This is a genomic window from Micromonospora sp. NPDC000668 (genome assembly GCF_042897975.1).
Lineage (GTDB): Bacteria > Actinomycetota > Actinomycetes > Mycobacteriales > Micromonosporaceae > Micromonospora.
The window spans coordinates 453,583-640,821 of sequence record NZ_JBIAYP010000003.1; the positions used below are offsets into that span (position 1 = coordinate 453,583).

General features: G+C 71.4%; 180 protein-coding genes, 1 pseudogene and 1 riboswitch (1 of these 182 only partly in view). Of the genes and pseudogenes, 56 read left to right on the forward strand and 125 right to left on the reverse strand.

Annotated features, from left to right (window positions below; genetic code table 11):
* The 4 genes from ACFY29_RS18315 to galT all read left to right on the forward strand — a co-directional run.
* Nucleotides 1-123: the 3' portion of a glycosyltransferase gene (locus tag ACFY29_RS18315; RefSeq protein ID WP_328426095.1), read on the forward strand. 1,392 nt of this gene lie to the left of the window's left edge; the window shows 123 of its 1,515 coding nt (coding positions 1,393-1,515); the start codon falls outside the window, past its left edge; the stop codon is at nt 121-123.
* 88 nt (nt 124-211) lie between these two features.
* Nucleotides 212-1,741 carry an adenylyl-sulfate kinase gene (gene cysC, locus ACFY29_RS18320; protein ID WP_355608038.1) on the forward strand — a complete coding sequence of 510 codons (1,530 nt, stop codon included), beginning with the start codon at nt 212-214 and terminating at the stop codon, nt 1,739-1,741.
* Nucleotides 1,742-1,854: 113 nt separating this feature from the next.
* Nucleotides 1,855-2,679 carry a DeoR/GlpR family DNA-binding transcription regulator gene (locus ACFY29_RS18325; protein ID WP_355608041.1) on the forward strand — a complete coding sequence of 275 codons (825 nt, stop codon included), beginning with the start codon at nt 1,855-1,857 and terminating at the stop codon, nt 2,677-2,679.
* The gene (galT, locus tag ACFY29_RS18330) at nt 2,676-3,752 is read left to right on the forward strand and encodes a galactose-1-phosphate uridylyltransferase (RefSeq protein WP_386987580.1); all 1,077 of its coding nucleotides are present in this window, start codon (nt 2,676-2,678) and stop codon (nt 3,750-3,752) included. The genes ACFY29_RS18325 and galT overlap by 4 nt, the downstream gene beginning before the upstream one ends.
* A 270-nt stretch (nt 3,753-4,022) precedes the next feature.
* On the opposite strand, the gene ACFY29_RS18335 is transcribed toward galT, so the two are convergent.
* Nucleotides 4,023-5,237 carry an NADP-dependent isocitrate dehydrogenase gene (locus ACFY29_RS18335; protein ID WP_328420242.1) on the reverse strand — a complete coding sequence of 405 codons (1,215 nt, stop codon included), beginning with the start codon at nt 5,235-5,237 and terminating at the stop codon, nt 4,023-4,025.
* 138 nt (nt 5,238-5,375) lie between these two features.
* Between ACFY29_RS18335 and ACFY29_RS18340 the strand changes: the two genes are divergently transcribed.
* Nucleotides 5,376-6,173 carry an MBL fold metallo-hydrolase gene (locus tag ACFY29_RS18340; protein WP_386987583.1) on the forward strand — a complete coding sequence of 266 codons (798 nt, stop codon included), beginning with the start codon at nt 5,376-5,378 and terminating at the stop codon, nt 6,171-6,173.
* A gap of 160 nt (nt 6,174-6,333) precedes the next feature.
* Here ACFY29_RS18340 and ACFY29_RS18345 read toward each other — a convergent pair whose 3' ends face one another.
* On the reverse strand, nt 6,334-7,284 hold the full coding sequence (locus ACFY29_RS18345) for a malate dehydrogenase (RefSeq protein ID WP_328420245.1): 951 nt from the start codon (nt 7,282-7,284) through the stop codon (nt 6,334-6,336).
* A 172-nt stretch (nt 7,285-7,456) separates the two neighbouring features.
* On the reverse strand, nt 7,457-8,317 hold the full coding sequence (locus tag ACFY29_RS18350) for a bifunctional methylenetetrahydrofolate dehydrogenase/methenyltetrahydrofolate cyclohydrolase (protein WP_386987587.1): 861 nt from the start codon (nt 8,315-8,317) through the stop codon (nt 7,457-7,459).
* 447 nt (nt 8,318-8,764) lie between these two features.
* On the opposite strand from ACFY29_RS18350, the gene ACFY29_RS18355 reads away from it, so the two are divergent.
* The 5 genes from ACFY29_RS18355 to ACFY29_RS18375 all read left to right on the forward strand — a co-directional run bounded on the left by ACFY29_RS18355 (nt 8,765) and on the right by ACFY29_RS18375 (nt 14,524).
* On the forward strand, nt 8,765-10,369 hold the full coding sequence (locus ACFY29_RS18355) for an ABC transporter substrate-binding protein (protein WP_328420249.1): 1,605 nt from the start codon (nt 8,765-8,767) through the stop codon (nt 10,367-10,369).
* A gap of 201 nt (nt 10,370-10,570) precedes the next feature.
* On the forward strand, nt 10,571-11,509 hold the full coding sequence (locus ACFY29_RS18360) for an ABC transporter permease (protein ID WP_328420251.1): 939 nt from the start codon (nt 10,571-10,573) through the stop codon (nt 11,507-11,509).
* Nucleotides 11,502-12,458, forward strand: coding sequence for an ABC transporter permease (locus tag ACFY29_RS18365; protein ID WP_386987591.1), 957 nt, complete (start codon nt 11,502-11,504; stop codon nt 12,456-12,458). Before ACFY29_RS18360 ends, ACFY29_RS18365 begins: the two co-directional genes overlap by 8 nt.
* Before the next feature lie 7 nt (nt 12,459-12,465).
* Complete coding sequence (locus tag ACFY29_RS18370) at nt 12,466-13,503, forward strand: ABC transporter ATP-binding protein (RefSeq protein WP_355608061.1); 1,038 nt, start codon at nt 12,466-12,468, stop codon at nt 13,501-13,503.
* Nucleotides 13,487-14,524: a dipeptide ABC transporter ATP-binding protein gene (locus ACFY29_RS18375; RefSeq protein ID WP_328420257.1), complete on the forward strand. Its 1,038-nt coding sequence runs from the start codon at nt 13,487-13,489 to the stop codon at nt 14,522-14,524. Before ACFY29_RS18370 ends, ACFY29_RS18375 begins: the two co-directional genes overlap by 17 nt.
* A gap of 119 nt (nt 14,525-14,643) precedes the next feature.
* Here the strand turns inward: ACFY29_RS18375 and purH are convergent, their stop codons facing one another.
* The gene (gene purH, locus ACFY29_RS18380; protein ID WP_386987595.1) at nt 14,644-16,215 is read right to left on the reverse strand and encodes a bifunctional phosphoribosylaminoimidazolecarboxamide formyltransferase/IMP cyclohydrolase; all 1,572 of its coding nucleotides are present in this window, start codon (nt 16,213-16,215) and stop codon (nt 14,644-14,646) included.
* A complete protein-coding gene (gene purN, locus ACFY29_RS18385; protein ID WP_328420261.1) occupies nt 16,212-16,832 on the reverse strand; it encodes a phosphoribosylglycinamide formyltransferase in 621 nt (206 codons plus the stop codon). The genes purH and purN overlap by 4 nt, the downstream gene beginning before the upstream one ends.
* 177 nt (nt 16,833-17,009) lie before the next feature.
* Between purN and ACFY29_RS18390 the strand changes: the two genes are divergently transcribed.
* Nucleotides 17,010-17,306 (forward strand): CD225/dispanin family protein, encoded by a 297-nt coding sequence (locus tag ACFY29_RS18390; protein ID WP_386987598.1) that lies wholly within the window; start codon nt 17,010-17,012, stop codon nt 17,304-17,306.
* Between the two features lie 49 nt (nt 17,307-17,355).
* Entirely contained in the window at nt 17,356-17,976 is a 621-nt protein-coding gene (locus ACFY29_RS18395) for a DUF4190 domain-containing protein (RefSeq protein WP_386987601.1), read from the forward strand.
* Between the two features lie 102 nt (nt 17,977-18,078).
* On the opposite strand, the gene ACFY29_RS18400 is transcribed toward ACFY29_RS18395, so the two are convergent.
* The gene (locus ACFY29_RS18400; RefSeq protein WP_386987604.1) at nt 18,079-19,410 is read right to left on the reverse strand and encodes a DUF6350 family protein; all 1,332 of its coding nucleotides are present in this window, start codon (nt 19,408-19,410) and stop codon (nt 18,079-18,081) included.
* Between the two features lie 201 nt (nt 19,411-19,611).
* On the opposite strand from ACFY29_RS18400, the gene ACFY29_RS18405 reads away from it, so the two are divergent.
* Nucleotides 19,612-19,878: a DUF4190 domain-containing protein gene (locus ACFY29_RS18405; RefSeq protein WP_328420269.1), complete on the forward strand. Its 267-nt coding sequence runs from the start codon at nt 19,612-19,614 to the stop codon at nt 19,876-19,878.
* A gap of 168 nt (nt 19,879-20,046) precedes the next feature.
* Here the strand turns inward: ACFY29_RS18405 and sucD are convergent, their stop codons facing one another.
* The 4 genes from sucD to ACFY29_RS18425 all read right to left on the reverse strand — a co-directional run bounded on the left by sucD (nt 20,047) and on the right by ACFY29_RS18425 (nt 23,299).
* A complete protein-coding gene (gene sucD, locus ACFY29_RS18410; protein ID WP_328420273.1) occupies nt 20,047-20,934 on the reverse strand; it encodes a succinate--CoA ligase subunit alpha in 888 nt (295 codons plus the stop codon).
* Nucleotides 20,935-20,936: 2 nt separating this feature from the next.
* Nucleotides 20,937-22,115, reverse strand: coding sequence for an ADP-forming succinate--CoA ligase subunit beta (gene sucC, locus ACFY29_RS18415; protein WP_355608080.1), 1,179 nt, complete (start codon nt 22,113-22,115; stop codon nt 20,937-20,939).
* A 432-nt stretch (nt 22,116-22,547) separates the two neighbouring features.
* Nucleotides 22,548-22,952 (reverse strand): cobalamin B12-binding domain-containing protein, encoded by a 405-nt coding sequence (locus ACFY29_RS18420; RefSeq protein WP_252420090.1) that lies wholly within the window; start codon nt 22,950-22,952, stop codon nt 22,548-22,550.
* Nucleotides 22,952-23,299, reverse strand: a complete 348-nt coding sequence (locus ACFY29_RS18425) for a hypothetical protein (RefSeq protein WP_386987610.1) — start codon at nt 23,297-23,299, stop codon at nt 22,952-22,954. The genes ACFY29_RS18420 and ACFY29_RS18425 overlap by 1 nt, the downstream gene beginning before the upstream one ends.
* A gap of 98 nt (nt 23,300-23,397) precedes the next feature.
* On the opposite strand from ACFY29_RS18425, the gene ACFY29_RS18430 reads away from it, so the two are divergent.
* Both ACFY29_RS18430 and ACFY29_RS18435 read left to right on the forward strand, forming a co-directional pair.
* On the forward strand, nt 23,398-24,105 hold the full coding sequence (locus tag ACFY29_RS18430) for a M23 family metallopeptidase (protein ID WP_386987613.1): 708 nt from the start codon (nt 23,398-23,400) through the stop codon (nt 24,103-24,105).
* A gap of 272 nt (nt 24,106-24,377) precedes the next feature.
* The gene (locus ACFY29_RS18435; protein WP_328420282.1) at nt 24,378-25,145 is read left to right on the forward strand and encodes a M23 family metallopeptidase; all 768 of its coding nucleotides are present in this window, start codon (nt 24,378-24,380) and stop codon (nt 25,143-25,145) included.
* Between the two features lies 1 nt (nt 25,146).
* On the opposite strand, the gene ACFY29_RS18440 is transcribed toward ACFY29_RS18435, so the two are convergent.
* Entirely contained in the window at nt 25,147-25,614 is a 468-nt protein-coding gene (locus ACFY29_RS18440; RefSeq protein ID WP_386987617.1) for an NUDIX hydrolase, read from the reverse strand.
* 159 nt (nt 25,615-25,773) lie between these two features.
* Nucleotides 25,774-28,179, reverse strand: coding sequence for a DNA helicase PcrA (gene pcrA, locus ACFY29_RS18445; protein ID WP_386987620.1), 2,406 nt, complete (start codon nt 28,177-28,179; stop codon nt 25,774-25,776).
* A gap of 381 nt (nt 28,180-28,560) precedes the next feature.
* Between pcrA and ACFY29_RS18450 the strand changes: the two genes are divergently transcribed.
* Complete coding sequence (locus ACFY29_RS18450; protein WP_386988497.1) at nt 28,561-28,893, forward strand: chorismate mutase; 333 nt, start codon at nt 28,561-28,563, stop codon at nt 28,891-28,893.
* Nucleotides 28,894-29,034: 141 nt separating this feature from the next.
* On the opposite strand, the gene ACFY29_RS18455 is transcribed toward ACFY29_RS18450, so the two are convergent.
* The 5 genes from ACFY29_RS18455 to ACFY29_RS18475 all read right to left on the reverse strand — a co-directional run bounded on the left by ACFY29_RS18455 (nt 29,035) and on the right by ACFY29_RS18475 (nt 34,767).
* Nucleotides 29,035-30,048 carry a dipeptide ABC transporter ATP-binding protein gene (locus tag ACFY29_RS18455; RefSeq protein WP_355608097.1) on the reverse strand — a complete coding sequence of 338 codons (1,014 nt, stop codon included), beginning with the start codon at nt 30,046-30,048 and terminating at the stop codon, nt 29,035-29,037.
* The gene (locus ACFY29_RS18460; protein WP_386988500.1) at nt 30,041-31,069 is read right to left on the reverse strand and encodes an ABC transporter ATP-binding protein; all 1,029 of its coding nucleotides are present in this window, start codon (nt 31,067-31,069) and stop codon (nt 30,041-30,043) included. Before ACFY29_RS18460 ends, ACFY29_RS18455 begins: the two co-directional genes overlap by 8 nt.
* A 26-nt stretch (nt 31,070-31,095) precedes the next feature.
* Nucleotides 31,096-32,061, reverse strand: a complete 966-nt coding sequence (locus ACFY29_RS18465) for an ABC transporter permease (RefSeq protein ID WP_386987624.1) — start codon at nt 32,059-32,061, stop codon at nt 31,096-31,098.
* On the reverse strand, nt 32,054-32,980 hold the full coding sequence (locus tag ACFY29_RS18470; RefSeq protein ID WP_328420294.1) for an ABC transporter permease: 927 nt from the start codon (nt 32,978-32,980) through the stop codon (nt 32,054-32,056). The genes ACFY29_RS18465 and ACFY29_RS18470 overlap by 8 nt, the downstream gene beginning before the upstream one ends.
* A 149-nt stretch (nt 32,981-33,129) precedes the next feature.
* Entirely contained in the window at nt 33,130-34,767 is a 1,638-nt protein-coding gene (locus ACFY29_RS18475) for an ABC transporter substrate-binding protein (RefSeq protein ID WP_328420296.1), read from the reverse strand.
* 433 nt (nt 34,768-35,200) lie between these two features.
* On the opposite strand from ACFY29_RS18475, the gene ACFY29_RS18480 reads away from it, so the two are divergent.
* The gene (locus tag ACFY29_RS18480; RefSeq protein ID WP_386987627.1) at nt 35,201-35,458 is read left to right on the forward strand and encodes a PIG-L deacetylase family protein; all 258 of its coding nucleotides are present in this window, start codon (nt 35,201-35,203) and stop codon (nt 35,456-35,458) included.
* An 81-nt stretch (nt 35,459-35,539) separates the two neighbouring features.
* Here ACFY29_RS18480 and ACFY29_RS18485 read toward each other — a convergent pair whose 3' ends face one another.
* The 3 genes from ACFY29_RS18485 to ACFY29_RS18495 form a co-directional block, all read right to left on the reverse strand.
* Nucleotides 35,540-36,706, reverse strand: coding sequence for a Cys-Gln thioester bond-forming surface protein (locus tag ACFY29_RS18485; RefSeq protein ID WP_386987629.1), 1,167 nt, complete (start codon nt 36,704-36,706; stop codon nt 35,540-35,542).
* A gap of 191 nt (nt 36,707-36,897) precedes the next feature.
* Nucleotides 36,898-37,584, reverse strand: coding sequence for a response regulator transcription factor (locus ACFY29_RS18490; RefSeq protein ID WP_172899192.1), 687 nt, complete (start codon nt 37,582-37,584; stop codon nt 36,898-36,900).
* A 2-nt stretch (nt 37,585-37,586) separates the two neighbouring features.
* Nucleotides 37,587-38,822 carry a PspC domain-containing protein gene (locus tag ACFY29_RS18495; protein ID WP_386987631.1) on the reverse strand — a complete coding sequence of 412 codons (1,236 nt, stop codon included), beginning with the start codon at nt 38,820-38,822 and terminating at the stop codon, nt 37,587-37,589.
* Nucleotides 38,823-39,008: 186 nt separating this feature from the next.
* On the opposite strand from ACFY29_RS18495, the gene ACFY29_RS18500 reads away from it, so the two are divergent.
* The 3 genes and pseudogenes from ACFY29_RS18500 (at nt 39,009) to ACFY29_RS18510 (ending at nt 42,970) form a co-directional block, all read left to right on the forward strand.
* A complete protein-coding gene (locus ACFY29_RS18500; protein ID WP_386987634.1) occupies nt 39,009-40,901 on the forward strand; it encodes a PspC domain-containing protein in 1,893 nt (630 codons plus the stop codon).
* Nucleotides 40,898-41,119: pseudogene (locus tag ACFY29_RS18505) on the forward strand (hypothetical protein); the annotation flags it as partial. The gene ACFY29_RS18500 and the pseudogene ACFY29_RS18505, both read left to right, overlap by 4 nt.
* Before the next feature lie 597 nt (nt 41,120-41,716).
* On the forward strand, nt 41,717-42,970 hold the full coding sequence (locus tag ACFY29_RS18510; RefSeq protein WP_328420304.1) for a phosphatidylserine decarboxylase: 1,254 nt from the start codon (nt 41,717-41,719) through the stop codon (nt 42,968-42,970).
* A gap of 59 nt (nt 42,971-43,029) precedes the next feature.
* Here ACFY29_RS18510 and ACFY29_RS18515 read toward each other — a convergent pair whose 3' ends face one another.
* From ACFY29_RS18515 to ACFY29_RS18525, 3 genes are all read right to left on the reverse strand, one after another.
* A complete protein-coding gene (locus tag ACFY29_RS18515; RefSeq protein WP_328420306.1) occupies nt 43,030-43,977 on the reverse strand; it encodes a CDP-alcohol phosphatidyltransferase family protein in 948 nt (315 codons plus the stop codon).
* A 344-nt stretch (nt 43,978-44,321) separates the two neighbouring features.
* Nucleotides 44,322-45,212 (reverse strand): NUDIX domain-containing protein, encoded by an 891-nt coding sequence (locus tag ACFY29_RS18520; RefSeq protein WP_386987638.1) that lies wholly within the window; start codon nt 45,210-45,212, stop codon nt 44,322-44,324.
* Between the two features lie 144 nt (nt 45,213-45,356).
* Nucleotides 45,357-46,307 (reverse strand): NUDIX hydrolase, encoded by a 951-nt coding sequence (locus tag ACFY29_RS18525; protein ID WP_386987641.1) that lies wholly within the window; start codon nt 46,305-46,307, stop codon nt 45,357-45,359.
* A 143-nt stretch (nt 46,308-46,450) separates the two neighbouring features.
* Here ACFY29_RS18525 and ACFY29_RS18530 point away from each other — a divergent pair, with 143 nt between their 5' ends.
* Nucleotides 46,451-46,837 (forward strand): PspC domain-containing protein, encoded by a 387-nt coding sequence (locus ACFY29_RS18530; protein WP_355608120.1) that lies wholly within the window; start codon nt 46,451-46,453, stop codon nt 46,835-46,837.
* 7 nt (nt 46,838-46,844) lie between these two features.
* Here ACFY29_RS18530 and guaA read toward each other — a convergent pair whose 3' ends face one another.
* Together guaA and ACFY29_RS18540 are read right to left on the reverse strand one after the other, a co-directional pair.
* Nucleotides 46,845-48,401: a glutamine-hydrolyzing GMP synthase gene (gene guaA / locus ACFY29_RS18535; RefSeq protein WP_328420314.1), complete on the reverse strand. Its 1,557-nt coding sequence runs from the start codon at nt 48,399-48,401 to the stop codon at nt 46,845-46,847.
* A 150-nt stretch (nt 48,402-48,551) separates the two neighbouring features.
* Nucleotides 48,552-50,249 carry an FAD-dependent oxidoreductase gene (locus ACFY29_RS18540; protein WP_386987645.1) on the reverse strand — a complete coding sequence of 566 codons (1,698 nt, stop codon included), beginning with the start codon at nt 50,247-50,249 and terminating at the stop codon, nt 48,552-48,554.
* Between the two features lie 146 nt (nt 50,250-50,395).
* Here ACFY29_RS18540 and ACFY29_RS18545 point away from each other — a divergent pair, with 146 nt between their 5' ends.
* On the forward strand, nt 50,396-51,517 hold the full coding sequence (locus ACFY29_RS18545; RefSeq protein WP_386987649.1) for an LCP family protein: 1,122 nt from the start codon (nt 50,396-50,398) through the stop codon (nt 51,515-51,517).
* Nucleotides 51,518-51,580: 63 nt separating this feature from the next.
* Here the strand turns inward: ACFY29_RS18545 and ACFY29_RS18550 are convergent, their stop codons facing one another.
* A complete protein-coding gene (locus ACFY29_RS18550) occupies nt 51,581-53,038 on the reverse strand; it encodes a M1 family metallopeptidase (protein ID WP_386987652.1) in 1,458 nt (485 codons plus the stop codon).
* A 108-nt stretch (nt 53,039-53,146) separates the two neighbouring features.
* On the reverse strand, nt 53,147-54,571 hold the full coding sequence (locus tag ACFY29_RS18555; protein ID WP_386987655.1) for a M1 family metallopeptidase: 1,425 nt from the start codon (nt 54,569-54,571) through the stop codon (nt 53,147-53,149).
* Nucleotides 54,572-54,963: 392 nt separating this feature from the next.
* Here ACFY29_RS18555 and ACFY29_RS18560 point away from each other — a divergent pair, with 392 nt between their 5' ends.
* Both ACFY29_RS18560 and ACFY29_RS18565 read left to right on the forward strand, forming a co-directional pair.
* Nucleotides 54,964-56,091, forward strand: a complete 1,128-nt coding sequence (locus ACFY29_RS18560) for a sugar phosphate isomerase/epimerase (protein WP_328420324.1) — start codon at nt 54,964-54,966, stop codon at nt 56,089-56,091.
* A 215-nt stretch (nt 56,092-56,306) separates the two neighbouring features.
* On the forward strand, nt 56,307-59,624 hold the full coding sequence (locus tag ACFY29_RS18565; protein ID WP_386987660.1) for a ThuA domain-containing protein: 3,318 nt from the start codon (nt 56,307-56,309) through the stop codon (nt 59,622-59,624).
* Nucleotides 59,625-59,691: 67 nt separating this feature from the next.
* On the opposite strand, the gene ACFY29_RS18570 is transcribed toward ACFY29_RS18565, so the two are convergent.
* Nucleotides 59,692-60,810, reverse strand: coding sequence for a GuaB3 family IMP dehydrogenase-related protein (locus ACFY29_RS18570; RefSeq protein WP_328420328.1), 1,119 nt, complete (start codon nt 60,808-60,810; stop codon nt 59,692-59,694).
* A gap of 27 nt (nt 60,811-60,837) precedes the next feature.
* Complete coding sequence (gene guaB / locus ACFY29_RS18575; protein WP_328420330.1) at nt 60,838-62,400, reverse strand: IMP dehydrogenase; 1,563 nt, start codon at nt 62,398-62,400, stop codon at nt 60,838-60,840.
* Between the two features lie 186 nt (nt 62,401-62,586).
* Between guaB and ACFY29_RS18580 the strand changes: the two genes are divergently transcribed.
* Entirely contained in the window at nt 62,587-63,006 is a 420-nt protein-coding gene (locus ACFY29_RS18580; RefSeq protein ID WP_386987663.1) for a DUF5319 domain-containing protein, read from the forward strand.
* Nucleotides 63,007-63,137: 131 nt separating this feature from the next.
* Here ACFY29_RS18580 and ACFY29_RS18585 read toward each other — a convergent pair whose 3' ends face one another.
* Nucleotides 63,138-63,959 carry a response regulator transcription factor gene (locus ACFY29_RS18585; RefSeq protein ID WP_386987666.1) on the reverse strand — a complete coding sequence of 274 codons (822 nt, stop codon included), beginning with the start codon at nt 63,957-63,959 and terminating at the stop codon, nt 63,138-63,140.
* 252 nt (nt 63,960-64,211) lie between these two features.
* Here ACFY29_RS18585 and ACFY29_RS18590 point away from each other — a divergent pair, with 252 nt between their 5' ends.
* A complete protein-coding gene (locus ACFY29_RS18590; protein ID WP_328420336.1) occupies nt 64,212-64,595 on the forward strand; it encodes a WhiB family transcriptional regulator in 384 nt (127 codons plus the stop codon).
* A gap of 165 nt (nt 64,596-64,760) precedes the next feature.
* On the opposite strand, the gene ACFY29_RS18595 is transcribed toward ACFY29_RS18590, so the two are convergent.
* The 3 genes from ACFY29_RS18595 to groES form a co-directional block, all read right to left on the reverse strand.
* Nucleotides 64,761-66,440, reverse strand: coding sequence for a molybdopterin-dependent oxidoreductase (locus ACFY29_RS18595; RefSeq protein WP_386987670.1), 1,680 nt, complete (start codon nt 66,438-66,440; stop codon nt 64,761-64,763).
* 124 nt (nt 66,441-66,564) lie between these two features.
* A complete protein-coding gene (gene groL / locus ACFY29_RS18600; RefSeq protein WP_328420342.1) occupies nt 66,565-68,205 on the reverse strand; it encodes a chaperonin GroEL in 1,641 nt (546 codons plus the stop codon).
* Nucleotides 68,206-68,275: 70 nt separating this feature from the next.
* Complete coding sequence (groES, locus tag ACFY29_RS18605; protein WP_130404589.1) at nt 68,276-68,590, reverse strand: co-chaperone GroES; 315 nt, start codon at nt 68,588-68,590, stop codon at nt 68,276-68,278.
* 335 nt (nt 68,591-68,925) lie between these two features.
* Between groES and ACFY29_RS18610 the strand changes: the two genes are divergently transcribed.
* The 9 genes from ACFY29_RS18610 to ACFY29_RS18650 all read left to right on the forward strand — a co-directional run bounded on the left by ACFY29_RS18610 (nt 68,926) and on the right by ACFY29_RS18650 (nt 76,654).
* A complete protein-coding gene (locus tag ACFY29_RS18610; RefSeq protein WP_386987674.1) occupies nt 68,926-69,726 on the forward strand; it encodes a Scr1 family TA system antitoxin-like transcriptional regulator in 801 nt (266 codons plus the stop codon).
* Nucleotides 69,717-69,905 (forward strand): DUF397 domain-containing protein, encoded by a 189-nt coding sequence (locus tag ACFY29_RS18615; protein WP_386987676.1) that lies wholly within the window; start codon nt 69,717-69,719, stop codon nt 69,903-69,905. Before ACFY29_RS18610 ends, ACFY29_RS18615 begins: the two co-directional genes overlap by 10 nt.
* Before the next feature lie 43 nt (nt 69,906-69,948).
* Nucleotides 69,949-71,151 (forward strand): methyltransferase domain-containing protein, encoded by a 1,203-nt coding sequence (locus tag ACFY29_RS18620; RefSeq protein WP_386987679.1) that lies wholly within the window; start codon nt 69,949-69,951, stop codon nt 71,149-71,151.
* Between the two features lie 10 nt (nt 71,152-71,161).
* On the forward strand, nt 71,162-71,641 hold the full coding sequence (gene ybaK, locus ACFY29_RS18625; RefSeq protein ID WP_386987682.1) for a Cys-tRNA(Pro) deacylase: 480 nt from the start codon (nt 71,162-71,164) through the stop codon (nt 71,639-71,641).
* A gap of 192 nt (nt 71,642-71,833) precedes the next feature.
* A complete protein-coding gene (locus ACFY29_RS18630; protein WP_328420356.1) occupies nt 71,834-72,931 on the forward strand; it encodes a substrate-binding domain-containing protein in 1,098 nt (365 codons plus the stop codon).
* Nucleotides 72,932-73,038: 107 nt separating this feature from the next.
* Nucleotides 73,039-73,863 carry an ATP-binding cassette domain-containing protein gene (locus tag ACFY29_RS18635; RefSeq protein ID WP_386987685.1) on the forward strand — a complete coding sequence of 275 codons (825 nt, stop codon included), beginning with the start codon at nt 73,039-73,041 and terminating at the stop codon, nt 73,861-73,863.
* Nucleotides 73,860-75,119: a sugar ABC transporter permease gene (locus tag ACFY29_RS18640; protein ID WP_386987688.1), complete on the forward strand. Its 1,260-nt coding sequence runs from the start codon at nt 73,860-73,862 to the stop codon at nt 75,117-75,119. Before ACFY29_RS18635 ends, ACFY29_RS18640 begins: the two co-directional genes overlap by 4 nt.
* 26 nt (nt 75,120-75,145) lie before the next feature.
* On the forward strand, nt 75,146-76,327 hold the full coding sequence (locus ACFY29_RS18645) for an ROK family transcriptional regulator (protein WP_328420362.1): 1,182 nt from the start codon (nt 75,146-75,148) through the stop codon (nt 76,325-76,327).
* Nucleotides 76,328-76,345: 18 nt separating this feature from the next.
* The gene (locus ACFY29_RS18650; protein ID WP_328420364.1) at nt 76,346-76,654 is read left to right on the forward strand and encodes a DUF1707 domain-containing protein; all 309 of its coding nucleotides are present in this window, start codon (nt 76,346-76,348) and stop codon (nt 76,652-76,654) included.
* A gap of 53 nt (nt 76,655-76,707) precedes the next feature.
* Here the strand turns inward: ACFY29_RS18650 and ACFY29_RS18655 are convergent, their stop codons facing one another.
* From ACFY29_RS18655 to ACFY29_RS18685, 7 genes are all read right to left on the reverse strand, one after another.
* Entirely contained in the window at nt 76,708-76,965 is a 258-nt protein-coding gene (locus ACFY29_RS18655) for a hypothetical protein (RefSeq protein WP_328420366.1), read from the reverse strand.
* 73 nt (nt 76,966-77,038) lie between these two features.
* A complete protein-coding gene (locus tag ACFY29_RS18660) occupies nt 77,039-77,362 on the reverse strand; it encodes a hypothetical protein (protein ID WP_355608172.1) in 324 nt (107 codons plus the stop codon).
* Entirely contained in the window at nt 77,359-77,901 is a 543-nt protein-coding gene (locus tag ACFY29_RS18665; protein ID WP_328420370.1) for a hypothetical protein, read from the reverse strand. Before ACFY29_RS18665 ends, ACFY29_RS18660 begins: the two co-directional genes overlap by 4 nt.
* Nucleotides 77,902-77,914: 13 nt before the next feature.
* A complete protein-coding gene (locus ACFY29_RS18670; protein ID WP_386987694.1) occupies nt 77,915-78,343 on the reverse strand; it encodes a hypothetical protein in 429 nt (142 codons plus the stop codon).
* Complete coding sequence (locus ACFY29_RS18675) at nt 78,340-78,912, reverse strand: hypothetical protein (RefSeq protein ID WP_328420374.1); 573 nt, start codon at nt 78,910-78,912, stop codon at nt 78,340-78,342. The genes ACFY29_RS18670 and ACFY29_RS18675 overlap by 4 nt, the downstream gene beginning before the upstream one ends.
* A 115-nt stretch (nt 78,913-79,027) precedes the next feature.
* A complete protein-coding gene (locus ACFY29_RS18680) occupies nt 79,028-79,552 on the reverse strand; it encodes a hypothetical protein (RefSeq protein ID WP_386987697.1) in 525 nt (174 codons plus the stop codon).
* A gap of 10 nt (nt 79,553-79,562) precedes the next feature.
* Complete coding sequence (locus tag ACFY29_RS18685; RefSeq protein WP_386987700.1) at nt 79,563-80,102, reverse strand: MauE/DoxX family redox-associated membrane protein; 540 nt, start codon at nt 80,100-80,102, stop codon at nt 79,563-79,565.
* A 311-nt stretch (nt 80,103-80,413) separates the two neighbouring features.
* Here ACFY29_RS18685 and ACFY29_RS18690 point away from each other — a divergent pair, with 311 nt between their 5' ends.
* Nucleotides 80,414-81,154, forward strand: coding sequence for a DUF4142 domain-containing protein (locus tag ACFY29_RS18690; RefSeq protein WP_328420380.1), 741 nt, complete (start codon nt 80,414-80,416; stop codon nt 81,152-81,154).
* A 3-nt stretch (nt 81,155-81,157) separates the two neighbouring features.
* On the opposite strand, the gene ACFY29_RS18695 is transcribed toward ACFY29_RS18690, so the two are convergent.
* From ACFY29_RS18695 to tsaB, 6 genes are all read right to left on the reverse strand, one after another.
* Nucleotides 81,158-82,963 (reverse strand): ABC transporter ATP-binding protein, encoded by a 1,806-nt coding sequence (locus tag ACFY29_RS18695; RefSeq protein ID WP_386987702.1) that lies wholly within the window; start codon nt 82,961-82,963, stop codon nt 81,158-81,160.
* Nucleotides 82,963-84,663, reverse strand: a complete 1,701-nt coding sequence (locus ACFY29_RS18700) for an ABC transporter ATP-binding protein (protein WP_386987705.1) — start codon at nt 84,661-84,663, stop codon at nt 82,963-82,965. The genes ACFY29_RS18695 and ACFY29_RS18700 overlap by 1 nt, the downstream gene beginning before the upstream one ends.
* 93 nt (nt 84,664-84,756) lie before the next feature.
* Nucleotides 84,757-85,011 (reverse strand): hypothetical protein, encoded by a 255-nt coding sequence (locus ACFY29_RS18705; protein ID WP_386988503.1) that lies wholly within the window; start codon nt 85,009-85,011, stop codon nt 84,757-84,759.
* A gap of 14 nt (nt 85,012-85,025) precedes the next feature.
* On the reverse strand, nt 85,026-86,072 hold the full coding sequence (tsaD, locus tag ACFY29_RS18710; RefSeq protein WP_328420386.1) for a tRNA (adenosine(37)-N6)-threonylcarbamoyltransferase complex transferase subunit TsaD: 1,047 nt from the start codon (nt 86,070-86,072) through the stop codon (nt 85,026-85,028).
* Nucleotides 86,065-86,547: a ribosomal protein S18-alanine N-acetyltransferase gene (gene rimI / locus ACFY29_RS18715; protein WP_328420388.1), complete on the reverse strand. Its 483-nt coding sequence runs from the start codon at nt 86,545-86,547 to the stop codon at nt 86,065-86,067. Before rimI ends, tsaD begins: the two co-directional genes overlap by 8 nt.
* A gap of 55 nt (nt 86,548-86,602) precedes the next feature.
* Nucleotides 86,603-87,280 (reverse strand): tRNA (adenosine(37)-N6)-threonylcarbamoyltransferase complex dimerization subunit type 1 TsaB, encoded by a 678-nt coding sequence (tsaB, locus tag ACFY29_RS18720; protein ID WP_328420390.1) that lies wholly within the window; start codon nt 87,278-87,280, stop codon nt 86,603-86,605.
* A 344-nt stretch (nt 87,281-87,624) separates the two neighbouring features.
* On the opposite strand from tsaB, the gene ACFY29_RS18725 reads away from it, so the two are divergent.
* A complete protein-coding gene (locus tag ACFY29_RS18725) occupies nt 87,625-88,329 on the forward strand; it encodes a helix-turn-helix domain-containing protein (RefSeq protein WP_386987710.1) in 705 nt (234 codons plus the stop codon).
* Here the strand turns inward: ACFY29_RS18725 and ung are convergent.
* The 6 genes from ung to ACFY29_RS18755 form a co-directional block, all read right to left on the reverse strand.
* Nucleotides 88,312-89,028, reverse strand: coding sequence for a uracil-DNA glycosylase (gene ung / locus ACFY29_RS18730; protein ID WP_386987713.1), 717 nt, complete (start codon nt 89,026-89,028; stop codon nt 88,312-88,314). The genes ACFY29_RS18725 and ung overlap by 18 nt on opposite strands.
* Nucleotides 89,029-89,206: 178 nt before the next feature.
* Complete coding sequence (gene tsaE, locus ACFY29_RS18735; protein ID WP_386987716.1) at nt 89,207-89,737, reverse strand: tRNA (adenosine(37)-N6)-threonylcarbamoyltransferase complex ATPase subunit type 1 TsaE; 531 nt, start codon at nt 89,735-89,737, stop codon at nt 89,207-89,209.
* Entirely contained in the window at nt 89,734-90,840 is a 1,107-nt protein-coding gene (locus ACFY29_RS18740) for an alpha/beta fold hydrolase (protein WP_386987719.1), read from the reverse strand. The genes tsaE and ACFY29_RS18740 overlap by 4 nt, the downstream gene beginning before the upstream one ends.
* Nucleotides 90,837-91,955: an alanine racemase gene (alr, locus tag ACFY29_RS18745; protein ID WP_386987722.1), complete on the reverse strand. Its 1,119-nt coding sequence runs from the start codon at nt 91,953-91,955 to the stop codon at nt 90,837-90,839. The genes ACFY29_RS18740 and alr overlap by 4 nt, the downstream gene beginning before the upstream one ends.
* 89 nt (nt 91,956-92,044) lie before the next feature.
* Complete coding sequence (locus tag ACFY29_RS18750) at nt 92,045-93,514, reverse strand: NAD(P)H-hydrate dehydratase (RefSeq protein WP_386987725.1); 1,470 nt, start codon at nt 93,512-93,514, stop codon at nt 92,045-92,047.
* Nucleotides 93,515-93,569: 55 nt separating this feature from the next.
* Complete coding sequence (locus ACFY29_RS18755) at nt 93,570-93,938, reverse strand: holo-ACP synthase (RefSeq protein WP_355609788.1); 369 nt, start codon at nt 93,936-93,938, stop codon at nt 93,570-93,572.
* Nucleotides 93,939-94,111: 173 nt separating this feature from the next.
* On the opposite strand from ACFY29_RS18755, the gene ACFY29_RS18760 reads away from it, so the two are divergent.
* Together ACFY29_RS18760 and ACFY29_RS18765 are read left to right on the forward strand one after the other, a co-directional pair.
* On the forward strand, nt 94,112-94,408 hold the full coding sequence (locus ACFY29_RS18760; protein ID WP_386987728.1) for a hypothetical protein: 297 nt from the start codon (nt 94,112-94,114) through the stop codon (nt 94,406-94,408).
* On the forward strand, nt 94,405-95,997 hold the full coding sequence (locus ACFY29_RS18765) for an alpha/beta hydrolase (protein ID WP_386987731.1): 1,593 nt from the start codon (nt 94,405-94,407) through the stop codon (nt 95,995-95,997). Before ACFY29_RS18760 ends, ACFY29_RS18765 begins: the two co-directional genes overlap by 4 nt.
* A 182-nt stretch (nt 95,998-96,179) precedes the next feature.
* Here ACFY29_RS18765 and glmS read toward each other — a convergent pair whose 3' ends face one another.
* The gene (gene glmS / locus ACFY29_RS18770; RefSeq protein WP_328420414.1) at nt 96,180-98,093 is read right to left on the reverse strand and encodes a glutamine--fructose-6-phosphate transaminase (isomerizing); all 1,914 of its coding nucleotides are present in this window, start codon (nt 98,091-98,093) and stop codon (nt 96,180-96,182) included.
* 363 nt (nt 98,094-98,456) lie between these two features.
* Here glmS and ACFY29_RS18775 point away from each other — a divergent pair, with 363 nt between their 5' ends.
* Both ACFY29_RS18775 and ACFY29_RS18780 read left to right on the forward strand, forming a co-directional pair.
* On the forward strand, nt 98,457-99,041 hold the full coding sequence (locus ACFY29_RS18775) for an MmpS family transport accessory protein (protein WP_386987735.1): 585 nt from the start codon (nt 98,457-98,459) through the stop codon (nt 99,039-99,041).
* Nucleotides 99,042-99,124: 83 nt separating this feature from the next.
* Complete coding sequence (locus ACFY29_RS18780) at nt 99,125-100,282, forward strand: pyridoxal phosphate-dependent aminotransferase (protein WP_355609877.1); 1,158 nt, start codon at nt 99,125-99,127, stop codon at nt 100,280-100,282.
* Here ACFY29_RS18780 and ACFY29_RS18785 read toward each other — a convergent pair.
* Nucleotides 100,248-100,880 (reverse strand): PadR family transcriptional regulator, encoded by a 633-nt coding sequence (locus ACFY29_RS18785; protein WP_355609798.1) that lies wholly within the window; start codon nt 100,878-100,880, stop codon nt 100,248-100,250. The genes ACFY29_RS18780 and ACFY29_RS18785 overlap by 35 nt on opposite strands.
* A 75-nt stretch (nt 100,881-100,955) precedes the next feature.
* Here ACFY29_RS18785 and ACFY29_RS18790 point away from each other — a divergent pair, with 75 nt between their 5' ends.
* Both ACFY29_RS18790 and ACFY29_RS18795 read left to right on the forward strand, forming a co-directional pair.
* Nucleotides 100,956-103,781 (forward strand): FtsX-like permease family protein, encoded by a 2,826-nt coding sequence (locus ACFY29_RS18790; RefSeq protein WP_386987739.1) that lies wholly within the window; start codon nt 100,956-100,958, stop codon nt 103,779-103,781.
* 6 nt (nt 103,782-103,787) lie between these two features.
* Nucleotides 103,788-104,534 (forward strand): ABC transporter ATP-binding protein, encoded by a 747-nt coding sequence (locus ACFY29_RS18795; RefSeq protein WP_328420422.1) that lies wholly within the window; start codon nt 103,788-103,790, stop codon nt 104,532-104,534.
* 21 nt (nt 104,535-104,555) lie between these two features.
* Here the strand turns inward: ACFY29_RS18795 and glmM are convergent, their stop codons facing one another.
* The 7 genes from glmM to ACFY29_RS18830 all read right to left on the reverse strand — a co-directional run bounded on the left by glmM (nt 104,556) and on the right by ACFY29_RS18830 (nt 110,043).
* Nucleotides 104,556-105,911, reverse strand: a complete 1,356-nt coding sequence (gene glmM / locus ACFY29_RS18800; protein WP_328420424.1) for a phosphoglucosamine mutase — start codon at nt 105,909-105,911, stop codon at nt 104,556-104,558.
* Between the two features lie 116 nt (nt 105,912-106,027).
* On the reverse strand, nt 106,028-106,492 hold the full coding sequence (gene rpsI / locus ACFY29_RS18805) for a 30S ribosomal protein S9 (protein ID WP_328420426.1): 465 nt from the start codon (nt 106,490-106,492) through the stop codon (nt 106,028-106,030).
* 20 nt (nt 106,493-106,512) lie between these two features.
* Nucleotides 106,513-106,956 carry a 50S ribosomal protein L13 gene (gene rplM / locus ACFY29_RS18810; RefSeq protein WP_109815637.1) on the reverse strand — a complete coding sequence of 148 codons (444 nt, stop codon included), beginning with the start codon at nt 106,954-106,956 and terminating at the stop codon, nt 106,513-106,515.
* A 209-nt stretch (nt 106,957-107,165) separates the two neighbouring features.
* Nucleotides 107,166-108,548 carry an MFS transporter gene (locus ACFY29_RS18815; protein WP_386987745.1) on the reverse strand — a complete coding sequence of 461 codons (1,383 nt, stop codon included), beginning with the start codon at nt 108,546-108,548 and terminating at the stop codon, nt 107,166-107,168.
* Between the two features lie 141 nt (nt 108,549-108,689).
* Entirely contained in the window at nt 108,690-108,983 is a 294-nt protein-coding gene (locus ACFY29_RS18820; protein ID WP_328420431.1) for a hypothetical protein, read from the reverse strand.
* Entirely contained in the window at nt 108,973-109,230 is a 258-nt protein-coding gene (locus tag ACFY29_RS18825) for a DUF6364 family protein (RefSeq protein WP_328420433.1), read from the reverse strand. Before ACFY29_RS18825 ends, ACFY29_RS18820 begins: the two co-directional genes overlap by 11 nt.
* Before the next feature lie 87 nt (nt 109,231-109,317).
* Nucleotides 109,318-110,043, reverse strand: a complete 726-nt coding sequence (locus ACFY29_RS18830; RefSeq protein ID WP_328420435.1) for a class I SAM-dependent methyltransferase — start codon at nt 110,041-110,043, stop codon at nt 109,318-109,320.
* Between the two features lie 310 nt (nt 110,044-110,353).
* Here ACFY29_RS18830 and ACFY29_RS18835 point away from each other — a divergent pair, with 310 nt between their 5' ends.
* Genes ACFY29_RS18835 through ACFY29_RS18855 form a run of 5 tightly spaced genes read left to right on the forward strand, consistent with a single transcriptional unit; the run spans nt 110,354 to nt 117,861 of the window.
* Nucleotides 110,354-112,483, forward strand: coding sequence for a molybdopterin oxidoreductase family protein (locus tag ACFY29_RS18835; RefSeq protein ID WP_386988507.1), 2,130 nt, complete (start codon nt 110,354-110,356; stop codon nt 112,481-112,483).
* Nucleotides 112,480-113,919: an FAD-dependent oxidoreductase gene (locus ACFY29_RS18840; protein ID WP_386987750.1), complete on the forward strand. Its 1,440-nt coding sequence runs from the start codon at nt 112,480-112,482 to the stop codon at nt 113,917-113,919. The genes ACFY29_RS18835 and ACFY29_RS18840 overlap by 4 nt, the downstream gene beginning before the upstream one ends.
* Complete coding sequence (gene nirB, locus ACFY29_RS18845; RefSeq protein WP_386987753.1) at nt 113,916-116,429, forward strand: nitrite reductase large subunit NirB; 2,514 nt, start codon at nt 113,916-113,918, stop codon at nt 116,427-116,429. The genes ACFY29_RS18840 and nirB overlap by 4 nt, the downstream gene beginning before the upstream one ends.
* Nucleotides 116,426-116,773, forward strand: a complete 348-nt coding sequence (gene nirD, locus ACFY29_RS18850) for a nitrite reductase small subunit NirD (RefSeq protein ID WP_328420443.1) — start codon at nt 116,426-116,428, stop codon at nt 116,771-116,773. The genes nirB and nirD overlap by 4 nt, the downstream gene beginning before the upstream one ends.
* Nucleotides 116,773-117,861 (forward strand): uroporphyrinogen-III synthase, encoded by a 1,089-nt coding sequence (locus tag ACFY29_RS18855; RefSeq protein ID WP_328420445.1) that lies wholly within the window; start codon nt 116,773-116,775, stop codon nt 117,859-117,861. The genes nirD and ACFY29_RS18855 overlap by 1 nt, the downstream gene beginning before the upstream one ends.
* Nucleotides 117,862-117,903: 42 nt before the next feature.
* On the opposite strand, the gene ACFY29_RS18860 is transcribed toward ACFY29_RS18855, so the two are convergent.
* The 4 genes from ACFY29_RS18860 to ACFY29_RS18875 all read right to left on the reverse strand — a co-directional run bounded on the left by ACFY29_RS18860 (nt 117,904) and on the right by ACFY29_RS18875 (nt 122,480).
* Nucleotides 117,904-118,527, reverse strand: coding sequence for an ATP/GTP-binding protein (locus ACFY29_RS18860; protein WP_328420446.1), 624 nt, complete (start codon nt 118,525-118,527; stop codon nt 117,904-117,906).
* Nucleotides 118,508-118,873 carry a DUF742 domain-containing protein gene (locus ACFY29_RS18865; RefSeq protein WP_328420448.1) on the reverse strand — a complete coding sequence of 122 codons (366 nt, stop codon included), beginning with the start codon at nt 118,871-118,873 and terminating at the stop codon, nt 118,508-118,510. The genes ACFY29_RS18860 and ACFY29_RS18865 overlap by 20 nt, the downstream gene beginning before the upstream one ends.
* An 89-nt stretch (nt 118,874-118,962) precedes the next feature.
* Nucleotides 118,963-119,370 carry a roadblock/LC7 domain-containing protein gene (locus ACFY29_RS18870; RefSeq protein ID WP_007465177.1) on the reverse strand — a complete coding sequence of 136 codons (408 nt, stop codon included), beginning with the start codon at nt 119,368-119,370 and terminating at the stop codon, nt 118,963-118,965.
* Nucleotides 119,367-122,480: a nitrate- and nitrite sensing domain-containing protein gene (locus tag ACFY29_RS18875; RefSeq protein ID WP_386987760.1), complete on the reverse strand. Its 3,114-nt coding sequence runs from the start codon at nt 122,478-122,480 to the stop codon at nt 119,367-119,369. The genes ACFY29_RS18870 and ACFY29_RS18875 overlap by 4 nt, the downstream gene beginning before the upstream one ends.
* 445 nt (nt 122,481-122,925) lie before the next feature.
* On the opposite strand from ACFY29_RS18875, the gene ACFY29_RS18880 reads away from it, so the two are divergent.
* Nucleotides 122,926-124,107 carry an ABC transporter substrate-binding protein gene (locus ACFY29_RS18880; protein ID WP_328420452.1) on the forward strand — a complete coding sequence of 394 codons (1,182 nt, stop codon included), beginning with the start codon at nt 122,926-122,928 and terminating at the stop codon, nt 124,105-124,107.
* 106 nt (nt 124,108-124,213) lie between these two features.
* Here ACFY29_RS18880 and ACFY29_RS18885 read toward each other — a convergent pair whose 3' ends face one another.
* Together ACFY29_RS18885 and ACFY29_RS18890 are read right to left on the reverse strand one after the other, a co-directional pair.
* Nucleotides 124,214-125,074 (reverse strand): ABC transporter permease, encoded by an 861-nt coding sequence (locus ACFY29_RS18885; RefSeq protein WP_328420454.1) that lies wholly within the window; start codon nt 125,072-125,074, stop codon nt 124,214-124,216.
* A gap of 92 nt (nt 125,075-125,166) precedes the next feature.
* Nucleotides 125,167-126,198 carry an ABC transporter substrate-binding protein gene (locus ACFY29_RS18890; RefSeq protein WP_386987765.1) on the reverse strand — a complete coding sequence of 344 codons (1,032 nt, stop codon included), beginning with the start codon at nt 126,196-126,198 and terminating at the stop codon, nt 125,167-125,169.
* 271 nt (nt 126,199-126,469) lie between these two features.
* Between ACFY29_RS18890 and ACFY29_RS18895 the strand changes: the two genes are divergently transcribed.
* The 4 genes from ACFY29_RS18895 to ACFY29_RS18910 all read left to right on the forward strand — a co-directional run bounded on the left by ACFY29_RS18895 (nt 126,470) and on the right by ACFY29_RS18910 (nt 131,107).
* Nucleotides 126,470-127,255 (forward strand): ABC transporter ATP-binding protein, encoded by a 786-nt coding sequence (locus ACFY29_RS18895; RefSeq protein WP_328420458.1) that lies wholly within the window; start codon nt 126,470-126,472, stop codon nt 127,253-127,255.
* 2 nt (nt 127,256-127,257) lie between these two features.
* Nucleotides 127,258-128,208, forward strand: a complete 951-nt coding sequence (locus tag ACFY29_RS18900; RefSeq protein ID WP_386988510.1) for an LLM class F420-dependent oxidoreductase — start codon at nt 127,258-127,260, stop codon at nt 128,206-128,208.
* Nucleotides 128,205-128,513, forward strand: a complete 309-nt coding sequence (locus ACFY29_RS18905; RefSeq protein ID WP_328420462.1) for a cupin — start codon at nt 128,205-128,207, stop codon at nt 128,511-128,513. The genes ACFY29_RS18900 and ACFY29_RS18905 overlap by 4 nt, the downstream gene beginning before the upstream one ends.
* A gap of 77 nt (nt 128,514-128,590) precedes the next feature.
* Nucleotides 128,591-131,107 carry a hypothetical protein gene (locus tag ACFY29_RS18910; RefSeq protein ID WP_386987769.1) on the forward strand — a complete coding sequence of 839 codons (2,517 nt, stop codon included), beginning with the start codon at nt 128,591-128,593 and terminating at the stop codon, nt 131,105-131,107.
* 77 nt (nt 131,108-131,184) lie between these two features.
* On the opposite strand, the gene thiC is transcribed toward ACFY29_RS18910, so the two are convergent.
* The 7 genes from thiC to thiE all read right to left on the reverse strand — a co-directional run bounded on the left by thiC (nt 131,185) and on the right by thiE (nt 137,109).
* Nucleotides 131,185-132,777 (reverse strand): phosphomethylpyrimidine synthase ThiC, encoded by a 1,593-nt coding sequence (gene thiC / locus ACFY29_RS18915; protein WP_386987771.1) that lies wholly within the window; start codon nt 132,775-132,777, stop codon nt 131,185-131,187.
* Between the two features lie 17 nt (nt 132,778-132,794).
* A complete protein-coding gene (thiD, locus tag ACFY29_RS18920; protein WP_386987774.1) occupies nt 132,795-133,580 on the reverse strand; it encodes a bifunctional hydroxymethylpyrimidine kinase/phosphomethylpyrimidine kinase in 786 nt (261 codons plus the stop codon).
* A complete protein-coding gene (locus tag ACFY29_RS18925; RefSeq protein ID WP_386987777.1) occupies nt 133,577-134,197 on the reverse strand; it encodes a thiamine phosphate synthase in 621 nt (206 codons plus the stop codon). Before ACFY29_RS18925 ends, thiD begins: the two co-directional genes overlap by 4 nt.
* A gap of 116 nt (nt 134,198-134,313) precedes the next feature.
* Nucleotides 134,314-135,093: a thiazole synthase gene (locus ACFY29_RS18930; RefSeq protein ID WP_328420471.1), complete on the reverse strand. Its 780-nt coding sequence runs from the start codon at nt 135,091-135,093 to the stop codon at nt 134,314-134,316.
* The gene (gene thiS / locus ACFY29_RS18935; RefSeq protein ID WP_355609833.1) at nt 135,090-135,290 is read right to left on the reverse strand and encodes a sulfur carrier protein ThiS; all 201 of its coding nucleotides are present in this window, start codon (nt 135,288-135,290) and stop codon (nt 135,090-135,092) included. The genes ACFY29_RS18930 and thiS overlap by 4 nt, the downstream gene beginning before the upstream one ends.
* Complete coding sequence (thiO, locus tag ACFY29_RS18940) at nt 135,281-136,489, reverse strand: glycine oxidase ThiO (RefSeq protein ID WP_386987781.1); 1,209 nt, start codon at nt 136,487-136,489, stop codon at nt 135,281-135,283. Before thiO ends, thiS begins: the two co-directional genes overlap by 10 nt.
* Nucleotides 136,483-137,109 (reverse strand): thiamine phosphate synthase, encoded by a 627-nt coding sequence (gene thiE / locus ACFY29_RS18945; RefSeq protein WP_386987784.1) that lies wholly within the window; start codon nt 137,107-137,109, stop codon nt 136,483-136,485. Before thiE ends, thiO begins: the two co-directional genes overlap by 7 nt.
* Nucleotides 137,104-137,213: riboswitch (TPP riboswitch) on the reverse strand. Its footprint overlaps the gene before it by 6 nt.
* A gap of 311 nt (nt 137,214-137,524) precedes the next feature.
* Between thiE and ACFY29_RS18950 the strand changes: the two genes are divergently transcribed.
* Both ACFY29_RS18950 and ACFY29_RS18955 read left to right on the forward strand, forming a co-directional pair.
* Nucleotides 137,525-143,368, forward strand: a complete 5,844-nt coding sequence (locus ACFY29_RS18950; protein WP_386987787.1) for a ThuA domain-containing protein — start codon at nt 137,525-137,527, stop codon at nt 143,366-143,368.
* 71 nt (nt 143,369-143,439) lie between these two features.
* Nucleotides 143,440-143,979: a hypothetical protein gene (locus ACFY29_RS18955; RefSeq protein WP_355609841.1), complete on the forward strand. Its 540-nt coding sequence runs from the start codon at nt 143,440-143,442 to the stop codon at nt 143,977-143,979.
* 62 nt (nt 143,980-144,041) lie between these two features.
* Here ACFY29_RS18955 and ACFY29_RS18960 read toward each other — a convergent pair whose 3' ends face one another.
* From ACFY29_RS18960 to ACFY29_RS18975, 4 genes are read right to left on the reverse strand one after another with little or no spacing between them, the layout of a single operon-like run.
* Nucleotides 144,042-145,004 carry an aldo/keto reductase gene (locus ACFY29_RS18960; protein ID WP_328420482.1) on the reverse strand — a complete coding sequence of 321 codons (963 nt, stop codon included), beginning with the start codon at nt 145,002-145,004 and terminating at the stop codon, nt 144,042-144,044.
* 37 nt (nt 145,005-145,041) lie between these two features.
* The gene (locus ACFY29_RS18965; RefSeq protein WP_386987789.1) at nt 145,042-145,842 is read right to left on the reverse strand and encodes a nucleotidyltransferase domain-containing protein; all 801 of its coding nucleotides are present in this window, start codon (nt 145,840-145,842) and stop codon (nt 145,042-145,044) included.
* On the reverse strand, nt 145,839-147,518 hold the full coding sequence (locus tag ACFY29_RS18970; RefSeq protein WP_386987792.1) for an ABC-F family ATP-binding cassette domain-containing protein: 1,680 nt from the start codon (nt 147,516-147,518) through the stop codon (nt 145,839-145,841). Before ACFY29_RS18970 ends, ACFY29_RS18965 begins: the two co-directional genes overlap by 4 nt.
* Before the next feature lie 40 nt (nt 147,519-147,558).
* Nucleotides 147,559-148,164 carry a methyltransferase gene (locus ACFY29_RS18975; RefSeq protein ID WP_328420488.1) on the reverse strand — a complete coding sequence of 202 codons (606 nt, stop codon included), beginning with the start codon at nt 148,162-148,164 and terminating at the stop codon, nt 147,559-147,561.
* Between the two features lie 102 nt (nt 148,165-148,266).
* Here ACFY29_RS18975 and ACFY29_RS18980 point away from each other — a divergent pair, with 102 nt between their 5' ends.
* Nucleotides 148,267-149,331, forward strand: a complete 1,065-nt coding sequence (locus ACFY29_RS18980) for a hypothetical protein (RefSeq protein ID WP_386987795.1) — start codon at nt 148,267-148,269, stop codon at nt 149,329-149,331.
* Nucleotides 149,332-149,400: 69 nt separating this feature from the next.
* On the opposite strand, the gene truA is transcribed toward ACFY29_RS18980, so the two are convergent.
* The 47 genes from truA to rplK all read right to left on the reverse strand — a co-directional run bounded on the left by truA (nt 149,401) and on the right by rplK (nt 186,960).
* Complete coding sequence (gene truA / locus ACFY29_RS18985) at nt 149,401-150,231, reverse strand: tRNA pseudouridine(38-40) synthase TruA (RefSeq protein WP_355609852.1); 831 nt, start codon at nt 150,229-150,231, stop codon at nt 149,401-149,403.
* 67 nt (nt 150,232-150,298) lie between these two features.
* Nucleotides 150,299-150,856 (reverse strand): 50S ribosomal protein L17, encoded by a 558-nt coding sequence (gene rplQ, locus ACFY29_RS18990; RefSeq protein WP_328420494.1) that lies wholly within the window; start codon nt 150,854-150,856, stop codon nt 150,299-150,301.
* Between the two features lie 34 nt (nt 150,857-150,890).
* Entirely contained in the window at nt 150,891-151,913 is a 1,023-nt protein-coding gene (locus tag ACFY29_RS18995; protein ID WP_089018953.1) for a DNA-directed RNA polymerase subunit alpha, read from the reverse strand.
* A 99-nt stretch (nt 151,914-152,012) separates the two neighbouring features.
* The gene (gene rpsD / locus ACFY29_RS19000; RefSeq protein ID WP_089018952.1) at nt 152,013-152,639 is read right to left on the reverse strand and encodes a 30S ribosomal protein S4; all 627 of its coding nucleotides are present in this window, start codon (nt 152,637-152,639) and stop codon (nt 152,013-152,015) included.
* A 13-nt stretch (nt 152,640-152,652) separates the two neighbouring features.
* On the reverse strand, nt 152,653-153,060 hold the full coding sequence (rpsK, locus tag ACFY29_RS19005; protein WP_007073011.1) for a 30S ribosomal protein S11: 408 nt from the start codon (nt 153,058-153,060) through the stop codon (nt 152,653-152,655).
* A gap of 18 nt (nt 153,061-153,078) precedes the next feature.
* On the reverse strand, nt 153,079-153,459 hold the full coding sequence (gene rpsM / locus ACFY29_RS19010; RefSeq protein ID WP_184178702.1) for a 30S ribosomal protein S13: 381 nt from the start codon (nt 153,457-153,459) through the stop codon (nt 153,079-153,081).
* A gap of 266 nt (nt 153,460-153,725) precedes the next feature.
* Nucleotides 153,726-153,839 (reverse strand): 50S ribosomal protein L36, encoded by a 114-nt coding sequence (rpmJ, locus tag ACFY29_RS19015; RefSeq protein WP_012184307.1) that lies wholly within the window; start codon nt 153,837-153,839, stop codon nt 153,726-153,728.
* 91 nt (nt 153,840-153,930) lie between these two features.
* Entirely contained in the window at nt 153,931-154,152 is a 222-nt protein-coding gene (gene infA, locus ACFY29_RS19020) for a translation initiation factor IF-1 (RefSeq protein WP_007073013.1), read from the reverse strand.
* Between the two features lie 300 nt (nt 154,153-154,452).
* Nucleotides 154,453-155,046 (reverse strand): DUF1707 domain-containing protein, encoded by a 594-nt coding sequence (locus ACFY29_RS19025; protein WP_386987800.1) that lies wholly within the window; start codon nt 155,044-155,046, stop codon nt 154,453-154,455.
* A 158-nt stretch (nt 155,047-155,204) separates the two neighbouring features.
* Complete coding sequence (gene map, locus ACFY29_RS19030; protein WP_328420507.1) at nt 155,205-156,056, reverse strand: type I methionyl aminopeptidase; 852 nt, start codon at nt 156,054-156,056, stop codon at nt 155,205-155,207.
* Between the two features lie 87 nt (nt 156,057-156,143).
* Nucleotides 156,144-156,797, reverse strand: a complete 654-nt coding sequence (locus tag ACFY29_RS19035) for an adenylate kinase (protein ID WP_328420509.1) — start codon at nt 156,795-156,797, stop codon at nt 156,144-156,146.
* Nucleotides 156,798-158,126 carry a preprotein translocase subunit SecY gene (gene secY / locus ACFY29_RS19040; RefSeq protein WP_328420511.1) on the reverse strand — a complete coding sequence of 443 codons (1,329 nt, stop codon included), beginning with the start codon at nt 158,124-158,126 and terminating at the stop codon, nt 156,798-156,800.
* Nucleotides 158,127-158,359: 233 nt separating this feature from the next.
* The gene (gene rplO, locus ACFY29_RS19045; protein ID WP_112584816.1) at nt 158,360-158,803 is read right to left on the reverse strand and encodes a 50S ribosomal protein L15; all 444 of its coding nucleotides are present in this window, start codon (nt 158,801-158,803) and stop codon (nt 158,360-158,362) included.
* Complete coding sequence (gene rpmD / locus ACFY29_RS19050; RefSeq protein WP_151488125.1) at nt 158,803-158,985, reverse strand: 50S ribosomal protein L30; 183 nt, start codon at nt 158,983-158,985, stop codon at nt 158,803-158,805. The genes rplO and rpmD overlap by 1 nt, the downstream gene beginning before the upstream one ends.
* A complete protein-coding gene (rpsE, locus tag ACFY29_RS19055) occupies nt 158,985-159,599 on the reverse strand; it encodes a 30S ribosomal protein S5 (RefSeq protein WP_328420521.1) in 615 nt (204 codons plus the stop codon). The genes rpmD and rpsE overlap by 1 nt, the downstream gene beginning before the upstream one ends.
* Before the next feature lie 33 nt (nt 159,600-159,632).
* Nucleotides 159,633-160,010: a 50S ribosomal protein L18 gene (gene rplR / locus ACFY29_RS19060; RefSeq protein ID WP_354995205.1), complete on the reverse strand. Its 378-nt coding sequence runs from the start codon at nt 160,008-160,010 to the stop codon at nt 159,633-159,635.
* 8 nt (nt 160,011-160,018) lie between these two features.
* Nucleotides 160,019-160,561 (reverse strand): 50S ribosomal protein L6, encoded by a 543-nt coding sequence (rplF, locus tag ACFY29_RS19065; protein WP_328420525.1) that lies wholly within the window; start codon nt 160,559-160,561, stop codon nt 160,019-160,021.
* 16 nt (nt 160,562-160,577) lie between these two features.
* The gene (gene rpsH / locus ACFY29_RS19070; protein ID WP_007465270.1) at nt 160,578-160,985 is read right to left on the reverse strand and encodes a 30S ribosomal protein S8; all 408 of its coding nucleotides are present in this window, start codon (nt 160,983-160,985) and stop codon (nt 160,578-160,580) included.
* Between the two features lie 116 nt (nt 160,986-161,101).
* Nucleotides 161,102-161,287: a type Z 30S ribosomal protein S14 gene (locus ACFY29_RS19075; RefSeq protein WP_007465272.1), complete on the reverse strand. Its 186-nt coding sequence runs from the start codon at nt 161,285-161,287 to the stop codon at nt 161,102-161,104.
* 1 nt (nt 161,288) lies between these two features.
* A complete protein-coding gene (gene rplE / locus ACFY29_RS19080; RefSeq protein WP_196929473.1) occupies nt 161,289-161,855 on the reverse strand; it encodes a 50S ribosomal protein L5 in 567 nt (188 codons plus the stop codon).
* The gene (gene rplX / locus ACFY29_RS19085; RefSeq protein ID WP_328420528.1) at nt 161,855-162,175 is read right to left on the reverse strand and encodes a 50S ribosomal protein L24; all 321 of its coding nucleotides are present in this window, start codon (nt 162,173-162,175) and stop codon (nt 161,855-161,857) included. Before rplX ends, rplE begins: the two co-directional genes overlap by 1 nt.
* Complete coding sequence (gene rplN, locus ACFY29_RS19090; protein WP_015619002.1) at nt 162,172-162,540, reverse strand: 50S ribosomal protein L14; 369 nt, start codon at nt 162,538-162,540, stop codon at nt 162,172-162,174. Before rplN ends, rplX begins: the two co-directional genes overlap by 4 nt.
* 97 nt (nt 162,541-162,637) lie before the next feature.
* Complete coding sequence (rpsQ, locus tag ACFY29_RS19095) at nt 162,638-162,916, reverse strand: 30S ribosomal protein S17 (RefSeq protein WP_328420534.1); 279 nt, start codon at nt 162,914-162,916, stop codon at nt 162,638-162,640.
* Entirely contained in the window at nt 162,913-163,149 is a 237-nt protein-coding gene (gene rpmC, locus ACFY29_RS19100; protein ID WP_007465283.1) for a 50S ribosomal protein L29, read from the reverse strand. Before rpmC ends, rpsQ begins: the two co-directional genes overlap by 4 nt.
* On the reverse strand, nt 163,149-163,574 hold the full coding sequence (gene rplP / locus ACFY29_RS19105; protein ID WP_007465292.1) for a 50S ribosomal protein L16: 426 nt from the start codon (nt 163,572-163,574) through the stop codon (nt 163,149-163,151). Before rplP ends, rpmC begins: the two co-directional genes overlap by 1 nt.
* A 3-nt stretch (nt 163,575-163,577) precedes the next feature.
* A complete protein-coding gene (gene rpsC, locus ACFY29_RS19110) occupies nt 163,578-164,450 on the reverse strand; it encodes a 30S ribosomal protein S3 (protein ID WP_328420536.1) in 873 nt (290 codons plus the stop codon).
* On the reverse strand, nt 164,450-164,908 hold the full coding sequence (gene rplV / locus ACFY29_RS19115; RefSeq protein WP_089018943.1) for a 50S ribosomal protein L22: 459 nt from the start codon (nt 164,906-164,908) through the stop codon (nt 164,450-164,452). The genes rpsC and rplV overlap by 1 nt, the downstream gene beginning before the upstream one ends.
* A 41-nt stretch (nt 164,909-164,949) precedes the next feature.
* Complete coding sequence (rpsS, locus tag ACFY29_RS19120; RefSeq protein ID WP_007465299.1) at nt 164,950-165,231, reverse strand: 30S ribosomal protein S19; 282 nt, start codon at nt 165,229-165,231, stop codon at nt 164,950-164,952.
* 12 nt (nt 165,232-165,243) lie between these two features.
* The gene (gene rplB / locus ACFY29_RS19125; RefSeq protein ID WP_053653944.1) at nt 165,244-166,083 is read right to left on the reverse strand and encodes a 50S ribosomal protein L2; all 840 of its coding nucleotides are present in this window, start codon (nt 166,081-166,083) and stop codon (nt 165,244-165,246) included.
* Nucleotides 166,084-166,095: 12 nt separating this feature from the next.
* A complete protein-coding gene (rplW, locus tag ACFY29_RS19130; protein ID WP_007465304.1) occupies nt 166,096-166,398 on the reverse strand; it encodes a 50S ribosomal protein L23 in 303 nt (100 codons plus the stop codon).
* Nucleotides 166,395-167,045, reverse strand: a complete 651-nt coding sequence (gene rplD, locus ACFY29_RS19135) for a 50S ribosomal protein L4 (RefSeq protein WP_234583436.1) — start codon at nt 167,043-167,045, stop codon at nt 166,395-166,397. The genes rplW and rplD overlap by 4 nt, the downstream gene beginning before the upstream one ends.
* Nucleotides 167,042-167,707, reverse strand: a complete 666-nt coding sequence (rplC, locus tag ACFY29_RS19140) for a 50S ribosomal protein L3 (protein ID WP_328420545.1) — start codon at nt 167,705-167,707, stop codon at nt 167,042-167,044. The genes rplD and rplC overlap by 4 nt, the downstream gene beginning before the upstream one ends.
* Before the next feature lie 11 nt (nt 167,708-167,718).
* The gene (rpsJ, locus tag ACFY29_RS19145; protein WP_007073037.1) at nt 167,719-168,027 is read right to left on the reverse strand and encodes a 30S ribosomal protein S10; all 309 of its coding nucleotides are present in this window, start codon (nt 168,025-168,027) and stop codon (nt 167,719-167,721) included.
* A gap of 571 nt (nt 168,028-168,598) precedes the next feature.
* Complete coding sequence (gene tuf, locus ACFY29_RS19150; RefSeq protein ID WP_328420547.1) at nt 168,599-169,792, reverse strand: elongation factor Tu; 1,194 nt, start codon at nt 169,790-169,792, stop codon at nt 168,599-168,601.
* Between the two features lie 213 nt (nt 169,793-170,005).
* Nucleotides 170,006-172,102: an elongation factor G gene (fusA, locus tag ACFY29_RS19155; RefSeq protein ID WP_328420549.1), complete on the reverse strand. Its 2,097-nt coding sequence runs from the start codon at nt 172,100-172,102 to the stop codon at nt 170,006-170,008.
* Between the two features lie 74 nt (nt 172,103-172,176).
* Nucleotides 172,177-172,647 carry a 30S ribosomal protein S7 gene (gene rpsG, locus ACFY29_RS19160; RefSeq protein WP_007465317.1) on the reverse strand — a complete coding sequence of 157 codons (471 nt, stop codon included), beginning with the start codon at nt 172,645-172,647 and terminating at the stop codon, nt 172,177-172,179.
* Between the two features lies 1 nt (nt 172,648).
* On the reverse strand, nt 172,649-173,023 hold the full coding sequence (gene rpsL / locus ACFY29_RS19165; protein WP_014440718.1) for a 30S ribosomal protein S12: 375 nt from the start codon (nt 173,021-173,023) through the stop codon (nt 172,649-172,651).
* A gap of 521 nt (nt 173,024-173,544) precedes the next feature.
* On the reverse strand, nt 173,545-173,925 hold the full coding sequence (locus ACFY29_RS19170; protein WP_328426107.1) for a hypothetical protein: 381 nt from the start codon (nt 173,923-173,925) through the stop codon (nt 173,545-173,547).
* A gap of 461 nt (nt 173,926-174,386) precedes the next feature.
* Nucleotides 174,387-174,755, reverse strand: coding sequence for a hypothetical protein (locus ACFY29_RS19175; RefSeq protein WP_328420551.1), 369 nt, complete (start codon nt 174,753-174,755; stop codon nt 174,387-174,389).
* A gap of 93 nt (nt 174,756-174,848) precedes the next feature.
* A complete protein-coding gene (locus ACFY29_RS19180; protein WP_328420553.1) occupies nt 174,849-178,739 on the reverse strand; it encodes a DNA-directed RNA polymerase subunit beta' in 3,891 nt (1,296 codons plus the stop codon).
* Nucleotides 178,740-178,819: 80 nt separating this feature from the next.
* Entirely contained in the window at nt 178,820-182,251 is a 3,432-nt protein-coding gene (locus tag ACFY29_RS19185; RefSeq protein ID WP_328420555.1) for a DNA-directed RNA polymerase subunit beta, read from the reverse strand.
* Between the two features lie 573 nt (nt 182,252-182,824).
* A complete protein-coding gene (rplL, locus tag ACFY29_RS19190) occupies nt 182,825-183,208 on the reverse strand; it encodes a 50S ribosomal protein L7/L12 (RefSeq protein ID WP_328420557.1) in 384 nt (127 codons plus the stop codon).
* A gap of 54 nt (nt 183,209-183,262) precedes the next feature.
* Nucleotides 183,263-183,808: a 50S ribosomal protein L10 gene (gene rplJ, locus ACFY29_RS19195; protein ID WP_328420559.1), complete on the reverse strand. Its 546-nt coding sequence runs from the start codon at nt 183,806-183,808 to the stop codon at nt 183,263-183,265.
* A 346-nt stretch (nt 183,809-184,154) separates the two neighbouring features.
* A complete protein-coding gene (locus tag ACFY29_RS19200) occupies nt 184,155-184,844 on the reverse strand; it encodes a hypothetical protein (RefSeq protein WP_386987824.1) in 690 nt (229 codons plus the stop codon).
* Nucleotides 184,841-185,653: an ATP-binding cassette domain-containing protein gene (locus ACFY29_RS19205; protein WP_386987828.1), complete on the reverse strand. Its 813-nt coding sequence runs from the start codon at nt 185,651-185,653 to the stop codon at nt 184,841-184,843. The genes ACFY29_RS19200 and ACFY29_RS19205 overlap by 4 nt, the downstream gene beginning before the upstream one ends.
* 79 nt (nt 185,654-185,732) lie before the next feature.
* A complete protein-coding gene (gene rplA, locus ACFY29_RS19210) occupies nt 185,733-186,449 on the reverse strand; it encodes a 50S ribosomal protein L1 (RefSeq protein ID WP_328420565.1) in 717 nt (238 codons plus the stop codon).
* A 79-nt stretch (nt 186,450-186,528) separates the two neighbouring features.
* Nucleotides 186,529-186,960, reverse strand: coding sequence for a 50S ribosomal protein L11 (gene rplK / locus ACFY29_RS19215; protein WP_354964806.1), 432 nt, complete (start codon nt 186,958-186,960; stop codon nt 186,529-186,531).
* Nucleotides 186,961-187,239 lie beyond the last annotated feature (279 nt).

A 187,239-nucleotide genomic window follows, 5' to 3' on the forward strand; every position in this document is an offset into this window, starting at 1 on the left:
GAGGACGCGCACCTGCCGCTGGTGTTCATCTGCCGGGCCGACGGCTCGCGACCTCGGATCCGCGACCAGCGAAAGCCCTGGAACCGGCTGCGGTCGGCGGTGGGCCGCCGGATCCGCCGCTGATCCGCCCGCCCTGGTCGTGGAGTGGCGCCCTCGACCGATCGGCGGTCGGCTGCGAAACTGTGTGCCGGTCAGCGAGTGGGGGGTGTGGATGAGCAACGGCTGGGTGCTGCCCGACGAGGTGCTCCGGGACGCGCCGGCGTACACGCCGCGTCCCGGTGAGCTCGCGGATCTGGAACTGCTGCTGACCGGCGCGTACGCCCCCTTGACCGGCTTCATGACCCGCGCCGACCTGGTTTCGGTCAGCCGGCGCAGTCGGCTGGCCGACGGCACGCCGTGGCAGGTCGCGGTGACCCTCCAGGTGCCGGCCGCACTGGCCGAGAGCTTCGATCCGCGCGACCCGGCCCGCCGGGCGTTGCTGCTGACCGACGGCGAGGGTGCGCCGGCGGCCGCTCTGGACGTGGCGGACGTCTGGCCGGTACGCGAGGGCGTGGCCGGGGTGGGCGGCCGGGTCCGGCGGCTGGGTGACGGTGGCCACGGCCCGTTCCAGCGGCTACGCCGCAGCCCGGAGGAGGTCCGGGCGCTGCTGCCCCCGGGCCGGGTGCTCGGGGTGATCGCCGACCGGCCACTGCACCGGCCCCAGCTCGCCCAGATCGCCCACGCCGCCCGCACCCTGGCCGCGCACCTGCTGGTGATGATCCCGGTCGGCGAGGGTGGCGCCGGTGGGTTCCCGCCGGAGGCGCTGGTGCGCAGCATCTTCGCCGCCCGGGACCGGATGCCGCCGGCCACCCTGGTGGCGGTGCCGCTGTCGCACCGGCGGGACGAGATCAGTGACGCGCTGCTGCGCGCCCGGGTCTCCGCCGCGTACGGGGTCACCCACCTGCTCTCCACTGGGGAGATGCTCTCCGGAGCCGGGCTGCGGGTGCTGGTGCCGCGCGAGCTGGCGTACGACAACCGGGACGGGCAGTGGCGCTGGCGGGAGGACATCCCACAGCGCAACCGCCGTCTCGCGCTGACCCAGGACGAGATCGACGACCTGCTGGACCGGGGCTTCCCGCTGCCGGAGTGGCACACGCCGCCGGCCGTGGCGAAGGAGCTGGCGCGGGCCCGGCCGCCGCGCCGGCACCGAGGTCTGGTGGTCTTCCTGACCGGTCTCTCCGGCTCCGGCAAGTCGACAATCGCCCGAGGGCTGGCGGACGCGTTGCGGGAGAGCGGCGACCGCACGGTGACCCTGCTCGACGGGGACGTGGTGCGCCGGGAGCTCTCCGCCGGGCTGGGCTTCAGCAAGGCCGACCGGGATCTCAACGTGCGGCGGATCGGCTGGGTGTCGGCGGAGATCGCCCGGCATCGCGGGGTGGGCATCTGCTGCCCGATCGCGCCGTACGCGGCGGCCCGCGCCACGGCTCGGGAGATGGCCCTGGCCGCCGGGGCGGGCTTCGTGCTGGTGCACGTCGCCACCCCGCTGGAGGTGTGCGAGCAGCGGGACCGCAAGGGCCTGTACGCGCGTGCCCGCGCCGGGCTGCTCACCGGCATGACCGGGATCGACGACCCGTACGAGGTGCCGACCGACGCCGACCTGGTGCTGGACACCACCGACCTGAGCGTGCCGGAAGCGGTGCAGGCCGTGCTGCACCACCTGACCGAGACCGGCTGGGTGGAGCTGAAGATCCCGTCCGTCTGAGGCGTCGCCGTACCCCCGTTCCTTCCACCGCTGCCGGCTACGCGCTAGTGTTCATCTTTGTTGGAACACGTTCGACCGCGTGAGAGTACGTGGACCCCGGGGAGGCACGGCGGATGCTCGCTCAGCAGCGGCAGGCGGCCATCCTGGAGCGGGTCCGGTCGACCGGGGGCGTCCGGGTGACCGAGCTGGCCGCCGAGTTCGGCGTCTCCGACATGACCATCCGGCGCGACCTGGAGTCGCTGCACGAGCGCGGCCTGCTGGCCAAGGTGCACGGCGGTGCCACGGCGGCCGGCCCGAGCTCCACCGACGAGCCGGGCTTCCACGCCAAGTCGGTCCGACAACTGCCGGAGAAGGCCGCCATCGCGGATCGGGCGGCGCAGTTGGTCCGGCCGGGCGCGGCGGTCGCGCTCTCGGCGGGCACCACCACCGCGGAGCTGGCCCGGAGGCTGGTGGACGTGCCCGGCCTGACCGTGGTGACCAACTCGCTGCCGGTGGCCGAGATCCTGCACGCCGGCGGTCGACCGGATCAGACGGTGGTGCTCACCGGTGGCGTACGCACACCGTCGGACGCGCTGGTCGGCCCGCTCGCGGTCAGCGCCGTCCGGAGGCTGCACCTGGATCTGCTCTTCCTCGGCGTGCACGGCATCACCGAGCGGGCCGGCTTCACCACCCCCAACCTGATGGAGGCGGAAACCGACCGGGCGCTGGTGGCGGCGGCGGACCGGCTGGTGGTGCTCGCCGACCACACCAAGTGGGGCACGGTCGGCATCTCCTCGATCGTCGAGCTGGCCGCAGCACACGTACTGGTCAGCGACGACCGGTTGCCTCCGCCCGCGCGCCGGGTACTCGGCGAGCAGGTGGGTGAATTGATCATGGTGAAGGCGACAGGGGCGGGCCGCGCGACGGGCACGCCGACAAGTGAGGGGACGGCGCCGTGAAGCGCACCGCGATCGACCTGGCCGACGGCCGGGAGCTGATCTACTTCGACGAGCGCGACGACGCCGTCCGCGACCAGCCGGATCGCCGGGACCTGCCGCCGCCGCCCCCCGCGTCCCAGCTGCGCTACGACCCGCTGACCGACGAGTGGGTGGCGGTCGCCGTGCACCGACAGACCCGCACATTCCTTCCGCCGGCGAACGAGTGCCCACTCGACCCGTCGCTGGGTGACCGGCTGACCGAGATCCCGGCCCCCGACTACGACGTGGTGGTGTTCGAGAACCGGTTTCCGTCGTTGAGCGGCCGGGTGGCTGACGAGCCTGGGGAGATCACGCCGTTCACGCCAGTCCGGCCGGGCCTCGGCCGGTGCGAGGTGGTCTGCTTCACCTCCGACCACAACGCCTCCTTCGCCAGCCTCCCCCCGCGCCGGGTCCGAACCGTGCTGGACGCGCTCGCCGACCGGACCGAGGTGCTCGGTGCCCTGCCCGGCGTGGAGCAGGTGTTCTGCTTCGAGAACCGGGGCGTCGAGATCGGCGTCACGCTGCATCACCCGCACGGGCAGATCTACGCGTACCCCTTCGTGACGCCGCGCACCCGGGCACTGCTGGCCGCGGCACGCCGGCACGCCGAGCGGAACGGCGGGGGCAACCTCTACGCGGACGTGCTGGCCGCCGAGCGCGCCGCCGGCGACCGGGTGGTGGCCGAGAACGAGCACTGGACGGCGTTCGTCCCGGCGGCGGCCCGCTGGCCGTTCGAGGTGCACGTGGCGCCGCACCGCGTGGTGCCGGACATCCCGGCGCTCAGCGACAGCGAGCGGGACGCCTTCGGGCCGCTCTACCTGGACCTGCTGCGCCGCTTCGACGGCCTGTTCGACATGCCGATGCCGTACATCTCGGCGTGGCACCAGGCGCCGGTGCGGATCGACCGCGAGCTGGGCCACCTGCACCTGCAGCTGTTCAGCATCCGGCGGGCCAAGGACAAGCTGAAGTATTTGGCGGGCTCCGAGTCCGGGATGGGTGTCTTCATCAACGACATCTCCCCCGAGCGCGCCGCCGACCTCCTGCGCGCCGCCTGAAACGGGCGGGAGACAGGGCGCGGGGGGCCCGGGACAGGGCCCCCCGCAGGGAAGGGACGGCTGGCTGTGCTCGACACAGCCGGGAAGGCTGCCTGATCGGCACGCATGCCGCGGTCGACCGCGGTCAACCTTCCTGGACGCGACTGGCATCTCGTCCACTCTGGTCAACGAGGCGCGCCGGCCGCAGTGACGCCGACGGCGTGTCGACCCCGGACACGCCGGAGCCCGCCGGCGGGTGCCGACGGGCTCCGATGATGCGGTACGCCTGGATCAGGCGAGCTTGCGCGCCAGGTTCTCGTCGAGCGCGTTCATGAACTCGTCGGTGGTCAGCCACGGGGCGTCCCGCGAGATGAGCAGCGAGAGGTCCTTGGTCATCTGGCCGCCCTCGACGGTGTCGACGATGACCTGCTCCAGGGTGTTGGCGAACTCGGTGACCGCCGGCGTGTTGTCCAGCTTGCCCCGGTGGGCCAGGCCCCGGGTCCAGGCGTAGATCGACGCGATCGGGTTGGTCGACGTCTTCTCGCCCTTCTGCCACTGCCGGTAGTGCCGGGTGACCGTGCCGTGCGCGGCCTCGGCCTCGACGGTGCGGCCGTCCGGGGAGAGCAGGACCGAGGTCATCAGACCCAGCGAGCCGAAGCCCTGCGCGACGGTGTCGGACTGCACGTCACCGTCGTAGTTCTTGCAGGCCCAGACGTAGCCGCCCTCCCACTTGAGCGCGGCGGCGACCATGTCGTCAATGAGCCGGTGCTCGTAGGTGATGCCAGCGGCCGCGAACTCGGCCTTGAACTCGTTCTCGAACACCTCGGCGAAGATGTCCTTGAACCGGCCGTCGTACGCCTTGAGGATGGTGTTCTTGGTGGACAGGTAGACCGGGTAGTTGCGGTCCAGGCCGTACCGGAACGAGGCCCGGGCGAAGTCCCGGATCGACTCGTCGTAGTTGTACATGCCCATGGCGATGCCGCCGCCGGGGAAGTTGGCGACCTCCATCTCCATCGGCGCGCCGCCGTCGGCCGGGGTGTAGGTGATGGTCACCGTGCCCGGGCCGGGGACAACGAAGTCGGTGGCCTTGTACTGGTCACCGTGGGCGTGCCGGCCGATGATGATCGGCTTGGTCCAGCCGGGGACCAGCCGCGGCACGTTGGACATGATGATCGGCTCGCGGAAGACGACACCGCCGAGGATGTTGCGGATGGTGCCGTTGGGCGACCGCCACATCTTCTTCAGGCCGAACTCCTCCACCCGGGCCTCGTCCGGGGTGATGGTCGCGCACTTGACGCCGACGCCGTGCTCCTTGATGGCGTTGGCGGCGTCAACGGTGACCTGGTCGTCGGTCTCGTCGCGGTGCTGGATCGACAGGTCGTAGTAGTGCAGGTCGACGTCGAGGTAGGGCAGGATCAGCTGCTCCCGGATCTGCTTCCAGATGATCCGGGTCATCTCGTCGCCGTCGAGCTCCACGACCGGGTTGTTTACCTTGATCTTCGCCATCGGCCGGCGCTCCTCTCGGGGGACACGTGCTCAAGCAGTACGAGCGTACTGGAAACGAGCCGGCGGCCCCCAGCCGGCCTCGACCGGCCGGCGGAAACCGGGCTGCACGGCGCAGAGATTGCCTGGCATCATCGCCCGATGCCACTGAGCCGCACCCTCGGGTCTATCACGGTCACCGCCCTCACCGACGGGGAGGGTGCCTTCTTCCAGCCTCGGACGGAGGCGTTTCCGCACGCCACGGCGGCACACTGGCAGGAGGCCGACCGGCGCGACCCCGGCTCGGTGACCGCCGACGGGCAGTGGTGGCTGCAGTTCCGCAGCTTCGCGATCCGCGCCGGCGACGGGCCGGTCACCCTGGTGGACGCCGGGATCGGCCCAGCCGACGCGCCCGCCGCGAGCTGGGCGCCGGTGCCCGGCCGACTGCCCGCCGAACTCGCCTCCGCCGGCATCGACCCGGCTGACGTCGAGATTGTCGTGCTCACCCACCTGCACACCGACCACATCGGCTGGGCGGTCACCGGCACGCCGGCTCGGCCGTACTTCCCGAACGCCAGCTACCTGCTGCAGCGCGCCGAACTGGACGCGGCGGCGACGCTGAATCCGGGGCTGCCGGCCGGCCTGATCGCGCCGTTGCGCGCCACCGGTCAGCTCCGGGTGGTCGACGGCGAGACCAAGCTCACCCCTGCGGTACGCCTGCTGCCCACCCCCGGGCACACCCCCGGCCACCAGTCGGTGCTGCTGGAGACGTCCGGGGAACGCCTGCTGGTCACCGGCGACCTGCTGGTGCACGCCGTGCAACTGGTAGACCCCGACCTGGCCTACGCCCACGAGGAGGACCCGGACGCCGCCCGCATCTCCCGCACCACCCTCCTGCGCACCCTCTCCCCCACCCTCCTGGCCACCCCCCACCTAGGCACCCCCTTCACCCCCGCCTAACCCCACCCCCATCCTTCGCCGTGTTGATCAAGAGGTTTGCGTCAGGAATCGCGTTCCCGGTGACGCAAACCTCTTGATCAACAAGGGTGGAGGTCCCGGGGGGAGTACGGGGAAGGGCCCGTCGGCGGGTGCCGGCGGGCCCTTCGGAGTGGTCGGTGGGTCACATGCTGGCGACGTCGCCCTGCTTGGCGCGGACGGCCTCGGCGGCAGCCAGGAGGCTGGCGCGCTCGTCGGCGTCCAGGTCGGTCTCGACGACCCGGCGGACGCCCTCGCGGCCGATCTCGGCCTCGACGCCCAGGTAGACGCCGGCGATGCCGTACTCGCCGTCGACCCACGCGCAGACCGGCATGACGTCGCCGGAGTCCTCGGCGACGGCCTTGGCCATCCGGGCCGCGGCGGCGGACGGGGCGTAGTACGCCGAACCGGTCTTGAGCAGCGCGACCACCTCGGCGCCACCGTTGCGGGTCTTGACGACCAGCTCCTCGATCTGCGCCGCCGGCATCGCGTCACGCAGCGGCTTGCCGTTGACCGTGCTCTTCGAGGGCACCGGCACCATGGTGTCGCCGTGCGAGCCCAGGGTGAGCGTCTTCACCGACGCGACCGGCGCGTTCAGCGCCTCGGCGACGAAGTTGGTGAACCGGGCGCTGTCCAGCATCCCGGCCTGGCCGAGCACCCGGTTCTTCGGGAACTGGGTGGCCAGCTGGGCCAGCGCGGTCATCTCGTCCAGCGGGTTGGAGACCACGATGACGACGGCGTTCGGGGCGTACTTGGCCACGTTCTCGGACACCTGCCGCACGATCTTGGCGTTGGTCTCCAGCAGGTCCATCCGGCTCATGCCCGGCTTGCGCGGCAGGCCAGCGGTGATCACGACGACGTCGGAGCCCTCGATGGCCTCGTAGCCCTCGCCGTTCGGGCCGGTGGTCACGCCCACCACCTTGGTCTCGAAGCCCTCGATGGCCCGCGACTGGTTGAGGTCGAGCGCGAGACCCGCGGGCTTGCCCTCCACGATGTCGGTGATCACGACGGTGTCGAAGACGTCGTACTCGGCCAGGCGCTGTGCGGTGGTGGAGCCGTAGAAGCCAGCCCCGACGACAGTGACCTTCTTACCCATGGTCGTCCCACTCCCTGATACCAGTCGGTTTTCCGGACCGTATCAGTCATCGTGGCACCGATCGGGCCAGGGGCGGCGGCCATCGCCGGGATGGGGTGAACGTCACGGCCGCCCGATTCACCAGGCCGACCTGCCGCGCGACCGCCCGAGGCCCGGGCGGCATACGGGGCGGTCAGCCGCGCTCGGCCCGCTCGACGACGTTGCTGAGCAACATGGCCCGGGTCATCGGGCCGACGCCGCCGGGCATCGGGACCAGCGCGCCGGCCGTCTCGGCCACCTCCGGGTCCACGTCGCCGGTGTAGCGGCCCTTGCCGTCCGTGCCGATCACCCGGGTGATGCCGACGTCGACGACCACCGCGCCAGGGTTGATCATGTCGGCGGTGAGCAGGCCCGGTACGCCGGCCGCGACGATGACGATGTCGGCGGCACGGGTGTGCGAGGCGAGGTCGAGGGTGCCGGTGTGGCACAGGGTCACGGTGGCGTTCTCGCTGCGCCGGGTGAGCAGCAGGCCGAGCGGGCGGCCGACGGTGTTGCCCCGGCCGACCACCGCGACGGTGGCACCGCGCAGCGCCACGTCGTGCCGGCGGAGCAGCTCCACGATGCCGCGCGGGGTGCAGGGCAGCGGGCCGTCGTAGCCGAGGACGAGCCGGCCCAGGTTGACCGGGTGCAGGCCGTCGGCGTCCTTGTCCGGGTCGATCAGTTCCAGCACCCGCTGGGTGTCCAGGTGGGCGGGCAGCGGCAGCTGGACGATGTAGCCGTGGCACGCCGGGTCGGCGTTCAGCTCGGCCAACACGTCGTCGACCTGCTGCTGGGTGGCGTCCGCCGGCAACTCCCGGCGGATCGAGGCGATGCCCACCTCGGCGCAGTCCCGGTGCTTGCCGTTGACGTACGCCTGGCTGCCCGGGTCCGCCCCGACCAGGACGGTGCCCAGCCCGGGGGTGATGCCGCGTTCCGCGAGCGCCTTCACCCGTATCCGCAGCTCGTCCTTGATCTCCGCCGCGGTTGCCTTGCCGTCCAGAAGCGTCGCCGTCACGATCCGATCGTCTCACGGCCGCCGCCCGCCGTTCGGACGACCTCGGTCGGGCGGCTGCCGAGCGCCCAGTTCGACTCTCTTCACGGTAACGATACGTGACGTGTTGATCGTCACTCTCAGTGACTTTTTGTGGATCAGGTCACCGCCGAATCGGGCAGGTCGGCCGAGTGGGGCAGGGACCGCACGTTCGGTCGAGAGCCGGCGAGTCCGGCCGTGGCACCGCGAGGAGTGCCCGAACCGACCGAAGAATTCGCTCGCCAGAGCCCCTGAATCGGATTTTCGCTAGCAGCTCCGACGCCAGCCGGCAAGGGAGGGACCCCCGGACCGTTATCGACCCGCAACCGGGTCGTTGTCGAAGGCCAACGGCCGACCTACCGTTACGGCTTGTTGCGCAGCGTAACCCAGCGTCGGGCCTGACTGCGCAGCGTGAGGAGATGAGGAGGCTCAATGCGAGTTCGTAGACTCGCTGCCTGGACCGCCCTCCCGCTCGCGGTGACGCTGGGCCTCGCGGCCTGCGGCAGCGGCGGAGATGGTGGATCCGGCAGCAGCGACCCCAACGCGGCCGTCAGCATCCAGATCGGCGAGCCGCAGCACCTGGTTCCGACGAACACCACCGAGACCTCGGGCTCGCAGGTGCTCGCCGGCCTGTTCAGCCCGCTCGTGGACTACGACGCGCAGAACAAGCCGTACGAGGTCGCGGCCGAGTCGGTGACGTCGTCGGACAACAAGGTCTGGACGATCAAGCTCAAGGACGGCTTCACCTTCCACAACGGTGAGAAGGTCACGGCCGAGGACTACGTCAACGCCTGGAACTACGGCGCGTACGCGCCCAACGGCCAGGGCGGCAGCTACTTCTTCGAGAAGATCGCCGGCTACGCGGACCTCCAGGGCGAGAAGCCGAAGGCACAGACGATGTCCGGGCTGAAGAAGGTCGACGACCTCACCTTCACCGTGACGCTGTCCGAGCCGTACATCGACTTCAAGACGATGCTCGGCTACAACGCGTTCTACCCGCTGCCGGACGCCGCGTTCTCCGCTCCGGGCGTGCTCAAGGACTCGTACGAGCAGGCGCCGATCGGTCAGGGCCCGTTCAAGATGAAGGGCACCTGGCAGCACGACTCCAAGATCGACGTCGAGCGGTACGACGCGTACCCGGGTGAGAAGCCCAAGGTCAAGGGCGTCGAGTTCCGGGTCTACCAGCAGCTCTCCGCGGCCTACGCGGACGTCCTGGGCGACAACCTGGACGTGCTGCCCACGATCCCGACCGAGAGCCTGAGCAACGCCCCGACCGACCTGGGCGACCGGTACCAGGTCAGCCCGATGTCGTCGTTCCAGTTCCTGGCGTTCCCGACGTTCGACAAGGACTTCAGCAACCCGGACGTGCGTAAGGCCATCTCGATGGCCATCGACCGGGACGAGATCACCAAGTCGGTCTTCAAGGGTTCGCAGGAGCCGGCCCGCTCGTTCGTCTCGCCGGTGCTGCCGGGTTACCGGGAGAACACCGCGGGCTCGGCGGCGGAGTTCAACCCGACCGAGGCCAAGAAGCTCTACCAGGCCGCCGGCGGCCCGTCGAAGATCGTCATCTCCTACAACGGCGACGGCGGTCACAAGGACTGGGTCGACGCCACGGCCAACCAGCTGAAGGCCAACCTGGGCGTCGAGGTCGTCGGCTCGGCCGAGCCGAAGTTCGCCGACCTGCTGACCAAGGTCGAGAAGAAGCAGCCGGTGGGTATGTTCCGCTTGGGTTGGGTCATGGACTACCCGAGCATGGAGGACTACCTCGGCCCGCTGTACAGCACCAACGGCTCGTCGAACTACTACGGCTACAGCAACCCGGAGTTCGACAAGCTGGTCAAGGAGGGTTCCGCCGCCAAGACGCAGGACGAGGCGATCGCCAAGTACCAGCAGGCGGAGGACATCCTGGCCAAGGACATGCCGGTGATCCCGCTCCGCTTCGGCGAGAACGTGTACGGCCACTCGTCCAAGGTCAAGAACGTCGAGATGGACCTGTTCCAGCGGGTCAACCTCGTGAAGATCGAAGCGGCCAGCTGAGCTGACCATGGTGCGGGCCACCCGGGCGAAGACGCCCGGGTGGCCCGGACCGCGTTACCCCCGCCGGGACGCAGTCGCGGACCCCGGCACCGGTGGCGCCGGCCTCCCCCGGGCCGGACGGCAGACGTATCAGATATTTCGGGTACGACCAGAGATGCCGTCCTGCGACCCTTCCGCACATTTCCGGAGAGACTGCTAAGCATGTTCCGCTACATCGTGCGGCGCCTACTGCAGATGGTCCTGGCGTTCTTCGGGACCACCCTGATCGTCTACGCGCTGATGTTCGCCGGCCAGGGCGACCCGATCCAGGCCCTCGCGGGCGAACGACCGGTGACGGAGGCTCAGCGGGCCTACCTCACTGAGAAGTACCACCTGGACGCCACCGGTGTCGGCGGCTTCTTCTACCGCTACTTCGACTACGTCAAGAGCCTGCTCCAGGGGGACCTCGGCCAGTCACTGACCGGCCGCCAGATCGGCGACATCCTGCAGGCGGCCTGGCCGGTCACCCTGAAACTCGCGCTCATCGCGCTCGCCGTGGCGATCATCGTCGGGGTCACCGCCGGCGTCGTCGCCGGCATCCGCCGGGCCAGCATCTTCGACAACTCGACGCTCGTGCTGACCCTGCTGGTGCTGGGCATCCCCACCATCGTGCTGGCGCCGCTGGCGCAGTACTTCCTGGGCGTCAAGTGGCAGCTCTTCCCGCCCACCGCCGGCTCGGAGCCGACCTTCTACGCGCTGCTGCTGCCCGGCATCGTGCTCGGCTCACTGTCGCTGGCCACCGCGCTGCGGCTGACCCGTACCTCGGTGGCGGAGAACCTGCGCGCCGACTACGTACGGACCGCCCGGTCCAAGGGCCTGGTCAAGCGCCGCATCGTCACCGTGCACGTGCTGCGCAACTCGCTCATCCCGGTGATCACCTTCCTCGGTGTGGAACTGGGCAACCTGATGAGCGGCGCGATCATCACCGAGGGCGTCTTCAACATCCCCGGCGTGGGCTTCAACCTCTTCCGCGGCATCCGCACCGAGGACGGCCCCCTGGTGGTGGGCATCGTCAGCGTGCTGGTCGTGGTCTACCTGGTCTCGAACCTGGTGGTGGACGTCCTGTACGCCGTACTCGACCCGAGGATCCGCTATGAGTGACTTCGAAACTGTGGCGGCCACCGAGAACCAGGCCGCTCGCCGTGGGCCCTCGGGCGAGCCCGGCACACCGGGCCAGATCGGCGCGCCGAACAAACCGCGCAGCCTGGCCGGGGACGCCTGGCGCGACCTACGCCGCAACCCGATCTTCTGGATCTCGCTGACGCTGGTCGTCATCCTCACGCTGATGGCCCTGGCCCCCGGCGTGTTCACCGCCAACGACCCGAGGGACTGCCTGCTCTCCCGGCAGCACGCCGGGCCGTCCGGCGGAGCCATCTTCGGGTACGACTTCCAGGGCTGCGACACGTACTCCCGGGCCGTCTACGGCACCCGGGCCTCGCTGCTGGTCGGCGCGCTCGCCGCGCTCGGCACCGGGGTGATCGCGCTTGTGGTCGGCATGCTGGCCGGGTACTTCGGCCGCTGGGTCGACGCGGTGCTCTCCCGGGTGATCGACGTGGTGCTCGGCATCCCGCTGCTGCTGGCCGCGATCGTGCTGCTCAAGCGAGTCGCCAGCGACAGCGAGACCGCCCGGATCGCCGCGGTGATCTTCGTGCTGGCCATCCTCGGCTGGACCACCGCGGCCCGGGTGGTGCGCTCCTCGGTGATCACCGCCAAGGAGCAGGACTACGTGGCGGCGGCCCGGATGCTCGGCGCCGGCAACGGTCGGATCATGTGGCGGCACATCCTGCCGAACTCGCTGGCCCCGGCCATCGTCGTGCTGACCATCGCGCTCGGCTCGTTCATCGCCGCCGAGGCGACGCTCTCCTTCCTGGGCATCGGCCTGAAGGCGCCGACCATCTCGTGGGGCCAGGACATCGACACCGGCCGCATCCACATGCGCGAGGCGGCCACGCCGCTGATCGTCCCCTCGGCCTTCCTCGCGCTGACCGTGCTGGCGTTCATCATGCTCGGCGACGCGATCCGTGACGCCTTCGACCCGAAGCTGCGGTGAGAACCTCATGACCCACTCCACCGTCCAACCAACCCCCGCCTCCGCCACTCCCGAGGGTGGCCACCTGTTGGAGCTGCGGGACCTGCACGTCGAGTTCCGGACCAACGAGGGCGTGGCCCGGGTGATCAACGGCGTGTCGTACCACCTGGACGCCGGGGAGACGTTGGCCGTGCTCGGCGAATCGGGCTCCGGCAAGTCGGTCACCGCCCAGGCGATCATGGGCATCCTGGACACCCCGCCCGCGTTCATCCGCTCCGGCCAGATCCTCTACCGGGGTCAGGATCTGCTCACCCGCTCCGAGGAGCAGCGCCGGCAGGTCCGCGGCAAGGAGATCGCGATGATCTTCCAGGACGCGCTCTCCGCGCTGAACCCGGTCTTCCCGGTCGGTTGGCAGATCGGCGAGACGCTGCGCCAACGCGCCGGCATGTCCCGGGGCGACGCCCGCCGCCGGGCCATCGAGCTAATGGACCTGGTCAAGATCCCGGGCGCCGCGAAGCGGATCGGCGACTACCCGCACCAGTTCTCCGGGGGCATGCGGCAACGCGTCATGATCGCCATGGCGCTGGCGCTGGACCCGAAGGTGCTGATCGCCGACGAGCCCACCACGGCGCTCGACGTCACCGTGCAGGCCCAGATCATGGACCTGCTGGCTGACCTGCGCCGGGACCTCAACATGGCGATGGTCCTGATCACCCACGACCTGGGCGTGGTCGCCGGCGTCGCGGACCGGATCGCGGTCATGTACGCCGGCCGGATCGTCGAGCACGCCGACGTCCGCTCGCTGTACCGGGCGCCGGCCCACCCGTACACCAAGGGTTTGCTGGAGTCGATCCCGCGCATGGACGTCCGCGGCCAGGAACTGTCGACGATCAAGGGGCTGCCGCCGAACCTCATGCGGATCCCCTCCGGATGCCCGTTCCACCCCCGGTGCCCGTACGTCCAGCAGGTCTGCGTGGACGCGGTGCCGCACGATCTGGTCCTCGGCGACGGCCGGACCAGCGCTTGCCACTTCGCGCAGGAGGTCCTTGATGACAGCGCCCGCTAGCTCCACCAAGGTCCGGGGCGAGACCATCCTCTCCGTCGACAACCTGGTGAAGCACTTCCCGATCAGTCAGGGTGTGCTGTTCCAGCGGCAGGTCGGCGCGGTCAAGGCGGTCGACGGCGTGAGCTTCGAGCTGCGCCGGGGTGAGACGCTCGGCATCGTCGGCGAGTCCGGCTGCGGCAAGTCCACCCTCGCCCGGCTGCTGATGCGACTGGAGACGCCCACCTCCGGCCGGGCCACCCTGGAGGGCAAGGACCTCTTCAAGTCCTCCGGGTCAGAGCTGCGCCGGCTGCGCCGAAACATGCAGATGGTCATGCAGGATCCGTACACCTCGCTGAACCCGCGGATGACGGTCGGCGACATCATCGGCGAGCCGTTCGAGATCCACCGCGACGCGGCGCCGAAGGGCAGTCGGGAGCGGCGGGTCCAGGAGCTGCTGGACGTGGTCGGGCTCAACCCGGAGCACATCAACCGGTACCCGCACCAGTTCTCCGGCGGCCAGCGCCAGCGCATCGGCATCGCCCGCGCGCTCGCCCTGCGGCCGGAGATCATCGTCTGCGACGAGCCCGTCTCGGCGCTGGACGTCTCCATCCAGGCCCAGGTGATCAACCTGCTGGAGCAGCTTCAGGACGAGTTCGGGCTCTCGTACATCTTCATCGCCCACGACCTGTCCGTGGTGCGGCACATCTCCGACCGGGTCGCCGTGATGTACCTCGGCAGGATCGTCGAGATCGGCACCGAGGACGAGATCTACGAGCGGGCGACCCACCCGTACACCCAGGCGCTGCTCTCCGCGGTGCCGGTGCCGGACCCGGAGGCTCGCGAGCAGCGCAACATGATCCGACTCGTCGGTGACGTGCCCAGCCCGGCCGACCCGCCGTCGGGCTGCCACTTCCGGACGCGCTGCTGGAAGGCGCAGGACATCTGCGCCACCGAGGATCCGCAGTTGGTGCCCCGCGCCGCCGACGCGCACCCCTCCGCCTGCCACTTCGCCGAACTCCGCCCACCGATCCCCACCACCTGACCCCGTTCCCCGCGCCGTCGATCATGGAGTCGTGGTGGCCGTGTTGTGGCCTATCGCGGCTTTCGCGAGGCACCACAATTCCATGATCGACGCGGGGGTAGGCCGGGGTTAGGCCGGGGTTAGTGGAAGAAGTGGCGGGTGCCGGTCAGGTACATCGTGACGTTGGCTTCCTTGGCGGCGGCGATGACCTCTTCGTCGCGGATCGAACCGCCGGGCTGCACGATGGCGCGGACACCGGCCTCGATGAGGATCTTCGGGCCGTCAGCGAACGGGAAGAACGCGTCCGAGGCGGCGACCGATTCCCGGGCCCGGTCGGCGCCCGCGCGGCTGACCGCCAGGAGCGCCGAGTCGACCCGGTTGACCTGCCCCATGCCGACCCCGACAGTGGCGCCGCCCTTGGCGAGCAGGATCGCGTTGCTCTTCACCGCGCGGACCGCCCGCCAGGCGAACGCGAGGTCGCGCAGCAACTCCGCGTCCGCCGCCTCGCCGGTCGCCAGCCGCCAGCTCGCCGGATCGTCGCCGGGGGCATCCACCCGGTCGGCGACCTGGGACAGCACGCCACCCGTCACCGGCCGCCACTCGACCTTCGCCGGGCTCCAGGCCGGCGCGCGCAGCAGCCGGATGTTCTTCTTGCCCTGCAACACCTCGACCGCACCCTCGTCGAAGCCCGGGGCGACCACCACCTCGGTGAAGATTTCGGCCACCTGCCGGGCCAGCTCGACCGAGACCGGCCGGTTGACCGCGATCACCCCGCCGTACGCCGACACCGGGTCGCAGGCGTGCGCCTTGCGGTGCGCCTCGGCCACGTCCGTGCCCACCGCGATACCGCACGGGTTGGCGTGCTTGATGATCGCCACGGCCGGCTGGTCGGCGAAGTCGTTCGCCGCCCGCCAGGCGGCGTCCGCGTCGACGTAGTTGTTGTAGGACATCTCTTTGCCGTGCAGCTGCTCGGCCTGGGCCAGCCCCGCCGGGGCGTCCGGGTCGGTGTAGAGCGCGGCCGGCTGGTGCGGGTTCTCCCCGTAGCGCAGCACCGCGGACTTGCGCAGCGCCAGCCCGGCGAACGCCGGCCACCAGTCGTCGGCCGGGGCCAGCTCCTGAGCGCACCACTGGGCGACCGCCACGTCGTACTCGGCGATGTCGGCGAACGCCCGGGCGGCCAGTGCGCGGCGCTGGGCCAGGGTGAACCCGCCCTCGCCGAGCGCGGCGCGCAACGCCGGGTACCCGGCCGGGTCGGTGAGCACCGCGACCGAGGCGTGGTTCTTGGCGGCGGCCCGCACCATGGCCGGGCCGCCGATGTCGATCTGCTCGACGCACTCGTCGACGCCGGCGCCGGAGGCCACCGTCGCCTGGAACGGGTAGAGGTTGGAGACCAGCAGGTCGAACGCGGCCACTCCCAGCTCGTCGAGCTGCGCGACGTGCGTGTCCTTGCGCAGGTCAGCGAGGAGACCAGCGTGCACCTTCGGGTGCAGGGTCTTCACCCGGCCGTCGAGCACCTCGGGGAAGCCGGTCACCGTCTCCACCGGCGTCACCGGCACCCCGGCGGCGGCGATGGTGGCCGCCGTGCTACCGGTGGACACGATCTCCACGCCGGCCGCGTGCAGGGCCTGGGCCAGCTCGACCAGCCCGGTCTTGTCGTAGACGCTGACCAGCGCCCGCCTGATCGGGCGGCGCCCGTCCTGAGTGGAACTCACGGAACCGTGACCTTCCTTCCGGTGATGGTCCAGCCTTCGCGGACCAGGCGGCCGACCTGCTCGACGAGCTGGCGCCGCTCGGCTTCCTTGATGCGCTCGGTGAGCGTCTCCACGTCGTCGGAGTCCAGCACCGGCACCGCGACCTGCGCCACGATCGGCCCGGTGTCCATACCGGCGTCGACGAAGAACAGCGTGGCCCCGGTGAGCTTCACGCCGTAGGCGAGGGCATCGCGCGGGCCGTGGATGCCGGGGAACGCCGGCAGCAGGGTGTTGTGGGTGTTCAGGTAGCGGTCGCCGAAGGCGGCGAGGAAGTGCGGGCCGACCAGCTTGAGAAACCCGGCGGAGATGACCAGGTCGGGTTGGTGCTTCGCGACGTGCGCGGTGAGCGCGCGGTCCCAGTCCTCCCGGGTCTCGTGGTCGCGGACCCGCTCGACGAACGTCGGAACCCCGGCGGCTGCGGCCCGGTCCAGGCCCGCGATTCCGTCGCGGTCCGCGCCGACCGCGACCACCTGCGCGCCGTACGCGGGGTCGACGGCGGCGTTCAGCAGCGCCTGCAGGTTGCTCCCGGAGCCGGAAACGAGGACGACGATGCGGGCGACGGACGCGGGCTCGGTCACCCGGCAACCCTATCGGGCAGGTCAGGACGCCCATCGGCTGGGCGGCGCGCTGATCGTTGACAGTCCCGCGGGCATCGATTCGGTACGCTGCCGGTCGCTCGGGCTGAACACCGTGCCGGCCGCACCCCGTCAGTGATCCGGCACGCCAGCCGCGTCGTCTGAATGAGGAGCACCCCCATGCAGCCCGGTTACCACCCCCAGCAGCAGCCGCCAATCAACAACAACATGACAATGTCGATCGTCGCCATCTTCCTCTTCTGGCCGCTGGCCATTCCGGCGATCATCAACGCGTCCAAGGTCAACCCGCTTCTTCAGCAGGGCGACTACGCCGGAGCCCAGGCCGCTGCCGCGGAGTCACGGAAGTGGTCGAAGTGGGCCCTGATCGCCGGCATCACGTGGTATGCCATCTTCCTGGTGTGCTGTGCGTTGGGCGGTCTGGGCGCGATCATGAGTGGCGACAGCGGCAGCTCATGAGTAGGAACAACAGCAGCTACTGACAAACCCAGCCCAAGGAGCTTCTCGAATGCAGCCCGGTAACCCCGGTCAGGACCCGTACGGCCAGCAGCCCAATCAGGACCCGACCGCCCCCCAACCGCCGCACGACCCGTACGCTCCGCCGCCGGCCGCCCCGTACGGTCAGCAGCCCACCTCCGGCCAGCCGTACGGCCAGCAGCCGCAGGACCCGTACGGCGCACCGCAGAACCCGTACGGCCAGCAGCCCTACGGCCAGCAGCCCACCCCCGGGCAGCCCTACGGCCAGCAGCCCACCTCGGGGCAGCCGTACGGCCAGCAGCCGCCGTACCAGGACCCGTACGGCCAACAGCAGCCGCCGCCCTACGGTGCACCGACGTACCCGAACGCCGGCTACCCGCAGCAGGGGCAGAACAACACCCTCGGCCTGGTGTCGATGATCCTCGGCATCGCGTCGATCCCGCTGATCTGCTGCCTCTACCTGGGCATCCCGGTCGGCATCGCGGGCGTGGTGACCGGTTACCTGGCCCAGCAGAAGGTCGCCCAGGGCCAGGCCAACAACGGCGGGCAGGCCAAGGCCGGCCTGATCTGCGGTGCGGTCGGTGCCGGGTTGGGCATCCTGCTGATCATCTTGAGCATCGTGGCGAACGTCAACCTGCCGACCGAGCCCTGAGCGGTCCGGTCCTGACGGGGCGCTCCGGATTCGTCCGGGGCGCCCCGCGCCTTCTCCGCCATGGCCACCGCCCGCGCCGGGCGGCCGGCCGGCCGGCCGGGGTCAGGGCCCGGTCGAGGTCGGGGTCGCGGCGCTGGTGCGGGGTTTCTGCGCGGGGGCCCGGGTGAGGGCCCGGGTCGCGGCGGCACCGAGCAGCGCGCCGACCGCGATGACACCGGCCGCCACCGCGCCGACCTGCCAGCCCACCGGCCCGACCTGCGCCAGCCGGCCGGCACCGAGCGGCCCGCCGGAGACCGCGGCGGCCACGCCGAGCAGCACGCCGGCGACCGGCCCGGCCAGCGCCGCCGGCGCCAGCAGCTCAGCCCAGCGCTGCGGCGCCCGCTCCGGCCCGGCCAGCCGGGCCACCCGGCGGGCGAGCAGCCAGCCGGCAACCATCCCGGCCAGCACCGGCACTGCGAGCAGCAGGGCGCCGAAGCCGTCCACCGGGCCGCGTGGCAGGCCGGCGAGCAACGGTACGGCCGGCAGCGCGCCGACCGACACCTCACTGGTGCGGACCGCGGTGTCGACGCCGACCGCGAAGCCCGGCCCGAGCAGGTAGCTGGTCGACCAGACCGCCGCGTTCGGCGCGTAGGCGAGGCTGACCAGGGTGATCCCGGCCTGCCCGGCCACCCCGGTGCGGTACGCCCCGATCATGTCCGCCGCGTCCCCGCCGCCGGTGGCCACCGCCAGGCCGGCCGCGCCGGCGCCCGCGCCGAGCAGGAGGATCCCGGCCACCAGACCGGTGCGTACGCCGTCGCGCAGCGGACCCGGCATCCGGGTGACGAGCAGCCGGGTCACGGCGGTGATCCGGGTCGCGCCGACCAGCGCGGCGAGCGTGCCGACCACCGCGAACGTGGCTGCCGCCCGCACCAGGGACACGTCCGGCCCGCCGGAGCCGACCAGCACCGCCGCGAGCGCGCCGAACAGCGCGTACGCCATGCCGACCGCGCCCGCGGCGAGCAGCGCCCGGCGCGGTGAGCGGGTGCCGCGGGCGCCGATCGCGCGGCTGACGTGCACGCCCGCCCGGGTCAGCCGCCAGAACGCGAGCACGGTCAGCGCCAGCGGGGCGAGCCCGAACGGGCCGGACTCGGTCTGCAGCGGCACGCCGTGCCCCAGCAGCCAGCCGGCCAGCGTGGTGCGCAGGGTGCCGGTCAGCGTGGCGGAATCCGCGCCGAGTTGGACCAGGCCGAGCACGATGGCGACCGGCAGGTACGAGGTGAGCGCGGCCCAGCCGGCGGCCACCCCGGCGGCGACGAGCAGCGGTGCCCGTCCGCGCGGCGACCCGCCGGCGCGGGGGGCGGGCACCCGCCGGCCCGGCGCGGCACGGTCGGCCGTCCGGTCGTCGGCGCGCACACCGGCGGTCCGGCTGGGATGGTCAGGGGTGACGGGGGACATCGGCTCTACTCTGGCACGTCGTGCGGGCAGTGGCAGTCCGTTAACCCGCCCCGAGCGGCGGCGAGTTGACCGAAGCGGGGTCCGGGCCGTCCGGCCGGGTCTAGCCTCGGCCCAGAGGGGCTGACCGTCGCCGCCACCCGGGCCGGGTCCGCCGGTCGCGTTCCGGGTCGGCCCGCCGCCCACGAGCGCCCGGAGGAAGCCGTGACGACCGCATACCCGCCGCCCCCGCCGCCACCGGCCAGGGGACGGGACCGGACCACGCTCTGGGGCGTGCTGGGCATCGTGCTCGGCCTGATCTGCTGCGGCATCCTCGGCATCATCTTCGGCTACCTGTCCATCCGCGACGCCCGGCGGTACGGCCAGTCGCCCCTGCTCGGCTACCTCGCCATCGCGTTCGGCGTGATCAACATCATCGGCGGCGCGATCCTGCGCCTCAGCGGCAACTACCCGTTCTGGAACAACGACTGAGCCCGTGCCGGGTGGTCAGCCGACCAGCCGACGTTGGTACCGCAGGCCGGCGCGGCCGCCGACGCGGACCTCACCCACCACGGTGAATCCGGTGCGCGCCAGCACCGTGTGGTACGCCGAGGGGGCCGACCGGAACCGGTCGACCCCCTTCGGTGTTGCCTGGTCCGCTCAGCTGCCGGACATGATCTCGCGCATCAGGCGGGCGGTCTCGGTCGGCGTCTTGCCGACCTTGACACCGACCGCCTCCAGTGCCGCCTGCTTCCCCTCGGCGGTGCCGGCCGAGCCGGAGATGATCGCACCGGCGTGGCCCATGGTCTTGCCGGGAGGCGCGGTGAAGCCGGCGATGTAGCCGACCACCGGCTTGGTGACGTTGGCCTTGATGAACTCGGCGGCACGCTCCTCGGCGTCACCGCCGATCTCACCGATCATGACGATGGCGTCGGTGTCCGGGTCGGCCTCGAACGCCTTCAGAGCGTCGATGTGGGTGGTGCCGATGATCGGGTCACCACCGATGCCGACGCAGGTGGAGAAGCCGATGTCGCGCAGCTCGTACATCATCTGGTAGGTCAGCGTGCCGCTCTTGCTGACCAGGCCGATCCGGCCGGAGCCGGTGATGTCGGCCGGGATGATGCCGGCGTTGGAGGCGCCGGGCGAGGCGATGCCCGGGCAGTTCGGCCCGATGATCCGGGTCTGCTCGCCCTGCGCCACGTTGTACGCCCAGAACGCGGCGGTGTCGTGCACCGGCACGCCCTCGGTGATCACCACGGCCAGCGGGATCGCGGCGTCGATCGCCTCGACCACGGCGGCCTTCGTGAACTGCGGAGGCACGAAGATGACCGTGACGTCGGCACCGGTCTCGGCCATGGCGTCCGCCACGGACGCGAAGACCGGCAGCTCGGTGCCGTCGAAGTCGACCTTCTGGCCCGCCTTGCGCGGGTTGACGCCACCGACGACGTTGGTGCCGGCGGCGAGCATCCGCCGGGTGTGCTTGGAACCCTCGGAACCGGTCATCCCCTGGACGATGACCTTCGAGTCCTTGGTCAGCCAGATAGCCATGATCAGACCCCCGCAGCTGCCAGCTCGGCGGCCCGCTCGGCCGCACCGTCCATGGTGTCCACCCGCTGCACGAGCGGGTTGTTCGCGCTGTCCAGGATCGCCCGGCCGGCCTCGGCGTTGTTGCCGTCGAGGCGGACAACGAGCGGCTTGGTGACCTGCTCGCCACGCTGCTCCAGCAGGGCCAGCGCCTGGATGATGCCGTTGGCGACCTCGTCGCAGGCGGTGATGCCGCCGAAGACGTTGACGAAGACGCTCTTCACGGCCGGGTCGGAGAGCACGATCTCCAGCCCGTTGGCCATCACGGCGGCGCTCGCGCCGCCGCCGATGTCGAGGAAGTTGGCCGGCTTGACGTTGCCGTGCCGCTCACCCGCGTACGCGACCACGTCGAGGGTCGACATGACCAGACCCGCGCCGTTGCCGATGATGCCGACCTCGCCGTCGAGCTTGACGTAGTTGAGGTCCTTCTCCTTGGCGGCCTGCTCCAGCGGGTCCACCGAGGCCTGGTCGACCAGTGCCTCGTGGTCCGGGTGCCGGAACGCGGCGTTCTCGTCCAAGGTGATCTTGGCGTCGAGCAGCAGCATCCGCCCGTCGCCGTTCTTGGCCAGCGGGTTCACCTCGACCAGGGTGGCGTCCTCGGCGACGAACGCCTGCCACAGGCCGACAGCCACCTCGACCACCTGGTCGGCGACCTCGGCCGGGAAGCCGGCGGCGGTGACGATCTCGCGGGCCTTCGCCTCGTCCACACCCTTGACGGCGTCGATCGGGGCCTTGACCACCTTGTCCGGGGTATCGGCGGCGACCTGCTCGATGTCCATGCCGCCGGCCACGCTGGCGATGCAGAGGAAGGTGCGGTTCGCCCGGTCGAGCAGGTACGAGAAGTAGTACTCCTCGGCCACGTCCGCGGTCACCGTGATCATGACCTTGTGGACGGTGTGACCCTTGATGTCCATGCCGAGGATGTCGGTGGCCCTGGCCACCGCCTCATCCGGGCCCTCGGCAAGCTTGACGCCGCCGGCCTTACCTCGGCCGCCGACCTTCACCTGCGCCTTGACGACCACCCGACCGCCGAGGCGTTCGGCGATCGCGCGGGCCTCTTCCGGGGTAGTGGCGACGCCGCCGGCCAACACGGGCAAGCCGTGCCGCTCGAACAGGTCCCGCCCCTGGTACTCGTACAGGTCCACGATTGCGCGTCCCGTCCCGTCTCCGCGGCGCGCCGTCGCGCCGCCACCAGCGTTCAGAAAACAGTTTGACGCCTGTCATCACTTGAAACAGGCCATTGGCCGCAGCCTAGCGAGGTGGGCACCGCCGGCAACCGAGCGGGTGCGCGGTGTGCGGTAATGCACAACCGGGCAGCAGACAAGGCAGGTTCCGGCCACGTTACGGGCGGCGTCCACCGTCCGGGCGATGTTGCCGGGGGTGCGTAACCCGCCCGTCGGGGCGTCGTTGAGTCAGGTGTCGGAGCGCTGATCAGCGCGATGACGGGAGACGGCCGATGCCCTGTCGGTCGAGGGGTGGCGGCGGGGCATCGTGCATAGAGGGGCCGGACGTGTGAGGGGTGCGTCCGGCCCCTCCCCCGTGTCCGGACCCGCCCGACCACCCGTTCCGGCGTCGCCTCAGGCGACCGGCTGCGCGACGTTCTGCCGGACCCACTCGACGATCGACGCAGTGGTGGCGCCCGGCGTGAAGATCTTGGCGACGCCCAGCTTCTCCAGCTCGGGGATGTCGCCGTTCGGGATGATGCCGCCGCCGAACACGACGATGTCCCGGGCATCCCGCTCGCCGAGCAGCTCCAGCACCCGACGGAAGAGCGTCATGTGCGCGCCGGAGAGTACGGAGAGGCCGACCGCGTCGGCGTCCTCCTGGATCGCGGTCTCCACGATCTGCTCGGGAGTCTGGTGCAGGCCGGTGTAGACGACCTCCATCCCAGCGTCCCGCAGGGCACGCGCGACCACCTTGGCACCACGGTCGTGGCCGTCCAAGCCTGGCTTGGCGACGACGACCCGAATACGAGAGCTCATCAGCGCACACCTTTCACCGGCTCCACGGCCTTCACCTGAACGAACGGTAACCCGGCCGACCGGCCCCGGGAAATCTGGGCCGGAAACCCGCTCGACGAACCGGCGTCGCGGGGCGGGATCACCGGGAGTGCGGACGGGTACACCGATGGCATTCGACGGTCCCCGCCGTCAAGCCGGACGACTCCGCCGGACCGGTCACGCTCGGCGACGAACGGGCAGTAACGAGGGCGCCGTTCGACGTCACGATGCGTGACAATCTCGGACGCAAACGGACAGATCGACACGCCAATTCGGCGGTTCGGCTTGTGGGTCGCCTGGTGGTTGGCTAACGTGTCCACGGTTGTCATCAGGTCCATGGACGGGTGACGACGCGGCCAGCGGACGTTCACTTGAGCGTCACGAACGTCCACCGGCCGCCTCGGAACCCCGACAACGGAGGGTGTGCGTGCGCCAGCGCCTGTCGTCTGAGCCCGATCGATATCGCGGTCGTCGCCGCGTTCCCACCCCCCCGCGTAGCCGTTACGCCGCGGTCGTCACCACCGCGTTCGTCGGAGCCGGCATCGTCGCGCTCGGCGCGGGCGCCATGCCGGACGCCAAGGACGTCAGCTCGTCGGTCCTCGACGACCTGAAGCAGGCCTCGGCCACCAGCCAGGACGCCGCGGCCCGTGCCGACAACGCCGACCGCGCCTCCCGGGACAGCCGGAGCAAGGACGCCGCCGAGCCCGACGTCTGGCTGCTGCCCCTGCAGGGCTACGACTTCAACTCCCCCTACGGTGTGCGCTGGGGCAAGATGCACACCGGCGTCGACCTGGTCGCCCCCGAGGGCACGCCGTACCTGTCGGTCCACGACGGACTGGTCACCAAGGCCGGCTGGTATGGCGGGTACGGCCAGGCGGTGATCGTCCAGCACGCCGACGGCAGCGAGGCCATCTACGGCCACTCCTCCGCGCTGAGCGTCAAGGAAGGCCAGCAGGTCAAGGCAGGCGACCAGCTCGGACTGGTGGGCTACACCGGCCACTCCTACGGCACTCACCTGCACCTTGAGATCCATGTCAAGGGCCAGCCGGTCGACCCGGTGCCGTTCCTCCAGGAGCGCGGAGTGGACATCAAGCTGCAAGTCGAGGCATACTACAGCGAGGTAGCCGCGTCCTGACGCTGCGTACTGACCGTTGACCGCCCGGATCTGTCGATCCGGGCGGTTTCTCGTTGCCCGGGTCGGCTGGATGTCTGCTGGGTCACAGCACCGACTGTGACCGGTGACACCGGCCCGCATGATCACTTTTACGGACGGAACAACGCAGAGCGGACCATATCCGGGCAGGTGACACTCGGCCCGTCGGCCGGCGCCTCGGTCCCCGTACCGGGTCAACCCGGCCCGACACCAGTATTTCGAGGTCAAGTGCCCCTCGACTGTGAAGGTCCGCCGTGCAGGAAGACAGCCCCGTCCAGAACGAGAACACCCCCGACACCGCCACCGAGCAGCCGCAGCGCGCCGGCCGGCGGAGCCGTCTCATCGTGCTCGGCGCGGCCGCCCTGGTCGTCCTCGGCCTGGGCGGCGTCGCCGTCGCCACCACCGGCTCGGACCGTCCGGCGCCCACCGCCGTCTCCGCCGACGCGCAGTCCCGGGCCGAGGCCGCCAGCCGCGCGGACCGCTCTGCCCGTGAGTCGAGCGCGCCGGTCTCCCCGTCGGCCAGCCCGACACCGAGCCCGTCGACGGCCAGCGCCAGCCCGACACCGACGAAGACGGCCACCGCGAAGCCGAAGCCGAAGCCGAAGAAGACCACCAAGCCCACGCCCGCCTGGGTCGACCCGATGCCGGGCGCTGCGGTCACCTCCTGCTACGGGCAGCGGTGGGGCACCCTGCACGCCGGCATCGACCTGGCGCTGCCCTCCGGCACGCCGATCCACGCCGCTGCCGCCGGCACGGTGGTCCAGGCCGGCGACGCCGCCGACGGGTACGGCAACTCCGTCTTCGTCGACCACGGCAACGGTTACCTGACCCACTACGCCCACCAGAGCCGGATCGCGGTCACCGTCGGTCAGAAGGTCAAGGCCAACCAGGTGATCGGCTACGAGGGCGCCACCGGCGACGCCACCGGCCCGCACCTGCACTTCGAGGTGCACCAGGGCATGTGGAACCAGATCGACCCGGCGCCGTTCATGCGCGCACGCGGCGTCGACCTGGGCTGCTGACTCAGTGCTGAATGAGACCGAGGACCGGGACGGAGGCGACGTGGCCGGTCACCGGAAGGGTCTGCGCCAGTGCGAGGCCGATGTCTACCAGCGATGATCGGCGCAGGCGAGCTACGTCGGGTATCGGAGTCCAGACCGACTCGGCGGTCTCGCCGTTCGGCTCGGGCCGGAGAGCGCCACCGGTGATACGAACTCGGTAGAAGATGCCGACGTTCTGGTGCTCGATCCCCAACCACGCCTCGGCAACGGGGATCACTCTCGAGTCCACACCCAGGAGACGTTCGACCACCGCGTCGCAGCCGGTCTCCTCGGCGACCTCCCGGATCACCGCATCGAACGGATCCTCCGCGTGCTCGACCTTGCCGCCTGGGAGGGTCCAGTGAGTGTCGCCCGCCGGTGGTACGTAACGGGCGAGCAGTACCCGCTCATCCTCGATGCACACGGCGTACGCCGCCAGCCGGAAACTCATCCTCGCACCTCCCGCCGGACCCTATATCAGTGATCTCTCGACGTCGGGCGTGCTCGGTCGCGGCATCCGGGAAAGAGTGGCCTCAGCACCTCCGGAGGCCACTCTTTCCCGGATGTAGCGCGAATCGTGGGAGGGCGACTCCGGCTCGGCGCGACGAGGTCAGAGCTTGTCGATCGGGGCGTGCCGCAGCACCAGCCACATCGTCTGGTCGCCGAAGTCGATCTGCGCGCGGGCGCCGGGGCCGTGCCCCTCGACGGCGACCACTCGCCCCAGCCCGTAGCGTTGGTGGTTGACCCGGTCGCCCGCCGCCACCTTCGGCCCCTGCGGCAGCTCGCTGGCCGTGGTCAGGCGGCTGGCGTCCACGCCGAGCCGCTTCGCCAACTGCGCGGCCTTCGGCGTGCCCCCGCTGAAGGTACCCCGCCCGCCGGGCACGCGGTCCGCGCGACCACCGACGCCGCCGCCCCCGCCAGCCCACGAGGTGTACGAACCCTCGGTGCGCTCCCAGTGCACCAGCTCCGGTGGAAGCTCCTCCAGGAACCGGGACGGCGGGTTGTAGGCCGGCTGCCCCCAGGCCGAGCGGGTCACCGCCCGGGAGAGGTAGAGCCGCTGCCGTGCCCGGGTGATGCCCACGTACGCCAGCCGACGCTCCTCCTCCAGCTCGCGGGTGTCGCCCAACGAGCGCAGGTGCGGGAAGACGCCGTCCTCCAGCCCGGTCAGGAAGACCACCGGGAACTCCAAGCCCTTGGCGGTGTGCAGCGTCATCAGGGTGACCACGCCCTGATGGTCGGGGTCGTCGGAGGGAATCTGGTCGGCGTCGGCGACCAGCGCGACCTGCTCCAGGAAGCCCGCCAGAGTGGCCCGCTCCCCCTCCTCGCCCAGCGCCTCGATCCGCTCGGTGTACTCCCGGGCGACGCTGACCAGCTCCTGGAGGTTGTCCACCCGGCCGGCGTCCTGCGGGTCGAGGCTCTCCTCCAACTCGGTGAGGTAACCCGAGCGGGTCAGCAGAGCCTCCAGCACCTCCTCCGGGGTGCCGGTCTCGGCCAGCGTGCGGGCGTCGTCGAGCAGCGTCACGAAGTCGGCAATGCCGTTGGCCGCCCGGCTGGAGATGCCCGGCGCCTCCCGGGCCCGGCGCAGCGCGGCGCCGAAGGAGATCCGGTCGCGGCTGGAGAGCGCCTCGACGCACGCCTCCGCACGGTCGCCGATCCCCCGGCGCGGGGTGTTCAGCACCCGCCGCAGGCTCACCGTGTCGTCGTCGTTGACCACCGACCGCAGGTACGCGAGCGCGTCGCGGACCTCCTTGCGCTCGTAGAAGCGCACCCCGCCGACCACCTTGTAGGGCAGGCCGACCCGGATGAACACCTCCTCGAAGACCCGGGACTGGGCGTTGGTGCGGTAGAAGACGGCGACGTCACCGGGACGGGTCTCGTCGGCGTCGACCAGCCGGTCGATCTCCCGGGCCGCCCAGTCCGCCTCGGCGTGCTCGGTGTCGGCCACGTAGCCGACGATCCGCTCGCCGGCGCCGGCCTCGCTCCACAGCCGCTTCGGCTTGCGGGAGGTGTTCCGGTCGATCACCGCGTTGGCCGCGTTGAGGATGGTCTGGGTCGAGCGGTAGTTCTGCTCCAGCAGGATCGTCCGCGCGTTGCTGAAGTCCCGCTCGAACTCCAGGATGTTGCGGATCGTCGCGCCCCGGAACGCGTAGATCGACTGGTCGGCGTCGCCGACCACGCACAGCTCGGCCGGGTCCAGCCCCTCGGTGCCGGAGACCAGCTCCTTGATCAGCGTGTACTGCGCGTGGTTGGTGTCCTGGTACTCGTCGACCAGGACGTGCCGGAACCGGCGGCGGTAGCTCTCCGCGACGTGCGGGTGGGACTGGAGCAGGTGCACGGTGGTCATGATCAGGTCGTCGAAGTCCAGTGCGTGCGCCTCGCGCAGCCGCCGCTGGTAGAGCGTGTACGCCTCGGCCAGCGCCCGCTCGTTGGGCCCCTTGGCCCCCGCCGCGAACTGCTCCGGGTCGACCAGCTCGTTCTTCAGGTTGGAGACCTGGGCGGCCAGCCCACGCGCCGGGTAGCGCTTCGGGTCCAGGTCCAGCTCGCGGGCGACCAACTGCATCAGCCGGCGGGAGTCGTCCGCGTCGTAGATCGAGAACGTGGACTTGAGGCCGGCGTGCTCGTGCTCGGCGCGCAGGATCCGGACACACGCGGAGTGGAACGTCGACACCCACATCAGCCGGGCCCGCGGGCCGACCAGCGCGGCCACCCGCTCCTTCATCTCGCCAGCGGCCTTGTTGGTGAAGGTGATCGCGATGATCTCCCCGGGGTGCACGTCCCGCGCGGCGAGCAGGTAGGCGATCCGGTGGGTGAGCACCCGGGTCTTGCCGGAACCGGCGCCCGCCACGATCAACAGCGGCGAGCCGGCATGAGTGACCGCGTCGCGCTGCGGCCCGTTCAGCCCGGCGAGCAGCTGCTGCGGATCGAGGCGTACGGCGGACGGCCGGGGCCGGTCCGGGCGAGCCGGCGCGGACTCCGGCGCAGGCGGGGACGCGGGGATGTCGAAGAGAGGATGCATCGCCCAGCAAGTCTATGCCGCCGGGCAGACACTTCCCGACCGCGCGGTGTCGTGGCTCGCGCCGTCTCCCCCGTCGCCGCACCGTGCCGTCCGATCGAACCGCTTGCGCACGGGCGGGCGGCTGGGCATACTCGACGGCGTGTTCGCTCAGCGCTACTACTTTTACTACGGCACCGGGAGTCCGGCAGCCGTAGGTCGCGCCTGATCGATCAGACCTGCGAAAAGCCCCGGGCTCCTGGAGTCCGGGGCTTTTTCGTCCCGGGATCCGGGCACCGGGCACCACAGTGCGAGGGGTACCCGATGATGACAGACGTGGCGGAGCAGAACGGCGGCCCGGCCCGACCGGGGGCGGAGCAGCCCCCGGTGAACGGGAGCGAGCCGGTGGCGGCGACGACGCCGCCGGCCGAGGACGCCGGGGTCGCCGAGGGCGGCGGGCCGGCCGAGGCACGGACCGGCACCGCGGAGCCGGCCGCCGCCGCGCGGATCGTGCAGATCAGGGAACGGATCGACGAGATCGACCACGCGTTGATCGCGCTGTGGCACGAGCGGGCCACGCTGTCCCAGGAGGTCGGCGCGACCCGGATGGCCTCCGGCGGCACCCGCCTGGTGCTCTCCCGGGAACGGGAGATCCTGGAGCGCTTCCGGATCGCACTCGGCGCCGACGGCACCCAACTGGCGCTGCTGCTGCTCCGCGCGGGCCGCGGGCCGCTGTGAGCCGCTCCGGCGGCCCACCGGGCGCCGGACCGGCCCGACACCCCCGCCGGCCCGCCAGCGCGGGAGCGGCCCGATCAGGGCCACGGACAAACGAAACCGCCTGCCGTCGTCGTGGTGACGTCGGCAGGCGGTTCCGGTGACTCACGCCTCGTGAGTGGCGACGATCTCGCGCCGCTCTGCGAAGTGGCAGGCGCTCGGGTGGTCCGAGGTCTGCCGGATCTCCAGCAGCGGGACCTGCTCGGCGCAGACGTCCTGCGCCTTCCAGCAACGGGTCCGGAACCGGCAGCCCGAGGGCGGGCTGATCGGCGACGGCACGTCACCCGTGAGCCGGATGATCGTCTTGTTGTTCCGCTGAGTCGGGTCCGGCACCGGCACCGCGGAGAGCAGCGCCTGGGTGTACGGGTGGGTCGGCCGCTCGTAGATCTCGTCCTCGGTGCCGATCTCGACGACCTTGCCGAGGTACATCACCGCGACCCGGTCCGAGAGGTGGCGGACCACCGACAGGTCGTGCGCGATGAAGATGTACGAGAGCCCGAACTCGGACTGCAGCTGCTCCAGCAGGTTCATCACCTGGGCCTGGATGGACACGTCCAGCGCCGACACCGGCTCGTCGCAGACGATCACCTCGGGCCGCAGGGCGAGCGCCCGGGCGATGCCGATGCGCTGGCGCTGACCGCCGGAGAACTGGTGCGGGTACCGGTTGATGTGCTCCGGGTTGAGCCCGACCAGGTCGAGCAGCTCCTTGACCTTGCCCCGACGGCTGCCCTTCGGCGCCACCTCCGGGTGGATCTCGAACGGCTCACCGATCAGGTCACCGACCGTCATCCGGGGGTTCAGCGAGGTGTACGGGTCCTGCATCACCAGCTGGATCTGCCGACGAAGCCGCCGCAGCGCACCACCGGAGAGCTTGGAGATGTCCTGGCCCTTGTAGACCACGCTGCCGGCGGTCGGCTTCTCCAGGTTCATCAGTACCCGGGCGAGGGTCGACTTGCCGCAGCCGGACTCACCGACCACACCGAGCGTCTCACCGGCACGCAGACCGAACGAGACCCCGTCGACCGCCTTGACCTGACCGACGGTCTTCTTGAACACCACACCCTGGGTGACGGGGTAGTGCTTGACCAGGTCATGGACCTCGATGATGTTCTCAGACACGGTTCACCAGCTCCTCGGCGAAGTGGCAGGCGCTGGCCCGGGCGTGACCCACCTGCAGCAGCGGCGGGACCTTCTCCCGGCACACCGGCTGAGCCATGGGGCAGCGCGGGTTGAACGGGCAGCCCGGCGGGATGTTCATCAGGTTCGGCGGAAGGCCCTTGATCGTCCGGAGCTGCTGCCCCTTCTCGTCCATCCGCGGGATGGAGTCGATGAGGCCCATCGTGTACGGGTGCGCCGGCTTGGCGTACAGGTCGTACACGTCGGCTTCCTCGACGATCCGGCCCGCGTACATGACCGCGATCCGGTCCGCGACGTCGGCGACCACGCCGAGGTCGTGGGTGATCAGGATCATGCCCATCTGCCGCTCACGCTGGAGCTCGGCGAGCAGGTCCATGATCTGGGCCTGCACGGTCACGTCGAGCGCGGTGGTCGGCTCGTCCGCGATCAGCACCTCCGGGTCGAGCGCCAGCGACATCGCGATCATCGCGCGCTGCCGCATACCGCCGGAGAACTGGTGCGGATAGTTGTTGAACCGGCCCTTGGCGTTCGGGATCTTGACCTGGTCGAGCATCTCGATCGCGCGCTTCTTGGCCTCCGCGCGACCCATGCCCCGCCGGACCCGGAACTGCTCGGCGATCTGGAACCCGACGGTGAAGACCGGGTTCAGCGCGGAGAGCGCGTCCTGGAAGATCATCGCGATGCCCTCACCGCGAATGCGGCGCCGCTCTTCTTCGGACATGCGGAGCATGTCCTTGCCGTGGAAGCGGACCTGCCCGCCGGTGACGAACCCGGGCGGGGTGTCGAGGATGCCCATGATGGTCTGCGCCGTGACGCTCTTACCGGAGCCGGACTCGCCGAGCACGGCGAGGGTCTCCCCCGCGTCGACGTGGTACGTGACCCCGTTGATGACCTTGGCGACGCCGTCCCGGGTACGGAACTCCACCCGCAGGTCGTCGACCTCGAGCAGCCGGCCAGAGGGACGTCCGGACCCGCCGGTTCCCGGCGCGGACTGCTCGGACACGAGAATGTCGGACAACTGGATCTCCCCTAGCGGAGTTTCGGATCGAGGGCCTCGCGGACCGCCTCACCGAGCATCACGAAGCTCAGCACAGCGGTGACGAGGAACGCGGCGGGGAAGAACACCAGCCCCGGCGCGACCCGGATGAACTGCTGCCCGTCGCTGATCATGATGCCCCAGGACACCACCGGTGACTTCAGGCCGACGCCCAGGAACGACAGGGTGGCTTCGGCACCGATGAACGAACCGACCATGATCGTGCCGTAGACCAGCAGCGGGGCCAGGCAGTTCGGCAGCAGGTGCTTGAGGATGATCCGGCCGGTGCCGGCACCCAGCGCGCGGGCCGCGACGATGTAGTCGGCCTCCTTGGTGGCGAGCACCGAGGAGCGCATCAGCCGCATCACGACCGGCCAGCTCAGCACGATCAGGGAGGCGATCACCAGGCCCATGATCTGGGCCTTGCTGTTGCCGGAGCCCGAGCCGTTGAACGTGGTCAGGATGACGATCGCGCCGAGCACGAAGGGCAGGCCGAAGAAGACATCGGCGATCCGGCTGAGCAGACCGTCGACCCAGCCACCGCGGTAGCCGGAGATGATGCCCATGGCGCCGCCGACCAGCAGGGTGCCGATCACGGAGAGCACGGCGACCACGATGGAGGCGCGCGCACCGTAGATGACCCGGGCGTAGACGTCCCGGCCCTGCACGTCGTAACCGAACCAGCCGTCGGCGGACGGCTTGTTGAGGCTCCGGGACAGCGTGCCGTTGACCGCGTCGCCCGGGGCGAACAGCTGCGGGAAGGCCGCCATCAGGAGGAAGATCACGATCAGCGTGGCCGAGATCCAGAACAGCGGCTTGCGCCGCAGATCCCGCCAGGCGTCACCGAGCAGGCCACGCGGCTTCTCGTTGCTCTGCGGCAGGCCCGTCCCGGTGGGGGCGACGACGTCGGCCTGGGCGGGAGGGGTGCTGACGATCGATGCGGTACTCGGGTCACTCATAGCGGATCCTTGGGTCCAGGGCGGCGTAGAGCAGGTCAACCACCAGGTTCATCACGAGATAGACCAGCACCAGGACGACGACGATCCCTACCACGGTAGCGCTTTCCTTGGTGACGATCGCGCGGAAGACCTGGCGGCCGATTCCGTTGATGCCGAAGATGCCCTCGGTGACGATCGCACCGCCCATCAGGGCACCGAGGTCGGTGCCGAGCAGGGTGACCACCGGGATGAGCGAGTTGCGCAGCAGGTGCACGCCCACCACCCGGCGCATCGGCAGGCCCTTGGCGATGGCGGTACGCACGTAGTCGGCGCGGCGGTTCTCCGCGATGCTCGTTCGCGCCACCCGGGCGATATACGCCACTGACGCGCTACCGAGCACGAAGCCCGGCACGATCAGCTCGGAGATCCGCATCTCGGACGAGACGGTCGGCGTGATGATGCCCCACTGCACGCCCAGCAGCCACTGGAGCACGAAGCCGACGACGAAGACCGGCAACGCGATGAGGAAGAGGGTGGAGACCAGGACCAGGTTGTCCAGGAAGCCGTTGCGGCGCAGACCGGTCAGCACGCCGGCGCCGAGGCCGATCACGGCCTCGATGGTGAGCGCCACCAGAGCCAGCTTCAGGGTGTTCGGGTACGAGGTCATGATGATGTCGCTGATCTCGCGCTGCGAGAACGTCTGACCGAAGTCGCCCTGGAGAAGGTTCTTCATGTAGTTGGCGTACTGCACGAAGACGTTCTGGTCCAGGTGGTACTTCTCGGTCATGAACGCGATGTACTGGTCCGGGCAGCGGCGCTCACCGCACTTGCCGGCGAACGGATCGCCCGGGACGGCCCAGACGAGGGCGTAGATCAGGAACGTCGTGCCGATGAAGACCGGCACGAGTTGGAGCAGCCGTCTCAACAGATAACGGCCCATGGGGTGGTCCTCCAGACAGGGGGCGCGTCGGACGGCCGACACGGTGGTGACAACGTGGCGAGTGGAGTGTTGTAACACCCACTCGCGGAACGGCCCCGGGTCGGGCTCACCGGATGTGGCGAGCCCGACCCGGGGTCAGACCGTTCGGATCAGAGCTCGACCGAGGTGATGTCGAGTTCGCCGACGTTGTTCAGCTCGAGCTTCTTGATCTTCTCCGAGTGGCCGGACTGCTGGCCGTAGAAGTAGATCGGGATGCTCGGGACGTCCTGGTCGACAAGCTCAACCGCCTTGGAGAACGCCTCGTGCGAGGCCTCCAGGCTCGGAGCGGCGCTGGCCTGCTTCGCCAGGGCGTCGACCTCCTTGTTGCTGTACAGACCGTCGTTCGAGGAGCCACCAGTCACGTAGAGCGGGTTGACCCAGTTCTCCACGTCCGGGTAGTCCTGCTGCCAGGCGGCACGGTACGGGCCGGTCATCTTGTGGGCGTTGATGTTCTGGCGGAAGACCGCGAAGGTCGGCACGCCCTCGGCGCGAGCCTCGATGCCGAGGTTGGTCTTGACCTGCTGCGCAACGGCGTCCATCCAGTCCTTGTGGCTGGAGTCGGCGTTGTAGTAGAAGACCATCTCACCGGTGAAGCCACCGGCCTCGGCCAGCAGCTGCTTGGCCGCAGCGGCGTCGAACTTGCAGGCGGTGCAGTTGCCCGGCTTGGCGCCCGGGGTCAGCGGGTTCGCCCAGCTGTCGGCCGGCTTGCGGGTACCGAAGAAGATCTTGTCCGAGATCTCCTGCCGGTTGATCGACAGCGACACGGCACGACGCAGCTTCGGGTTCTGGAAGCGCTTGTCGTAGGTCGGGAACGCGATCAGCGCGGTCGACGGCGTCACGGTCGACAGGCCCCGCTCGCCGAGGTCGGTCTTCCACTTGTCACCGGCGAGCGCCGAGGTGGGGACAACCTCCATGAAGTCGAGGTTGTTGCCCAGCAGATCGGCGTAGGCAGCCGACTCGTCCTGGTACAGCTTGACGTCGACGTCCTTGAGCTTCATCTTGTCGCGCAGGCTGTAGTCGTCGAAGCGCGTCAGCTTGATGAGGACGTTGTCCTCCCACGACACGAACTTCACCGGGCCGTTGCCGACCGGCTTCTTGCCGAACTCTTCGGGCTTCTGGGTGAAGAACACGTCCGGCAGCGGCATGAACGCGCTGTAGCCGAGCTTGGTCGGGAAGACCGCGGTCGGCGCGGCGAGGGTGACCTCGAAGGTCTGGTCGTCGACGACCTTCAGACCGGACATCTTCTCGGCCGTCGGCGCCGGGGCCTTCTGCGGGCCCTCGCCGTCCGGGTCCGAGGTGTAGGTCTGGTCGAAGCCAGCGATGTCCGAGAAGAAGGTGCCGTTCTGCGCGCCGTTCGGCGAGTAGGCGGCCCAGTTCCAGGCGTCGACGAAGTTCTTCGCCTTCACCTCGGTACCGTCGTGGAACTTGGTACCCTTCTTGATCTTGATCGTGAAGACCTTGGAGTCCTTGGTGTCGATGGACTCCGCCAGCGCGTTGCGCGGGGCCCCACCGTCGTTCGGGTACTCGACCAGGCCGGTCCACAGCCAGTCGATGACCTTGCCGCCGCCGGTCTCCGTGGTGTTCGACGGGACCAGCGGGTTCTCCGGCTGGACGCCGTGGATGACGATCGAGCCGTCCGTGCTGGTGGCGGCGTCGCCGTCACCATCACCGCTCGAGCAACCGCTCGCGACAAGCACGGCAGCCGCGCTGAGCGCGATTGCGCTCGTCGCCCGCTTCGAGACTCTCATTCCGAGGGGCCTCCTCTTTCTAAGACCTGGTTCCGTCGTGGGTTTCACGCACGTCTGGGGGTGACACCGCCCGACCACCCCGGGGCGCGGGTCGCCGGGACCACAGGGAAGTTGGAGACACCCCTGATGTTCCGATCCGCCGGGCTCCCCACCCGGCGAAGCGCAACCCTACGCAGGCGACACAGCCACGGACCGCCGCGAAATAGCGGAGGGCGTGGTCGTGGGCCGTACGGAGTGCCACACACCGAGGGGTGAGGTGTTGCCACTGTGACACTCACTGGCCGCTTCCGTGAAGGTGCCGTTATCAAGACGTTAGTTGCCCGCCACGTTGCCGATACTTGAAAAATGATCATAAAGCGGTCGGGTGGGGTGGCTCTGAGCAGGGAAGACGTGGCCCAGCCGGACCACGGCGGTCCGCGTTGGGTCGGGTTCTGTGAGCTTTCCCCAGTCCGCTCCCGTGCTTCCCGACGTCCGTCGAGGGCTCGCCGTCTTTGCCCATCCGGACGATGTCGACCTCGGCTGCGCGGCCACCATCACCGGCTGGGTGGATGAGGGCATCGAGGTCGGCTCTCTGATCATCACCCGGGTGACGCGCGCCATTTCGACGACACCGCGCGAGCCGAAATGCCCCGTTTGCGCATGGCGGAACAGCGAGTCGTTGGCTAAAGCCATGGGTGGCCCGACGGTCTGACACGCCGGCCTGGGGGCCAGACGGCATCGACCCCGGCACCGCGTGGGGCGGGGCCGGGGCCGATGGTGAAAACGAAGCGGATCAGGCGGTGAAGCGCACCTTCCGGCGACGGACCATCAGGACCGTCACCGCACCCGCGGCGAGCAGCAGTACGCCAGCGGTCGCCGCCGTCGCGATCGGCGAACCGGTCAGCGGCAGGCCGCCGCCGTTGCTCGCCGGCGAGGTGGACGGGGCCGGGCTGGCCGGCGACGAGTCCGACGGGGTGGCCGACGGAGTCGACGGCGTCGCGCTCGGGGTCGGGGCCGGCATCGAGGGGGTCGCGGACGGCGTCGGGGCGGCGGTGAACCCGGCCTCGGCCTTGGCGGTGACGGTGGCACCGGTGCTGCCGCCGAGGATCAGCTTCTGCGCCTTCTTGGTGCCGGTGAACAGGAACACCCGGCCGAAGGAGACCGAGTCCTGCGCGGTCAGCGTCACGTTGACCGTGCCGGCACCCTCGGCGGTCAGCCAGAACTGCCCACCGTTGGTGGTCTTGGTGACCGGCTTGCCCTCGGCGTCGACGGCCGCGCCGCCGGTGGCCGCGACGGTGATGTCACCGGCCGGACCCTTGACCGTGAACGGGCCGGCCTTGCCGCCGACCGTCGCGGTGGCGCTGGCCGGGTCGACGGACAGCTCGGCCCGCGGCTCCGGCTGGTCGGTGGCGTTCTTGACCAGGTAGTCACGGACCTTCTTGATCACGTCGTACTGCTGCTGCGCGAGCAGGCCCTTCTCCCAGTCGCCCAGCTTGATCCCGTCGCTGAAGTGCCAGACGGCGGTCTGCGTGCCGAAGTAGAGCAGCGTGTCCAGCCGCTTCTTCTCGATCTTGGCCGGAGCGGTGGCGCCGGCAGCCGCGAGCAGCGCGGTGGAGTCGGCGTTCGGGTAGCCGTGGGTGAGCACCCACTGCACCTTGCCGAGGTTCTTCACCTGGGACTTGTCCCAGGTGCCCTCCTCGTACTTCCCGTCCAGCTTCACGCTGGTGTGGTAGTCAATGCAGAACGCCGGCACCAGCTTGCCGTCGATCTGCAGCGCGAGCGCGGACGTTTCGCGGGCCGTGCCATCGAGCTTCAGGATCACCTTGGTGCCGTCGACCGCCTTGGCCACACCGGTGGCCGGGGCCGCGGCGGCCGGGCCGGCGATGCCGAGCGCCAGCGTGCCACCGGCGACGGTCGCCAGCGCGATCCGCGCCCAGCGTCGTCCTCGTTGTCCGAACATCAAGATTCGTGCACCTCTCCCCAGGGGTGACCCGCAAACGCGGGCACGCGTGAGTCACTGCCTCCACGGGATGCGCAGCACCCGCACGCGGAGACGGGACCGAGGCATTATGTGACGACGGTTGATCATTTGTCAGCCCCGAGCGGCGGCATCCGTCGCATGTGACCCAATTGTCGGGGAGGAGGAATAGGTCACACGAGTCGGCGGTCCGCCGCCCATCGGGAGAGCTCGTACCGGTTGGACATCTGAAGCTTGCGCAGCACGTTCGACACGTGCGTCTCCACCGTCTTGATGGAGATGAACAGCTCCTTCGCGATCTCCTTGTACGCGTACCCCCGGGCGAGCAGCCGCAGCACCTCCCGCTCCCGGTTGGTGAGCTGGTCCAGCTCCGGATCGGCCACCGGCGCGTCCGGCCGGGCCGCGAAGGCGTCCAGCACGAACCCGGCCAGCCGAGGACTGAAAACCGCGTCACCGTCGGCGACCCGGCGGATCGCCGCGGCCAACTCGTCCGGGGAGATGGTCTTGGTGACGTACCCCCGGGCACCGGCACGGATCAGCCCGATCACGTCCTCCGCCGCGTCGGAGACGCTCAGTGCCAGGAACTTGACCTGCGGGTGGCTGCGCCGCATCGCCTCCAGCACCGCACGACCGCCGCCGTCGGGCATGTGCACGTCGAGCAGCACCACGTCCGGCCCGGTGGCCGCGATCCGGGTGACCGCCTCGGCCACCGTGCTCGCCTCGCCCACCACCTCGACGTGGGCGCCCAGCTCGGCGCGTACCCCGGCCCGGAACATGGCATGGTCGTCCACCAGGAACACCCGCAGCCGCTCGGGGCGGGCGTCCGCCGGGTCGAGGTGCTCCATCGACTGCTCGGCCATGGTCATCTGTTCCTCTCCGCTGCGGACGAGTCCCGGGAGATCGGCAGGATCAACCGGACCTCGGTCCCGTCCCCCGGTCCGGACCGGATCTCGGCCCGTCCGTCGTGCCGCTTCATCCGCCCGATGATCGAGCCGCGTACGCCGTGCCGGTGGTCCTCCACGGTATCCGGGTCGAAGCCCTTTCCCCGGTCTCGGACGAAGACGCTGATCTGATCCGGCTCCACCTCGGCGTAGAGCGACACGGTCTGCACCCCGGCGTGCCGGGCCGCGTTCACCAGCGCCTCCCGCGCGGCGGCGACCAGCGCGCCGACCCGCTCATCGGTCTCCCGGTCACCGACCACCACCGCCTCCACCGTGATCGCGAAGGTGTCCTCGACCTCGGCCGCGGCCTGCTCGAGGGCCGCGGCGAAGCGCTCGTTGGGCGACGCGGTGGGCTTGTAGAGCCAGTTGCGCAGCGAACGCTCCTGCCCGCGGGCCAGCCGCTGGACCGTCTTGACGTCGCTGGCGTTGCGCTGGATCAGGGCCAACGTGTGCAGCACCTGGTCGTGCACCATCGCGGCCAGTTCGGCCCGCTCCTGCTCGCGGATGCGCCCCTCGCGCTCCGAACGGAGCTGGTTGTACGTCCGCCAGAGCACCGGCGCGGCGACCACGCCGACCCCGGCCAGCCCCACCAGCGCGAAGATCACGCCGTTGATCACCGCGTCGAAGTTCTGCGCCGGCGAGTAGACCGCCGCGACGCCGATGATGCCGACCGCGACCAGCACCCCGCCGCCGATGAACCGGAGCACGAAGGCTCGCCGGTCGCTCTCCTCGACGACGGCGCCGAGCCAGGGCACCGGCGTGTCGCCCCACCGCCGCCGCCGCTCGGGCGCGGACTGGTGCCAGATGACACCGGCACCGACCGCGATGATGGCCACCAGCCAGCCGGCGGTGCCCGCCGCGCCGACCGAGTCGAAGACCATCACCTGGATCAGCAGGACCCCGAGCCCGATCCCCACGAACGGCAGGAGCTGGGCCACGTCCCGGCGGGGCGGCACTGCGGTGTCACCGGGCCGCAGCGGCACCACCGCCCAGAAGGCCGCATAGAGCAGCAGGCCGAGCCCGCTCAGCCCGAGCAGCACCATGAACGCGACCCGCACGCGCAGCACCGAGATGCCGAGGTGGTCGGCGATGCCGGCGGCGACGCCCGCGGCCATCCGGTGCTCGGGGGCGCGGTACAGGCGCGGAGGCGGGGTCACGATGCTGATCGGAGGCTCCCCTGGTCACGGTTTCGGGCTGGTCGGGTTCGGTGGATCCGATCGTCACACGCTGCGGTGTCCCGCGACCACGGGGACGCCCCCGACATTCCGGCTGCCAGGATCTCAGGGTGGGGTCAGGGTCGGGTCCTGAGGTCGTTCGGGCGGACCTGGCAGCAGGATCGAGGCATGACCGAGGAAGCTGCCCCGCCGCCCCGTCCCGGGTCGGCACAGCCGGGTGGTGCATCGCCGCCCGCACCAGCCGCGACACCCGCCGGCTGGACCGAGCCCAGCACGTTCGGCCCGCCCACCGGCGCCGCCACCGGGTTCGGCACCGGCCCGGCCGCCGAGCACGCACCGGGCGACCCGGCCGGCGCGGGCTACGGACCTGGTGCCGGCTTCGCGGCCGGCACCGGCTACGGGGCGAGCGGGGCCGGGGGTACGCCACCCGGGCCGGGTGGTCCCGGTCCGGCCGCGCCGCCACCGCCGCTGGGCGGCGCCGGCTTCACCTCGCGGTACGGGCTGGTCCGGCCGCGCGACGGGCGGTACCTGGCCGGGGTCTGCGCGGCGATCGGACGAGCCACCAACACCGACCCGGTGCTCTGGCGGGTGCTGCTCGCGGTGCTCGGGTTCTTCGGCGGCATCGGCATCCTGGTGTACGTCGCCGCCTGGCTGATCATCCCGAACGAGGGCGACACCGCGTCCCCGGTGGAGTCCATGCTCGGGCGTGGCCGGTCCAGCATGTCGCCGGTGACCGTGATCATCCTGGGCATCCTGGTGGCGGCCAGCTTCGGCTACATCGTCACCGACGCCTTCCGCGCGGTGCTGCTCGGCGCGGCGATCCTGATCGGCGGCGCGCTGCTGCTCAACCGGGACAGCCGAGGGCCACAGCCCGGTACGCCGGGCGGGCCGGTGCCGTCCGGGCCGATCGGTACGCCACCCGGGCCGGTCCCGCCAGTCGCCTGGCCGGCGCCGACGTACGGCACCGTGCCGCCCTCCGGCCCGCTGCCGACCGCGCCGCTGGCTGGCGGCGATCCGGCGTACGCCACCACGGGTGGGTCGCCGACCGCGCCCGCCCCGGTCGTCGGCGCACAGTCGGCCGCCGCTCCGCAGCAGTTCGCCAGCGCGCAGCCGGTGTCCGGAGCGGGTCCGGTCTTCGGGGTCGGTCCGGTGTCCGGGCAACCAGCCGGCATGGCTGGTCCGCAGGCCGGCTGGCCCGCGCCCGCCCCCGCCGCCCCGGGCTGGCCGAGCACTGACCTGCCCAGCACCGGCATGCCCAGCGCCGACTGGCCGTCGGCACCGGTGACCGGTGCTCCTGCTATCGGTGTCCCGGCCGACTACCCGGTCACGCCGCCGCCACCGGCCGGATACCGCCCCCCGTTCGCGCCACACGGCCCGTACGCCTCGCCGGCTCCGGCCGCGTACCCCCCGCCAAAGCCGCCAAAGCCACCGAAGCCGCCGAAGCGACCCCGGGAGCGTTCACCGCTCGGCGCGGTGACCTTCTCGCTGATCTTCCTGGTCCTCGGCGTGGTCGCCCTGCTCGACCTGCTGAACGTCTTCGACGTCGGAGCGTCGGCGTACTTCGCGGCCGCGTTGGCCACGATCGCGCTGGGTCTGCTGGTCGGCACCTGGTTCGGCCGGGCCCGCTGGCTGATCGCGCTCGGCCTGGTGACCGCCGCCGCGCTGGGAACGGCCACGATCGCCGAGTCGTACGACCGGATCCGGGGCGTCGACGGCGCGGTCACCTGGGCGCCCACCGACTACCGCGACCTCGCCAACCGGTACGAGAACAGCTTCGGCGACGCCGTGCTCGACCTCCGCTCGATCGACTTCTCCAACCGGGAGAGCCAGGTGACCGTAGCGATCAACTTCGGCAAGGGGACCGTGGTCGTTCCGCCGAACGTGGACGTCACCACGGTGGCCGACGTCAACGCGGGCGACGCCACCGTCTTCGGCAACCGATCCGGCGGGTTTGACGGCAGCCTGCGGGAGACCACCGACCTCGGCGCGGACGGGCCCGGGGGCGGGAAGCTGCGCCTGTACATCCATGTCAATGCCGGCAACCTGGAGGTGACCCGGTGAAGGCCCACCGTACGGACCTGGTGTCGTTCGCCTTCGGGCTGGTGTTCCTGGCGCTGTCGGCCTGGTGGCTGCTCGCCCAACTTCTCGGGCTCGCGCTGCCGCCGGTCGGCTGGTTCCTGGCCGGCGCGCTCATCCTGATCGGGGTCTTCGGGCTGGTCGGCGCGCTGCGCTCCGGCCGCCCGGCCCGGCCCGAGCCGACCGCCCAGGCCATCTCCACCGAGCCCATCGCGCCGGTCTCCGGGGCGACCGCACCCGTCTCCGGCGCCGCCGCACCGCTTTCCGGGGCGACCGCACCGGTCTCCGGGGCCGCACCGACGTCTGGCGCGGGTCTGGCGGCCTGGGACGCCGAACACTCCACCTGGGACGCTCCCGGGCCGGGACCGGCATCGGAGGCAATCACGGAGGTACGGGTACCGGAGGCTCCGACCGCAGACGTGATCCACCCGGCCTGGCTGGCCCACTCGCCGTCGGAGCCGGAGACCGCGCCGATCTCCGGTCAGCCCGCCGACGGGAATGACGAGCCGACCACCGGGAGCCTCGCCCGACCGGCCGCCGTGGAGGCCGACGAGCCGACCCTGGTCGACCATCCGGTCGAGCGCGTCGACGACCACCCGGCGGACGAGCGGGAGGGGCAGCGGCGGGAGTCCTGACCCTGCGCCTGCCGGCGCGGTCTTCTCGACCGCTGGGGCGGTGCGGCAGGCGCGGGCAGGCGCATATGCTGGCCGGTGGAGATTTCGCCTCCGCCGGCCGGCCCGTCCCGCCATGGCGGTCCCGCCGCGATTCCCGTCTCTACCCCCGTCAGGAGCCCGTCCGACATGACCCAGTCCCCCGCCGTGCGTTCCACCGGTCGGTCCGGTCCGGTCCGCATCGGCGAGCGAGCCGCCCGTACCCTCGTCACCGAGCTGGCCCGGATCAACGATCCCAAGGCCGCCCTGCTGGTCGGCGCGAGCCCGCAGTCCGCGGTGCTGGCCGCGGCGATCGAGGCGCTGCTCCCCGGCGACCGGCTCACCGTGGTGGCCGCCGAGTCGTCCAGCGCCACCGCGCTCCGCGAGCACGTCACCGCCCAGGGTCGGTGGGTCGCCGACCGGGTGCGCGTGGTCGACTCGCTGGCCGAGGCTGAGGCCGCCGGGGTGGTCATCGCTGGCGAGGCGTTCACCGGCACCGCCGAGGAGACCCGCAGCGGCATCGAGGACATGGCCAAGTACCTGGCCGACGGCGCGGTGCTGAGCGTGGCCACCACCGCCACGCCCGGCCGGACCACCGGTGCCGCCGCCGAGTTGGCCCGGCAGGACGCCCTGTACGGCGTCGGCGCCGACCTGGTGCTGCGCAACTCGCCGCCGGTACGGGTCTACCGGCTGCGGTTCACTCCGGCCAGCCCGGCCGCGGCCGACCGGCTGGCGCCCGCGTACCGGCCGTCGAGCGTGCCGCTGACCCGGGGCATGCACATCGACTCCAACGGGGTGGCCGCAGCGGGCATCACGCTGGGCCTGGCCGCGCTGGCCCGGGTGGCGCGTCCCTCGTCGAAGCTCTGGCTGCTGCCGGCGCTGGCCGCCGGACCGGTCGCCGCGTTCTTCCGGGACCCGGAGCGGGACGTGCCGGAGGACCCGAACGCCGTGGTCGCCAGCGCGGACGGGCAGGTCCTGTCGGTGCAGCGCCTGCACGACGAGCGTTTCGGCGACGGCGAGTGGCTGCGGATCGCGGTCTTCCTGTCGGTGCTGGACGTGCACGTCAACCGAGCCCCGGTCGCCGGCAAGGTGGTGGACTACTTCGTCGCAGATGGCGGCTTCGTCAACGCCATGAAGCCGGACGCCGAGCACAACGTGGCCGCGTACACCGTGCTGGACACCTCCCGCGGCCCGGTGGTGGTCGCGCAGCGGACCGGGCTGATCGCCCGGCGGATCGTGCAGCGCGCGCCGATCGGCGCGCTGCTGGCGAAGGGCGAGCGCTTCGGGCTGATCCGGTTCGGCTCACGGACCGACGTCTACCTGCCGGCCGAGGCTGCCGAGCCGCTGGTCGGGCCGGGCGACAAGGTCGTCGGCGGCTCCACGGTCATCGCCCGCTGGCACTGACCCCGCGCAACAGAGAACGGGGCGCCGCTGATCGCGGCGCCCCGTTTCGCTTGCGTGGATCAGGCGGTACGACGCTGGCGCAGCCAGAGCACCGGCCCGCTGACCAGGTAGCCCACCACAATCAGGGCGAACGTGAGCCGGATGTCGACCAACGCGCCGATGATCGGGGCCAGCCAGAGCCACGGCGGCAGCTTCACCAGCCGGGCGAGCTTGGCGTACGGGAAGCTGGAGACCATCGCGAAGGCGAGCAGTGCCACCCCGGCGACCAGCACGGGGCCGGGCACCGGAAGGCCGATCGCGACGGTCACGGCGAGCACCGCGGCCGCCATGGTGGTCGGCACCCCGCAGAAGAAGCGGCCGTCCTTGGGCGAGACGTTGAAGCGGGCCAGCCGGATCGCGGCACACGCCGCTACCAGTGCGCAGGCGACCGCCGCCGCAGCCGTCGAGACCGAGCCGGCGAGCGAGGCGTAGACCACGACCGGTGCGGCGAGGCCGAACGAGCACATGTCGGCCAGCGAGTCCATCTGCGCGCCGAACGGGCTGGCCACGCCGAGCCGGCGGGCCAGCGCGCCGTCCAGGCCGTCGAAGGCGACGCAGGCGATCAGGCAGAGCGCGGCGATGCGCACCTCACCCTGCATGGCCTGGAAGATGGCCAGCATGCCGAGCATGAGGCTGGCCAGGGTGCACGCGTTGACCAGGCCGAACTTCATCCGGCGGGCGACCGTGCGCTCACCGGGGAGCAGCGGGATCGACCCGGGCGAAACCTCGTCGGCGTGTGCCATCGGCGGCAGCGCCGGGCTGACCGGCATGACCGCCTCGATCTCCGCCCGACCCAGGTTGAGCGACTGCCGGCCGAGCCGGTCCAGCCGGTCCAGGCCGTAGCGGCGGCGCTGCCGCTCGGCGTACCGGTGCTCGGGCAGCGCCACGTCGGCGGTGTGCAGGTCGCCGTCGCGGCGACCCACCCGGACCAGCAGCACCTGGCGGGCGAACGTGCTGCTGCGGCGCAACCGGCCCGCCCAGCGACGCCCAGCGGGGCGCGGACTGTCAGTCGTACGACGCCGGCGCCATGGGGCTCTCGGCACGTTTCCTCCATCACCGGATCAGCTGACCGCCGTGGGCGGGTGTCCGGCTGTCTCGTGCCGGACCTTGCTTGGCCCGGCAGCCGTTTTGCGGAGTACACCATCGCATAAGGGAACAGGACTTGGCGATAGCTGCCGGCGGTACTTATATCTGGCCTAAACCGCGCGAACCGCTCTCTTATTCCCATGCCGGGCTTCATCGCCCGTTTCCTCCATCATTCCCGCCTTTGACTGTACCGGAGGGTCACCATCTCGGCTCACCGAGCGGAGGGCTATCGGCCCAGCTGTCCGATTGCCGAGGCAGCGATCCCGGTCAACAGCAGGTCGGCGGCCTGCGACGGGGTGAACCAGCCGGCCCGCGCCGTCGAGCCGCCGGCGGATTCGGTGACCACCGCGTCAGTAGGTACGTCCACCAGCACCCGATAGATCACCCGTACGCCGTGCCAGTCCAGCGGGCGCCCCTCCGGGCCGAGCGCGGCGGGGTTGTGCAGATTGTCCACGCCGAGCAGCTCCACCACCCGGCCCAACTGGCCGCCCTCCTCGACCAGCTCACGGAGCAGCCCGGTGGTCGGCTGCTCGCCGTGATCGGTGCCGCCACCGGGCAGGTGCCACATGCCGGCTCCCGGATAACCGTCGGCGATCTGGGTGAGCAGGATCCGCCCGGCCGGGTCGGTGACCAGCCCGTACGCGCCGAAGCGCAGCCGGCGGTCCGGGTGCACCGGCGGGAACGGCTCACCGGGCCGGTGCGCTCCGGTCGGGAGCGGGATGACCGGCAGGCCGAGCAGCTCGGCGCTGAACGGTGCCAGCGGCAGGCGGGCCACCTCGGCCGGGGCGAGCCAGCGGGCCTGGTCGGTCGGGCCGTCCACGGCGTCGCGCAGGGCACCGCCACGCACACTCAAGTCGAACGCCAACCGGTCGGTGTGCAGCGCGACGTCGTCCTCCGGGTAGGTGGTCACGTCGGCAACCACCGCCCGCAGCCGGTCCACCGCCACGGTCAGCCCGGTCTGCCGGGAGACCTCGCGGACCACGGCGTGCTCCGGATGCTCGGCGTGCGCCACCGCACCCCCCGGCAGCCGCCAAACCCCCAAGCTCCTGTCCCAAACAACCAAAACCCGACCCAATTCCCACAAAACCCCATAAACCCCCACCCGCCGCATTTCCATCCCGCTCCCCGCCGCCGGTTGTCCCCGTCGATCATGAAGTTATCGCCGTCCATCTCGGCGCGTCCTGACAATAACTTCATGATCAACGCGGGGAGGGGGTTGGGGGGAGGGAGGGAGGGAGGGAGGGGTGGGGGGTGGGAGGGGTTAGGTGAGTTGGGCGGCTTGGACTGCTTCGGCGGTTACCTCGGTGAGGTGGTGGGTGGGGAGGGCGCCCAGCTCCTCGCGGGCGAACCAGCGGGCCTCGCAGGTGGAGCCGCCCACGTCGGCCACGGTCAACGGGTCGGGCTTGTCGACCACCACGCGGTAGAAGGCGCGTACGCCGTGCCAGTCGATCGGGTAGCCCTCCGGGCCGAGCGAGGCGGCGTCACGGTGGCTGGCCACCCCGAGCAGCTCGACCAGGCGGCCGGTCTGCCCGGTCTCCTCGACCAGCTCCCGGATCAGCGCCGCGCCGGGCTGCTCGCCGTAGTCCGTGCCGCCGCCGGGCAGGTGCCAGCAGCCGGCGCCCGGGTAGCCGGCGGAGACCCGGGTGAGCAGCACCCGGCCGGCCGGGTCGGTGCACACCGCGTACGCGGCGAAGCGCTGCGCCCGGTGCAGCCCGTCCGGGCCGGGCACCGCGTAGAACGAGGGGAACTCGGGCACCTCGTCGGGCACCACGTCGGCCGAGGAGGCGGGCAGCCCGAGGGCGCGCGCGCTGAACGAGCGCAGCGGCAGGTCGCGCGCCTCGTCGAGGGTGTACCAGCGAGCCAGGTCGGTGGGGCGGTCGCCCACCCGGTCGGCCAGCGTGCCGCCGCGCACCGCCACCCGGTAGATCAGCCGGTCGGTGTGGATGGTGATGCCGCGCTCCGGCAGCGCCCGCATGTCGGCGAGCACGTCGGCCAGACCCGAGACGGCGACCGAGAGACCCGTCTCGGTGGCGGTCTCCCGGACCACCGTGTGGTTCGGGTCCTCGCCATGGTCGACCGCCCCGCCGGGCAGCGACCACACACCGGGTGTGCCGGAGCGCTCCGATGCGCGGACCAGCAAGAACCGGCCGTCTGAGTCAGCACAAACTGCGTATGCCGCGATCCTGCGGAGCGGCTCCAGCAAGGTGGTCACGGGAGCAAATTCTCCCCGGGCAGGGTTACCGGAACGGAAAAGAGTCAGATTCCTGACTGTCTGACCCCGATCAGGGGCTGGTCAGGGTAAGGATCCGGGCGGTCACCGAGGCCGGGAGAGACAGCGGCGCGGACTGTGGAGACATGACACCCACCACCGCTCCCCGCGCTCCGTACAAGCAGCTCCGGCGACCCACCACCGACCGCATGGTGGCCGGGGTCGCCAGCGGTCTCGGCCGCTACTTCGCCGTCGACCCCACCCTGGTCCGGGTGATCTTCGCGGTCACCGGCCTGCTCACCGGCGGGCTCGCGCTGTTCGCGTACCCGATCATGTGGTTCCTGATGCCCGAGGAGCCCAGCGGCGCGCCGGCCTGGCCGCACGCGGCGGGCACCGCGCCGCAGACCGGTCCGCCGCCCACCGCCGGGCCCGCGCCCGGCGGGCCATGGCCGGGGTACGCCCCGACGCCGCCCTACCCGTCGGCGAGCCCGCCCAGCACACGACCGGCGGATGAGGCGCCTCCGGCCGCGTGAGGTGCGCTCACTCCCACTCGATGGTGCCCGGCGGCTTGCTGGTCACGTCCAGCACCACGCGGTTGACCTCGGCCACCTCGTTGGTGATCCGGGTGGAGATCCGGGCCACCACCTCGTAGGGCAGCCGTGACCAGTCGGCGGTCATCGCGTCCTCGCTGGAGACCGGGCGCAGCACCACGGGATGCCCGTAGCTGCGCCCGTCACCCTGCACGCCGACACTGCGCACGTCGGCCAGCAGCACCACCGGGAACTGCCAGACGCCGCGGTCCAGGCCGGCGGCGGTCAGCTCCTCCCGGGCGATCAGGTCGGCCTGGCGGAGCAGGTCGAGCCGCTCCTGGTCGACCGCGCCGATGATCCGGATGGCCAGGCCGGGGCCCGGGAACGGGTGCCGCCAGATCATCGCCTCGGGCAGGCCCAGCTCCAGGCCGAGCGCCCGGACCTCGTCCTTGAACAGCGTGCGCAGCGGCTCGACCAGCGCGAACTTCAGGTCCTCCGGCAGGCCGCCGACGTTGTGGTGGCTCTTGATGTTGGCGGTGCCGGTGCCGCCGCCGGACTCCACCACGTCCGGGTAGAGGGTGCCCTGGACCAGGAACTCCACATCGCCGTGCGAGGCGACCTCGCGGGCGGCGGCCTCGAAGACCCGGATGAACTCCCGACCGATGATCTTGCGCTTCTGCTCCGGGTCGGTCACCCCGGCCAGCGCGCCGAGGAACCGCTCCGCCGCGTCGACCACCTTCAGCTTGATGCCGGTGGCCGCCACGTAGTCCTTCTCCACCTGCTCGGCCTCGCCGGCACGCAGCAGGCCGTGGTCGACGAAGACGCAGGTGAGCTGGTCACCGACCGCCTTGTGCACCAGCGCGGCGGCGACCGCCGAGTCCACCCCGCCGGACAGGCCGCAGATGACCTCTTTGTCGCCGACCTGGGCGCGGATCCGGGCCACCTGCTCGTCGATGATGTTCTCGGGCGTCCAGGTCGGCTCGATGCCGGCGATGTCGTACAGGAAGCGGGTCAGCATCTCCTGGCCGTGCGCGGTGTGCCCGACCTCCGGGTGGAACTGCACCCCGGCCCGGCGACCGGCCAGATCCTCGAACGCGGCCACCGGCGCACCCGCCGACTCGGCGGTCACCGTGAAGCCCTCGGGCGCCTCGGTGACGCAGTCGCCGTGACTCATCCAGACCGGCAGGTCGGCCGGCAGGTCGCGGAGCAGTACACCGGGGTCGAGGAGGCGGGGGCGCAGCGGTGTGCCGCCGTACTCGCGGTTGCCCGTCTTCGCGACCGTGCCGCCGAGCGCCTGGGCCATCGCCTGGAAGCCGTAGCAGATGCCGAAGACCGGCACGTCGGCGGTGAACATACCGGCGTCGATCTGTGGCGCGTCCGGCGCGTAGACGCTGGACGGGCCGCCGGAGAGGATGATCGCGGCCGGGTTCTTCGCCAGCATCTCGGCGACCGGCATCGAGTGCGGCACGATCTCGGAGTAGACCCTCGCCTCGCGGACCCGGCGGGCGATGAGCTGGGCGTACTGGGCTCCGAAGTCCACCACAAGGACGGGGCGAGGCAGGCTCATGTGCACAAAGCCTACCGACAGTCACGGCCGCTCCCGCCCCGCCCCGCCGCCCCCGCACCCTCCCTTCCAAGATCCTGCACTGACCGCCTCACCAAACAGGACATACGCCCCGTAGCGGCGAACCCGCCCGCGAGATCGCCGAGGGGTGAGTCAGGGACGCAGGGCGGCCGGTGCCTCGGGTGGGACAGCCGGGGCTCGGGGTGGGACCGGGTCCAGGCGGCGGTAGGGGGTGCCGAGTGGGGGGCGCGGGTCCGGGTCGTTCTTGTTGGGCCAGAGGGACATGGCGCGTTCGGCCTGGGCCGTGATGGTCAACGATGGGTTGACGCCCAGGTTGGCCGAGACCGCGGCTCCGTCCACCACGTGCAGCCCGGGGTGCCCGTACACCCGGTGGTAGGGGTCGATCACCCCGTCGGCCGGGGTGGCCCCGATCGCCGCCCCGCCCAGGATGTGCGCGGTCATCGGGATGTCGAAGGGCTCGGTGAGCGAGCCGCCGGGCGTACCACCGATCTCCTCGGCGAGCAGCCGCGCCGCCGTGTTGCCGGCCGGGATCCAGGTCGGGCTCGGCGTGCCGTGGCCCGGGCCGGTGACCAGCCGACGGCCGAACACGCCGCGCCGCCACCGGGTGGTCAGCGAGTTGTCCAGCGACTGCATCACCAGGGCGATCACCGTCCGCTCCGACCAGCCGCGCACCGACAGCATCCGGGCGGCCAGCCCGGGCTGCCGCACGATGCTGCCCAGCCAGCGCCGGACCCGGTGCGGACCACCGTCGACCAGCAGCGACTGGAGCAGCCCCATCGCGTTGGAGCCGCGCCCGTAGCGGACCGGCTCGATGTGCGTCTGCGGGTCGGGATGGAACGAGCTGGTGATGGCCACCCCCTCGCTGAAGTCCAACCGCTCGGCCCGGGCCCGCTGGCGCGCCACCGAGGCGCCGAGGATCGCCTCCGAGTTGGTCCGGGTCAGCTCGCCGAGGCGGGACGAGAGCCCGGCCAGCGCACCGTCGGCCTTCATCTCGTGCAGCAGCCGTTGGGTGCCGAGCGCGCCCGCGGCGAAGACCACCTGGTCGGCGTGGATCACCTGGCGGCGGTGACGCAGCCAGGCGCCGGTGCGGACCGTGTGCACCTCGTACCCGCCGTCGGCGGCCGGTTTGACGGCGGTCACCGTGGTCAGCGGATGCACCGTGGCGCCCAGCCGCTCGGCGAGCCAGAGATAGTTCTTGACCAGTGTGTTCTTCGCCCCGTGCCGGCAGCCGGTCATGCACGAGCCGCAGTGCAGGCAGCCGGTGCGCTCCGGGCCGGCGCCGCCGAAGTACGGGTCGGCGACCCGCTCGCCGGGGCGGCCGATGTGCACGCCCACCGGGGTGGCGTGGAAGGTGTGCCCCACCCCCATCCGGTCGGCCACCGCCCGCATGGCCCGGTCCGCGCCGGTGTTCAGCGGGTACGTGGTGACACCGAGCATCCGCTTCGCCTGGTCGTAGTGACGGGCCAACTCGTCACGCCAGTCGGTGATGTCCCGCCACTGCGGGTCGGTGTAGAAGGCCGGCAGCGGCTCGTAGAGGGTGTTCGCATAGACCAGCGAGCCGCCGCCCACCCCGGCTCCGGAGAGCACCAGCACGCCGCCACCCGATCGCCGGTCGGCCGGGCGGAGCAGGGTGAGCCGCTGGATGCCGTAGCAGCCCAGCTTCGGTGCCCACAGGAACCGACGGGCCCGCCAGGACGTCTGCGGGAACTCGTCGTCGGCGAAGCGTCGGCCGGCTTCCAGCACGCCGACCGAATAGCCCTTCTCGGCCAGCCGGAGCGCGGTGACGCTGCCGCCGAAGCCGGACCCGATGACGACCACGTCATACCGCATGGACGCATCATTACTCGCGAGTAGCGCTCGCGCCAGCGCCCGTTTTCGCGCGATCATGCACCGGCCGACCGACCCGGCGCCTCCCGGCCGCAACCTGGAGCACTCGTCGGGGCGTTGTTCGGATACGGGTGGGAAGGACGTCCAACATGAACCTCGCGTCGATGGCGCCGCGTCGACGGTGGCTGCTGCTGGGGCTGGCGGCCCTCGCCGTCGTCGCGCTGGTCGCGGCCGGGGCTGTGGTGATCACCCGGCTGACCGGCAACGACACGCCCGACCGGACGGCACCGGTGGCCGGCTCACCGAGCGCCACGCCGGCCGGCACGCCCACCCCCAGCCCGACCGGGCCGCCGCCGGGCGCCAACATCACCGGTCCGCTGAACCTGCTGCTGGTCGGGGTGGACACCCGGGTCAGCGTGCCCGGCTGGGAGCCGCACGCCGACGCCGTGCTGGTGCTGCACGTACCCAAGGGGCTGGGCCGGGCGTACCTCTTCTCCCTCCCCCGCGACCTGCTGGTGGACATCCCGGCGTTCCCGAAGGCCGGCTACGCCGGTGGCAAGACCAAACTCACCCACGCGATGAGCTACGGCAGCCGGGTGCCGGGCAAGCCCAAACAGCCGAGCACAGCCCAGGGGTACGAACTGCTGCGCAGCACGGTCAGCGGGTACACCGGGCTCCGCATCGACGCCGGCGCGGTGCTCACCTTCACCGGGTTCGACCGGCTGGTGAACGCCCTGGGCGGGGTGGACGTCTACATCGACCAGCGGGTCGCCTCGCTGCACCGCCGGCCGGACGGTAAGCACCGGGAGAGTGTGCCCGGCGGCTACACCGGGCCGCAGATGGTCTACGAGAAGGGCGAGCGGCACCTCAACGGCTGGCAGGCGCTGGACTACGCACGGCAGCGCTACATCACCGGCGGCGACTATGCCCGGCAGCGCCACCAGCAGCAGCTGATCCGGGCGCTGACCCGCAAGATCCTGGACGAGGGCCTGGCCCGGCAGCCGGAGCGGGTCGACCAGGTGGTCGCCGCGCTGGGCGACACCCTGATCTACGTCGGTGGCCGCCGGATCGTCGACCTGGCGTACGCGTTGGGTGGGGTGCCGGAGGACCGGTTCGTGCTGGTCGGCCTGCCCGGCTCGGGCGTCGGCAAGGGCAGCGCCTATCGCGGCGAACAGCTCACCAGTGTCGGCCAGAAGTTCATCACCGAACTCCGTGCCGGCCGCGCCGACGCCTACCTGTCCGCCCACCCCACCCTACGCATCAAAACCTGACCCCCTCCCCGCCGCGGTCTTGAGCTTTCGGTCCCCAATTCGCGGCGGGAAGGGGATGGGTCGTCAGAGGGCTTTGGGGGTTGAGGGCTTCTTGGTGCCGTAGAGCCAGGCGTCGAAGAGAGCGTCGAGTTGCTTGCCGGAGATGCGCTCGGCGAGGGCCACGAACTCGGCGGTGGTGGCGGTGCCGTTGCGCTTCTCCGCCGCCCAGGTCTTGACGATCTCGAAGAACGCCTTGTCGCCGACGGCCACCCGCAGCGCGTGCAGGGTCATCCCGCCGCGCTGGTAGACCGACTCGCTGAACAACTCCTTCGCCCCCGGCTTGCCCGGCGGCGTCTTCCACACCTGGGCCGGCACCTGGGCGTACCGGATGTCGAACGCCTGCTTGGCGGTGTACTCCTTGGAGTGCTCGGCCCAGAGCCACTCCGCGTACGTCGCGAAGCCCTCGTTGAGCCAGATGTCCTCCCACTTGGCCAGCGCCACACTGTCGCCGAACCACTGGTGGGCCAGCTCGTGGGCGACCACCTCGGTGTTCTCGCCGCGCCGGAAGAAGCCGGCGGAGTAGACCGGACGGCTCTGCGTCTCCAGCGCGTACGCGATGCGGCTGTCGGAGACCACCACGCCGCCGTACGCGTCGAACGGGTACGGCCCGAACACGCTCTCCAGGTAGTCGGCCACCTTGACGGTCTGCGCGATCGACGCGTCCGCGGCGCCCTTGGCCACCGTGGTGGTGACCGCGTTGTACACCGGCCGTCCCTTGTGCTCGGCGGTGGTGATCCGGAACTTGCCGATCACCAGCGTGCTCAGGTAACTGGCCATCGGCGACTTCTCCGACCACTTCCAGGTGGTCCAGCCGTCCGTGCTTGCCTTGCCGCCCGGCACACCGTTGCTGACCGCGGTGAGGCCGTCCGGGACGGTGATCTCGAAGTCGTACGCGGCCTTGTCGGACGGGTGGTCGTTGACCGGGAACCAGGTGCTCGCCGACTCGGGCTGGCCCAGCGCGATGGCACCGTCGGAGGTGTGCAGGAAACCGCCCTCGCCAAGCACCTCGTTCTTCAGCGGCTTCGGCACCCCCTCGTAAACGATCTCGGCGACGAAGCCGTTGCCCGTGATCAGCCCGGCCGCCGGCTTGATCACCAGCTCGTTCTTCTCCCGGGTGTGGGTGGCCGGTGCGCCGTCCACGGTGACCGTCTTGACGGTCAGGCCGGCCAGGTCGAGGTTGAACGTCGACAGGTCGGCCGTCGCGGTGGCCTGCACGGTGGCCGTGCCGGTCAGCCGATCCTTCTCCGGGTCGTAGCGCACCTTGACGGTGTACCGCCCGACGTCGTAGCCGCCGTTGCCGTAGCTCGGGAAGTAGGCGTCGCCGACCCCGGCCGCGCCCGCGGTGAAGGTCCGCGACGGCGTCGGGGACGCACTCGGCGACGGCGCCGCCTCCGGGGCGGCCGAGTTGCATCCGGACAGTGCAAGCGCCCCGGTCACCAGCAGACCGACACCAACCCGCAACCTGCGCCTCGTCACCCGCATCACGAGCCTCCCCCGTACGGTGGCGGAGGCGGCCTCCGCCGCTCCGCGCGAGCGGCAACTCCCGGCCGATCGCAGGCGGCAGCCTATCGATCGGTCATCACGGTCCCGTCACGGCAGGGTGGGCGCCGCGCCACCCACCAACCAGGCGTCGAACAGCGGGCGTAGCTGCCGGTCGGCCACCCGCTCGGCCAGCGCGACGAAGTCCGCGGTGGTGCCGCTGCCCGCCGCCCGCTCGGTGGTCCAGGTGTGCAGGATGCGGAAGAACGTGGCGTCGCCGACGGTCCGACGCAGCGCGTGCACGGCGAGCGCGCCACGCTTGTAGACGGCGGCGCCGAACATCCGCTCCCGGCCCGGCTCGACCGATGGTTGCGACCAGTCGGTCGAGGCGTACTGGAGCTCGAAGTTGCGCTGCGCGGTCCGGCCGCCGTCGTGCTCCTCCCACAGCCACTCGGCGTAGCTGGCGAAGCCCTCGTTGAGCCAGATGTCCCCCCACCTGGTGAGCGACACGCTGTCGCCGAACCACTGGTGGGCCAGCTCGTGCGCGACCACGCCCGGGTTGGGCCGGTCGTCGGCGAAGAAGGCGGGCCCGTAGACGGGCCGGGACTGGGTCTCCAGCGCGTAGGCGACCCGGTCGTCGGCGACGACGATCCCGCCGTACGACTCGAACGGGTACGGGCCGAAGCGGCTGGCCAGGAAGTCGACGATCTCTCCGGTGCGGGCCAGCGAGCCGGCCGCGCCACCGGTCGCCGGCAGGCTCGCCGCCACCGCGGTGATCATCGGCTGGCCGGCGTGACTGCCGGTCACCACCCGGTAGTCGCCGATCACCAGGGTGCTCAGGTAGCTGGCCATCGGGGTGCGCTCCGACCAGCGCCAGGTGGTCCAGCCGTCGGCGCTGCTCTTCGGCCCGGGCACGCCGTTGCTCAGCGCGGAGAGACCATCCGGGACGGTCACCGCCAGTTCGTAGCTGGCCTTGTCCGACGGGTGGTCGTTGACCGGGAACCAGGTGGCGGCGGAGTCGGGCTGGCCGAGCGCGACCGCGCCGTCGGCGGTGTGCAGGAAACCGCCGCTGCCCAGCGCCCCGTCGCTGACGGCGGTCGGTACGCCGGCGTAGTCGACCGTCACGGTGAACGGCCGGCCGCGTGACAACCCGTCGGGCGGGGTCACCACCAGCTCGCCGTCGTCGCGGCGGTGTTCGGCCCGGGTGCCGTTGACGGTGACCGCGCCGACCTGCAGACCGACCAGGTCCAGGTTGAACCGGGACAGGTCCTGGGTTGCCGTCGCCGTGATGGTGGCCCGGCCGGTCAGCCGGTCGGTCGCCGGGTCGTAGCGGACGTCCAGGTGGTAGTTCTTGACGTCGTACCCGCCGTTGCCGTGGCCTGGAACGTACGGGTCTCCGGCGTCGGCGGCACCCGGCCGGAACATGTCGCGGTCGGCGCCCGTGCAGCCGGCCGCGCCCAGCGCGATCGCGCTGGTCAGCGCGGTGACGGCGACGGCCACCCGGCGCCGGGGCGGTCTCCGTCCGGTCAGGACCATGCACACTCCTCCTGCGACGTCCCCGGTCACGACGAGCGTAGCCAGCGCAGGCGGACGCGAGGCCGGTATCGACGATCATCAGTGACTTTCGTCGATCCAAACAAAAGTTGGTGCTGATCGATACTTTCTTTTGGCTTCGACCGACGTTAGTGTCTGTCTCCAAGATGTAACGCGTTCGGAACATTCACGCCGACCGCTACCGGAGACGGGGCCTCGTCCCGGCTCGACACGCCGTGGCGGCGGCGTGGACCTGCCCCTTCAACTTCGCGGCACCGCGCGGTCCCGGTCCACCGGGAGCGCGGAACGGGCGCTCGGCGGCGCCCCGCGACCTACCCTCTCGCACCTCTGCTGATCGTTATCGACGGCAAACCGCCGTCGCGAAAGGTGGACCAATGCCAGACCAGATCGCACCCGACGCCTCTTCTGCCGGCCGGCTCAGCCGCCGGTCACTGCTCGCCGCGTCCGCCGGCGCCGCCGCCGCGCTCGGCGCGGCCGGCCTGCCGGTGCTCGCCACCGGCACCCCCGCACTCGCCCACTCCAAGGACAGGGACAAGGGAAAGAGCAAGCTGCGGGTCGAGCCGCTGATCCCGTCGAAGAACCGCGGCATCATCCTCTACAGCGTCCGGGACCGGATCACCGCGGCGCCCGACGACAGCGGCGTGCCGTACGGCTTCGAGCGGGTCCTCGCCCGGCTCGCCGAGATCGGCTACAAGGAGATCGAGTTCGCCGGCTACACCCAGAACACCGCGATCCTCGGCCGGCAGATCACCCCGACCGAGATCCGCAAGATCCTCGACGACAACGGCCTGGTGGCCAACGGCACCCACGCCTCGATCCAGGCGGCCACCTTCCAGCAGCAGCTGGACATCGCCGAGGAACTCGGCATGAAGAACATCGGCACCGGCAGCGACCCGACCAACAGCGCGTACAAGGCCGACTGGGACGCCGCCGCCGACACCTGGAACGAGCTGGGCCGGCAGGCCCGGGCCCGGGGCATGCGGCTCTACACGCACAACCACGACGCCGCGTACAGCTTCCTGCTCGACTCCGGGCCCCTGGACGACCAGGGCCGCCCCACCCGTTCCTCCGGCGTCCGGCGGCTGGAGTACTTCTTCGGCAAGACGGACCCCCGGTACGTCTACTTCGAGCTCGACATCTACTGGGCCTACGTGGCCCGGTACAAGCACCAGAAGTACATCGACCCGACCGGCCGCGAGGTGACCGACCTGTTCGACCCGATCCTCACCGTGGCCGACCGGACCACCCGGTTCCCGCTCTTCCACGCCAAGGACGGCGACCGGGACACCAGCGTGCCCAACGGCCACCAGATGACCCCGCTGGGCGAGGGCGACCTCAACTTCCAGCAGTTCTTCCAGACCATCGGCGAGCGGGACTTCCACCACGCCAACTGGGAGATGGACACCGCCCCCGGTGGCACCGCCAACCGGGCCCAGTCGCTCGACTTCGCGGCGCTCAGCTACCGCAACATGTCCGACCTGACGATCTACCTCAAGAAGTGACCCCCGGCGTGGCCGGCGTCCCTCCGACGCCGGCCACGCCGCACCTCGCCGGCGACGCCGCCGGCGGCCGGTGACCGAACGGTCGACCACCGGCCCGGTCACACCGCGCCTCCCGTACGGCGACGGGACGCGCCCGGTCCCATCCCCCCACGCAGTCGCGCTGCCGGCCCCAACAGGCCGGGGATGCCGCGCGCCTGCCGACCACCGGAGGAACGATGACCCGACCGACCGGACGACGATGGCTAGCCGTCGCCGCTGGACTCATCCTCACCATCCCCCTCACCTCCGCCGTCCCCGCCGCCGCCGCACCGACCGACGACGCGCCCCCGAGCACGCCGGCCGTCGTGGAGAACGGGCCGGCCGCGCTCCGCTCCGCCGCCCGCGCACCGCAGACCTACCGGGTGCTGGTGTTCACCAAGACCGCCGGTGAGCGCCGGGCATCCATCACCGACGGCGTCGACACCATCCGGAAGCTGGCCCAGGCGAACGACTTCAAGGTCACGGTGAGCCGGGACGCCGCCGTGTTCACCGCCGCCGAGCTCGCGAAGTACCGGGCGGTGGTCTTCCTCAACACCACCGGTGACGTGCTCAACGCCAGCCAGGAGGCGGCCTTCGAGTCGTACGTCAAGGCCGGCGGCGGCTACGTCGGCGTGCACGCGGCGGCGGAGACCGAGCCGGACTGGGCCTTCTACCAGGACCTGGTCGGCGCGAAGGTGGCCGGCGCCTCGCCGGTCGTCCGCGGCGTGGTGGACGTGGCCGACCGGGCCCACCCGGCGACCGAGACGCTGCCGCGCACACTCACCCTCACCGAGGAGTGGTACAACTTCAACCGCAACGTCCGGGGCACCGCGCACGTCCTGGGCACGGTCGACGAGAAGACCTACACCGGCGGCGCCATGGGGTACGACCACCCGGTCACCTGGTGCAAGGACTACCAGGGCGGTCGATCCTTCTACACCGGCCTCGGGCACAGCATCGAGACGTACCGCTCGGCGAAGTTCCGCGAGCACCTGCTCGGCGGCATCCAGTGGTCCGCCGGCGTGATCGAGGGCGACTGTGGCGCCACGGTGCTCGGCAACTACGAGAAGGTCACCCTCAACGACGACCCCGGCGAGCCGATGTCGCTGGCCGTGCTCCCGGACGGCCGGGTGCTGCACAACACCCGCGGCGGCGAGGTGCGGCTCTACGACCCGGCCACCGGTGCCAGCCCGGTGATCACCACCGTCGACGTGTACCAGCACGACGAGGACGGCCTCCAGTCGGTGGCGATCGACCCGGACTTCGCGACCAACAAGTGGGTCTACATCTACTACGCGCCGAAGCTGAACACCCCGGTCGACAACCCGGCCACCCCGGGCGTCAACGAGGGCGACGCACCGGCCACCTCCACCGACCCGACGGTCTGGGACAAGTTCAAGGGCTACAACCAGCTCTCCCGGGTCAAGCTGGTGGACTCCCCCACCCCGCACCTGGACATGAGCACCGAGCAGCAGATCCTCCGCGTCGACGTGGACCGCGGCATCTGCTGCCACGTGGCCGGTGAGATCAAGTTCGACGGTAAAGGGCTGCTCTACCTGGTCACCGGGGACGACACCAACGCCGGCGGCTCCGACGGGTACACCCCGATCAACGAGTCGCCGACCCAGGGCCCCGGCTACGACGCGCAGCGCTCCTCCGCCAACACCAACGACCTGCGCGGCAAGCTGCTGCGGATCAAGGTGCGGGCCAACGGCACGTACACCGTCCCCAAGGGCAACCTCTTCCCGGAGGAGCAGGACACCGCCGGGAAGACGCGGCCGGAGATCTTCCTGATGGGGCTGCGCAACCCGTTCCGCTACGACGTGGACGCCCGGGGCATGGTCTACGTGGGCGACTACTCGCCGGACTCCCGTGTCCCCAGCGCCACCCGCGGGCCGGACGGCACCGGCCGCTGGTTCGCCACCAACAAGGCCGGCAACTACGGCTGGCCGTACTGCTACTCGCCGAGCCTGCCGTACATCGACTTCGACTTCGTCACCCGGACCTCGGGCGCCCCGTTCAACTGCGGCGCGCCGGTCAACAACTCGCCGCGTAACACCGGCCTGCGGGTGCTGCCGAAGGTCGAGCAGCCGCAGTTCTGGTACACGTTCGACGGACGCACCCCGTGTGCCGGCTCGTACCTGGAGAACCCGCCGGTCGGCTGCGACTTCAAGTGGCCGGTGATCGGCACTGGCGGCGTCGGCCCGATGGGCGGCCCGATCTACTCGTACGACCCGGCGTCGACCTCGGAGGTGAAGTTCCCCGAGTACTACCAGAACGCGGTGGTGTTCGGTGAGTTCACCCGGGACAAGATCTTCATGATGCGGACCGACGGCAAGGGCGCCCTGACCGGGGTCGAGCAGTTCCTGCCGGGCGTCGTCTTCGACAACCCGATGGACATGGAGTTCGGCCCGGACGGCTCGCTCTACCTGCTGGAGTACGGCGACGGCTTCTTCCGGGCCAACCCGGACGCGCAGCTGTCGGTGATCCGGTACGTCAAGGGCCAGCGGTCGCCGGTGGCGAAGCTCGACGCCACCCCGACCTCGGGGACGGCACCGCTGACCGTGCAGTTCTCCTCGGCCGGCAGCTACGACCCGGACCCGGGTGAGTCCATCTCGTACGCCTGGGACTTCACCAGTGACGGCACGGTCGACTCGGCCGACCCGAGCCCGTCGTTCACCTACACCGCGAACGGGACGTACACCGCCAAGCTGACGGTGACCGACTCCAGCGGACGGACCGCGGTGCTCACCAAGGAGATCGTGGTCGGCAACACCGCGCCCACGGTGACCGTCACCTCCCCGGTGGCCGGCAGCTTCTTCACCTGGGGTGAGAGTGTGCCGTTCACCGTCACGGTGACCGACCCGGAGGACGGGCCGGTGGACTGCTCGCGGGTGACCGTGACCTTCGTCCTCGGCCACGACAGCCACGGCCACCCGGACAGCTCCACCACCGGCTGCACCGGCATCCTCGCCACGCCGGCCGACGGCGGTGACCACGCCGGCGGGTACCTGTACGGCGGGATCAGCGCCTCGTACACCGACCTCGGTGGCGGCGGCCAGGCCGCACTCACCACGGTCGGCCAGGCGATCATCCAGGCGCCCCGGCAGCAGGCCGAGAACGCCCAGGTGAAGCAGGGCGTCGAGGTGGCCAACACCGGCGACACCGGTGGCGGGCAGCACGTCAGCGGGATCGACCCGGGCGACCACGTCGCCTTCGACCCGATCAACCTGGGCGGGGTGACCACCGTGACGCTGCGGCACTCGGGAGGCTCGGCGGCCACCGCCGGCACCGCCCGGGCCGGGGTTGAGCTGCGGCTCGACTCGCCGACCGGCCCGGTGGTCGCCACGGCGACGCTGAACGCGACCACCGGCAACGGGGCCTTCACCAGCACCACGGTGCCGGTGGACCAGCCCGCCGGGGCGCACCGGCTCTACCTGGTCTTCAGCGCCGTACCCGGCGGCCCGACCAGCGGCCTGGTCAACCTGAACTGGGTCGAGTTCACCGAGGGCTGACGCCCCCGGTACGACGGAGGCCGGCCCCGCAGCGTGGCGGGGCCGGCCTTCCGGCGTACGGGGGAGGTCAGCGGTCGAGGACCAGGCCGACCTTCTGGAACTCCTTGAGGTCGCGGTAGCCGCACTTGGCCATCGCGCGGCGCAGCCCGCCGAACAGGTTGAGCTGGCCGTCGGCCTCGTCGGCCGGGCCGAAGAGCAGCTGCTCCATCGACCCGATCGGGTCGCCGGAGACCTCGAACGCGCCCCGGGGCAGCGACGGGTGGCTGGCCGCCGAGTGCCACCAGGCACCACCGGCGGGCGCCTCGTCGCAGAGCGACAGCGGCTCGCCGAGCATCACCGCGTCCGCGCCGCAGCCGAGCGCCTTGGCGATGTCACCCGAGGTCTGGATGTCACCGTCGGCGATCAGGTGCACGTACCGGCCGCCGGTCTCGTCGAGGTAGTCCCGGCGGGCCGCTGCGGCGTCGGCGATCGCGGTGGCCATCGGCACCCGGATGCCCAGCACCGACTCGGTGGTCGACCACTCGTCGCCGCCGATGCCCACGATCACGCCGGCCGCGCCGGTGCGCATCAGGTGCAGCGCGGTCTTGTAGTCCGTGCAGCCGCCGACGATCACCGGCAGGTCGAGGTCGGCGATGAACTCCTTGAGGTTCAGCGGCTCGTCGGTGGTCGAGACGTGCTCGGCCGAGACGATGGTGCCCTGGATGACGAGGATGTCCACCCCGGCGTCCAGGATCACCGGGGCCAGCGCCAGGGTGTGCTGCGGGGAGACCCGCACCGCCACCGTGCTGCCACCGGCGCGCAGCTCGCGGACCCGCTCCGCGATCAGGTCGGGGCGGATCGGCTCGGCGTACACCTCCTGGAGCCGCTTGGTGGCGCGGGCGTCCTCGTCGAGGCCGGCCAGCTCCTCCAGCACCTTGGTCGGGTTCTCGTAGCGGGTCCACAACCCCTCGACGTTGAGCACGCCGAGGCCGCCGAGCTCACCGAGCCGAACCGCCGACGACGGGCTCATCGTGGCGTCGGAGGGGTGCCCGACGCACGGGATGCCGAACGGGTACGCGTCGAGCTGCCAGGCGGTGGAGACGTCGTCGACGTCCCGGGTCCGGCGGCTCGGCACGATGGCGATGTCGTCCAGGTGGTAACCGCGCTGCGCGGTCTTGCCCAGCCCGATCTCGACCACGTCACGCATGGGGGACTCCAGGTTGTTGGGGGATGGTCAGCGGGAGTGGTAGTTGGGCGCCTCGACGGTCATCTGGATGTCGTGCGGGTGGCTCTCCTTGAGCCCGGCCGCGGTGATCCGGATCAGCTGGCCACGCCGGTGCAGCTCGGGGATGCTCTCCGCGCCGACGTACCCCATCGCGGCGCGCAGCCCGCCGGTGAGCTGGTGGGCGACCGCGGACAGCGGGCCCCGGTAGGGCACCTGGCCCTCGACGCCCTCGGGGACCAGCTTGTCCTCGGCGAGCACGTCCTGCTGGAAGTACCGGTCCTTCGAGTACGACTTGGCCTGGCCCCGGGACTGCATCGCTCCGAGCGAGCCCATCCCGCGGTACGCCTTGTACTGCTTGCCGTTGATGAAGATCAGGTCGCCCGGGCTCTCCTCGCAGCCGGCCAGCAGGCTGCCGAGCATCACCGTGTCGGCGCCGGCGACCAGTGCCTTGGCGATGTCGCCGGAGTATTGAATGCCGCCGTCGCCGATCACCGGCACGCCGGCCGGGCGGGCGGCCCGGGCCGCCTCCATGATCGCGGTGATCTGCGGCACGCCGACCCCGGCGACGATGCGGGTGGTGCAGATCGCGCCCGGACCCACGCCGACCTTGATCCCGTCGGCGCCGGCCTCGACCAACGCCCGCGCGCCGGCGTACGTGGCCACGTTGCCGCCCACGATGTCGATGGCGACGTCCTTCTTGAGCTGCCGGACCATGTCCAGCACGGCCCGCTGGTGGCCGTGCGCGGTGTCCACGATCAGCACGTCCACGCCGGCGTCGACCAGGGTGCGGGCCCGCTTGTACGCGTCCTCGCCGACCCCCACGGCGGCGGCCACCCGCAGCCGGCCCGCGTCGTCCTTGGTGGCGTCCGGGTACTGCTCGCTCTTGGTGAAGTCCTTGACGGTGATCAACCCGCGCAGCCGGCCCGAGTCGTCGACGATCGGCAGCTTCTCGATCTTGTGCTGGCGCAGCAGGTCCAGTGCCTCGTCCTTGCTCACCCCGACCCGGGCGGTGACCAGCGGCGTCCGGGTCATGATCTCCCGTACCGGGGTGTTCGGCTCGGAGACGAAGCGCATGTCGCGGTTGGTGACGATGCCGACGAGCTGGCCGTCGCCGTCCACCACCGGCACGCCGGAGATCCGGTACCGCCCGCACAGCTCGTCGACATCGCGCAGGGTGTCGTCGGGGCTGGCGGTCACCGGGTTGGTGATCATGCCGGACTCGGAGCGCTTGACCAGGTCGACCTGGAGGGCCTGGTCCTCCAGCGAGAGGTTGCGGTGCAGCACGCCGATGCCACCCTGGCGGGCCATGGCGATCGCCATCCGCGCCTCGGTGACGGTGTCCATGGCACTGGAGAGCAGCGGGACGGTCAACTCGATGTTGCGGGTGAGGCGGGTGCGGGTGTTGACCCGGCTCGGAACCACGTCCGACTCGCCCGGCTGGAGCAGCACGTCATCGAAGGTGAGGCCGAGCGGAACCACCCGGGCCGAGCCGGCGGGCAGCTCGGGCAGGTGGCCGCCCAGGTCGGCGTGCTCGGCGCCGGCCGGAAGATCGTTGTTGGGCGAATTTTCCACGATTGCTCCCCTGAGCTGCTCGGATGGGCTTCAGCGAGGTGGCGCGGGCGGGCACCGGAACATGCCACGGTGCCGGCACGTCGTCCCATCGTACCCAGTGAGCTGGGCGACCTCTGCCGGTGGCGGGCCGGCCCGGCGCGGTGCCGGGGGCGGACGTCCCCGCCGCGTTGGGTCTACGGTGAGGGGGTGCACGAGGAGCCCATCGACCCGTTCAACGGCGACCCGGCCGACCCGACCGCGGGGCTGGACGATCCGGGCGACGACGCGACGCCGGATCCGCTGACCGACGTCGAGCGGCAGGATGTGCTGGAGGACCTCGCCGACCTGGAGATCTACCAGGCGCTGCTGGCACCGATCGGGGTCCGCGGGCTGGTCATCGAATGCGAAGACTGCCGAGAGCCGCACTACTTCGACTGGGATCTGCTCCGGGGCAACCTGCGCCACCTGCTCAACTCGGGCCGCCCCCGGGTGCACGAGCCGGCGTACGACCCGGACCCGGACCACTACGTGACCTGGGACTATGCCCGCGGGTACGCCGACGGGGTGCACGACACCCTGACCGAGGGCACCGAGGACGAGCCGGGCGCTTCCCCCTCCACCGACTGACCCCCGTCCTGACCCCGCCGGCGTTCGCGCCGGCAGGATCGTGCTGCGACAAGGAAACAGTGGCCTCCCGGTTCGGGGAGGCCACTGCATCCTGGATCGAGCACGATCAGGCACGTGGGTGGGTGGGTGGGTCAGGCGACCAGGCCGGCGCGGAACCCGGCGGCCACCGCGTGGGCGCGATCCCGGGCGCCGAGCTTGCGGAACAGCCGGCGGGCGTGGGTCTTGACGGTGTCCTCCGAGACGAACAACTCCCGGCCGATCTCCGCGTTGCTCTTGCCCTCGGCCATGCCCAGCAGCACCTGAAGCTCCCGCTCGGTGAGCCCGATCGACGCCCGGGCGGGCCGGGCAGCCGGGTTGGGACGGGGCGGGTCGCTCTGCTGGTCGGTCGCCGACTCACCGGTCGCCGGCTCAGGCTCGTCGTCGCCCCGCTGCACCGGCACCGACGGCACACCAGCCGGGCCCTCGGCGGACGCGGCGGCCCAGCCCGGCTCGGCCGAGCCGCGCAGCGACGGCGCGGAGCGGGCGGAACCCCCGACCGCCGCCGTGTCCCGGGCCGGATCGGTGGCCCGTTGCCGGGTGGCCCGGCCGGGCGCGGTGAGCAGCAGCAGGGCCTTGGCCACCGCGCTGGTCAGGTCGTGGTCGGCGTTCTGGATGAGGCCCCGGGCGCCGGCGCTGATGGTGGCCGCCGCCGCCTCGGACTCCTCGGCGCCGAGCAGCAGCACCGCGGCCTGCGGCGCGCGGGCCAGCACCCGGCGCACGAAGCCGGCGCTGTCCGGCCGGGTGAGGGCCGTGTCGGCCAGCACCACGTCGGCCGGCCGCTCGGCCAGCCGCAGCATCACCTCGGGATCGGAGACAGCGGTACGAACGATCGCGGACAACCCCAGCCGCGCGGCCGCGGAAGTCAGGTGCTGGGCCGCGAGTGGTGTCCGAACGCACACAAGAACGCTACGCACTGTGATCTCCTCTCCGACCACGAGCAGACCATGACGGGGTCGGCCGGGGAGGGGGTTCCCGGCAATCCTCCGAACTTTTCCGACAGATGGGTCAAAAGCCGCAAGTTCTGGGGCGTTCTCGATCACAGAAGTGTGAGCCGGGGACAGCCCGGGTACCGAGAAATCCAGGCCGGAAACGGTGCGCCTGCGCGGCCCGCCGCCCGGAAGCCGGCCACAAGGATCTCGCGGTGCCGCGCGGGAGGAGGGGTGCTGATGTCGAACGTACGTAGACTGCCCGGACCCATCGTCGATCTCTGGGACTGGCAGCGTCTCGGTGCCTGCCGTGGGCGGGACAGCGCTCAGTTCTTCCACCCCGATGGCGAGCGGGGCTCCTCCCGGTTGCGTCGGGAGTCCTCCGCCAAGGCGGTCTGCCGTGCCTGCCCGGTCCGTGCCGAGTGCGCCGCGCATGCGCTGTCGGTCCGCGAGCCGTACGGCGTGTGGGGTGGCTTCAGCGAGTCGGAGCGGCTACGCCTGCTCGCCGTCGGCTGGGAGGACCTGGCGGACCGCCGGCAGGCCCGGGTCGACGTGACCCGACTGGAGGCCCGACTGGGCCACCCGCACAAGTCGACCGTCCCGGCCCAGCGCAACGTCGCCTGACCCGGCACTCCCCCGCGACACCGCGAACCGCGCCCCCACCCGCTGGGGGCGCGGTTTCCGCGTCTTCCGGGTCGGAGCGCACGGATCTTGGACAGTTTCCGTTAGCACGGAGCGGAAACTGTCCAAGATCTCCACGGGAAACCCCGCACCGCCGCCGCCCCGCGGTCAGCGGACGTTGACGGTGACCGTGTGCCAGCCGGTGGCGCCGTCCGGGACCACACCCTGCTCACGCTCGGTCTGGGTCTCCCCGGTCGCGTCGGTCGCCCGGACCTGGAGCCGGTGCTCGCCCGGCGTGGCGTCCCAGCGCCACGACCACTGCACCCAGGTGTCCACCGACACCGTCGGGGCCAGCTCCGCCTCCTGCCAGGGGCCGCCGTCGACGCGTACCTCGACCCGGCGGATGCCCCGGTGCTGCGCCCAGGCCACCCCGGCCACCGTCACCGGGCCGGCGGTCAGCCGGTTGCGCGAGCGCGGCGCGTCGATCCGCGACTGGGTCTTGATCGGCCCCTGGACGGACCAGCCCCGCGGCACCCAGTACGCGTCGAAGTCGGCGAACCGGGTCAGCTCCAGCTCGGTCACCCACTTGCACGCCGACACGTAGCCGTACAGGCCGGGCACCACCATGCGGACCGGGAAGCCGTGCTCGACCGGCAGCGGCTCCCCGTTCATGCCGATCGCCAGTAGCGCGTCCCGCCCGTCGCGCAGCGCGGCGGTGGGGGTGCCGCAGGTCCAGCCGTCGACCGACCGGCCGACGACCTGGTCTGCGTCCGCGTCCGGCTGGACCTCGTCCAGCAGTTCACGCAGGGGTACGCCGAGCCACCGGGCGTTGCCGATCAGGTCCCCGCCCACCTCGTTGGAGACGCAGGCCAGCGTGACGTACCGCTCGACCAACGGCCGGGCGAGCAGGTCGGCGTACGTGTAGGTGCGCTCGGTGCCGACCCGCCCATGGATCCGCAGCCGCCACGTCGCCGGGTCCACCTGCGGCACCACCAGCGCGGTGTCGATCCGGTAGAACCCGAAGTTCGGGGTGACGTACGGCGCGAGCTGGGCCAGCGAGAGGTCGGCGCCCGCCGGCAGGGCCGGTGCGGGGGCGACCGGCGCGGGCAGCCGGATCGCGTCCCGGGCCGCGGACACGCCGCGCCGCCCGGCCAGCCAGCGCCCGCCGAGTCCGGCCACCGTGGCCGTGCCCAGCAACACCCCGGCGCCGGTGAGGAATCTCCGCCGCGACTCCGGGTTGACCCCGTCGTCCGACGCCCGCCCAACGGGCACCGGCGGCGCGGCCGGCGTCACCGGGACCGGCAAGCCGTCCGAGCCCACCGAGCCCGGCAAGCCGTCCGAGCCCACCGAGCCCGCCGGCGCGGCCGGAGTGGGTGGAGTGGGTGGAGTGGGTGGGGACCAGGGCCACGGGTCCAGCTCCAGCGGACCGGCGATGAACATCCACAGCACCAGGGCGCCGAGGCCGCCGCCGACCAGCGACGGCAGCGCGTCGGCGGCGTCCGCGCCGGGACGGGTCAGCGCGGCGGCCACGCCGACGGCGGCGAACGCCGCGATGCCGGCCAGGCCGAGGGCCAACCGGCGCACCGCCAGCACTCCCAGCAGCGCGGCGAACGCTCCCAGCAGCAGCGCGGTGCCGACCAGGAGGGCGATCTTGTCGGCGGTGCCGAAGAGGTCGATGGCGAGCTGCTTCAGCGACTCCGGGACGGCGTCGACGACCACCCCGCCGACCGCGACCAACGGTGCCGACCGGGGCCCGGTCAGCACCGCCACCGGTTCCGCGATCCCGATCGCGACGGCGGCGGCGGTGACTCCGGCCAGCGCGGCGTACCGCCGCGACATGGTGCTCATCGGCCCAGTGTGCGCGGTCATCTCGCCCGGCCGCCAACCACGTCAGCGCTCGGTGCTGACCCCGGACGCGGACCGGGGCACACCGTCATACGACGGTGTGCCCCGGGAAGGTACCGCTACCGGGTCAGAAGCCCGGGCCGTGCTGGTGGCCGTGACCGTGGCCGTGCCCGCCGCCGGCGGCCGGCTCGGCCTGCTCCGGCTTCTCCACCACGAGGCTCTCCGTGGTGAGCAGCAGGCCGGCGATCGAGGCGGCGTTGGTGACCGCGTTGCGGGTCACCTTCACCGGGTCGATGATGCCGGCCTTGACCAGGTCGACGTACTCGCCGGTGGCGGCGTCGAGGCCGTGGCCCCACTCCTTGCCGGCAACCTTCTGGACCACGACGTAGCCGTCGTGGCCGGCGTTCTGCGCGATCCAGCGCAGCGGCTCGACCAGCGCCTTGCGCACGATCGAGACGCCGACCTTCTCCTCACCGGTGAAGCCCAGGTCGTCGTCGAGCACCGGAAGGATCTGCACCAGGGCGGCGCCGCCGCCGGGCACGGTGCCCTCCTCGACCGCAGCCTTGGTCGCCGCGATGGCGTCCTCGATGCGGTGCTTGCGCTCCTTCATCTCGACCTCGGTCGCCGCGCCCACCTTGATCACGGCGATGCCGCCGGAGAGCTTCGCCAGCCGCTCGGCCAGCTTCTCCCGGTCCCAGTCGGAGTCGGAGGCCTCGATCTCCTTGCGGATCTGGGCCACCCGGTCGGCAACGTCGGAGGACTGGCCGCCGCCGTCGACGATCGTGGTGTTCTCCTTGTCGACCACGACGCGCCGGGCGGTGCCGAGCACCTCCAGGCCGACCTGGTCGAGCTTGTAGCCCAGCTCCGGGGCGACCAGCTCGGCGCCGGTGGAGATCGCGATGTCCTGGAGCATGGCCTTGCGCCGGTCACCGAAGCCCGGGGCCTTCACGGCGCAGACCTTGAGGGTCTTGCGCAGCGAGTTGACCACCAGGGTGGAGAGCGCCTGGCCGTCCACGTCCTCGGCGATGATTAGCAGCGGCTTGCTGTTCTGCAGGACCTTCTCCAGCAGCGGCAGCAGCTCCTCGATCGCCGAGATCTTCTGGGTGGTGACCAGGATGTACGCGTCCTCAAGGACGGACTCCTGACCCTCCAGGTCGGTGACGAAGTTCGGCGAGATGAAGCCCTTGTCGAACTGGAGACCCTCGGTCACGTCCAGCTCGGTGGTGAGCGCGGAGCCCTCCTCGACGGTGATGACACCATCGCGGCCGACCCGCTCCATCGCCTCGGCGATCAGCTCGCCGATGGTGGAGTCCTGCGCGGAGATCGTCGCCACGTTCGCGATCGACTCCTTGCCGGTGACCTCGGCCGCCCGGCCGAGCAGCGCCTCGGAGATCTTGGTGGCCGCCGCGTCGATGCCCCGCTTGAGGCCGGCCGGGTTGGTCCCGGCGGTGACGTTGCGCAGGCCCTCGCGGACCATCGCCTGGGCCAGCACGGTCGCGGTGGTGGTCCCGTCGCCGGCGACGTCGTTGGTCTTGGTCGCCACCTCCTTGACCAGCTGCGCGCCGAGGTTCTCGTAGGGATTGGTGAGCTCGATCTCCTTGGCGATGGTCACACCATCGTTGGTGATCGTCGGCGCACCGAATTTCTTGTCCAGGACGACGTTGCGCCCGCGCGGGCCGAGGGTGACCTTGACCGCGTCAGCGAGGGCGTTGACACCGTGCTCCAGCAGGTGCCGGGCGTCGTCCGAGAAGCTAAGGATCTTCGCCATGAATGTCCCTTCGAAGCGCCGTTGCCCCGGCCCGGCGAGCCGGACCGGGGCAACGACACTGATCGGTTGCTTACTTCTCGATGACCGCGAGGACGTCGCGGGCGGAGAGCACCAGGTACTCCTCGCCGGCGTACTTGACCTCGGTGCCGCCGTACTTCGAGTAGAGGACGGTGTCGCCGACCTTGACGTCAACCGGAACTCGGTTGCCGTTGTCGTCGACGCGCCCCGGGCCGACAGCGAGGACAGTGCCCTCCTGCGGCTTCTCCTTGGCGGTGTCGGGGATCACGATGCCCGACGCCGTGGTGGTCTCAGCCTCGTTCGCCTGGACCACGATGCGGTCCTCGAGCGGCTTGATCGCAACCTTGGTCGCGGTAGTCACGGGCATACCCTCCTGGGGTACTGGTTTCGTTGCCGGTCGGCGAGGCCAACCAGCGTCAATCTGCCTCATGCCACCGGGCGGGGCCGTCGTCGCGGGTGCCGGTCCGCCTGGCGTTTCGCACCCGGGTCGTGAGACCCGGGAGCTGGCACCCTCAGGGTGAGAGTGCTAATCGCAGGTTATTCCGTGGCTAGCACTCCGTCAAGGAGAGTGCCAACGCACCCTCCGCCGTGTCGCCACAGTTCCGCCAGTCGTTACCGCAACACGCCGGGAGCAGCTCGCCGCACCGTGGCCACCTCCCTACCGTCGGTTGCCACCACCGGATGCCGACGAAGGGGAGCCGAGTGACCCGGATACCGACCCTGACGTTCCTGCACGAACAGCTACGCCGGGCACGCCAGGCGCGCGGGCTCAGCCAGGAGGAGCTGGGCAAGCTGGTCAACTACTCATCGTCGTACGTGAGTGCGGTCGAGACCGGGCAGAGCCCCGTCAAGCCGGACTACCTGGCCCGCATCGACTCAATCCTGGACACCGGCGGCCTCTTCGTCGGCATGCTGGAGCTGGTCCGCTTCCACGCCGCGCCCGACTGGTTCCGCCCGTGGGACGAGATCGAGCGGGAGGCGGCGGCGCTGCGCTGGTACGACCCGACGGTGATCCCCGGCCTGCTCCAGTCCGAGGGGTACGCGCGGGCGATGCTCGGTGTGCTCGGCGAGCTGACCGCCGAGGAGGTGGAGACGCGGGTGGTGGCCCGGCTCGCCCGGCAGTCGCTGCTGACCGCCGACCCGCGTCCGCAGCTCGTCGCGGTGCTGGAGGAGCACACGCTGCGCCGCCAACTCGGCGACCGGGAGACCATGCGCGACCAGCTCCAGCACCTGCTGGCCGTGGGCACCGCACCGAACGTGCAGGTCCGGGTCGTGCCGGCCGACGCCCCCTGGCACATCGGGCTCCATGGCCCGTTCATCCTGGCCCGACTTGAGAGCGGTGCCGAGCTGGCCCACCTGGACAACCAGCTCCGCGGGCAGACCGTGGACAGCCCGAACGACGTTGCCGCCCTGGAGCGGCGCTGGGAGACTGTGACCGGCGAGGCACTGCCATGCCGGCAGTCCGCCCGGCTGATCGAGGAAGTGGTGCAGACATGGACCTGACCCACGCCACCTGGCGCAAGGCCTCCCGCAGCAACGCCAACGGCGGTGCCTGCGTCGAGGTCGCCGACAACCTGCCCGGCGTGGTCGCCGTGCGCGACAGCAAGGACCCGACCGGGCCGGCGCTCACCTTCACCCCGGCGAGCTGGCGGGCCTTCGTCGCCGCCACGCCCACCGACTGACACCACCGTCCAGCCAGCCCGGCCGGCCCGGGACAATGACCGGGTGGATCTCGACCAGCTCGCTGCGCTGCGTACCCCCGAGGGGTCGGCCGCGCTCGCGGCGGCGGCCGGGCTGGCCGGCGGTGACCCGCTGGCCGCGGCGTCGGCCCTGCGCGCGACCGGCGTGCCGCCGGCACTGGCCTCGGCGGCACTGACCCAGGCCGAGCTGCGCCACCGGGCGGTCGGCAAGTTCGGCCCGGCCGCCGCCGGGATGTTCCTCACCCGCGCCGGGCTGGAGCAGGCCACCCGCCGGGTGGTCGCCGACCGCCGCGCCGCCCGGCTGCACGCGGCCGGCGTGCGCACCCTGGCCGACCTCGGGTGCGGGCTCGGTGCCGACGCGCTCGCCGCCGCCCGCGCCGGCATCCGGGTGTACGGGGTGGAGGCCGACCCGGTGACCGCCGCGATGGCCGCCGCCAACGCCGCCGCTGCGGGGCTGGCCGAGCTGTTCACGGTCGAGTGCGGCGACGCCACCACGTTCGACGTCTCCGGCGTCGATGGCGTCTTCTGCGACCCGGCCCGACGCCGCGCCGGCACCGGGCGACGGATCTTCGACCCGCGCGCCTACTCGCCGCCGTGGGACTTCGTCACCGGGCTGGCCGAGCGGGTGCCGCGCACCGTGGTGAAGGTCGCGCCGGGGTTGGACCACGCGCTCATCCCGACCGGCGCGGAGGCGGAGTGGGTCAGCGTGGACGGCGACCTGGTCGAGGCGGCGCTCTGGTGCGGTGAGCTGGCCGAGGTGCCCCGCCGCGCCACCCTGTACCGGCAGGAGGCGGGCGGTGACGGGGTCCGCTGCCACCAGCTCACCGGCTCGGGTGCCGCCGAGGCGTCGGTCGGGCCGCCACGCCGCTACCTGTACGACCCGGATCCGGCGGTGGTCCGCGCGCACCTCGTCGCCGAGCTGGCCGGCGAACTGGACGCCACCCTCGGCGACCCGAGCATCGCCTACCTCTACGCCGACCGCCCGACCCGCACCCCGTACGCGCGCTGCCTGGAGATCACCGATGTGCTGCCGTTCTCGTTGAAGCGGCTGCGGACGCTGCTGCGCGACCGCCGGGTGGGTCGGGTGGAGATCCTCAAGCGGGGTTCCGCGCTCACTCCGGAGCAGCTCCGGCGAGACCTGCGGCTGGCCGGTGACACGGCGGCGAGTCTGGTGCTCACCCGGGTCGCCGGGGCACCGACCGTGCTGATCTGCCGCCCGGTCGACTAGGTTCCAGAGTGTGGCGGGACAGGGCACTCCGGCGACAGCACTGCTGACCAAGCGCGGCATCGCGCACCGCACGCACCCGTACCGGGTGGCGCCGGACGCGCCGAACTACGGCGCGCTGGTGGCGGCGGCTCTCGGCGTACCGCCGGAGCGCGTGTTCAAGTCCCTTGTGACCGACGTCGACGGCGCGCTCACCGTGGCGGTCGTCCCGGTCACCGGCGAGCTGGACCTCAAGGCGCTCGCCGCGGCGGTCGGCGGCAAGCGGGCCGCGCTGGCCGACCGGACGGTCGCCGAGCGGGCCACCGGCTACGTACGGGGCGGAATCAGCCCGCTCGGGCAGCGCCGACGGCTGCCCACCGTGCTGGACGACTCTGCGCTGGACCTGCCGACGATCTACGTCTCCGCTGGCCGGCGCGGTCTTGAGCTTGAGTTGGCCGCCACGGATCTGGTGGCGCTGACCGAAGCCCGGACCGCTCCACTCCAGGCCCACTGACCGCTCGGTCCAGGGAGGCCGAGAGCGCCCACGTCCGCGCCAGATGATCACCGGGTGACGGCCGCGTTGCCGAACTGTTACCCCGACGAACGAAGTCCCCACCCCGGCAGTCTTGTGGACGCGGCGACAGCGCCATACGTTGCCGGGCACAACAAACACCACACTCCCCCACCCCCGGAAAGGACCCTGCACATGCGTAAGGGGCTCCTCACCTTCGCCACCGCGGGCCTGCTGGCCACCGGCGGCACGGCGGCCTGTGGCGACACGTTCGGCGGAGTCGACCAGGCTGGCTCCGCCAAGACCCCGAAGATCGGCGTGATCCTGCCGGACAGCAAGTCCTCGGCGCGCTGGGAGGGCGCCGACCGCAGGTTCCTGGAGGAGGCGTTCCAGCGCGCGGGGGTCAAGTACGACATCCAGAACGCCCAGGGTGACAAGAGTCAGTTCCAGACCATCGCCGAACAGATGATCACCAATGGCGTCACCACCCTGATGATCGTGAACCTGGACTCCGGCACCGGCAAGGCCGTACTCGACAAGGCGAGGTCACAGGGGGTCGCCACCATCGACTACGACCGGCTCACCGTGGGCGGCTCGGCGCTCTACTACGTCAGCTTCGACAACGAGGCCGTCGGCAAACTCCAGGGTGAGGGCCTGGTGAAGTGCCTGGCCGACAAGGGCGTGCGGAAGCCGGCCGTGTCCTACCTGAACGGTGCCCCGACCGACAACAACGCCAGTCAGTTGAAGAGCGGCTACAACTCGGTGCTCCAGCCGAAGTTCGACGCGGGCGAGTACACCCAGGGACCGATGGACGCGGTGCCGGACTGGGACAACGCCCAGGCCGCCACGATCTTCGAGCAGCAACTGACCCAGGCCGACGGCCGCATCGACGGGGTGATCGCCGCCAACGACGGCGTCGCCAACGCTGTCATCTCGGTACTGAAGAAGAACAAGCTCAACGGCAGGGTGCCGGTCACCGGCCAGGACGCTGACCCACAGGGCCTGCAGAACGTCCTCGCCGGCGACCAGTGCATGACGGTCTACAAAGCAATCAAGGAGGAGGCCGAGGCCGCGTCCGACCTCGCCGTCGCGGTGGCCCGGGGCAGGACCAAGGACACCGGGCAGACGGTCCGCGACCCGGAGACCGGCCGGGCCGTCCCCGCGGTCCTGCTGACCCCCCGGGCCGTCTACCGGGAGGACATCGCGGACGTCATCGCGGACGACTTCGTCACCCGGGACGAGGTCTGCTCCGGTGGATACGCCAAACTCTGCGCCGAAGCCGGCGTCCGCTGATCGGCGTCCAGGCGACTCCGCCGACCGGCACGGCAGCAGACCTCCGCGCCGGACGGTGCCCGCCGGGCGCGTCCCAGAGCATCCCCTCCATCCGAAGGAGACCCCCCGTGTCCGGGAGACCCCTGCTGGAACTCCGTGGGATCGACAAGAGCTTCGGTCCCGTCCAGGTGCTGCGCGACGTGGCCTTCTCGGCCCATCCGGGTGAGGTGACCGCGCTGGTCGGCGACAACGGCGCCGGCAAGTCGACCCTGGTCAAGTGCATCAGCGGTATCCACCCCACCGATGCCGGTGAGTTCCTCTTCAACGGCGAGCCGGTGACCATCAGCAGCCCCCGGGACGCCGCCGCGCTCGGCATCGAGATCGTCTACCAGGACCTCGCACTCTGCGAGAACCTCGACATCGTGCAGAACATGTTCCTCGGCCGGGAGAAACGCAACGGCATCGTGCTGGACGAGGCGACCATGGAGCAGATGGCCGCCGAGACGCTCGCCGGGCTCTCGGTCCGCAGCGTCACGTCGCTGCGCCAGCACGTCTCCAGCCTCTCCGGCGGGCAACGCCAGACCGTGGCCATCGCCAAGGCGGTGCTGTGGAACAACCGGCTGGTCATCCTCGACGAGCCGACCGCCGCCCTCGGCGTGGCGCAGACCGCCCAGGTCCTCGAACTGGTCCGCCGGTTGGCCGACAACGGTCTCGCCGTGGTGCTCATCTCGCACAACATGAACGACGTCTTCGCCATCTCCGACCGGATCGCCGCGCTGTACCTCGGCCAGATGGTCGCCCAGGTGAGGACCACTGAGATCACCCACGCCCAGGTGGTCGAGCTGATCACGTCCGGCCGCTCGGGCGGCTTCGGGCTCGCCGCCGAGCCCGCCCCGGGCGGCACCGACAACGGCCTGTGGCCGGCCGATGTGAGCACAGGAGGCGTCCGATGACCACCACCGCCGTACGCCGGGATGACTCCCCGGCCTTGCCCGAGGTGCCGACCATCGGCAGTCACCTGCGCACCTACCTGAGCAGGGTCCGCGGTGGTGACGTCGGCGGCCTACCGGCCGTCCTGGGGCTGGTCGTCCTCGGCACGGTCTTCTCGATCATGCGGCCGTCGTTCCTGTCGGCCGGCAACTTCGCCAACCTGTTCACGCAGGGCGCGGCGGTCACGCTGATCGCCATGGGCCTGGTCTTCGTCCTGCTGCTCGGTGAGATCGACCTCTCCGCCGGCTTCGCCAGCGGCGTATGCGCCGCAGTACTGGCCAACGTGGCCTCCGTGCTCGGCTACCCGTGGTGGGTCGCGGTGCTCGCGGCGATCGTCACCGGGGTGCTCATCGGCACCACCCTCGGTTTCCTGGTCACAAAGATCGGCATTCCGTCCTTCGTGGTCACCCTCGCCGGCTTCCTCGCCTTCCAGGGCATCGTGCTGATGCTGATGAAGGAGGGCCGGAACATCTCGGTCCGCGACGACGTGCTGCTCGCCATCGCCAACCGCACCCTCAGCCCGGCCGCCGGTTGGCTGCTGGCCGCCGTGGCGATCACCGGCTTCGCGGCGGCGCAACTGCTGCGGCACCGCAACCGGGCCGCTCGCGGGCTCGTCACCGACCCGTTCGCGGTGGTCGTCGCGCGCATCGCCGGGCTCGCACTCCTGCTGGGCGTGGCGGTGTTCATCCTCAACCTGGAGCGCAGCCGCAACGTGCCGGCCGTCTCGCTGCGGGGCGTACCGGTGGTGGTGCCGATCATGGCGGCGCTGCTCGTACTGCTGACCTTTGTGCTGCAACGCACCAGCTACGGCCGGCACGTCTACGCGGTCGGCGGCAACAAGGAGGCGGCCCGCCGTGCCGGCATCGACGTCGACCGCATCCGCATCTCGGTCTTCGTGATCTGCTCGTCGATGGCCGCGGTCGGCGGCATCGTCGCGGCCAGCCGGGCCAACTCCGTCGATCCGAACACCGGGGGCAGTAACGTACTGCTCTATGCCGTCGGCGCGGCGGTGATCGGCGGCACCAGCCTCTTCGGCGGCAAGGGCCGCATCCTCGACGCCGTGCTCGGTGGGGCGGTGGTCGCGGTCATCGACAACGGGATGGGCCTGATGGGGTACAGCGCGGGGGTCAAGTACGTGGTCACCGGCGTGGTGCTGCTGCTCGCCGCCAGCGTCGACGCCTTCTCCCGTCGCCGCTCGGCCACGACCGGCACCCGCTGACGGCGGGCATCGCGGTGTCGTCGACCATGCGCACCGGGCCGAGTCAGGACGAGATCCGCCGGCAGAATCTCGGCGCCCTGCTGCGCCATGTGCACGTCCATGGGGCGACCACCCGCGCCGAGCTGACCACCACGCTGGGGTTGAACCGCAGCACCATCGGCGCGTTGACCGCCGACCTGGCCGGTGCCGGGCTGGTCACCGAGGCGACGCCGAAGCAGACCAGGCGTGCCGGCCGACCGTCCCTGGAGGTCCGGCCCGAGTCGGTCCGGGTCTACGCGTACGCGTACTCCATTGAGGTGGACCGGCTGCGGGCCGCCCGGGTCGGTCTCGGTGGCGCGGTGCTGGACCGCCGGGAGCTGGACCGGCCCCGGGGGTTGCTGGCCGCGGAGGCCGCGCCGCTGCTGGCCGGGGCGGCCAAGGAGATGCAGCAGGCGGTGCCAGCCGGCGCGATGTGCGTCGGCACCGGCGTCGCCGTCTGCGGGATGGTGCGCCGCGACGACGGCCTGGCCCTGCTCGCGCCGACCAGCGGTTGGGTGGACGAGCCGATCGGCGCGGCGCTCAGCGCGGAGCTGGGCCTGGACCAGCCGATCACCGTGGGCAACGTGGCCGACGTGGCCGCCGTCGCCGAGCACGCCCGGGGAGTGGCAGCCGGCTGCGACGACGTCATCTACCTGTACGGCGACGTCGGGGTGGGAGCCGGGATCATCGCCGGCGGGCGCCGGTTGACCGGGCACGGCGGGTACGGCGGCGAGGTCGGCCACATGAAGGTGGTCCGCGAGGGCGAGCCCTGCGAGTGCGGCTCCCGGGGCTGCTGGCAGACCGTGATCGGTGAGTACGGCCTGTTCCGTGCCGCCAGCCGGCCGGACGCCCGCGGCCGGGACGCGCTGCTGGCGCTCTTCGACGCCGCCGGCCGGGGCGACGCCCGCGCCCAGACGGCGGTCCGCCAGGCGGGTGACTGGCTCGGCTTCGGCGTGGCCAACCTGGTGAACATCTTCAACCCGGAGATGGTCATCTTCGGTGGCACCATCCGCGACCTGTACCTCGCCTCGGCGGCCCAGGTACGCAGCCGGCTCAACTCCAACGCGCTCGGTGCCTGCCTGGAGCACGTCCGCCTGCGGACGCCCAAGCTGGGTCAGGATGCGGCCCTGATCGGTGCGGCCGAGCTGGCGTTCGAGCGGCTGCTCGCGGACCCGCTCGACGCCGGCTGAGCGCGTACCCTGTCCGGCGTGGATGTCGAGCTGCGCGCCTCCGACGACGACCGCAACCGGGTGGTCGCCGAGCTGCACCGGCACACCACGGCGGGCCGGCTAACCCTGGACGAGTTCTCCGATCGGGTCGGTGCGGTGTGGACCGCACGCACCCTCGGTGACCTGGCCGCGCTCACCCGCGACCTGCCGGTCCTGCCCGACCCGTCCGCCAACGCGACGGCCGACGGCGACCACGCCGGGCAAGGCCGTCGAGAGCTGCTGGTGCTCTTCGCCGTCGCCGCGCTGACCCTGCTGCTGCTCGGCGGGTTCCTCGCCGTCACCCGCTGACCCGGGCCACCGCCGGGTGGGGCTCGGTCGCGCCCCACCCGACAGCCCGCCGGTCAGCTGTGGGAGCTGACCCGCTTGATGTTGACCACACCCTCCTCGTCGAACACTTCGAGGATCTGGGTGGAGAAGCTACGCCGACCACGCCGGGTGAGGTCCACCCCGTCGTGGATCTTCACCCGGTCGGCGCCGTTGTGCTCGGCGAAGACGTCGACGGCCTGGCCGTTCCTGATGTCGGCACAGACCTTGACGGTCCGGGTGCCGTCGGCCTCCTCGTCCACAACGACGAGGCCCCGGTCGATGGGAAGTTTCACTGCACGACCCCTCTCTGGTCTCAGTGGCGGTGCTGGAATCTCGGACGTTGCTGGCGCTGTCGAGCGCGGACGATCAGCCGTACTGGCAGGACGCGGCCGACCCGACGGTCGTGCTGCCGGACTTCTTCTCGCAGCACTGGCACCAGAGGAAGCCGCCGGAGGTCGTACACGACCAGGTGTAGTTCGTGGCCGCCCGGCACGAACTGAAACTGATGAACTTGCTGCTGGGCGGCGGGAAGACCAGGTTGCAGCACTGGTAGTTGGCCGCCATCGCCGGCGTGGACCGGGCGAACACCGCGCCCGAGGTGACCAGGCCGATCGCGCCCAACTTGGCGAGGAACCCACGCCGGGTCCCGCCTCCACGAGACCGGGGGGCCTCGTGTTCGTCGTTGCTCATACCGCCTCCTTCGTTGCCTGCACCGCGGCACGGACTGCCGCGACATCGGTGAACAACAATGCGGAAACCAGCCGTCCGTCCTTGACGACTGCGGCGGACGGGCTGATCTTGACGCCGAACTCGGTGGAGACCCAGGCCGCGCCCTCGTCGATGAGGTACGGCAACCGGGCGAGGCCATGACGCTGGACGAACTCGACCGCGTCGCCGAACGTGGCAGAGGTGACGACGACACCGACATCGCCGGTGTCGGGTTGATCAGCGAGCTGCGCCGCGACGTCCTCGCAGCTCGCACAACTCGTGCTGAGCACCAGGAGCAGGTACGGCCCGCCGGTGCCGAACCGGGCGAACGGCTCCGGCCACGTGCCCGGCCGGGAGCCGAACCGGGCGCCTTCAAGCGGTCGTACCCCGGTGCCGCCGGGGGTTGACTCGGGCGAGCCCTCCAGTCCGCCGGTCCGGGCGTACATCTCGCCGGCCATGGCGAACAGCAGCACGACGGCACCCGCCACGAGCAGCATCACGATGATGGTCAGGTAGTTCATCGAGGCCCTTCCTTCATGCGATCGAGGTGTCGGCCGGTCGTGGCTCGGGCTCGGGAGCCGGGGCCGGCGGATGCAGCGGCGAGGTGGCCCGGGTGGATCCGCCGAACATGACCCGCGTCCATTCGCCGGCGTAGCAGAAGACGCCGCAGGTGGTGGTGATGCCGAACCGGCCGGGGGCCCGCGACGCGCCCACGTGTCGTGGGATGCCGCCCATCGAGTACACGCTGTCCAGGTCCTGCCAGAGCGAGATGCTGAGCACCACCCGCTGCCGCCAGTCGACCAGCACCTTGATGCCGAGGTATCCCTTGGCGGCCCGTCGGACGTGCCGTTTCAGGCGTAGGTGCAGCACCAGGATCAGCAGCACCTTGGGCAGGCTGCCGCAGTTGAACCGGGTCACCACGACCTGCCCCTTGGCGGGGTCCGGCTCCAGCACCGGTGTCATGTCTGGACGACCGTCGCGACGAGGGACAGCGCGACGGCCAGGATCGTCACGCCTGAGACGCGCCGTGCCCGGACCACCCATTTCCGACTCCTCTTCTCCGGTAGGTCGGCATACCTGGTCAGGCTCCACAGCGACACCAGCAGGCTGGCGACGAGGACGACGCAGAAGAGCACCAACGGCGCCGACCCGGCGTCCACCAGCAGGACGGCAGCGAGCGAGAGCCAGATCAGCGACACCGTCTTCTGCGTGGTGAAGAGCAGTCCCAGGTCAATGCCCCAGACCACGCCGAGCGTCCCGCCCGGCAGGGTGCGGACCAGCCGCTGCGGGACCTGCCGCCAGATGTGCGGGGTACGGTCGCGCACATCGGACACGCCCAGCCACCCGGCGACTGCCGCCAACAGCACCAGCCGTAGCCACTCGGGCAGCGCCTGCTGGAGCAGGGAGCCCGCGAAATACACCGGAACCGCGAGGATCACACCAGCGATCAGCCCGCCGACCGCGAGGCCGACGAGGAACCGGACGCCCTCAAACGCGTTCCGCCGCAACATGGGACCGGCGACCCCGGCCATGGACACGCCTCAAGGGCTGAGGGCCTGCAGCATGGCTCCGGTTATGCCGAGGACGACCCAGAGGACCATGGCGGACTCCTTCCCGGTTGGCGGCGGGTGCGACGGAGGGTTGGTCCTACACGCGCTGGCGGGTCGGCGAAACCGTCGACCGCAGCATGGTGAAGTCGGTGAACGCCAGGGCGGAGATCAGCATCCCGTCCCGGAACACGAGAGCGGCCGGGCTGACCGCGATGCCGAACTCGCCGGCAACCCAGTCACCGCCCTCGTCGACGTGGTGCGGCAGCCGGGCCAACCCGTTCGTGGCGACGAACTCCGCGCCGGCGGCGGCATCCGCGGTGGAGACGGCCACGGCGATGTCCGCCACGTCGGCATGGTCGGCGAGTTGGCCGGCCACCGTACGGCAGCTGGAGCAGGCCGTGCTGAGCACCAGGACGATCCGCAGCGGCCCGTCGCCGAATCCGGCCAGACCGGCGGGCCAGGCGGCCGGCACCCGGCCGACGTGGGCCTCCTCCAGCAGTCGGATACCGCTGCCCTGGGACGGGGTGACGCCCGCGCGGTCGGCGAGCTGACCGAGCATCGCGAAGAGGACCACCACGCCCCCGGCGAGGACCAGAAGGGCGATCCCGAACACGTACGTCATGGCGCACTCCTCAGTCGTGTGTGGCGGCCGTCGGCCGGGGGCGGACCAGCTCACGAACCATGTCCCGCCAGATCCAGACGGCGAGCAGCACCGTCAGGCCGGCGACGCCGATCGGGAGCAGGTCGGGGCGGGGGACGGCGTCCGCGGCGCCGCGGAGCACGACGAGCGCCCCGGCACCGAGAGCGAGCCCGACGAGCACCGACCGGAGGCCCAGCGGGCGACTGTCGCGTTGCCCGAAGCAACCGCACGGCGTGGCGAGGCCGCGTGCCCGGCCGACCAGCCCGGCGCCGGCGAAGAGCAGGCCGAGCACGCCGGCGACCGCCGCTCCGGCGGTGCGCAGGCTGGGAACGATGAGGGCGATGCCGGTGAGCGTCTCCACCACGGCCAGCAGGCGTACCGCTCGCTGCGCTCTGGGCTCGGGCAGCCGGAGCAGCGCCGCTACCGCCGCCCGGCTCGCTTCGGGAGCAGCCAGCTTGCCGAGCCCGGTAGAGACGAAGACGGCGGTGGTGCCGCAGATGATCAGGCCCACAGCGAGGGCGGAACCAGTCATGCTCCGGTCACCCGTGTCCGGGCATAGGTCATCGACACCGCGCCACCCCCGTGTTGACCGGCCTTCCCCCTGAGGGATTCACCTTCGCCGATCGATCGTCGCTCTGCGAGACCCAATTCTTACGGTGCGCATCGATGAGCGTCAAGGTTCACCGGAAGGCTTATTCGCTGTAGTCCCACACCCGCCGAGCCGGGCCGTCCGATGAACTAATCGGGCGGTCAGTCCGTACCAGTGGACGGACGGGCAGCCGGCAGGGGTGCGGCTGCCCGGTCCAGACGCGTATCGGTCGGGACCGAGGAGGCACCGCAGACATGGCACCGCTCAGATCCGCCCGTCGCCGGCTGGGCAACCGGACCCACCGGGCGGCGATGTTGCTCATCGCCATCGTCGCGGGGGTCGGTGTCCTGCCCGGCGTGGCCGTCGCCGCGCCCGCCGGCGGGCAGCAGCTCAACGCCGCCGACATGACCCTGCTCAACGGCGTACGGCTGGCCGGACTGTGGGAGATGCCGGCCGGTCAGATGGCCGCCGAGAAGGGGCAGTCGGCCAAGGTCCGGGAGATCGGCGCGGGCATCGCCAACGAGCACCAGGAACTCGACCAGCTCGTCGTGAACGCCGCCAACAAGCTGGGCGCGACCATCCCGAGCGAGCCGACCGCCGAGCAGAAGGGCTGGCTGTCGGAGATGCAGAAGGCCTCCGGCGCCCGGTTCGACCAGATCTTCGTCACCCGGCTCCGAGTGGCTCACGGCAAGATCTTCCCGGTGATCGGCGCGGTACGGGCCAGCACCCGGGACGCCACCGTCCGCAAGCTCTGCGACGACGCCAACGGGTTCGTGATGCACCACATGCAGATGCTGGAGAGCACCGGGCTGGTCCGCTGGCCCGAGCTGCCACCGGCGGCGCTGCCCGCCCCCGGCAACGACGGCCTGCTCGCCGCCGCCGCGGCGAACACCGGCCCACAGGTCGGCGTCAGCAGCACCGTCGTCTGGCTGGTCTTCCTCGCCGCGCTGGGCACCGGCGGGATCGCCACCTACCGGATGCTGCGCCGCACCTGACCACTAGTCGCGGGCTGGGCCGGCGGCCGGATCGGTGCCGGGCTGGTGCCAGGAGCGCCACAGCGCGGCGTACGAACCGTCGGCCGCCACCAGCTCCTCGTGCGGGCCCAACTCGGTGATCCGGCCGTCCTCCACCACCGCCACCCGGTCGGCGTCGTGCGCCGAGAAGAGCCGGTGCGCGATGGCGATCACGGTACGGCCGGCCAGCACGGCGGCCAGGGAGCGTTCCAGCTCCCGCGCCGCGCGCGGGTCGATCAGTGAGGTCGCCTCGTCCAGCACCAGGGTGTGCGGGTCAGCCAGCACCAGCCGGGCCAGCGCCACCTGCTGCGCCTGCGCCGGGGAGAGCGGGTGGCCACCGGCACCGACCACGGTGTCCAGCCCGTCGGGCAGCGCCTCGGCCCACTCCAGGGCGGCCACCGCGGCGAGCGCCGCCCGCACCTGCGCCGGGTCGGCGCCCGGACGGACCATGGCCACGTTCTCGCGCAGCGGCCCGATGAAGACGTGGTGCTCCTGGGTGACCAGCGCGACGTGCGAACGCAGCTCGTCCAACGGCAGCTCGTCCAGCCGACGACCGGCCACGGTCACCGAGCCGCTGCGCGGGGCGTGCACCCCGGCCAGCAGCCGACCCAGGGTGGACTTACCGGCGCCGGACGGCCCGACCATGGCCAGCTTCTCCCCCGGCCGCGGCACCAGGGTCACCCCGTGCAGGACGTCCCGTCCCGTCCGGTACGCGTACCGGACGTCCCGGGCGACGAGCTGCTCCGGGCCGGCGTCGGAGGACGCGTCCCGAGCCGGCGCGCCGCCGTCGGCCGGCACGGCGGCGGGAGTCTCACCGGTGCGGGCCACCCCGAGCAGGCGGGCCATCGAGGCGCCGCCCACCTGGAGCTCGTCCAACCAGGAGAGCAGCCGGTCGACCGGGTCCACCAACTGCTGCACGTAGAGAGTGGCAGCGGTGACCTGACCGAGGCTGGCCCAGCCCCGCAGGTAGAACCATCCGCCGATCAGCAGCGTGGCGACCACCGGCACCACGTACCCGATCTCGGCCACCGGGAAGAAGACGGTCCGCAGGTAGAGGGTGTACCGCTCGGCCCCGTACGACCGGCGGATGTCCGCGTCGGTGCGGGCCCGGCGGCGCGCCTGCTGCCGCAGTGCCTCGGTGGTCCGCGAACCCTCGACGGTCTCGCTGATCCCGTCGGTGATGTCCGAGTAGGCCGCGTTCTCCCGCAGGTAGCCGGCGGGGGCGCGGCGCAGGTACCAGCGGGTGCCGGCCAAGAGCAGCGGCACCGCCAGCAGGCAGGGCAACGCGAGCAGCGGACCGATCAGCAGCAGCGCGCCGACGATGAAGCCGGAGGTGACCACCGCGATCAACGTTTCGGGCACCGCCAGGCGGACGGTACGGGACAGCGCGGAGACGTCCCGGGACGTCCGGGTGAGCAGGTCCCCGGTGCCGGCTCGCTCGACGGTGGCCAGCGGCAGGTCGAGGATCCGGTCCACGAACTCCTCGCGCAGCTCGGCGAGGACGCGCTCACCGAGTCGGGACGACGCCAGGTGGGCGAACCGGACCAGCACCGACTGAGCCAGCACGAACCCGGCGATCAGCAGCGCGATCCGGTCCACGGTGGACTGCACGACACCCTGGGAGATGCCCTGCACCAGGTCGCCGAGCAGCCGTGGGGCGACCAGCCCGGCGGCGGCGGCCAGCGCGTGCAGGCCGAGCGCGAGGGCCAGCGCGCGCGGGTGCCGGCGGACCAGCGTCCGCGCGTACCGGCGGACCTGCCGCGCGTCGGCGACCGGCAGTGCGGTGGCCATCAGTCCTCCTCCCGACTGACCGTCGCCCGGTAGCGCGGCTCGCCGTCCAGCAGCTCGGCGTGTGTCCCCTCGGCCACCACCTTGCCGTCCTCCACGAAGATCACCCGGTCGGCCCGGCCGAGCACCAGCGGGCTGGTGGTGCAGACCAGGGTGGTCCGGCCCGCGCGGGCCGGACCCAGCCGCTGCGCGATCCGGGCCTCGGTGTGCGCGTCGACCGCGCTGGTCGGCTCGACCAGCAGCAACGTCTCCGGGTCGGCGACCAGCGCACGGGCCAACCGCAGCCGCTGCCGCTGCCCGCCGGAGAACTCCCGGCCGCGCTCGGCCACCGCACTGTCCAGCCCGTCCGGCAGCGCCTCGACGATGTCCGTCGCGCTCGCCGCGGCCAGCGCCGCGCCGAGCACCGCGTCATCGCCCCGATCGTGCGGGTCCAGCTCCGCCCGGAGCGGGCCGGTGAACAGATGTGCGTCGTTGTCGGCCACCAGGATCCGCCCGCGCACCGTCGCCAGTGCCAGCGCCCGCAGCGGTACGCCGTGCAGCGTGACGTCCGAATCGGTGTACCGGCCGAGCCGGTCCACGATCGCCACCGCGTCCTCGGGGGCGGCGGTCGCCAACGCGGTGAACCGCCCCGGCCGCAGCACCACCCCGGACTCTGGATCGGCCAGCTCACCCGGCCCGTTCGGCAGCGCCACCGGCTGCGCCGGGTCGACCAGCTCCGGGGTGAGCTGCAGCAACCGGACCACCCGGCGGGCCGACACGTGCCCCCGGGTCAGCTTGTCGACGGCCTCGGTCAGGTTGCGCAGCGGGCTGACGAGGAACGCGGTGTAGCCGTAGAAGGCCACCAGTTGCCCGGCGCTGATCTGGCCCTGCAACGCGAACCGCGCACCCAGCCAGGTCACCAGCACCAGGAAGGCCCCGGGCAGCAGCACCTGCGCCGCCTCCAGCAGCGACTCCACCCGGGCCACCCGCAGGCCGCGCGTACGCAGCTCCTGCGACCGGGTCCGGTAGTGGGCGGAGAGCACCGGCTCGCCGCCGACACCCCGCAGCACCCGCAGCCCGGAGACGATGTCGCCGGCCCGGGTGGTCAGCGCCCCCTCCGCATCCCGGTACGCCTGCTGCTGGCGGTGCAGCGGCCGGATGAGCAGCGCCACCACCGCCATCAGCACCGGTACGCCGAGCACCACGACCAGCCCGAGCGGTATCGAGGCGTTCAGCAGGATCACCGCGACGGTGGCGATCGCGACCAGCGAGCCGGTGCCCCGGGCGGTGATGTCGATGGCGTGCCCGATCTGGCCGATGTCGGCCGTGCCGATGCTCACCACCTCGCCAGCGGCCACCCGGCGGGGCAGCGCGGCGCCGAGCCGGTTCGCCGCCCCCACGGTCAACTGCACCGTCCGGTACGCCCCGGCCAGCCAGTTGTGCACCGCGAAACGATGCCGCAGGATCCCGGCGACCGCCTGAAGCACGCCCAGCCCGAACAGCACGAGACCCCAGGTGAGCAAAGAGCCCTCGTCGCGGTGGGCAAGCCCGTCGACAGCACGACCGACGGCGGCCGGCATCAGCGCCTGGGCCACCATCCACACCACACCGAGTGCGATGCCGCCGGTGAACAGCCGCTTGTGCCGGCTGGCCAACCAGATCAGGTAGCGGGTCGGCGACCGGGAATCGGGTACGCCGGGTTCGCCGGCCAGTGAGAAGCGCATAGCGGCTCGACGCTAGGCGGCTGGCACCGAACCGGCGAACCAATTACCGCCCGGACGTGCCGTGACTCACGGCCGACACCGGGCCCGGCAGGGTCAGCGGTCGACCTGGGTGAAGTCCCAGGAGTGCGGGGGGCGGGCCACCAGCAGCGCGGGCGGTTCGGGCAGTGGGCGCGGGTTGCTGCGCCACTTGGAGATGACCACCACCCGGTGGTCGGTGGAGGAGAAGACCTCGCTGGACACGTACAGCGGGTCGTGCTCCAACTCGGGCAGGGCGGTGTCGCACACCCAGGTGATCAGGTCGGCGACGCCGTACGCCTCCGCGCGCGCCTCCCACATCCGCACGATCATGTCCGTCGCCCCCGTCACACGCTGACCGTGGTGAGCGGCAGCGCCGAATCGGCCGGCAGGTCCAGCCGGCTCGGGGCGACCCCCGCGGCGACCAGGTGCGAGCCGAGCGCGGCCACCATCGCCCCGTTGTCCGTGCACAGCTTCGGCCGAGGCACCCGAACCCGGATGCCGTACTTCTCAGCCCGCTGTTCGGCCATCGCCCGCAGCCGGGAATTCGCCGCCACTCCCCCGCCGATCACCAGGGTCTCGATCCCGTTCGCCCGGCAGGCGGCGAGCGCCTTCGTGGTCAGCACGTCGCAGACCGCCTCCTGGAACGACGCGGCCACGTCGGGCACCGGCACCGACTCACCGGCGCGCTGCCGCGCCTCGACCCAGCGGGCCACCGCCGTCTTCAGCCCGGAGAACGAGAAGTCGTACCGATGCGCGGCGAGGTCCTTCGCGGCGGTCAGGCCACGCGGGAAGGCGATGGCGGCGGCGTCCCCGGCCCGCGCCTCGCGGTCGATGGGCGGGCCGCCCGGAAACGGCAGCCCGAGCAGCCGGGCGACCTTGTCGAACGCCTCACCGGCCGCGTCGTCGATGGTGGCGCCGAGCGGGGTGACGCCCCGGGCCAGGTCGTCGATCAGCAGGAGAGACGAGTGCCCGCCGGAGACCAACAGCGCGATTGCGGGTTCGGGCAGCGGGCCGTGCTCCAGGGTGTCCACCGCGACGTGCGCGGCCAGGTGGTTGACCCCGTACACCGGCTTCTCGGCAGCGAGCGCGTACCCCTTGGCGGCGGCGACGCCGACCAGCAGCGCGCCGGCCAGCCCGGGGCCGGAGGTGACCGCGATCGCGTCGATGTCGGCCAGGGTGACCCCGGCTTCGCGCAGTGCCCGGTCCATGGTCGGCACGATGGCCTCCAGGTGGGCCCGGCTGGCCACCTCGGGCACCACTCCCCCGAACCGGGCGTGCTCCTCGACGCTGGAGGCGAGCGCGTCGGCCAGCAGGGTGTGCCCCCGCACGATGCCGACGCCGGTCTCGTCGCAGGAGGTCTCGATGCCCAGGATCAGCGGTTCGTCAGCCATGGTCGTGTGGTCCGTCCCCGGTCGGCTCGGCGACGCGCTGCATGACCAACGCGTCGGTGTTGCTCGGTTGGTAGTAGCCGCGCCGCACCCCGATCGGCTCGAACCCGTACGTCGCGTAGAGCCGCTGGGCGGGGGCGTTGTCCACGGCGACCTCCAGCAGGGTGCTGCGCACACCGCGCCGGGCGGCCTCGGCGAGCAACTCCTCCAGCAGGGCACGGCCGACGCCGCGCCGCTGGGCGTCGCGGCGGACCGCGATGTTCTGCACCCACACCTCGTCCGGCGGAGCCCCGGCGAGCCCGGCGTAGCCGAGCACTGTGCCGTCGGCATCAATGGCGACCCGGTAGTGGTGCCGGTTGGCCAGCTCGTTCCAGAACATCGCCGGCGACCACTGTTCGGCGCCGAAGAGGTCCGCCTCGATCGGCAGCACCTGGTCGATGTGCCACCAGCGGAACCGCTCCAGCCGCACCGCCGTCACGGTGTGACCTCGGTTCGCGACTGCGGGGCTCGCAACCCCGGCTCACTCCTCGCGCTCACGGGAGGACCGGTTTGTGGCTGGTCGCCGCCACGGCGTCCGGGCGGCGCAGGTAGAGCGGGGTGAGCCGCTCGGTGGGCGCCCCGGCCCGGATCCGCTCGGCGGCGAGCAGCGCCAGCACGGTGGCGTCCGGGTAGCGCGGCTCCACCCGGACCGGCAGACCGAGCGTGTCCGCGTACCGGTGGGCACCATCACCCACCGCAACCGTCGCCCCCAGCTCCCGGGCGCGGGCGGCGGCGACCGCCGGCGCGGACACCTCGGGTCCGACGATCCGCTGGCCAGCGCCGTCGTAGACGGCCCAGTAGAGCTCCTTGCGGCGAGCGTCGCTGGCGGCCAGCACCGGCTCGCCGGCCGCCGCCGGGTAGCCGATCCCATCCAGGGAGCAGACGCCGTACGTGGGGATGCCGAGCACCTGGCCCATGGTGGCTGCGGTGACCAGGCCGACCCGCAGCCCGGTGAACGGCCCCGGGCCGAGCCCGGTGACAATCGCACCCAGGTCGCGCGGGCGCGCGTCAACATCGGCGAGGACCGCGTCAACCTGAGGCGCGAGCAGTTCGCCGTGGGCGCGGGCGTCGACCGTGCACCGGTGCGCTCGGGACGCCACACCGTCCGCCGAGACCTCCACCAGCGCCGCGGTCACCGCGGGGGTCGAGCTGTCCACCACGAGTACGAGCACGGTAAGCCAGCCTAGCCGCCCCGCCCGCCGTCCCGGTCACGCCCCGCCCCGCACACAGCACCGCCCCGGCCCGACCACCGCCCCGACCACCGCCCCGACTACCGACGCGGCCCGGCGCGGTTCAGCGTGGGCCGGCGACGGCGTACCCGGCCGGCAGCACATCCGCCGATAGGCGTGATACCTGTGAGTCATATTTATGCCTCACAGGTATCACGCTCATCAGGGCGAGGCCCGCCGTCCGGAGCCGGGTCAACGCCGAGGCGATCCCCGGCAGGGAATGTCGGCGAGTCATCAATCTTGCTCAGCGGTATCGCCGTCAGTTCGGCCTGGTCCACCATGCCGGGATGTCATCCACTCGCCTCGTCCCCCTCCTCGGTGCCACCGTGCGACGACAACGACACTTGCGCGAGCTGAGCCAGCGCGAGCTTGCCGAACTGACCGGGGTCAGCCAGGCGGCGGTGGCCCGGATCGAAAGCGGCGACCGGGCGCCCAGCATCCTGGTGTTGGAGCGGTTGCTCGCCGCCATGGATGTCCAGTTGGCCGTCGGGGTCGAGCCGCTCGACGCCCACCTCGACGCCCGGATCGCCGAACTGGCCGCCCGACCGCTTGCCGAGCGCATCGACGAGCTCGGCCTGGATCGGGCGCTGGACCGGCTCGCCGACTTCCCGCAGGTGATCACCGGAGGCACGGCGGCGCTGTTGCAGGGCGCGCCGGTGCCCGTCGACGCACTGGAGATCGCCGTGCGTTGGCACGACTCGGAACGGTTCACCCGCTGGCTGGAGGCGGCCTACGGCCAGCGGTGGAACGCCCGTTGGGGTGAGTTCGGCGGGGTGCGGTTGGAGCCCGAGCAGCAGGGCGAGCACGTCTGGTCGACCCGCTACGGCGAGATCAGGGCGACGATGTGCGACGAGCTGCCCGAGACGATCGAGGTGCGCCACGCTGGACGGGGTTACCGGGTGGTGCCGCTGGCCCAACTGGAGCTGACCGACCCGCGAGCCGGCGACCTGCTGCGCCGCTACCGGGCCCGGCAGCTAGCCAGCGGCCGCTGAACCGGCGGTGCGCTCCCAGTCGATGGTGGGCAGGCCGGCGTCGGCGAGTGCCTTGTTGGCCGCGCTGAATGGGCGGCTGCCCAGGAAACCGCGCGGATTCATCGGACTGGGGTGCCCGGCCTCCAGCACCACGTGCTGCGGGTTGGTGACCAGGGCGGCCTTCTTGCGCGCGTAGCCGCCCCAGAGCAAGAAGACCACCCGGGAATCCAGCGCGTCGAGCGCCCGGATCGTGGCGTCGGTGAACTCCTCCCAGCCGCGGTTGGCGTGCGAGCCGGGCGTGGCCTCACGGACGGTGAGGACGGAGTTGAGCAACAGCACGCCCTGCGCCGCCCAGCCACTGAGGTTGCCGCCGCGCGGCTTCGGCACGCCGAGATCCTCGCCCAGCTCCTTGAAGACGTTGCGCAGCGACGGCGGCACGGTCACGCCCTCGCGCACGCTGAAGCTGAGCCCGTGCGCCTGCCCCGCCTTGTGGTAGGGGTCCTGCCCGAGGATCAGAACCCGGCAGTCGGCCGGCGCGCAGAGCCGGTAGGCCGAGAAGAGGTCCTCGACCGGCGGGAAGACGGCGCGGGTTGCGTATTCCCCCCCGACGAACGCGGCCAGCTCCGCGGTGCGGGACGGATCGAGGTGCGGGGTGAGCGCGGTACGCCAGCCCTGCGGCAGCAGCGCCGGCAGGTCCAGGGTGGGGCCGTCGTGGGACATCGGCAACCTTTCGTAGTCGATCGCCATCTTCCTACCAGTCGCCACCGACACCGCACGGCCCCGGTCACCGAGCGACGACGCGGAGCCGACCCACGAAAGTTACCGTAGAGTAACTTACTGGCGGGTCACTTAAGGTATGGGCCGCTGTTAGCTTGCGTTGGACGATGCCCCTTCAGCCCTAGCGCTCCGGATCGGCCGGGCCGGCGCCCCTCGTCGACAGTGGCGAGGGGTGCAGGGCCGCCAGGCGCCGCGCCCAGTCGCCGCCGACCGGGTCCAGCTCGACCACCCGCGTGTCGTCGTCGCGGCGGTCGATGCGCACCCGCAGGTGGGCGTCGACCAACTGCTCGACCAGGCCCTCGCCCCACTCGACCACGGTCACCGACTCGTCGATCGAGGCGTCCAGGTCCAGATCGTCGATCTCGGCGCGCGGGTCGGTGGCGTCGCCCAGCCGGTACGCGTCGGCGTGCACCAGGGCCACCCGACCGCCGCGAGCCGGGTCGGGTCGGTGCACCCGGGCGATCACGAACGTCGGCGAGGTGATGTCCCCGAGAACCCCGAGCCCGACGCCGATGCCCTGGGTGAGCGCGGTCTTGCCGGCGCCCAGCGGGCCGGTCAACAGCACCAGGTCACCGGCGCGCAGCAGCCCGGCCAGCCGGCGGCCGAACTCCCGAGTGTCTTCGACGGTCGACAGCTTGACGACGTGACTCACCGTTCCTCCGCGCTCTCCAGTGACTCGAGGAACCGCGCCAGCGCGGCGTTGACCTCGTCCGCGTGCTCCAGCATCACCACGTGTCCGCTGTCCTGGATCTGCACGAACTCGGCGTGCGGCAGCCGCCGGACGATCTCCTCGGAGTGGGTCACCGGAGTGATCATGTCCTTGTCGCCGACCACCACGAGCACCGGTGTGTCGGCCAGCGCCGCGAGCGCCGGGAAGCGCGAGTGGGTGGCCAGGGTTCGCAGATAGCGGGTCACCGTGTCGGCTGACGTCCGGGAGTTCATCATCTCCACGTAGGACACCAGTGCCGGGCTGGGCTTGCGGGTGCCGAAGCCATACTTGCGGGTGAGCAGCCAGGCCACGTTCGAGGTCGACTTGCGGGCCTTGTCGATCACCGGCCCGCCGTACCGGGTGGCATTGCTCACCATGAACAGCACCGGGCCGCCGACCCGGCCGAGCAGCGCCGGCGCGACCAGCTTGGTCTCCGCGATCAGCCCGCCCGAGGTGGCCATCAGCACGGTGCCCACCACCCGGTCTCCGAACAGCTCCGGGAACAACTCGGCGAACGCCATGATGGTCATGCCGCCCATCGAGTGGCCGACCAGCACCAGCGGCCCGTCCGGGGCGGTCCGGTCGATCACCTGACGCAGCGTCCGGCCGAGCACCGCGAGGTCGTACTCGCCGGTCTCCAGCCGGCCGGACCGGCCGTGACCGGGCTGGTCGTACGCCACGATCCGGTAGTCGCCGCGCTCGGCGAGCATCTGCCGCTGGAAGTGGAACGTGCCCATGTCCAGGCAGAAGCCGTGCACCAGCACCACCGTCGGATGTCCGGAGACCGGGCGGGTCGGCTCGACCACCTCGACGTGGATGTCGGTGCCGTCCGGCAGCTCCAGTCGGAACGCGTCGTCGTACCGCTGCTCGTCGAACTTCTCGTGCGCGTAGCGGTCGGCCGGGTCGGCCTTGAGCCGGCGGACCAGGGTGCGCTCGGTCGCGACGCCGGCGGCCAGGCCGGCCGCGGCCACCCCGACCGCGGCACCGACGATTCCGGCGACCCGGCCAGCCGCGGTCCGCGGACGCGGGATGCGCCTCGCGCTCACGGCCGCTCGCCGTCGTAGACCCGGGGCACCCGGGTGCCGCCGAACCGCGTGACGATCTCGTAGTTGATGGTGCCGGCCGCTTCGGCCCAGTCGTCGGCCGTCGGCTCGCCGTTGGCGCCGCTGCCGAAGAGCGTCGCCACGTCGCCGTCGGCCACCGGGTCGTCGCCGCAGTCGACCACGAACTGGTCCATGCAGACCCGTCCGGAGATGGTCCGCCGCGCGCCGGCGAGCTGCACCGGCCCGCTGTTGGACGCGTGCCGGGGCACCCCGTCGGCGTATCCGAGTGGCACCACGGCCAGGTTGGCGTCGGCCTCCGTGGTGTAGGTGTGCCCGTAGGAGACACCGGTGCCGGAGGGCACCCGCTTGGTGAGCATCACCCGGGCCCGCGCGGTCATCGCCGGGCGCAGTCCGTACGTCTCGCCGGCCACCGGGGAGAGTCCGTAGACGGCCAAGCCGGGGCGGACCAGGTCGAAGTGGGTGTCCGGGCGGGTCAGGGTCGCCGCCGAGTTGGCCAGGTGCCGCCAGCGCGGGCGGAGCCCGGCCCGCTCGACCATGGCCAGCCCCTCGTGAAAGACGGCCAGTTGCCGGTCGGTGGTCGGGTGGCCGGGCATGTCCGCGTACACGAAGTGGCTCCACACGCCGACCACCTCGACCAGGCCGTCGGCCTGCGCCTTGGCGGCGGCGTCCAGCAGCGCCGGCCAGTCCGCGACGGTCGCCCCACCCCGGGAGAGCCCGGTGTCGATCTTCAGGTGCAACCGGGCCGGGCGCTCGGCGCGCCGGCTCGCCTCGACCATCTCGTCCAGTTGCGGCAGGCTGGCCGCGGCCAGGTCCACCCCGGCGCTGACCCCCTCGTGCAGCGGCAGCCCGGGAGCGAGCAGCCAGGCCAGCACCGGCGCGGTCACTCCGGCCCGGCGCAGCGTGAGCGCCTCGTCGAGGGTGCAGACACCGAGCCAGTCCGCCCCGGCGTCGAGCGCGGCCCGGGCGGCCGGAAGCATGCCATGGCCGTACCCGTCGCCCTTGACCACCGCCATCAGCTCAGCGGTGGTGCCGGAGCGGAGTCGACTCACGTTCTCACGGATCGCGTCAAGATCGACGCGTACCTCGGCCTGCCACATACGCCCAGCCTACTTTCCGCCGTGATCACCGCGGGCGGCGACGCACGTCCCGGACACCGATCCGGTCGTCTCGTCCACAACCGTCTCGATCAGCCCAGCCGGGCGATAACCGGACGCAACGCGATCGCCACGTCGGGCGCGGTCACCGGCCCGCCGCGGGCCGCCTCCCGGCCGGCCAGCCCGTGCAGGTACGCCGCGGAGGCCGCCGCCCGCTCGGGGGGCAGGCCGGCCGCCAGCAGCGAGCCGAGCAGCCCGGCCAACACGTCGCCGGTGCCGCCGGTGGCCAGCGCCGAGGTGCCGGTCGGGTTGACGTACGCCCGACCGTCCGGGGTGCCGATCACCGTGCGGTCCCCCTTGAGCAGCACCACGGCGTTCATCCAGGCGGCCAGCCGCAGCGCGGCGCCGACCCGGTCGGCGCCGGGCTCCTCCCCGCAGAGCCGGCTGAACTCCCGATCGTGCGGGGTGACCACGATCGGCGCGTCCCGACCGCGCAGCTGGTCGGCGAGCGAGCCGTCCACGAGCAGGGTCAGCGCGTCGGCGTCGAGCACCACCGGCACCGGCGCGGCCAGCACGGCGCGCAGCTCGGCCGCCGCGTCCTCGCCGGTGCCCAGCCCGGAGCCACAGACCCAGGCCTGCACCCGGCCCGCCTCGGCGACCCGCTCGGTGGCGATCACCGAGGGGTGCTGGTGCAACACCTCCGCCTTGGCGCCGCCGGCGTAGCGGACCATGCCGGTCGGCCCGGACAGTGCCCCTCCGACGGAGAGCACCGCCGCGCCCGGGTAGGTCGCCGAGCCGGTGGCCACACCGACCACGCCCCGGCTGTACTTCTCCGACGCCGGGCCCAGCCGCGGCCACCAGTCGACCACGTCGGACCACTCGGTGACCCGCATCGCCGGGGTGCCCCGCAGCCACGGCCGCAGCCCGATGTCGACCAGCTCCACCTGCCCGGCCAGCACGGCGGCGGGGCCGACGACCAGGGCGGGCTTCAGCGCGCCGAAGGTCACCGTCACGTCGGCGCGGACCGCGGTGGGCCGGCCGGACACGGCCAGCGGTACGTGCCCGGTGTCCACCGCCACCCCGCTCGGCACGTCGACCGCCAGCACGGTGGCCCGGCCGCCGTCCCGCCCACGCAGCTCAGCGAGGCGCTGCACCACCTCGTCGGCGTTCGCCCGCAGCCCGCCCGTGCCGCCGATGCCGACGATGCCGTCGAGGACCAGGTCCACCAGGCCGACCGGTCGGTCCACCAGCCGGCCACCGGCAGCCCGCAGCGCGGCCAGCCCTGCGGCATGCGCCCGCCCGGGGGCGAGCAGCAGAGCGGACACGGCGACGCCCCGGCGGGCCAACCGCTCCCCGGCGTACAACGCGTCGCCGCCGTTGTCACCGGAGCCGACCAGCAGCAACACCCGCCCGCCGTACAGACCACCCCGCTCGGCGAGCAGCAGCGCGGCCCGGCGGGCCAGCCCGGCAGCGGCCCGCTGCATCAGCGTGCCCTCCGGCAACGTGCCCATCAGTCCCGCCTCGGCCGCCCGTACGTCAGCCACCCGCCACACCGGTCTCATGCCACCGTGTCCCATTCCCCTCGCGGGCGGGCCGGGACGGCCCACCCGACCGACGTCACCGTTCCGCGACCACCATCGCCGACGCGATCCCGCCGTCGTGCGACAGCGAGAGATGCCAGCGGTTGACCCCACGCTCGAGCGCCACCGCCGCGACCGTGCCGGAGACGGTCAGCCAGGGGCGGCCGTCCGGGTCGGGCACGATCTCGCAGTCGTGCCAGCTCAGCCCGGACGGCGCGCCGAGCGCCTTGGCGACGGCCTCCTTGGCGGCGAAGCGGGCGGCGAGCGACTCCGGCGAGCGCGGGTTGCCGGAGCGGGTGTACCGCTCGGCCTCGGTGAAGAGCCGGTCGGCGAGCAGCGGCGTCCGCGCCAGTGCCCGGGCGAACCGGTCCACCAGGACGACGTCGATGCCGACAGCGACGATCACCAGTTCACCCTACCGGCGGCGAAGGCGGCAGATTAGCCGTCGGGCCCGCGGTGGGCAACGCCTGTGGACAGGCCGGGGTACGGCCGCAGCCGGCTGTCCACAGGGCACTTCCGGGCGTCCGTGCCGCGCCTAGCGTCGGCGCGTCGATATCGATCGTCCACGGGGGTGTGGTCATGACCGAGGAGCCGTTCGCCGTCCGGCCGGAGGAGCTGCGCGCCGTGGCCGTCGCGCTCGACAACGCTGCGCACCGCTTGGCGCTGGGCCTGGCCGGGTTGCCCGGGCTGCTGGTGCCGGCGCCCGAGTGGCGGGCCGCCGCCGCCCTGGCTGAGCTGGAGGCGGCCGGGCACGCCTGGCTCTGCCGGCTGGGCACCCGGGTGGCGGCGACCGGCGGTGGGGTCCGGGCGGCGGCCGAGGCGTACGAGACGGTGGACGACCGGGCCGCCGGCCGGTTCGCCGGCCTGCCCAGGTGACCACCGTCGGCTACCGGCAGCTCTGGGCCGCGGACCCGGGCGGGTGGCGGGTCGCCGGGGCGGCGTGGGCCGGGTTGACCGGGCCGGTCGAGCGGCGCGCCGGCGAGCTGGGTGGGGCCGCCGGGCGGCTGCGGGACTGCTGGTCCGGTCCGGCCGCCACGGCGGCGGACGCCCGGCTCGCCGGCCTGCGCGACGAGCTGACCTCGGTCGTTCCCGCGTTGATCGAGGCCGACCAGGTGCTGGCCGAGTTGGCCGGCCGGCTGGTGGTGGCGAAGGCGCGGCTCGGCGAGGCGGTCGCCCTGGCCGATGCGGCCGGCCTGGTGGTGGACCGGGCGGGCGGGGTGCACGTTGATCCGACCCGGGCGCGGCCGACCGAGCGGGCCGGCCAGGCGGCAGCCCGGGTGGCGGCGGCGCTGCGGGACGCGCTCGACCGGGCCGGGGCGGCCGACCGCACGGCCGCCGACCGGTTGGACGAGTTGGCCCGCGCCGCCCGCTCCGGCTGGGCGTCCCCGCCACCGCCCGGCCGCCCGGCTCCCGGTGCCGCGCCGGCCCTGGTCCGAGCCTGGTGGGCAGGGTTGACCCCGGCGCAGCGGCGGTGGCTGGTCGGGCACGAGCCGACCCTGGTCGGCCGCCTGGACGGGGTGCCGGTGGCCGCCCGCGACCAGGCCAACCGGCTGCGACTCGGTGCCTGGCGCGAGGAGTTGCTGGCCGAGCGGCGACGGTTGCTGACCCGGGTGCCGCCCGGGCCGGCCGCGTCGGTCCGGCTGCGCGGGGTGGCGGCGCGGCTGGCCGGGCTGGAGGCGCTGGCTGGGCGGCTGGTGGCGGCCGGGGAGCCGCGGGCGTACCTGCTCGGGCTGGACCCGGCCGGGGAGGGGCGGGTGGTGATGGCACTCGGCGACCCGGACCATGCCGACCGGGTGTTGACCTATGTGCCGGGGATGACGGCGGGTCTGGACGACGCCCCCGGCGAGCTGGGCCGGGCGGCGCGGGTCCTGGACCGGTGTGCCGCGCTCGCCCCGGGTGAGCGCAGCTCGGCGGTGCTCTGGCTGGACTACGACGCACCGGACTTCCTGCCCGAGGCGGCCTCGGTCGGCCAGGCCCGCGACGCCGGGCCGGCGTTGCACCGCTTCCAGGAGGGGCTACGGGCAAGCCACGAGGGACCGCCGGCCCGGCAGACCGTCCTGGGGCACAGCTACGGCTCGCTGGTGGTGGGCATGGCGGCCCGGGAGCACGGGTTGGCCGCCGACGCGCTGGTCTTCGTCGGCTCGCCCGGGGTGGGTGCGGCGCACGCCGCCGAGTTGGGCCTGCCGCCCGGGCAGGTCTGGGCCAGCAGCGCCCCCGACGACGTGATCCGGCTGGCCCGCCCCGCCGACGAGCTGGCCCGGCGGGCGCTGCTCGGCGCTGCCCCGCTCGCCGCCGTACTCGGCTGGCCCGACCGGGGCGGGCACGAGCTGTGGTTCGGCCACGACCCGGCTGATCCCGGGTTCGGCGGGCGGGTCTTCCCCAGCGACCGGCGCGGGCACGCCGGCTACTGGGACCCGGGCAATCCGGCGCTCGACGGGATGGCCCGCGTCGTGCTGGGCCGCTGACGGTGGCCACTTGCCGGCGGCGAATGCCGGGCTCGCCCCGTTTGGCGGTCTCCTCGGCCAGGTCGCCACCGCCACCGCCACCGCCACCGCCACCGCCACCGGCACCGGCACCGGCACCGGCTCGACAAGAAGCCCCGGCCACCGCAGGTGCGGCGACCGGGGCTCCGGAGGTCGGGCCTCGGTTACTCGACGGTGACCGACTTGGCCAGGTTGCGGGGCTGGTCCACGTCGTGCCCCCGGGCAGCGGCGATCTCGGCGGCGAGCACCTGCAACGGCACCGTGGTGACCAGCGGGGCCAGCAGCGTCGGCGTACGCGGCACGTAGATCAGGTGGTCGGCGTACCGGACGACAGCCTCGTCGCCCTCCTCCGCGATGACGATGGTCCGTGCGCCGCGCGCCCGCACCTCCTGGATGTTGGAGACGACCTTGTCGTGCAGCATGCCGCGGCCGACCGGCGAGGGCACCACGCAGATCACCGGGGTGCCCTTGTCGATCAGCCCGATCGGGCCGTGCTTCAGCTCGCCGGCGGCGAAGCCCTCGGCGTGCATGTACGCCAACTCCTTGAGCTTGAGCGCGCCCTCCAGGGCCACCGGGTAGCCGACGTGTCGGCCGATGAACAGTATCGTCGGCTCGGACTTCAGCTCCCGGGCCAGCTCGCGGACGGGCTCGATGCGGTCCAGCAGCTCGCGCAGCTTGCCCGGCATCTCCTGGAGCTGAGCCACCACCGCGCCCACCTCGTCGGCGAACTTGATCCCGCGCACCTGGGCCAGGTGCAGGCCGATCAGGTAGCAGGCGACGAGCTGGGTGAGAAACGCCTTGGTGGAGGCGACGGCGATCTCCGGCCCGCCATGGGTGTAGAGCACGGCGTCCGACTCACGGGGGATGGTCGAGCCGTTGGTGTTGCAGATCGCCAGCACCCGGGCCTTCTGCTCCTTGGCGTGGCGCAGCGCCATCAGGGTGTCCATGGTCTCGCCGGACTGCGAGATGACCACGATCAGCGTGGAGCGGTCGAGCACCGGGTCGCGGTAGCGGAACTCGCTGGCCAGCTCCACCTCGCAGGGGATCCGGGTCCAGTGCTCGATGGCGTACTTCGCCACCATCCCGGCGTGGTAGGAGGTGCCGCAGGCCACGATGAAGATCTTGTCCACGTCGCGCAGATCCTGGTCGCTGAGGCGGACCTCGTCGAGGGCGATCTCACCGGTCTCGGTGAGCCGGCCGAGCAGCGTGTCGGCGATGGCCTGCGGCTGCTCCTCGATCTCCTTGAGCATGAACCAGTCGTAGCCACCCTTCTCGGCGGCCGACGAGTCCCAGTCGACGTGGAAGTCCTTGCCGCTGGCGGGCTGGCCGTGGAAGTCGGTGATCTCGATGCTGTCACCGGTGATCAGGACGATCTGGTCCTGGCCCAGCTCGACCGCTTCCCGGGTGTGCTCGATGAACGCGGCGACGTCGCTGGCCAGGTAGTTTTCCCCGTCGCCCCGACCAACCACGAGCGGCGAGTTGCGCCGGGCGCCGACGACCGCGCCGGGCACCGAGGCGTCGACGGCGAGCAGGGTGAAGGCACCCTCCAGCCGCTGGCAGACCACCCGCATGCCGGCGGCGAGCAGCTGCGGGCTGTCCGGCTGACCGGCTGCGCGCAGGTCGGCCAGCGCGGCGGAGAGCAGGTGGGCCGCGCACTCGGTGTCGGTGTCGCTGGTGAACTGGACGCCGTCGGCCTCCAGCTCGGCGCGCAGCTTGGCGAAGTTCTCGATGATGCCGTTGTGGATCACCGCGACCCGGCCGTCGGGGGCGAGGTGCGGGTGGGCGTTGCGGTCGGTCGGGCCGCCGTGGGTGGCCCAGCGGGTGTGGCCGATGCCGGTGGTGCCGTCACCGATGCCGATCGGGCTGGCCGCGCAGGAGGCCGGGTCGTCGGCGGCCCGCTCGGAGAGCACCTTCTCCAGGTTGGCCAGCTTGCCGGCCTTCTTCTCGATCAGCAGCTGGTCATCGCAGACGATCGCGACGCCCGCTGAGTCGTAGCCGCGGTATTCCAGCCGCCGCAGCCCGTCGAGCACGATGCCGAGTGCGGGGCGCGCGCCCGCGTATCCCACGATTCCACACATGGCCCGCAGCCTAACCCAGTTTCGCTCATCATGGTTGCTCGAAAGTCGGCTAAACGAACATTGAATTTGAGCGAACATCCGACGCAGTGCGCCGCCCTGGCCGAATCGCCGGCCGGGCGTGCGACAACACGGGCGTTCGCCGCTCCCCGCCTACCCGTACATTGAGGGCCGCAACCGGCCGGCGGGCGACAACCTCGTCCCGCCGGGGCGGCAGCCTCGCCCCGGCGCCGTGAGCGCGGTGCCCGGGACCGGACGGGGCGGCAGCCGCCTCGGCTGAGCGGCCGGTTGGACCGCTGTCCGCCGTCCGTAAACTGACGGCCGCCGGCCGAGAACCGCGCCGGTCACCCTGAGAGCGGAGTAGTCATGTCCGAGGGACCGTCGCCCTCCGATTCGTTCACGCCTCCACCGACCCCCGTGCACCCGCACTCCGGCGATCCGGCTCCCCTGCCGGGGCACCCCGGTTCGGCGCCGGGTGGGCGCCGGCAAACGGTGATCGCCGCGGCACTCGCCGCCGCGCTCCTGCTCGGCGGCGGTTTCGGCGTGTACGCGTCCTTCCGCCCGGACGACCAGCCGCCTCAGGGTGACCCGGCCGCCGGCGCTGGCGTCCCGGATGCCCCCGCTGCCGCGCCGGCGCCGACCCCGTCGGCCAGTCCCGCGACGACCCCGTCCGCCGGTCCCGGCCAGATCGAGGTGGTCTACGAGGTCACCGGGCAGGGACGGGCCGACATCCTCTACTACGACGCGAACGGCGAAGGCATCTGGCTGGAAGGGGCCGCGCTGCCGTGGCGGACGAGCATCCGCACCGACCACCGGGACCAGGTGATGGTGCAGGCTGGCAAGACCGTCGGCAGCGGGGAGCGGATCGCCTGCTCGGTCACCGTCGAAGCGGGCAGGCCGGTGACCGAGGAGACCAGCAGTGCGGGATGGCGGGCGAGCTGCTTCGGCTGAGCGGCCGTGTTGAACCGACAGCGCTGGCCCGTAGGCTGACGCAGGTGACGACGAGCACCGATGTCGACCCGCTGGTGGCCCGGATGCGGCCGTTCGGCACGACGATCTTCGCCGAGATGTCCGCCCTCGCCGTACGGACCGGGGCGGTCAACCTCGGCCAGGGCTTCCCGGACACCGACGGCCCACCCGAGATGCTGGCCGCGGCGGCCGAGGCGCTGCGCGGCGGGCAGAACCAGTACCCGCCAGGGCCAGGCATCCCGGCCCTGCGTGCGGCGGTCGCGGAGCACCAACGGCGGTTCCACGACCTGGCGTACGACCCGGACGGCGAGATCGTGATCACCGCAGGCGCGACCGAGGCGATCGCGGCCAGCATCCTCGCTCTCTGCGAGCCGGGCGACGAGGTGGTCTGCTTCGAGCCGTACTACGACTCGTACGCCGCCTCGATCGCGCTGGCCGGCGCGGTCCGGCGGCCGGTCACGCTTCGTCCCGCCGCCGACGGCCGGTACGCCTTCGACCCGGCCGCGCTGCGCGCGGCGTTCGGCCCCCGCACCCGGCTGGTACTGCTCAACTCGCCGCACAACCCCACCGGCAAGGTGTTCACCCCGGCCGAGCTGGCAATGATCGCCGAGCTGTGCCAGGAGCACGGCGCGTACGCGGTCACCGACGAGGTGTACGAGCACCTGGTGTTCACCGACGCGGCGAGCCCGCACGTGTCGCTGGCCAGCCTGCCCGGAATGCGAGAGCGAACGCTGCGCATCTCGTCCGCCGGCAAGACCTTCTCCTGCACCGGTTGGAAGGTCGGCTGGGTGAGCGGTCCGGCGGCGCTGGTCTCGGCGGTGTTGCGGGTGAAGCAGTTCCTCACCTTCGTCAACGCGGCACCGCTGCAACCGGCGGTCGCCGTGGCGCTGGCCCTGCCGGACGACTACTACACGGGCTTCCGGGACGGGCTCCAGCAGCGCCGTGACCAGCTCGTCGGCGGCCTCACCGACGCCGGGTTCGAGGTGCTGGTGCCGGAGGGGACGTACTTCGTCACGGCCGACGTCACCGCCCTGGGCGGCCGGGACGGGGTGGAGTTCTGCCGCTCGCTGCCGGAGCGCTGCGGCGTGGTGGCCGTGCCCACCCAGGTCTTCTACGACGACCAGGAGGCCGGCCGGCGGCTGGTCCGGTTCGCCTTCTGCAAGCGTCCCGAGGTGCTGACCGAGGCGGTCACCCGGCTGCGCGCTCTGAGCCCGAGCCACTGACCGGCCCGGGGAGGGCCGACCCGGGGTCGCTCGACGACTGATCCGCCGTCGATGTCGCGAGCCGGGTCAGCAGTTGGCCCTCGTCACCGAGCAGCACCGACTCGGCGTCGTCCACGAACGACAGGTCCGCCGTCACGTGCCGGCTTGCCGCCGTGAGCAGCAACCCGACCACCGGGTCTTCGACGGCACGGCGTAGGCCGTCCAGATTGCGCAGCTCGCGCAGCAGGTGCCCGCGCTGGTTGCTGAGCACCGCGCGAACCGTGGCTGCCGAGCCGGACCGGGCGGCGGCGGTGACCTTGAGGAAGAAGTCGTCCCGGAATCCGCCGCTGCGCGGACTCGGCTCGGCCAACCACCGCGCCAACTCCGCGCGGCCGTCCGGGGTGATCTCGTAGACCACCCGGTCCGGCTTGATCGGCTGCGGTTGCCGTTCGGCGACGACCAGCTCGTCCCGGGAGAGCCGGTCGAGGATCTGGTAGAGGTGGCCGATGTTCAGCGGCCCCCACTGCGGGCCGACGGCTGCCTCGAACGCGCCCTTGAGCTGGTAGCCGTGGCTGGGGCCACCAGCGAGCAGGGCGAGGACGGCGTGCTGGATCGCCATGTCACCTCCGGTACGGGTCTTGCATTGTCACAATGTATCGCGCAGAGTGGGAGACAGCACACGGGGAGGCGCGACATGCTCGGCTTCATCTGGAGACAGCTGCGCGGCCGTGCGGGGCGGTCGGTGGCGCTGTTGGTCGGCGTGCTGGTGGCCACCACCGGCTTCGTGGTCCTGACCGGCGCCACCACCACCTCCCACCTGGACGTCATCGGCACGGTCGAGCGCAACACCCAGGTCGCCTACGAGATCCTGGTCCGTCCGAAGGGGACGCGCACTCCGCTGGAGGCCGAGCGCGGGCTCGTCCGCCCCAACTATCTCTCCGGGCTCTTCGGCGGCATCACCGCCCAGCAGTACGAGCAGGTACAAGCGGTCCCCGGCATCGAGGTGGCGGCCCCGATCGCGATGCTCGGCTATTCCACCACCCTGCTACCGACGCCGATCGACCTCACCGACGCCGTCGACCGATCGCTCGATCGTCAGGTCATCCGGGTCGACCCGACCTTCCACGCCGAACGCGGTCTCTCCAGCGCGCCGGGCAAACCCCGGTACGTGTACGTGACCACGAAGCCGCTGATCTACCCCCGGCTCGACGGGGAGATCGACAGCAGTGCCACGCCGTACTCCGATGGGCGGTCGTACCCCTGGTCGGACACCTGTGGGCTTACTACCCGGGAGGTGCAGCCGGACGGGCGCAGCCTTCCCATCTGCGATCCGCAATTCGCCCTGCTCGGAAACCCGGGCACGCTCTCCGAGCGCGAGCACTGGTCCCTGGACGCCGTGCAACTGCTGCCCGACGGCCGGTTCCAAGGCCCGCCCTACCTGCTGGCGACCGACCGGGACGGCTCCTCGACACCCGCCGACCGGCTGGTGCTGGCGTACGACCTGACCGTGCCGTTCCTCCTGGCGGCGGTGGACCCGGCGGCCGAGGAACAGCTGGTCGGCCTCGACGATGCCGTGGTCACGGGCCGAGCCGTCCGCGTGGACGACACGGTCGCCGTCAGACGCCTCGGCACGGCGGAGAACCACGAGGTGCCGGTCCTCGTCACCAACCGACCCTTCATCGACGAGTCGCTGGCGGCCAGATTCACCCGGCTCGCGATCAGTCCCGTCGGCGTGGAGGCAATCGACCTGGAAAAGACGTTGAGCCGCCCTGGTGGGACTCCGGCCGGGTCCAGCCGGTACGACCTCACCGCCGGCCACCAGGCGATGCTGACCGAGGAGCTGTCGCCGGCCGGGTGCTGTGTCGGCCAATTGCAAACCGTCGTGCAGTCGGCCGACGTGCAGTACGACCGGCTACCCGACGGCAGCCTGCGCGCTCGCCAGCAGCCGCCGGGCAACCCCGAGGTGTACGGCGAAGAGGAAGCCTTCAACCCGATGCCCCGGCCCTGGCTCGCCGACGACAGTGGTTCGCGATCGGTACGGGCGCTGCCGCTACCCACGGGCGGAAACACCCCCAATCGCTTCTGGCGGGCCATCGGTGTCTTCGACCCGGGCCGGCTGACCGGGTTCAGCGACCTCGGCCAACTGCCGCTGGAGACCTACCAGGCCCCGATGGCGCAGGGTGCCGACGACCGCAGCCGGGCAGCACTGGGCGGTCAGCCACTGGCGCCCAGCGGCAATCCCGCCGGCTACCTCTCGGCGCCGCCGCTGCTCCTCACCAACCTCGGCAGCGTGCCGAAGCTCCTTCAGGGCGGCGGCGGGCCACAGGCCAGGGCGCCGATCAGCGCGATCCGGGTGCGGGTGGCCGATGTGGGCGGCTACAGCGAGCATTCCGCCGAGCGGGTCCGGCTGGTCGCCGAGCAGATCGCGGCACGCACGGGGCTGGACGTCGACATCACGCTCGGCTCCTCGGCCGCACCACAGACCGTGGAGTTGCCCGGCGGCTCGTTCGGACGGCCGATGCTGCGGCTGACCGAGAACTGGTCGGCACTCGGCGTGGCATCGGTCATCACGCAGGCGGTGGACCGTAAGAGCCTGGTGCTCTTCGTGCTGGTGCTGGTGGTCTGCGTGCTGTTCCTCGGCAACGCGGTCAGCGCTGCCGTCCGCGACCGGCGCTCCGAACTGGCGGTGCTCTCCTGCCTCGGCTGGCCGGTCCGTCGGATCGCGGCGCTGATCCTCGGCGAGGTCGCCCTGCTCGGGCTCATCGCCGGCCTGTTGTCGCTGACGCTCGCGGTGCCGCTCGGGATGGCGCTCGGCATCGACGTCGACTGGCGGCGGTCGGCCCTGGCCGTACCCATCGCCCTGCTGCTCGCTCTGGCCGCGGGCCTGGTGCCGGCGCTGCGGGCCGCGCGCGCCCACCCGGCCGCCGCCCTCCGCCCGATGGTCGCTCCCGCCGGCTGGGCACATCGGCCGCGGACCCTCTTCGGGCTGGCCCTGGTCAACCTGGCCCGCACCCCCGGGCGCACATTCCTCGGTGCCGGTGCGCTGGCGATCGGGGTGGCCGCGCTGACGCTGGTCGCCGCCGCCACGTGGGCGTTCCGGGGCGCAATCGTCGGCAGTCTGCTCGGCGACATGGTCTCGCTGAGCGTGCGCGGCGCGGACACCGTGGCCGCTGCCGCCACGGTGCTGCTCGGTGCCGCAGCGGTCGCGGACGTGCTCTACCTGAACATCCGCGACCGGGCCGCCGAGCTGGCCACCCTGCGCGCGATCGGCTGGACCGACGCCGAGCTGGGCCGGCTGGTCGGCTACGAGGGGCTGGCGCTGGGGATCGTGGGGGCGACGACCGGAGCGGCGATCGGCCTGGCCAGCGCGGGCTGGCTGATCGGCGACCTTCCCGGCGCGCTGGTCCTGGTCGCCGCGCTGACGGCGCTGGCGGGCGCGTTGGTCAGCGCCGTCGCCGCGCTGGTGCCCGCCGCTCTGTTGCCGCGCCTGCGGCCCGCCCGACTACTGGCAGAGGAGTAGCAGATCATGAGCGAGCAGAGCGGCAGCGCGATCGCGGTCGACCACCTGATCCGACAGTTCGGCACCGGCGCGGACCGGTTGACGGCCGTCGACGACGTGTCCCTGACCATCGCGGCCGGTTCGGTGGTCGCGCTGACCGGGCCGAGCGGGTCGGGCAAGTCGACGCTGCTACACCTGATCGGCGCGATCGAGCAGCCCGACGAGGGCACCGTCACCGTCGACGGCGTGGTGGTCAGCAGCCTGCGCAGGGCGGCGCTGGCACGCTTCCGGCAACGGGTCGGCTTCGTGTTCCAGCGTTATCACCTGCTGCCCGCGCTCACCGTGCTGGACAACGTGATCGCGCCTGTCCTCCCCCGCCGGGGCCGGGCCGATCACGCGGCCCGAGCCCGGGAGTTGCTGGACGCGGTTGGCCTGGCCGGGCGGGAGCGCGCCCTGCCGGCGCAGCTCTCCGGCGGTCAGCAGCAGCGAGTCGCCATCGCCCGGGCGCTGATGGGCGCACCGGGCCTGCTGCTGGCCGACGAGCCCACCGGCAACCTCGACTCGACCACCGGCGGGCAGATCCTCGACCTGCTGCTCGACCTTCGCGACCGGCACGGCATGACCATCCTGCTGGCCACACACGAACAGGCCATCGCCGCCCGCTGCGACCGACTGGTCCGTCTGAACGACGGACGCGTCACCGAGGACCTGGACCTCACCGACGGCGAGGACCCGGCCGAGACGTACGAGCGGGCGGCCCGGCTACGGCTGTGACGCCGCAGCGGTACGGCGGTTTCAGCCGACAGGGCTGGCGGTGCGGACCTGCTCGGCGATCCGCTCGGCGACCTCGCGGGCGGTCTGCTCGGTGGCCGCCTCGACCATCACCCGGACCAGCGGCTCGGTGCCCGACGGGCGCAGCAGCACCCGGCCGGTCTCGCCCAGTTCCGCCTCGACCCGCTCGACCTCGGCGCGTACGGCCGGCGCGTTGGCGCCGACGGTCCGGTCGCCGACGGGCACGTTGATCAGCACCTGGGGCAGCTTGGTGACCACCGAGGCCAGCTCGGCCAGGGACCGGCCGGTGGCCGCCATCCGGGCCATCAGGTGCAGGCCGGTGAGCACCCCGTCGCCGGTGGTGGCGTGGGCGGGCATGACGATGTGGCCGCTCTGCTCGCCGCCGAGCGCCAGCCCGGAGCCGCGCAGCTCCTCCAGCACGTACCGGTCGCCGACCTTGGTCTCGATCAGCCGGATGCCCTGTGCGGACATGGCCAGCCGCAGCCCGAGGTTGCTCATCACGGTGGCCACCAGGGTGTCCTGGGTGAGCGTGCCGGCGTCCCGCATGGCCAGCGCGAGGATCGCCATCACCTCGTCGCCGTCGACCTCGTCGCCGTCGGCGGTGACCGCCACGCAGCGGTCGGCGTCACCGTCGTGGGCGATGCCCAGGTGGGCGCCGTGCTCGACCACGGCCTCGCGCAGCGCCTCGATGTGGTTGGAGCCGCAGTCGTCGTTGATGTTCAGCCCGTCCGGCTCGGCGTGGATCGCCACGACCTCCGCGCCAGCCTCCCGGTAGGCGACCGGGGCTACCTCGGCGGCGGCGCCGTTGGCGCAGTCGACCACGACCTTGATCCCGTCGAGCCGGTGCGGCACGGTGCCGACCAGGTGCTGGACGTAGTGGTCCGCACCGTCGAGCAGGTCGTGCACCCGGCCGACGCCGGCGCCGATCGGCCGGTCCCAGGCGGTGGTGGCGTTCGTCTCGACGGCCGCCTCGATCTGCATCTCGATCTCGTCGGGCAGCTTGTGCCCGCCGGCGGCGAAGAGCTTGATGCCGTTGTCCGGCATCGGGTTGTGTGACGCGGAGAGCATCACGCCGAGGTCTGCCTTGGCCTCTGCGGTGAGGTACGCCACCGCCGGGGTGGGCAGCACGCCGACCCGCACCACGTTGGCACCGGCGCTGGTGAGCCCGGCCACCACGGCAGCCTCCAGCATCTCCCCGCTGGCCCGGGTGTCCCGGCCGACCACCGCGAGCGGCGGATGGCTGCGGTCCGTCTCGGCGAGAGTGTGCGCGGCGGCCACGGCCAGCGCGAGCGCCAACTCGGGGGTGAGATCCGCGTTCGCCCGCCCGCGTACGCCGTCCGTGCCGAACAACCGACCCATAGCCGCCAACCTCCGATGACACTGCCGTTAAGGAGAAAGCGGAACGGCCGGCCCACCTCCCCGTTGGAGGGGAGGCGGACCGGCCGTCCGTCAGAAGTACAACGCGCTGGCGAAGATCAGCGCTTCGAGTACTGGGGAGCCTTACGGGCCTTCTTGAGGCCGTACTTCTTGCTCTCCTTGACCCGGGCGTCCCGAGTGAGGAAGCCGGCCTTCTTCAGGGCCGGGCGGTCGTCCGGCTCGTTCACGATCAGCGCCCGGGCGATGCCCAGCCGCAGCGCGCCGGCCTGGCCGGTGGTGCCGCCGCCGCGCAGGTTGGCGATGACGTCGAACTGCTCGGGCTTCTCGGCGGTGACCAGCGGGTCCTTGATCAGCTGCTGGTGCACCTTGCTCGGGAAGTAGGCCTCAAGGTCGCGGCCGTTGCAGGTGATCTTGCCGGTGCCCGGAACGATACGGACCCGGACGATGGCCTGCTTGCGCCGACCCACGGTCTGGATCGGGCGGTCACCACGCGGCGCGCGGGCGACGGGCGCGGGCGCCTCGGTGGCCTCGGGGGCAACCTCGGTCTCGGTGATGTCGGTCATGCTGCTTCCTTCGCCCGCGCTCACTGCGCGATCTGCTTGATCTCGAACGGCATCGGCTGCTGAGCGCCGTGCGGGTGCTCGGCACCGGCGTAGACCTTCAGCTTCTTGATCAGCTGACGGCCGAGCTTGTTGTGCGGGAGCATCCCCTTCACGGCCAGCTCGATGGCCCGCTCGGGGCGCTTGGTCAGCAGCTCGTCATAGCCGACCTGCTTCAGACCACCCGGGTAACCGGAGTGGCGGTAAGCAACCTTGGTCTGGCGCTTGTTGCCGGTCAGCGCAACCTTGCCCGCGTTCACGATGACGACAAAGTCGCCCGTGTCGACGTGCGGCGCGAAAGTCGGCTTGTGCTTACCACGCAGCAACGTGGCGGCGTGGGTGGCCAGGCGGCCCAGCACGACATCAGAGGCGTCGATGACGTGCCACTGACGCTCGATCTCACCCGGCTTCGGGCTGTACGTACGCACAGGTCTACCTTGTCTCGTCGTCGGTCTGGGGTCGCGCGCCGAGGTGACCAGATCTTGCAGGCCGGACCAGCGCGCACGAACGACCAAGCGTACCTGATAGGGCACGCCTCTGGATGTCGTACAACAGCAGGCAACGATACCGGGCGCCCGGTCGGCAGGTCAAAACGGGGGTACGGCCCCGCGCGGCGACCCAACGGCCGTGGCCCAGCTCACACGCCAGCGAGCCCTTCGGCCCTCGGACGACGATACGCGACCCAGGTCACCGCGACACACAGCGCGTACCAGCCGATGAACGCCAGGTAGGCGGCGTCGGCCTTGCCGGAGCTGAGGAACGACTGACGGAACGCGACGTTGACCAGCACCCCGCCGGAGGCGCCGACCGCGCCGGCGATCCCGATCAACGCGCCGGTCATGCGTCGCGCCCAACGGGCGGCGGCCTCCGGGTCGCGCCGGCCCGCGGCCACCGCGTCCGCCGCCCGGGCCCGGAAGATGGCCGGGATCATCTTGTACGTGGAGCCGTTGCCGATGCCGGAGAAGACGAAGAGGGCGAGGAACCCGGCCAGGTAGAGCCCGAACGAGCGCTCCCGGGCCGCGTACAGCACCGCTCCGGCGCCGGCCGCCATCGCCACGAAGTTCCAGAAGGTCACCCGGGCTCCGCCGAGTCGGTCGGCGAGGTGCCCGCCCAGCGGCCGGATCAGCGAGCCCACCAGCGGGCCGAGGAAGGTCAACCAGGCAGCGTCGACAGGGGTCGGGAACCGCTCGGCGAACTGGAGCTGGAGCACCTGACCGAACGCGAAGCCGAACCCGATGAACGAGCCGAAGGTGCCGATGTAGAGGAGCGACATGATCCAGGTGTGCGGGTCGCGGGCGGCCTCGCGCAGCGCGCCCGACTCGTTGCGCGCCCCGGGCACGGTGTCCAACCAGCGGGCCGCCGCCAGCGCGGCCAGCACGATCAGCGGCAGGTAGACCGCTGGAACCAGCCGGGGGTACGCGGCACCGGCGGTGGCCAGCACCGCCAGCCCGACCAACTGCACCGCGGGTACGCCCAGGTTGCCGCCGCCGGCGTTGAGCCCGAGGGCCCGGCCTTTGAGCCGCTGTGGATAGAACAGGTTGATGTTCGCCATCGAGGATGCGAAGTTGCCACCGCCGACGCCGGTGAGGCAGGCGAGCACCATCAGCGTGGTGTAGGACACCCCGGGCTCCAGCAGCAACGTCATCGGCACCGCGGGCACCAGCAGCAGCAGTGCGCTGACGATCGTCCAGCGCCGCCCACCGAAGCGGGCCACCGCCAGCGTGTACGGCAGCCTCAGCACTGCGCCCAGCGCGGCCGGCACCGCGGTGAGCAGGAATTTCCCGGCCGGATCGATGCCGTACTCGGGGCCGAGGAAGAGCACGGTCACCGACCAGAGGCTCCACACCGAGAAGCCGACGTGCTCGGCGAAGATCGAGACCCAGAGGTTGCGCCGGGCGATCGGTGCGCCCGTTGTCCGCCAGAAGTCGGGGTCCTCGGGGCGCCAGTCGTCGAGGCGGTGCCGGTGCCCCGTGGCGCCCGGCGGCACGGCGGTGACTGCGGTGCTGGTGAGCGTGCTCACTGCGGCTCCTCCTCGTCGATGTGACCAGGGGGAACGCTAGGAACACCGGGTTACCGGGCGGTGCCCGTCGCGGGTCGGCCCGGAAACGGTAACCGCACCGCGGGCCGGCAGCGGTAGTGAGCGGGGCACCCCGGTCGGAGGTCAGAGCTCCTGGAGGATGCGCAGCGCGCGGCCGACCCGGAGCATGGTGTCGGTGTCGGCGACGTCCACGCAATCGGTGAACCACTTCTTCATCGGCGAGGAGAGGCGGTCGGGCATCACCACGTAGCGGCCCATCGTCACGGCGAGCGGGGAGTCCCGCAGCAGCGACTCCTCGACCACCTCGACCACGATCACGATCGGCACGTCGGTGGAGTTGTAGACGTCCGAGCTGATCACGAGTCCGAGGCGTTCCCGAGCGCCCTCGATGCGCCAGACCTCACCCCTACGCAGCACGCGGCCGGCCGCGGAAGAGCAGGTCGTCGACCATGCCCACCTCGCGGGCGTCGGCGAGGGCGGCGGACTCCAGGTCCATGCCGGCGCGACCCACGGCGGCGGCGTGCGCGGTGAAGACCTCGCGCAGCGCCTTCTCCCGGGCGGCCTGGTCCATCCATGCGGAGAGCGACAGCCCTTCGCGCTTGGCGAACCGCCGGGCCTCCTCGATCGTCTCGTCTGTGAACGACAGGGTCACCTTGGCAGTCATGCCGAGGAGACTACCCATCGGTATGACCACCAGTCATCCGCGCGCCCGCCAACTCACCCCCGGTCGTCGAAACGCACATTCCGGCCCTCACCGGGTCGACTCGGCAGCCCGGCCGCCGAACACCGCGAAGCGCCATTCCTTGAAGTAGCAGTCGACGTCGACCAGGCCTGCCTCGGCGAGCCACTGGCACTGCTCGGCGACCGTCGTCGGCCGGTCGTGCCGCATCCGCTCCCGGGCGGCGGCGATCTCCTCGGGGGGCGAGCCCAACTCGGTGATCCGTGCCGTCCACACCTCGTCGTAGCGCCGGTCCAGGGCCGGGGTCGGGCCGGCCACCTGCTCGGCGTTGACGAACACCCCGCCGGGCACCAGCGCCGCGGAGGCCCGCCGGTAGAGCGCACGCTTGTCGGCGTCGTCCAGGTGGTGGATCGCCAGCGCGCTGACCACCGCGTCGTACCGACCGGCCGGTAGCGGGTCGGCCAGGCCGGCCCGGACCGTCCGGTGCGGTATGGACCGGGCGTTCAACTGGTCGGCGGCGCGGGCGAGCATCGCCGGCGCGGCGTCCACCAGGGTCAGCCGCACCCCCGGCACCGCCTCGGCGAGCAGGAGCGAGAGCAGGCCGGTGCCGGCGCCCAGGTCCAGCACCTCCGGGGCACGCCCGGCGGCCAGTGCGGCGCGCAGGGGTGGAGCGGCCACCTGGACGGCGGTGCCGTAGAAGGCGTCGAAGCAGGGCACCAGTCGCCTGCGTGCCTCGTCGTAGCTGCCGGCAACCGCGTCGAAGGCGTCCGCCACGCTCATCGCACTCTCCCATTCCATGAGAAAACCTTCCCATATATTAGACGCGAACCGCGTGCCTGGCGTAGCACCGACCGCACGGTGAGACGCGGGCGGCGCAGGCCACGGCTGACGGACAGCAGGCCGATGGACACCACCCACCCGTCACGTCCGCTGCCCCTGTGCGGTGTGAGCCCCACTTGACAGGACCGAAACAGAAGAGACCCGGACCGGAAACCGCCCGGCGGCACGCTTTCCCGACATGACAGACGGTGCACGGTCGGCAACTCGCCCGGGGCGGACGCCCCGAGAGGTGGCGACACACTGCCCGTACTGCGCGCTCCAGTGCGGCATGGTGCTGCGCCAGGACGACGACGGGGTGACGGTGCACCCCCGCCAGTTCCCCACCAACCGGGGCGGGCTCTGCCAGAAGGGCTGGACCGCCGCCGACCTGCTCGACCACCCGGCGCGGCTGACCACCCCGCTGCTGCGCGACCCGGCCACCGGCGAGCTGCGCCCGGCCAGTTGGGACGCCGCGCTGGATCGGGTCGTCGCCGGCATCCGCACCGTCCAGGACGGCGCCGGCCGGGACGCGGTCGCCGTCTTCGGTGGCGGTGGGCTGACCAACGAGAAGGCGTACGCGTTGGGGAAGTTCGCCCGCATCGCGCTGCGCACCCGGCACATCGACTACAACGGACGGTTCTGCATGTCTTCGGCGGCGGCTGCCGGCCTGCGCGCCTTCGGTGTCGATCGAGGGCTGCCGTTCCCACTGGCCGACCTGGGCCAGGCCGACACCCTGCTGCTGGTCGGCGCGAACCCGGCGGAGACCATGCCGCCGCTGGTGCGCTGGCTCACCGAGCAGCGCCGTAACGGTGGCCGGCTGATCGTCGTGGACCCCCGGGTCACCGCCACCGCCCGCCTGGCCGATCTGCACCTGCAACCGTTGCCCGGCACCGACCTCGCGGTGGCCAACGCGCTGCTGCACATCGCGCTCATCGAGGGCTGGATCGACCAGACGTACGTGGCCGAGCGGACCACCGGCTTCGAGGTGGTCCGTCGCAGTGTCGCCGCCTGGTGGCCGGCCCGCGCGGAGCAGCTCTCCGGGGTGCCGGTGGCCGACCTGGAGGCGACCGCCCGGGCGCTGGGCACCGGCAGGCGAGTGATCATCCTGACCGCGCGCGGTGCCGAACAGCATGCCAAGGGAGTGGACACGGTCACCGCGTACGTGAACCTGGCGCTTGCCCTGGGCCTGCCCGGCCGGACCGGCTCGGGGTACGGCTGCCTCACCGGCCAGGGCAACGGCCAGGGCGGGCGGGAGCACGGGCAGAAGGCCGACCAACTCCCCGGCTACCGGCGGATCGACGACCCGGTGGCCCGGGAGCACGTGGCCGGGGTCTGGGGGGTACCGGCCGACGAGCTGCCCGGCCCGGGTGTGCCCGCCTACCAACTGCTCGACTCCCTCGGCACTCCCGACGGTCCCCGCGCGCTACTGGTGTTCGGCTCGAACCCGGTGGTCTCCGCGCCCCGGGCGGCCCGGATCGAGCGCCGGCTGCGCGACCTCGACCTGCTGGTCGTCGCCGACCTGCTGCTCTCCGAGACGGCCGCGCTGGCCGACGTGGTGCTGCCCGTCGCGCAGTGGGCCGAGGAAGACGGCACGATGACCAACCTGGAGGGTCGTGTGCTGCGTCGGCGCGCGTTACGCCCGCCACCACCGGGCGTCCGGACCGACCTGGCCATCATCTCCGACCTCGCGGTCCGGCTGGCCGCTGCCGACCAGGCGGCTCCCGGCGCGGCTGACCCGACAACCGAGGCGCGGAGCCGACCCTCGGCCATCGGGCCGGCCGCGGGGGGACCCGATGCCCGACCGGACGCCATCGCGGCGGCTCGGTTCCCGGCCGACCCGGCCGCCGTCTTCGCCGAGCTGCGCCGGGCTTCCGCCGGCGGGGCCGCCGACTACGCCGGCATCAGCTGGGCCCGGATCGACGCCGCTGACGGCGTCTACTGGCCCTGCCCGGCCGAGGATGGGCCGGACACGCCACGGCTCTTCACCGACCGGTTCGCCACCCCGGACGGCCGAGCCCGGTTCCACCCCGTCGACCACCGGCCGGCCGCCGAGGAGGTCTGCGCCACCTACCCGCTGCACTTCACCACCGGCCGGGTGCTGGCCCAGTACCAGTCCGGCACCCAGACCCGCCGGGTGGCCGCGCTGCGCCGCGCCGCGCCCGAGGCGTTCGTCGAGCTGCATCCCGACCTGGCCGCCCGGCTGGGCATCGACGACGGCGACCCGGTGCGGGTCACGTCGCGCCGAGGCGAGATGCTCGCTCCGGCCCGGCTCAGCGCGGGGATCCGACCAGACACCGTCTTCGCCCCGTTCCACTGGGCCGGGGTGGCCCGCGCCAACTCAGTGACCAACGACGCGGTGGACCCGATCTCCGGGATGCCCGAGTTCAAAATCTGCGCGGTCAGGGTGGAGAAGGCATGACCGCCCGAGTGGTGATCGTCGGCAACGGGATGGCGGGCGCCCGGCTGGCCGGCGAGCTACGCGTCCGGGAAGGGGACCGGAAGGTCACCGTGCTCGGGGCGGAGCCGCACCGCGCGTACAACCGCATCATGCTCTCCACGCTGCTGGCAGGTCGGATCGGCGAGCCGGACGTGGAGCTGACCGAGGCGGCCGTGCACGGCGTTGACCTGCGCATCGGCGTACCGGTGACCGCGGTGGACCGGTCCGCCCGGGAGGTCCGCACCGCGCACGGCGAACGGATCTCCTACGACCACCTGGTGCTGGCCACCGGCAGCCGGGCGGTGGTGCCGCCACTGCCCGGCCTCGACCGGGGCGACCTACCGGAGCGGGTGGTCCCGTTCCGCACCCTGGACGACTGCCGGCGGATCCTCGCCGCGGCGGACGGCGCGCACAGCGCACTCGTGCTCGGCGGCGGGCTGCTCGGCCTGGAGGCCGCCCGAGGGCTCGCCACGCGCGGGCTGGCCACAACCGTGGTGCACCCGACCGGGCACCTGATGGAACGGCAGCTCGACCCTGCGGCCGGCGCTGTGCTCGCCGGCACGCTCGCCGGTCTCGGCGTCACCATCCAGCTCGCGGTGCCGGCGACCGGCGTGGCCGCGGAGGCCGACGGCGTACGCCTCGACCTGGCCGACGGCCGATCGCTGCGCGCCGACCTGCTGGTGCTCTCCTGCGGGGTACGCCCGGACACCGCCCTCGCCGAGGCCGCCGGGTTGACCCTGCGACGCGGCGTGGTGGTGGACGACCGGCTGCGCACCAGCGACCGGCGCATCTCGGCGATCGGCGACTGCGCCGAGCACGACGGCGCGCTCACCGGACTGGTCGCACCCGCCTGGGCCCAGGCCCGGGTGCTCGCCGATGTGCTGACCGGGGCGGACCCGCTGGCCCGGTACCGGCCACGGCCTGTGGTGACCCGACTCAAGGCGGCCGGGATCGACCTGGCCGCGATGGGCGACGCGGTGGGTGGCGGGCCGGGCGAGGAGCTGACCTTCACGGACCCGACCCGGGGCACGTATGCCCGGTTGCGGATCCGGAACGAGCGACTGATCGGCGCGATCCTGCTCGGTGACAACCCGGCGGTCGGCACGGTGATCCAGCTCTTCGACCGCGGTCACCCGGTGCCGGCCGACCGGCGGACGCTGCTGTTGGGCCGGTCGCTCGGCGCGACCGGTGCGGCGCCGGCCGCGTCACCGGCGCTGATGCCGGACGCGGCCACCGTCTGCCAGTGCAACACGGTGACCAAGGGCGCGCTGGTGCGCAGCTGGCGCTCCGGGGCCCGGACGGCCGGCGCGGTGGCGGCGGCGACCCGAGCCGGCACCGGCTGCGGCGGATGCCGGGACGCGGTGGGCGGGATCGTCGACTGGCTGGCCGAGGCGGAATCGGTGGAGGTGACGCGATGAGCGGCGGTGACCTGGTCGTCATCGGCAATGGGATGGTCGGGCAGCGCTTCGTTGACGCGCTGCGCGCCCGTGACCCGCAGGGGCGCTGGCGGGTGACCGTGCTGGGCGAGGAGCGACGTCCGGCGTACGACCGGGTGCGGCTCTCGGCGTTCTTCGACGGGGTGAGCGAGAGTGAGCTCAACCTGCACACCCCGCACGACGGGGTGCGGCTGCGTCTCGGTGAGCCCGCCACCACCATCGACCGGAGCCGGCGGGTGGTGACCACCGCCACCGGCGAGTACCGCTACGACATGCTGGTACTGGCCACCGGGTCCTACCCGTTCGTGCCGCCGGTGCCCGGCACGGAGCTGCCCGGAGTCTTCGTCTACCGGACCCTGGACGACCTCGCGGCGATCCAGGCGTACGCCCGAGGCCGGCGGGCCGGCGCGGTGATCGGCGGCGGGCTGCTCGGGCTGGAGGCGGCGAACGCCCTGCGGCTGCTCGGCCTGAGCACCGACGTGGTCGAGTTCGCGCCCCGGTTGATGCCGGTGCAGGTGGACCAGGCCGGCGGTGCGATGCTCCGCCGCTACGTCGAGGAGCTGGGCGTGCGGACCCACCTCGGGGTCGCCACCACCGCGATCCGGCCCGGCCCGGACGGCGCCGTTGCCGCCCTGGGGCTCTCCGACGGTGCTGATATCGACGCCGATCTGGTGGTGGTGGCCGCCGGCATCCGGCCCCGGGACGAGCTGGCCCGAGCCGCCGGCCTGCCACTGGGTCCGCGCGGCGGGGTGCTGGTCGACGCGACCTGCCGCACCGCCGACGAGCGGATCTGGGCGGTCGGCGAGTGCGCGGCGGTCGACGGCACCTGCCACGGCCTGGTCGCACCGGGATACGCGACGGCCGAGGTGGTGGCCGACCGGCTGGTGGGCGGCGCGGCGACCTTCCCGGGCGCGGACAGCGCGACCAAGCTGAAGCTGCTCGGCGTCGACGTGGCCTCGTTCGGCGACGCGCACGGCGCGACCCCGGGCTGCCTGGACGTCACCTTCACCGACCCGGCCACCCGGGTCTACGCGAAGCTGGTCCTCTCCGACGACGCGCACACCCTGCTCGGCGGGGTGCTGGTCGGCGACGCCAACGCGTACCCGACGCTGCGGGCGAGCGTGGGTGGTCCGCTGCCGGCCGCGCCGCTGGCGCTGCTCGCCCCGGACGGCGGCGGCGCGGACGCCGGCGCGCTGCCCGCCGCCGCCCAGGTCTGCTCCTGCAACGCGGTGACCCGGAGCGACGTGGACGCCGCCATCGCCGGCGGCTGCGCGGACGTACCGGCGTTGAAGGCGTGCACCAGGGCCGGCACCAGCTGTGGCTCCTGCGTGCCGACGCTGAAGCAACTCCTGGACGCGGCCGGGGTGGCGCAGTCCACCGCGCTCTGCGAGCACTTCGACGTCAGCCGGCGGGAGCTGTTCGAGATCATCCGGGTGCGCGGCATCCGCACCTTCTCCCGGCTGGTCGCCGAGCACGGTCGGGGGCGCGGCTGCGACATCTGCAAGCCGGTGGTGGCTTCGATCCTCGCCTCGCTGGGCGCCGGGCACGTGCTCGACGGGGAGCAGGCGTCGTTGCAGGACACCAACGACCACTTCCTGGCCAACCTGCAACGCGACGGCAGCTACTCGGTGGTGCCCCGGATCCCCGGCGGCGAGATCACCCCCGAAAAGCTGATCGTGATCGGTGAGGTCGCCCGGGACTTCCAGCTCTACACGAAGATCACCGGCGGGCAGCGGATCGACCTGTTCGGGGCGCGGGTGGAGCAGTTGCCGCAGATCTGGCGGCGGCTGGTGGACGCCGGCTTCGAGTCCGGCCACGCGTACGGCAAGGCGCTGCGCACGGTGAAGTCCTGCGTCGGAGAGACCTGGTGCCGGTACGGGGTGCAGGACTCGGTGGGGTTGGCCGTGGCGCTGGAGCTGCGCTATCGGGGGTTGCGTGCCCCGCACAAGATCAAGTCAGCGGTCTCCGGCTGCGCTCGGGAGTGCGCCGAGGCCCGTAGCAAGGACTTCGGCATCATCGCCACCGAAAGCGGCTGGAATCTCTACGTCGGTGGCAACGGTGGCTTCCGGCCCCGGCACGCCGATTTGTTCGCCACCGACCTGTCGACGGAAGCGCTGATTTCGCTGATCGACAGATTCTTGATCTATTACATCCGCACCGCCGACCGACTGCAGCGCACGGCCGGCTGGATCGAGGCGATGGACGGCGGCCTGGACCACCTGCGCTCGGTGATCGTGGACGACGCGCTGGGCCTCTGCGCCGAACTGGACGCGGCAATGGCCCGGCACGTGGCGTCGTACTCCGACGAGTGGCGCGACGTGCTGGACGACCCGGATCGGCTGCGCCGCTACACCTCCTTCGTCAATGCTCCCGAGGTACCCGACCCGTCGATCACCTTCGCGCGGGAACGCGGCCAGCCGGTGCCGGCGGGCGGCCACACCCCGGCCCGACCCCAGCCGGTCGCGCTGGGCCTGCCGGAGGTGCGGCGATGAACCACGCCACCACGCTGGGCTGGGCCCCGGTCTGCCCTCTCGACCGGCTGGAACCGGACCGGGGGGTCGCCGCCCTGGTTGACGGGGTGCAGGTCGCCCTCTTCCGGACCGCGGACGGGCTGTTCGCGATCGACAACCGCGATCCGGTCTCCGGGGCGTACGTGCTGTCCCGGGGCATCGTGGGCAGCCGCAGAGGGGTGCCGACGATCGCCTCGCCGCTGCACAAGCAGGTGTACGACCTCCGCACCGGGCACTGCCTCGACCTGCCCGGGGTGGCCGTGACCCGGCACGACGCGCGCTGCCGCGGCGGGCTGGTCGAAGTGCGGCTGCGACAGGAGGGCTGATGCGGGAGGAACTGGCCGGCTTCACCATCGGGGTGACCGCCGACCGGCGGCGCGACGAGCTTGCCGCGCTGCTCGAACGGCGAGGCGCCCGGGTGGTGCTCGCCCCGGCACTGCGGATCGTGCCGCTGTCCGACGACACCGAGCTGCGCGAGGCGACCCGGGCCTGCCTGGACCAGCCACCGGACATCCTGATGGCCAACACCGGCATCGGCATGCGTGGGTGGCTGGAGGCGGCCGAGGGCTGGGGGCTGGCCGAGTCGCTGCGCTCGGTCCTGGCCAGCTCGTACGTGGTCGCCCGGGGCCCCAAGGCACGCGGTGCGGTCCGGGCCGCAGGGCTGCACGATCAGTGGTCGCCTGCCTCGGAGAGCTGCGACGAGGTGGTCGACCACCTGCGCCGGCGCGGCGTGGCCGGGCAGGTGATCGCCATGCAACTGCACGGCGAGCGGCAGCCGGAGTGCACGCTCGCGCTGGAGGCGGCCGGTGCCACGGTCATCGAGGTGCCGGTCTACCGCTGGGCCCCGCCGACCGACCCGGCGCCGCTGCACCGACTGATCGACCTGATCGCCGGCCGGCTGGTGGACGCGGTGACGTTCACCTCGGCGCCGGCGGCCGAGGCGCTGCTGCGGGCGGCCGGGGACCGCACCGACGCAATGGTGTCCGCGTTTCACAAGGACGTACTGGCCAGTTGCGTCGGCGCGGTGACCGCCGAGCCGCTGCTGCGGCGCGGGGTGCCGGTCTGCGCGCCCAGCCGGGCCCGGTTGGGCGCGCTGGTACGGACCATCGTCGAAGAGCTGCCCCGCCGAACCATGACGTTCAAGGCCGATGGGCACCTGCTCACCCTGCGCGGGCACGCCGCGGTGATCGACGGCGAGCTGCGCCCGCTCGCCCCTGCCCCGATGGCGGTGCTGCGGGCGCTGGCCCAGTCGCCCGGCCGGGTGCTGTCGCGCACGGCGCTGCTGCGGGCCCTGCCCCGTGGCGCGGACGAGCACGCGGTGGAGATGGCCGTGGCCCGGCTCCGGGCCGCCCTGCGCGCTCCCCGTGTGGTGCAGACCGTGGTCAAGCGCGGCTACCGGCTCCGGGTCGACTGACGCGTCGCGGCCGGCCGGAACGGACCGGCCGGCCGCCTCGGGTCAGCCGACCGGCGTGGGGAAGCCTCGACCCTGCTCGGACTGGAGCCGGAGCATGGCGTGCTCGACCACCGTCACCAGCACCTGCTTGACCGACTCCCGGTGCCGGGCGTCGGTCATCACCAGCGGCACGTGCGGCGAGATGGCCAGCGCCTCGCGGACCTCGTCCAGGTCGTACTGGGGAGCGCCGTCGAACCGGTTAAGCGCCACCACGTACGGCAGGTTGCGGTTCTCGAAGTAGTCCAGCGGGGCGAACGCATCGGTGATCCGGCGGGTGTCCACCAGTACGGCGGCACCCACCGCACCCCGGATGATCTCGTCCCACATGAACCAGAACCGGGTCTGGCCGGGTGTGCCGAAGAGGTACAGGATCAGGTCCTGGGCCATGGTGATACGGCCGAAGTCCATGGCGACCGTGGTGGTCTCCTTGCCCGGCACCTTGGACGGGTCGTCGATGCCGACACCGGCCGCGGTCATCACCGCCTCGGTGGTCAGCGGTGTGATCTCGGAGATCGAACCGACGAGTGTCGTCTTGCCGACGCCGAAGCCGCCCGCGACGACGATCTTCGCGGAGACGATTCCCCGGCTCTGCCGCCCCCCAGCGGGGTCATAGCCTGCGAAGTCCACTTAGCACCCTTCCAAGCAGTTCCATTCGCTCCTCGAATCCCTCGGCGGGAGCAGCAGTGTGTAACGTCAGCAGGCTCTCGGTCACCATGTCGGCGACCAACACCCGGGCGACGCCCAGCGGCATCCGGGTGTACGCGGCGATCTCCGCCAGCGACTGTGCCCGGCCTTCACAGACCGTGGCGATGCGGTGCTTGTCATGCCCGGCGAAGCGGGACTCGGCGACCTGGGTGGGAGAAGCCGTGAGGACCGCCTCGAGAGCGATGTCCTGCCGGGGCTCGGTACGACCACGGGTGACCGCGTACGGACGCACCAGAGCGCCGCGCGGGTCAGCGCGTCGTTGGTCCATCCCCGATCACCTCCTCGTCCCCTGCGGAGCCGGTCCACACCGCCTCCCATCCCTGGTCCGGCACGCGGGCCGCGCGCCGTGTCTAGTCGCTACGAGCGCACCGCGTCCCGTGGCAGCGGCACCAGCGCGGCACCCACCCGTTCGACCAGCAGCGCCATCTCGTAGCCCACCTGGCCCACGTCGCAGCTACGCGCGGCCAGCACGGCCATCGACGAGCCGTCACTGATCGACATGAGGAAGAGGTAGCCGCTGTCCATCTCGATGACGGTCTGCAACACCCCGCCCGCGCTGAACATCCGGGCCGCGCCCTCGGTCAGGCTCACCACGCCGGAGGTGATCGCAGCGAGCTGGTCCGCCCGGTCCCCGGGCAGATCCCGGGAGGAGGCGAGCAGCAGCCCGTCGGCGGACACCGCCACCACGTGGGCGATGCCCGCCACGCTGTCGGCGAAGTTGGTGAGCAGCCAACCCATGTCCTGCATGGCAGCTGGCCTGTTCATCGGCTCTCCTTGGTCGAGGTGCTGTTCAGGTCCGTACCGGCCGTCCGGCCGCGCTGTACGCCGCGGTGGTAGGCCGACAACAGGCCGCGTACTTCATCGGGGGTCCGCCGGCTGCGATCCCGGCCGCTCTTCGGTTCGATACCGCCCGGCACGAGCTGCGCCTGCGGCACCCGCTTGGGCAGCCCGGAGCGCGTTGTTCCGGCCGGGGCCGGCTCGGCAGCCCGGCTGGCCCGGGACCAGCCCTCGTCCGCCGCCGTCCGCCAGGCGTCCGGGTCCGTGGCCGGCCTGGCGGGCGTGCTCGGAGCGGCGGGCGCGGATGGCGCCGTTCGGGCGGCCGGCGGAGGGTTGTACGACGGCGGCGCCGTGCCGCCTCCCCCCGTGTCGAACCCGTTGATGCTCCCGGTGCCCGACGGCCCGAGACCGTCGGCGTTGGAACTGCCCGGGGTACGGGTGGGCAGCGGCGGTCGGGCCGGTGCCGCGGCCGGCGCGGACGCGGTTGCCGGGTAGCCGCCGTTGCCCGTGCGCAGACCCGCATCGGCCGACCCGGCGCTGACGGTGGCCGGCGGCGAGTCGAACTTCGGTCGGGTGAAGATCGCGGTGGCGTCGTCGCCGTGCGACCGGAACCAGACCGCCTCCATCTCCCGGAAGATCGGCGCCTCGGCGGGGAACTCCGGCCGGGTGCTGATCGGTGCGGCCGGCGCCGGCAGCGTGGCCGGCGGTGCGACCGCGCCGGGGCCGGCGACCGGCCCGACCGGCAGCACCGGACCGCTCCGCCCGTCGGTGGCGTCCGCCGCGGAGCCGCGCCGGGGCAGCGGGTCGATCGTCGGGTAGGCCACGGTCGGGCTGCCCACCGAGGCACCCGTGGTGTTGCCGTACGCCGGCCGGGCCGGCGCGGCCGGGGCCGCCGTGTTCGCTCCGCTGAAGCTACCGGCCTGCACGGCCGGGGCGGTGTCCCGCGCATCCAGCGGGGACTGCCACTGTGCCGGCGCCGGCGCGCTGGTCCGCCACTGGTCGGGCAGCGTCGCTGCCGCGGTGGTGGCGCCGGCGAACGGCTCGCTGTGGCCGGCCGGAGTGAGCGGCGCCTGCTCGACCGCCATCGGCTGGCGTGGCCGGGTGAGCACCTGGTCGCGGCCCCGGTTGACGGGCAGCACCACGGTGGCGGCGGGCAGCGTCACCTGAGCGACTGTGCCGCCCTCGACGTTGCGGCGCAGCTCCACCCGGATGCTGTAGCGGGAGGCGAGCCGGCTCACCACTGCCAGACCCATCAGCCGGAACGCGGCGACGTCCACGCTCGGTGGCGCGGCCAGTCGCCGGTTGAGTGAGTCGAGCTGCTCGTCGCTGAGGCCGAGCCCCCGGTCCTCGATCTGGATCAGCACGTAGTCGCGGATCCGGCGACCGTCGGCGACCACCGTGGTGTTCGGCGGCGAGAACCGGGTGGCGTTGTCGAGCAGCTCAGCGACGAGCCGCACGACGTCGTTGACCGCGTGCGCGGCGACCGAGATGTCGGTGTCGACGGTGCCGAACTCGATCCGGTTGTACAGCTCCACCTCGGACTGGGCGGCGCGCAGCACGTCCACCACCAGCGCGTCGTCGCGACGCGGTACGGCGGAGTCGGCGCCGGCCAGGACCAGCAGGTTCTCGTCGTTGCGGCGCATCCGCGTGGCCAGGTGGTCCAGCTCGAAGAGCTGTGCCAGCCGCTTCGGGTCCTCCTCGCCGCGCTCGATCGCGTCCAGCTCACCGATCATCTTGTCGACCAGGCTCTGACTACGGCGGGCCAGGTTGAGGAACATCGCCGAGACGCTGGTACGCAGCGCGGCCTGCTCAGCCGCGACCCGGACCGCCTCCCGGTGCACGACGTTGAATGCCAACGCCACCTGACCGACCTCGTCGCGGTTGGTGAGCTGGATCGGGTCCCGGACCTGCCGGACGATCTCCTCCACCCCGCCGTCGCCCACGCTGCCCATGTTCTGCAGCCGCTTGACCGCGTCGGGCAGGTCGTGGTTGGCCACCGAGAGCGCGCCCTCACGCAGACGTCGCAGCGAGTGGTTCAGCGACCGGGCCAGCACCACGGCCAGCGACACGGCGATGATCAGGGTCAGCAGCACCAGCACCGACTCGACCACAGCCTGCTGGATGACGTCCGAGCGCGCCTGGTCGGCCTGCTCGAACAGCCGGTTCTGCAGTTGGACCTCGGCCCAGCGCATCAGGTCGTTGACCGCGCCGATGGCGGCGGTGGCGTCCTGCACGCCGACCAGCGAGCGCCGCCCCACCGAGCGGGTGATGTCGGTGGCCACCCGGTCGGCCAGGCCGACCGCGTCGCCGGAGACGGTGCTGTTGACCAGGGACCGCTGCACCGGGTCAGCGGCGAGCGAGAAGGAGACCAGGGCCTCCTGTTGGCTGGTCAGCGTGGCCACGAAGGAGGAGAACTGCTCCGAGTCGAGCTGGCCGGCGGTCAGCGCGGTGAAGGCGACCGCCTGCTCCTCGGCGACCGACGCCTTGGCCCGCGCGAAGGCGGCGACCGCCCGGCGGCTGTCCGACAGGCTCTCCTCGCCAGGCAGCTGGGCCAGCCCGTCGCCGTAAGCGACCAGGTCGGTAAGGATGACGCCGTAGCGCAGCACCGCCTCGGCGACGGCCATCTGCCGACGGTCGAGCACCTCCTGACGGGTGGCGTCCAGGGTGGCCAGGTGGTCGTCGATGGCCGCCAGCCGGCCCCGCAGCGCCGCCGGCACCTCGCCGATCCGGCCCCGCTCGGTGCGGTACTCGTCCACCCGCTGCTGCGTCTGGCGGACCCGCAGGTTGTACGAGTCGGCCGGCTGCTGCGGGGTGGCCAGGTAGGCCGCCGCGGCCATCCGCTCGGAGTGGAGGTCCTGCGTCAGCGCGCTGACGTCGATGGAGAGTGCGGTGAGTGACCGCGCCCGAGTGGCGTCGAGGGCGCCCTCGCCAACCGAGATCAGCCGGACCGTGGCCAGCGCGATCACTGCCGCCACCGGGACGACCAGGATCAGCGCCAGCTTGGACCGGATCCGGGCGTCACGCAGTCTCGGCAACCGTCGGCGCGAGGGCCGAGCGCTGTCGCCGAGCGCGGGCAGGGTCGTCGGTCCGGTGCTCACGACATCGCCTCCGTCGTTTCTTCCCCGCCTGACCCGCCGAGCCGTGCCGTAGGCGGAGGGGACCACGCGCGGCACGGCCGCGATTTCATCAGAGAAGATCCTGTTTGGGAAGCCGCAGTGAGGCAGGAAACGGTCGGACGGCGCGCAACCCGTGATCCGGTCAACTGATACCTTCATTTCCGCAAGCCCCTGAACAGGGCATGTGACTCCAGAGTGGTCACGCGTGTATGCAAAGTGAGCTTTTGCAAACATTGCGTTACCCCAGCATGTGGGATGGTCGTCCCGAAAGTGCAACCAGGGTCCGCGCTTGACCACAGCGCCGGCCATTGGCAAGGTTTTGCAGGCTTCGCGTCACACCGTACGGCAGACCGATCCCGTCCCTCTACTGAGGACGGATTAGCGGCGGTGACCGGGCAGCGCCCGCGCCCGCACCTGGAGGACTGAGTTGAGCCCCATCCGCTCCGCGACCATCGCGGCGCTCGCATCGGCCGTAATGGCCACCACGCTCACCGGCTGCCAGTTCGGCGAGGCAGAGCAGGACACTAGTCCGATCGTGATCGCCGCGGACCTCGAACTCTCCGGCGCCGCCGCCCCCGTCGGGCGGGCATACCAGCGCGCGCTGGAACTCAAGAGGGACCAGTTGAACTCCTCCGGAGCACTGAACGACCGGAAGATCGAGCTGAAGGTGAAGGACAACCGTTCCGACGCCGCCGAGTCACTGCGCAACGTCGTCGACTTCAGCAGCGATTCCCGGGTCAGCGCCATCATCATGGGTGGCTGCAACGAATGCGCGGTCGGCGCGGTCGGGACCATCAACGAGAAGAAAATCCCCACCATTGCCCTCGCCGCTTCCGGGACGATCGCCAGCCCGGCCGCCGAGCGGCGCTACATGTTCAAGCTGGGCCCGAACGCCGTGGACAGCGCCTCCGCGCTCACCACAGAACTGCGCCGCAAGAACATCCGCAAGGTGGGTCTGCTCTACACCGACGATGACTACGGCCGGGAGGGCGCCGTCGCGCTCCGCCGCGAACTGACCAAGGCCAATATCAAGCCGGTCGGCGAGGAGTCGGTGAAGACCACCGACACCGAGGTCGGTCAGCAGGTCGGACGGCTCGCCGAGGAAAAGCCCGACGCGCTGGTCATCTGGACCCCGCCGGAGCAGGCGACGCTCGCCGCCACCAGCGCCCAGCAGGCCGCCTTCCGTGGGTCGCTCTTCTTCGACGCGGGCGCGGCCGGCGACCTCTTCCTCGGCGCGGCGGCCCAGGCCACCGAGCGTGCCACGCTGATCTTCACGCAGACCATGGTGATCGATGACGTGATCGCCACCACACCGGCCAAGGCGGCCCGGCGGCAGTGGTTCCAGGACTACACCGCGCGATTCGGCGGGTACAACGGGTCCTCGTCCTTCGCCGCCGACGCGGTCCAGCTGATCGCCGATGCCGAGCTGCGTGCTGGCGGTCCGGTCGGGAAGGTGGACCGCGACGGCCTCCGCGACGTGCTGGAAACGTCCCAGATGGACGGTCTCTCCGGCCCGATCCGGATGACGCCGGACAACCACTCCGGGCTGATGCCGCAGGCGCTCACCACGCTGGTTGCCCGCAACGGCCGGTGGCGGCTGGCGGGCTGAGGCCGACTCAAAGCCAAAGGGCCACACCGTTCTCCGACGCTCTCGGGCGTCGAAGGGCGGTGTGGCCCTGCCGTATCCGGCTCGGCTTCGGCGATGACCTCGGTGGTCAGCGGCTGCTGGTGGTCTCCCGTACCCAGGGCAGGGCGAGCCGCTCGACCAGCACCAGCGTCGAGTAGAGCAGGATGCTCACCAGCGCCACCAGCATGATCGCCGACCAGGCGGTGGCGGTGTCGCCGACACCGGCGTACTGGAGGATGACGTAGCCCAGGCCAGTCTCGCCGGCCTGGAACTCACCGATCACCGCGCCGATCGCCGCCAGTGGCATGGCCACCTTGAGCCCGACGAAGATCTGCGGCAGCGCGGCCGGGAAGCGCACCTTGCGGAACGCCTGCCAGCGGGAGGCGTTCCAGGAGCGCACCAGCTCGGCCAGGTCGGCCGGGGTGGTGGTCAGCCCGGTCGCGGTGGAGAGCACGATCGGGAAGAAGCAGAGCAGGAACACCATGGTCAGGATCGGCTTCTGACCCCAGCCGAGTGCGACCACCAGCAGCGGACCCAGTGTGATCTTGGGTACCGCGTTGATGGCGACCAGCAGCGGGGTGAACATCCGCTCCACCGTGCGGGAGCTGGCCAGGGAGAGTCCGATCAGGACACCCGCCGCCGCCGACAGGACGAAGCCGATCAGGATCTCCAGCAGGGTGTCCCAGGTGTGCTCCAGCATCCGGGCCGGCTTGTCGGTGAAAGCGGCGAGCACATCGCCTGGCGGTGGCAGGGCCGCCGGGTGCACCAACTCCAGCCGGGCGATCAACCACCACGCCGCCAGGGCGACCAGGAGGCCAGCCACGGGCAGCAACGCCGCCCCGGCCCCGGAGCGGAGGCCGGCGCCCCGACCCGCTCGCCCCACCTCGGGGCCGGCACCCGGGGGCGTGGGCACCCCCGCCACCGGCTCCGCTGCCCGGACGTCGGTCATCTTGTCCTCCTCGAAATCCCACGGCCCAATGGGCCGACGGGGGTACGCCCCACCGGAATCGGCGGGACGTACCCCCTGGTGACGGCGCGCGATCAGGCCTTCGGCGTGAGGCTGAAGTCGATGATCTGCTCGGGGGTGATGTTCTGCTTCAGGGCGCCAGCGCCCTGCAGGATCGCGATGCTCTTGGCTACCCGGCCGTTGTCCAGGGTGCCGACCGCGGTGCCGGAGTTACCGGAGCGGACGTACGCCGCCATCAGCTCAAGCTCGGCGGCGGCCGAGGCCGGGTTGGTGGCGTCGACGTTCTTCTTCAGGATGTCGGCGGCCTCCTTCGAGTTCGCCAGGCTGTACTCGAGGCCCTTGAGCAGCGCCGCGGTGAACCGCTTCACCATCTCGGGCTTCTCCTTGGCGATCTTCGAGGAGGTGATCAGCACGTTGCCGTAGAGGTCCTGCATCACGTTGCTGTACGGCAGCATGACGGCCTTCTTCTTGGCCACCGCCTCGATGGTCGGCTGACCCACGACGAACTGGCCGATGCCGTCCACCGAACCGGAGGCGAGCGTGCCGATCAGCGCCTGCGCCTCACCGTTGACCCAGGTCACCTTGTTGACGTCCACGCCGGCGAGCCGGGCGTACGTCGGGAACAGGTTGCGGACCACGGACCCGGGAGTGTCGGCGAGCTTCTTGCCCTCCAGGTCCTTCGGGGAGGCGATGTTCTTGCCCTCGACGGTGGCGATGCCGGCCATCGTGCGCTGCTGGATCGCGGCCACCGCGACGAAGTCCTTCGCCTGGCCGTTGCCGAGCTGCAGCAGGCCGCCGGTGAGGTCGATCGGCCCGAAGTCGGCCTGGCCACCGACGACGGTCTGGATCACACCACCGGTGCCCTGACCGGCCTTGATCTCGACGTCGAAGCCGGCCTCCTTGAAGAAGCCCTTGTCCTTCGCCACCCAGGCGTAGGAGTCACGGCCGAAGTTGCCGAAGGAGGTGAGGTAGGTCACCTTCTCCAGAGCCCCGCCGTTGCCGCCCTTGGCGTCGTCGGACGAGTCCGACCCGCTGCTGCAGGCGGAGACGAGGGCGAGGGCGGTGGCCAGCGCGGCCGTAGCGACCGTACGGGTCAGCCTTCTCATCAGTGCACCATGTCCTTTCCGACCGGGGCCGGCAGGCCACCGGAGGGGGTTGTCGTGGCGGGACCGGCGAGGGGGGTGGAAGCCGGGCACCGCCGTCGTGAGGGGACTCTTCGCGGGCACAGCGTACGAGAAACCCACCTTTGCGACGCCAGGCGTACCGCGTTGCGGAACGGAAACAACCTGACGACCACCCCGGACGGTGCGATAGGGAGACGAGCCGGATAACCTTTGCCGGATTCCTGACCGTCCACTCAGCGGAGGTCCGCCGGAGATGATCCGACTGTCCGGGGTGTCCCGTACCTTCGAGGGCCGATCCGGCCGGGTGGAGGCGTTGCGGGGCATCGACCTCGACGTCGCCGATGGCGAGTTCGTCGCCGTGCTCGGGCGCTCCGGGTGCGGCAAGTCCACCCTGCTGCGGCTGGTCGCCGGGCTGCTCCCGCTGACCGCCGGCGAGATCACCGTGGCCGGTACGCCGATCACCCGGCCCCGCCGGGACATCGCCATGCTGTTCCAGAAGCCGGCGCTGCTGCCCTGGCGCACCGTGCTGGACAACGTCCTGCTGCCGGTGGAGATCTTCGGCTGGAGCCGCGCCAAGCACCGCGAGCGGGCCCGGCGACTGCTCGACGTGGCCGGGCTGTCCGGCTTCGAGAAGCGGCTGCCGCACGAGCTCTCCGGCGGCATGCAGCAGCGGGTGTCGCTGTGCCGGTCGCTGATCGGCGAGCCCCGGGTGATGCTGATGGACGAGCCGTTCTCCGCGCTCGACGCGCTCACCCGCGAGGAGCTCTCGGGCGAACTCCAGCGGGTGCACATGGAGAACCGGCCGAGCATCATCTTCGTCACCCACTCGATCGACGAGGCGGTGCTGCTCGCCGACCGGGTGGTCGTGCTGAGCCCCCGGCCCGGCCGGATCCGCAAGGTGGTCGAGGTGAACATCCCCCGGCCCCGCACCCTGGGCCGCAACGCCCACCTCGCGGACGTCGCCCAGGTCAGCGCCGACCTGCACGAGCTGTTGATGGAACGTGACCAGCCGGCCGTGGCCGGCGCGGAAGGACGATGAACATGCGGGTGTCGGTCTTCACCGAACCGCACCGGGGCGCCAGCTACGACGACCAGCTCCGGTTCGCCCGGCTGGTCGAGGCGGGCGGCTTCGAGGGCTTCCTCCGCGCCGACCACTACCAGTCGATGGGCACCGACCCGGGCCTGCCCGGCCCCACGGACGCCTGGCTGACCCTCGCCGCGCTGGCCCGCGAGACCCAGCGGATCCGGCTCGGCACCCTGGTGACGTCGGCCACCTTCCGGCCACCCGGTCCGCTGGCGGTGATGGTCGCGCAGGTCGACCAGATGAGCGGCGGCCGGGTCGAGCTGGGTATCGGCGCTGGCTGGTACGAGCGCGAGCACCTCTCGTACGGCATCCCGTTCCCGGCGGTGGCCGAGCGCTTCGACCGGCTGGCCGAGCAGCTTGAGGTGATCACCGGGCTGTGGCGGACCCCGGCGGGCGAGACGTACAGCTACTCCGGCGACCACTACCAGCTGGTGGACGCCCCTGCCCTGCCGAAGCCGGTGCAGCTGCCCGGGCCGCCGATCATCGTGGGCGGGCGCGGTCCCAAGCGCACCCCCGAGCTGGCCGCCCGGTACGCCGACGAGTTCAACATGCCGTTCAAGTCCGTGGCGGAGACCGCCGGGGCGTACGAGCGGGTGCGGGAGGCGTGCGACCGAACCGGCCGGACCGAGTCCGGACGGGCACCGCTGGTGCTCTCCGCCGGGATCGTGGTGGCCATCGGGCGGACCGACGCGGAGGCGCAGCGGCGGGCCGCGCCACTGCACGAGAAGAGCGCTCTGCCCCCGGAGGACCCGGTGGTCGGCTCGCCCGCGCAGCTCGTGCAGCGGATCGGCGAGTTCGCCGCGATCGGCGCCACCCGGGTCCACCTGCGCCTGATCGATTTCGCTGACCTCGACCACCTTGAGCTGATCGCCGCCGAGGTGCTCCCGCAACTGGACGGAGAACGATGAGCGACGTGATCGACAGCACCGAACTCGGGCCGGTGGGCCAGGAGATCGTGTACGAGAACGATCGGGTCCGGGTCTGGCACATCCGGCTCGAACCGGGCGAGCGACAGCCGCTGCACCGGCACGACCACCCCTATCTGGTGGTGGCGATCGAGGGTGCGAAGAACGTCATTCAGACGGTCGACGGCACCCGGATCGACGCCGACGAGCCCACCGGCGGAGTGGTCTACCGGGACCCGGGCGCGGTGCACATGCTCACCAATGTCGGGGACACGACTTACCTGGCTCGGCTGGTCGAACTCAAGTAGACCCGCTGGCGGCGGGCCGCCACGCCGCGCGGCGCGCCGGTGGCGATCGGGTGTACCGGGTGCGTAACGTGCCGGACATGGCCTTTCGGACCTGGGGCAGACTGCTGCTCACGGCGCTCGGGGTGAGCGTGCTGGCCGGAGCCGGCCAGCTCGGCATCGCGTACGGTTTCGGCATCGTCCGGCTCACCGGCGCCTTCACCGGTACGACCGTCAACCAGTGGCCGGCCCAGCTCGTCTGGGTGGGCTGGTTCGCCGCGAACGCCGCAGTGGCCGGCGCCGTCCTGACCGGACGGCTGGCCCGCCGGGACGGGCTGCCGGTCACCACCGGTCGGCAGTTGGCCGTCGGGGGTGCCGCCGCGCTCGGCGCCACCATCGTCGCTCCGCTCTGCATGCAGCCGGCCCGGGCCGCCGAGTTGATCTCCGTGGACCCGGTCTGGGCGGTCGGCATCTGCGCCGTGCTCGGCGCGGTGATCGGGGCCGGCGCGGCTATCGGCGTCCTGCTCCGACCCGAGCTGGGCTGGAACATGGCGGCCGTGGCCGGCATCGTCTGGGTGCTTGCGCTGATCTCCGTCCTGCCGTCGCTCGGCACCACCGGCCCGCTGCCCACGGTCCGGCTCGGCGTACTCGAGCCGAGCTGGCTGGACGACGGCGCGGCACGGCGGCTGGGGCTGCTCCTGCTGCCCACCACGGCACTGCTCGCCGGTGCGGCGACCGCCGGCTTTTCCCGCTGGCGGGGCCAGATCCCGCTGATCAGCGGGGCCACCGGGGTGGCCGGCCCGGCGCTGGTGGCATTCGCCTATCTGACCGCCGGCCCCGGCGACGCGGTGGACCGCTACCAGGCCACCCCCTACTACGGTGCGCTGATCGCCGTCCTCGCCGGCGTGCTCGGCGCGGCCGCCGCCGCCCTGCTGCGCTGGCCGGTGCATGCCCGCACCTCCGATCCGCAGGCGATCGAACCCACCGACATCCTGCGGCCGCTGCCCGCCGGCCCAGCCCTGCCCGGCGCCGAGCCGGCGGGTTCGGCCGACGACCGGGAAACCGTCGCGCCTACCGGCGTCGAACTGGCCGGCACCGGCCAGGACCGGCGCGACGGCGACTCCACCGGCACCGTCCGCACCGTCCCGGCACACTGGGACTGGCCGATTACCACGGCGAGCGGCCAGCACGGTCTGGTCCCCATCGACCCGACCGGCCCCGAGGACGCCACCGTTCCCCGACCGGTCGGCCGCCCCCGCCACCACACCGACGCCGCACCGGACCCCGCCGTGACCGCCCCAGCGGGCGAGCCGATCACCGGTCGGACGGCCACCGGCGAGCCGGTCCAGGACGGCCCGGCCGGGGGCCGGTCACCCCGCCGCGCCGGTGGTCGTACCCCGAGCGAGACCGCCCCGGCGGCCACCACCGCCACGTCGGACCGGACCGACGCCAAGGCCGCCAGTCCGACGGGCAGCCCCGGCGATGACGGTGCGGCCAGCACCGCAGTGCCGGCCACGACCAGCACGGCCACGTCGACCAGCACGGCCACGACCGACATGGGCACGACCGACGCGGGCGCGGCCGCCGCCCCGGCACCCAAGCCGCGCCGGACGCGCAAGCCGAAGGCCACCCCGGCGGACACGACCACGGACGTGACCGACGGCACGACCGCTGCGGACACCGCGAAGGCCAGCCGGCCCGGCAAGGGAACGGGTGCCGGGTCCGGCAAGGCCAGCACTGTTTCCCGGCCGGGCAAGGAGACCCAGGGCACCGCATCCGGCCGAGGCACCGGGACTCCGGCAACCCCGGTCGCCGCCACCGGCCCGGGGACGACCTCGGAGCCGACCGTCACGGTCGACCCGGCGGCGAGCTCGGAGCCGGCTGTCACGGCCGACCCGGCCACTCAATCCATTGCCGCCAACACGGCCGGGACCGACCGGGCCACCGACACCGAGCGATCCGTGACCGAGAGCGGTTCCGTCGGTCCGCTGTTCGGGACGGCGACCGCCGGCAACCCGGCGGCGGACCGGTGGACGCCGGCCACGCCGGTCTGGCCGGTCACCGCGGCATCCACCGCGACGCCGCAGACGAATGACGGCGGACCGACCGCCTCGGACGCCGCGACCGGGGCCGAGGAGCCCGAGTGGACGCCCCGGCCCCGGCACCGCGCCCCGCTGCCAGACCTGGGCCGAGCCACCCGTTGGGACGCCTTCACAGCCCCCCGACCCGCCGGGCCGGCAGACCCGCAGGACAGCTCGGCGGCACCCACCACCCCGACCGCTGCGTCTCCGGTCATACCGGAGCAGGCCGTCGGGCCGCCCCAGGCGGGCGACGCCACCGGCGGCCCGGCGAGCGCAGACGGTGGCGCGGCCACGCCGACGGATGACGCCGAGCAGCCCTCCCGCCGGGGACGCATCGGCGGCCTGTTCCGCCGCAACCGGTCCCGGGCCGACGAGGAGAGCGGGACCGCACCGGAAACGGCGGAGCCGCTGCCGACGCAGGACGAGGAGTTCGTCGACTGGGTCGCCGGCCTGAGCAAGCCGGTGGCGGACAACGAGCCGGAGCAGGAGAACGGTCGTCGCTCGCTGCGCTCCACCGGTCGACACCACCGCGACTGACCCCGACCGACGGCCTGCACCGCCGCACCCGAGCGCCGGCCCGCCACCTTTCGAGCGGGCCGGCGCCGTGCGGTTGATCAGGCCAGCGGCAGGTAGACCCGGCCACCGCCGGAGACGAACTCCTCCGACTTGTCCTTCATGCCACGGGCCGCGTACTCCTTGAGCTCCTGGGTGATCTTCATGGAGCAGAACTTCGGGCCGCACATCGAGCAGAAGTGCGCCGTCTTCGCCGGCTCGGCGGGCAGCGTCGCGTCGTGGTACGAGCGCGCCGTCTCCGGGTCCAGCGACAGGTTGAACTGGTCCTCCCAGCGAAACTCGAACCGCGCCTTCGACAGCGCGTCGTCCCACTCCTGCGCGCCGGGGTGCCCCTTGGCCAGGTCCGCCGCGTGCGCCGCAATCTTGTACGCGATCACGCCCGCCTTCACGTCGTCCCGGTCCGGCAGGCCCAGGTGTTCCTTCGGGGTGACGTAGCAGAGCATCGCGGTGCCGAACATGCCGATCATCGCGGCGCCGATCGCCGACGTGATGTGGTCGTACGCCGGGGCGATGTCGGTGGTCAGCGGGCCGAGCGTGTAGAACGGCGCCTCGTGGCACCACTCCTGCTGCAGGTCCACGTTCTCCTTGATCTTGTGCATCGGCACGTGCCCCGGACCCTCGATCATCACCTGCACGTCGTGCTCCCAGGCCACCGTGGTCAACTCGCCGAGGGTGCGCAGCTCGGCGAACTGCGCCTCGTCGTTGGCGTCGGCGATCGAGCCGGGCCGCAGCCCGTCGCCGAGGGAGAAGGTCACGTCGTAGCGGGCCAGCAGCGCGCACAGTTCAGCGAAGTTCGTGTAGAGGAAGTTCTCCTCGTGGTGCGCCAGGCACCAGGCCGCCATGATCGAGCCGCCCCGGGAGACGATCCCGGTCACCCGGTCCACCGCCAGCGGCACGTACGGCAGCAGCACCCCGGCGTGCACCGTCATGTAGTCCACGCCCTGCTCGGCCTGTTCGATCACGGTTTCCCGGAACACCTCCCAGCTGAGCTTCACCGGGTCGCCGCCGACCTTTTCGAGGGCCTGGTAGATCGGCACCGTCCCGATCGGCACCGGCGAGTTCCGCACGATCGCCTCGCGGGTCTCGTGGATCCGCTTGCCGGTGGACAGGTCCATCACGGTGTCCGCACCCCAACGGGTGGCCCAGGTCAGCTTCTCCACCTCCTCGGCGACCGACGAGCTGACCGCCGAGGTACCGATGTTGGCGTTCACCTTGACCAGGAACGCCTTTCCGATGATCGCCGGCTCGCACTCCGGGTGGTTCACGTTGAGCGGCAGCACCGCCCGACCGGCCGCGATCTCGGCCCGGACGAACTCCGGGTCGACGTTCTCCCGGATCGCCACGAACTCCATCTCCGGCGTCACCACTCCGGCCCGCGCGTAGGCGAGCTGGGTCGGGCGGTGCCCGGCCACCCCGGCCAGTGGCGTACCCGCGCCCCGCACCGGGGCGACGTCACCCCGCTCGGCGATCCACCGACCCCGCAGCGGCGGCAGCCCCACCTCCGGGTCCGAGCCGGGGCCGGACGTGTCGTAGAGCCGTACCGGTGGATGGTCGCCGGTCAGCGCCACCTCGGCGAACGGCACCCGGAGATCCGGCCGCGACCCCTCGACGTACACCTTGCCTCGTGCCTGCATGACAGCCTCCCTGGTGATCAAGCGGACCAGCCGAAGTGGTCCAGCGGCCCGCGTCCCGCGCCCAGCTCCCAACTCCGCGCGCCGGTCAGCGCGCGGAGCACGTATTCCTTGGCGGCCCCGACCGCCGCCGGCACCGGATCGCCCAGCGCGAGCCGCACAGCGATCGCCGCCGAGAACGAACACCCGGTGCCGTGGGTGTGCCGGGTGGCCACGCGTGGGGCGCGCAGCAGGGTGGTCACGCCGCCGCCGTGCAGCACGTCGACCGCCTCTCCCCCGTCCAGGTCGCCGCCGGTGACCACCACGTACTCCGGGCCGCCGGCCGCGAGGGCCTCGGCGGCCACGACCATCCCGGCCACGTCGTCCACCGGGCGTCCGGTGATGGCCGCGGCCTCCGCGCAGTTCGGCGTCGCCACCCTGGCGTACGGAAGCAGCCGCTCCACCGCACTGACCACGCCGAGCCGGTGGCCGCTGGTGGCGACCAGCACCGGGTCGACGACGAGCTGGGGCAGCCGGCCCTCCCGGGCGGCCTCGGCCACCACGTCGGCGACGGCGGGGGTGCCGAGCATCCCCGTCTTGACCGCACGGACCGTGAAGTCGGTGAGCACGCTGTCGAGCTGTTCGGTGACCGTGCGCGGGGGCAGCGGCAGGACGGCGTCGACGTCCCGGGTGTTCTGTGCGGTGACGGCGGTGAGGACGCTGGTGCCGTACACGCCGAGCGCCGCGAAGACCTTGAGGTCGGCCTGGATGCCGGCGCCGCCGCCGGAGTCGGAGCCGGCGATGGTGAGCACTGTGCTCGGTGTCATCTTGGGTCTCCGGTGGTTGCGGTTGGGGGGACCTGCGCGCCTCCGCGCCGGGTTTGCGTCATCGGGGTGACCGCCTTTTCGAAGGCTCTGGTCAGGGTCGTGGCTGCTTCGGTGGGGTTGTCGGCTCGCATGATCGCGCCGAGTACCGCTACTCCGATGGCTCCCGCCTGGACGCAGGCGGTGACCTGGGCCGGGGTTTCGATGCCTCCCAACGCGAGGGTCGGCACCGGGCTGGCCTGGATCAGTTCTTGCAGCCCTGCCGTGCCCAGGGGTGGGCCGTAGCCCGGCTTTGTCCTGGTGGGGTGGACCGGGGAGAGGGTGGTGTAGTGCTCGGTGGTCAGGCGGCGCAGCTCGGACTGGTTGTGGCAGGAGCGGCCGACCAGCGGGTGGGTCGGTGGCGGGTACGGGCCGGCGGCGGGCAGGTGGACGGCGTCGCCGCCGAGCGGGTCGGGACCGGCCACGATCAGGGTTCCGCCGGCTTCGCTGAGGATCGCGCGCAGGTCGGCGGCGAGGGCGGCGCGCTCGGCGCGGGGCAGATCCTTCTCCCGCAGCACCACCCATCGCACTCCCCCAGCCACGGCCCCCGCCACGACCAGGTCAAGCGGCCCCCGCGCCATCAGCCGATCCGTCAACACCACGACGCCCGACGGCACGGTCCCCGTCGAGGTCTTGGAAGAATCCGGTCCAAGATCTGTGGGGCTTCGTCCCGGCGCAGACGGAGGTGGGGTGGGGGTCACAGGTCGGGTCTTCCCTCATCCGGAGTGGACGGCAGGGCGTGGAAGCGGCGGGCGATCCGTCCGGCGCCCGCGGCCAGGCGGCCCGCCTCGACCGCGTACCGCATCGCGGTGGCCATCGTCACCGGGTCGGCGGCCCGGGTGACCGCGCTGGCCAGCAGCACCGCGTCGCAGCCCAGCTCCATGGCCAGGGCCGCGTCGGACGCGGTGCCGATGCCGGCGTCGAGGATCACCGGCACGTCCACGCCCTGCCGGATCAGCCGGATGTGGTGCGGGTTGCCGATGCCGAGCCCCGAGCCGATCGGCGCGCCGGCCGGCATCACCGCGGCGCAGCCCACGTCGGCCAGCCGGCGCGCGAGCACGGGGTCGTCGCTGGTGTACGGCAGCACGGTGAAGCCGTCGGCGACCAACTCCTCGGCGGCGCGGAGCAGTTCCACCCCGTCGGGCAGCAGCGTCCGCTCGTCGCCGATCACCTCCAGCTTGATCCAGTCGGTGTCGAACGCGTCCCTGGCCAGTCGGGCCACCTTCACCGCCTCGGGGGCGGTGTAGCAGCCGGCGGTGTTCGGCAGCAGCCGTACCCCGCACCGGTCCAGCAGCTCCAACAGCCCACCGGCTGAGCCCGGGGCGGTGTCCACCCGGCGCAGTGCGAGGGTGACCAGCTCCGTGCCGGACGCCCGGATCGCCTGCTCCAGCACGTGCAGATTCGCGGCTCCGCCGGTGCCGAGGATCAGCCGCGAGGTGAACGTGACTCCGCCCAGCTCGAACGGCACGCCGCTCACCCGCCCTGCGCGGCGGTGAGCACCTCGACGCGGTCACCGTCGCGCAGCACCGTCGCCGGCCAGCCGGCCCGGGGCACCACCTCGCCGTTGACCGCGACCGCCACCCCGCGCTGCTGGGGTGCGACGTCGCGGACCAGGTCGGCCACCGACGCGCCACCTGGGACGCTGCGTCCGGCCCCGTTCACCGTCAACTCCATCGGTCCTCCTCCATCGTCCGATCGCCAACACCGACGGCACCGGACCCAGCCAGCCCACCGACACCGACCGCGCCGGTGGATTCCGGGGAGTTGCTGGAGAAGCGGTCGGGCTGGAAGGGCGCGAGCAGCGGGTCGGGCACGCCGGTGGTCACCAGGTCGGCGATCAGGTCGGCGGTGACCGGGGTGAGCACGATGCCGTGCCGGTGGTGCCCGGTGGCGGCCAGCACGTCCGGCCGGCCGGGCAGCGGCCCGAGGATGGGCGCGTTGTCCGGGGTGCCCGGGCGCAGCCCGGCGACCGCCTCGACCAAGTCGTACTCGGCCAGCTCGGGGAGCAGGTCGACGCCGGCACGGAGCAGGCGCAGCACCGCGCCGGCGGTGACCGTGGTGTCCGACCGTTCCTCGACCGTCGCGCCGAGCACCACCTCGCCGTCAGCGCGGGGCACCAGATAGACGTGCTCGCCGTCGGCGTACCCCCGGATCACGTGCCGGAAGCCCGGCGCGACGCCGTCGGGCGCGCGCAGCCGGAGGATCTGGCCCTTCACCGGCCGCACCGGCAGGCCGGTGAGGGCGGCCGCGCCGCACCCGGCGGCGACCACGGTGATCCGGGCGTCCACCTCGGAGAGGTGCCGGACCGGCTGCGGCACAAGCGCCGCGCCGGCCCGCCGGGCGGCCGTGCGCAGCGCCGGCACCAGCAGCCGGGGGTCGACCTGGTGGTCGGTGGGCGCGAGCGCGCCGCCGCGCACCCGCGGGGCGAGCGCCGGCTCGCGGTCACGCAGCTCGGTGGGGCGCAGCGGGGTCACCGGCAGTCCCAACCCCTGCTGGTACGCCCAGAGCCGGCGCGCCTCGGCCAGGTCGTCGCCGGTCAGCCCGACCATCAGGGTGCCCTCGGTCCGGTAGCCAAGCTCGGCGCCGGTCGCCTCGGTCAGCTCGGCGGCGAACGCCGGCCAGCGGGCGGCGGACGCCAGCAGCAACCCGGTCAACTGCCGTTCACCGAAGTACGCCTCGGCGACCGGGGAGAGCATGCCCGCAGCCACGGCCGACGCCCCCGAGCCGGAGGCCGGATCGTGCACCTCCACTCGCAGCCCGCGCGCGGCGCACCGCCAGGCGATCGCCAACCCGATCGGGCCCGCCCCCACCACCGCCACGTCCGGCCGGGCCCGGTCGTCGGATCGCGTCGACGGGGACCGGCCGGTCAGCACGTCAGTGCCCCGAGCAGCTCGGCGGTGGCCCGGGCGGGGTCGGCGGCAGCGGAGATCGCGCCGACGACGGCCACCCCGTACGCCCCGGCGTCCCGCAGCGCCGGCACCCGGTCTGCGGTCACCCCGCCGATCGCGATGACCGGCACGTCGACGGCGCCGGTGACCGCGCGTACCCCCGCTGGGCCGATCGGGTCGGGCAGCCCGGACTTGGTGCTGGTGGCGTGGCACGGCCCGACGCCCAGGTAGCTGGCCCCGGCGGCGACCGCCTCGACCGCCGTCCCCGGCGCGCGGGCGGTGGCTCCCAGCACACCGGCGGGGCCGAGCACCCGGCGAGCCGCGGCGACCGGCAGGTCATCGGCCCCGACGTGCCCACCGGCGGCGCCCACCGCCAGCGCCACATGCAGCCGGTCGTTGACCAGGCAGTTCGCCCCGTACGGCGCACAGAGCGCCAGCACCCGGCGGGCCAGGTCGTACGCCTCGCGGTCGGTGGCGGAGTCCTCGACCCGGACCTGCACCACCAGGTCGGCGCGGGCCGCCGTGAGGGCGGCCCGGACCACGGTGAGCGGATCCCGCCCGGGTCGGGTGTCGGTGATCAGATGCAGTCGCCCCAGGGACGGCACGGCAACTCTCCTCCCTGCGCCGGCATTACCCGGATCAGGTTCGACGGTCGGGGGCTGTCAGCCCCCCTCTCAGCCCGGTACACCGGGCTCCCGTGGGTTACTTGCGTGTCACCGTACGACAGTTCCGCCGGTCTGCCAAGGCGGGGTCGGCGGCTGGTCGGCGGGCCCCGGCCGTGGCGCGTGGCGAGATCCGTTGGGCGCTTCATGCGGTCCTGTTCGGAATGTCGCCCGCCGTTGCAGAACCGTTACCCGTCGGCATCTTGCCCGACATTGATCCAGCCGAATTAATTTGTTCAGCGATTCGACAAAATGCTGGAGTGGACGCCCTGGCACGGCGCCCGCACCGGCTCCATCTGGGACGGTCTTCGGCGAGCCGGCCCCCGCGATCCCTGTCCACCGCGACATAGGAGGCGGCGTGTCCGATTCTCGTCGTGCCCGCGTACCCATCACTGCGACCCTGATCTCCCTTGCCCTCGCCTCGACGACCCTGTTCGGGCTGCCGGCGCAGGCGGCTCCGGCCGCCGCGCAGGTCCCCCCACGAGAGGCGCCAGCCGCAGCCCCGGTCACCCAGGTGGTGCCGAAGGCGCCGAAGGCCGCGGCCGATCCCTTCTCCGTCCTGGTCTTCTCCAAGACCGCCGGTTTCCGGCACGACTCCATTCCCACCGGCATCGAGGCCATCCAACAGCTCGGCGTCGCCAACGGATTCACCGTGGACAACTCGGAGGACGGCGCCGCATTCAACGACGCCAACCTGGCCAAGTACAAGGCGGTGATCTGGCTCTCCACCACCGGCGACGTCCTCGACGCCGGGCAGCAGGCGGCGTTCGAGCGCTACGTGCGGGCCGGCGGCGGTTACGTCGGCATCCACGCCGCCTCGGACACCGAGTACAGCTGGGCCTGGTACGGCGACCTGGTCGGCGCGTACTTCGCCAACCACCCGGCCAACCAGCAGGCCACGGTCAAGGTGGAGGAGCACGCCCACCCGTCCACGACCGGATTGCCGGACCGTTGGTCCCGATTCGACGAGTGGTACAACTACCAGACCAACCCGCGGCCGGACGTGCACGTGCTGGCCAGCCTGGACGAGAAGACCTACACCCCGGGGGCAGGCGCGATGGGCGCCGACCACCCGATCGCCTGGTGCCAGGACTTCGACGGCGGCCGCTCCTGGTACACGGGGGGCGGGCACACTCGGGAGTCGTACGCCGAGCCGGAGTTCCTCAGCCACCTGCTCGGCGGCATCCGGACCGCCGCCGGCGTGGCGGACGCCGACTGTGGCGCCTCGAAGACGTCAAGCTTCGAGAAGGTCACGCTGGACAGCAACACCAGCAACCCGATGGAGCTGGACATCGCCCCGGACGGGCGAGTCTTCTACGTCGAGCGCGACGGCCGGGTGCAGATCGTCAAGCCGGACACCGGCAACACCGTCACCGCCGTCGACCTGAACGTCTTCACCGGCAACGAGGACGGCCTGATCGGCATCCGGCTCGACCCGGACTTCGCCACCAACCACTGGGTCTACCTCTACTACGCCCCGAACGACGGTGTGGCGCGTAACCTGCTGTCCCGGTTCACCGTGACCGGCGACACCATCGACCCGGCCAGCGAGAAGCAGGTGCTGCGGGTCGACACGCAGCGCAACACCTGCTGCCACGCTGGCGGCAGCATGACCTTCGACGGGAACGGGAACCTCTACCTGGTCACCGGGGACAACACCAACCCGTTCGAGTCGGACGCGTTCACCCCGATCGACGAGCGGCCCGGCCGGCAGGACTACGACGCCCAGCGCACCTCCGGCAACACCAACGACCTGCGCGGCAAGGTGATCCGGATCCATCCGGAGGACGACGGGACGTACACCGTCCCGGACGGCAACCTCTTCCCGCAGGGGACCGAGAAGACCCGGCCGGAGATCTACGCGATGGGCTTCCGGAACCCGTTCCGGATCGGCATCGACCCCGGCACCAACACGCTCTACGTCGCCGACTACGGGCCGGACGCCAGTGCGGCCAACCCCAATCGCGGCCCCGAGGGCACGGTGGAGTGGAACATCGTCGGTACGCCCGGCAACTACGGCTGGCCGTACTGCACGGGGGCGAACTACGCCTACAACGACTACACGTTCCCGTCCGGCCCGAGTGGGGCGAAGTTCGACTGCGCGGCGCCGGTGAACAACTCACCCAACAACACCGGCCTCACCGCCCTGCCGCCGGTCGTCCCGGCGACCGTCGACTACGACTACAGCGGCAACCCGCTCTTCCCCGAGATCGGCGGGGGCGGCGCCCCGATGGCCGGCCCGGTCTACCGGTACGACGCCGACCTGAACTCGGACCGGAAGTGGCCCGCGTACTACGACGGCAAGGCGCTCTTCGGCGAGTGGAACCAGTCGAAGATGTACACCATGCAGGTGACCCCCGACGGCAAGTCGTTGGTGGACATCAACCAGTTGCTCACCGGGATGAGCCTGATCCGGCCGATGGACTTCGAGTTCGGCCCGGACGGCGCGCTCTACCTGATCGAGTGGGGCACCGGTTTCGGCGGCAACAACGACGACTCCGGCGTCTACCGGATCGACTACATCGCCGGTGACCGGGCACCGATCGCCGTGGCCGACGCCACGCCCACCTCGGGACCGGCACCGCTGACGGTGGCCTTCACCAGCGCGGGCTCCCGCGACCCGGACGGTGGCACGCTCACCTACGCCTGGGCCTTCGGCGACGGCCAGACCTCCACCGAGGCGAACCCGACGCACACCTACGCCACGGCGGGCAGCTACACCGCCCAGCTCACCGTGACCAACCCGAAGGGCCGTACCGCGGTGGCCAACGTACCGGTCACCGTGGGCAACACCGCGCCGACCGTGACCATCGAGTTCCCGCCGGACGGCGGCTTCTTCGACTGGGGTGACCAGGTCCGCTACACGGTCAGGGTGACCGACCCGGAGGACGGGCAGATCGACTGCGACCGGGTGCAGCTCCAGGTGCTGCTCGGTCACGACGAGCACGCCCACCCGCTGGAGCAGCACACCGGCTGCACCGGCACGGTCCAGACGTCGCTCGCCTCCGGGCACGGCGCCGAGGCGAACGTCTTCGCCGTCTTCGAGGCCACCTACACCGACCAGGGCGGCACCGGCGGGGCCGGACCGCTCACCGGGCGGGCCATCGAGCAGTTGCAGCCCAAGCGCAAGCAGGCCGAGTACTTCACCGCAACCGGGCGGGCGCCGGTGAGCACCGGCGGCGGCGACGCCGGCGTGCAGCGGGAGACCACCGGCGACACCGCCGGCGGCGGCCAGAACATCGGGTTCATCGAGGACGGCGACTGGTGGTCGCTCGCCCCGGCGGACCTCACCAACATCACCGACATCCGGTTCCGGGCCGCCTCGGCCACCTCCGGAGGCCGGATCGAGGTCCGCGCCGGTGCGGTCGACGGACCGGTGGTCGCCACGGCCACCGTCCCGGGCACCGGCGGGTGGCAGACGTACACGGACGTGACCGCGCCGGTGACCGGCGCCGGAAGCGGCACGCTGTACTTCGTCGCCCGGGACCCGAACGGTGGCGCGGGATCGCTGCTCAACGTCAACTGGATGGACTTCCTCGGCCGCGGCGTCACCGAGAACGCGCCGCCGGCGGTGAGCGCCACCGCCACCCCGGCCACCGGCACCGCGCCGGTAACCGTCACCTTCGACGGCACGGCCACCGACGCCGAGGGTGACACCCCGCTGACGTACGCCTGGGACTTCGGTGACGGCGGCACGGCGACCACTGTGGACGCCAGCCACACCTACACCAGCCCGGGCACCTTCACCGCGACCCTCACGGTGACCGACAGCAAGGGCGCCAGGGCGTACGCCACGGTGCCGGTGCGGGTGGACGCGCCGAACACGTCCTGCTTCGGGGCGCGCTCGGACGACTTCACCGGCGCCAGCCTCGACAAGGGCCGGTGGACCAGCGTGGTCCGGGAGAACCAGCTCTACTCGGTCAGCGGAGGCGCGCTGCGGCTGCCCACGGCGGTGGGTGACCTCTACGGCGGCCGTAACGACGCCACCAACCTGGTGCTCCAGCCGGCTCCGACCGGGGCCTGGCAGGTGACCACCCGGGTCACCCTGCCGGTGACGACCAACTACCAGCAGGCCGGCCTGCTGGTGTACGGCGACGACGACAACTACGCCAAGCTGGACCTGCTCTACTCGGGCAGCCGGCGGGTGGAGTTCATCCGGGAGACGGCCGGCACGCCCCGCAACGAGGCTGCCGACAGCACCGCCGCACCGGCCGGTGACACGCTGCACCTGCGGATCACCAGCGACGGGACGACCCTGACCGCGGCCGTCTCGGCCGACGGCCAGACCTTCACCCCGGTCGGCCGGTCGGCCGCGCTCGACGGCATCACCAACCCACGGATCGGGCTCTTCGCGCTCAACGGTGGCACCGCGGCGCCGGTGGTCGACGCGAGCTTCGACTGGTTCCAGATCACGCCGGACGCCCCGGCCGGGCCGGTCGAGCCGTCGGACGAGTTCACCGGCGACGCGCTGGACAAGTGCCGGTGGAACGCGATCCTGCGGGAGGACCCGAACGGTTACCGGGTCACCGGTGGCGCGCTGCGGGTCGACGTGCCCAACGGTGACATCTACGGCGGCGACAACACCGGGCCGAAGAACTTCATCCTCCAGACCGCGCCGTCCGGCGACTGGACCCTGGAGACGAAGGTCGACGGCAGCCTGCTGAACGAGCAGTACCAGCAGGCCGGCCTGATCGTGCACGGCGACGACGACAACTACCTGAAGTTCGACTACATCGCGGACAATCAGCCCGGCCAGCCGGTGACGCGGCGGATCGAGTTCCGCAGCGAGATCGGCGGGACGGTCCAGAACCCGCAGCCGGAGGCGGGCAACCTGACCAGTGCGGTGTGGTACCTGCGGCTGGCCCGCAGCGGCGACACCTTCACCGCGTCGTACTCGGCCGACGGGGCAACCTGGACCGCGTTGACCGCGCTCACCAACAGCGCGGTCGGGGCCACCCCGAAGGTCGGGCTGTTCACCCTCGGCGCCAACCAGACCGCCTCTAAGACCGCCGGGTTCGACTACTTCCGGCTCAGCACCGAGGCGGCCGACGAGACCGCACCGGTGACCACGGCGGCGGTCTCCGGCACCCCGACCGACGGTTGGTACACCGGGCCGGTGACGGTCACCCTGACCGGCGTCGACGAGGCCGGCGGCAGTGGGTTGGCCGGTACGGCGTACCAGCTGGACGGGGCCACCACCTGGACGGATTACACCGCTCCGGTGGCGGTCAGCGGGGACGGCGAGCACGAGCTGCGGTTCCGCTCGACCGACGAGGCTGGCAACGTGGAGTCGACGAAGACAGTCGCGGTCAAGATCGACGCCACCGCGCCGGTCACCTCGGCGACGTTCGCTCCCGCGAACGACGCCGGCTGGCACAACGGGACCATCCCGGTCGTGCTGACCTCGACCGATGCCGGGTCCGGGGTCAGCACGGTGGAGTGGTCGCTGGATGGTGGCGCCTGGACGCCGTACTCGGCGCCGGTCGAGGTGACCGGTGACGGGCAGCACGAGCTGCTGTTCCGGTCCACCGACAAGGCGGGCAACGCCGAGACGCTCAAGTCGGCGGTGCTGCGGATCGACGGCACCAAGCCGACGCTGCTGGTGTCCGGGATCGCCGATGGTCAGCTCTACGGGGACAGCCAGGATGTCCGGGTGTCCTGGCAGGCCGTCGACCCGACCTCGGGCATCGCGACCGTGGTCGGCGACCTGGACGGCCGGCCGTACGTCAGCGGCACTCTGCAGGCCATGTACGAGCTGCCACTCGGCCTGCACGAGCTGACCGTGACCGCGACCGACAAGGCGGGCAACAAGACCACCTCGGCGGTCCGGTTCTTCGTCACCACCTCGTTCCGGGACATGCAGAACCTGCTGGACCGGTTCAAGGCGACGGGGCGGCTGTCGGCCCAGGCGCACAAGCAGTTGACGGCGAAGCTCGACGCGGCTCGGAAGGCCGAGGCGTCCGGCAAGGACGCTCAGGCGATCAAGCAGCTGACCGCGTTCCGGGCGCTCGCCGCCGACGCCACCCTGGTGGCGGAGGCCGAGATCCGGGACGTCCTGATCCGGGACGCCGACGCCATGATCGTCCGGCTCGGGGGCGCGGCCAGCCAGGCCGGGGTCCGGGCCAATGACGGCGAGCCGGTCAAGGGTGCCGGGCGGCTCGGTGGCGACGCCACCCGGCTCGCCCCCGGTCGCCAGCTCTGATCCGACGAGGCCCCTCCCCGACGCTCCGGCGCCGGGGAGGGGCCTCCCTCATCCGTAGTGAGGAGACGTCCGTGACGCGTATCCGCAAGGGGTTCGCCGCCCTGCTCGTCGGACTGGCCCTGATCCTGTTCTCGGCGGCTCCGGCCGCAGCGCACACCGGCAAGCTCAAGCTGACCGTGGCCGGCGACGGGGCCGACGGGGTCACTGTGCAGGCCACCTACGCCGACGGGCATCGGCTGGACAAGCCGGTGCGGTTGACCCTCACCGGCACCGGCCCGGAGGGGCGGCGGCTCGGCCCGGTGCAGTTGGAACCGGCACCCGAGGGGCAGGGCTTCTACAGCAGCGGCCCGCTACTCTCCCCGGGCACGTGGCGGGTGACGGTGAGCGCCCCGGCGCCGAACCCCGGTCAGGCCGGGGCCGAGGTGCAGGCGCGGCCGGCGCAGTCGCCTCCGCCGGCTCCCGCGCGGGTCGCCGTGACGGCGCCGGCGGCGGCCGACGGTCGCGCCGCCGCGGACGGGAGCGCCTGGTGGTGGCCGGTCGGGCTGGCCGCCCTGGTGCTCACCGCGCTGGCGGTGGCGGTGGCAATGCTGGTCAGCCGCCGCCCCGACTGACCGTCTCGGATGATCGGGCCGGGCCGCCATGAGCGGCCCGGCCCGACGCCCGACCAGGCGGCTCAGAGGATGGCGCGCAGCGCCGCCAGGTCCTCGTCCGTGGGCTCCCAGGTGCCGGCGGCGGCGTTGGCGTGCACCTGCTCGGGCGTGGTGGCGCCGGCGATCACCGAGGTCACCGCCGGCTGGGCGGCCAGCCCGCCGATCGCCACCTGGAGCATGGTCAGCCCCCGCTCGGCCGCGTACGCCTCGATCGCCTCGATGGTGTCCCAGTCGGCGGCGGCGAGCCGTTCGGCGTACCGGCCACCGCCGGAGAGCCGGCTGCCGGCCGGCGGCTGCCCGTCGCGCCGGTACTTGCCGGTGAGCAGACCGTTGGCGAGCGGGAAGAAGGGCAGCATGCCGAGCCCGAACCGCTCACAGGCCGGGATCACCTCGGTCTCCACGGACCGCTCCACCAGGCTGTAGTGGTTCTGCGCGCTGATGAAGCGGGCCCGGCCGTTGGACGAGGCGACCCAGTCCGCGTCGGCGATCTGCCACCCGGCGAAGTTGGAGTTGCCCAGGTAGCGCACCTTGCCGTCGCGGACCAGGTCGTCCAGGGCCGCCAGCGTCTCGTCGATCGGGGTGCCCGGGTCGGGCTCGTGCATCTGGTAGAGGTCGATGTGGTCGGTGCCGAGCCGGCGCAGCGACGCCTCCACCGCGCGGGCGATGTAGCGCCGCGAACCCCGGGCGCCGAAGTCCGGCCCGTTCAGGCCGTTCATGTCCATGCCGAACTTGGTGGCCACCACCACGTCGTCCCGGCGGCCCTTGAGCGCCTGCCCGAGCAGCTCCTCGGAGCCGCCCTGCGGCTCGCCGTAGATGTCGGCGGTGTCGAACAGGGTGATCCCGGCGTCCAGGGCGGCGTCCACCACCGCGCGGGTGCCGTCGAGGTCGAGCTTGCGGCCAAAGTTGTTGCAGCCGATGCCGACCACGGACACCACGAGCCCGGAGTCGCCCAGCCGGCGATAGGTCATCTCAGTCACGAGATCCACCCTATGCCGGCCGGTTGCGGGCCACCTCGGCGGCGGCTCAGCCGACCACCTCGGTGACCAGCTCGCGGGCGGCGCTGAGGGTGGCGGTCAGCTCGGCGGGGCTGCGGCCGACGGCGCCGAGCAGTGCCTGCGCCCGCTGCTCGAAGTCCGGCGGCGCGCCGGGCAGCCGCCCCGCGGCGGCGATCATTCCCTTCTCGTTGACCAGCCACCGGCCCGCTCGGGCGTGCAGCACCTGGGCGAGCACCCCGACCACCCGGAACAGGCAGCCGGCGACGTACCCGCTGTCCCCGCCGGCGCTGGCCTTGGCCGCGCCGGCCAGCAGGAACCCGGCCTCCCAGCCGCCGGCCACCAGCGCGTCGGCCAGCGCGGGCGGATACTCCCGGGTCTGCTCCTTCAGCCGGGTCAGCTGGCCGGTCGGGTCCGCCAGCACCTGGCACAGCGCCACCTCGCCCACGTAGGCGGACGAGTAGAAGCCGAGCGGATGCCCGGCCTGCACCCCGACCTCGTACCGACCGGCCCGGCAGTCCGCCCAGACGCGGTGCACCCGGTCGAGGTCCCGGTAGATCCAGTCCACGGCGGACCCGTCGATCCGCAGCCAACCACCGCCGTCGACCCAGCGGCCCCAACCACCCGGGGCGGTGAGCGCGACGCCGGTGTCGTCGGCGACCGTCGCGGCGACCGCACGCAGCGCCGGTACGTCCAACTCACCCCGGTAGTACAGACCCAGGTCCCAGTCGGAGTCCGGGCGATGCTCGCCGCGTGCCCGGCTACCGCCGAGCGCCACGGCCACCACCCCCTCGACGGCGCACAGCCGGTCGGGCAGGTCGGCGGGGATCACCCGACGTCCCAGACCGGCTCCGGGGTCTCCGCCACCTCGCTGTCGCCACGGAACAGCACGAACCGGTCGAAGGAGCGGGTGAACCAGCGGTCGTGGGTGACCGCGATCACGGTCCCCTCGAACGCGTTCAGGCCCGCCTCCAGCGCCTCGGCGCTGGCCAGGTCGAGGTTGTCGGTGGGCTCGTCCAACAGCAGCAGGGTCGCCCCGGACAGCTCCAGCAACAGCACCAGGAACCGGGCCTGCTGCCCACCGGAGAGGGTGCCGAAGCGCTGGTCGCCCTGGGCGGCCAGTTCGTACCGGCTGAGCACACCCATCGCGGCGTGCCGGTCCATCCCGGTCCGGTGCTCGTCGCCCCGCCAGAGGATCTCGACCAGCGTCTTCGACATCAGCTCGGGCCGGTCGTGAGTCTGGGAGAAGTGCCCGGGGCGGACGCGGGCACCGAGCCGGGCCGTGCCGTCGTGCGCCACCGGGGCGAGCGCGCCCGCACCGTCGACCGGCCCGTTCGCCGGGTCGGGGTCGGTGCCGCCCCGGGCCAGCAGCCGCAGGAAGTGCGACTTGCCGGTGCCGTTGGCACCGAGCACCGCCACCCGGTCGCCGTACCAGATCTCCAGGTCGAAGGGGTAGGTCAGGCCGTCCAGCTCCAGCTGCTCGCAGACGACCGCGCGCTTGCCGGTCCGCCCGCCGGTCAGCCGCATCCGGATGTCCTGGTCCTTCGGCGGTACGGGCGGCGGCCCGGCCTCCTCGAACTTGCGCAGCCGGGTCTGCGCGGCCTGGTAGCGCGAGGCCAGCCCGTCGTTGTACGCCGCCTTCTGCTTGTACATCAGCATCAGCTCGCGCAGCTTCTGGTGTTCCTCGTCCCAGCGCCGGCGCAGCTCGTCGAGACGGGCGTGTCGGGCCACCCGCGCCTCGTACCAGCTGGCGAAGCCACCCGGGTGCACCCAGGCGCTGCCGCCCTCCACGGCGACCACCCGGTCGGCGGTCTGGGCCAGCAGCTCGCGGTCGTGCGAGACGTAGAGCACCGACTTGGTCGACTCGCGCAGCCGCGCCTCCAGCCAACGCTTGCCGGGCACGTCGAGGAAGTTGTCCGGCTCGTCGAGCAGCAGCACCTCGTCGGGGCCGCGCAGCAGCAGCTCCAGTGCGAAGCGCTTCTGCTGTCCACCGGAGAGGGTGCGGACCGGCCGGTCCCGGACGCCGTCCCAGGGCAGGTCGAGCACGATGGTGGCGACGGTGTCGAAGAGCACCTCGGCGTCGTACCCGCCGGCCTCGCCCCAGGCGCCCAGCGCGTCGGCGTACGCCAGCTGAGCCTTGCCGGCGGCGGTGCTGTACTTGCCGCGGATCTCGGCCGCCCGCATGGCCGCCTCGGTCTCGCCGAGCCGGCGGCCGGCCTCGCGCAGTGCCGGTGGGGCCAACGACAGCGCCATGTCGGCCAGCGTCGACTCGTCGCCGATCATGCCGATGAACTGGCGCATCACGCCCAACCCGCCGGCCCGCGCGACGGCGCCGGTACGCACCGGCAGGTCGCCGGCGACCATCCGCAGCAGCGTCGTCTTACCCGCGCCGTTCGGCCCGACCAGGGCGACCTTGCTGCCTTCCCCGACCCGGAACGACACGTCGGCGAAGAGTTCCCGACCGTCGGGCAGGATGTGCCCGACCGCTGCCACATCCACGTATCCCACGCCGGGATCCTGCCCCAGTGAGGGCCGGGGGGACATCCAATTACCGGGTGACCCGCAGCACTCGGAAGCCCTTCTGGCTGGCGCACCGCTCAACCTGCCAGCCCTGTTCGGTGAGCCAGCGGTGCAGTGAGTCGCCGCCGAGGTGCCGGGCGACCACCAGCCAGCCGACGCCGTCCGGGGCGAGCCGGGGCAGCCAGCGCAGCAGCAGGTCGTGCAGCCCGTCCTTGCCGATCCGGATCGGCGGGTTCGACCAGAGCTGGGCGAAGCGGATCTCGGCCGGTACGTCGTCCGGTGCGCTGACCCGGACCCGGTCGGCGGCGCCGACCCGGACCGCGTTGGCCGCGGTCAGCTCGCGGGCGCGGGCGTTGACGTCGACCGCCCAGACGGTGCTCGCCGGTGCCGTGTCGGCCAGCACACAGGCGATCGGCCCGAACCCGCAGCCGAGGTCGAGCAGATCGCCGGTGGTGTCGGCGGTGGGCAGGTCGGCCTTCCGCAGGAGCACGGCGGTGCCCGGGTCGAGACGGCTGGCGGAGAAGACCCCGCCGGCCGAGGCGAGCCGGTAGTCGCGGCCGGCCACGGAGAACTCGACCTCGCGCGGCGGGGCGTCGCTGGCGGGCTGAGCGCTGAAGTAGTGGTCGCCGGTCACGCCGGCAATTCTCGCACCGGCCCGTGCACGCCATGACACGGCCCACGCGTACATTTCCCATTATTACCCCCTAAAGGGACAATGCCTCTTACTCTGGGCGACATGGTGTATCGGTACGAGTCCGATGAGGACGCTTTCGAGGAGTACCCGGAGCCCGGGTCCGACCTGGCGGTGCCCGGCGGCCCGCCCCCGCCGGCCGGGCCCTCTCCGTCGCGCTTCCCCACCCCGTCGCTGCGCCGGCCGAACCAGATCGCGCTGCCGTCGTCCCAGCCGCCGCCGGCCCGTGCCGACATCCCGCCCGCCGCGCCTCGCGATCAGGTCTACACCTCGGCACAGCCGATCGAGGCGCCCCCCGAGCGCAGCGGTGGCCGACTCTGGCAGGTGCTGATCGGCGGCGCGGCCGTCCTGGTCCTGCTCGCGCTCTGTGGCCTGGGCGTCGCCGCGCTGCTGATGGATCGCGACCCGCAGCCGCAGGCCACCCCGACCTACCAGCCGAACGCCGCCGCCGCGTCCGCCGCCCCGGCGGATCGGGAGGACCTCGACTCCCGGGACACCGACCAGGCTCCGCTCACCGCCAAGGAACTCTTCCCCGGCAAGGAGCTGAAGGTCACCGACGGCCAGCCGGCCTACAAGGTGCTCAAGACGCACTCCAGCGGCAGCTGCGCCGTCGCCGCCACCGACGAGGTGGCCGACCTGCTGGTCCGGCTCGGCTGCAACCAGGTGGTCCGGGCCACACTGCGGACTCCCGACGGCGACCACCTGGTCACCACCGGGCTGTTCAACCTGACCGACAAGGTCAGCGCGGAACGGGTCCGGGACCGGATCCGGCAGTTGCTCGACGAGCGGCAGGGCCGATTCCGGGGCCTGGTCGGCAGCGACGGCGACGGTAGTGACGTGGTGGCCACCGCCCCGGCGCGGGTCGGCTGGCAGGTCCGCGGCCACTACCTGGCGTACGCGCTGGTGGTCCGTGCGGACGGGACCGCGGTCAAGTCCGGCGACACCAAGGTCCGGGAAATCCTCTTCGACATGATCGAGCTGCACCTCAGCCAAGGCGTGCTGCAGAAGCGGGTCGACGGCGGCACGGCCGGGCAACCGACCCCGGGCCCGACGGAGAGCGGCGCAACGCAGAGCGGCGGCACCCGCAACGACAGTCTGCCGGGCGACTGACCTCGCCCCGCCGGCTACGGTCCCGGCCGTCGGCGGTCCAGCCCTCGACCGGGGGTCGGCCGTCGGTGGTCAGCCCTCGACCGGGACCCGTAGCCGGCGGGTGAGGTCGGCGCGGCGGGCGTACTCGGCCGGGTCGGCCGGGTAGCCGACCTCGACCAGGGTCAGCCCGTGTGCCGGCGCGACGGTCACCTCGCTGGACCGCTCCTGGCGGGTGAGCAGGCTGCCCGGCCACTCCACCGGGCGGCGGCCGTCCCCGGCCACCAGCATCGCCCCCACCAGGCTGCGCACCATGGCCTGGCAGAACGCGTCCGCCTGCACGGTGGCGACCAGGATGCCGTCCGGGTCACGGCGCCAGTCCAGCCGGGTCACCTCGCGCAGGGTGGTCGCGTTCTCCTTGCGCCGGCAGTACGCGGCGAAGTCGTGCTCCCCGACCAGGCCGGTCGCCGCGGCGTTCAACGCGGCCAGATCCAGCGGCCTCGGCCAGGCCAGCACCTCGTGCCGGCGCAGCGGCTCCGCGCCGTACCGGGCGTCGGTGACCCGGTACTCGTAGCGGCGGAAGGTGGCCGAGAAACGGGCATCGAAGTCGGCCGGCATCTCGGTCATCGCCCGTACCCGCACGTCGGTGGGGAGCAGCCGGGCCAGCCGGCGCAGCAGCCGCTGCTCGTGCTGCCGCCACACGTCGGCGGGGAGGTCCAGGTGGCAGACCTGCCCGGTCGCGTGCACCCCCGCGTCGGTCCGCCCGGCCACGGTCAACCCGGTGGCCGTGCCGGCACCGAGCACCAGGTCCAGGGTCTCGACGAGCACCCCGGCGACCGTGCGCCGGGTCGGCTGGGCGGCCCACCCGGAAAAGCCGGTGCCGTCGTACGAGACGTCCAGCCGCAGCCGGATCCGCTCGTCCACCTCGTACCTCCAGTTATGGGTCGGGCCCGACACCCCGATGGGGTGCCGGGCCCGACGTTGCCCTTGATCAGGCCTTGTTCTCGGTGGCCTCGTCGCTGTCCTCGCGGGCGGCGGCGGTGTCACCGGACGCCGACACCGGCGCCTCGGAGTCCTGGTCGGCCTGGGCCGACTGCGGGGTCTCCTCGGCCGGGGCGAGCGCCTCGACCTTGTCCTGCTGCGCGGCCTTGCGGGCGGCGGTCTTCTTGTTCGCCTTCGGCTCGGCGACCTGAAGCTCCTCCACCAGCTCGATGATCGCCATCGGCGCGTTGTCACCCTTGCGCGGACCGGTCTTCACGATCCGGGTGTAGCCGCCGGGGCGGTTGACGTACCGGGGCGCGATCTGGTCGAACAGGGCGTAGACCACGTCCTTGTCCTTGACGACGCCCAGCACCCGCCGCCGCGCGGCCAGGTCACCGCGCTTGGCCTTGGTGATGAGCTGCTCGGCCAGCGGACGCAGCCGCCGGGCCTTCGTCTCGGTGGTCTTGATCTTGCCGTGCTGGAACAGCGCGGTGGCCAAGTTGGCCAGCATCAGCCGCTCGTGCGCGGGGCTGCCGCCGAGGCGGGGGCCCTTGGTGGGCGTGGGCATGCTTGGTGCTCCTCAGTTGTGGCGGCAGCGCGGACTAGAGCTGCTCGGTCTCGCGGTAGTCGTCGGTGTCGTAGTCGGCCTCGCCGAAGGTGTCCACGACGTGCGCCGGGTCGAAGTTCGGGGCCGAATCCTTCAGCCCCAGGCCCATCCCGGCGAGCTTCATCTTGACCTCGTCGATCGACTTCTGACCGAAGTTGCGGATGTCGAGGAGGTCGGCCTCGGTACGCCCGATGAGCTCACCAACGGTGTTGATGCCCTCGCGCTTGAGGCAGTTGTAGGAGCGGACGGTGAGGTCCAGCTCCTCGATCGGCAGGGCGAGGTCCGCCGCCAGCTGGGCGTCCTGCGGGGACGGCCCGATGTCGATACCCTCGGCGGTCTCGTCCAGCTCCCGGGCCAGCCCGAACAGCTCCACCAACGTCGAGCCGGCGGAGGCCAGCGCGGTACGCGGGCCCATCGACGGCTTGGTCTCGACGTCGATGATCAGCCGGTCGAAGTCGGTGCGCTGCTCGACGCGGGTCGCCTCGACGCGGTAGGTCACCTTGAGCACCGGCGAGTAGATCGAGTCGACCGGGATGCGGCCGATCTCGGCGCCGGACTGCTTGTTCTGTGCAGCCGTCACGTAGCCCCGGCCCCGCTCGACGGTCAGCTCCATGTCGAGCCGGCCCTTGCCGTTGAGGGTGGCGAGCTTCAGGTCCGGGTTGTGCACCGAGACGCCGGCCGGGGGCTGGATGTCACCCGCGGTCACGTCGCCCGGGCCCTGCTTGCGCAGGTACATGCTGACCGGCTCGTCGTGCTCGGAGCTGACGCACAGCTCCTTGATGTTCATGACGAGCTCGACCACGTCCTCCTTGACACCGGGGATCGTGGTGAACTCGTGCAGCACGCCGTCGATCTTGATCGAGGTGACCGCCGCGCCCGGGATCGACGACAGCAGCGTGCGCCGCAGCGAGTTGCCCAGGGTGTAGCCGAAGCCCGGCTCCAGCGGCTCGATGGCGAACCGCGACCGGGTCTCGTTGATCGACTCCTCGGAGAGGGAGGGTCGCTGGCTGATGAGCATGGTTTCTCTTCTCTTCCGGGACGCCCGCTATTTGACGCCCACGACACAAACTGTTCCGGTGGCCCGCCCCGGAGGGCGGGCCACCGCAACGAGCTCCGACTACTTGGAGTAGAGCTCGACGATCAGCTGCTCCTGGACCTGCGTGTCGATGACCTGCCGGGCCGGGAGGGAGTGCACCAGGATCTTCATCTGGCTGGGGATTGCCTCGAGCCAGGCCGGCACCGCCCGCGAACCCGCCTGAGCCTGCGCCACGATGAACGGGGTGAGCTCCTTGCTCTTGCCCCGGACCTCGATGATGTCGTGCTCCTTGACGCGGTACGACGGGATGTCGACCTTCTTGCCGTTCACCGTGAAGTGACCGTGCTTGACCAACTGGCGGGCCATGTCCCGCGAGTGGGCGTAGCCGGCCCGGTAAACGACGTTGTCCAGCCGCGACTCGAGGATCTGCAGGAGGACCTCACCGGTCTTGGCCTGCTTGCCAACGGCTTCCTCGTAGTAACCGCGGAACTGCTTCTCCAGCACGCCGTACACACGACGGGCCTTCTGCTTCTCACGGAGCTGGAGCAGGTACTCCGTCTCCTTCGTGCGGCCGCGGCCGTGCTGCCCGGGCGGGAACGGCCGGGACTCGAACGGGCACTTCGGGCCATCGCACTTGCTGCCCTTGAGGAACAGCTTCATCTTCTCCCGCCGGCAACGGCGGCAGTCAGCACCGGTGTAACGAGCCATCTCTCTCTACCTCTCAGACCCGGCGACGCTTCGGCGGACGGCATCCGTTGTGCGGCTGCGGGGTGACGTCGGAGATCTGCCCGACCTCGAGGCCCACGGCCTGCAGCGAACGGATGGCGGTCTCCCGGCCGGAGCCGGGGCCCTTGACGAACACGTCGACCTTGCGCATGCCGTGCTCCATGGCCCGACGCGCGGCGGCCTCGGCGGCCAGCTGCGCGGCGAACGGAGTCGACTTGCGGGAGCCCTTGAAGCCCACCTGGCCCGCGGAGGCCCAGGAGATGACCGCACCGGTCGGGTCCGTGATAGACACGATGGTGTTGTTGAAGGTGCTCTTGATGTGCGCCTGCCCGTGGGCGACGTTCTTGCGTTCCTTGCGCCGGACCTTCTTTACAGCGGCTCCGGCACGAGCCTTCGGTGGCATAAGTCTGTGCGCTCCTAGTTACTTCTTGCCGGGCTTCTTCTTGCCGGCGACGGTCCGCTTCGGGCCCTTCCGGGTCCGTGCATTGGTCTTGGTCCGCTGGCCACGCACGGGCAGGCCCCGGCGGTGCCGGATGCCGGCGTAGCAGCCGATCTCGACCTTGCGGCGGATGTCAGCGGCGACCTCGCGGCGCAGGTCGCCTTCAACCTTGTAGTTGCCCTCGATGTGGTCGCGGAGCTGAACGAGCTCCTCGTCCGTGAGGTCCCGAGCGCGCTTGTCCGGCGAGATGCCGGTGGCGGCGAGCGTCTCCAGGGCGCGGGTACGACCCACGCCGAAGATGTAGGTGAGCGCGATCTCCATCCGCTTTTCGCGGGGGAGATCCACGCCGGCTAGACGTGCCATGTGCGGGCGTACTCCTCGTGATGTGTGGCGGAGGTGTGGACCCGTCCCACCCCGCTACCGGCCGTCCCGTCTTTCCGACGCTGTCAGCGCCGGCGACCGGGATCGGTCGTTGCCCGAGCGGGCCCCGGCCTCCGACCGGGGGTCAGCCACGCAGAAGTACGTCTCGCGTACCGCTCGTGGCTGGGACGAGCATTTGTGTTGTGTGCGTCGCTGGGGATCTGCCCGGACCAACACCACCCGGCCGTGATCCGGCCGGACGGGCTGAGTCAGCCCTGGCGCTGCTTGTGGCGCGGGTCGGTGCAGATCACCATGACCCGGCCGTGCCGGCGAATCACCCGGCACTTGTTGCAGATCCTCTTGACGCTCGGCTTGACCTTCACGGTTGCCTTACTTCCCATCTGGCCCGGGGACGCGCAGAGCACGAGACCGGACGTCGAAGACGGACACGGGACTTCCCGGCCGCCGTCAGGACTACTTGTAGCGGTAGACGATGCGCCCGCGGGTCAGGTCGTACGGCGAGAGTTCGACGACGACCCGGTCCTCCGGCAGGATGCGGATGTAGTGCTGCCGCATCTTGCCGCTGATGTGAGCCAGCACCTTGTGGCCGTTCGCGAGCTCCACCCGGAACATAGCGTTCGGCAGGGGCTCGATGACCCGACCCTCGATCTCAATGGCTCCGTCTTTTTTCGGCATGTCCTCCGCTGTCCTGACGTCGATTGCTCCGGGCGGCCCACAACGTCTTACACGGGAAACTGACCAAGAATCAGAAGCCCGCGCCAGCCGCGGCTCCAGGTCCCACCGAAGCGCAGGGTGGGCATGCCGGAGTGGACGCTGTGCGCCGAGCTGAAAGTGTACGCCGGCCTGCGGGCGGTCGCCAAACCGGCCACCCACCGCACCGCCGTGTCGGCCGCCGGTCCCCCGTCCGGGCGTCCGATGATCTCCGCGGGCGGTCGCCGGCCGGGGTCACCAGACCGGCTCCCCCACGCCGGCGGATCAGCCGGCCGGTCGCGGCTCGTCCCGTTCGTCCGGTCCACCGGCGCGCAGCTCCCGTCGGCGGTCCCGCTTCGCCCGCTTGCGCTGCCGGCGGCGCTCCCGCTGGATCGCCTGGCGCCGCGGCTCTCCCCCGCTCAACCCGGTGACCGTGCGGACCACCAGCACCGCGCCCCACGGCCCGGCCACCCAGGCCGGCCAGAAGTAGAGCAGCTCCCGGCTGAGCAGCGAGGTCACCGCCCAGATGGTCACCACGATGGCGATCACCCGCAGGTACGGCAGCCACACCTCGGCGAGCCAGCGGGCGGTGACGCCACCGGCCGCCACCGGGGCGGGCTGGCCGCCCGTACCGCCGGCCAGCAGCCCGGCAGCCGGCGGGGTGACCGCCGCCAGCGCCGACTGCTCCGGGGGCGTCACCGGTGGCAGGTCGGTGAGTAGCACGTCAAGCTCGGCGTAGGTGCGCGCGGCGTAGGCCCGCTGCAACCGCTCGTCGTACTCGTGCAGGTCCAGTCGGCCCTCGCCGAGGGCCACCCGCAACCGGTCTGCAACCGCCTCACGGTCCGCGTCAGCGGCTCGCATCCCGTCCCGCCCGTCCATGCCGGCAAGCATGCCACCGACACGCCAGCGGCGTCCCACCCGGTCGTCCCGCCTTGATCCACCCGGGTCGCCGCGGCCTCCGGCGCTGGCCCTGCCGGCACTCGCCTGACCGGGTCGCCAGGCCGGCGCTCGTTCGGCCGGGTCGCCGTAGGTGTCGGTCAGGGGGCGGTCGAGGCGGCGGGCTGGCGTGCGGTGACCAGGTCGCCGAGTCGGGCCCGGCCACCATCGAACGCGGTGAGCACCCAGACTCCGTCGGGCAGCAGCGCCATCGAGTGCTCGACGTGGGCCGCAACCGAGCCGTCCCGGGTGACCACCGTCCAGCCGTCGGCGAGCTCGACCGTGCGCGGGGACGCCATGGTGATCATGGGCTCGATGGCCAGTGCCATGCCGGGGACCAGCCGTGGGCCCTTGCCCGGACGGCCGTGGTTGAGCACGTGCGGGTCCTGGTGCATCTCGGTGCCGATGCCGTGCCCGCCGTAACCGTCGACGATGCCGTACCGGCCGCCCTTGCGGACCGCGGTCTCCACCGCGTGGGAGATGTCGGTGAGCCGCCCCTTGCCGCTGGCCGCACCGCGTGCGGCGGCGGCGATGCCGGCCCACATGGCGTCCTCGGCAACCTCGGCCATCTTGAGCAGCGCCGGGTCGACGTCGCCGACCCCGACGGTGATCGCGGAGTCGCCGTGCCACCCGTTCAGCACCGCACCGCAGTCGATCGAGATCAGGTCACCGTCCCGGAGCACCTGCCCCGGCGAGGGGATGGCGTGCACGACCTGCTCGTTGACCGAGGAGCAGATCGACGCCGGAAACCCGTGGTAGCCCTTGAACGACGGGACGCCACCCGCCTCGCGGATGGTCGACTCGGCGATGGCATCCAGGTCGGCCGTGCTCACACCGGGGGCCACCGCCTCGCGCATCCGACGCAGCGCCTCGGCCACCACCAGCCCTGCGGCCCGCATCTTCTCGATCTGGTCAGGGGTCTTCAGCTGGATGTCCAGCTGGGGACGACGCATGGAGCCATTACCTTTCGTTGCCGAACAGCGGGGCACGTCGCACGTACCCCGCTGTTCGCACTCTATCCGCCGTGGCCCGGCGGGACCTCAGCCGCCGTACGACCGCAGCGCGTCGATTGCCCGGGTGGTGACGTCCTCCACCGGGCCGGTGGCGTCGATTCCGACCAGCTTGCCCTGAGCGCCGTAATAGTCGACCAGAGGGGCCGTCTTCTCGCTGTACTCGCGCAGCCGGGTGGCGATGGTCTCCGGCTTGTCGTCGTCGCGCTGGAACAGCTCGGCGCCGCACCGGTCACAGATGTCGGGCCGGGTGGTGGCGTCGAACTCGACGTGCCAGATCTTGCCGCAGCCCCGACAGGTGCGCCGGCCGGAGAGCCGCCGAATCACTTCGTCGTCGTCGACCACCAGCTCCAGGACCAGGTCCAGTGCGGTGCCCAGGTCGGCGAGGAGCTTGTCCAGCGCGGCCGCCTGCGGAGTGGTCCGCGGGAAGCCGTCGAGCAGGAACCCCTCGCTGGCGTCGGGCTCGGCCAGCCGGTCCCGGACCATGTTGATGGTCACCTCGTCCGGAACCAGCTCGCCAGCGTCCATGTACCGCTTCGCCTCGATGCCGAGCGGCGTGCCCTGGGTGACGTTCGACCGGAAGATGTCCCCGGTCGAGATCTTCGGCACCGAGAGATGGGCGGCGACGAACTCGGCCTGTGTGCCCTTGCCCGCGCCCGGTGGGCCAACCAGAACGAGTCTCATCTACCGCAGGAACCCTTCGTAGTTCCGCTGCATGAGTTGGCTCTCGATCTGCTTCACGGTCTCCAGACCGACGCCGACCATGATGAGCACAGCGGTGCCGCCGAACGGGAAGTTCTGGTACTGCTGGTTGTCCAGCCAGATGAAGAAGAAGTTCGGCAGGATCGAGATGACGCCGAGGTAGAGCGCGCCCGGCAGGGTGATCCGGCTGAGGATGAAGTCCAGGTAGTCGGCGGTCGGCTTGCCCGGGCGGATGCCCGGCACGAACCCGCCGTACTTCTTCATGTTGTCTGCGACCTCGGTCGGGTTGAACGTGATCGAGACGTAGAAGTACGTGAAGAAGATGATCATCAGGAAGTAGACCGTGATGTAGATCGGGCTACTCGGGTTGACCAGGTTGTTCTGGATCCACGCCTGGGTCTTGCCCGGGTCGGTCTGATCGAAGAACTGCAGGGCCAGCTGCGGCAGGTAGAGAAGCGACGAGCCGAAGATGACCGGGATCACACCGGCCTGGTTGACCTTGAGCGGGATGTAGGTCGAGGTGCCGCCGTACATCCGCCGGCCGATCATCCGCTTGGCGTACTGCACCGGAATGCGGCGCTGTGCCTGCTCGATGAAGGTGACCGCGGTGATGACCACCAGGACCAGCGCGATGACCAGGGCGAACATGTCCCAGCCCTTGCTGGTCTTGATCTGCCAGCCCTCGCTGGGCAGCCGGGCGGCGATCGAGGTGAAGATCAGGACGGACATGCCGTTGCCGACGCCCCGGTCGGTGATCAGCTCACCGAGCCACATGACCATGCCGGTACCGGCGGTCATGGTCATCACCAGGATGACCAGGGTCAGCCAGTCCGGGATGCCGGTGCCCGTGGGGATGATCGGGAACTGGTCGCAGCGGTTCTGGAAGAGCTGCCCCGAGCGGGCCAGCGCCACGAACGCCGAAGCCTGCAGCACACCGAGACCAAGGGTCAGGTAGCGGGTGTACTGGGTGATCTTTGCCTGGCCGGCCTGGCCCTCCTTGCGGAGCTGCTCCAGGCGCGGGATAACGACGGTGAGCAGCTGCAGGATGATCGACGCGGTGATGTAGGGCATGATGCCCAGCGCGAAGACCGAGAGCTGTAGCAGCGCTCCGCCGGAGAAGAGGTTGAGCAGGTTCAGCACACCCGTCGACTCACCCTGGAGGGTGTCGAGGCACTTCTGCACGTTGCCGTACGAGACGCCCGGACTGGGGAGCGTTGCACCCAGCCGGTAGACCGCGATGATGCCTACTGTGAACAGCAGCTTCTTGCGCAGGTCAGGCGTACGGAACGCACTGAGAAAGGCGGACAGCAACTTCTTCCTCCTGCGCGAGGCGGGCCGCCGGTGATCCCTGGCGGGTCGGGGTGGATCCCGGGCGAGCGCCCGGAATCCATGGCTGGGATGGGACTCTAACAGCCTCATCCCGGTCCGGGCAGATGCGCCCGGCTACATAAACCGATTCCGATATTACCGGGCGCATACGCCCCAGGCAGACCATGGCGCCCGCCAGTTGCTCACAACTGGACGGGCGCCATGGGTTGTACGCCTTACAGCTCGGTGGTGGAGCCACCGGCGGCGGCGATCTTCTCCTTGGCCGACGCACTGAACGCGTGCGCCGACACCTGGAGCGCCACCCCGCCGAGGTCCCCGGTGCCGAGGACCTTGACCGGGTGACCCTTGCGGACCGCACCGGACTCGACCAGCTCCAGCGGGCCAACCTGGCCGCCGTTCGGGAACAGCTCGGCGAGCCGGTCCAGGTTGACCACCTGGAAGACCACCTTGAACTTGTTCTTGAAGCCCTTCATCTTCGGAAGGCGCATGTGGATGGGCATCTGCCCACCCTCGAACGCCGCCGAGATGTTCTTGCGGGCCTTGGAACCCTTGGTACCGCGACCAGCGGTCTTGCCCTTGGAACCCTCACCGCGACCCACACGGGTCTTCGCGGTCTTGGAACCGGGCGCCGGGCGCAGGTGGTGCACCTTGATCGTCATTACTCGACCTCCTCGACCTTCACGAGGTGGCTCACAGTGAAGATCATGCCGCGGATCTCGGGCCGGTCCTCCTTGACCACCACGTCGTTGATCCGCTTGAGGCCGAGCGAACGCAGCGAGTCACGCTGGTTCTGCTTGGTCCCAATGCCGGATCGGAGCTGGGTGACCTTCAGACGTGCCATCAGTGCGCCACCCCCGCACGCGACGCCAGCATGGCGGCCGGCGCGACGTCCTCCACCGGCAGGCCACGACGCGCCGCGACCTGCTCGGGGGACTCAAGCCCCTTCAGGGCCGCCACGGTGGCGTGCACGATGTTGATCGGGTTCGACGAGCCGAGGCTCTTCGAGAGCACGTCGTGGATCCCGGCGCACTCCAGCACGGCACGCACCGGACCACCGGCGATGACACCCGTACCGGCCGAGGCCGGCTTGAGCAGCACGACGCCTGCGGCGGCCTCGCCCGTGATCGGGTGCGGGATCGACTGACCGATCCGCGGGACCTTGAAGAAGTGCTTCTTGGCCTCCTCGACACCCTTGGCGATGGCCGCGGGCACCTCCTTGGCCTTTCCGTAGCCCACGCCGACCGTGCCGTCGCCGTCGCCCACGATCACCAGGGCGGTGAAGCTGAAGCGACGACCACCCTTCACGACCTTGGCGACGCGGTTGATCGCGACGACCCGCTCGAGGTGCGGGGTCTTCTCGACGGGCGCGTTTCCGCGGCCGCCCTCACGGCGGTTGTCGCGGCGACCACCCTCGTTGCCACCGGACCCGCCGCCACGGCGCTGTTGACCTGGCATCAGCAGCCTTCCTTATCTCTCGTGACGGGGTTGTTAGAACTCGAGCCCGGCTTCGCGGGCAGCATCGGCAAGCGCGGCGACTCGCCCCGCGTACCGGTTGCCACCGCGGTCGAAGACGACCTTGGAAACGCCGGCGGCCTTGGCCCGCTCGGCGAGCAGCGCGCCCACCTTGCCGGCAAGGGCGCTCTTGTCGCCCTCGGCACCGCGCAGCGAGGCGTCCAGGGTCGACGCCGACGCCAGGGTGTGACCCTTGGTGTCGTCGACGACCTGGGCGACCATGTGCCGCAGGGAGCGGGTGACGACCAGGCGCGGACGCTCGGCCGTACCGCTGACGTTCTTGCGGACGCGGAAGTGCCGACGCGCACGCCCAATGGCGCGCTTGGCGGCGACACCGCGGCGGCGCTTGAGCAGCGTGGCGCTCACTTCTTACCTGCCTTTCCGGCCTTGCGGCGGATGACCTCGCCCTGGTACTTCACGCCCTTGCCCTTGTAGGGCTCCGGCGGACGGATCTTCCGGATGTTGGCGGCGATCTCGCCGACCTGCTGCTTGTCGATGCCGGCCACGTGGAACAGGGTCGGCCGCTCCACCGTGAAGGTGATGCCCGCCGGCGCGGGGACAACCACCGGGTGCGAGAACCCGAGCGCGAACTCGAGATCCGTGCCCTTGGCGGTGACCCGGTAACCGGTGCCGGCGATCTCCAGGCTCTTGCGGTAGCCCTCGGTCACGCCGACGATCATGTTGGCGATAAGCGTACGGCTCAGGCCGTGCAGTTCCTTGGCCTTGCGCTCATCGTTCGGGCGGTTGACGCTCAGCTGCCCATCCTCGGCCCGCTCGATCGTGATCGGCTCGGCGAGGGTGTGCTGGAGCTGGCCCTTCGGGCCCTTGACCTTGACGGTCTGCCCGTCGATCGTGATGTCGACGCCGGCTGGCACCGGGATCGACTTACGTCCAATTCGCGACATTTCTACCTGTCTCCCGTTACCAGACGAAGGCGAGGACTTCCCCGCCAACACTCCGCTTGCGGGCCTGCCGGTCGGTCAGCAGTCCCTGGGACGTCGAAATGATCGCCACGCCCAGCCCACCGAGCACCCGGGGGAGCCCGTCCGACTTGGCGTACACCCGGAGACCGGGCTTGGACACGCGCTTGATGCCGGCCAGGCTCCGCTCGCGGTTCTGGCCGTACTTCAGCTCGACGACCAGTCGCTTGCCGACGGCGCCCTCCTCGGGCTCCTCGACCGACCAGGTGGCGATGTAACCCTCGGCCTTCAGGACCTCGGCAATGTTCGCCTTGATCTTGGAGTAGGGCATCTTCACCTGGTCGTGGTACGCCTGGTTGGCGTTACGCAGACGCGTGAGCATGTCTGCGATCGGGTCGGTCATCGTCATGGATTTCGTCAGCCTTTCTCGCCGGGGTTCCCGGGGCATCGACCCCGGGCCTACGGCGAAGAGCAATACCTAATCGGTGCAGGAGTTCCCGGCCTACAGCCGGGACGCGGTCGCCCTTACCAGGAAGCCTTGGACACACCCGGCAGCTCACCGCGGTGGGCCATCTCCCGGATGCACACCCGGCAGAGACCGAACTTGCGGTAGACCGCCTTCGGACGCCCGCACCGCTGGCAGCGGGTGTAGGCGCGAACCGAGAACTTCGGCTTCGCGGCCGCCTTGATGATCAGCGCCTTCTTGGCCATCTCAGTTCTCCTTGAACGGGAAGCCCAGGAGCTTGAGCAGCGCCCGGCCCTCGTCGTCGGTCGTGGCGGTGGTGACCACCGTGATGTCCATGCCCCGCTGGCGATCGATCCGGTCCTGGTCGATCTCGTGGAACACCGACTGCTCGGTCAGACCGAACGTGTAGTTGCCGTGCCCGTCGAGCTTGCGCCCGTCCAGACCGCGGAAGTCGCGGATACGCGGCAGCGCGATGGACAGCAGCCGGTCCATGAACTCCCACATCCGGTCGCCGCGAAGAGTCACCTTCGCGCCGATCGGCATGCCCTCGCGGAGCTTGAACTGCGCGATGGACTTGGTCGCCCGCCGCACCTGCGGCTTCTGGCCGGTGATCGTGGCGAGGTCGCGGACCGCGCCGTCGATCAGCTTGGCGTCGCGAGCAGCCTCGCCGACACCCATGTTGACGACGATCTTGACCAGCCGCGGCACCTGCATGGGGTTGCCGTAGCTGTGCTGCTCACGCAGCTGCGCCGCGATCTCGTTGCGGTACCGCTCCTTGAGGCGCGGCATGGTCTTTTCGGTAGCCGTGGTCATCACAGGTCCTTACCGGTGCTACGCGCGATGCGGACCTTCTGGCCGTTGTCGTCGATCCGGTAACCGACGCGGGTCGGCTTGCCGTCGGAGTCCAGGACCTGCACGTTCGAGACGTGGATCGCGGCCTCCTGGGTGACGATGCCGCCGGTCTTGGCGCCACGCTGGGTGGTGCTGATGCGGGTGTGCTTCTTGACCCGGTTCACGCCCTCGACCAGGACCTTGTCCTGCCGCGGGTAGGCCGCAATGACCTTGCCCTTGGCACCCTTGTCCTTGCCGGCGATGACGACGACCGTGTCGCCCTTCTTGACCTTCACGGTCACAACACCTCCGGCGCGAGGGAAATAATCTTCATAAACCGCTTGTCCCGCAGCTCCCGGCCCACCGGGCCGAAGATACGGGTACCGCGCGGGTCCCCGCCGTCCTTGATGATGACGGCGGCGTTCTCGTCGAAGCGGATGTACGAACCGTCCGGCCGCCGCTTCTCCTTGGCGGTGCGGACGATGACCGCCTTGACGACGTCGCCCTTCTTCACACCGGCACCCGGGATCGCGTCCTTGACGGTGGCCACGATGACGTCGCCGATGCTCGCGTAGCGCCGACCGGAGCCACCGAGAACCCGGATGCACAGGATCTCCCGAGCACCCGTGTTGTCGGCGACGCGCAGTCGCGACTCCTGCTGAATCACGTCTATCTCCTATGTCTGCCGGTTCTCCGGCCGCCGTGGCGGCCGGAGCCTGGCGGAACCAACGCCCGACGCAACGCCGGGCGAGCTCGAGCTTTCGCTACTTGGCCTTTTCCAGGACTTCCACGATCCGCCAACGCTTGGTGGCGCTCAGCGGCCGGGTCTCCATGATCAGGACCCGGTCGCCGGTGCCGGCGGCGTTCTGCTCGTCGTGGACCTTCAGCTTGCTGGTCCGGCGCATGATCTTGCCGTACAGCGCGTGCCTGACCCGGTCCTCGACCTCGACCACGACGGTCTTGTCCATCTTGTCGCTCACCACGAGGCCCTCACGGACCTTGCGGCGAGCCCGCACGGTGGCGGTGGTGTTCTCGTCGGTCATGATGCAGTCACCTCAGTCGGCGCGGCCGAGAGCCCCAGCTCACGCTCACGCATGATCGTGTAGATCCGGGCGATCTCCCGACGGATGACCTGCAGCCGCCGGTTGTTGTCCAGCTGCCCGGTTGCGGCCTGCACGCGGAGGTTGAACAGCTCCGCCTTGGCCTCCCGCAGCTTCGTGACCAGCTCCTCTTCGGAGAGCTCACGCAGCTCGGTCGCCTTAACGCCCGCTGCCATCAGGATTCACCCACTTCGCGCGTAACAATGCGGCACTTCATCGGGAGCTTGTGGATCGCGCGACGCATGGCCTCTCGCGCAATCTGCTCGTTGGGGAAGGACATCTCGAAGAGCACCCGCCCCGGCTTGACGTTCGCGACCCACCACTCGGGCGAGCCCTTACCGGAACCCATCCGGGTCTCGGCGGGCTTCTTGGTGAGGGCCTGGTCCGGGAAGATCGTGATCCAGACCTTGCCACCACGCTTGATGTGACGGGTCATCGCGATACGCGCTGACTCGATCTGGCGGTTGGTCACGTACGCCGGCTCGAGAGCCTGGATCCCGAACTCGCCGAACACCACCCGGTTACCACCCTTGGACGCGCCACTGCGGTCCGGGTGGTGCGGCTTGCGGAAGCCCTTCGGGGGCTTGCGCGGCATCAGCATCTGTCAGCCCTCCTGCTGCGTTTCTGCCGGAGCGGAAGCCTTGGCGGCGACAGCAGCGCTGTCGACCGGCTCGCCGCTCGGAGTCTCGGCCTGCTGCGCGATGGTGGTCGCCGCAGCCCGGCCGGCCTCGGTGCCACCGGCAGTCGTGCCGGACGAACCGGACCGACCACGGCGCGGCCGCTCCGGACGGTCGCCACGCTCACCACGACGCGGACGAGACGGACCCGCCTCGGCCGGAGCCTCCCGGCCCGGAACCGCGTCGCCCTTGTAGATCCAGACCTTCACGCCGATCCGGCCGAAGGTGGTACGAGCCTCGAAGAAGCCGTACTCGATGTTGGCCCGCAGCGTGTGCAGCGGAACCCGGCCTTCGCGGTAGAACTCGGTCCGGCTCATCTCGGCGCCGCCGAGACGACCCGAGACCTGCACCCGAATGCCCTTGCAGACCGGGTTCTTCATCGCGGACTGCATGGCCTTGCGCATCGCCCGACGGAAGCTGACCCGGCTGGACAGCTGCTCGGCCACGCCCTGCGCGACAAGCTGTGCGTCCGACTCGGGGTTCTTCACCTCGATGATGTTCAGCTGCACCTGCTTGCCGGTGAGCTTCTCGAGCTCGCCGCGGATCCGGTCGGCCTCCGCACCCTTACGGCCGATGACAATGCCCGGCCGCGCGGTGTGGATGTCGACCCGGACCCGGTCGCGGGTGCGCTCGATGTCGACCTTGGAAATGCCGGCGCGCTCCAGGCCCTTGGACATCATCCGGCGGATCTTGACATCCTCGCCGATGTAGTCCTTGTAGAGCTTGTCCGCGAACCAGCGGGACTTCCAGTCGGTCGAGATGCCGAGCCGGAACCCAGTGGGGTGAACCTTCTGACCCATTACTCGGCGTCCTCCGTCTTGCTCTGCGCTTCGGCCGGTGCGGCCTGCGTCGCCGGGGCGGCCTTCTTCGCCGCGGCCTTCCTCGGCGCTGCCGGCGCGACCGCCTCGACCGCCACGGTGATGTGGCAGGTGCGCTTGCGGATCCGGTACGCCCGGCCCTGCGCCCGCGGCTGGAACCGCTTCATCGTCGGGCCCTCGTCCACGAACGCCTCGCTCACGAGCAGCGCATCGGGGTCCAGCCGCTCGTTGTTCTCCGCGTTGGCGATCGCGCTAGCGAGCACCTTGTACACCTGCTCGCTCGCAGCCTGCGGCGCGAACTGCAGCACCGTGAGAGCCTCCTTCGCGGGCAGGCCGCGGACGAGGTTGACCACCCGGCGCGCCTTCATCGGCGAGATGCGCACGTGCCGCGCAACCGCCCGCGCGCCCGGAAGCACCGGAGCGTCGCCCTTTCCTGGCATCGCTGTAACCCCTTGTTCCCTCTATCCGTATGCCCGCGGCGTCAGCGCCGACGGCTCTTCCGGTCGTCCTTCTCGTGACCCTTGAACGTGCGGGTCAGCGCGAACTCGCCGAGCTTGTGCCCGACCATCGCCTCGGTCACGAACACCGGGACGTGCTTGCGTCCGTCGTGCACCGCGATCGTGTGCCCGAGCATCTCCGGGATGATCGTCGAGCGCCGCGACCAGGTCTTGATCACGTTCTTCGAGCCCTTGTCGTTCTGAACTTCCACCTTCTTGAGCAGGTGGTCGTCGACGAACGGGCCCTTCTTCAGGCTGCGAGGCATGTCTTATCTCCCTCAGCCGCGCTTACGCGTGGCGTAGCGACGGCGGACGATCAGCCGGTCACTCGGCTGGCCCTTACGGCGGGTGCGGCCCTCGGGCTTACCCTGCGGGTTGACCGGGTGGCGACCACCGGAGGTCTTACCCTCACCACCACCGTGCGGGTGGTCGACCGGGTTCATGGCGACACCACGGACGGTCGGGCGCTTGCCCTTCCATCGCATCCGGCCGGCCTTGCCCCAGTTGATGTTCGACTGATCGGCGTTGCCGATCTCGCCGACGCTGGCGCGGCAGCGCACGTCCACCCGCCGGATCTCACCGGACGGCATACGCAGGGTCGCGTACGCGCCCTCCCGGCCGAGCAGCTGGATACCGACGCCGGCGGACCGGGCCAGCTTGGCCCCGCCACCCGGACGCAGCTCCACGTTGTGAATCGTGGTACCGACCGGGATGTTGCGCAGCGGCAGGTTGTTGCCGGGCTTGATGTCGGCGCCCGGGCCGGACTCGACGCGGTCGCCCTGCTTCATGTCCTTCGGCGCGAGGATGTACCGCTTCTCGCCGTCGGCGTAGTGCAGCAGCGCGATGCGCGCCGTGCGGTTCGGGTCGTACTCGATGTGAGCGACCTTCGCCGGCACGCCGTCCTTGTCGACCCGCTTGAAGTCGATCAGACGGTACTGGCGCTTGTGACCGCCACCGTGGTGCCGCGTGGTGATCCGGCCGTGGGCGTTACGCCCGCCCTTCTTCGGCAACGGAGCCAGCAGCGACTTCTCCGGCGTGGACCGGGTGATCTCGGCGAAGTCGGCGACACTGGAGCCTCGTCGGCCCGGCGTCGTCGGCTTGTATTTACGGATAGCCATTGTCTACACCCCTCAGCTGACCGGGCCGCCGAAGGCCTCGATACGGTCACCGTCAGCCAGCTTCACGATCGCCCGCTTGGTCGCCTTGCGCTGACCGAAGCCGGTCTTGGTGCGCTTGCGCTTGCCCTGGCGGTTGAGCGTGTTGACCGTCAGGACGCGGACGTTGAAGATCTGCTGGATAGCGATCTTGATCTCGGTCTTGTTCGCGTCCGGGTGCACCAGGAAGGTGTACCAGTTCCGGTTCAGCTCGCTGTAGCTCTTCTCCGAGACGACCGGCGCCACGATGATGTCGCGCGGGTCGGCGATGGTGCTCACTTGCCACCCTCCTCGGTGGTCTCGGCGGGCACGCCCAGGAACTCGTCCAGGGCGTCCTTGGTGAAGACCACGTCGTCGGCCACCAGCACGTCGTACGTGTTCAGCTGGCCGGACTCGATCAGGTGAACCCGCGGCTCGTTGCGCAGGGACACCCAGTTCAGCTCGTCGGTGCTGCTCAGCACGACCAGGACCCGACGGGCCTCGGTGAGCTTGGTCAGCGTGGCCAGGGCCGCCTTGGTCGACGGCTTCTCGCCCGAGACGAACGCCTCGACGACGTGCACCTGCCCGGCGCGGGCCCGGTCGGAGAGGGCACCCCGCAGCGCGGCGGCCTTCATCTTCTTCGGGGTCCGCTGGCTGTAGTCGCGCGGCACGGGACCGTGCACCACGCCACCGCCGGCGAACTGCGGCGCGCGGATCGAGCCCTGCCGGGCGCGACCGGTGCCCTTCTGCTTGTACGGCTTCTTGCCGCCACCGGCGACCTCGCCGCGGGTCTTGGCCTTGTGCGTGCCCTGTCGGGCCGCCGCGAGCTGGGCCACCACGACCTGGTGCATCAGCGCGACGTTGGCCTGCACGTCGAAGATGTCAGCCGGCAGCTCGACGGAGCCGCTGGTGCTGCCTTCGACGGTGCGCACGTCAACGGTGGTCACTTGGCCGCACCGCCCTTCTTCACCTTGCTCTTGGCCGCGGTACGGACCAGAACCAGCGCGCCCTTGGGACCAGGAATGGCACCACGGACGAGCAGGAGGTTGTTCTCGGTGTCGACCGCCTGGACGGTGAGGTTCTGCACGGTGTACCGCACGCCACCCATCCGGCCGGCCATCCGGGTGCCCTTGAAGACACGACCCGGAGTGGCGCAGGCGCCGATGGAACCGGGCGAGCGGTGCTTGCGCTCGACACCGTGGCTGGCACGCAGACCGTGGAAGCCGTGCCGCTTCATCGGACCGGCGTAGCCCTTGCCCTTGGTCTTGCCGGTGACGTCGATCGTGACGCCGGCCGGGAACTCGTCGACCGTGACCTCCTGGCCGAGCGAGTACTCCCCAGCGTCCGTGGTGCGCAGCTCGACGATGTGCCGGCGCGGCGCCACGTCCGCCTTCGCGTAGTGCCCGCTGATCGGCTTCTTGACCTTGCGCGGGTCGATGATGCCGTACGCCAGCTGGACCGCGGAGTAACCGTCCTTCTCGGCGCTACGAACCTGGCTGATGACGCACGGGCCGGCCTCGACCACGGTCACGGGAACAACACGGTTGTTGTCCCAGACCTGGGTCATGCCGAGCTTGGCGCCCAGGATCCCCTTGACTTGCCTGTCCATTTGTCCGGTCCCTACAGCTTGATCTCGATGTCGACGCCAGCCGGCAGGTCGAGGCGCATGAGCGAGTCGACCGTCTTCGGAGTCGGGTCGATGATGTCGATCAGCCGCTTGTGCGTGCGCATCTCGAAGTGCTCGCGCGAGTCCTTGTACTTGTGCGGCGAGCGGATAACGCAGAAACGGTTGATCTCCGTGGGCAGCGGCACCGGGCCCGCGACCTGCGCCCCGGTGCGCGTCACCGTCTCGACGATCTTCCGAGCCGAGGAGTCGACGACCTCGTGGTCATAGGCCTTGAGCCGGATGCGGATCTTCTGTCCCGCCATGGTGGCTTCTGTTCCTTCTCTCGATGCCGCTGTGTTGCGGGCGCCTGTGCCGGCTGGCACAGGCCCACTTCGCCGACCCCCGCGGTCGGGCGTGTCGCGCCCTCGGGCCGGGCTCCGCCCCGGAACTCCGGAGCGGTCCTGACCGCGCGGTGGGTCAAGGCGCCGATCGCATTACGCGACCTGAACGCCGTGCGAGGGTGGTTGGGGGGCCCCGGGGGGCCCCCCCCCCCACCCCCCCCCCCGGCCCCCCCCGCGGGGGGGGGGGAAGACCGAAAACCGGGGCCGACGTTGGGGGGGGAACCCTTCTGATTATGCGCCCCCGGGGGGGGGGCCCCCCCCGGCACCGCGGGGGGGGCCGGGCCGGGGGGGGGGGGCCCGGCCCCCCCCCCCCACCCCCCCGGCCGGGGGGGGGGGGGGGGGTGGCCCCCCCGGGCCCCCCAACCACCCCAACGCTCGACTGTGCCGCCACCCGGAGGTTCAGCGAAAGCCGAACACAGGCGACGAACTGTCGTTACGCAACCTGACTAGTATGCCGCACGACCGGCGGCGGGTCTAATCGGGGTTACCTAGTTCACTTCAAGATCTTGGTGACGAACCCGGCGCCGACGGTGCGGCCACCCTCGCGGATCGCGAACTTGAGGTTGTCCTCCATGGCGATGGGCTGGATCAGCTTCACCGTCATCGAAGTGTTGTCACCCGGCATGACCATCTCGGTGCCCTCGGGGAGGGTGACGACACCGGTGACGTCCGTGGTCCGGAAGTAGAACTGCGGGCGGTAGTTCTGGAAGAACGGGGTGTGCCGGCCGCCCTCCTCCTTGGAGAGGATGTAGACCGTCGCCTCGAACTCCGTGTGCGGGGTGTTCGAGCCCGGCTTCACGACGACCATGCCGCGCTCGACCTCGTCGCGCTTGGTGCCACGCAGCAGCAGGCCGACGTTCTCGCCTGCGCGGGCGTCGTCCAGGGTCTTCCGGAACATCTCGATCGCGGTGACCTTGGTCTTGAAGCTCTTCTCCCGGATACCGACGAGCTCAACATCCTCGTTCGGCAGGAGAACGCCGCGCTCGACCCGACCGGTGACGACGGTGCCACGACCGGTGATCGTGAACACGTCCTCGACCGGCATCAGGAACGGCTTGTCGACATCGCGCTCCGGCTGCGGGATCGAGGTGTCGACCGCGGTCATCAGGTCCAGCAGCTTGCCGGTCCACTCGGGGTCACCCTCGAGGGCCTTCAGCGCCGAAACCCGCACGACCGGCAGGTCGTCACCCGGGTACTCCTGCGAGGAGAGCAGCTCGCGGACCTCGAGCTCGACGAGCTCCAGGAGCTCCTCGTCATCGACCATGTCGCTCTTGTTGAGCGCCACGACGATGTACGGCACACCGACCTGACGGGCCAGCAGCACGTGCTCGCGGGTCTGCGGCATCGGGCCGTCAGTCGCCGCCACCACCAGGATCGCGCCGTCCATCTGCGCGGCACCGGTGATCATGTTCTTGATGTAGTCGGCGTGCCCAGGGCAGTCGACGTGCGCGTAGTGCCGCGACTCGGTCTGGTACTCGACATGCGCGATCGAGATCGTGATGCCGCGGGCCTTCTCCTCCGGCGCCTTGTCGATCTCGTCGAACGGCGTGTAGGGGTTCAGGTCCGGGTACTGGTCGTGCAGGACCTTGGTGATGGCCGCCGTCAGCGTCGTCTTACCGTGGTCGATGTGACCAATGGTGCCGATGTTGACGTGCGGCTTAGTCCGCTCGAACTTAGCCTTCGCCACTGGTGTCCTCCTGTGGACTTCTTGGTTCGTACGCCCGGCGCGCCGGTCGGCGCTTAGGACTCTGTCGACAGCCTTTCCGGCCTGAACGACCGGAGAGCTTTTGTGGGTTCTGCGGCGATGAAGCCTACAGGCCCGGTCTCACGCAATCCGATCGTGGTGGCCGCGGGCGGGTGAAACCTCCCGCGACCAACCACGAATCACCTGCTCAGAGCGTTACTCGCCCGTTGCCTTGGCGATGATCTCCTTCGCGACGCTCTGCGGAACCTCGGCGTAGGAGTCGAACTGCATGCTGTAGCTAGCCCGGCCCTGGGTCTTCGACCGCAGGTCGCCGACGTAGCCGAACATCTCCGACAACGGCACCAGAGCCCGGACGATGCGGGCGCCACTGCGCTCCTCCATCGCCTGGATGATGCCACGGCGGGAGTTGAGGTCGCCGATGACGTCACCCATGTTCTCCTCAGGAGTGGTGACTTCAACGGCCATCATCGGCTCGAGCAACGCGGGGTCGGCCTTGCGGGCCGCCTCCTTCATCACCATCGAGCCGGCGATCTTGAATGCCATTTCCGAGGAGTCGACCTCGTGGTACTGGCCGTCCAGCAGGGTCAGCTTCACACCGACCAGCGGGAAGCCCGCCAGGATGCCGTACTGCAGGGCGTCCTGCGCACCGGCGTCCACCGACGGGATGAACTCCCGCGGGATGCGGCCACCGCTGACAGCGTTGGCGAACTCGTAGGTCGGCGAGTCGTTGTCCAGCGGCAGCGGCTCGACGCTCACGATCACGCGGGCGTACTGGCCGGAACCACCGGTCTGCTTCTTGTGGGTGTACTCGATCTTCTCCACCTTGCGGCGGATCGTCTCGCGGTACGCCACCTGCGGCTTGCCGACGTTGGCCTCGACGTTGAACTCACGCCGCATCCGGTCGACAAGGATGTCCAGGTGCAGCTCACCCATGCCGGAGATGACCGTCTGACCGGTCTCCTCGTCCAGTCGGACGCGGAAGGTCGGGTCCTCCTCGGCCAGCCGCTGGATGGCCGTGCCCAGCTTCTCCTGGTCGGACTTGGTCTTCGGCTCGATCGCCACCGAGATGACCGGCTCCGGGAAGGTCATCGACTCCAGGATCACCGGGTTCGCCGGGTCGGAAAGGGTGTCGCCGGTGGTGGTCTGCTTGAGACCCTGCACGGCGATGATGTCGCCGGCCTGCGCCGACGGACGCTCTTCCCGCTTGTTGGCGTGCATCTGGTAGATCTTGCCGATCCGCTCCTTGCGGTCCTTGGTGGAGTTGACCACCTGGGAGCCGGACTCGAGCAGGCCGGAGTAGACCCGGACGTAGGTGAGCTTGCCGAGGTGCTTGTCCGTCTGGATCTTGAAGGCCAGGCCGGAGAAGGGCTCCGACTTGGACGGCTTCCGGATCAGCGGGGTCTCGCCATCGGGAGCCGTACCCTCGATGGCCGGAACGTCCAGCGGCGACGGCAGGAAGTCGACCACGGCGTCGAGCATGGGCTGGACGCCCTTGTTCTTGAACGCCGAGCCGCAGAGCACCGGGTTGGCCTTGCCAGCGATGGTGGCACGTCGGATGGCGGCCTTGATCTCCTCAACGGAGACCTCGTCGCCTTCCAGGTACTTCTCCATCACCGAGTCGTCGACGTCGGCCAGGGTCTCCATCAGCTTCTCGCGCCACTCGGCCGCGGAGTCGGCCAGCTCGGCCGGGATCTCCTCGATCGCGTAGTCGTCACCCTTCTGGGTCTCCCCACGCCAGGTGAGAGCGCGCATGCCGATCAGGTCGACGACGCCGATGTGGTCGCCCTCGAGCCCGATCGGGATCTGGAGCACCAGCGGGGTGGCGTTGAGCCGGTCGATCATCATCTGCACGCAGCGGAAGAAGTCGGCGCCGGTCCGGTCGAGCTTGTTGACGAAGCACATCCGCGGGACGTTGTACTTGTCGGCCTGCCGCCAGACGTTCTCCGTCTGCGGCTCCACGCCGGCGACACCGTCGTAGACCGCGACCGCACCATCCAGCACCCGCAGCGACCGCTCGACCTCGACCGTGAAGTCGACGTGGCCAGGCGTGTCGATGATCTGGATCGTGTGGCCCTTCCACTCACACTTGGTAGCAGCGGAGGTGATGGTGATACCACGCTCCTGCTCCTGCTCCATCCAGTCCATGACGGCAGCGCCCTCGTGGACCTCACCGATCTTGTACGTGATGCCGGTGTAGAACAGGATCCGCTCGGTGGTCGTGGTCTTACCGGCATCGATGTGCGCCATGATGCCGATGTTGCGTACGTTGGCGAGCGCGTCTGCGGCGGCCACTTCAATCCCTACTTATCGTCGTCTCGACTCAACTGGTGGCGGTTCCGGCGCCCGAGGGCGCCGGAACCAGGGTGTTACCAGCGGTAGTGCGCGAAGGCCTTGTTGGACTCGGCCATCTTGTGCGTGTCCTCGCGCCGCTTGACGGCGGCACCGAGGCCGTTGCTCGCGTCCAGCAGCTCGTTCATCAGCCGCTCGACCATGGTCTTCTCGCGCCGGGCGCGGGAGTAGGTGACCAGCCAGCGCAGGCCCAGCGTGGTCGCCCGGGTGGGACGGACCTCGACCGGAACCTGGTAGGTGGCGCCACCGACACGACGGCTGCGCACCTCGAGGGTCGGCTTGACGTTGTCCATCGCCCGCTTGAGGGTGACGACCGGGTCGGTGCCGGACTTCTCGCGGCAGCCCTCGAGGGCCGCGTACACGATGGATTCGGCGAGCTGACGCTTGCCACGGAGCAGGATCTTGTTCACCAGCTGGGTGACCAGCGGCGAGTTGTACACCGGGTCAGCGACCAGTGGCCGCCGCGGAGCGGGTCCCTTACGCGGCATGTCAGCTCTTCTCCTTCTTCGCGCCGTAACGGCTGCGCGCCTGCTTGCGGTTGCGGACACCCTGGGTGTCCAGCGAGCCGCGAACGATCTTGTAACGCACGCCGGGGAGGTCCTTCACCCGGCCGCCGCGAACGAGCACGATCGAGTGCTCCTGCAGGTTGTGACCGACGCCCGGGATGTAGGCGGTCACCTCGATCTGGCTGCTGAGCTTCACACGAGCGACCTTGCGCAGCGCCGAGTTCGGCTTCTTGGGGGTGGTGGTGTACACGCGGGTGCACACGCCGCGCCGCTGAGGGGAACCCTTCAGCGCCGGGGTCTTGGTCTTGCTCGTCTTTGCTTGGCGGCCCTTTCGGACCAGCTGCTGGATCGTGGGCACCGGGTTTCTCCGCTCCCTTCGGCCGCAGTCTTGCGGCCGCGCCGTCTGCTCGTTAGCCGGCCTGATGACCGGCTCTCCTACATTCCGACCAGGGCCACCCTGCGGCGGTCCCGGCACCCGCGGTCGGGCGTGTCGCCCAGCTCACGGTCCCGGTGCGGACGCTTTCGCGGCGTACCGGGGTCTGTCACCGGCACGCGGGTCGCCCCGCCCCGGATCTTTGGCTTGTCGTGCCGCCGTCCGGACTCCGGAACCAGCGCACGCACGAGTTGCCCGGGCACGCCCGGGCACAAGGGGAAAGAGTACCTACCACAGCCGCACAGGTCAAAACGGAATGGCCCGGCGAATGACTCACACCCGCCAGCCGGATCTCGTCCTGCCCCGTCGCCCGCGATGGGCACCTACGACTACAAGTGTACCGGCTTCCCCGCCGGACCACCCGTCGCCCCCATCCCGGGCACCCGCGACCTGGTGCGCCACCTGCGCTGACCCCCGTCGGAGGGCTGATCCGACGGTGACCAGCCTCACGCCAGGGAGATCACCAGCGCCAGGCCCAGGCCCAGGAGGCTGAGCAGCGCTCCCCCCGCACCGCAGCTGATCCCCGCCACCGCCAGGCCGCGGCCGGTGAAGCGGACGGCGGGTGGTGGAGCCGGCCGGCGGATCTGCCGCTGACCGAGCAGGCCGGCGACGACCGCGGCCACCCCGGCCAGCACGCCGAGTACGGCGAACGCCCCGGACGCCCACGCCCCTCCGTAGTTCGAGAAGGCCACCCCGAAGCAGGTCACCAGCAGCGCGACGAGGAGCGACGCGATCCCGGCCACCAGCGCCCCGACGGCCAGCCCGGAGGTGACCGGTGGCACATCCAGGTACACCACGCCGAACGGCGTACCGGGTACCTGCTCCACCCGCTTCGGCGGCCGGCGTTGGTCGTCGGTCGGTGGCGGCGGCACCGACCGGCCCGGCGCCGCACCCCATGCGGAGGCATGACCCGCCGGCGGCGGTCCCCAGCCCGTAGGCGCCCCATACCCGCCCGTCGGTCCGGACGACGGCGCGGGCTGTGGTGGCGTGCCCCCACCCGGCACGGACGGGATCGGGGCACCCCACTGAGGCGAGGACGCCGGCGCCGTGCCCGGGTCGGGGAAGGCGGCGGGCGAGCCCGGCTGCCCGGTCGGATCGGGCCGCGCCCAGCCGCTCGGCTCGGACGGGCCCGGGGCCCGGTCCGGCGCGCCAGGATTCCCGGCTGGTTCGTCCGGGGGCCGCGCCGGTTCCGTCACGAGGTCCTCCTGTCGACAGGGCCGCCACCGCCGCGCGGCGGACACCGGCCAGGCTACCGCCGGGGGCGCCGCCGCCGGCGGCTGCGGGCCGCTCAGTCCATGTTCGAGGGGTAGTCGTGGCCGAACGGCGCACCGGCCAACCTGACCACACCGACCACCACCGCGGCCACCACGCTGACCGCGACCAGCACCAGACCCGCCCAGGCCATCCGCTCCCCCTGCCGCAGCCAGGCGCCGCCGGTCAGGAAGCCCCCCGAGGCGTACGCCTCCCGGCGCGCCTGCCTGGCCAACTGGAGCGCCACCGTGGCGGGTACCACCCCGCCGATGAACAGGCCGGTCAGCAGGCCGAGCAACCCCAGCGCGAAGACAGCCCGCGCCTTCGTGCTGCGGGCCGGGTCGGGATCGAGCGGGTGGCGCGGGCTCTGCTGCGCCACGGACACCTGCCCGGGTGCGGTCGTCATGCCTCCATCATGCCGAACCCGGCTTGCGGGTGGGCAGGTCCGGACGCGACGAGGCCCCCGGCGGATGCCGGGGGCCTCGTCGTGCGTTGGTGCTTAGCGGTACGACCCGAAGTCGAAGTCGTCCAGCGGCACAGCCTGCCCGCTGGCCGGCCCGAACCCGTAGTCGGTCTCCGGGTACCCGGTCATCGAGTAGACCTTGGCCTTGGCCTCCTCGGTCGGCTCCACCCGGACGTTGCGGTACTTGCTGATACCGGTACCGGCCGGGATGAGCTTGCCGATGATCACGTTCTCCTTGAGGCCGACCAGCGAGTCGCTGCGCGAGTTGATCGCAGCGTCGGTCAGCACCCGGGTGGTCTCCTGGAAGGAGGCCGCCGAGAGCCAGGAGTCGGTGGCCAGCGAGGCCTTGGTGATACCCATCAGCACCGGACGGCCGGCGGCAGGCTCGCCGCCCTCCGAGACGAGCCGGCGGTTCTCCGACTCGAACAGTGCCCGGTCGACCAGCACACCCGGCAGGAACTCGGTCGAGCCGGAGTCGATGACCGTCACCCGCTTGAGCATCTGGCGAATGATGATCTCGATGTGCTTGTCGTGGATGAGCACACCCTGCGAGCGGTAGACCTCCTGGACCTCCTGGGTCAGGTGGACCTGGACCGCCCGCGGACCCATGATCCGCAGAAGCTCGTGCGGGTCGATGGTGCCCTCGGTCAGCTTCTCGCCGACCGCGACGTGACCGCCGTCGTGGGTCCGCAGCCGGACCCGCTTGGAGATCTTGTCGTAGACGATCTCCTCGCTGCCGTCGTCCGGAACCACGATGATCTTCCGCGAGCGCTCGCCGTCCTCGATCCGGATCCGGCCGGGGGTGTCGGCGATGGGCGCCTTACCCTTCGGGACCCGAGCCTCGAAGATTTCCTGGACACGCGGCAGACCCTGGGTGATGTCCTCACCCGCGACACCACCGGTGTGGAAGGTACGCATCGTCAGCTGCGTACCCGGCTCACCGATCGACTGGGCGGCGATGATGCCGACCGCCTCGCCGACGTCCACGGTCTTGCCGGTCGGCAGCGAGCGCCCGTAGCAGGCACCGCAGACACCCAGCTTCGACTCGCAGGTGAGCACACTGCGCACCCGGACCGTCTCCACGCCGGCGGCGACGATCTTGTCGACCCCGATGGAGTTGATGTCCTGACCCCGCTCGGCGACGACGGTGCCGTCCGGCCCCTTGATGTCGTCGGCCAGGGTACGGGCGTGCACGCTGGTCTCGGCGTGCTCGTGCACGACCAGCTTGCCACCCTCCAGGCGCTCACCGATCTGCATCGGGATCGCCCGGTCGGTGCCGCAGTCCTCCTCGCGGATGATCACGTCCTGCGAGACGTCCACCAGACGACGGGTCAGGTAACCCGAGTCAGCGGTCCGCAGCGCGGTGTCGGCGAGACCCTTACGGGCACCGTGCGTGGAGATGAAGTACTCCAGCACGGACAGACCCTCCCGGTAGCTGGCCTTGATCGGCCGCGGGATGATCTCGCCCTTCGGGTTGGCCACCAGACCACGGATCGCCGCGATCTGCCGGAGCTGGAGCAGGTTACCGCGGGCACCCGAGTTGATCATCTTCCACAGTGGGTTCTCCTGCGGCAGCGCGGTGTCCATCTCCTTGGCGACCTCGTTGGTCGCCTTGGTCCAGATCTCGATGAGCTCGCCGCGACGCTCCTCGGCGGTCATCAGACCACGCTGGTACTGCTTGTCGATCCGGTCGGCTTCCTTCTCGTACTTCGCCAGGATCTCCGCCTTGCGCGGCGGAGCGATGACGTCCTCCATGCCGATCGTGACGCCGGACCAGGTGGCCCAGTGGAAACCGGCCTCCTTGAGCCCGTCCAGGGTGGCGGCCAGCGCCACCTTGGGGAAGCGCTCGGCGAGGTCGTTGACGATCGCGGAGAGCTGACCCTTGCGGATCTCGTAGTTCACGAAGCGGTAGCCCTGCGGCAGCGTCTCGTTGAACAGCACCCGACCCAGCGTCGTGTCCACGGTCAGCGGGTCACCCTCGACCCAGCCCTCCGGGGCGGTCCACTGCTCGGCACCGGCGCCGTTGTCGACCCCGGTCACGCCGCGCAGCCGGATCCGCACCGGCGCCTGCAGGTGCAGCTCACCGTTGTCGAACGCCATCCGCGCCTCGGCGTCCGAGCTGAATGCCCGGCCCTCGCCCTTCTCACCGGGGGTGAAGTGGGTGAGGTGGTAGAGACCGATGACCATGTCCTGGGTGGGCATGGTGACCGGCTTGCCGTCGGCCGGCTTGAGGATGTTGTTCGACGACAGCATCAGGATCCGCGCCTCGGCCTGGGCCTCGGCGGACAGCGGCACGTGCACCGCCATCTGGTCACCGTCGAAGTCGGCGTTGAACGCCGTGCAGACCAGCGGGTGGATCTGGATCGCCTTGCCCTCGACCAGCTGCGGCTCGAAGGCCTGGATGCCCAGGCGGTGCAGGGTCGGCGCCCGGTTGAGCAGCACCGGGTGCTCGCCGATGACCTCTTCCAGCACGTCCCACACGACCGGGCGCTGCCGCTCGACCATCCGCTTGGCGGACTTGATGTTCTGCGCGTGGTTGAGGTCGACCAGCCGCTTCATCACGAACGGCTTGAACAGCTCCAGCGCCATCTGCTTGGGCAGACCGCACTGGTGCAGCTTGAGCTTCGGGCCGACCACGATGACCGAACGGCCGGAGTAGTCGACGCGCTTGCCCAGCAGGTTCTGCCGGAACCGGCCCTGCTTGCCCTTGAGCATGTCGGACAGCGACTTGAGCGGGCGGTTACCCGGACCGGTGACCGGCCGGCCGCGGCGGCCGTTGTCGAACAGTGCGTCGACGGCCTCCTGGAGCATCCGCTTCTCGTTGTTGACGATGATCTCGGGCGCGCCGAGGTCGATCAGCCGCTTGAGGCGGTTGTTCCGGTTGATCACGCGGCGGTACAGGTCGTTCAGGTCCGAGGTCGCGAACCGGCCACCGTCGAGCTGCACCATCGGGCGCAGGTCCGGCGGGATGACCGGGACGCAGTCCAGCACCATGCCGAGCGGCGAGTTGCGGGTGTTCAGGAACGCCGCCACGACCTTGAGCCGCTTGAGCGCCCGGATCTTCCGCTGGCCCTTGCCGGACCGGATGGTCTCCCGCAGGCTCTCGGCCTCGGCGTCGAGGTCCATGTTCTGGACCAGCGCCTTGATCGCCTCGGCGCCCATGGAACCGGTGAAGTACTCACCGAACCGGTCGCGCAGCTCGCGGTAGAGCAGCTCGTCGGTGACCAGCTGCTTCGGCTCCAGCTTGCGGAAGGTGTCCAGCACCTCGTCCAGGCGGTCGATCTCGCGCTGGGCCCGGTCGCGGATCTGGCGCATCTCGCGCTCTCCGCCCTCCTTGACCTTGCGCCGGACGTCCGCCTTGGCACCCTCGGCCTCCAGCTCGGCCAGGTCGGCCTCGAGCTTGGCGGCCCGCTTCTCGATCTCCGAGTCGCGGCTGTTCTCGGACTGCCGCTTCTCGGCCAGGATCTCGTTCTCGATCGTCGAGAGGTCGCGGTGACGCGACTCCGCGTCCACGCTCGTCACGACGTACGAGGCGAAGTAGATGATCTTCTCGAGGTCCTTGGGGGCGAGGTCCAGCAGGTAGCCCAGCCGGCTCGGCACGCCCTTGAAGTACCAGATGTGGGTCACCGGAGCGGCCAGCTCGATGTGGCCCATCCGCTCACGACGGACCTTGGAGCGAGTCACCTCGACGCCGCAGCGCTCACAGATGATGCCCTTGAACCGGACGCGCTTGTACTTACCGCAGTAGCACTCCCAGTCCCGCTGCGGACCGAAGATCTTCTCGCAGAAGAGCCCGTCCTTCTCCGGCTTGAGGGTGCGGTAATTGATCGTCTCAGGCTTCTTGACCTCGCCGTGCGACCACTGACGGATGTCGTCGGCGGTGGCGAGACCAATGCGCAGCTCGTCGAAGAAGTTGACGTCGAGCACTATGTCCCCTATGTCGTCGTCTGTACTGCTAATTCTCGGGCGAGATCGGGGGCCGGCAGGCCGGCCCCCGACCGCTCACCTCAGACCTCTTCGACCGAGCTCGGCTCGCGCCGGGACAGGTCGATGCCCAGCTCCTCAGCGGCCCGGAACACCTCGTCGTCGGTCTCGCGCATCTCCAGGGCCACGCCGTCGCTGGACAGCACCTCAACGTTGAGGCACAGCGACTGCAGCTCCTTGAGCAGCACCTTGAACGACTCCGGGATGCCCGGCTCCGGGATGTTCTCGCCCTTGACGATGGCCTCGTAGACCTTCACCCGGCCGAGCACGTCGTCGGACTTGATCGTGAGCAGCTCCTGCAGGGCGTACGCGGCGCCGTACGCCTGCATCGCCCAGCACTCCATCTCACCGAAGCGCTGACCACCGAACTGCGCCTTACCACCCAGCGGCTGCTGCGTGATCATCGAGTACGGGCCGGTCGACCGTGCGTGGATCTTGTCGTCGACCAGGTGGTTGAGCTTCAGGATGTAGATGTAGCCGACCGCGATCGGGTCCGGCAGCGGCTCACCGGAGCGACCGTCGAACAGCTGCGCCTTACCACTGGAACCGATCAGCTGGTTGCCGTCCCGGTTGGGCAGGGTCGACGAGAGCAGACCGGCGATCTCCTCCTCGCGGGCGCCGTCGAAGACCGGGGTGGCCACGTTCGTGTCCCCCTCGGACTCGTGCGCGCCGATCGACCGCAGCTGCTTCTTCCAGGACGCGTCGTCGCCCTCGACCTTCCAGCCGGTCTTGGCGACCCAGCCGAGGTGGGTCTCGAGCACCTGACCGATGTTCATCCGGCTCGGCACACCCAGCGGGTTGAGCACGATGTCGACGGGGGTGCCGTCTTCCAGGAACGGCATGTCCTCGATCGGCAGGATCTTGGAAATGACGCCCTTGTTACCGTGCCGGCCGGCGAGCTTGTCGCCGTCCTGGATCTTCCGCTTCTGGGCCACGTACACCCGGACCAGCTCGTTGACGCCCGGAGGCAGCTCGTCGCCGTCCTCGCGGGAGAAGGTACGCACACCGATGACCGTGCCGGTCTCGCCGTGCGGCACCTTCAGCGAGGTGTCCCGGACCTCACGCGCCTTCTCACCGAAGATCGCGCGAAGCAGCCGCTCCTCCGGGGTCAGCTCGGTCTCACCCTTGGGCGTGACCTTGCCAACCAGGATGTCGCCGGGGACGACCTCCGCACCGATCCGGATGATGCCGCGCTCGTCGAGGTCAGCGAGCATTTCCTCGCTGACGTTCGGGATGTCGCGGGTGATCTCCTCCGGGCCGAGCTTGGTGTCCCGAGCGTCGACCTCGTGCTCCTCGATGTGGATCGAGGTGAGCACGTCCTGCTGCACGAGGCGCTGCGACAGGATGATCGCGTCCTCGTAGTTGTGGCCTTCCCAGCACATGAACGCCACGAGCAGGTTGCGCCCGAGCGCCATCTCGCCCTCGTCGGTGCAGGGACCGTCGGCGATGACCTGACCGGCCTCGACGCGGTCGCCCTCGAAGACGACCGGCTTCTGGTTGACGCAGGAGCCGGCGTTGGAGCGGCGGAACTTGTGCAGCAGGTACGTCCGGCGGTGGCCGTCGTCCTGGTGGATGGTGACGTAGTCGGCGCAGAGATCCTCGATCACACCGCCGACCTCGGCGACCACCACGTCGCCAGCGTCGACCGCGGCCCGGTACTCCATGCCCGTACCCACCAGCGGCGCCTCGGCCTTGACCAGCGGCACTGCCTGGCGCTGCATGTTCGCGCCCATCAGTGCCCGGTTGGCGTCGTCGTGCTCGAGGAACGGGATCATGGCGGTCGCGACCGAGGTCATCTGCCGCGGCGACACGTCCATGTAGTCGACGGCGCCGGGGACGACGTCCTCGGTCTCGCCGCCCTTACGACGACACAGGACCCGGTCCTCGGCGAAGGTGCCGTCGGCCCGCAGCGGCGCGTTGGCCTGGGCCTTGACGAACCGGTCCTCCTCGTCCGCGGTCAGGTAGTCGATCTGGTCGGTGACCCGACCCTCGATGACCTTCCGGTACGGCGTCTCGATGAAGCCGAACGGGTTGACCCGGGCGAAGGTGGACAGCGCGCCGATCAGGCCGATGTTCGGGCCTTCCGGCGTCTCGATCGGGCACATCCGGCCGTAGTGGGACGGGTGCACGTCACGGACCTCGAAGCCGGCCCGCTCCCGGGACAGACCACCCGGGCCGAGCGCGCTCAGCCGACGCCGGTGGGTCAGGCCCGCCAGCGGGTTGGTCTGGTCCATGAACTGGGACAGCTGCGACGTCCCGAAGAACTCCTTGATCGCCGCCACCACCGGGCGGATGTTGATCAGGGTCTGCGGGGTGATCGCCTCGACGTCCTGCGTGGTCATCCGCTCGCGGACGACCCGCTCCATCCGGGACAGGCCGACCCGAACCTGGTTCTGGATCAGCTCACCCACGGTGCGCAGGCGCCGGTTGCCGAAGTGGTCGATGTCGTCGGCCTCGTAGCCATCCTCACCGGCGTGCAGCCGGCAGAGGTACTCCACGGTGGCGACGATGTCGTCCTCGGTCAGCGTGCCGGTGGTGATTGGCACGCCGACTTCGAGCTTCTTGTTGAACTTGTAGCGCCCGACCTTGGCGACGTCGTACCTCTTCGGGTTGAAGAAGAGGTTGTCGAGCAGGGTCTGGGCGTTCTCGCGCGTCGGCGGCTCGCCAGGGCGGAGCTTGCGGTAGATATCGAGCAGGGCCTCGTCCTGGCCGGCGATGTGGTCCTTCTCGAGCGTGGTCATCATCAGCTCGGACCAGCCGAACCGCTCACGGATCCGCTCGGCCGACCATCCGACGGCCTTGAGCAGGACGGTGACGGCCTGCCGACGCTTGCGGTCGATGCGTACGCCGACCGTGTCGCGCTTGTCGATGTCAAACTCCAGCCAGGCACCCCGGCTCGGGATGACCTTGACGCTGGAGAGGTCGCGGTCGGAGGTCTTGTCCGGCTGCTTGTCGAAATACACGCCCGGGGACCGGACGAGCTGGCTGACCACGACGCGCTCGGTGCCGTTGATGACGAAGGTGCCCTTGGGCGTCATCATCGGGAAGTCACCCATGAACACCGTCTGGCTCTTGATCTCGCCAGTGGTGTTGTTGGTGAACTCCGCGGTCACGAAGAGCGGAGCGCAGTAGGTCAGGTCCTTCTCCTTGCACTCCTCGATCGAGGCCTTGACCTCGTCGAAGCGCGGCGCCGAGAAGGAAAGTGACATGGTGCCGGAGAAGTCCTCAATGGGACTGATCTCTTCAAGGATCTCCGCGAGACCCGAGCGTGCGTGCGGGTCGTCCGCCGACCGGCCCTGCCAACCCTCGTTGCCGACGAGCCAGTCGAAGGACTCGTTCTGAATGGCGAGGAGGTTGGGGACCTCGAGGTGTTCGGTGATCCTGCCGAATGAAACTCGGCGGGGAGCGAATGCGCTCGACGTACGACTGGTCTTCGCAGGGCGGGAAGCTGCCAAGATGCGTCCTTCCGAGGACCGGTGCTGCAGAACGGCTGGTACGCGTGCACTCCAATGACCCCACCAGAAATATCCGTAAACGGACATTTCCGAGCAGGGGTCTAGTCGGAAGGCAGCGCAAACTAGCAGTGTAGCCGAGAGGCTAACCGCTGTCCAGCCCACCCCGCAGGCCGTTTGCGGAACGTGCCTCGGCCCCCGGAAAACCGGGGTCTGCCGGGCCGCTCGGAACGCAACGTTCCCGCTGGGCCGCTCGGGTTGCAGCGGCTGATGGTGCCGCCGCTGTCATTACCCACTTCGTGGCCGTCGCAAGCGCGGTGTCTTGCTGGTGCCAGCGTGCCTGGCAGCCCGGGGTCGCGTCAAGGGCCGCTATCCGGGTTGTCCGTTCTTTCCCACCGGAGAGCGACCCGCCGCACTCGTCCGGGTACCACAGCTGCGGTCTTCGGCACCCAGCTCAGGACGGTTGCCGAGGGCCCACCAACACCGCGGGCGGCGATCCGTGTCGGATCGCCGCCCGCCGCGACGCGATCGTGTCCCGGCTCAGCGAGCCGGGCACAGCGCTGGTGGAACGTCAGGTCACTTGAGGGTGACCTTGGCGCCCTCGCCCTCGAGCTTGGCCTTGGCCTTGTCGGCGGTCTCCTTGTTGACCTTCTCCAGGATGGCCTTCGGAGCGGACTCGACCGCGTCCTTGGCCTCCTTGAGGCCCAGGCCGGTCAGCTCACGCACGACCTTGATGACCTGGATCTTCTTGCCACCGTCAGCCTCGAGGATGACGTCGAACTCGTCCTTCTCCGGCTCGGCCTCGGCGGCGGCCGGGGCGGCACCCGGGCCGGCAACGGCGACCGGAGCAGCGGCGGTGACCTCGAAGGTCGTCTCGAACTGCTTCACGAACTCGGAGAGCTCGATCAGCGTCATCTCCTTGAACGCGTCGAGCAGCTCGTCGGTGCTGAGCTTCGCCATATCTGGCGTCCTTTCCTGAATCTAATAAGTAAGAACTGGTGCGCTCGGACGGCCTCAGGCCGCCTCGGCGCTCTCCTTCTCGCGCTTGTCCTGCAGGGCAGCCGCCAGACGGGCGGTCTTCGACAACGGGGCCTGGAACAGGGCCGCAGCCTTGCTCAGGTTGCCCTTCATCGCGCCGGCCAGCTTGGCCAGCAGCACCTCGCGGGACTCCAGGTCGGCGAGCTTCGTGACCTCGGCCGCGGAAATGGCCTTGCCCTCGAAGACACCGCCCTTGATGACGAGCTTCGGGTTGGCCTTCGCGAAATCGCGAAGCCCCTTCGCCGCCTCGACGACGTCGCCCGAAACGAAAGTCAGCGCGGTAGGACCGGTGAACAGCTCGTCGAGGCCAGTGATGCCCGCGTCCGTCGCAGCACGCTTCGCCAGCGTGTTCTTCGCGACCATGTAGCTGGTCTCGGCACCGAGCGAGCGCCGCAGCTGGGTGAGCTGGGAAACCGTCAGACCGCGGTACTCGGTCAGCACGGTGGCACCCGAGCTGCGGAAGCTCTCGGTCAGCTCAGCGACGGCCGTGGCCTTGTCGGCCCGGATCGGCTTGTCCGCCATGTCCCTCCTCTCTCGTTACTCGAGGCTGGTCCCCGTCGTGGCCGAAGCCGGAACGGGGGCGGAGGCAGCACGACAACGAGAAAAGCCCCGGCGCAGGGCGCACGGGGCGAGGGCCGGCGGATCGTCACGGTCGGCGGACCATGCTCACTGCCGAGTTACGCTTGCCGCCCTGCGCGGGTCGCCCGATGTCGCGGGACCTTCGACCGTGCCGAAGCACGGTGACCAGCGGTCTCTGGGTGGTTCCTCATCCATGACAACACGGATGACGTTTGAAGAGTACGCGACCCCATGACCAGCACCAAATCGCCTCGTGTGAGACAGGCCACCACCGGTCGTCCCCGGCGCCTCAGCCCCGGGCCCGCCGCCGCCACAGGTAGCCGCCGACGGCCGCGCCGCTCCAGACCACGGCCCAGGCGGTGAGCCCGAGCAGAGTGAGCGCGGCGGCATCGCCCGCGGTGGTCCGCGCCGTGGCCATGATCGGCGGCGCCAGCCAGGGAGCCACCGAACCGGCCAGGCCGAGCACCACCGCACCGACGCAGCCGAGGGCCAGCACCGCGACGCCGTACCCGGCACCGCCCACGGACGCCCGGCTGGCCAGGGCACCGAGGGCCACCCCGGCGGGTATGGCCAGCAGATGCGCCCACAGCCCGAGCGCGACGCCCACCGGCACCGACCGGTCCGTCGGGTCGACCGGGCCGGTGACCCCACCGACCAGCCACGGGAAGACCAGCGCGACGGCCACCGTGATCAGCGCCGCAACACCGGCGGCGAGCAGCCCGGCCACCCGCTCCCGGGCCACCCCGACCGTGACCTGGGCCAGCCGGCGCTGCACGTCCGGCTCAACGTCCAACAGGATCTTGGTCTGCCAGGCGAGCACCGGGAAGAGCACCACCGCGGAGACGCCGTACGCCTCCGCCGGCTGGGCCCGGCCGCCGCCGTACAGGGTGCCGAGTGCGACCAGGCCGGCGAGCAGCGGTGCCACCGCCCGTCCGGTACGCAGGAAACCGGCCAGCCGCAGCCGGATCAGGGCGATCACCGGGCCTCCCCGGCGGTTGGTTCGACCGCCACGCCCGCACCGTCCACGGCCACCCGCTCCCCCGGCGGGGCCGTCGACGCGTCGGGACGTACCCGCAGCACGTGGTGGCCCTCGGCGCGCAACCGGGCGACGGTGCCGGCGACCCGCGCGGCCGGCACCGCGACCTCGACCACCGCGATCGTCTCGTCCGGTGGCGACGTCTCCTCGGTCACGGTGCCGTCGGCCACCATCCAGCGGCGAGCGCCCGGCAGCCGGACCGTTTCACCGCGGTGGTCGCTCACCAGGACCGCACCGCCGGCGACCAGCACCTCGTGGATCAACTCGGGCACCAGCTCGCGAGTGGTGGCGTCCAGGCCCTCCCACGGCTCGTCGAGGACCAGCAGGCCCGGCGGACGCAGCATCGCCTGGGCCAGGCCCACCTTCTGCGCGGTGCCCTTGGACAGCTCCGGCAGGCGGACCGCACGGAACGCGGCCAGCCCGAGCCGGTCGGTCCAGGTCGTCACCGCCTCGTCGGCCGCCGCGCGGCCCAGCCCGACCATCCGGGCCATCCCGGTCAGGTAGCGGACCACGGTGAAGGGCTGGTCGGCCGGGAAGCGCTCCGGCACCCAGCCCACCCGACCGGGCCGGTCGGTGACCCGCCCCCGGCCCGGCCGGAGCACGCCGGCGGCCACCTGGAGCAGGGTCGACTTGCCCACCCCGTTGCGGCCCAGCACGACCGCCACCTCACCCGGACCGATCCGCACGTCCACGCCCCGCAGCACCCACGGCCCACGCCGGTGGTACCGCAACCAGACGTCCTCCAGTCGCATGCGGTCGAGCCTGCCACACCTGAGACGCGCCGGGGCGCCGCCACAGTGTGGCGGCGCCCCGGTGGAGCGGAGTGTCGGCTCAGGCCTCGGCCGAGCCCTCCTGCAGGTTCTTCACCACGTTCGGGTCGACCGGGACGCCCGGGCCCATCGTGGTGGTGAGGACGACCTTCTTGAGGTACTTGCCCTTCGCCGAGGACGGCTTGGCGCGCAGCACCTCGTCGAGCACCGCCGCGTAGTTGTCCACCAGCTGGCTCTCCGTGAAGGAGGCCTTGCCGATGATCAGGTGCAGGTTGGAGTGCTTGTCCACCCGGAAGGTGATCTTGCCGCCCTTGATGTCCTGCACCGCCTTGGTGACGTCCATGGTCACCGTGCCGGTCTTCGGGTTCGGCATGAGACCGCGCGGGCCCAGGATCCGCGCGATCCGACCGATCTTGGCCATCTGGTCCGGCGTGGCGATCGCCGCGTCGAAGTCGAGCCAACCACCCTGGATCCGGGCGACCAGCTCGTCGGTGCCCACCTCGTCCGCACCCGCCGCGGCGGCCTCTTCGGCCTTCGCGCCGGCGGCGAAGACGATCACGCGGGCGGTCTTACCGGTGCCGTGCGGCAGGTTGACCACGCCGCGGACCATCTGGTCCGCCTTGCGGGGGTCGACGCCGAGGCGCATGGCGACCTCGACCGTGGCGTCGAACTTGACGTTGGTGGTCTCCTTGGCCAGCTTCACGGCCTCGGAGGGGGTGTAGAGCTTGGACCGGTCGATGACATCGGCGGCCTTGAGGTAGCTCTTGCTGCGCTGCATTGCTGATTACTCCTGTGGTCTCTGGCGGGCCGCTCGGCGCGGGCCCTCCCACGGTTCGGGTCGTTGGCCGGGGCCGACGTCAGTCGTTGACGGTGATGCCCATCGACCGGGCGGTGCCGGCGATGATCTTCTCGGCCTGGGCCAGGTCGTTGGCGTTGAGGTCGGCCATCTTCTTCTCGGCGATCTCACGCAGCTGGGCGCGGCTGACCGAGCCGACCTTCTCGCTCTGCGGGACGCCGGAGCCCTTCTGCACACCAGCGGCCTTGATCAGCAGCCGGGCGGCGGGCGGGGTCTTCAGAACGAAGGTGAAGGACCGGTCCTCGTACACGCTGATCTCGGCGGGGACGATGTCGCCCCGCTGGGACTCGGTCTGCGCGTTGTAGGACTTGCAGAACTCCATGATGTTCACGCCGTGCTGGCCGAGCGCGGGGCCGACCGGCGGCGCCGGCGTGGCCTGGCCCGCCGGCAGCTGAAGCGTGAACGTCTTGACGAGCTTCTTCTTCGGAGGCATGTCACTTCCTGGGGCTTGGAGCTGGGAAAATGCGGCTGACGCCGCCCTCGAGGCGCGCACGGTCAGCGCGGTGCGACAGCGGCGACGTTCAAGAGTAGCGCAGGCCGCAGCCCACTCGTCCGCCGAGGTCGAGCGGGAGGGCGTACGCCGACGTCGGGGGGGGGGGGGGGGCCCCCCCCCCCCCCCCCCCACAGGGGAGGCCGGGGGGGTTTTGTTTGGAACCGCCCGCCCCCCCCCCACTGCCACCACACACCCAAACCGCAGGGGGTGAGGGGGGGT

What these genes read in the sequence shown, in the direction of transcription:
- rplV (WP_089018943.1), bottom strand. Translation starts at nt 164,908, where the DNA reads ATGCCAGGAAAGGGCGACGCTCCGGTGCTTCCGGGCGCGCGGGCGGTT.
- ACFY29_RS18680 (WP_386987697.1), bottom strand. Translation starts at nt 79,552, where the DNA reads ATGACGTACGTGTTCGGGATCGCCCTTCTGGTCCTCGCCGGGGGCGTG.
- ACFY29_RS18790 (WP_386987739.1), top strand. Translation starts at nt 100,956, where the DNA reads ATGCTCGGCTTCATCTGGAGACAGCTGCGCGGCCGTGCGGGGCGGTCG.
- ACFY29_RS18665 (WP_328420370.1), bottom strand. Translation starts at nt 77,901, where the DNA reads ATGAACTACCTGACCATCATCGTGATGCTGCTCGTGGCGGGTGCCGTC.
- nirD (WP_328420443.1), top strand. Translation starts at nt 116,426, where the DNA reads ATGAACCACGCCACCACGCTGGGCTGGGCCCCGGTCTGCCCTCTCGAC.
- ACFY29_RS18565 (WP_386987660.1), top strand. Translation starts at nt 56,307, where the DNA reads ATGACCCGACCGACCGGACGACGATGGCTAGCCGTCGCCGCTGGACTC.
- ACFY29_RS18500 (WP_386987634.1), top strand. Translation starts at nt 39,009, where the DNA reads ATGACCGAGGAAGCTGCCCCGCCGCCCCGTCCCGGGTCGGCACAGCCG.
- thiC (WP_386987771.1), bottom strand. Translation starts at nt 132,777, where the DNA reads ATGCAGGCACGAGGCAAGGTGTACGTCGAGGGGTCGCGGCCGGATCTC.
- ACFY29_RS18980 (WP_386987795.1), top strand. Translation starts at nt 148,267, where the DNA reads ATGGTGTATCGGTACGAGTCCGATGAGGACGCTTTCGAGGAGTACCCG.
- rplO (WP_112584816.1), bottom strand. Translation starts at nt 158,803, where the DNA reads ATGACGATCAAGGTGCACCACCTGCGCCCGGCGCCCGGTTCCAAGACC.
- ACFY29_RS18885 (WP_328420454.1), bottom strand. Translation starts at nt 125,074, where the DNA reads ATGACCGACGTCCGGGCAGCGGAGCCGGTGGCGGGGGTGCCCACGCCC.
- ACFY29_RS18465 (WP_386987624.1), bottom strand. Translation starts at nt 32,061, where the DNA reads ATGAGTGACCCGAGTACCGCATCGATCGTCAGCACCCCTCCCGCCCAG.
- cysC (WP_355608038.1), top strand. Translation starts at nt 212, where the DNA reads ATGAGCAACGGCTGGGTGCTGCCCGACGAGGTGCTCCGGGACGCGCCG.
- ACFY29_RS18825 (WP_328420433.1), bottom strand. Translation starts at nt 109,230, where the DNA reads ATGACTGCCAAGGTGACCCTGTCGTTCACAGACGAGACGATCGAGGAG.
- ACFY29_RS19025 (WP_386987800.1), bottom strand. Translation starts at nt 155,046, where the DNA reads ATGGACGGGCGGGACGGGATGCGAGCCGCTGACGCGGACCGTGAGGCG.
- ACFY29_RS18905 (WP_328420462.1), top strand. Translation starts at nt 128,205, where the DNA reads ATGAGCGACGTGATCGACAGCACCGAACTCGGGCCGGTGGGCCAGGAG.
- rpsQ (WP_328420534.1), bottom strand. Translation starts at nt 162,916, where the DNA reads ATGACCGACGAGAACACCACCGCCACCGTGCGGGCTCGCCGCAAGGTC.
- ACFY29_RS18700 (WP_386987705.1), bottom strand. Translation starts at nt 84,663, where the DNA reads ATGCGCTTCTCACTGGCCGGCGAACCCGGCGTACCCGATTCCCGGTCG.
- rplL (WP_328420557.1), bottom strand. Translation starts at nt 183,208, where the DNA reads ATGGCGAAGCTCAGCACCGACGAGCTGCTCGACGCGTTCAAGGAGATG.
- ACFY29_RS18485 (WP_386987629.1), bottom strand. Translation starts at nt 36,706, where the DNA reads ATGTTCGGACAACGAGGACGACGCTGGGCGCGGATCGCGCTGGCGACC.
- ACFY29_RS18900 (WP_386988510.1), top strand. Translation starts at nt 127,258, where the DNA reads ATGCGGGTGTCGGTCTTCACCGAACCGCACCGGGGCGCCAGCTACGAC.
- ACFY29_RS18390 (WP_386987598.1), top strand. Translation starts at nt 17,010, where the DNA reads ATGCAGCCCGGTTACCACCCCCAGCAGCAGCCGCCAATCAACAACAAC.
- rpsM (WP_184178702.1), bottom strand. Translation starts at nt 153,459, where the DNA reads ATGGCACGTCTAGCCGGCGTGGATCTCCCCCGCGAAAAGCGGATGGAG.
- ACFY29_RS18325 (WP_355608041.1), top strand. Translation starts at nt 1,855, where the DNA reads ATGCTCGCTCAGCAGCGGCAGGCGGCCATCCTGGAGCGGGTCCGGTCG.
- rpsC (WP_328420536.1), bottom strand. Translation starts at nt 164,450, where the DNA reads ATGGGTCAGAAGGTTCACCCCACTGGGTTCCGGCTCGGCATCTCGACC.
- ACFY29_RS18835 (WP_386988507.1), top strand. Translation starts at nt 110,354, where the DNA reads ATGGTGCTGCGCCAGGACGACGACGGGGTGACGGTGCACCCCCGCCAG.
- ACFY29_RS18555 (WP_386987655.1), bottom strand. Translation starts at nt 54,571, where the DNA reads ATGGTCCTGACCGGACGGAGACCGCCCCGGCGCCGGGTGGCCGTCGCC.
- ACFY29_RS18490 (WP_172899192.1), bottom strand. Translation starts at nt 37,584, where the DNA reads ATGGCCGAGCAGTCGATGGAGCACCTCGACCCGGCGGACGCCCGCCCC.
- ACFY29_RS18780 (WP_355609877.1), top strand. Translation starts at nt 99,125, where the DNA reads ATGCGGCCGTTCGGCACGACGATCTTCGCCGAGATGTCCGCCCTCGCC.
- ACFY29_RS18670 (WP_386987694.1), bottom strand. Translation starts at nt 78,343, where the DNA reads ATGACACCGGTGCTGGAGCCGGACCCCGCCAAGGGGCAGGTCGTGGTG.
- sucD (WP_328420273.1), bottom strand. Translation starts at nt 20,934, where the DNA reads ATGGCTATCTGGCTGACCAAGGACTCGAAGGTCATCGTCCAGGGGATG.
- ACFY29_RS18420 (WP_252420090.1), bottom strand. Translation starts at nt 22,952, where the DNA reads ATGAGCTCTCGTATTCGGGTCGTCGTCGCCAAGCCAGGCTTGGACGGC.
- ACFY29_RS18470 (WP_328420294.1), bottom strand. Translation starts at nt 32,980, where the DNA reads ATGGGCCGTTATCTGTTGAGACGGCTGCTCCAACTCGTGCCGGTCTTC.
- ACFY29_RS18760 (WP_386987728.1), top strand. Translation starts at nt 94,112, where the DNA reads ATGACCGAGGAGCCGTTCGCCGTCCGGCCGGAGGAGCTGCGCGCCGTG.
- ACFY29_RS18615 (WP_386987676.1), top strand. Translation starts at nt 69,717, where the DNA reads ATGGACCTGACCCACGCCACCTGGCGCAAGGCCTCCCGCAGCAACGCC.
- ACFY29_RS18995 (WP_089018953.1), bottom strand. Translation starts at nt 151,913, where the DNA reads ATGCTCATCAGCCAGCGACCCTCCCTCTCCGAGGAGTCGATCAACGAG.
- ACFY29_RS18545 (WP_386987649.1), top strand. Translation starts at nt 50,396, where the DNA reads ATGAACCTCGCGTCGATGGCGCCGCGTCGACGGTGGCTGCTGCTGGGG.
- ACFY29_RS19205 (WP_386987828.1), bottom strand. Translation starts at nt 185,653, where the DNA reads ATGCGACTGGAGGACGTCTGGTTGCGGTACCACCGGCGTGGGCCGTGG.
- rplQ (WP_328420494.1), bottom strand. Translation starts at nt 150,856, where the DNA reads ATGCCCACGCCCACCAAGGGCCCCCGCCTCGGCGGCAGCCCCGCGCAC.
- ACFY29_RS18560 (WP_328420324.1), top strand. Translation starts at nt 54,964, where the DNA reads ATGCCAGACCAGATCGCACCCGACGCCTCTTCTGCCGGCCGGCTCAGC.
- ACFY29_RS18345 (WP_328420245.1), bottom strand. Translation starts at nt 7,284, where the DNA reads ATGGGTAAGAAGGTCACTGTCGTCGGGGCTGGCTTCTACGGCTCCACC.
- ACFY29_RS18640 (WP_386987688.1), top strand. Translation starts at nt 73,860, where the DNA reads ATGACCACCACCGCCGTACGCCGGGATGACTCCCCGGCCTTGCCCGAG.
- rplP (WP_007465292.1), bottom strand. Translation starts at nt 163,574, where the DNA reads ATGCTGATGCCGCGCAAGCCCCCGAAGGGCTTCCGCAAGCCGCACCAC.
- nirB (WP_386987753.1), top strand. Translation starts at nt 113,916, where the DNA reads ATGAGCGGCGGTGACCTGGTCGTCATCGGCAATGGGATGGTCGGGCAG.
- pcrA (WP_386987620.1), bottom strand. Translation starts at nt 28,179, where the DNA reads ATGCATCCTCTCTTCGACATCCCCGCGTCCCCGCCTGCGCCGGAGTCC.
- ACFY29_RS19175 (WP_328420551.1), bottom strand. Translation starts at nt 174,755, where the DNA reads ATGACGACCGCACCCGGGCAGGTGTCCGTGGCGCAGCAGAGCCCGCGC.
- ACFY29_RS18840 (WP_386987750.1), top strand. Translation starts at nt 112,480, where the DNA reads ATGACCGCCCGAGTGGTGATCGTCGGCAACGGGATGGCGGGCGCCCGG.
- rpsG (WP_007465317.1), bottom strand. Translation starts at nt 172,647, where the DNA reads ATGCCGCGTAAGGGACCCGCTCCGCGGCGGCCACTGGTCGCTGACCCG.
- ACFY29_RS18870 (WP_007465177.1), bottom strand. Translation starts at nt 119,370, where the DNA reads ATGAACAGGCCAGCTGCCATGCAGGACATGGGTTGGCTGCTCACCAAC.
- rplB (WP_053653944.1), bottom strand. Translation starts at nt 166,083, where the DNA reads ATGGCTATCCGTAAATACAAGCCGACGACGCCGGGCCGACGAGGCTCC.
- glmM (WP_328420424.1), bottom strand. Translation starts at nt 105,911, where the DNA reads ATGGGTCGGTTGTTCGGCACGGACGGCGTACGCGGGCGGGCGAACGCG.
- ACFY29_RS18540 (WP_386987645.1), bottom strand. Translation starts at nt 50,249, where the DNA reads ATGCGGTATGACGTGGTCGTCATCGGGTCCGGCTTCGGCGGCAGCGTC.
- ACFY29_RS18550 (WP_386987652.1), bottom strand. Translation starts at nt 53,038, where the DNA reads ATGCGGGTGACGAGGCGCAGGTTGCGGGTTGGTGTCGGTCTGCTGGTG.
- rplF (WP_328420525.1), bottom strand. Translation starts at nt 160,561, where the DNA reads ATGTCGCGAATTGGACGTAAGTCGATCCCGGTGCCAGCCGGCGTCGAC.
- ACFY29_RS18750 (WP_386987725.1), bottom strand. Translation starts at nt 93,514, where the DNA reads ATGAGACCGGTGTGGCGGGTGGCTGACGTACGGGCGGCCGAGGCGGGA.
- ACFY29_RS19075 (WP_007465272.1), bottom strand. Translation starts at nt 161,287, where the DNA reads ATGGCCAAGAAGGCGCTGATCATCAAGGCGGCCGCGAAGCCGAAGTTC.
- groES (WP_130404589.1), bottom strand. Translation starts at nt 68,590, where the DNA reads ATGCCCGTGACTACCGCGACCAAGGTTGCGATCAAGCCGCTCGAGGAC.
- ACFY29_RS18925 (WP_386987777.1), bottom strand. Translation starts at nt 134,197, where the DNA reads ATGGCGCGGGGGCCGCTTGACCTGGTCGTGGCGGGGGCCGTGGCTGGG.
- ACFY29_RS18530 (WP_355608120.1), top strand. Translation starts at nt 46,451, where the DNA reads ATGACACCCACCACCGCTCCCCGCGCTCCGTACAAGCAGCTCCGGCGA.
- ACFY29_RS18520 (WP_386987638.1), bottom strand. Translation starts at nt 45,212, where the DNA reads ATGGAAATGCGGCGGGTGGGGGTTTATGGGGTTTTGTGGGAATTGGGT.
- ACFY29_RS19035 (WP_328420509.1), bottom strand. Translation starts at nt 156,797, where the DNA reads ATGAGACTCGTTCTGGTTGGCCCACCGGGCGCGGGCAAGGGCACACAG.
- ACFY29_RS18895 (WP_328420458.1), top strand. Translation starts at nt 126,470, where the DNA reads ATGATCCGACTGTCCGGGGTGTCCCGTACCTTCGAGGGCCGATCCGGC.
- ACFY29_RS18365 (WP_386987591.1), top strand. Translation starts at nt 11,502, where the DNA reads ATGAGTGACTTCGAAACTGTGGCGGCCACCGAGAACCAGGCCGCTCGC.
- ACFY29_RS18705 (WP_386988503.1), bottom strand. Translation starts at nt 85,011, where the DNA reads ATGATCGTGCGGATGTGGGAGGCGCGCGCGGAGGCGTACGGCGTCGCC.
- groL (WP_328420342.1), bottom strand. Translation starts at nt 68,205, where the DNA reads ATGGCGAAGATCCTTAGCTTCTCGGACGACGCCCGGCACCTGCTGGAG.
- ung (WP_386987713.1), bottom strand. Translation starts at nt 89,028, where the DNA reads ATGTCCCACGACGGCCCCACCCTGGACCTGCCGGCGCTGCTGCCGCAG.
- rplJ (WP_328420559.1), bottom strand. Translation starts at nt 183,808, where the DNA reads ATGGCGGACAAGCCGATCCGGGCCGACAAGGCCACGGCCGTCGCTGAG.
- ACFY29_RS18335 (WP_328420242.1), bottom strand. Translation starts at nt 5,237, where the DNA reads ATGGCGAAGATCAAGGTAAACAACCCGGTCGTGGAGCTCGACGGCGAC.
- ACFY29_RS18795 (WP_328420422.1), top strand. Translation starts at nt 103,788, where the DNA reads ATGAGCGAGCAGAGCGGCAGCGCGATCGCGGTCGACCACCTGATCCGA.
- rpsJ (WP_007073037.1), bottom strand. Translation starts at nt 168,027, where the DNA reads ATGGCGGGACAGAAGATCCGCATCCGGCTCAAGGCCTATGACCACGAG.
- rplE (WP_196929473.1), bottom strand. Translation starts at nt 161,855, where the DNA reads ATGACCACGGCTACCGAAAAGACCATGCCGCGCCTCAAGGAGCGGTAC.
- ACFY29_RS18595 (WP_386987670.1), bottom strand. Translation starts at nt 66,440, where the DNA reads ATGAGCACCATGTCGCGGCGGTACGCCGCGCTGGCCGGAGTCACCGCC.
- ACFY29_RS18785 (WP_355609798.1), bottom strand. Translation starts at nt 100,880, where the DNA reads ATGGCGATCCAGCACGCCGTCCTCGCCCTGCTCGCTGGTGGCCCCAGC.
- map (WP_328420507.1), bottom strand. Translation starts at nt 156,056, where the DNA reads ATGCGTCGTCCCCAGCTGGACATCCAGCTGAAGACCCCTGACCAGATC.
- tsaD (WP_328420386.1), bottom strand. Translation starts at nt 86,072, where the DNA reads ATGGCTGACGAACCGCTGATCCTGGGCATCGAGACCTCCTGCGACGAG.
- ACFY29_RS18865 (WP_328420448.1), bottom strand. Translation starts at nt 118,873, where the DNA reads ATGGACCAACGACGCGCTGACCCGCGCGGCGCTCTGGTGCGTCCGTAC.
- thiD (WP_386987774.1), bottom strand. Translation starts at nt 133,580, where the DNA reads ATGACACCGAGCACAGTGCTCACCATCGCCGGCTCCGACTCCGGCGGC.
- ACFY29_RS18400 (WP_386987604.1), bottom strand. Translation starts at nt 19,410, where the DNA reads ATGTCCCCCGTCACCCCTGACCATCCCAGCCGGACCGCCGGTGTGCGC.
- ACFY29_RS18675 (WP_328420374.1), bottom strand. Translation starts at nt 78,912, where the DNA reads ATGGCCGGGGTCGCCGGTCCCATGTTGCGGCGGAACGCGTTTGAGGGC.
- ACFY29_RS18660 (WP_355608172.1), bottom strand. Translation starts at nt 77,362, where the DNA reads ATGAGCAACGACGAACACGAGGCCCCCCGGTCTCGTGGAGGCGGGACC.
- ACFY29_RS18830 (WP_328420435.1), bottom strand. Translation starts at nt 110,043, where the DNA reads ATGGAATGGGAGAGTGCGATGAGCGTGGCGGACGCCTTCGACGCGGTT.
- ACFY29_RS18775 (WP_386987735.1), top strand. Translation starts at nt 98,457, where the DNA reads ATGTCCGAGGGACCGTCGCCCTCCGATTCGTTCACGCCTCCACCGACC.
- rpsH (WP_007465270.1), bottom strand. Translation starts at nt 160,985, where the DNA reads ATGACGATGACCGACCCGATCGCAGACATGCTCACGCGTCTGCGTAAC.
- ACFY29_RS18695 (WP_386987702.1), bottom strand. Translation starts at nt 82,963, where the DNA reads ATGGCCACCGCACTGCCGGTCGCCGACGCGCGGCAGGTCCGCCGGTAC.
- guaA (WP_328420314.1), bottom strand. Translation starts at nt 48,401, where the DNA reads ATGAGCCTGCCTCGCCCCGTCCTTGTGGTGGACTTCGGAGCCCAGTAC.
- thiS (WP_355609833.1), bottom strand. Translation starts at nt 135,290, where the DNA reads ATGGAGTTGACGGTGAACGGGGCCGGACGCAGCGTCCCAGGTGGCGCG.
- ACFY29_RS18890 (WP_386987765.1), bottom strand. Translation starts at nt 126,198, where the DNA reads ATGAGAAGGCTGACCCGTACGGTCGCTACGGCCGCGCTGGCCACCGCC.
- ACFY29_RS18440 (WP_386987617.1), bottom strand. Translation starts at nt 25,614, where the DNA reads ATGAGTTTCCGGCTGGCGGCGTACGCCGTGTGCATCGAGGATGAGCGG.
- ACFY29_RS18395 (WP_386987601.1), top strand. Translation starts at nt 17,356, where the DNA reads ATGCAGCCCGGTAACCCCGGTCAGGACCCGTACGGCCAGCAGCCCAAT.
- rpsD (WP_089018952.1), bottom strand. Translation starts at nt 152,639, where the DNA reads ATGGCTCGTTACACCGGTGCTGACTGCCGCCGTTGCCGGCGGGAGAAG.
- ACFY29_RS18475 (WP_328420296.1), bottom strand. Translation starts at nt 34,767, where the DNA reads ATGAGAGTCTCGAAGCGGGCGACGAGCGCAATCGCGCTCAGCGCGGCT.
- ACFY29_RS18370 (WP_355608061.1), top strand. Translation starts at nt 12,466, where the DNA reads ATGACCCACTCCACCGTCCAACCAACCCCCGCCTCCGCCACTCCCGAG.
- ACFY29_RS18510 (WP_328420304.1), top strand. Translation starts at nt 41,717, where the DNA reads ATGACCCAGTCCCCCGCCGTGCGTTCCACCGGTCGGTCCGGTCCGGTC.
- alr (WP_386987722.1), bottom strand. Translation starts at nt 91,955, where the DNA reads ATGTGGCAGGCCGAGGTACGCGTCGATCTTGACGCGATCCGTGAGAAC.
- ACFY29_RS18855 (WP_328420445.1), top strand. Translation starts at nt 116,773, where the DNA reads ATGCGGGAGGAACTGGCCGGCTTCACCATCGGGGTGACCGCCGACCGG.
- ACFY29_RS18360 (WP_328420251.1), top strand. Translation starts at nt 10,571, where the DNA reads ATGTTCCGCTACATCGTGCGGCGCCTACTGCAGATGGTCCTGGCGTTC.
- ACFY29_RS18425 (WP_386987610.1), bottom strand. Translation starts at nt 23,299, where the DNA reads ATGACAACCGTGGACACGTTAGCCAACCACCAGGCGACCCACAAGCCG.
- rplC (WP_328420545.1), bottom strand. Translation starts at nt 167,707, where the DNA reads ATGGACAGGCAAGTCAAGGGGATCCTGGGCGCCAAGCTCGGCATGACC.
- rpsK (WP_007073011.1), bottom strand. Translation starts at nt 153,060, where the DNA reads ATGCCACCGAAGGCTCGTGCCGGAGCCGCTGTAAAGAAGGTCCGGCGC.
- ACFY29_RS18690 (WP_328420380.1), top strand. Translation starts at nt 80,414, where the DNA reads ATGGCACCGCTCAGATCCGCCCGTCGCCGGCTGGGCAACCGGACCCAC.
- ACFY29_RS18725 (WP_386987710.1), top strand. Translation starts at nt 87,625, where the DNA reads ATGTCATCCACTCGCCTCGTCCCCCTCCTCGGTGCCACCGTGCGACGA.
- ACFY29_RS18645 (WP_328420362.1), top strand. Translation starts at nt 75,146, where the DNA reads ATGCGCACCGGGCCGAGTCAGGACGAGATCCGCCGGCAGAATCTCGGC.
- rpsS (WP_007465299.1), bottom strand. Translation starts at nt 165,231, where the DNA reads ATGCCTCGCAGCCTGAAGAAGGGCCCGTTCGTCGACGACCACCTGCTC.
- rpmD (WP_151488125.1), bottom strand. Translation starts at nt 158,985, where the DNA reads ATGGCACGTCTGAAGGTCACCCAGCTCCGATCCGGCATTGGGACCAAG.
- ACFY29_RS18685 (WP_386987700.1), bottom strand. Translation starts at nt 80,102, where the DNA reads ATGACTGGTTCCGCCCTCGCTGTGGGCCTGATCATCTGCGGCACCACC.
- ACFY29_RS18590 (WP_328420336.1), top strand. Translation starts at nt 64,212, where the DNA reads ATGTCGAACGTACGTAGACTGCCCGGACCCATCGTCGATCTCTGGGAC.
- rpsE (WP_328420521.1), bottom strand. Translation starts at nt 159,599, where the DNA reads ATGCCAGGTCAACAGCGCCGTGGCGGCGGGTCCGGTGGCAACGAGGGT.
- ACFY29_RS18375 (WP_328420257.1), top strand. Translation starts at nt 13,487, where the DNA reads ATGACAGCGCCCGCTAGCTCCACCAAGGTCCGGGGCGAGACCATCCTC.
- ACFY29_RS18570 (WP_328420328.1), bottom strand. Translation starts at nt 60,810, where the DNA reads ATGCGTGACGTGGTCGAGATCGGGCTGGGCAAGACCGCGCAGCGCGGT.
- rplK (WP_354964806.1), bottom strand. Translation starts at nt 186,960, where the DNA reads ATGCCTCCGAAGAAGAAGCTCGTCAAGACGTTCACGCTTCAGCTGCCG.
- ACFY29_RS18630 (WP_328420356.1), top strand. Translation starts at nt 71,834, where the DNA reads ATGCGTAAGGGGCTCCTCACCTTCGCCACCGCGGGCCTGCTGGCCACC.
- rpmC (WP_007465283.1), bottom strand. Translation starts at nt 163,149, where the DNA reads ATGGCAGCGGGCGTTAAGGCGACCGAGCTGCGTGAGCTCTCCGAAGAG.
- rplA (WP_328420565.1), bottom strand. Translation starts at nt 186,449, where the DNA reads ATGCAGCGCAGCAAGAGCTACCTCAAGGCCGCCGATGTCATCGACCGG.
- ACFY29_RS18340 (WP_386987583.1), top strand. Translation starts at nt 5,376, where the DNA reads ATGCCACTGAGCCGCACCCTCGGGTCTATCACGGTCACCGCCCTCACC.
- rpsI (WP_328420426.1), bottom strand. Translation starts at nt 106,492, where the DNA reads ATGACCGACATCACCGAGACCGAGGTTGCCCCCGAGGCCACCGAGGCG.
- ACFY29_RS18910 (WP_386987769.1), top strand. Translation starts at nt 128,591, where the DNA reads ATGGCCTTTCGGACCTGGGGCAGACTGCTGCTCACGGCGCTCGGGGTG.
- infA (WP_007073013.1), bottom strand. Translation starts at nt 154,152, where the DNA reads ATGCCGAAAAAAGACGGAGCCATTGAGATCGAGGGTCGGGTCATCGAG.
- ACFY29_RS18355 (WP_328420249.1), top strand. Translation starts at nt 8,765, where the DNA reads ATGCGAGTTCGTAGACTCGCTGCCTGGACCGCCCTCCCGCTCGCGGTG.
- glmS (WP_328420414.1), bottom strand. Translation starts at nt 98,093, where the DNA reads ATGTGTGGAATCGTGGGATACGCGGGCGCGCGCCCCGCACTCGGCATC.